At 65.6% G+C, this 220,820-nt stretch carries 227 protein-coding genes, 1 tRNA gene and 10 pseudogenes (1 of these 238 running past the window's edge); 89 read left to right on the forward strand and 149 right to left on the reverse strand.

Going from position 1 to position 220,820, the window contains the following annotated elements; all coding sequences use genetic code 11:
• Positions 1–479 precede the first annotated feature (479 nt).
• The gene (locus MHX64_RS01345) at positions 480–854 is read right to left on the reverse strand and encodes an ectoine synthase (protein WP_181889989.1); all 375 of its coding nucleotides are present in this window, start codon (positions 852–854) and stop codon (positions 480–482) included.
• Positions 855–940: 86 nt separating this feature from the next.
• Between MHX64_RS01345 and thiO the strand changes: the two genes are divergently transcribed.
• The 8 genes from thiO to MHX64_RS01385 all read left to right on the forward strand — a co-directional run bounded on the left by thiO (position 941) and on the right by MHX64_RS01385 (position 6,392).
• Positions 941–2,008 carry a glycine oxidase ThiO gene (thiO, locus tag MHX64_RS01350; protein ID WP_239356850.1) on the forward strand — a complete coding sequence of 356 codons (1,068 nt, stop codon included), beginning with the start codon at positions 941–943 and terminating at the stop codon, positions 2,006–2,008.
• Positions 2,005–2,199 carry a sulfur carrier protein ThiS gene (gene thiS, locus MHX64_RS01355; RefSeq protein ID WP_239356764.1) on the forward strand — a complete coding sequence of 65 codons (195 nt, stop codon included), beginning with the start codon at positions 2,005–2,007 and terminating at the stop codon, positions 2,197–2,199. Before thiO ends, thiS begins: the two co-directional genes overlap by 4 nt.
• Positions 2,200–2,201: 2 nt before the next feature.
• Entirely contained in the window at positions 2,202–2,984 is a 783-nt protein-coding gene (locus tag MHX64_RS01360) for a thiazole synthase (RefSeq protein ID WP_239356766.1), read from the forward strand.
• Positions 2,985–4,085, forward strand: coding sequence for a ThiF family adenylyltransferase (locus MHX64_RS01365; protein WP_239356768.1), 1,101 nt, complete (start codon positions 2,985–2,987; stop codon positions 4,083–4,085).
• Positions 4,086–4,102: 17 nt separating this feature from the next.
• Positions 4,103–4,537, forward strand: a complete 435-nt coding sequence (locus MHX64_RS01370) for a hypothetical protein (protein WP_239356770.1) — start codon at positions 4,103–4,105, stop codon at positions 4,535–4,537.
• A gap of 9 nt (positions 4,538–4,546) precedes the next feature.
• Entirely contained in the window at positions 4,547–5,101 is a 555-nt protein-coding gene (locus MHX64_RS01375; RefSeq protein WP_239356771.1) for a hypothetical protein, read from the forward strand.
• A 98-nt stretch (positions 5,102–5,199) separates the two neighbouring features.
• Complete coding sequence (locus tag MHX64_RS01380) at positions 5,200–5,670, forward strand: hypothetical protein (protein WP_239356773.1); 471 nt, start codon at positions 5,200–5,202, stop codon at positions 5,668–5,670.
• Between the two features lie 41 nt (positions 5,671–5,711).
• On the forward strand, positions 5,712–6,392 hold the full coding sequence (locus MHX64_RS01385; RefSeq protein ID WP_239356774.1) for a type 1 glutamine amidotransferase domain-containing protein: 681 nt from the start codon (positions 5,712–5,714) through the stop codon (positions 6,390–6,392).
• 155 nt (positions 6,393–6,547) lie between these two features.
• On the opposite strand, the pseudogene MHX64_RS01390 reads toward MHX64_RS01385, so the two are convergent.
• Positions 6,548–7,257, reverse strand: a pseudogene (locus tag MHX64_RS01390) (IS6 family transposase).
• A 78-nt stretch (positions 7,258–7,335) separates the two neighbouring features.
• On the reverse strand, positions 7,336–7,725 hold the full coding sequence (locus tag MHX64_RS01395; RefSeq protein ID WP_004601215.1) for a heavy metal-responsive transcriptional regulator: 390 nt from the start codon (positions 7,723–7,725) through the stop codon (positions 7,336–7,338).
• Between the two features lie 108 nt (positions 7,726–7,833).
• On the opposite strand from MHX64_RS01395, the gene merA reads away from it, so the two are divergent.
• From merA to MHX64_RS01425, 6 genes and pseudogenes are all read left to right on the forward strand, one after another.
• On the forward strand, positions 7,834–9,258 hold the full coding sequence (gene merA, locus MHX64_RS01400; RefSeq protein WP_239356775.1) for a mercury(II) reductase: 1,425 nt from the start codon (positions 7,834–7,836) through the stop codon (positions 9,256–9,258).
• Positions 9,259–9,292: 34 nt separating this feature from the next.
• Positions 9,293–9,946 (forward strand): organomercurial lyase MerB, encoded by a 654-nt coding sequence (gene merB, locus MHX64_RS01405; protein ID WP_070362923.1) that lies wholly within the window; start codon positions 9,293–9,295, stop codon positions 9,944–9,946.
• 126 nt (positions 9,947–10,072) lie between these two features.
• A complete protein-coding gene (locus MHX64_RS01410; RefSeq protein WP_004601218.1) occupies positions 10,073–10,288 on the forward strand; it encodes a hypothetical protein in 216 nt (71 codons plus the stop codon).
• Between the two features lie 119 nt (positions 10,289–10,407).
• On the forward strand, positions 10,408–10,890 hold the full coding sequence (locus MHX64_RS01415; RefSeq protein WP_236627259.1) for a TlpA family protein disulfide reductase: 483 nt from the start codon (positions 10,408–10,410) through the stop codon (positions 10,888–10,890).
• Positions 10,887–11,843: a cytochrome c biogenesis CcdA family protein gene (locus MHX64_RS01420; protein WP_038610825.1), complete on the forward strand. Its 957-nt coding sequence runs from the start codon at positions 10,887–10,889 to the stop codon at positions 11,841–11,843. Before MHX64_RS01415 ends, MHX64_RS01420 begins: the two co-directional genes overlap by 4 nt.
• A 375-nt stretch (positions 11,844–12,218) precedes the next feature.
• Positions 12,219–12,369 (forward strand): annotated as a pseudogene (locus MHX64_RS01425) (IS481 family transposase); the annotation flags it as partial.
• A 263-nt stretch (positions 12,370–12,632) separates the two neighbouring features.
• Here the strand turns inward: MHX64_RS01425 and MHX64_RS01430 are convergent.
• The 4 genes from MHX64_RS01430 to MHX64_RS01445 all read right to left on the reverse strand — a co-directional run bounded on the left by MHX64_RS01430 (position 12,633) and on the right by MHX64_RS01445 (position 14,280).
• Positions 12,633–12,947, reverse strand: a complete 315-nt coding sequence (locus MHX64_RS01430; protein ID WP_230208643.1) for an NIPSNAP family protein — start codon at positions 12,945–12,947, stop codon at positions 12,633–12,635.
• A 105-nt stretch (positions 12,948–13,052) separates the two neighbouring features.
• The gene (locus MHX64_RS01435; RefSeq protein WP_034666342.1) at positions 13,053–13,382 is read right to left on the reverse strand and encodes a multidrug efflux SMR transporter; all 330 of its coding nucleotides are present in this window, start codon (positions 13,380–13,382) and stop codon (positions 13,053–13,055) included.
• Positions 13,379–13,738: a multidrug efflux SMR transporter gene (locus MHX64_RS01440; protein ID WP_038610824.1), complete on the reverse strand. Its 360-nt coding sequence runs from the start codon at positions 13,736–13,738 to the stop codon at positions 13,379–13,381. Before MHX64_RS01440 ends, MHX64_RS01435 begins: the two co-directional genes overlap by 4 nt.
• Positions 13,735–14,280, reverse strand: a complete 546-nt coding sequence (locus MHX64_RS01445; protein WP_034666346.1) for a TetR/AcrR family transcriptional regulator — start codon at positions 14,278–14,280, stop codon at positions 13,735–13,737. The genes MHX64_RS01440 and MHX64_RS01445 overlap by 4 nt, the downstream gene beginning before the upstream one ends.
• A 212-nt stretch (positions 14,281–14,492) precedes the next feature.
• On the opposite strand from MHX64_RS01445, the gene MHX64_RS01450 reads away from it, so the two are divergent.
• Entirely contained in the window at positions 14,493–14,906 is a 414-nt protein-coding gene (locus MHX64_RS01450; protein WP_239356776.1) for a recombinase family protein, read from the forward strand.
• Here MHX64_RS01450 and MHX64_RS01455 read toward each other — a convergent pair.
• The 3 genes from MHX64_RS01455 to MHX64_RS01465 form a co-directional block, all read right to left on the reverse strand.
• A complete protein-coding gene (locus MHX64_RS01455) occupies positions 14,903–15,334 on the reverse strand; it encodes a single-stranded DNA-binding protein (protein ID WP_239356777.1) in 432 nt (143 codons plus the stop codon). The two genes, MHX64_RS01450 and MHX64_RS01455, sit on opposite strands and share 4 nt — an antisense overlap.
• A gap of 91 nt (positions 15,335–15,425) precedes the next feature.
• The gene (locus MHX64_RS01460) at positions 15,426–15,569 is read right to left on the reverse strand and encodes a hypothetical protein (protein WP_016456431.1); all 144 of its coding nucleotides are present in this window, start codon (positions 15,567–15,569) and stop codon (positions 15,426–15,428) included.
• Between the two features lie 159 nt (positions 15,570–15,728).
• Entirely contained in the window at positions 15,729–16,751 is a 1,023-nt protein-coding gene (locus MHX64_RS01465) for a DUF4192 domain-containing protein (protein WP_239356778.1), read from the reverse strand.
• A 495-nt stretch (positions 16,752–17,246) separates the two neighbouring features.
• On the opposite strand from MHX64_RS01465, the gene MHX64_RS01470 reads away from it, so the two are divergent.
• The gene (locus MHX64_RS01470) at positions 17,247–17,447 is read left to right on the forward strand and encodes a hypothetical protein (protein WP_239356779.1); all 201 of its coding nucleotides are present in this window, start codon (positions 17,247–17,249) and stop codon (positions 17,445–17,447) included.
• A gap of 44 nt (positions 17,448–17,491) precedes the next feature.
• On the opposite strand, the gene MHX64_RS01475 is transcribed toward MHX64_RS01470, so the two are convergent.
• Together MHX64_RS01475 and MHX64_RS01480 are read right to left on the reverse strand one after the other, a co-directional pair.
• The gene (locus MHX64_RS01475; RefSeq protein ID WP_239356781.1) at positions 17,492–17,755 is read right to left on the reverse strand and encodes a hypothetical protein; all 264 of its coding nucleotides are present in this window, start codon (positions 17,753–17,755) and stop codon (positions 17,492–17,494) included.
• A gap of 19 nt (positions 17,756–17,774) precedes the next feature.
• Positions 17,775–18,239 carry a MerR family DNA-binding transcriptional regulator gene (locus MHX64_RS01480; protein ID WP_239356784.1) on the reverse strand — a complete coding sequence of 155 codons (465 nt, stop codon included), beginning with the start codon at positions 18,237–18,239 and terminating at the stop codon, positions 17,775–17,777.
• A 132-nt stretch (positions 18,240–18,371) separates the two neighbouring features.
• Between MHX64_RS01480 and MHX64_RS01485 the strand changes: the two are divergent.
• Together MHX64_RS01485 and MHX64_RS01490 are read left to right on the forward strand one after the other, a co-directional pair.
• Positions 18,372–18,563 (forward strand): annotated as a pseudogene (locus MHX64_RS01485) (hypothetical protein); the annotation flags it as partial.
• A gap of 162 nt (positions 18,564–18,725) precedes the next feature.
• Positions 18,726–19,916, forward strand: a complete 1,191-nt coding sequence (locus MHX64_RS01490) for an IS1249 family transposase (RefSeq protein ID WP_239356851.1) — start codon at positions 18,726–18,728, stop codon at positions 19,914–19,916.
• Positions 19,917–20,088: 172 nt separating this feature from the next.
• On the opposite strand, the gene MHX64_RS01495 is transcribed toward MHX64_RS01490, so the two are convergent.
• Positions 20,089–20,165, reverse strand: a tRNA-Met gene (locus MHX64_RS01495).
• A 149-nt stretch (positions 20,166–20,314) separates the two neighbouring features.
• Complete coding sequence (locus MHX64_RS01500; protein WP_239356786.1) at positions 20,315–23,227, reverse strand: UPF0182 family protein; 2,913 nt, start codon at positions 23,225–23,227, stop codon at positions 20,315–20,317.
• 172 nt (positions 23,228–23,399) lie between these two features.
• On the opposite strand from MHX64_RS01500, the gene MHX64_RS01505 reads away from it, so the two are divergent.
• Positions 23,400–23,888, forward strand: a complete 489-nt coding sequence (locus MHX64_RS01505; RefSeq protein ID WP_239356853.1) for a PPA1309 family protein — start codon at positions 23,400–23,402, stop codon at positions 23,886–23,888.
• A gap of 1 nt (position 23,889) precedes the next feature.
• Positions 23,890–24,603, forward strand: a complete 714-nt coding sequence (locus tag MHX64_RS01510) for a hypothetical protein (RefSeq protein WP_370642103.1) — start codon at positions 23,890–23,892, stop codon at positions 24,601–24,603.
• On the opposite strand, the gene MHX64_RS01515 is transcribed toward MHX64_RS01510, so the two are convergent.
• Complete coding sequence (locus tag MHX64_RS01515; protein ID WP_239356798.1) at positions 24,604–25,677, reverse strand: PDZ domain-containing protein; 1,074 nt, start codon at positions 25,675–25,677, stop codon at positions 24,604–24,606.
• Positions 25,678–25,778: 101 nt separating this feature from the next.
• Here MHX64_RS01515 and MHX64_RS01520 point away from each other — a divergent pair, with 101 nt between their 5' ends.
• Positions 25,779–27,212 carry a zinc-dependent metalloprotease gene (locus MHX64_RS01520; RefSeq protein WP_239356800.1) on the forward strand — a complete coding sequence of 478 codons (1,434 nt, stop codon included), beginning with the start codon at positions 25,779–25,781 and terminating at the stop codon, positions 27,210–27,212.
• Here the strand turns inward: MHX64_RS01520 and MHX64_RS01525 are convergent.
• On the reverse strand, positions 27,209–27,727 hold the full coding sequence (locus MHX64_RS01525; RefSeq protein ID WP_239356801.1) for a M48 family metallopeptidase: 519 nt from the start codon (positions 27,725–27,727) through the stop codon (positions 27,209–27,211). The genes MHX64_RS01520 and MHX64_RS01525 overlap by 4 nt on opposite strands.
• A 42-nt stretch (positions 27,728–27,769) precedes the next feature.
• Here MHX64_RS01525 and MHX64_RS01530 point away from each other — a divergent pair, with 42 nt between their 5' ends.
• Entirely contained in the window at positions 27,770–28,600 is an 831-nt protein-coding gene (locus tag MHX64_RS01530; protein WP_239356802.1) for a hypothetical protein, read from the forward strand.
• Positions 28,601–28,608: 8 nt separating this feature from the next.
• Here MHX64_RS01530 and MHX64_RS01535 read toward each other — a convergent pair whose 3' ends face one another.
• The 8 genes from MHX64_RS01535 to MHX64_RS01570 are packed head-to-tail and all read right to left on the reverse strand — an operon-like array spanning position 28,609 to position 41,123.
• The gene (locus MHX64_RS01535) at positions 28,609–30,657 is read right to left on the reverse strand and encodes an ATP-dependent DNA helicase UvrD2 (protein ID WP_239356803.1); all 2,049 of its coding nucleotides are present in this window, start codon (positions 30,655–30,657) and stop codon (positions 28,609–28,611) included.
• A complete protein-coding gene (locus MHX64_RS01540; RefSeq protein WP_239356804.1) occupies positions 30,648–31,442 on the reverse strand; it encodes an NAD(+) diphosphatase in 795 nt (264 codons plus the stop codon). Before MHX64_RS01540 ends, MHX64_RS01535 begins: the two co-directional genes overlap by 10 nt.
• 4 nt (positions 31,443–31,446) lie before the next feature.
• Complete coding sequence (locus tag MHX64_RS01545; protein WP_181889968.1) at positions 31,447–32,523, reverse strand: TrkA family potassium uptake protein; 1,077 nt, start codon at positions 32,521–32,523, stop codon at positions 31,447–31,449.
• Positions 32,520–35,831 (reverse strand): ATP-dependent helicase, encoded by a 3,312-nt coding sequence (locus tag MHX64_RS01550; RefSeq protein WP_239356805.1) that lies wholly within the window; start codon positions 35,829–35,831, stop codon positions 32,520–32,522. Before MHX64_RS01550 ends, MHX64_RS01545 begins: the two co-directional genes overlap by 4 nt.
• The gene (locus tag MHX64_RS01555; RefSeq protein WP_239356806.1) at positions 35,824–38,946 is read right to left on the reverse strand and encodes an ATP-dependent DNA helicase; all 3,123 of its coding nucleotides are present in this window, start codon (positions 38,944–38,946) and stop codon (positions 35,824–35,826) included. Before MHX64_RS01555 ends, MHX64_RS01550 begins: the two co-directional genes overlap by 8 nt.
• Positions 38,947–38,963: 17 nt before the next feature.
• Positions 38,964–39,695 (reverse strand): hypothetical protein, encoded by a 732-nt coding sequence (locus MHX64_RS01560; RefSeq protein ID WP_239356807.1) that lies wholly within the window; start codon positions 39,693–39,695, stop codon positions 38,964–38,966.
• A 10-nt stretch (positions 39,696–39,705) separates the two neighbouring features.
• Complete coding sequence (locus MHX64_RS01565) at positions 39,706–40,887, reverse strand: DUF3152 domain-containing protein (protein ID WP_239356808.1); 1,182 nt, start codon at positions 40,885–40,887, stop codon at positions 39,706–39,708.
• A gap of 11 nt (positions 40,888–40,898) precedes the next feature.
• On the reverse strand, positions 40,899–41,123 hold the full coding sequence (locus MHX64_RS01570; RefSeq protein WP_194560880.1) for a DUF3107 domain-containing protein: 225 nt from the start codon (positions 41,121–41,123) through the stop codon (positions 40,899–40,901).
• Between the two features lie 102 nt (positions 41,124–41,225).
• On the opposite strand from MHX64_RS01570, the gene MHX64_RS01575 reads away from it, so the two are divergent.
• Both MHX64_RS01575 and MHX64_RS01580 read left to right on the forward strand, forming a co-directional pair.
• A complete protein-coding gene (locus MHX64_RS01575) occupies positions 41,226–42,485 on the forward strand; it encodes a DEAD/DEAH box helicase (RefSeq protein ID WP_202032306.1) in 1,260 nt (419 codons plus the stop codon).
• Positions 42,482–43,693, forward strand: a complete 1,212-nt coding sequence (locus MHX64_RS01580; RefSeq protein WP_239356809.1) for a hypothetical protein — start codon at positions 42,482–42,484, stop codon at positions 43,691–43,693. Before MHX64_RS01575 ends, MHX64_RS01580 begins: the two co-directional genes overlap by 4 nt.
• A gap of 36 nt (positions 43,694–43,729) precedes the next feature.
• On the opposite strand, the gene MHX64_RS01585 is transcribed toward MHX64_RS01580, so the two are convergent.
• Entirely contained in the window at positions 43,730–44,206 is a 477-nt protein-coding gene (locus MHX64_RS01585) for a hypothetical protein (protein WP_239356810.1), read from the reverse strand.
• A gap of 455 nt (positions 44,207–44,661) precedes the next feature.
• Here MHX64_RS01585 and MHX64_RS01590 point away from each other — a divergent pair, with 455 nt between their 5' ends.
• Positions 44,662–44,925, forward strand: a complete 264-nt coding sequence (locus MHX64_RS01590; RefSeq protein ID WP_034997533.1) for a WhiB family transcriptional regulator — start codon at positions 44,662–44,664, stop codon at positions 44,923–44,925.
• A gap of 84 nt (positions 44,926–45,009) precedes the next feature.
• Positions 45,010–45,084, forward strand: a complete 75-nt coding sequence (locus tag MHX64_RS12035; RefSeq protein ID WP_095066802.1) for a 50S ribosomal protein bL37 — start codon at positions 45,010–45,012, stop codon at positions 45,082–45,084.
• An 87-nt stretch (positions 45,085–45,171) separates the two neighbouring features.
• On the opposite strand, the gene MHX64_RS01595 is transcribed toward MHX64_RS12035, so the two are convergent.
• The 3 genes from MHX64_RS01595 to MHX64_RS01605 all read right to left on the reverse strand — a co-directional run bounded on the left by MHX64_RS01595 (position 45,172) and on the right by MHX64_RS01605 (position 47,963).
• On the reverse strand, positions 45,172–46,512 hold the full coding sequence (locus tag MHX64_RS01595) for a hypothetical protein (RefSeq protein ID WP_239356811.1): 1,341 nt from the start codon (positions 46,510–46,512) through the stop codon (positions 45,172–45,174).
• A gap of 534 nt (positions 46,513–47,046) precedes the next feature.
• Entirely contained in the window at positions 47,047–47,325 is a 279-nt protein-coding gene (locus MHX64_RS01600; protein ID WP_181889960.1) for a mycothiol system anti-sigma-R factor, read from the reverse strand.
• Positions 47,325–47,963 carry a sigma-70 family RNA polymerase sigma factor gene (locus MHX64_RS01605; RefSeq protein ID WP_181889959.1) on the reverse strand — a complete coding sequence of 213 codons (639 nt, stop codon included), beginning with the start codon at positions 47,961–47,963 and terminating at the stop codon, positions 47,325–47,327. The genes MHX64_RS01600 and MHX64_RS01605 overlap by 1 nt, the downstream gene beginning before the upstream one ends.
• Positions 47,964–48,008: 45 nt before the next feature.
• Between MHX64_RS01605 and ybaK the strand changes: the two genes are divergently transcribed.
• Entirely contained in the window at positions 48,009–48,473 is a 465-nt protein-coding gene (gene ybaK / locus MHX64_RS01610) for a Cys-tRNA(Pro) deacylase (protein WP_239356812.1), read from the forward strand.
• 17 nt (positions 48,474–48,490) lie between these two features.
• Here the strand turns inward: ybaK and MHX64_RS01615 are convergent, their stop codons facing one another.
• Positions 48,491–49,153, reverse strand: coding sequence for an SOS response-associated peptidase (locus MHX64_RS01615; RefSeq protein WP_239306753.1), 663 nt, complete (start codon positions 49,151–49,153; stop codon positions 48,491–48,493).
• 22 nt (positions 49,154–49,175) lie between these two features.
• Here MHX64_RS01615 and aroA point away from each other — a divergent pair, with 22 nt between their 5' ends.
• A complete protein-coding gene (gene aroA / locus MHX64_RS01620) occupies positions 49,176–50,447 on the forward strand; it encodes a 3-phosphoshikimate 1-carboxyvinyltransferase (RefSeq protein ID WP_239356813.1) in 1,272 nt (423 codons plus the stop codon).
• Positions 50,447–51,472: a ribosome small subunit-dependent GTPase A gene (gene rsgA, locus MHX64_RS01625; RefSeq protein WP_239356814.1), complete on the forward strand. Its 1,026-nt coding sequence runs from the start codon at positions 50,447–50,449 to the stop codon at positions 51,470–51,472. The genes aroA and rsgA overlap by 1 nt, the downstream gene beginning before the upstream one ends.
• Here rsgA and MHX64_RS01630 read toward each other — a convergent pair.
• Both MHX64_RS01630 and MHX64_RS01635 read right to left on the reverse strand, forming a co-directional pair.
• A complete protein-coding gene (locus tag MHX64_RS01630; protein WP_239356815.1) occupies positions 51,446–51,949 on the reverse strand; it encodes a hypothetical protein in 504 nt (167 codons plus the stop codon). The genes rsgA and MHX64_RS01630 overlap by 27 nt on opposite strands.
• The gene (locus MHX64_RS01635) at positions 51,949–52,362 is read right to left on the reverse strand and encodes an HAD family hydrolase (protein WP_239356816.1); all 414 of its coding nucleotides are present in this window, start codon (positions 52,360–52,362) and stop codon (positions 51,949–51,951) included. Before MHX64_RS01635 ends, MHX64_RS01630 begins: the two co-directional genes overlap by 1 nt.
• Positions 52,363–52,517: 155 nt before the next feature.
• On the opposite strand from MHX64_RS01635, the gene MHX64_RS01640 reads away from it, so the two are divergent.
• Positions 52,518–52,955 carry a hypothetical protein gene (locus tag MHX64_RS01640; protein ID WP_070476165.1) on the forward strand — a complete coding sequence of 146 codons (438 nt, stop codon included), beginning with the start codon at positions 52,518–52,520 and terminating at the stop codon, positions 52,953–52,955.
• A gap of 27 nt (positions 52,956–52,982) precedes the next feature.
• On the opposite strand, the gene secA is transcribed toward MHX64_RS01640, so the two are convergent.
• From secA to MHX64_RS01680, 8 genes are all read right to left on the reverse strand, one after another.
• Positions 52,983–55,541, reverse strand: a complete 2,559-nt coding sequence (gene secA, locus MHX64_RS01645) for a preprotein translocase subunit SecA (protein ID WP_239356819.1) — start codon at positions 55,539–55,541, stop codon at positions 52,983–52,985.
• 180 nt (positions 55,542–55,721) lie between these two features.
• A complete protein-coding gene (gene hpf, locus MHX64_RS01650; RefSeq protein WP_239356822.1) occupies positions 55,722–56,414 on the reverse strand; it encodes a ribosome hibernation-promoting factor, HPF/YfiA family in 693 nt (230 codons plus the stop codon).
• A 444-nt stretch (positions 56,415–56,858) separates the two neighbouring features.
• On the reverse strand, positions 56,859–57,485 hold the full coding sequence (locus MHX64_RS01655; RefSeq protein ID WP_239356825.1) for a ComF family protein: 627 nt from the start codon (positions 57,483–57,485) through the stop codon (positions 56,859–56,861).
• 10 nt (positions 57,486–57,495) lie between these two features.
• Positions 57,496–59,199 carry an MtrAB system accessory lipoprotein LpqB gene (lpqB, locus tag MHX64_RS01660; protein WP_239356828.1) on the reverse strand — a complete coding sequence of 568 codons (1,704 nt, stop codon included), beginning with the start codon at positions 59,197–59,199 and terminating at the stop codon, positions 57,496–57,498.
• Entirely contained in the window at positions 59,192–60,847 is a 1,656-nt protein-coding gene (mtrB, locus tag MHX64_RS01665) for an MtrAB system histidine kinase MtrB (protein ID WP_239356830.1), read from the reverse strand. The genes lpqB and mtrB overlap by 8 nt, the downstream gene beginning before the upstream one ends.
• 33 nt (positions 60,848–60,880) lie before the next feature.
• Positions 60,881–61,564, reverse strand: a complete 684-nt coding sequence (mtrA, locus tag MHX64_RS01670) for an MtrAB system response regulator MtrA (protein WP_070476151.1) — start codon at positions 61,562–61,564, stop codon at positions 60,881–60,883.
• 35 nt (positions 61,565–61,599) lie between these two features.
• Positions 61,600–62,208 carry a dTMP kinase gene (locus MHX64_RS01675; RefSeq protein ID WP_070476148.1) on the reverse strand — a complete coding sequence of 203 codons (609 nt, stop codon included), beginning with the start codon at positions 62,206–62,208 and terminating at the stop codon, positions 61,600–61,602.
• 4 nt (positions 62,209–62,212) lie between these two features.
• Complete coding sequence (locus tag MHX64_RS01680; RefSeq protein ID WP_070476145.1) at positions 62,213–62,563, reverse strand: hypothetical protein; 351 nt, start codon at positions 62,561–62,563, stop codon at positions 62,213–62,215.
• Between the two features lie 223 nt (positions 62,564–62,786).
• On the opposite strand from MHX64_RS01680, the gene MHX64_RS01685 reads away from it, so the two are divergent.
• Complete coding sequence (locus MHX64_RS01685) at positions 62,787–63,851, forward strand: hypothetical protein (protein WP_239356831.1); 1,065 nt, start codon at positions 62,787–62,789, stop codon at positions 63,849–63,851.
• Here the strand turns inward: MHX64_RS01685 and manA are convergent.
• From manA to MHX64_RS01705, 4 genes are read right to left on the reverse strand one after another with little or no spacing between them, the layout of a single operon-like run.
• On the reverse strand, positions 63,848–65,029 hold the full coding sequence (manA, locus tag MHX64_RS01690; protein ID WP_239306712.1) for a mannose-6-phosphate isomerase, class I: 1,182 nt from the start codon (positions 65,027–65,029) through the stop codon (positions 63,848–63,850). The two genes, MHX64_RS01685 and manA, sit on opposite strands and share 4 nt — an antisense overlap.
• Before the next feature lie 10 nt (positions 65,030–65,039).
• Positions 65,040–66,041, reverse strand: a complete 1,002-nt coding sequence (locus MHX64_RS01695; protein WP_239356832.1) for a hypothetical protein — start codon at positions 66,039–66,041, stop codon at positions 65,040–65,042.
• 25 nt (positions 66,042–66,066) lie between these two features.
• A complete protein-coding gene (locus tag MHX64_RS01700) occupies positions 66,067–67,437 on the reverse strand; it encodes a phosphomannomutase/phosphoglucomutase (protein WP_239356833.1) in 1,371 nt (456 codons plus the stop codon).
• 52 nt (positions 67,438–67,489) lie between these two features.
• A complete protein-coding gene (locus tag MHX64_RS01705) occupies positions 67,490–67,957 on the reverse strand; it encodes a DUF3499 domain-containing protein (protein WP_239356834.1) in 468 nt (155 codons plus the stop codon).
• Positions 67,958–68,050: 93 nt separating this feature from the next.
• Between MHX64_RS01705 and MHX64_RS01710 the strand changes: the two genes are divergently transcribed.
• Positions 68,051–68,524: a metallopeptidase family protein gene (locus MHX64_RS01710; RefSeq protein WP_070476127.1), complete on the forward strand. Its 474-nt coding sequence runs from the start codon at positions 68,051–68,053 to the stop codon at positions 68,522–68,524.
• Positions 68,525–68,527: 3 nt separating this feature from the next.
• Here the strand turns inward: MHX64_RS01710 and MHX64_RS01715 are convergent, their stop codons facing one another.
• The 3 genes from MHX64_RS01715 to MHX64_RS01725 form a co-directional block, all read right to left on the reverse strand.
• The gene (locus MHX64_RS01715) at positions 68,528–68,776 is read right to left on the reverse strand and encodes a WhiB family transcriptional regulator (protein WP_171194374.1); all 249 of its coding nucleotides are present in this window, start codon (positions 68,774–68,776) and stop codon (positions 68,528–68,530) included.
• A gap of 328 nt (positions 68,777–69,104) precedes the next feature.
• The gene (locus tag MHX64_RS01720; protein ID WP_070844803.1) at positions 69,105–70,223 is read right to left on the reverse strand and encodes a sugar phosphate nucleotidyltransferase; all 1,119 of its coding nucleotides are present in this window, start codon (positions 70,221–70,223) and stop codon (positions 69,105–69,107) included.
• Positions 70,224–70,258: 35 nt separating this feature from the next.
• Complete coding sequence (locus MHX64_RS01725) at positions 70,259–71,191, reverse strand: glycosyltransferase family 2 protein (RefSeq protein WP_239356835.1); 933 nt, start codon at positions 71,189–71,191, stop codon at positions 70,259–70,261.
• A gap of 81 nt (positions 71,192–71,272) precedes the next feature.
• Between MHX64_RS01725 and MHX64_RS01730 the strand changes: the two genes are divergently transcribed.
• The 4 genes from MHX64_RS01730 (at position 71,273) to MHX64_RS01745 (ending at position 75,674) form a co-directional block, all read left to right on the forward strand.
• A complete protein-coding gene (locus MHX64_RS01730) occupies positions 71,273–72,874 on the forward strand; it encodes an LCP family protein (protein WP_181889940.1) in 1,602 nt (533 codons plus the stop codon).
• Between the two features lie 103 nt (positions 72,875–72,977).
• Positions 72,978–74,609 (forward strand): AbgT family transporter, encoded by a 1,632-nt coding sequence (locus MHX64_RS01735; RefSeq protein WP_239356836.1) that lies wholly within the window; start codon positions 72,978–72,980, stop codon positions 74,607–74,609.
• A gap of 27 nt (positions 74,610–74,636) precedes the next feature.
• A complete protein-coding gene (locus MHX64_RS01740) occupies positions 74,637–75,296 on the forward strand; it encodes a TIGR03089 family protein (RefSeq protein WP_239356837.1) in 660 nt (219 codons plus the stop codon).
• 66 nt (positions 75,297–75,362) lie between these two features.
• On the forward strand, positions 75,363–75,674 hold the full coding sequence (locus MHX64_RS01745) for a hypothetical protein (RefSeq protein WP_239356839.1): 312 nt from the start codon (positions 75,363–75,365) through the stop codon (positions 75,672–75,674).
• A gap of 113 nt (positions 75,675–75,787) precedes the next feature.
• Here MHX64_RS01745 and MHX64_RS01750 read toward each other — a convergent pair whose 3' ends face one another.
• From MHX64_RS01750 to MHX64_RS01765, 4 genes are read right to left on the reverse strand one after another with little or no spacing between them, the layout of a single operon-like run.
• Complete coding sequence (locus MHX64_RS01750; RefSeq protein WP_239356841.1) at positions 75,788–76,060, reverse strand: ribbon-helix-helix domain-containing protein; 273 nt, start codon at positions 76,058–76,060, stop codon at positions 75,788–75,790.
• A gap of 28 nt (positions 76,061–76,088) precedes the next feature.
• On the reverse strand, positions 76,089–76,499 hold the full coding sequence (locus tag MHX64_RS01755) for a YdcF family protein (RefSeq protein WP_239356855.1): 411 nt from the start codon (positions 76,497–76,499) through the stop codon (positions 76,089–76,091).
• Positions 76,500–76,548: 49 nt separating this feature from the next.
• The gene (purE, locus tag MHX64_RS01760; protein WP_070845032.1) at positions 76,549–77,052 is read right to left on the reverse strand and encodes a 5-(carboxyamino)imidazole ribonucleotide mutase; all 504 of its coding nucleotides are present in this window, start codon (positions 77,050–77,052) and stop codon (positions 76,549–76,551) included.
• A gap of 4 nt (positions 77,053–77,056) precedes the next feature.
• The gene (locus tag MHX64_RS01765; protein WP_370642107.1) at positions 77,057–78,238 is read right to left on the reverse strand and encodes a 5-(carboxyamino)imidazole ribonucleotide synthase; all 1,182 of its coding nucleotides are present in this window, start codon (positions 78,236–78,238) and stop codon (positions 77,057–77,059) included.
• Positions 78,239–78,278: 40 nt separating this feature from the next.
• Here MHX64_RS01765 and budA point away from each other — a divergent pair, with 40 nt between their 5' ends.
• Positions 78,279–79,013, forward strand: coding sequence for an acetolactate decarboxylase (budA, locus tag MHX64_RS01770; RefSeq protein ID WP_239307695.1), 735 nt, complete (start codon positions 78,279–78,281; stop codon positions 79,011–79,013).
• A 24-nt stretch (positions 79,014–79,037) separates the two neighbouring features.
• Here budA and MHX64_RS01775 read toward each other — a convergent pair whose 3' ends face one another.
• Together MHX64_RS01775 and MHX64_RS01780 are read right to left on the reverse strand one after the other, a co-directional pair.
• Positions 79,038–79,499 carry a hypothetical protein gene (locus MHX64_RS01775; RefSeq protein ID WP_239356843.1) on the reverse strand — a complete coding sequence of 154 codons (462 nt, stop codon included), beginning with the start codon at positions 79,497–79,499 and terminating at the stop codon, positions 79,038–79,040.
• Positions 79,500–79,521: 22 nt separating this feature from the next.
• Positions 79,522–80,250 (reverse strand): biotin--[acetyl-CoA-carboxylase] ligase, encoded by a 729-nt coding sequence (locus MHX64_RS01780; protein ID WP_239356845.1) that lies wholly within the window; start codon positions 80,248–80,250, stop codon positions 79,522–79,524.
• Positions 80,251–80,406: 156 nt separating this feature from the next.
• On the opposite strand from MHX64_RS01780, the gene MHX64_RS01785 reads away from it, so the two are divergent.
• The 5 genes from MHX64_RS01785 (at position 80,407) to MHX64_RS01805 (ending at position 86,332) form a co-directional block, all read left to right on the forward strand.
• Positions 80,407–82,503, forward strand: coding sequence for a catalase (locus MHX64_RS01785; RefSeq protein WP_239356846.1), 2,097 nt, complete (start codon positions 80,407–80,409; stop codon positions 82,501–82,503).
• Positions 82,504–82,689: 186 nt separating this feature from the next.
• Entirely contained in the window at positions 82,690–83,937 is a 1,248-nt protein-coding gene (locus MHX64_RS01790; RefSeq protein ID WP_239356847.1) for an ATP-binding protein, read from the forward strand.
• A 94-nt stretch (positions 83,938–84,031) separates the two neighbouring features.
• The gene (locus MHX64_RS01795) at positions 84,032–85,546 is read left to right on the forward strand and encodes an acyl-CoA carboxylase subunit beta (RefSeq protein WP_239356848.1); all 1,515 of its coding nucleotides are present in this window, start codon (positions 84,032–84,034) and stop codon (positions 85,544–85,546) included.
• A 10-nt stretch (positions 85,547–85,556) separates the two neighbouring features.
• Positions 85,557–85,742, forward strand: a complete 186-nt coding sequence (locus MHX64_RS01800; protein WP_181889929.1) for an acyl-CoA carboxylase subunit epsilon — start codon at positions 85,557–85,559, stop codon at positions 85,740–85,742.
• Positions 85,742–86,332, forward strand: a complete 591-nt coding sequence (locus MHX64_RS01805) for a nucleoside triphosphate pyrophosphatase (RefSeq protein WP_181889928.1) — start codon at positions 85,742–85,744, stop codon at positions 86,330–86,332. The genes MHX64_RS01800 and MHX64_RS01805 overlap by 1 nt, the downstream gene beginning before the upstream one ends.
• Positions 86,333–86,457: 125 nt before the next feature.
• Here the strand turns inward: MHX64_RS01805 and MHX64_RS01810 are convergent, their stop codons facing one another.
• From MHX64_RS01810 to MHX64_RS01820, 3 genes are read right to left on the reverse strand one after another with little or no spacing between them, the layout of a single operon-like run.
• Positions 86,458–86,979 carry a hypothetical protein gene (locus MHX64_RS01810; protein WP_181889927.1) on the reverse strand — a complete coding sequence of 174 codons (522 nt, stop codon included), beginning with the start codon at positions 86,977–86,979 and terminating at the stop codon, positions 86,458–86,460.
• 16 nt (positions 86,980–86,995) lie between these two features.
• The gene (locus MHX64_RS01815) at positions 86,996–87,523 is read right to left on the reverse strand and encodes a hypothetical protein (RefSeq protein WP_181889926.1); all 528 of its coding nucleotides are present in this window, start codon (positions 87,521–87,523) and stop codon (positions 86,996–86,998) included.
• Between the two features lie 9 nt (positions 87,524–87,532).
• Positions 87,533–88,054 carry a hypothetical protein gene (locus MHX64_RS01820; RefSeq protein ID WP_181889925.1) on the reverse strand — a complete coding sequence of 174 codons (522 nt, stop codon included), beginning with the start codon at positions 88,052–88,054 and terminating at the stop codon, positions 87,533–87,535.
• Positions 88,055–88,161: 107 nt separating this feature from the next.
• On the opposite strand from MHX64_RS01820, the gene MHX64_RS01825 reads away from it, so the two are divergent.
• Both MHX64_RS01825 and MHX64_RS01830 read left to right on the forward strand, forming a co-directional pair.
• Positions 88,162–88,560 (forward strand): DUF3151 domain-containing protein, encoded by a 399-nt coding sequence (locus MHX64_RS01825; RefSeq protein WP_181889924.1) that lies wholly within the window; start codon positions 88,162–88,164, stop codon positions 88,558–88,560.
• 6 nt (positions 88,561–88,566) lie between these two features.
• Complete coding sequence (locus MHX64_RS01830; RefSeq protein ID WP_239406314.1) at positions 88,567–89,325, forward strand: hypothetical protein; 759 nt, start codon at positions 88,567–88,569, stop codon at positions 89,323–89,325.
• A gap of 179 nt (positions 89,326–89,504) precedes the next feature.
• Here the strand turns inward: MHX64_RS01830 and MHX64_RS01835 are convergent, their stop codons facing one another.
• Positions 89,505–90,566, reverse strand: a complete 1,062-nt coding sequence (locus tag MHX64_RS01835) for a Cj0069 family protein (protein WP_181889922.1) — start codon at positions 90,564–90,566, stop codon at positions 89,505–89,507.
• 285 nt (positions 90,567–90,851) lie between these two features.
• On the opposite strand from MHX64_RS01835, the gene MHX64_RS01840 reads away from it, so the two are divergent.
• Both MHX64_RS01840 and MHX64_RS01845 read left to right on the forward strand, forming a co-directional pair.
• Positions 90,852–91,736 carry a sulfurtransferase gene (locus tag MHX64_RS01840; RefSeq protein WP_181889921.1) on the forward strand — a complete coding sequence of 295 codons (885 nt, stop codon included), beginning with the start codon at positions 90,852–90,854 and terminating at the stop codon, positions 91,734–91,736.
• Between the two features lie 93 nt (positions 91,737–91,829).
• A complete protein-coding gene (locus MHX64_RS01845) occupies positions 91,830–93,608 on the forward strand; it encodes an acetyl/propionyl/methylcrotonyl-CoA carboxylase subunit alpha (RefSeq protein ID WP_239357040.1) in 1,779 nt (592 codons plus the stop codon).
• A 12-nt stretch (positions 93,609–93,620) separates the two neighbouring features.
• Here the strand turns inward: MHX64_RS01845 and MHX64_RS01850 are convergent, their stop codons facing one another.
• On the reverse strand, positions 93,621–94,532 hold the full coding sequence (locus tag MHX64_RS01850; RefSeq protein ID WP_181889920.1) for a hypothetical protein: 912 nt from the start codon (positions 94,530–94,532) through the stop codon (positions 93,621–93,623).
• Between the two features lie 23 nt (positions 94,533–94,555).
• Here MHX64_RS01850 and MHX64_RS01855 point away from each other — a divergent pair, with 23 nt between their 5' ends.
• The gene (locus MHX64_RS01855) at positions 94,556–95,059 is read left to right on the forward strand and encodes an N-acetyltransferase (RefSeq protein WP_181889919.1); all 504 of its coding nucleotides are present in this window, start codon (positions 94,556–94,558) and stop codon (positions 95,057–95,059) included.
• A 93-nt stretch (positions 95,060–95,152) separates the two neighbouring features.
• Here MHX64_RS01855 and MHX64_RS01860 read toward each other — a convergent pair whose 3' ends face one another.
• Positions 95,153–98,581, reverse strand: coding sequence for a pyruvate carboxylase (locus tag MHX64_RS01860; RefSeq protein ID WP_239357042.1), 3,429 nt, complete (start codon positions 98,579–98,581; stop codon positions 95,153–95,155).
• Between the two features lie 156 nt (positions 98,582–98,737).
• Positions 98,738–98,869 (reverse strand): annotated as a pseudogene (locus tag MHX64_RS01865) (citrate/2-methylcitrate synthase); the annotation flags it as partial.
• A gap of 1 nt (position 98,870) precedes the next feature.
• On the opposite strand from MHX64_RS01865, the pseudogene MHX64_RS01870 reads away from it, so the two are divergent.
• Positions 98,871–99,123 (forward strand): annotated as a pseudogene (locus tag MHX64_RS01870) (short-chain fatty acyl-CoA regulator family protein); the annotation flags it as partial.
• A 20-nt stretch (positions 99,124–99,143) separates the two neighbouring features.
• On the opposite strand, the gene MHX64_RS01875 reads toward MHX64_RS01870, so the two are convergent.
• The 4 genes from MHX64_RS01875 to upp all read right to left on the reverse strand — a co-directional run bounded on the left by MHX64_RS01875 (position 99,144) and on the right by upp (position 103,149).
• Positions 99,144–100,550 carry an NAD(P)H-quinone dehydrogenase gene (locus MHX64_RS01875; protein ID WP_370642116.1) on the reverse strand — a complete coding sequence of 469 codons (1,407 nt, stop codon included), beginning with the start codon at positions 100,548–100,550 and terminating at the stop codon, positions 99,144–99,146.
• A gap of 65 nt (positions 100,551–100,615) precedes the next feature.
• The gene (locus tag MHX64_RS01880; RefSeq protein ID WP_239357044.1) at positions 100,616–101,797 is read right to left on the reverse strand and encodes an amidohydrolase; all 1,182 of its coding nucleotides are present in this window, start codon (positions 101,795–101,797) and stop codon (positions 100,616–100,618) included.
• 199 nt (positions 101,798–101,996) lie between these two features.
• Positions 101,997–102,407: a helix-turn-helix domain-containing protein gene (locus MHX64_RS01885; protein ID WP_239357045.1), complete on the reverse strand. Its 411-nt coding sequence runs from the start codon at positions 102,405–102,407 to the stop codon at positions 101,997–101,999.
• 106 nt (positions 102,408–102,513) lie between these two features.
• A complete protein-coding gene (gene upp, locus MHX64_RS01890; RefSeq protein WP_239357046.1) occupies positions 102,514–103,149 on the reverse strand; it encodes a uracil phosphoribosyltransferase in 636 nt (211 codons plus the stop codon).
• An 86-nt stretch (positions 103,150–103,235) separates the two neighbouring features.
• On the opposite strand from upp, the gene MHX64_RS01895 reads away from it, so the two are divergent.
• The 5 genes from MHX64_RS01895 to MHX64_RS01915 all read left to right on the forward strand — a co-directional run bounded on the left by MHX64_RS01895 (position 103,236) and on the right by MHX64_RS01915 (position 108,266).
• The gene (locus MHX64_RS01895; RefSeq protein WP_181889909.1) at positions 103,236–103,517 is read left to right on the forward strand and encodes a hypothetical protein; all 282 of its coding nucleotides are present in this window, start codon (positions 103,236–103,238) and stop codon (positions 103,515–103,517) included.
• A complete protein-coding gene (locus MHX64_RS01900; RefSeq protein ID WP_239357047.1) occupies positions 103,514–104,557 on the forward strand; it encodes a C40 family peptidase in 1,044 nt (347 codons plus the stop codon). The genes MHX64_RS01895 and MHX64_RS01900 overlap by 4 nt, the downstream gene beginning before the upstream one ends.
• 10 nt (positions 104,558–104,567) lie before the next feature.
• A complete protein-coding gene (locus tag MHX64_RS01905) occupies positions 104,568–105,806 on the forward strand; it encodes a hypothetical protein (protein ID WP_181889908.1) in 1,239 nt (412 codons plus the stop codon).
• A 69-nt stretch (positions 105,807–105,875) separates the two neighbouring features.
• A complete protein-coding gene (locus tag MHX64_RS01910) occupies positions 105,876–107,012 on the forward strand; it encodes a trimeric intracellular cation channel family protein (RefSeq protein ID WP_239307271.1) in 1,137 nt (378 codons plus the stop codon).
• Positions 107,013–108,266, forward strand: coding sequence for a D-alanyl-D-alanine carboxypeptidase family protein (locus MHX64_RS01915; RefSeq protein WP_239357048.1), 1,254 nt, complete (start codon positions 107,013–107,015; stop codon positions 108,264–108,266).
• Here MHX64_RS01915 and MHX64_RS01920 read toward each other — a convergent pair.
• Positions 108,226–109,320: a YhjD/YihY/BrkB family envelope integrity protein gene (locus MHX64_RS01920; protein WP_239357049.1), complete on the reverse strand. Its 1,095-nt coding sequence runs from the start codon at positions 109,318–109,320 to the stop codon at positions 108,226–108,228. The two genes, MHX64_RS01915 and MHX64_RS01920, sit on opposite strands and share 41 nt — an antisense overlap.
• 77 nt (positions 109,321–109,397) lie before the next feature.
• A complete protein-coding gene (trpS, locus tag MHX64_RS01925; RefSeq protein ID WP_181889904.1) occupies positions 109,398–110,408 on the reverse strand; it encodes a tryptophan--tRNA ligase in 1,011 nt (336 codons plus the stop codon).
• A gap of 83 nt (positions 110,409–110,491) precedes the next feature.
• On the opposite strand from trpS, the gene MHX64_RS01930 reads away from it, so the two are divergent.
• From MHX64_RS01930 to MHX64_RS01950, 5 genes are all read left to right on the forward strand, one after another.
• A complete protein-coding gene (locus MHX64_RS01930) occupies positions 110,492–110,905 on the forward strand; it encodes a hypothetical protein (RefSeq protein ID WP_143339012.1) in 414 nt (137 codons plus the stop codon).
• Positions 110,902–111,063: an RNA helicase gene (locus tag MHX64_RS01935; protein WP_101494221.1), complete on the forward strand. Its 162-nt coding sequence runs from the start codon at positions 110,902–110,904 to the stop codon at positions 111,061–111,063. Before MHX64_RS01930 ends, MHX64_RS01935 begins: the two co-directional genes overlap by 4 nt.
• Before the next feature lie 2 nt (positions 111,064–111,065).
• A complete protein-coding gene (locus tag MHX64_RS01940) occupies positions 111,066–111,743 on the forward strand; it encodes a type 1 glutamine amidotransferase (protein WP_239357051.1) in 678 nt (225 codons plus the stop codon).
• Positions 111,744–112,020: 277 nt separating this feature from the next.
• Complete coding sequence (locus tag MHX64_RS01945; protein WP_239307275.1) at positions 112,021–112,263, forward strand: CopG family ribbon-helix-helix protein; 243 nt, start codon at positions 112,021–112,023, stop codon at positions 112,261–112,263.
• Positions 112,250–112,594: a type II toxin-antitoxin system PemK/MazF family toxin gene (locus MHX64_RS01950; RefSeq protein ID WP_239357053.1), complete on the forward strand. Its 345-nt coding sequence runs from the start codon at positions 112,250–112,252 to the stop codon at positions 112,592–112,594. Before MHX64_RS01945 ends, MHX64_RS01950 begins: the two co-directional genes overlap by 14 nt.
• A 6-nt stretch (positions 112,595–112,600) precedes the next feature.
• On the opposite strand, the gene MHX64_RS01955 is transcribed toward MHX64_RS01950, so the two are convergent.
• The 3 genes from MHX64_RS01955 to MHX64_RS01965 form a co-directional block, all read right to left on the reverse strand.
• Positions 112,601–112,804 carry a hypothetical protein gene (locus tag MHX64_RS01955; protein ID WP_239307277.1) on the reverse strand — a complete coding sequence of 68 codons (204 nt, stop codon included), beginning with the start codon at positions 112,802–112,804 and terminating at the stop codon, positions 112,601–112,603.
• A 23-nt stretch (positions 112,805–112,827) separates the two neighbouring features.
• Positions 112,828–113,889 carry a biotin synthase BioB gene (bioB, locus tag MHX64_RS01960; RefSeq protein ID WP_239357055.1) on the reverse strand — a complete coding sequence of 354 codons (1,062 nt, stop codon included), beginning with the start codon at positions 113,887–113,889 and terminating at the stop codon, positions 112,828–112,830.
• A gap of 75 nt (positions 113,890–113,964) precedes the next feature.
• Positions 113,965–114,879 carry an exodeoxyribonuclease III gene (locus tag MHX64_RS01965; RefSeq protein ID WP_239357056.1) on the reverse strand — a complete coding sequence of 305 codons (915 nt, stop codon included), beginning with the start codon at positions 114,877–114,879 and terminating at the stop codon, positions 113,965–113,967.
• Positions 114,880–114,939: 60 nt separating this feature from the next.
• On the opposite strand from MHX64_RS01965, the gene MHX64_RS01970 reads away from it, so the two are divergent.
• The gene (locus MHX64_RS01970; RefSeq protein WP_239357057.1) at positions 114,940–117,126 is read left to right on the forward strand and encodes an NADP-dependent isocitrate dehydrogenase; all 2,187 of its coding nucleotides are present in this window, start codon (positions 114,940–114,942) and stop codon (positions 117,124–117,126) included.
• Positions 117,127–117,441: 315 nt separating this feature from the next.
• Positions 117,442–118,920, forward strand: a complete 1,479-nt coding sequence (locus MHX64_RS01975) for an RNA-binding domain-containing protein (protein WP_239357058.1) — start codon at positions 117,442–117,444, stop codon at positions 118,918–118,920.
• Between the two features lie 425 nt (positions 118,921–119,345).
• Here MHX64_RS01975 and ccmA read toward each other — a convergent pair whose 3' ends face one another.
• On the reverse strand, positions 119,346–119,960 hold the full coding sequence (gene ccmA, locus MHX64_RS01980; RefSeq protein ID WP_181889886.1) for a heme ABC exporter ATP-binding protein CcmA: 615 nt from the start codon (positions 119,958–119,960) through the stop codon (positions 119,346–119,348).
• Positions 119,957–121,945, reverse strand: coding sequence for a hypothetical protein (locus MHX64_RS01985; protein WP_181889885.1), 1,989 nt, complete (start codon positions 121,943–121,945; stop codon positions 119,957–119,959). Before MHX64_RS01985 ends, ccmA begins: the two co-directional genes overlap by 4 nt.
• Before the next feature lie 613 nt (positions 121,946–122,558).
• On the opposite strand from MHX64_RS01985, the gene MHX64_RS01990 reads away from it, so the two are divergent.
• A complete protein-coding gene (locus MHX64_RS01990; protein ID WP_239357059.1) occupies positions 122,559–123,893 on the forward strand; it encodes an O-acetylhomoserine/O-acetylserine sulfhydrylase in 1,335 nt (444 codons plus the stop codon).
• Positions 123,894–123,904: 11 nt separating this feature from the next.
• On the opposite strand, the gene MHX64_RS01995 is transcribed toward MHX64_RS01990, so the two are convergent.
• On the reverse strand, positions 123,905–124,606 hold the full coding sequence (locus MHX64_RS01995) for a TetR/AcrR family transcriptional regulator (protein WP_239357060.1): 702 nt from the start codon (positions 124,604–124,606) through the stop codon (positions 123,905–123,907).
• A 105-nt stretch (positions 124,607–124,711) separates the two neighbouring features.
• Between MHX64_RS01995 and MHX64_RS02000 the strand changes: the two genes are divergently transcribed.
• From MHX64_RS02000 to MHX64_RS02015, 4 genes are read left to right on the forward strand one after another with little or no spacing between them, the layout of a single operon-like run.
• Positions 124,712–125,608, forward strand: a complete 897-nt coding sequence (locus MHX64_RS02000; RefSeq protein WP_239357062.1) for an NAD-dependent epimerase/dehydratase family protein — start codon at positions 124,712–124,714, stop codon at positions 125,606–125,608.
• A gap of 51 nt (positions 125,609–125,659) precedes the next feature.
• Positions 125,660–126,823, forward strand: a complete 1,164-nt coding sequence (locus tag MHX64_RS02005) for a homoserine O-acetyltransferase (protein WP_239357063.1) — start codon at positions 125,660–125,662, stop codon at positions 126,821–126,823.
• Positions 126,824–126,833: 10 nt separating this feature from the next.
• On the forward strand, positions 126,834–128,411 hold the full coding sequence (locus MHX64_RS02010; protein ID WP_239357064.1) for a DUF262 domain-containing protein: 1,578 nt from the start codon (positions 126,834–126,836) through the stop codon (positions 128,409–128,411).
• A complete protein-coding gene (locus tag MHX64_RS02015; protein WP_239357066.1) occupies positions 128,408–129,652 on the forward strand; it encodes a type II toxin-antitoxin system HipA family toxin in 1,245 nt (414 codons plus the stop codon). The genes MHX64_RS02010 and MHX64_RS02015 overlap by 4 nt, the downstream gene beginning before the upstream one ends.
• A 14-nt stretch (positions 129,653–129,666) precedes the next feature.
• Here the strand turns inward: MHX64_RS02015 and MHX64_RS02020 are convergent, their stop codons facing one another.
• The gene (locus MHX64_RS02020; RefSeq protein ID WP_239357068.1) at positions 129,667–130,029 is read right to left on the reverse strand and encodes a DUF3017 domain-containing protein; all 363 of its coding nucleotides are present in this window, start codon (positions 130,027–130,029) and stop codon (positions 129,667–129,669) included.
• A 9-nt stretch (positions 130,030–130,038) separates the two neighbouring features.
• The gene (locus tag MHX64_RS02025) at positions 130,039–130,911 is read right to left on the reverse strand and encodes a bifunctional methylenetetrahydrofolate dehydrogenase/methenyltetrahydrofolate cyclohydrolase (protein WP_239357070.1); all 873 of its coding nucleotides are present in this window, start codon (positions 130,909–130,911) and stop codon (positions 130,039–130,041) included.
• 15 nt (positions 130,912–130,926) lie between these two features.
• Here MHX64_RS02025 and MHX64_RS02030 point away from each other — a divergent pair, with 15 nt between their 5' ends.
• Positions 130,927–131,400, forward strand: a complete 474-nt coding sequence (locus MHX64_RS02030) for a tRNA (cytidine(34)-2'-O)-methyltransferase (RefSeq protein WP_239357102.1) — start codon at positions 130,927–130,929, stop codon at positions 131,398–131,400.
• Positions 131,401–131,798: 398 nt separating this feature from the next.
• Here the strand turns inward: MHX64_RS02030 and MHX64_RS02035 are convergent, their stop codons facing one another.
• The 5 genes from MHX64_RS02035 to MHX64_RS02055 form a co-directional block, all read right to left on the reverse strand.
• Positions 131,799–133,184, reverse strand: coding sequence for a PH domain-containing protein (locus MHX64_RS02035; protein ID WP_239357072.1), 1,386 nt, complete (start codon positions 133,182–133,184; stop codon positions 131,799–131,801).
• Positions 133,181–133,675, reverse strand: a complete 495-nt coding sequence (locus tag MHX64_RS02040) for a PH domain-containing protein (protein WP_239357074.1) — start codon at positions 133,673–133,675, stop codon at positions 133,181–133,183. The genes MHX64_RS02035 and MHX64_RS02040 overlap by 4 nt, the downstream gene beginning before the upstream one ends.
• Positions 133,676–134,136: 461 nt before the next feature.
• On the reverse strand, positions 134,137–134,838 hold the full coding sequence (locus tag MHX64_RS02045) for a hypothetical protein (RefSeq protein ID WP_181889877.1): 702 nt from the start codon (positions 134,836–134,838) through the stop codon (positions 134,137–134,139).
• Positions 134,839–134,867: 29 nt separating this feature from the next.
• Positions 134,868–138,056 (reverse strand): error-prone DNA polymerase, encoded by a 3,189-nt coding sequence (locus MHX64_RS02050; protein ID WP_239357076.1) that lies wholly within the window; start codon positions 138,054–138,056, stop codon positions 134,868–134,870.
• 33 nt (positions 138,057–138,089) lie between these two features.
• Entirely contained in the window at positions 138,090–138,647 is a 558-nt protein-coding gene (locus tag MHX64_RS02055) for a DinB family protein (RefSeq protein WP_239357077.1), read from the reverse strand.
• A gap of 72 nt (positions 138,648–138,719) precedes the next feature.
• Between MHX64_RS02055 and MHX64_RS02060 the strand changes: the two genes are divergently transcribed.
• The 6 genes from MHX64_RS02060 (at position 138,720) to MHX64_RS02085 (ending at position 144,128) form a co-directional block, all read left to right on the forward strand.
• Complete coding sequence (locus MHX64_RS02060; protein ID WP_239357078.1) at positions 138,720–139,700, forward strand: YafY family protein; 981 nt, start codon at positions 138,720–138,722, stop codon at positions 139,698–139,700.
• Between the two features lie 94 nt (positions 139,701–139,794).
• Positions 139,795–140,688, forward strand: a complete 894-nt coding sequence (locus MHX64_RS02065) for a MetQ/NlpA family ABC transporter substrate-binding protein (protein ID WP_239357079.1) — start codon at positions 139,795–139,797, stop codon at positions 140,686–140,688.
• A 40-nt stretch (positions 140,689–140,728) separates the two neighbouring features.
• A complete protein-coding gene (locus tag MHX64_RS02070) occupies positions 140,729–141,619 on the forward strand; it encodes a MetQ/NlpA family ABC transporter substrate-binding protein (RefSeq protein WP_239357080.1) in 891 nt (296 codons plus the stop codon).
• Positions 141,620–142,648, forward strand: coding sequence for a methionine ABC transporter ATP-binding protein (locus MHX64_RS02075; protein ID WP_239357081.1), 1,029 nt, complete (start codon positions 141,620–141,622; stop codon positions 142,646–142,648).
• Entirely contained in the window at positions 142,645–143,346 is a 702-nt protein-coding gene (locus MHX64_RS02080) for a methionine ABC transporter permease (RefSeq protein WP_239307062.1), read from the forward strand. Before MHX64_RS02075 ends, MHX64_RS02080 begins: the two co-directional genes overlap by 4 nt.
• An 11-nt stretch (positions 143,347–143,357) precedes the next feature.
• Entirely contained in the window at positions 143,358–144,128 is a 771-nt protein-coding gene (locus tag MHX64_RS02085; protein WP_239357082.1) for an HAD family hydrolase, read from the forward strand.
• 204 nt (positions 144,129–144,332) lie between these two features.
• Here MHX64_RS02085 and MHX64_RS02090 read toward each other — a convergent pair whose 3' ends face one another.
• Positions 144,333–145,211, reverse strand: coding sequence for a sucrase ferredoxin (locus tag MHX64_RS02090; RefSeq protein ID WP_239357084.1), 879 nt, complete (start codon positions 145,209–145,211; stop codon positions 144,333–144,335).
• A gap of 141 nt (positions 145,212–145,352) precedes the next feature.
• Between MHX64_RS02090 and MHX64_RS02095 the strand changes: the two genes are divergently transcribed.
• Positions 145,353–145,940, forward strand: a complete 588-nt coding sequence (locus MHX64_RS02095; RefSeq protein WP_202032267.1) for a hypothetical protein — start codon at positions 145,353–145,355, stop codon at positions 145,938–145,940.
• Here MHX64_RS02095 and MHX64_RS02100 read toward each other — a convergent pair whose 3' ends face one another.
• Both MHX64_RS02100 and MHX64_RS02105 read right to left on the reverse strand, forming a co-directional pair.
• Positions 145,941–147,494 carry a DNA polymerase Y family protein gene (locus MHX64_RS02100; RefSeq protein ID WP_239357086.1) on the reverse strand — a complete coding sequence of 518 codons (1,554 nt, stop codon included), beginning with the start codon at positions 147,492–147,494 and terminating at the stop codon, positions 145,941–145,943.
• The gene (locus MHX64_RS02105) at positions 147,491–148,234 is read right to left on the reverse strand and encodes a hypothetical protein (protein ID WP_239357088.1); all 744 of its coding nucleotides are present in this window, start codon (positions 148,232–148,234) and stop codon (positions 147,491–147,493) included. Before MHX64_RS02105 ends, MHX64_RS02100 begins: the two co-directional genes overlap by 4 nt.
• 122 nt (positions 148,235–148,356) lie before the next feature.
• Here MHX64_RS02105 and MHX64_RS02110 point away from each other — a divergent pair, with 122 nt between their 5' ends.
• Positions 148,357–148,773, forward strand: coding sequence for a hypothetical protein (locus MHX64_RS02110; RefSeq protein WP_239357089.1), 417 nt, complete (start codon positions 148,357–148,359; stop codon positions 148,771–148,773).
• A gap of 91 nt (positions 148,774–148,864) precedes the next feature.
• Here the strand turns inward: MHX64_RS02110 and MHX64_RS02115 are convergent, their stop codons facing one another.
• Positions 148,865–150,256, reverse strand: a complete 1,392-nt coding sequence (locus tag MHX64_RS02115; protein WP_239357090.1) for an RNA-binding domain-containing protein — start codon at positions 150,254–150,256, stop codon at positions 148,865–148,867.
• Positions 150,257–150,582: 326 nt separating this feature from the next.
• Between MHX64_RS02115 and MHX64_RS02120 the strand changes: the two genes are divergently transcribed.
• Positions 150,583–151,035 carry a PspC domain-containing protein gene (locus tag MHX64_RS02120; RefSeq protein ID WP_181889866.1) on the forward strand — a complete coding sequence of 151 codons (453 nt, stop codon included), beginning with the start codon at positions 150,583–150,585 and terminating at the stop codon, positions 151,033–151,035.
• 13 nt (positions 151,036–151,048) lie between these two features.
• Here the strand turns inward: MHX64_RS02120 and MHX64_RS02125 are convergent, their stop codons facing one another.
• The 5 genes from MHX64_RS02125 to MHX64_RS02145 are packed head-to-tail and all read right to left on the reverse strand — an operon-like array spanning position 151,049 to position 157,359.
• Positions 151,049–152,251 (reverse strand): alkylhydroperoxidase domain protein, encoded by a 1,203-nt coding sequence (locus tag MHX64_RS02125; protein WP_239357091.1) that lies wholly within the window; start codon positions 152,249–152,251, stop codon positions 151,049–151,051.
• Positions 152,244–153,848, reverse strand: a complete 1,605-nt coding sequence (locus MHX64_RS02130; protein WP_239357092.1) for an ABC transporter ATP-binding protein — start codon at positions 153,846–153,848, stop codon at positions 152,244–152,246. The genes MHX64_RS02125 and MHX64_RS02130 overlap by 8 nt, the downstream gene beginning before the upstream one ends.
• The gene (locus tag MHX64_RS02135; RefSeq protein ID WP_239357093.1) at positions 153,845–154,720 is read right to left on the reverse strand and encodes an ABC transporter permease; all 876 of its coding nucleotides are present in this window, start codon (positions 154,718–154,720) and stop codon (positions 153,845–153,847) included. The genes MHX64_RS02130 and MHX64_RS02135 overlap by 4 nt, the downstream gene beginning before the upstream one ends.
• Positions 154,717–155,727, reverse strand: coding sequence for an ABC transporter permease (locus tag MHX64_RS02140; protein WP_239357094.1), 1,011 nt, complete (start codon positions 155,725–155,727; stop codon positions 154,717–154,719). Before MHX64_RS02140 ends, MHX64_RS02135 begins: the two co-directional genes overlap by 4 nt.
• A complete protein-coding gene (locus MHX64_RS02145) occupies positions 155,728–157,359 on the reverse strand; it encodes a TIGR04028 family ABC transporter substrate-binding protein (protein ID WP_239357095.1) in 1,632 nt (543 codons plus the stop codon).
• A gap of 87 nt (positions 157,360–157,446) precedes the next feature.
• Here MHX64_RS02145 and MHX64_RS02150 point away from each other — a divergent pair, with 87 nt between their 5' ends.
• Entirely contained in the window at positions 157,447–159,357 is a 1,911-nt protein-coding gene (locus MHX64_RS02150; RefSeq protein WP_304504336.1) for an FAD/NAD(P)-binding domain-containing protein, read from the forward strand.
• Here the strand turns inward: MHX64_RS02150 and MHX64_RS02155 are convergent.
• A pseudogene (locus MHX64_RS02155) lies at positions 159,354–159,929 on the reverse strand (LuxR C-terminal-related transcriptional regulator); the annotation flags it as partial. The gene MHX64_RS02150 and the pseudogene MHX64_RS02155 sit on opposite strands and share 4 nt — an antisense overlap.
• A 34-nt stretch (positions 159,930–159,963) precedes the next feature.
• Positions 159,964–160,275: a hypothetical protein gene (locus MHX64_RS02160; protein ID WP_239357097.1), complete on the reverse strand. Its 312-nt coding sequence runs from the start codon at positions 160,273–160,275 to the stop codon at positions 159,964–159,966.
• Between the two features lie 335 nt (positions 160,276–160,610).
• On the opposite strand from MHX64_RS02160, the gene MHX64_RS02165 reads away from it, so the two are divergent.
• On the forward strand, positions 160,611–160,991 hold the full coding sequence (locus MHX64_RS02165) for a hypothetical protein (RefSeq protein ID WP_239406315.1): 381 nt from the start codon (positions 160,611–160,613) through the stop codon (positions 160,989–160,991).
• 861 nt (positions 160,992–161,852) lie between these two features.
• On the opposite strand, the pseudogene MHX64_RS02170 reads toward MHX64_RS02165, so the two are convergent.
• From MHX64_RS02170 to MHX64_RS12040, 7 genes and pseudogenes are all read right to left on the reverse strand, one after another.
• Positions 161,853–162,059: pseudogene (locus MHX64_RS02170) on the reverse strand (IS256 family transposase); the annotation flags it as partial.
• A 125-nt stretch (positions 162,060–162,184) separates the two neighbouring features.
• Complete coding sequence (locus MHX64_RS02175; protein WP_239357179.1) at positions 162,185–162,514, reverse strand: transcriptional regulator; 330 nt, start codon at positions 162,512–162,514, stop codon at positions 162,185–162,187.
• Entirely contained in the window at positions 162,507–162,911 is a 405-nt protein-coding gene (locus tag MHX64_RS02180; protein WP_239357182.1) for a hypothetical protein, read from the reverse strand. The genes MHX64_RS02175 and MHX64_RS02180 overlap by 8 nt, the downstream gene beginning before the upstream one ends.
• A gap of 160 nt (positions 162,912–163,071) precedes the next feature.
• A pseudogene (locus tag MHX64_RS02185) lies at positions 163,072–163,203 on the reverse strand (IS256 family transposase); the annotation flags it as partial.
• A 328-nt stretch (positions 163,204–163,531) separates the two neighbouring features.
• Positions 163,532–163,681: pseudogene (locus MHX64_RS02190) on the reverse strand (IS256 family transposase); the annotation flags it as partial.
• Between the two features lie 259 nt (positions 163,682–163,940).
• Positions 163,941–164,582 carry a hypothetical protein gene (locus MHX64_RS02195; RefSeq protein ID WP_239357183.1) on the reverse strand — a complete coding sequence of 214 codons (642 nt, stop codon included), beginning with the start codon at positions 164,580–164,582 and terminating at the stop codon, positions 163,941–163,943.
• A 55-nt stretch (positions 164,583–164,637) separates the two neighbouring features.
• A pseudogene (locus tag MHX64_RS12040) lies at positions 164,638–164,952 on the reverse strand (PspC domain-containing protein); the annotation flags it as partial.
• On the opposite strand from MHX64_RS12040, the gene MHX64_RS02200 reads away from it, so the two are divergent.
• Positions 164,852–165,799, forward strand: a complete 948-nt coding sequence (locus MHX64_RS02200) for a PspC domain-containing protein (RefSeq protein WP_239357184.1) — start codon at positions 164,852–164,854, stop codon at positions 165,797–165,799. The pseudogene MHX64_RS12040 and the gene MHX64_RS02200 overlap by 101 nt on opposite strands.
• A 1-nt stretch (position 165,800) precedes the next feature.
• Here MHX64_RS02200 and guaA read toward each other — a convergent pair whose 3' ends face one another.
• The 4 genes from guaA to guaB form a co-directional block, all read right to left on the reverse strand.
• A complete protein-coding gene (gene guaA, locus MHX64_RS02205) occupies positions 165,801–167,354 on the reverse strand; it encodes a glutamine-hydrolyzing GMP synthase (protein ID WP_239357185.1) in 1,554 nt (517 codons plus the stop codon).
• Between the two features lie 206 nt (positions 167,355–167,560).
• Positions 167,561–168,853, reverse strand: coding sequence for a PAS domain-containing protein (locus MHX64_RS02210; RefSeq protein ID WP_239357186.1), 1,293 nt, complete (start codon positions 168,851–168,853; stop codon positions 167,561–167,563).
• A gap of 21 nt (positions 168,854–168,874) precedes the next feature.
• On the reverse strand, positions 168,875–170,029 hold the full coding sequence (locus tag MHX64_RS02215; RefSeq protein WP_239357187.1) for a GuaB3 family IMP dehydrogenase-related protein: 1,155 nt from the start codon (positions 170,027–170,029) through the stop codon (positions 168,875–168,877).
• Positions 170,030–170,038: 9 nt separating this feature from the next.
• Positions 170,039–171,562, reverse strand: coding sequence for an IMP dehydrogenase (gene guaB, locus MHX64_RS02220; RefSeq protein ID WP_239357188.1), 1,524 nt, complete (start codon positions 171,560–171,562; stop codon positions 170,039–170,041).
• A 150-nt stretch (positions 171,563–171,712) separates the two neighbouring features.
• On the opposite strand from guaB, the gene MHX64_RS02225 reads away from it, so the two are divergent.
• The gene (locus tag MHX64_RS02225; RefSeq protein WP_181890050.1) at positions 171,713–172,069 is read left to right on the forward strand and encodes a DUF5319 domain-containing protein; all 357 of its coding nucleotides are present in this window, start codon (positions 171,713–171,715) and stop codon (positions 172,067–172,069) included.
• On the opposite strand, the gene MHX64_RS02230 is transcribed toward MHX64_RS02225, so the two are convergent.
• Both MHX64_RS02230 and MHX64_RS02235 read right to left on the reverse strand, forming a co-directional pair.
• Positions 172,066–173,016 carry a hypothetical protein gene (locus MHX64_RS02230; RefSeq protein ID WP_239357189.1) on the reverse strand — a complete coding sequence of 317 codons (951 nt, stop codon included), beginning with the start codon at positions 173,014–173,016 and terminating at the stop codon, positions 172,066–172,068. The two genes, MHX64_RS02225 and MHX64_RS02230, sit on opposite strands and share 4 nt — an antisense overlap.
• Positions 173,013–173,588, reverse strand: a complete 576-nt coding sequence (locus tag MHX64_RS02235; RefSeq protein WP_239357190.1) for a sigma-70 family RNA polymerase sigma factor — start codon at positions 173,586–173,588, stop codon at positions 173,013–173,015. Before MHX64_RS02235 ends, MHX64_RS02230 begins: the two co-directional genes overlap by 4 nt.
• 276 nt (positions 173,589–173,864) lie before the next feature.
• On the opposite strand from MHX64_RS02235, the gene MHX64_RS02240 reads away from it, so the two are divergent.
• Entirely contained in the window at positions 173,865–174,176 is a 312-nt protein-coding gene (locus MHX64_RS02240) for a WhiB family transcriptional regulator (RefSeq protein WP_070473359.1), read from the forward strand.
• Positions 174,177–174,246: 70 nt separating this feature from the next.
• Here the strand turns inward: MHX64_RS02240 and groL are convergent, their stop codons facing one another.
• The 10 genes from groL to MHX64_RS02290 form a co-directional block, all read right to left on the reverse strand.
• Positions 174,247–175,854, reverse strand: a complete 1,608-nt coding sequence (gene groL / locus MHX64_RS02245) for a chaperonin GroEL (protein WP_239357193.1) — start codon at positions 175,852–175,854, stop codon at positions 174,247–174,249.
• A gap of 5 nt (positions 175,855–175,859) precedes the next feature.
• The gene (groES, locus tag MHX64_RS02250; RefSeq protein WP_181191491.1) at positions 175,860–176,159 is read right to left on the reverse strand and encodes a co-chaperone GroES; all 300 of its coding nucleotides are present in this window, start codon (positions 176,157–176,159) and stop codon (positions 175,860–175,862) included.
• A 155-nt stretch (positions 176,160–176,314) separates the two neighbouring features.
• A complete protein-coding gene (locus MHX64_RS02255; RefSeq protein WP_181889849.1) occupies positions 176,315–176,776 on the reverse strand; it encodes a hypothetical protein in 462 nt (153 codons plus the stop codon).
• Between the two features lie 65 nt (positions 176,777–176,841).
• Positions 176,842–177,891, reverse strand: coding sequence for a tRNA (adenosine(37)-N6)-threonylcarbamoyltransferase complex transferase subunit TsaD (gene tsaD / locus MHX64_RS02260; RefSeq protein WP_239357195.1), 1,050 nt, complete (start codon positions 177,889–177,891; stop codon positions 176,842–176,844).
• Positions 177,888–178,364 carry a ribosomal protein S18-alanine N-acetyltransferase gene (gene rimI, locus MHX64_RS02265; protein WP_239357197.1) on the reverse strand — a complete coding sequence of 159 codons (477 nt, stop codon included), beginning with the start codon at positions 178,362–178,364 and terminating at the stop codon, positions 177,888–177,890. The genes tsaD and rimI overlap by 4 nt, the downstream gene beginning before the upstream one ends.
• Positions 178,361–178,993 (reverse strand): tRNA (adenosine(37)-N6)-threonylcarbamoyltransferase complex dimerization subunit type 1 TsaB, encoded by a 633-nt coding sequence (gene tsaB, locus MHX64_RS02270; RefSeq protein WP_239357199.1) that lies wholly within the window; start codon positions 178,991–178,993, stop codon positions 178,361–178,363. Before tsaB ends, rimI begins: the two co-directional genes overlap by 4 nt.
• Complete coding sequence (locus MHX64_RS02275; protein WP_239357201.1) at positions 178,993–179,496, reverse strand: hypothetical protein; 504 nt, start codon at positions 179,494–179,496, stop codon at positions 178,993–178,995. Before MHX64_RS02275 ends, tsaB begins: the two co-directional genes overlap by 1 nt.
• A 10-nt stretch (positions 179,497–179,506) precedes the next feature.
• Positions 179,507–179,974 carry a tRNA (adenosine(37)-N6)-threonylcarbamoyltransferase complex ATPase subunit type 1 TsaE gene (gene tsaE / locus MHX64_RS02280; RefSeq protein WP_239357202.1) on the reverse strand — a complete coding sequence of 156 codons (468 nt, stop codon included), beginning with the start codon at positions 179,972–179,974 and terminating at the stop codon, positions 179,507–179,509.
• The gene (gene alr, locus MHX64_RS02285; RefSeq protein ID WP_239357203.1) at positions 179,975–181,042 is read right to left on the reverse strand and encodes an alanine racemase; all 1,068 of its coding nucleotides are present in this window, start codon (positions 181,040–181,042) and stop codon (positions 179,975–179,977) included. It abuts the gene before it with no gap.
• Positions 181,043–181,049: 7 nt separating this feature from the next.
• Entirely contained in the window at positions 181,050–181,700 is a 651-nt protein-coding gene (locus tag MHX64_RS02290; protein WP_239307034.1) for a GAP family protein, read from the reverse strand.
• 69 nt (positions 181,701–181,769) lie between these two features.
• On the opposite strand from MHX64_RS02290, the gene MHX64_RS02295 reads away from it, so the two are divergent.
• A complete protein-coding gene (locus MHX64_RS02295; RefSeq protein ID WP_239357204.1) occupies positions 181,770–182,624 on the forward strand; it encodes a dienelactone hydrolase family protein in 855 nt (284 codons plus the stop codon).
• 18 nt (positions 182,625–182,642) lie between these two features.
• Here the strand turns inward: MHX64_RS02295 and MHX64_RS02300 are convergent, their stop codons facing one another.
• The 4 genes from MHX64_RS02300 to glmM all read right to left on the reverse strand — a co-directional run bounded on the left by MHX64_RS02300 (position 182,643) and on the right by glmM (position 185,799).
• Positions 182,643–182,912 (reverse strand): hypothetical protein, encoded by a 270-nt coding sequence (locus MHX64_RS02300; RefSeq protein ID WP_070473335.1) that lies wholly within the window; start codon positions 182,910–182,912, stop codon positions 182,643–182,645.
• 2 nt (positions 182,913–182,914) lie between these two features.
• Positions 182,915–184,024 carry a hypothetical protein gene (locus MHX64_RS02305; RefSeq protein WP_239357205.1) on the reverse strand — a complete coding sequence of 370 codons (1,110 nt, stop codon included), beginning with the start codon at positions 184,022–184,024 and terminating at the stop codon, positions 182,915–182,917.
• Positions 184,021–184,347: a hypothetical protein gene (locus MHX64_RS02310; RefSeq protein WP_239357207.1), complete on the reverse strand. Its 327-nt coding sequence runs from the start codon at positions 184,345–184,347 to the stop codon at positions 184,021–184,023. The genes MHX64_RS02305 and MHX64_RS02310 overlap by 4 nt, the downstream gene beginning before the upstream one ends.
• A gap of 108 nt (positions 184,348–184,455) precedes the next feature.
• Complete coding sequence (gene glmM, locus MHX64_RS02315; RefSeq protein ID WP_181889838.1) at positions 184,456–185,799, reverse strand: phosphoglucosamine mutase; 1,344 nt, start codon at positions 185,797–185,799, stop codon at positions 184,456–184,458.
• 154 nt (positions 185,800–185,953) lie between these two features.
• On the opposite strand from glmM, the gene MHX64_RS02320 reads away from it, so the two are divergent.
• A complete protein-coding gene (locus MHX64_RS02320) occupies positions 185,954–187,027 on the forward strand; it encodes an HNH endonuclease signature motif containing protein (RefSeq protein WP_239357209.1) in 1,074 nt (357 codons plus the stop codon).
• Between the two features lie 58 nt (positions 187,028–187,085).
• Here MHX64_RS02320 and rpsI read toward each other — a convergent pair whose 3' ends face one another.
• The 6 genes from rpsI to eccCb all read right to left on the reverse strand — a co-directional run bounded on the left by rpsI (position 187,086) and on the right by eccCb (position 193,408).
• On the reverse strand, positions 187,086–187,634 hold the full coding sequence (rpsI, locus tag MHX64_RS02325; RefSeq protein ID WP_236883584.1) for a 30S ribosomal protein S9: 549 nt from the start codon (positions 187,632–187,634) through the stop codon (positions 187,086–187,088).
• Complete coding sequence (rplM, locus tag MHX64_RS02330; RefSeq protein WP_034997310.1) at positions 187,634–188,077, reverse strand: 50S ribosomal protein L13; 444 nt, start codon at positions 188,075–188,077, stop codon at positions 187,634–187,636. Before rplM ends, rpsI begins: the two co-directional genes overlap by 1 nt.
• Positions 188,078–188,373: 296 nt before the next feature.
• A complete protein-coding gene (locus MHX64_RS02335) occupies positions 188,374–188,658 on the reverse strand; it encodes a WXG100 family type VII secretion target (protein WP_070474959.1) in 285 nt (94 codons plus the stop codon).
• 10 nt (positions 188,659–188,668) lie between these two features.
• A complete protein-coding gene (locus MHX64_RS02340) occupies positions 188,669–188,980 on the reverse strand; it encodes a WXG100 family type VII secretion target (RefSeq protein WP_181889836.1) in 312 nt (103 codons plus the stop codon).
• Between the two features lie 103 nt (positions 188,981–189,083).
• Complete coding sequence (locus MHX64_RS02345) at positions 189,084–189,983, reverse strand: type VII secretion-associated protein (RefSeq protein WP_239357211.1); 900 nt, start codon at positions 189,981–189,983, stop codon at positions 189,084–189,086.
• The gene (eccCb, locus tag MHX64_RS02350) at positions 189,980–193,408 is read right to left on the reverse strand and encodes a type VII secretion protein EccCb (protein ID WP_239357213.1); all 3,429 of its coding nucleotides are present in this window, start codon (positions 193,406–193,408) and stop codon (positions 189,980–189,982) included. Before eccCb ends, MHX64_RS02345 begins: the two co-directional genes overlap by 4 nt.
• Before the next feature lie 129 nt (positions 193,409–193,537).
• Between eccCb and eccD the strand changes: the two genes are divergently transcribed.
• Positions 193,538–194,857 (forward strand): type VII secretion integral membrane protein EccD, encoded by a 1,320-nt coding sequence (gene eccD, locus MHX64_RS02355; RefSeq protein WP_239357215.1) that lies wholly within the window; start codon positions 193,538–193,540, stop codon positions 194,855–194,857.
• A gap of 1 nt (position 194,858) precedes the next feature.
• Positions 194,859–195,932, forward strand: a complete 1,074-nt coding sequence (locus MHX64_RS02360; RefSeq protein WP_239357217.1) for a S8 family serine peptidase — start codon at positions 194,859–194,861, stop codon at positions 195,930–195,932.
• A 9-nt stretch (positions 195,933–195,941) separates the two neighbouring features.
• Here MHX64_RS02360 and eccB read toward each other — a convergent pair whose 3' ends face one another.
• From eccB to rpsH, 19 genes are all read right to left on the reverse strand, one after another.
• The gene (gene eccB / locus MHX64_RS02365) at positions 195,942–197,156 is read right to left on the reverse strand and encodes a type VII secretion protein EccB (RefSeq protein ID WP_239357219.1); all 1,215 of its coding nucleotides are present in this window, start codon (positions 197,154–197,156) and stop codon (positions 195,942–195,944) included.
• Between the two features lie 40 nt (positions 197,157–197,196).
• Positions 197,197–199,314 (reverse strand): DUF6541 family protein, encoded by a 2,118-nt coding sequence (locus MHX64_RS02370; RefSeq protein WP_239357220.1) that lies wholly within the window; start codon positions 199,312–199,314, stop codon positions 197,197–197,199.
• 33 nt (positions 199,315–199,347) lie between these two features.
• On the reverse strand, positions 199,348–200,178 hold the full coding sequence (gene truA, locus MHX64_RS02375) for a tRNA pseudouridine(38-40) synthase TruA (RefSeq protein WP_239357221.1): 831 nt from the start codon (positions 200,176–200,178) through the stop codon (positions 199,348–199,350).
• Between the two features lie 98 nt (positions 200,179–200,276).
• The gene (rplQ, locus tag MHX64_RS02380) at positions 200,277–200,771 is read right to left on the reverse strand and encodes a 50S ribosomal protein L17 (protein ID WP_181889828.1); all 495 of its coding nucleotides are present in this window, start codon (positions 200,769–200,771) and stop codon (positions 200,277–200,279) included.
• Between the two features lie 46 nt (positions 200,772–200,817).
• Positions 200,818–201,831 carry a DNA-directed RNA polymerase subunit alpha gene (locus tag MHX64_RS02385; RefSeq protein ID WP_181889827.1) on the reverse strand — a complete coding sequence of 338 codons (1,014 nt, stop codon included), beginning with the start codon at positions 201,829–201,831 and terminating at the stop codon, positions 200,818–200,820.
• 113 nt (positions 201,832–201,944) lie between these two features.
• Positions 201,945–202,550 carry a 30S ribosomal protein S4 gene (gene rpsD / locus MHX64_RS02390; RefSeq protein ID WP_181889826.1) on the reverse strand — a complete coding sequence of 202 codons (606 nt, stop codon included), beginning with the start codon at positions 202,548–202,550 and terminating at the stop codon, positions 201,945–201,947.
• 27 nt (positions 202,551–202,577) lie between these two features.
• On the reverse strand, positions 202,578–202,979 hold the full coding sequence (gene rpsK, locus MHX64_RS02395; RefSeq protein ID WP_038609718.1) for a 30S ribosomal protein S11: 402 nt from the start codon (positions 202,977–202,979) through the stop codon (positions 202,578–202,580).
• A 3-nt stretch (positions 202,980–202,982) separates the two neighbouring features.
• Complete coding sequence (gene rpsM, locus MHX64_RS02400; RefSeq protein WP_034997293.1) at positions 202,983–203,351, reverse strand: 30S ribosomal protein S13; 369 nt, start codon at positions 203,349–203,351, stop codon at positions 202,983–202,985.
• A gap of 175 nt (positions 203,352–203,526) precedes the next feature.
• On the reverse strand, positions 203,527–203,745 hold the full coding sequence (gene infA, locus MHX64_RS02405) for a translation initiation factor IF-1 (protein ID WP_019193979.1): 219 nt from the start codon (positions 203,743–203,745) through the stop codon (positions 203,527–203,529).
• 165 nt (positions 203,746–203,910) lie between these two features.
• Positions 203,911–204,696: a L,D-transpeptidase gene (locus MHX64_RS02410; protein ID WP_181889825.1), complete on the reverse strand. Its 786-nt coding sequence runs from the start codon at positions 204,694–204,696 to the stop codon at positions 203,911–203,913.
• Positions 204,697–204,747: 51 nt separating this feature from the next.
• Positions 204,748–205,539 (reverse strand): type I methionyl aminopeptidase, encoded by a 792-nt coding sequence (gene map / locus MHX64_RS02415; protein WP_239357222.1) that lies wholly within the window; start codon positions 205,537–205,539, stop codon positions 204,748–204,750.
• A 79-nt stretch (positions 205,540–205,618) separates the two neighbouring features.
• Positions 205,619–206,164, reverse strand: coding sequence for an adenylate kinase (locus MHX64_RS02420; RefSeq protein WP_181889823.1), 546 nt, complete (start codon positions 206,162–206,164; stop codon positions 205,619–205,621).
• The gene (gene secY / locus MHX64_RS02425) at positions 206,164–207,492 is read right to left on the reverse strand and encodes a preprotein translocase subunit SecY (protein WP_239357223.1); all 1,329 of its coding nucleotides are present in this window, start codon (positions 207,490–207,492) and stop codon (positions 206,164–206,166) included. The genes MHX64_RS02420 and secY overlap by 1 nt, the downstream gene beginning before the upstream one ends.
• A gap of 590 nt (positions 207,493–208,082) precedes the next feature.
• Positions 208,083–208,547, reverse strand: coding sequence for a 50S ribosomal protein L15 (gene rplO / locus MHX64_RS02430; RefSeq protein WP_070474973.1), 465 nt, complete (start codon positions 208,545–208,547; stop codon positions 208,083–208,085).
• A 7-nt stretch (positions 208,548–208,554) separates the two neighbouring features.
• Positions 208,555–208,740, reverse strand: coding sequence for a 50S ribosomal protein L30 (rpmD, locus tag MHX64_RS02435; RefSeq protein ID WP_181889821.1), 186 nt, complete (start codon positions 208,738–208,740; stop codon positions 208,555–208,557).
• Between the two features lie 5 nt (positions 208,741–208,745).
• The gene (gene rpsE, locus MHX64_RS02440) at positions 208,746–209,399 is read right to left on the reverse strand and encodes a 30S ribosomal protein S5 (protein ID WP_181889820.1); all 654 of its coding nucleotides are present in this window, start codon (positions 209,397–209,399) and stop codon (positions 208,746–208,748) included.
• Between the two features lie 40 nt (positions 209,400–209,439).
• Positions 209,440–209,844 (reverse strand): 50S ribosomal protein L18, encoded by a 405-nt coding sequence (gene rplR, locus MHX64_RS02445; RefSeq protein ID WP_038609691.1) that lies wholly within the window; start codon positions 209,842–209,844, stop codon positions 209,440–209,442.
• Between the two features lie 2 nt (positions 209,845–209,846).
• A complete protein-coding gene (gene rplF, locus MHX64_RS02450; RefSeq protein ID WP_070474977.1) occupies positions 209,847–210,383 on the reverse strand; it encodes a 50S ribosomal protein L6 in 537 nt (178 codons plus the stop codon).
• 18 nt (positions 210,384–210,401) lie between these two features.
• Positions 210,402–210,800: a 30S ribosomal protein S8 gene (gene rpsH, locus MHX64_RS02455; RefSeq protein WP_181889818.1), complete on the reverse strand. Its 399-nt coding sequence runs from the start codon at positions 210,798–210,800 to the stop codon at positions 210,402–210,404.
• Positions 210,801–211,154: 354 nt separating this feature from the next.
• On the opposite strand from rpsH, the gene MHX64_RS02460 reads away from it, so the two are divergent.
• Complete coding sequence (locus MHX64_RS02460; RefSeq protein ID WP_239357225.1) at positions 211,155–212,378, forward strand: amidohydrolase; 1,224 nt, start codon at positions 211,155–211,157, stop codon at positions 212,376–212,378.
• A gap of 18 nt (positions 212,379–212,396) precedes the next feature.
• On the opposite strand, the gene MHX64_RS02465 is transcribed toward MHX64_RS02460, so the two are convergent.
• From MHX64_RS02465 to MHX64_RS02475, 3 genes are all read right to left on the reverse strand, one after another.
• Positions 212,397–213,533: an MFS transporter gene (locus tag MHX64_RS02465; protein ID WP_255711391.1), complete on the reverse strand. Its 1,137-nt coding sequence runs from the start codon at positions 213,531–213,533 to the stop codon at positions 212,397–212,399.
• Complete coding sequence (locus MHX64_RS02470; protein WP_239357229.1) at positions 213,530–213,856, reverse strand: helix-turn-helix transcriptional regulator; 327 nt, start codon at positions 213,854–213,856, stop codon at positions 213,530–213,532. Before MHX64_RS02470 ends, MHX64_RS02465 begins: the two co-directional genes overlap by 4 nt.
• A gap of 82 nt (positions 213,857–213,938) precedes the next feature.
• A complete protein-coding gene (locus tag MHX64_RS02475; protein WP_181889814.1) occupies positions 213,939–214,652 on the reverse strand; it encodes a DUF2786 domain-containing protein in 714 nt (237 codons plus the stop codon).
• 178 nt (positions 214,653–214,830) lie between these two features.
• On the opposite strand from MHX64_RS02475, the gene MHX64_RS02480 reads away from it, so the two are divergent.
• Positions 214,831–215,586: a formate dehydrogenase accessory sulfurtransferase FdhD gene (locus MHX64_RS02480; RefSeq protein WP_239357231.1), complete on the forward strand. Its 756-nt coding sequence runs from the start codon at positions 214,831–214,833 to the stop codon at positions 215,584–215,586.
• A gap of 24 nt (positions 215,587–215,610) precedes the next feature.
• Here the strand turns inward: MHX64_RS02480 and MHX64_RS02485 are convergent, their stop codons facing one another.
• Together MHX64_RS02485 and MHX64_RS02490 are read right to left on the reverse strand one after the other, a co-directional pair.
• Entirely contained in the window at positions 215,611–216,606 is a 996-nt protein-coding gene (locus tag MHX64_RS02485) for a hypothetical protein (protein WP_239357233.1), read from the reverse strand.
• A gap of 104 nt (positions 216,607–216,710) precedes the next feature.
• Positions 216,711–218,228 carry an OFA family MFS transporter gene (locus MHX64_RS02490; RefSeq protein ID WP_239357235.1) on the reverse strand — a complete coding sequence of 506 codons (1,518 nt, stop codon included), beginning with the start codon at positions 218,226–218,228 and terminating at the stop codon, positions 216,711–216,713.
• Positions 218,229–218,331: 103 nt separating this feature from the next.
• Between MHX64_RS02490 and MHX64_RS02495 the strand changes: the two genes are divergently transcribed.
• Genes MHX64_RS02495 through MHX64_RS02505 form a run of 3 tightly spaced genes read left to right on the forward strand, consistent with a single transcriptional unit; the run spans position 218,332 to position 219,512 of the window.
• Positions 218,332–218,667, forward strand: coding sequence for a hypothetical protein (locus MHX64_RS02495; protein ID WP_239357237.1), 336 nt, complete (start codon positions 218,332–218,334; stop codon positions 218,665–218,667).
• A 6-nt stretch (positions 218,668–218,673) separates the two neighbouring features.
• Positions 218,674–218,853, forward strand: a complete 180-nt coding sequence (locus MHX64_RS02500) for a hypothetical protein (RefSeq protein ID WP_239357239.1) — start codon at positions 218,674–218,676, stop codon at positions 218,851–218,853.
• Between the two features lie 8 nt (positions 218,854–218,861).
• Positions 218,862–219,512: a hypothetical protein gene (locus MHX64_RS02505; protein WP_239357240.1), complete on the forward strand. Its 651-nt coding sequence runs from the start codon at positions 218,862–218,864 to the stop codon at positions 219,510–219,512.
• Positions 219,513–219,597: 85 nt separating this feature from the next.
• Here the strand turns inward: MHX64_RS02505 and rplE are convergent, their stop codons facing one another.
• The 3 genes in view from rplE to rplN are tightly spaced (at most 3 nt apart) and all read right to left on the reverse strand, a layout consistent with a single transcriptional unit that may run on beyond the window.
• Positions 219,598–220,185, reverse strand: coding sequence for a 50S ribosomal protein L5 (rplE, locus tag MHX64_RS02510; RefSeq protein WP_070474983.1), 588 nt, complete (start codon positions 220,183–220,185; stop codon positions 219,598–219,600).
• On the reverse strand, positions 220,185–220,499 hold the full coding sequence (rplX, locus tag MHX64_RS02515; RefSeq protein ID WP_239357241.1) for a 50S ribosomal protein L24: 315 nt from the start codon (positions 220,497–220,499) through the stop codon (positions 220,185–220,187). The genes rplE and rplX overlap by 1 nt, the downstream gene beginning before the upstream one ends.
• Positions 220,500–220,502: 3 nt before the next feature.
• Positions 220,503–220,820 carry the 3' portion of a 50S ribosomal protein L14 gene (rplN, locus tag MHX64_RS02520; protein WP_038609661.1) on the reverse strand. 51 nt of this gene lie beyond the right edge of the window, so the window shows 318 of its 369 coding nt (coding positions 52–369); the start codon falls outside the window, past its right edge; its stop codon occupies positions 220,503–220,505.

Raw genomic sequence — 220,820 nt, forward strand, 5'->3', positions numbered from 1 at the left:
CTCATGCACCAAACAGGAGGTGATCATGGCAACCACCACCAGCTAACCGCCTAACAAAAACCCCGAACTTCATACCGAGCCGAAAGCACAAACGGCTACACCACTACACAGGACTTGACCTCATTCGCCGCTATCTGTATCAAATTAATCCGCCTATGAAATAGGCTAGAGCGCTACGTTCAACGCTGGCATCATTCCCCGCTTTATCAAACGCCCCCAAACCCGATTGTTCTAGCACCAAGCATCTGATCCCGCGGCATCATGCACACCGGCATCACGCGCAATCTCGCCGACATCACCGCCTGCGACAAGCCGGGCCACAGAAGCGCCTTCACATTTTTCGGAGTCCAACGGCCAGACACAACAACCTCCAAGTCGAGGTGGCGCATTCACCCACTGACAACTCCGGACAAAATCGTGCTTCGTTCCTCAGGGTCTGTGCACACCGGCGCCGCTGAGGTCTGGTTCGCCCGCGCGAGTTAGTATGAGCTGAACCCGTCGCCGGTGAGCTCGTGCACCTCGTCGCCGGTAATCGCCGGGTTAAACACGGACACCAGCACGAGGTCCTCGTCCTTGCCACCGCGAAGGTAGTGCGGGTCGTGCTCGTCCAGCACGTAGATGGTGCCCGGGGTGATGGGGTAGATGTTGCCGTCGGTGTCTTCGACCTCTCCGGAGCCGGCGATGCAGTAGCAGGCTTCGAGGTGGTTGCGGTATTCCAGTTTGGATTCGGTGCCGGCGCGGACCACGGTGTGGGCGACGGCGAACCCCATGTTGTCGCGGGCGGTGAGCAGGCGTTCGCTAGTGCCGCCGCCCCATTCGACAGTGTCGACGTCTTCGCGGGATCGGATAAACATGTTGCACTCTCCTTGAATCTCGTCTGTCACACGTGCACCTGCCACGGTATCGAAATTCCCAATACCACCGACGCGAACGCGCTACCCTGTCAAGCGTGAACATCTCGGTCGTCGGCGCAGGAATTATCGGTTTGACCACCGCTCTTACGCTCGCGGACCGCGGCCACACGGTCACGGTCCACGACCCCGCGCCCGCCTCCGGCGCCTCCCACCACGCGGGCGGGATGCTCGCCCCGACCGCCGAGGTGGTGTACAAGCAGGATCCGCTCTTCCCGCTGATGCGCGCCTCCGCCGAGTGGTACCCAGAGCTGATCAACCTCACCGCCAAGTACTCGGACCTGCCCACGGGCTACCGCACCGACGGCACGCTCGTGATCGCGCGCGACATCGCGGACAAGACCCACCTCGAAGAACTCACCGAGTACCAGTCCCGCCACGGCATGGCGGTGGACAAGCTCACCACCCGCGAAGCCCGCAAGCTCGAGCCGGCGCTCTCCCCCGCCATCAACGGCGCGGTGCGCATCGACGGCGACCACCAGGTGCAGCCCCGCCTGTTCACGCGCGCGCTTCTCGACGCCTGCCGCCGCGCCAACGTCACCTTCACCACCAACCGCATCGACAGCCTCGACCAGCTCGACGAAGCCGACCAGGTCGTTGTCGCCAATGGCCTCGGCGCAAGCCAACTCATCCCCTCCCTGGACCTACGCCCGGTCTACGGCGACGTGCTCCACGTCCGCGTGCCGAAACACCAGTACCCGCTGCTCACACGCGTGGTCCGGGGGTTCGTGGAGGACCGTCCCGTCTACCTCATCCCGCGCGAGGACGGCACGCTGACCATCGGCGCGACCACCCGCGAGGACGGCCGCGACCAGCCCCAGGTCCAGGGCATCCACCAGCTGCTGCGCGACGCGATCGAGCTCGTTCCGGCGCTGGAGGAGTGCGACTTCGTCGAGGCCACCGCGGGCGCGCGCCCCGGCACGCCGGACGACTTGCCCTACCTCGGCCGCATCGACGAACGCACCGTCGTGTCCACCGGGTACTTCCGGCACGGGATTCTGCTTGCGGGGTTGGGGGCGCGGGTAGGGGCGGAGCTCGTCGATAGGCATAAGCCCTCAATAGACTTGACCGCGTGCGACCCGAGGAGGCATTCATGAATATCACGCTCAACGGAGAAGCGACCACCACCACCGCCGCGACGGTGGAGGAACTCGTGGCGGAGGTCGGCGCACCCGCCGACGGCACCGCGGTGGCCATCGACGGCGAGGTCGTGCCGCGCTCACAGTGGGGGCGAAAGCTTATCGACGGCTGCTCCGCCGACATCCTCACCGCAGTGCAAGGAGGCTAGGAGTGCTGGAAATCGCCGGAAAGCAGTTCGGCTCGCACCTAATCATGGGCACGGGCGGGGCGAGCTCGTTTGACATGCTGGAGCAGGCTTTGAAGGCCTCCGGCACGGAGCTGACCACGGTGGCGATGCGCCGCCACAGCGCCACGACCGGCGGCGGGGAGAGCGTGTTCGACCTGCTGAAGCGCCTGGGCATCGCGCCGCTGCCGAACACCGCCGGTTGCCGCACCGCACGCGATGCGGTGATTACCGCGAAGCTGGCGCGCGAGGCGCTGGGCACCGACTGGGTGAAGCTGGAGGTCATCGCGGACGACCGCACGCTGCTGCCCGATGTGGTGGAGACCGTGGACGCCTGCGAGATGCTCGTCGACGAGGGCTTTACCGTGCTGGCCTACACCTCCGACGACCCGGTGGCTGCCAAGCGACTCGAGGACCTTGGGGCGGCAGCGGTGATGCCGCTGGGCTCGCCGATCGGCACAGGCCTTGGTATTTTGAACCCGCACAACATCGAGCTGATCTGTTCGCGCGCCGAGGTGCCAGTGCTTATCGACGCCGGCGTCGGCACCGCCTCCGACGCCTCCCTGGCCATGGAGCTGGGCTGCTCCGGTGTGCTGTTGGCCAGCGCGGTGAACCGCTGCCAGGACCCGGTAGCCATGGCGCAGGCCATGCGGCACGCGGTGGAGGCCGGCCGCCTGGCGCGAGCCGCGGGGCGGATCCCGAAGCGCGAGCACGCCGTGGCGTCCTCCACCTTCGACGGCCTGGCCAGCTGGGCGGACGAGGTGCTATAGGTGCTTCCGGAGCAAGAACTCAAGCGCACCGCGCGCCAGATGAACCTGCCCGGCTTCGGCCCGGAGCAACAACAGCGCCTGCACGACGCACACGTGCTGGTGATCGGCGCGGGCGGGTTGGGCTGCCCGATCATGCAGACGCTGGCGGCCACCGGTGTCGGCCACATCACGGTGTGGGACGACGACACGGTGGACCTGACCAACATCCACCGCCAGATCCTCTTCGGCGCGGATGACGTGGGCCGCCGGAAGGTCGACGTGGCCGCCGGAAGGTTGCGCGCCCTGCAGCCGGATATCCAGGTCACGCCCGTGAACAACCGGCTCAGCCCCGACAACTTCCTCGGGGCGCTCGACGGCATCGACCTGCTCATCGACGGCTCCGACACGTTTGCCACCAAGTTCCTCGCCGCCGACGCCGCCGAGATCACCGGCACGCCGCTTCTGTGGGGTTCGGTGCTGCGCTACCGCGGCGACATCGCCCTGTGGCACTCCGGCCCCGGCGCGCCCGCGGAAGGGGTCGGTCTTCGCGACCTCTACCCCACCCAGCCGGACGCCGATTCCGTGCCGGACTGCGCCACCGCCGGCGTGCTCGGCGTGACCACCTCGGTGGTCGGTTCGCTCATGTCCACCGAGGCGGTGAAGTTCCTCGCCGGCATCGGCGACGTCAAGGTCGGCCGTCTGCACATGTACGACGCACTGTCCGCCACGATGCGCCGTTTCACCGTCACCCGCGACCCGGCGCGCGAGCTCGCCACCACTCTGGGCACCTACACCGAGGCGTGCACCGTGAACACCGAAGGACAAGAGCTTTTCGACGCCCTCACGGCCCACCGCCTCCCCTCCCTCGACGTGCGCGAGCCGCACGAGAAGGCGATCGCGGATTTGCCCGTGCCGGGGATAAACCTCCCGCTCAGCGAGGTGGAGCGGGATCCGGAGGCGGTATCGAGGGCGCTCGAGCAGTTCTCGCCCGGCGACGAGGTTGTTGTGTATTGCGCTGGTGGTGTGCGCTCCGAAGGGTTCGTCGATAGGCATGGCGCCCTGGCGAAAACTTTGGGGATTTCTTTGAAATCTTTGCCCGGAGGCGTGCAACGCTGGACATAAACTGCAATACTCGTGTCATGCAGATCACAAAGACCGCCCCCATTGTTGCCACCGCCACTCTCATCGCCGCCGCTGCCGCGCTCGCGCCGGCCGCATCCGCCAACAGCGCCGCCTACTCCAACACCGCAGGCGACGTCCGCTGCGAGATCTATCAGCTCCAGGGCACCACGAAGACAATCTGCGTGTCCGACCCCGCACGCGAGGCACAGCCGGAGTGCAACCCGCCGGGGCAGCTCGCCCCGGCCGTGAGCGTCGGTGGCGGATCCGCCGAGGTCCACTGCTGGAACCAGGGCTTTACCAACGTGCCGCAAAAGCTGAACCCCCTGCAGGTCAAGCAGCTCGGCACCGCGTACATCGCCTCGGATTTCTCCGGCAACCTGTACGTGGCGGACATTGCCACCCGCGCGATCATCCGCGCGGGCGCCACCAACCAGGTGCTGTTCAAGCTCTAGAAGAATCTCATGCGCACGCTTCTCCGCGGTGTCATCGCTACTTTCACCGCCACCGCCGCCCTATCCGCCGGCGCAACCTCCGCCTCCGCCAACGAGGGATTCAACCCCCGGGGCGTGGAGTGGCCCGCCGCCCACGGCGCACTGCCCGCGCAGCCGCCGTACGCCACGTTTGCCAACCAACAGGACACTGTGCGCTGCGGTGTCTACGCCATCGACGGCCAGGACTTCATCCACTGCCTCAGCCTGGTGGACACCATGCCAGGTCACATGTGCGCCGGCCAGGGCAAAGCCAACGCCATGAACCTAGGCAAGTGGGACGCGTGGGACTGCGCCGACACCAACGCCTTCGCCGGCGCCCCGAAGATGGGCAATCTGCAGCTGCGCCGCTACGGCACCACGTTCGTCGCCAGTGACACCAAGGGCAACTTTTTCATCGGCGACCGGGAACTCAGCCGCGTCATCCGCGCCGGCGAGATCAACGACATTTACGCCGACCGCGGCCGCATCATCGCGTTCAACTCGAAGCTGCGCGGCTCGTCCATCCCGGCCATGTCGTCCATCTAACCCCCACCCACACATTCGTTCGATTCCGTCACCTCCGGGATCGGACGGAAAATTATAATGTCGGCCTGTTCCACCACAACCGCATAAAGGAGGCGCCCTTGGGCGAGATATTGAGAGCCGCCGTGTACTGCGCAAAAGCGCCGTCGCTCTTCCCCCGAGAACTGCATATGCTGGCCGACATCGCGCGTAACGCTGACGACCACACAGGCCCCGTCTTGGACAGCGACGGCACCGTGCGCCAGGCGCGCAGGGGCTACATGCAACGCCTGGGAGATCCGAAAGACAAGCTCGGATTGAAGGCGAACTTGCTGGAGTCCCGCCTGTTCGTCTTCACCGCCACCGGCTGGATCCAACCCGTGGCAGGCCCGGAGCACGACGGCGCGTACCAGCTCAACGTGCCCCGCCTGCAGCGGCTGCTCGACGCAGCTGAGGCAGCAATGGCCACCGGTGAGCCGGACGCGGACGCCATCGCCGAAGCGGACCGGGAGGTGCCCAGCGACTTTGACACGCAAGCCCCGGACCTGGCGGACCAGGTGGACCGCCTGCTGGTACGCAACCCGGCCACGTAGGCCCGCTACCCGGCGGGAGCGCTGGTGGTTCAATGGGGCGCATGAAATTTCTTGCGCTTTCCACCAGTGTCCACCGCTACACCGACTCCGGCATCCACACCGGCATGTGGCTGGGCGAGTACACGCACTTCTACGACGTGCTCACCGAGGCCGGCCACGAGGTCACCCTCGCCAGCGTCGACGGCGGCGCCGTACCCATCGACCCGGTGAGCCTGAAAACCCCAGTGATCCAGCTCGGCGGCACGAACAAGCGCTACGAGGACCCCGAGTTCATGGGCCAGCTCGATGACACCCCGGCCATCGCGGATGTGAACCTCGACGATTTTGACGGCATCTACCTCATCGGCGGCCACGGCACCATGTTCGATTTCGCGGCCGACGAGGTGAAACAGGCGGTCGCCCACTTCGCAGACAGCGGCAAGATCGTCGCCGCGGTGTGCCACGGCCCGTGCGGTCTGCTCGACGTCACCCTCGCCAATGGCACCAAGCTTCTCGACGGCCGCCACGTCACCGGCTACTCCTGGACCGAAGAAAAACTTGCCCGCCGCACCGAGGAAGTCCCCTTCAGCTTGGAAGAGAAACTCCGCGACCAGGCCGGCGAGTACACCACCGCCAAGATCCCGATGACCAAGCACGTCGTCGTCGACGGCAGACTCATCACCGGCCAGAACCCGACGTCAGCTGCAGGTGTCGGCGAGGCAGTGCTGGAGGCGCTGGGATAAATCCCAGCTCCCCGGGCACTTGCACCGCTACCTTGGCGATGAGCGGCTGCAATGCAAAAACCCGGCCAGAGATTTTCGGTGCTGTTGCAAACTTCAGGCGGAGAGCCGTGACGACCCAGTCTTCATCCTCTGATGCTGGCTGCGGGTCGGCGTTCTCAGGCAGCCTCGAACACCCGGCTGACGATCACCGCATCCGGGTTCGGTTGCTCGTAGGCAAGCATCGCGCCCTGGCCTTTCCGTAATGAGTGCATCGCTTCCATCCCTTTCAACGTCCGGTACGCCGAGGTCCGGTTTTTGAACGCCCCCTTCGGTCCGAGGATCCGTTTCAGCCGCCCATGATCTCCTTCAATGACGTTATTGAGGTATTTCACCTGCCGGTGTTCCACGGTCTGCGGGCAGATTCCCTCTGACTTCAACTCGGCGATTGCCCTGGCCAGGGAGGGTGCTTTATCGGTGTTGATCACCCGCGGGAACCCGGTTATCGTGTTCGACCTCAGGGTCTTGGCCAAGAAACGCTTCGCTGCGGCGACATTACGCTTTGGGGACAGGTAAAAATCCAGGGTATGCCCACCCGCGGTGATGGCCCGATAGAGGTAGCACCACTTTCCCCCGACCCGGATATAGGTCTCGTCCACCCGCCAGGACCGGGCCTGCCAATCCGGGACTTGTCGGTACCACCGGGTCTGCTTGTCCCGCTCAGGAGCATATTTCTGGACCCAGCGGTAGATGGTGCTGTGATCGACCGGTACGCCGCGTTCGGTCATCATTTCTTCCAGATCGCGGTAGCTGAGCCCGTAGCGGCAGTACCACCGGACCGCCCACAGGATGATTTCACGGGGAAATGACGACCGGAGAAGATGCCCATGGCTGTGATTATTTCACGCAGGTCTTCCTGTCGCCCGAACTTTGCAACAGCACCGTCCAGGAGGTGTGCCCAATTGGATTACAAGTACCTACACACTTGATCGGTGCTGCACGTTTCAGGGTCCGGGTGTGCGGCGTCCTGTCTGAGGTCCGCGATAGTGTCGCGCAGCACGGAGAGCTGCGCGATCTGCTGCTCGATCTCAGCGAGGCGCACGTCAAGCAGGTCGCGCACGTGCTCGCAGGGCGCCTGGCCGCCGTCGCGGATGTCGAGGATCTGGCGGATCTGGGCGAGGGTCAGCCCGGCGGCCTGGCCCCGGTGGATGAACCCGACCCGACCCACGGCATCCTCGGCGTAGTCCCGATAGCCGGAGGCCAATCGCTCGGCCGGAGGGAGCAGCCCCGACTCCTCGTAGAACCGCAGGGTCTTGGTCGTGGTTCCGGTTGCTTCCGCAAGCTGTCCGATCCTCATGTTCGCCGATTCCCCTTCCAATGGCCACCACACTTGACCTTCCATTGTACTGGAAGGTTCACAATGGTTCCATAGGAACTTTTGAACCACAGGGAAGAGACATCTGGAATGACAAACGAAAAGTTCGATCTGGCGATTATTGGTTCCGGCGGCGGAGCGTTTGCGGCCGCGATCCGGGCCACCGGACTGGGCAAGCGCGTCGTGATGGTGGAGCGCGGCACCGTGGGCGGGACATGCGTGAACACGGGCTGCGTCCCGTCGAAGGCGCTCCTGGCTGCCGCGGAGGCCCGCCACGTGGCGTTGGATTCGGCCCGCTTCCCTGGGGTGGCGGCCTCGGCGGGCCCGGTGGACATGCCGGCCCTGATTCAGGGCAAGGCCGCGCTGGTTGAAAGCATGCGCACGGAGAAGTACGTCGATCTGGCCGCGGACTACGGGTGGACGATGATCTCGGGGGACGCGTCGTTCACCGGAACCCAGGACGCACCGCTGCTCCGGGTGATCTCCCCGGATGGTGCAGTGAGAACGATCGAGGCCGGGCACTACCTCGTGGCCACTGGCTCCGCACCCTACGTACCGCCCGTTCCCGGACTGGCCGAGGCCGGGTACCTGACCTCGACGACGGCGATGGAACTGGACGAGGTGCCCGAATCAATGCTGATCCTGGGCGGAGGCTATGTTGCCCTGGAGATGGCACAGCTTTTCTCCCGGCTGGGCTCCCGGGTGACCATGCTGGTCCGTTCCCGGTTGGCCTCGCAGGAGGAACCGGAGGCATCCAAGGCGTTGGCGGGGGTGTTCGCCGACGAGGGGATCCGGGTGGTCCGGCGGGCCATGGCCGACTCCGTGGCCTCCGGCCCGGACGGGGTCTCGGTGACGGCAAACGTGGCCGGGGACGAGGAGGTGTTCCGCGCTTCCCACATCCTCGTGGCACTGGGCCGCCGCCCGGTGACCGAGGGACTGGACCTTGACGCCGTCGGGGTGAAGACCGGCGCATCCGGCGAGATCGTGGTCGATTCCCGCCTGGCCACGTCCAACCCGCGGGTTTGGGCCGCCGGGGACGCGACCGGCCATCGGGAGTTCGTTTACGTCGCAGCGGCCCACGGCGCCCTGGCCGTGGACAATGCGTTCACCGATGCCCTGGCCGAGGTCGACTACCGGCACCTGCCCCGGGTCACCTTCACCAGTCCCGCCATCGGGGCGGTCGGGATGACGGAAAAGGAAGCTGTCGCCGCCGGGATCAGCTGCGAGTGCCGGGTCCTCCCCCTGGAGTACGTGCCGCGAGCCGTGGTCAACCGCGACACCCGCGGCTTCATCAAGGTTGTCGCGGACCGCGACACCGGACGGATCCTGGGCCTCTCCGCGGTGGCCAAGGACGCCGGGGAGATCGCCGCCGCCGGCGTCTACATCCTCGAAGCGGGCATGACCACCGCGCAGGTCGCCGCCGCCTGGAGCCCCTACCTGACGATGGCCGAGGGCATCAGGATCGCCGCCAAGGCCTTCAACACCGACGTCTCCAAGCTCTCCTGCTGCGCCTGAGCTGCAGCCCCCACTACCGAAGCAAAGGAATGCCATGACCGCCACCGACCAGGCCCTCACCTATCTGTTGTCCCCCGCGCGCTCCGGAATAGACCCGGAATTGTTCGTGCCGCTGCTGCGGCTCCTGGCCGAGGGCGAGCCCGTCACGGTCGCCGAACTGGCCACCGCCAGTGGCCGGAGCGAAGACACGGTCCGGCAGGGACTGGCCGCCGTCCCGGACACCGAGTACGACGACGAGGGCCGCATCATCGGCCTGGCCCTGACGATGCGGCCCACCCCGCATCGCTTCACCCTGGCCGGGGAACAGCTCTACACCTGGTGCGCCCTGGACACCCTCTTCTTCCCGGCCCTGATCGGGAAGGCCGCAACCATTGAGTCGACCTCCCCGGGTAGCGGGACCCTCATCCGGGTGATGACGGGCGCGGACGGCACGGTGACCTCCGTGCAGCCGGCCACCGCCGTCGTGTCCATCATCAGCCACCCGGGCACGGGGCCGGTGCGGTCATCGTTCTGCAACCAGGTCCACTACTTCGCCTCCCGCGAGGACGCCCAGCCGTGGTTGGATTCCCATCCCGACGGCGAAGTCCTGGACATCGAGGCGGCACACCGGGCCGGTGCCGCCATGGCCGCCGCCCTCCTCGCCGCGGCCGCCACGCGGGCCCCCGCGGCGCAGGACTCCTGCTGCTGAGCTTTAAAAGGACATGACATGACCCAGCACCCAGAACAGCCAGACACCGGCCATCAACCCGTCCGGCAGACCGGTCGCCCCGGGCGATACCACACACTGGCCGCAGGAATCGGCATAGCAGCGGCCATGATCCTGTGCTGCGCAGGACCCATCCTCATCGCCGCCGGAGCCCTCGGCGCGATCGCCGGATTCTTCTCAAATCCCCTCGTGTTACTCGCGGCCGCCACGGTGCTCCTGGCCGGGATCATCGCCGTCACCAGGCAGCGAAAACGCCGCAGGACCGACGACTGCTGCCCTCCCGCATCCCCCGAGCACCACCGCACCGACCACGGCACCGCCTGAGTCCCCATCCCCATTCCTGGAAGGAACCACCAGACACCATGACATACCCGAGATCCCGCCGTTCTCTGTCCGTTCCCCGGCCCAGGCACCTCGCCTCCGCCCTGTTTCTGACAGCGGTCATGGCACTGACAACCGCCTGCGCCAGCTCACCGAGCGGCCCGTCGGCCGCGCCAGGCGGTTCGTCGCCCGACGCGGCCGGTGCCGTTGCTGTTACGGTCTCCGACATTGACGGCACTACCCGGACCATCCCGGACGGTAAGCCCGCAGCACTGTTCTTCTTCTCTGCCGGATGCGGTGAGTGTGTGGAAGGGGCCGATTCCCTGAACAAGGCCTCCACGGCCCTGGGAAGCTCGGCCGACTACCTCCTGGTGGACGTGGACCCCCGAGAACCGAAGGAGACCATCAACGGATTCCGCGATTACATCAAGGCCCCTGAGCTCCCTGCCGTCATCGACACCGGGGCCACACTGACCACCCGGTACAAGGTCACCTCCATGAGCACCCTGGTGGTGGTCGACGCGAAGGGTGACGTTACCTTCCGGGCCACCGACCCGTCTGCGGAAAAGATCCAAGAAGAACTCACCAAGGCCGGTGCCCAATGACAGCCCTGCTTGCCCTGGCCTTCGCCGCTGGAATGATTGCCCCGGTCAATCCCTGCGGTTTCGCCCTCCTGCCCGCCTGGATAGCCCAGACCATCGGGGACGCCCGGACGCGCCCGCTCGCGCTGCGTCTGGCCCACGGGCTCCGGGCCGGGCTCGCGCTCAGCCTCGGCTTCGCCGGGACCCTGGCAGCCTTCGGGCTGATCGTCAGCGCGGGCGCCAGGACCCTGATCAGCGCAGCGCCCTGGCTGGGAATGGCCACCGGGGTGATCCTTCTCCTGCTGGGCCTGGCCATGCTCACCGGACTCACACCACGGCTCCGTCTGCCGGCCTGGGCCACGAAACCCCGCACACAAGAAGCCGCAGGGGCAGGGCACAAAACCGGGCGCATGGTGGCCTTCGGGGTCGGATACGCCGCAGCATCCCTCGGCTGCACCCTCGGGGTGCTCCTGGCCGTGATCGCCCAAGCCCAGGCCGTCGCCAGCTACGCCGGGCTGCTCGCGGTCTTCGCCGCCTACGCCGCAGGCTCGGCCACTGTCCTGATGCTCGTTTCGGCAGGCACGGCCATCGCCGGGGCCGCCCTCGGGCGAAGAATCACCGGCCTGGCCAAGCACAGCAACCGCATCGCCGCCTTCATCCTCACCATAACCGGCGCCTACCTCAGCTGGTATTGGTATCCCGCCGCCACCGGCGGAACCGCACAGGCCAACAGCCTCGCCGTATGGTCAGCCGCCGCCAGCGCCTGGATCAGCGACAACAGCACCCTGATCGCAGCCCTCGCCGCAGCCGTGGTGCTCGCATCGGCATTGGCCGCCCTCAACCGGCGCAGGAGACTGCGCATCAGACAGGGAACGCCGCCCACAGGCGAGGGCCCCGGGCAAAGCGGGGAACCCGACTGCTGCGCACCAACTCCGGACAACAACTCGACCGAGGACCGGCCAGGCACGATCCCGTAGCTGGCCGAGGACTCCCAAAAAGCAAGGGGGAGAGGGAACCGTGCCCCATCTTCTGGCAAACGAGGCGCCCGCCTATCAGGACAGGTTGGTACAGCGGCATCAGGCCGGAAGTCAATTCGTGCAGAGGACTTCGGGCAATCCGTCAGGAGCCCTCTGTACCGCCCCCGCAATGACGGGAACGTCAGTGTGGTGGACTTCGGAAAGCCACAGTGACACCCACTAGTTGTACTCGACCGTGACGTTGGTGGCACTTTCGGTCTTGTGAAATAGTTAGGCCTCCTGGCTTAGTGGAGCTGTCTAGTTCTTCACTGCCGGAGGCCTCTATGCCCAACGGTAACGCCCGCTTGACCACGCATGCGAGAGCGTTGCTGGTGGCCAGGCAAGCTCATCCATATCGATGTGAAGAAACTCAGCCGCATCCCCGACAGCGGCGGTTGGCGAGTCCACGACCGATCCGCGACCGGAAGACCCGATCGGGTTCGACCACGTCCATGCCGCTGTCGATGACCACACCCGACTCGCTTATATGGCCCACTAGCGGTCGCGGAGCGTCCTGAAAACCTAAAGTTTTATGAGACACCCGGCAGGAACTGGAATGTGAGACCGTTTCATGGGGCAATTGGCCTCCTCCCCGTCTCACTAAAGCGTCTCGCCCTAAGTTGTCGCAGGGTGGTGCTCGGTAGGGGTTTGTGAGGCATAATCGAGACATGAGGCTTTTGGGGTACACCCATCTGTACGCGCTGACCTGCGGCGTTGTGGGTTGTGCCGAGCGTGCTGCCGGAGTCCCTTTCAGTGTCCCTGGGGTAGGAGCGGCCGCATGAAGGTGCGCTCGTACCGCAGGACGCACCCGGACTCGTCTCGAATCCGGTCAGCGGCGATGAAGTCCGGGTGGGTGCCGAACAAGGTGCGGTACTGCTCGTAGGCAGCCAGGCTGGGGAAGCTGAACAGGGATTCCGCACGGTCACTCACACCTTCCGCGGGTAGGTAGTACCCGTGGTGGGTGCCGCCGTGTTCGTCGACATGCCGCATCCAAGCGCGGGCGAACTGTTCAAAGGCCGCGATCTGGTCGGGGTCGATGGTGTAGTGGACGACACAGGTGATCACATCCACAACGCTAGGCCCACAGGCGCTCATTGGGGAGCCTTTGTCTGTGCGCCTCGTGGTGCACCTGGGGCACACCAATCTGCCTGGTTTACCTGCGGAAATGCGTCAGTTCGCCAAGTTGGCGCCGATTTCAACGGTGAGAACTCCGACGGCGATGAAGAGGATGCCGAGGGCCATGGTTCGGGTGAGGGGTTCGTGGAAGATGACCCGGGCGAGGATCGCGGTGAGAGCTACGCCGGATGCTGCCCAGATGCCGTAGGCGACGCCAAGGGCCATGCCGTCGGCCAAGGCGAGACTTAAGGCGACGAACGCCACGAGATACCCCGCGATGACGCCGATGAACCATTTCTTCACCCGGCCACCGTCGGAGGCTCGTAGCGACATGGTCGCGACGACTTCGGACAAGATGGCGCCTGCGAGGAAGATCCATCTCATGAGTTGACTCCTGCTTCCTGGGCTGCGGTTTGCTGAGCTTTCTGGGAGCCGAGTTCGACGGTGAGGACACCGCTGATGATCAGAACCATTCCAAGACCCATCACAGCAGTCAGAGGTTCACCGAAAATCGCGGCGGATAGCACAGCGGCGAGCACGACCCCGCTGGCTCCCCAGATGCCATAGGCGACGCCGATCTGCATTCCTTCGCGCAGGCAGAAGGTGAGGAAGACGAAAGCGCCGATGTATCCGGCAGCAACCACGATGTACCAGGATGGGTGATTGAGCGCCGCCTTGAGAGACAGCGTCGCCGCCACTTCGGTAGTGATGGCACCAGCGAGCAGGAACCACTGCTTCATGGGGTTGTTCCTTCGATCAGGGAGCGAATGCTGGAGACGACGGCTTCGAGATCCGCGCCGTGGAGGGTGGACACACCTGTGGCCTGGGCGCCCCAGAGTCCGTCGGCGGCGAGTCGGGCGGTGGTCAGCCTGGCTCGGGTGGCGGCGTCGAGATCGTCCGGGAGTTCGAGCCAGCGGCCCATCCGCGTAGTCCACGGTTCGGTGAGTTCGGGCCGGTACGTCGCTTGGCCCCAGATGATGAACTCGGCGCGCTTGGCGGCCCCGTGGGCGGCGACGTGAACGTAGCTCAGGAGCCGCTCGGTGGCGTTGGCGTTCTCGAGGGGCTTGCCAAGGGTGGCAGTCATGTCGTTCTCGACGTTGGCCGCAGCGTGGTCGACGATCGCGGCGAGCAGTACGTCGCGGTTGCGGAAGTGATATAGCAATCCCGGTTTGGTGAGCCCGGCCTCGTGGGCCACTGCGTCAAGGGTAATGTCGCCACCCTCCGCTGCGTTCATGACGCGGAGGGCAGCTTCCAGGATCTCGGAGCGCTGACTGGTTCGCATATAGCTAATTTTACCATTTGGTAGGTGAAGCCTTCAACTGCGGGCGCTGGTAGGGGCACCTGGGGTACACCCCAAGCGAACAATTTGTGAATGAAAAAACTTCCTGTTCGCTAGGGTTAGTTCCAAGACTAACGGAACAGAACCGTCACTGCCTCTGGAGATCACTGAACAGTTGGGGGGCGATCTCAGGACAAAAGGTGGACTATGCCCGGGTGAGTTCGAAAGATCAGAACCTTGATCGTCAGATTGAACAACTCAAGGCAGAGAAGGTCTTCACCTATTACACGGATAAGGCCAGTGGTGGATCGCGTGAGCGCCCTGGACTTGATGAAGCAATGCGATATGTCCGTGCAGGAGATCAGCTTGTCGTCACGTCGATGGATCAGTGCGCGCGTTCACTGACGGATCTGTACGCCATTGTTGACGAGCTAGTCAGCAAAGGAGTGTCGGTGAAGCTCCTCAAGGAGGGACAGACCTACTCAAAAGACTCCACCCCGATCGCCAAGCTGATGCTAGGGCTGTTGGGTTTTGTTCAGTTGGGTATGGCCGTGAAAGAGCTGGATCAACACCGTGAAATAGTTGAAAAAAATAACCCCGCAGGTTTCCCTGCGGGGTGTTGTCGTTAGAACGGTGCTTCGTCGTTGTCGGCGCCGGCGCCAGCCAGGGCGGCGTTCGCCGCCTCGCCACCGCGACGGGCAGCGCGTGCAGCGGACTCCTTCTTGGAGTCGATCAGCTGCACCGTGTCGATGCGTGCGACCAGCGGGTAGTGCTTCACACCGTCCTTGTCGGTGTAGACGTCGGTTTTCAGCGAGTAGCTCACCGCGACGCGGTCGCCGGAGCCGATGCAGCCGAACACGCCGGGGTTCTTCGCGTCCTGGACGTAGCCGGTCAGCTCCACGATCTCGGACTCGACCTTGCCGGTGGCCTTGTTCTTGAAGGTGTTGCGCGCATAGACGCTGAGTTTCACCGTCGCGCCACCGTTTGCGTGCTCGAACAGCTTCGGTGCGCGAGCTGCGTTGCCGACGATGGTGCCGTTGTTGAAGGGGTTGGACATGATGGTTCTCCTTATGTGAGTGGGTGTGATTTGCCGTGCAATTTGGGTACTTAAGCAGCGGCTTTGCTGCTGCGGGGTGGTTGCGCTGTCGTTACAGCACTGCCCAGGGCAGCGGTGTGCCTGCCGCCTCTAGGTCGCGCAGTTCTTGCGCTGCGCCTGGATCGGCGTCCTCGCCGTCGATGCCGTCGGCGAGCTGGTAGAGCAGTTCCAGGTCGGTGTGGGTGATGTCGCGCATCAGGTGCCTCCTTGTTCGGATTGATGGTCAATCCGTCTGTTGGAGACAGCTCTGCTGTCTAGAGGTCGCTCCCCTACCTCGTTGAGGTGTCTGTCGTCGCAAGCCACGGCCGACGAGAAAAAGAAACCCCGTTGCATCGCTGCAACGGGGTGTGTGGTGTTACTCGGCGAACAGTATCGTGCGGGTCTTCTCAGCGCCCTCGCGAACGAGTTCAACCATCCGCTCGCCCTGGCCGATGTCGGTCAGCTTCGCGACCAACGACGGGAAGTTCTCGTCTGGCCCGATCTCGGTGGCTCGCTGCGCAGCCACGCCAGCTAGTCCCGGCTGGCCTGTGGCGTGCGCGAGCACGGCAACGGTGGCGGTGAGCTGCGCGCGCATCCCTGGCCAGCTGGTCGGGACAGCGCGCATAACCTTCTCTATGAACGCAAGGCCCGCCTGCGGGTCATCGAGCAGTGCTGCAAGCAGCGTGTCTCGCAAGCGCGGCGTGGTGAAGCATTTCAGCGCCGATCGAACGGCACGAGTGCTCGGCTGGGTGATCCCTGCCGCCGCCTGTTCGTATTCACGCTGCAGCATGTCGGGAAACACGGGCGGGACAAAGGCCAGCGCGTCTTCGATGATGTCGGCGTACTCGGCGGCGTCGATGCCGTGATCGGTGCTGTTCAACCGTGCCTCGATGTCGTCCTTGCTCGGCTCCGGCAGCTCGCCGGTGTGCTCTAGCATCTGGCGCAGCGCCGCCGATGCGGCGACCTCGCCGACAACGCCGTGGCGCGGCTCGTCGATGAGCGGGTGCTGATACACAGACCACCACGCAGCCCCAGTGACGATCTCGGGCACCTGCACCACCCCGAGCAGCGGCGGTAGGTGCACTGCCCCGCTGGTGAGGTACGTGGCCGTCTCGTCGAAGACCGGCTGCGCAATGTCGTCGCTGATCATGTACGCGATAACCGCGTCGAGTTCGAGGTGGTGGACCCAGGCTGCGAACCGCTCGCGGCTCTCGGTGAGCTTTGCAACAGCTTCGTCCAGGTCGAACCGCGCGACCGGGCCGAGGCGAACGGTGTCGACGCCCTCGTCGTCGACGAAGAACGCGAGGATCAGCGAGTTGTTCGGGTAAAAGCCGAGGATGCCGGGGAGGTTCGCGAGGATCTCGCCGTGAGATGCAAGCGTGTGGGAATGAGTGGACATGGCAGTGCTCCTTTGCACGAATACGGGGTGGACGTGGCCAATCCCGTATTCGGTCCGGCTCTGCCGGTCGCGCCCTGCCACGGCACCACCGCACCTGAAGCGTGCTGAGCGTCGCTAGCGCAGCCTGATGCTCGCTCGCTGGGTGCGAGCGCTAGCGACGCAGCATTGTTAGATCCCCGCGTCGCCGCTGGTTAAGCGTTACCTTTGGCGCGGTTGTGAGACTTGCACAGCAGTTCGCAGTTGCTTTCCTCGAACTGCCGACTCCCGTGACCGCTCATCCTCGGACCGCAGCTCCTGATCTCGGCTAACTCCTCACCGGTAACGCGGGACGGGCCCGGTCGTCAATCTCGTCGACAGCCTCCCCATCGAGCTCTGAGCGCACAAAGTCACCTGAGGTCGGGGCGGGTTTTAAACTTTGCGCCCCGCAGCACCCATAGATGCACGCTAGATCACACAGCAAGCTTCAATAGCTCATTCAATGTTAAGGTGAAGGCTATGAACGATGAACCAACGAACATTCAGACCTTCCGACTCGAAGTGAATCTTGAGACCGTCGCGGGCGACCCAGCGGAAGAGCTTGGGCGCGTACTGCGCTACTGGGCCGGCAACCTCAAGCACTACTCGTTCGACAAGCCGCATCACGAAGCTGTCATGGACTCCACGTACCGCGAGGTCGGACACTGGTCCCTCTCCTGACTACCGCATCCCCTAGGTCCAGCGATTGCCTCAGGGGATGGAGGTCAGCTGGATGTCATGCTCCGCCCGCAACCCTCGTCGTCGGCGGCGATATCGAGGTACTCGCTGAGCTTTGCCGAAGCCTTGAGCATGGCGATGCCTTGTGCGGTCAGTTTAGCTTGCCAGTCTCCGACAGTCTTCGAGAGTTCATCCGTGCCGCCGGCCGAGCGTATCTGCCCAATCACTACCGCGATCTGGTCGAGCAGGTAGCCGCCCCGACGCAGTAGGTGGGCGAGGCGGGCATCGCGAACATCGTCGTTCGCATACACCCGGTATCCGGTGGCGGGGTCACGCTGGGGGGTCGAGGATGCCAGCTCGCTCCCACGTTCGCACGGTTGCCGGGCTCAGATCCAGCGCATACGCCAGCTCTCCGATTGAGCGGAAACTGGTTGCGCTGGACGCAACGACGACGGCGTCAACTTCGGCAGAGATGTGCTCCACAGCTTCGCGCACAGTACTCAGAGTTGCGCGGTCGCGCATGAGTTGCTCGTGCCCGGCATCGATCACTGCCAGAGCGTCGTCGGTCCTGCCTTGATGGACCGCCTGCATGATCGACCTGGCACTAGCGTGCCCGAACCCGCGAACGAGGGCGACATAGGCGCGCAGAGCTGCGGCGTGCACGTCCGTGTAGATCCGGTAGCCCGTCGGCGTCCGATCGGCGGGTGGGAGGCAGCCGTTGCGCTCGTAGTTGCGCACCGCCTGAGTGGACAGGCCATGCTCTCGCGCCAGGTCGGCAGGTCGGAGGCTTCTCATGGTATTGAGACTTTACCACCGCCTGACCGCAGGAATCAGCGCAAAGTATCAACAGCTCGTTCAGAGATACGATTGATGTACATGAGTCATCATGTCAGAGAGTCATCAAGCCCGATCACGGCAGGTTCGTCAATGCCGGTTGTCATCCGCGTCCGAGGAGCACACAGCCACAACCTCAGGGGTGTCGATGTCGATATCCCCAAGCGCAAGCTGACCGTCTTCGCAGGCCTGTCAGGGTCAGGAAAGTCCAGCCTCGCCTTCGGCACGATCGCATCTGAGAGCAGGCGCCTGATCAACGAGACCTATTCCGCGTTCCTCCAAGGCGGGTTAAGTAGCAGAATGTGTGTCTGATTCTTGCGATTTCCGCAGATCAGACTATACAAATCGGGCTTGAATAAGGATTTAGTCCTTATTCGGGCCCGTTTCTCGTTCAATCCGCCGGAACGGCGCTTCAGTGTGGTAGCTGGATGCTGGTTAGCTTTGCCGGTGACACCAAACAGACCACGATGCCCCGTATGTACTGGGCAAATGAAGAAAAACGGCACCACCACAAACGGAACGACCAGATGGCGATGCAAAAACCCTGACTGCGGATCGTCCACCACCTACCGTCGGCCTGATCTGACTAAACCCCGCGACTTCAAAGCGTTTCACCGATACGTGACCTCCACGAGGTCGCTAACCGAGATCGCCTGCGATGCCGGAGTCAGCAGATGGACCCTCGACCGCCGATTCGAACCGTTATGGCTCATCGATGTTCCCAACACCCCAGACCCCAACAGGGTCTACGACCAGATCTTCATCGACGGCACCTACACCGACGCCGGCTGCCTGCTCGTAGCAGCAAGCTACGACCACGTCATCGCCTGGCACTGGGCCAGAACTGAATCAACCCACGCTTACACACAACTGCTGCGCGGTATCGCCCAACCGTTATGCGTCGTCCTCGACGGCGGACAAGGCGCCTACTCAGCGATCAAAGCCTGCTGGCCCACCACCATGATCCAGCGCTGCCTCGTCCACGCCCAACGCGTCATCCGTCGCTACACCACATCACGGCCCCGCACCGACGCTGGCAAAGCGATCTATGCCCTAGCGCTGAAACTGACCAAGATCACCACCTTGGACCAGGCACGCCAGTGGACCATCAGACTGCACGAGTTCGGGGTGGTCTACAAGGACTTCCTGAACGAGAAAACACCCGTACCCAAAGAGCGCCGCACCCCCAGCCACCAATGGGAATTCACACATATCCGGGTCCGAAAGGCATACAACTCGCTTTTACACTTATCGCGCAACAACTGGCTGTTTGCCTATCTCCAACCCCCGCCAGAAGCACTCGAACCGGCCCGGTGGGCAGCAACCACAAACAGCCTAGAAGGCGGAGTCAACGCACAACTCAAACGCATCGCAGACGCCCACCGCGGCAGATCCGGGGAACGACAACGCAAGATGCTCGAGTGGTACCTGCACTCGAAAACGCAGCTGCCTGACGACCCACTCGAGATCGCCAGGCAGTGCAATTACGGACAAGATCAACTCGCCAAAGTTCCCGATCTCGTCCCAGAAGACCACAACACAGCCGACCAAGAAACAGGACGACCAGCCTTCTACGACAACGCTATCCCAACCGAATACCAACACAACATAGGAATCCGCAAAGGCCCCATGCAATAAAACAATGTCCGCCCGGCGACACGCCGAGCGGACACACTTTTTGCTACTTAACCCGCAGTTCCGTTTGGTGCAGGATTTTGACCCTAGTGCACCAGCTAGTGCACCAAATGGCGATCCGATCACAAAATGAAGAAGGCCCCTACCAGCGTTTCCACTGGTAGGGGCCTTATCTTGGTAGCGGGGGCAGGATTCGAACCTACGACCTCTGGGTTATGAGCCCAGCGAGCTACCGAGCTGCTCCACCCCGCGTCGGGCGTTTATGTGATTATCGCCTGTCGCCTTAACCGGCAACGTGGGATTACTATACATACACCAACTAATAGCGCCAAACCTCCTGCTCATTGGAGGTTTGGCGCTATCGTTTTTGTGCTCAAGTGGCGCGCGTGCGCGGATCGTGCTTACTGGGCCCGCTGGTACTCGGCCACGGCACGGTCCAGCTGGTCCAGGGCGCGGCCGTACTCCTCGAAGGAGCCGTCGCGTGCGCTCTCCAGGTTGCGCAGGGCGTCGTTGATGTTGTTCATCGCCTCGTCCTTGTTCACCTGCGGAGCGTCGCTGTTCTCCTCCGGCTGGGCCTCGCCTTCCGGCTTCGCCTCCTGGTTCTCACCTTCCGGCTTGGCGTCGCCGCCGGCGTTCTCGTCCACAACGTCGATGTCCTGGGCAGCCTCCGAGTGGATGCCAACCTGGTCAAGCGCCTGGGAGATCGTCGGGGCGTAGCCCACCTGGCCGCGGTAGAACACCAGCACGCGCAGCAGCTTCGGGAAGGCGGATGCCTGGTCCTTGCGCTGCGAGTAGATCGGCTCGACGTAGAGGATCTCGCCGCCGCCCACCGGCAGGGTGAGCAGGTTGCCGTTCTTCAGGTCGTTGGTGCCCTCCCACAGCGTGCGGTCGCGGGCGACCTGGTCGGAGGACATCAGGGCGTCCTGCGCCTGCTTCGGGCCCTGGGTCTGCTTGTTCGTCGGCAGCACGCGCACGGTGATGTCGCCGTACGTCTCCGGGTCGGAGGACACCGCCATGTGCGCGGACAGGAACTCGCGGTTCAGACCACGGAACGGGGTAATCAGCTGGAACGACGGCTTGTCCGTCTCCGGGTCCGCCGCCACGACGTAGTACGGCGGCTGGTTCAGCTGGCCGCGGCCCTCAGGGGCGGTCGGGTCGTTCGGCACGGACCAGAAGGCGTCGTTGTTGAAGAACACGCCCGGGTCGTCCACGTGGTAGCGCGCCAAAAGGTCGCGCTGGACCTTGAACAGGTCCTCCGGGTAGCGCAGGTGCTCGCGCAGAGAATCCGAGATGTCGGACGCCGGGCGCACCGTGTCCGGGAAGATGCCCTGCCATGCCTTGAGCACCGGGTCGGATTCGTCGAAGGCGTAGAGCTCCACGGAGCCGTCGTAGGCGTCCACGGTGGCCTTGACGGAGTTGCGGATGTAGCCGACGTTGTCGGTGATCAAACGCTGGGTGGTGCCGTCCGGGTTCAGGGCGTCCTGGGTGGTGTCCTGCAGGGAGTTGCGTGTGGAGTACGGCATCTGGGACAGGGTGGTGTAGCCGTCCACGATCCACTTCACGCGGCCGTCCACCACGGCCGGGTAGGTCTTGGAGTCCGTGGTCAGCCACGGGGCGACCTTCTCCACGCGGGTGCGCGGGTCGCGGTCGTAGAGCACCTTAGAGTCGCCGCCGACGCGGTCGGACAGCAAGAAGTTCAGCTCCTGGTATTTCACCGTGTAGGCGAGGCGGTTGAAGATGTTGCCGATGTCCACGCCGCCCTTGCCGTCGTAGGTGTAGGTGGAGTTGTCCGTGTCGTACTCCACCGGGCCCTGGCCGGTCTCGCCCACAATGGCGTAGTCCAAGCCGTCCTCAGCAGAGGCGATCACCGGACCGTAGTAGATGCGAGGCTCGTCGACCTTAATGCCCAGCTCCTCCGCGTCCTCGGAGGCCTTTGCGGCGGCGTTGGACTGCAGGTCGGACACCGTGAAGATGGGCAGGCCGCCACGGGTGGAGCCGGCGTCCTGCGCCGCCTCGTCCACGGTGTTGGCCTGCGCGGCCACAAAGCCGTTGCCGTGGGTGTACACCGTGTGGCGGTTAATCCAGTCGAGCTGGTTTTCACTCAGCGCGTTCGGGTTCATCTCACGCGCGGCCACCACGTAGTCGCGCATCTCGCCGTCCACCTCGTAGCGGTCCATGGCCAGCTGGTCCGGAAAGCCGTAGAAGTTACGCAGCTGCTGGTTCTGGGTAAACGTCGGGGAGATGATCTCCGGGTCCAGAAGGCGCAGGTTGGAAATCGTGGCCGCGTCGGAGGCGACGTCCGAGTTGGAGGTGTTACCTGCGCCCCAGTCCTCCAGGTAGGTCACGTTGTCGTCGGTAAGCCCGTACGCCTCGCGGGTGGCCTCGATGTTGCGGCCGATGTACTCGTACTCCTTAGCCTGGCGGTTCGGCTTGACGGAGAACTGCTCCATCAGCGCCGGCCACACGTTGCCCACCACCAGGGAGGACAACAGCATCAGCACGGTGGCCAGCACGGGCACGCGGAAGTCGCGGTAGACGATGGAGGCGAAGAACGCGGCGGCGACCACCACGGCGATGACGGTGAGGATGATCTTCGCCGGCAGCATCGCGTTGACGGTGGTGTAGGAGGCACCGGTGAAGATGTCGTTTTCGCTGTAGAGCAGGTAGTAGCGCTCCAGCCAGTAGCTTACGGCCTTCAGCAGCATCCACAGGCCAGCGGTGACGGCGAGCTGAATACGCGCGTCTTTGCTGATGTGGCCGGAGATGCCGGAGACCTTGTTGCCAATGCGGATGCCTCCCAGCAGGTAGTGGCCTACCGCTGCGACCAAAAACGCCACCAGAAGCAGCATGGAAAGCGTGTCCACCACTGCGGAAATACCGGGCAGGGTAAACGCGTAGAAGCCCAAGTCCTTGCCAAACTGCGCGTCGGTGGAGCCGAATTCGCCGCCGTTGAACCAGAGCATGAACACGCGCCACATGCGCTGGCCGGCCAGGCCGGACAGGATGGCCACGACAACCGGCACCCACACCAGCATGCCGCGCACGCTCTGCTGCACCTGCTGGCGGTACTGCGCGGCCTGGTCGAACGGCGCGGCCTGCTCCTGGGGCCTGCCGCGCCACGCCAGCCGGGCGGCAATCCAGGTGATCGCGCCGCCGATCAGCGCAAAGATGATAAACAGCACCACGCGGACCAGGATCACGCGGTTGAACACGCCCCTAAAGTCCACCTCCCCGAACCACAGGAAGTCGGTGTACAGCCCGACTGCCATTGGCAAGAGGACAAGAATGAGGCCCAAGACACCGATGGTGGTCATCAACCCCTTGTTCGGTTTCTTGGCGCGTGGTTGTGGCCGATTGAGGCGGGTAGCCAAGCCTGCTCCTTAGGAATTAGTGTGTGCAACGCAGTTAAGCTTCAAGCTTAAATAATCCAACGTCAAACTTGCCCGGAGGGTTCCCGTGCGCGAACAGCAAGCATTAAATAAGGCCATGATGGAGGCCGTCGAGTTCGTCCACGCGGAGGGGTGGGACGCTCCCCCGACACTGTTCGGCCTGGTGCCGACGCAACTGCTTGTCGACGAGCTGGGCCACCTCGACGACTCTTCCCCGTTAACACTGGTAGTCCAAGATCTCCCCGAGCACATCCTGCCCGGCTCCGAGGAACTGGGCGAGTACGTCTCCCGCATCGCCTGGCCGCGCGAAGTGCAGGGCGTGATCTTGGCCCAGGAGATCGTGTTTAAGGACGCCTCCGCCGGCGAGGCCGCCGAGCCGCGCCCGGCGCGCCTGTTCTCCGGCGTGCTGCGCGATGAGGACATCGACCAGACGCTGCTGCAGCTGCGCCTGACCGATGAGGAGCTTGAGGAGCGCGGCGCGTTCGCCCAGGACGACATCGAGCTGCGCGGCGGGCCCGGCGTGGCCCCGGGCGTTGTGGCGGCACTGCGCTACGGCCTCGAGCAGGACCCGGACGAGCTGGTTTAGAATGTCGGTTGTGTCTACTTCCCGCTCCGTCTCCCTCATCGCCGCCGCCACGGCCGCGGCACTGACGCTTTCGGCGTGCTCCAACGATTCCGACTCCGAGGATCCCGATACCCGCGCACCGGAGATCACGTCCACGGAAACACCGCCGAGCGAGCCGGAGCAGACCGGCCCCGAAACCGGCGCGAGCGCCGAGACTGACACTGCAACGGTGACGTCGACGCGAAGCGAGACTGCGTCCAGCTCGGTGTCGTCTTCCACAACTGCCGCGTCCACGAAATCGTCGTCGAAGAAGACTGCTGCGGGCACGGCGGATGCGACGTCGACAAGCGGAAAGAAGCAGGAAACTGACGCGCTGGAGGAAGTGCGCGAGCGCTTCTCCACATTGGCCCCGGAAGAGTTCTTCGACCAGTTCGACGACTGCGCCGCGGGCGGTTTGAGCGGTTCCTTCGACTGCTCCGGCGATGGCGTCGGCCAGTTCCAGTTCTTCGACTCCGACTCCAAGGCCGCCTCGACGACGCAGCTTCTGACCGAGCTGCGCTCCTCGCGCGTGGTGGAGGACAACGGCGACCGCGTGGTGGGCTGGTCCACACTCGGCACCTCCGCGATCATCACCGTGGTGGACAACGAGGCCGGTCAGGTGATGCAGCAGCTGATCTCCACCGACCAGGATGATCCGCGCCAGCGCATCTACGACCTGGGGTTGGCCAAGCAGTAGCTACTCGCAGGTGGGCACGTCGCGGCCCGCGGCGAAATCCTCCATCGCTGTCACGGCCTCAGCGAGGTTGCCCACCTTCGCCACCGTCATGTGCTCGGTGTCCACGCGTTTCACGGCGTCGCAGTTGCCGGCGGGCGCCAGGAAGAGCTCCGCGCCGTCATCTTCGGACGCGCGAATCTTGTGGGTGATGCCGCCGATGGGGCCGACCTCGCCGTCCTCATTGATCGTGCCGGTGCCTGCGACAAACTTGCCGCCGTTGAGCGCGCCCGGGGTGAGCTTGTCGATGACGGCCAGGGAAAACATCATGCCCGCGCTCGGCCCGCCGATGTCGTTGAGGTTGTAGTTCACGCTGATGCCGCCGGCCGGCTCGGACGTCATGAGGATGCCCAGCATGGGCTGGCCCTTCTCGTGCGGGTTCTCCCCCAGCTCCACGGTCTCGGTGCGCTCGCTGCCGTCGCGCTCGACGGTGATCTCGATTTCCTCGCCGGGGGTCTTGGCGCGCACGGCGGCCTGGACTTCCTGCGGCGTTTGCACCTTCTCGCCAGCGATAGCGGTGATCAGGTCCTCGGGCTGTAAGAGCCCCTCGGAGGCGCCGCCTTCCATCACGTCGTGCACCACCACCGTGGTGGGGCGCTCCAGGTAGTGCATGGCCGCCACCGTCGCGGACGCCTCGGAGGCGACAAACGCTTGCTGGTTGACCTCGCGCACCTGGTCCTCGTCCAAATCCGGCGGCATGATCTGTTCCACCGGCACGATCGTGTCGTTGGTGGCGATCCAGCGCCCCAGTGCCTGGCCGAGCGTCATGTTCGTGCGCACGGACACGGTGGTCATGTTCAGCTTCCCGCCGGTATCCAGCGTTTCCGCGCCCTCGATGTCAACGACGGGCTCGCCGCCGACCTCGCCGAGCGTGTCAAAGGTGGGCCCCGGTCCTTCCGCCGCGTACGGCACGGTCAGGCGGATATCGGTGCCCGGGATGTGGTCCGCGGTCAGCGCACCTGCAAGCAGCACGACGGGGATGGCCCCCCAGACCAGGGTCGACCACCGCCGGTTCCGTGCTTCACGTGCTTTGGACATGGGCGCAGATTCTAGCGCAGGAGGGGTGAAGTACTGGTGCTGGACCGTTGCTGGCTCTCAGCGAACCCATGCAATCGCGGGCTGACTGTATTCTGGCTGGCATGACTAACGGATTCGGCTTTTCCTTTCCTAACGACTCGAACGATGACGGCGAAAACGACGGCAACAATCGGGGCGGCGACGGAAACGGCCGCGGCGACGCGAACAACCCGTTTGCCGCGTTCGGCTTCGGCGGGGGCCAGCCCGGCGGGGGCGGCTTAGGCGATGTGTTTAACCAGCTGGGCCAGATGCTCTCCGGCATGGGCTCGTCCATGAACGCCCAGGGCGCGGGCGACGCGGTGAACTTCGAGCTGGCCGCGCGCATGGCGCGCCAGCGCATCTCCGGCGGGAGCCCGGTCTCCGAGGCGGACACCCGCGCTGCGGAGGAATCCCTGCGCTTAGTGGAGCTGTGGCTGGACGAAGCCACGGACCTGCCCGCCAGTGGCGCGAAGGCGCAGGCGTGGAACGCCGAGCAGTGGCTGAACCAGACCATGCCGATGTGGAAGCGCCTGGTTAACCCGGTAGCCGAGCACATGAACCGCGCCCAGCTGGACTCCATGCCGGAGCAGGCCCGGGAGATGATGGGCCCGATGGCCGGGATGATGAACCAGATGAACGCCATGCAGTTCGGCATGAAACTCGGCCACGCGCTGGGCGATCTGGCGCAGCAGGCGCTGACCGGCACCGACTTCGGCCTGCCCGTGGCCCCCGCCGGCACCGCCGCGGTGCTGCCGAAAAACATCACCGAGATTTCCAAGGGCCTGGACCTGGCCGGGCAGGAAGTGATGGTCTACATCGCCGCCCGCGAGGCCGCCCGCCAGCGCCTGTTCCGCCACGTGCCGTGGCTGGTGGAGCGCATCGTCTCCTCCGTGGAGGAGTACGCCGCAGGTCTTGAGATCGACACCTCCCACATCGAGGAAGTCGCCCGCAACTTGAACCTGGAAGGCGGCGACCCGCAGCAGATCCAGGAGGCGCTTCAGAACCTGCAGGGCGAGGACCTCTCCCCACGCGTGGGCACCCGCAACGCCGGCGCCACCTCCCGTCTGGAGACGCTGATCGCCCTGGTGGAGGGCTGGGTCGACGTGGTGGTGGCTGAGGCTCTCGGTGACCGTATCCCGTCTACCCCGCAGCTGGCGGAGGCGTGGGCGCGCCGCCGCGCCACCGGCGGCTCCGCCGAGCAGGCCTTCGCCAACATCGTCGGCATCGAGCTGGGTGCCCCGCGCACCCGCGACGCCGCCGAGCTGTGGCGCCGCATCGACACCGCCGTGGGCACCGAGCGCCGCGACCAGGTGTGGAACCACCCGGACTTTATGCCGTCCGCGGAGCACCTGGACAACCCGGCGGCCTTCATTGACACGCTTCTCGATGATCAGCCCGACACCGATTTCGACGACGAATTTGCCAAGCTCGAGCAGGAGCTGCGCGACAACCCGGAGCTCAAGCGCGAGGACGGCGACGGTAAGGACGACGGCCGCGAGGACGGCACCGAGCTCTAGGCACCAAAGCGCTGGTAGGCCTCCAGGTAGCCGCGTGCGCGCTCCGCGTACGGCACCTTGTCCGCCCACTCGTAGAATTTAGCGCTGTGGTTGGGGATGAACGTGTGCGTCAGCTCGTGCACGATCACCGCGTCCAGCACGTAGTCCGGCACCTGCTGTAACCGGTCGCTGATGCGGATGTCGCCGGTGGCAACCGTGCAGGAGCCCCACCGGGAGCGCTGGTTGGACACCCACCTGATCGAGCCGATGCGCGCCTGGCCGTCCAGGACGTGCGTGTTCAGGGAATCGGCGCGCGTGCGCAGGGAATCGTCGTCAAGCGGGCGCGCCTTTGTTTTGCGCTCGAGCTTGGCCAGCATCTCGGTGACCGCCTCGCGCTCCTGTGCGTCAGTGAAGTGCGCGGGGATGCGAATCTCCGCCACCCCGCCGACGATCCGCGCCTGCACCGAGCGCGTCCTGCGCGCCGAGCGGATCACGCGGTACGGCGTTGAATTGTTCTGCGTTTGCCTGCCAGCCATGGCAATGCATTGTAGGATCCCGCATCGGGGGTGGATGCAGGGATGATCAACAACAACTCACGGGTGAAACTCGCCCAGGGCGCGCACCCGTTTCTGCGCGCAGACAACGTCATGCAATTCGGCACCGACGCCACACGAACTGGGTTAGTGACCACCGACAACGCCAAGGACGTCGTTGCACTTCTGGGGGTGCTCATGCGGCCGCGGCGGCTGGGCTGGGTGCTGGAGCAACTCGCCGAGCTCATCGGCGCCGAGGCCGCGCGCAGCTTGGTGGACGACCTGCTCAGCTACCGGGTGCTCGTGCCGGCTGTGAAACCCGAGGTGCTGCTGGTCGGCCACGGGCGTTTGGCCGCGGCGGTGACCGCCAGGCTTCGCGAGTGCGGTCTGGACGTGCGCACGCAAGCGCGCAACGAGGCGCTGTCGAAGTTCCTCCTGCGCGGCGACACGTGGGTGCCCGTGGCGGCGGTGAGCACCACTGCCCTGCTCGGCGAGCTCGCCGCGCTCACCCGGCAGCGCCAGGGCGCAGTGCTGCCGGTCACACAGGTGGACGCGCGCGTAGTGGTGGGCCCGGTGTGCGCACGCCCTGGCCCCTGCCCGTTGTGCGTGCGCCTCTACCTTCTGGACCGGGACCCGAACTGGCCCGTGGTGGAGCAGCGCGCGCCGCTGAGCGTGCAGGGCGAGTCCATCGCCGCGGCGGCAGGCGCTGCCTTCGCCGCAATGTCCCTGCGGCGTTTGGCGGGCGTGCCGGACCCGCCCGGGGTCTCCGCGCCAAAGCCGGACGCCGGTCTGCTCACCGTGGTGGACCCGTTCGCGCCCGAACCGGTGTCCACGGCGACGCTGCCGCCGCACCCGGACTGCGCAATGTGTTTTTAGGGGTGCTTCTAGCGGAACTGCTCCAGCACCTCGAGCACGCCCGCGCCGTAGTTGTCCACCTTCACCGGGCCCACGCCGGACACACCGAGCAGCTCGCGCTCGTCGGCAGGCATGGCCTCCGCGATGGACATCAGCGTGGCGTCGGTGAACACCACGAACGCCGGTTGGCCCGCGGCGCGGGAGACGTCCAGGCGCCAGCGCTTCAGCGCGGCATAGACGGCCTCGTCGAAGTTCGGCTCGCACTCCTCGTGGCGGCCCAGGGACTTCTCCGCGGGCGTGCCCAGCTGGTTGCCACACACCCGGCAGCGCTTCGCGCGCTTCAGCCGCTGCGGGGACTTTTCCACCTCCAGCTCGGGCACCAGCCCGTCCAAAAAGCGCGAGCGGGTGCGGCTTTTGTGCCCGCCCTCCTGGCGTGCCAGCGACCATGACATGTGCAGGTGCTCGCGCGCACGGGTGACACCGACGTAGAACAGGCGGCGCTCCTCCTCGATCTGCTCGTCGCCAGCTTTCAGCGCGTGCGAGATCGGCAGCGTCTTTTCCACCAGGCCGACCAAGAACACCGCGTCCCACTCCAGGCCCTTCGCGGCGTGCAGGCTGGCCAGCGTCACCCCGTCCACCGCCGGGGGCTGCTTCGCCTCAGCGCGGCGGCGCAACGAGCCCAGCACTTCCGCCATGGTGGACGCCTCGCGGGTGCGCACGATCTCCTCGATCAAATCCACCAGCGCGCTGAGGGACTGCCAGCGCTCGCGCGCCTTCGCGCCCTCCGGTTCCTCCGGCGTCAGCCCCAGCGGGGCGAGCGCGGCACGCGCGATGCGCACCGGATCGTCCGGCAGGTCCGTGCGCTTGGAAGCACGCAGCAGCTGCGCGAACGCCTCGCGGATCTCCGCGCGCTGGAAAAACCCTTCGCCGCCGCGGACCTGGTAGACAATCCCCTCGTCCGCGAGTGCGGCTTCAAACGCGGCGGACTGGGCGTTGATGCGGTACAAGATGGCGATTTCGCGGGCAGGGACGCCGTCGTTCAGCAGCTTGCGCACCTTCTGCGCCACCGCGCGGGCCTCCGCGGGCTCGTCGTCATAGCCGTTGAACTGCGGTTCTGGACCGTGCCCGCGCATGCCCTGCAGCTCCAGACGGGTGCCGGCGATGCGGCCGCTGGCCTTGCCGATGACGGTGTTGGCCAGGTCCGTGATCTCCACCGTCGAGCGGTAGTCACGCTGCAGCTTCACCACGGTCGCGTGCTCGTACGTGCGCGAAAAGTTCAACAGGTAATCCGGGGTCGCGCCGGTAAACGAGTAAATGGTCTGGTTGGCGTCGCCGACCACCGTCAGGTCGTCGCGGGTGCCCAGCCAGGCCTCCAGCACGCGCTGTTGCAAGGGGGTGACGTCCTGGTACTCGTCCACAACGAACGACTGGTACTGCGCGCGGAACTCCTCCGCCACCGCCGGCGCGTTCTCCAGGGCCCCGGCGACGTGGATGAGCAGGTCGTCGTAATCGATCAGCATGCCCTCCGGGCTGGTCTTCGCCTCCTCGTAGAAGCGGTAGACCTGCGCGACCTTCTGCGCGTCCGCCGGAGGGGTGCGTGGGGAGTCGGCGATGCGCTGCACGTAGTCCTCCGGGCCGATGACCGATGACTTCGCCCACTCGATCTCACTGAGCAAGTCGCGCACCATTTCCTTGCCCGTGTCCAGGCCTGCGGCGCGGGTGGCGCGCGCGACGATGGGGAACTTGTTGTCCAGCACCCGCCACGGCAGATCGCCTGCGATCTGGGGCCAGAAGTACTGCAGCTGGCGCATCGCCGCGGAGTGGAACGTGCGCGCCTGCACCCCGCCGATGCCCATCGCGGTCAAGCGGTCGCGCATCTCGCCGGCGGCGCGCTTGGTAAACGTCACCGCCAGCACACGGTTCGGGGCGACCTGGCCGCGGTCGATCAGGTTGGCGATGCGGTAGGTGATCGTGCGGGTTTTGCCGGTGCCCGCGCCGGCGAGGATGCACACCGGCCCGCGCGGCGCTTCCGCCGCCACACGCTGGTCCTCATCCAGCACGCTGAGGTCTATCGCCATGGGTGTGCTCCTTCCGGGTTGGGTGTCTGCGGTGTCGGCGGTGTCGGCCGTGTGGCCGCCCAGTCGTCGATGAGCGCGCGGGCGATGGTGCCCTCCACCGCGAGCGTGAGAGAGTCCAGTTCGTCGCGGCTGGCCCACACGGTGCGTGTCAGCTCGCCGTCGGTGGGCGCTTGCGCATTGACGTCCGCCGTGCGCGCCGCCATGCCGAGCATGAGCGCGCCCGAGAGTGGCCACGGCTGGGAGCGCAGGTAGCGCACGCCGGTTACGCGCCGACCGGTTTCCTCCCACACCTCGCGGGCGAACGCGGCTTCGAGGGTCTCGCCGACATCCACGTAGCCTGCCACCAGGGTGAGGTAGCCGGGGCGGCGGGCGTTTTCCACCAGCAGGATCCGCTCGCCTTTCGGGTCCTCCACCAGGCCGATCACGCACGGGTCCAGCCGCGGGAAGATTGGCCGGCCGGTGGCGCCGCGGGCGACGATGCCGCCGTCGCCCCAGCGCACCTCGGAACCGTCCGCCGGGTCGAAACGGGTGCGCTCGCGGGCGTTGACTAAACCGACCGCCCGTGCCGCCAGCGGGTGGCAGGCGTGAGTGCGCGCGTCCCCGGTAGCCCCGCCTGGCCCGGCGAGGTCTGCCGCGTCGACGCCGTGCACCCGGGCCGCGGTGACCTCGCGGGTCACGTGCACGCGGGAGGTGATTTCGGTGGCGGCCGGAGGTGCGTCGAAAAGCTTTGGCTCCCCGTCGGTACCGAGTGGGAAGCGCCCAGCAGCATCGATGAGCAACAGCATCCGGTTAATCCCGGTTGGTGATCGCGCCGTTCATGCGCACGTACAGCAGGCGATCGCCCGGCTCGACCGTCTCCGCCTCGGGGGAATCGATGCGGTAGAGCTCGCCGGAGCGCACCACGCCCAGCACGATGTCGGCGAGGTGGCGGGGGTTCGCGCCGACCTCGTCGTCCGCGATCGGGCGCTCCGCAACCGCGAAGCCCTCGTCCGGGCTGAGCAGGTCTTCCATCATCTCCACCACCGGCGGGGTCACGGTGGCGATGCCGAGCAGGCGGCCCGCGGTTTCGGAGGAGACGATCACCGAGTCCGCACCGGACTGCATGAGCAAGTGCTGGTTCTCGCCTTCGCGCACGCTGGCCACGATCATCGCGCTCGGCGCCATCTCGCGCACCGACAGAGTGATCAGCACGGCGGTGTCGTCCGACGACGGCGCCACGATCACAGACCGCGCGCGGCTGATGGCGGCCACGCGCAGCACGTCCGACTTCGTGCCGTTGCCGTGGACGGTGATCAGCCCGCGCTTCTCGGCGACGGTGAGTGCGGCCGGGTCCGGGTCGATGACCACGATCGAGGACGGCGACGCGCCGCCGGCGATCAGGGCGTCGATTGCGGAACGGCCCTTGGTGCCGTAGCCGATGACAATAGTGTGGTTACGCACGCTATTCCTCCACTGTTGGATCTGGAGTGTCTTGCGGGAATCCTCCGTGAGCACCGACAAGGTGGTGCCGACCAGGAGCATCAGGAAGGCCACGCGGGCCGGGGTGATCAGAAAAATGTTAATCAGGCGGGCGGACTGCGTCACCGGCGTGATGTCGCCGTAGCCCGTGGTGGACAGCGTCACCGCGGAGTAATACAGCGCGTCGATGAACGTCAAAGGTTCGGAGTAGCCGTCCCTGTCCAAGTACGCCACGAACGCGACGGCGACGATGAGCAGCAACGCGTAGAAGAAGCGGCGCGCGATCAGCGACCACGGGGTGGCGCGCGCCGCCGTGGGGATGTTCACAACGTCCAGCAAGCTGTGCACCGGGATCTCGGTGAGGTTGGTCGCGTCTGCGCGCAGCGACAACAGGCTCCGAAGCTTCATCCCTGCCGCTCCTCGCTTTCTAGTGCAATGTCTTCGCCGGGCGTGCCGGTGCCCGCGCCTCCGAGCATTGTCTCGAGCTGGTCAAGATCCGGCAAGGCGCGCGGCGCGAACGTCTCGCCCGTGCGCACGTAGAAAAATACCGCCCGCACCGGCTTGCCGTCACGTGCGATCCGGCGCCACGCCTCGCGGTAGACCGAAAGCTGCAGCTGGGCCGATTCCATCGCGTCGCGGCCTGGCTTTTCGCCAGTCTTCCAGTCCACCACGACCCAACCGTCATCGTCGGCGAACACGGCGTCCATGCGCCCGCGCACGACAGAATCGCCCAGTGCCAGCTCGAAGGGGTGCTCGACGTACTCGGGCGTGCGCCCGGCCCACTCGCTGGCCTCAAAGTTGCGCTTCAGCCGCTCCAGGACGGCGCGGTCCACTTCTGCCTCGTCGTTGCCCGGCAGCTCGTCTTCTGTCAACAGTGGGCGCGCTCCGTAGAACTGCTCCAGCCACTCGTGGAACGCGGTGCCGCGCTTGGCGTAGGTGTTCGGCTTGAACGGCACGGGGCGGCGGGCGCGGCGGGCGAACTGCTCCGGGTCTGCCTTCAGCGCCACCACGTCGGAGGCGGTGAGCTCGCCCGGCATGACCACCGGCACGTCCGCGGCCTGGGCGGCGCCGTGCTCCTCAATCAAGGCTGTGGCGTCGCGCTCCCAGAGCGAGAACAGCTCGCCTTCGGCGTAGTCCGGCAGCGTATCCATGGCGGTACGGACCGCTTCGGCGGCCGCGATGTCGCGCGGCGTGGGCGCGTAGTGGGGCCAGCGGCCGGACTCCGGCGCTGCCGCCTCCTGCGTGGCCTCTTCCGTGTCTTCCTCGGGCGCGGTGCCTTCGTCCCAGACCACCACGCACTCCTCCGGCACGCGTTCGCGCATGGCGGCAAAGTGCTCGTAGGGCTCTGCCTCGCGTGCCACACCTTCGCGGCGGCGCGAGCCGGTGACAATGAGTTTCTTCCCGGAGCGGGTCACCGCCACATAGAACAACCGGGCGGCTTCCTCGGCCAGATCCCCGGCGACCTCTTTGAGCCAGGCTTTGCCGGCCTTCTCAAAGTCCGAGCGGTTCTCCACGTCCGCGAAGACCGGGTAGACATCCGGGTCGCCGAACGTTTCCGGCGGCAGGAAGCGCGGGAAGGTGAGGAAGGTTTCCGTCTTGGATTTGTACGTCGCCGCGTCCGCGTGCAGCACCGCCACGGTGTCCCACTCCAGGCCCTTGGCCTTGTGCGCGGTGAGGATCTGCACCCGGTCCTCCTTCACCGCCACCGATCCCGGGGCCAAGCCGTCCTCGAAGCTGCGGGCGAGCTCGAAGAAGTGCAGCAGCCCGTCCAGGCTCGCGCCCGGGTACGCGGCAACCTCCTCAAGCAGGCGGTCCAGGTGCACCGCACCCGTGGCGGAGCCGCGGGCGAGCACTTCGGTGCGGATGCCGAAGACGTGGATGATGTCGGCGAACAGGTCGCTTAAGCGCTTGCCCAGGCTGTGGGTGCGCAGCCAGCGCAGCTTCGCCGCGGTGTCCCGCATGCGCGCGAGGCCTTCCTCGCTGTAGCGCTCCGGCTCGCCCAGGTCTGCCAGGGCGTCGGTGAGTCCCTCGGGTTTGTCGGAGCTGGCGGAGATCTCTGCGGCGCGGGCCACGAGCTCTTCCAGCTGGGCGTGCAGGTGCTCCGCCGCGTCCGCCGGGGCGGCCTCCGGCGGGGCATCAACGCCCGAGCCGTGCAGGTTGCTCGCGCGCGACGCCAGCGCTTTAAGGTCAGCCAGTCCCAGGCCCACGGCGGGTCCGCCGAGGACGCGCAGCGCGGCGGCGGTGTCGTCCGGGCGCACCAGCATCGTGGCGATGGCGACGGTGTCGGCAACCTCCGGGACGTCGAGAAGCCCTGCAAGGCCCACGATTTCGTAGGGCACCCCGCGCTCCTCCAGCGCCGCCGCCAAAACCGGCGAGTGGCGGTTCTTGCGCACCAGCGCGGCTGCGGAAAGCGCGCGTCCTTCCTGCGCGGCCGCCTGGTATTCCTGCGCAAGCGCGTCCGCCACGTAGGCGATTTCCGCGTCCTGGTCCGGGAAGAAGCCCAGGGTCACATCACCCGTATCCGCGGCCGGCCGCGCCTGCAACGCGGCCACCGCCCTGTCCTCGGCAGTGCCCAGCACCGCGTCGGAAACGCCGTTGGCCAGGTCCAGCACCTCAGGCGGGTTGCGCCAGGAGGTGGTCAGCTGCTTCTTCGGCGCCGGACCTTCGGGCGACGGGAAATCCTCCACGAACGCGGCCAGGTTGGCGGCGGTCGCGCCGCGCCAGCCGTAGATCGCCTGCATCGGGTCGCCCACTGCGGTCACCGTCATCGACGGGTCCGCGCCCTCGCCGAACAGGCTGCGCAACAGCACGCGCTGCGCGTGCGAGGTGTCCTGGTACTCGTCCAGCATGACCACGCGGTAACGGGAGCGCTGCGACTCCCCCACCGTCTGGTGGTCGCGCGCCAGCTTTGCTGCCACGGACATCTGCTCGTTGAAGGTGACCACGCCGCGGCGGCGCAGCTCCGCCGCCAGCTCCTCCACCAGCGGCAGCATGTTCACGCGCATTTCCTGCTTGGAACGCCATTTCGTTAGCACCTGGGTGAACTCCACGCGGGCGCGCGGGGCCATGGGGTAGGACTCAGTTTCTGCGAGGAAGTCGTGCGCGTGCTCGCGCACCCACTCGGGCGAGGCCAGCTCGTTGCCCATTGCGGTGGTCAGCGCGAGCAGGTCCTCCACCACGGTGGACAGCGACGGGTTGGAGCCCAACTCCGTGATCAGCCCACCGGAGTAGTTGACCACCACGTCTGTGGCGATGGCGTGCAGCTCCGCATCCGTGATCAGCCGGGCGTCCGGCTCCACCGGCACCAAAAGGCCGTACTCTCGGATCAGCTCGCCGGCGTAAGAGTCGTAGGTGGACACCGAAGGCGCGATCACCTCCAGGTTCTTCGCCAGCTCGCCGGACGGGTCGAGGCGGCGCACCAGGTCGGTGTTGGCCGCGAGCGAGCCCAGCCGGTCCCGGATGCGCTTGCCCATCTCCTGGGCGGCCTTGCGGGTAAACGTCAGGCCCAAAACTTCGTCCGGCCGGGCGTAGCCGTTGGCCACGAGCCACACCACGCGCGCGGCCATGGTTTCGGTTTTGCCCGCACCTGCGCCGGCGACCACCAGCAGCGGGCCGGGCTCCGCGCCGATCACGGCGGCTTGCTGGTCTGTCGGCGGGTATTGCTGCCCCAGGTAGCGCGACAGAAGCACGGGAGACATCGGGGTGGGGTTAGACATGGTGGATCGTCGCTCCTTCCGGCTGGATCGGGCACAGCGCTCGCACAGCGCAGCGGTCGCACTGCGGGCCGACCACGGCGAGCAACGTCGGTCCTGCGGTTTCCTCGGTCAGCCCGTCGAGCGCGACGGCGAGCGCGGCGAGCTCTTCGCTGGTTTTCGCCGCCTGTTCGCGGGTGCTCAGTTTGGTCTTGTCGGCGTTCGGGAACACCAGCACCGCCCCGCCCACCGAAAGCGCGTCTGCGCCGTCGCGAGCGGTGACCACCTTGCCGCCGTCGAACTCGCCATGCGCCAGCGCCAGCTGGTAGGTGGCCAGCTGGGGGTTGTCCGCGGTGGCGTCCACGGTCGGCGGATACGCGCCAGTTTTCAGGTCCACAATGTGCACCGCTCCGCCGCTGTCGCGCTCGAGGCGGTCCAACCTGCCGCGGATGCGCACATTGTCGCTGACCTGGACGTTCACGTCAGCTTCCACCGCAACCTGTTCGAACGCCCCGCGGCTGGCCTGCAGCCAGCCGTGCGTGCGCTCGAGCATGGCCCGAAAGTCCGCGATGTCGCGCTCGACCTTCCATTCCGGGGCGTTATCCGCGGCCCGGCGCGCCGCCACGGTCGCATCCAGCGCCTCGGTGGCATCCATGCCGTTGCCCAGCGCTTCGAAGTAGGCGTGCGCCATGGCGCCGTAGATCATGTCTAGCGATTCATCCAGGCCGGACATCCGCTCCAGCACCGCCTGCATGGGGCATGCGAGCAGCTTCTCCACCCGCGACGGCGAAAGCGCCGGCGAGACGTCGAGCGGCGCGCTTGTGGACGGCTCCGTGGTCGTCCACCACTGCTCCGGATCCGCGCCCAGCACGCCGGCGGCCGTCAAGCGCGCGAGTTGGCGCGACGCCTGGCTGCGCTGCGCCTCTGTGGATGCAGGGTCTGTCAGCACACGGCGGAACTCGGCGATCAGGTCGTCGTGCGCGAGCACGCGCACCACTGTGCTTCCGTCCTCGGCCCCAGCGGCAGCGCCCGCACTCTGGCCGACGATCCGGGCGGCATCCACAGACGTGCCCGCGATGCGCACCTCGCGCGGCTGCACCTTGAAGTCGCGGCAGAACTCCTCCACGAAACGCGAGCGCTGCTCCACTTCCTCGCCGTCGTCGCTTTCTACGGCGGTGACCAACAGCTGCTCCGTGGCGCGGCTGGTCGCCACCGTGAACAGGCGGCGCTCCTCCACCAACCGCTCGTTGATGTGGGAAACGGGCACACCGGGGTCCACGTCCTTGTCGATGAGGTCCACCAGGTCTTCCTGGCGGAACAGCGACCCGGTCTCCCCCAGGCTCGGCCACGTCAGCTCCTGCACGCCCGCCACGACCACGTGGCGGAACTCGCGGCCAACCGCTCCGTGGGCGGTGAGCAGTGCTGCGGCGTCCGGGGTGGCGTTGCGGCGGTCGCGCACGCCGGTGGGCAGCTCCTGCTCGGTGATGGACGCGACGAAGGATTCGATGCCCGCGCTGGGCCTGCGCTCCGTGTGGTCGCCCGCGGCGTCAAACAGCGCCATCACGGCGTCGAGGTCCCGGTCCGCCTGCGAGCCGGTGGCGCCGCCGCGCAGCGCGGACGCCAGCAGCCGGTTGGACAGCCCCGTGGCGTGCCAGAGCGCCCACAGCACTTCCTCCACCGTGCCGCCGCCTGCAAGCGCGCTGCGCCCGGCGTCGAGCACGTCGCGCACTCGGTGCAGGATGTCCAGCTCGCGGTCCGTGAGCACGGTGCCGAAGTCCGGGAGCGCGGTCGGGGTGGCCAAAAGCTCGCGCAGGCTTTCCTCCGCGCGGGTCTCCGGCGACCAGCGGCGCAGGCCGCGCAACAGCCTGCGCAGCGTCACCGGGTCTGCGCCGCCGACCGGGCTGAGCAGCAGGTCGCGCCACTCGGTGGCCGAAAGTTCCTCGTACAGCGCGCGCACTCCGAGCAGCAGGGCCGACACAATGCGCTGCTCCCCCAGCACCAGGTCGGTGGGGTTGAGCGAAACCGGCACCCCGGCGCGCAGCAGCGCGCGCCGCATCGGCTCAAGCAGCGGCGTGGAGCGCACCACCACCGCCATGTCGCGGTAGGCCACGCCCTCCTCCAGGTGGGCGCGGCGAAGCGTGTCCGCCACGAGCGACAGCTCGGCCGCGCTGGAATTTGCGATCGCGGCGGACCGCACAGGCGTCCTGCGGGTGGCGCCGAGGTCGATCACCTCGTGCTCCAATCCGCCGAGGTCCTTGAAAAACGCCGGGGAGGCGCCGCGGAAGTGGAACACGGACTGCTCCAGATCCCCGCCGACGACGCCGAGGTCCGCCTGCTCCAGCAGCCGTTGCACCAGCGCCGCGGATGCCGGCGCCAGGTGCTGCGCGTCGTCCACAATCACGGTGTGCCACGTGCGCGGCAGCTCCACCTCCAAGGCGGCCGCAATCAGCTCGGATGCCGAGAGGCGGTGCGCGCCGGACAGCGCCATCACCTGCTGGTACTCCCGCAAGAAGTCGCCCGAGGCGGACCAGATGCCAATGCCGTGGCGCTGGCCCAGCTCCACCAGGTCCTCCGGGCCCAGGCCGCGCTCAATGGCGCGCAGCAGAAAGTCCCTCAACTGCCGCGCAAAACCGACCATGGGAAGCGCCGGGCGCAGCTCCGCGGGCCAGGTGCCGCCGCCGTCTTCGGCGTGGCCCTGCAGCAGCTGGCGGATCACCGCGTCCTGCTCCGCGCCGGAGATCAACCGCAGCTCCTCGTCCATCTGCTGTCGCACCAGCGCGAACGCGAGCGAGTGCACGGAGCGCACCACCGGTTCGTCGGAGACAAACCCGGAAGCGGCCAGCGTGTCCGCCAGCTCCGCGCGCAGCCTCGCGCCGGTCTCCTTCGAATCGGTAAGCACCAGTACCCCGCCCGGACCGTGTTCCGCCTCGCTGCCCGCGTGCCTGCGCATCGCGGCCGCGGCGGTGTCCAGCAGGAAGCTCGACACCCCGGAACCCGGCTCACCGGTGACCTTGTACAGGCCTTGCTGGGGCAGCTCAACCGGCCATTCGCGCCGCGTGTCCGGTCGTGTGCGTGGCACGAGGTAGGCCTTCGGCTCGAGTGCGGCCGGGGGCACGGGAGAGGGTCTGGTGGAAGTCATGCCGTTGATTGTGTCACTCACTCCGACACGAGCGCCCGACCAACCCCCTCAGCTATCGAACGTATGTCCGAACCTGCAGCTCTCGCGCAGGCCAGGCGGTACTCCAGCGCGCGCCGCGCCAGCCCCCGCAGCCCCGGCACGTGCGCCCACCGGTCCAGCACGGCAGCATCGCAGGCCTTCGCCAACAGCCCGTCCACAATCACCAGCGCCGCGGTAAAGCCGCGGGGGCGTTTGCCTGAAGACGGCACAAGGTCCGTCAACGTCGGCACCATATCCCCGGAAAAGAGCAGGCAGGACGCAAAATCCATGTGCGCCACAACGTCGTCTGGCTGCGGCGTGTAGTCGCGCCACACCGCGCGCTCTGCCGTAGCGAACGCGTCGCCGCGGTCCGCCGCCGGCGCCTCGACCCCGGCCATCGCCTCGTCGTAGCGCAGGGCGGCGGACACGGCCTCGTCGATGCGCGCGCGCACCTGGCCCTCAACAAACTCGCTGGCCTTGAAGCCACCGACGACCAAGCGGCCGTCAGTGGCGCGCACCGGGCGCGACACCGCGATGCCCGCCCCGAACTCGCCGGCATGATCGCGGGCCTTGCCGGACCAGGCCGCAGTGTCGCTGGCCTCGGAGACCACCACCCGGCCGAAGCGCACACCGTTGTCCCACTCCGGGCCTAAAGGGATGCCCGCGCGGCCGTCGAGCTGGAACGCCGACAACACATGTTCGGGGATCTGCTGTGCCGCTTGCTCTGCCACCTACAGCCTCCTACAGCGCCGCGGGGCGCGGGTAGGGCCACGGGTTCGGCCGGCAGGTGTCCGGATTGTCCGGGTAATTGTCCTCCGGGCTCATCTCCCGCAGCTGCGCATTGTTCAGGCTTAAGGTCTGCTGCATCATGATCGGCGCCAGCGCGTTCGGCTCCGGGCACGGCACGTGCTCCGCAAAGCCCACGGCGTGTCCCACCTCGTGGTTGATCAGGTACTGGCGGTAGCTGCCCAGATCACCCTGGAACGGCACGGCGCCTCGCACCCAGCGCGACTCATTGAGCAGCACCGTGTCCTCGCCCGTGATGCGGGTGCGGCAGCTGGTCTCGGTGCCGATCTGCACGCCGCACAGCTCCGCCGTGGTGTCCAAAGAGGTCAGACGGATTTTCAGCGACGGGTTGTCGTTGACGCTGACGTGCTCGAAGCGGAAGCGCGGGTCGTTGATCCAACCGCGCGGATCGCTCAACGTCGCGTCAACCATGTGCGCAAACGCCTCATCCCCGCCGTAGCCCGAGGTGTCGATGCCATGCTCGACCTCCACGGCGAAGCGCACCACCAACTCGGTACCTTCGCCTGCGATCATGCCTGGAGCACCCACTTCGTAGAAGGTGCCGGCTCCGGTGGTGGTGTACGGCCCGCCCGGCGGCAAGTTGTGCGGATCAAACTCGCCTTCGGCGATCTTCGCCGGCTCCAACGGCTCCACACCGCCGTCCGGGTCTTCCTCGCGCTGCGCGGGCGAAGACGCTGCGGATTCCTCCTCCTCAGCAGAGGAAGCGGTGGAACCAACGGCCAGGTCCTCCGGGTTTTGGAACATGTTGATCAGCACAAAGACCGTGATCACGGCCAGCACGGGGATGGCGTAGGCACGCCAGCCGTACTCCTGCGCAAACGCGGCGAGCTTGCCATCACCAGCCTCGGCGTGCTTCGAGGAGGTTTTGGGCCCCCATGAGGCACCGTGAAGCTTGGCGCTTTTGCGCGTGCGCTTTTCGTCACTGCGGCGGCGCGGGCGCGCGGGCTCCGAATCTTCGGATTCGAGATCCCAGCTATCGAACCAGTCGCCGAAATCATCGTCGCCGGTTTCACGGGCGCCGAATTCGCCATCGCCAGGGCGGCGGTGCGCCCCGTGGCCGCCCCCGGTGGAGCCGCCGCGGGCGTCCCGCTCATGTGCGCCGTGCCGTTGTGCCATAAATGCGTAATTTAGCGCATGAACCCGACGGATCGGGCTGCGGCAGTACCCTGCTCCACGTACACAATGCGGTCGGTGCGGATGAGGTAAACGCGGCCCTTGTCGTCCTCCACCTTCAAGGTGGCCTGGCCACCGTCAATAGCCTGCTCAACGGTGGCGATGATGTCGTCCTGGCCCTCCGGCAGCTTGATCGTCAGTTCGCGGGGGCTGTCTGCAAGACCGATCTTGATATCCATGGCGCCATTGTAACGGCCTGTAGTTAAGATAAACGCGTGCCCTATTCAGCTGAGAGTGAACACAACCGCGCCTCAACTGGCGCCCCGGCTGGCGACAAATCGCTGCCGCCGACGTTTGTTCAGCTGGGCGTCGCCGCTGAAATCACCGATGCGCTGGCGCAGCGCGGCATAGTGCGCCCCTTTTCCATTCAGGAGCTCACGCTGCCCCGCGCGCTGGCGGGCCGGGACATCATCGGGCAAGCCCGCACCGGCATGGGCAAGACGTTCGGTTTCGGTGTCCCGCTCTTAGACCGCGTGTTTGACGACGCCGACATCGACGAACTCGACGGCACCCCGCGCGCGCTGGTGATTGTGCCCACCCGCGAGCTCGCCGTGCAGGTCGGCGACGACCTCGCCTACGCCGCCTCCGAGACGCCGGTGCGCGTGACCACGATTTACGGCGGCCGCCCGTACGAGGACCAGATTGCGGCGCTGGAAGCGGGCGTGGACGTGGTCGTCGGCACGCCCGGGCGCCTGATTGACCTGCACGAGCGCGGCGACCTCACACTATCCACCGTGGCGATTCTGGTGCTCGACGAGGCGGACGAGATGCTGGACATGGGCTTCTTGCCCGACATTGAGAAACTTTGGGCGGCGGTGCGCGATGACGCGCAGACGATGCTGTTTTCCGCCACCATGCCGGGTCCGATTCTTTCGCTTGCGCGCGCGAAGATGAACACGCCGGTGCACATCCGCGCCGAGTCCGCCGACGCCCCGCGCACCCACGACACCACCCGCCAGGTGGCGCTGAAGTCCCACCGCATGGACAAGCCCGAAGTGGTCGCGCGCATCCTCCAGGCCCGCGGCCGCGGGCGCACCATCATCTTCGCCCGCACGAAGCGCTCCGCCGCGGAGCTTGCGGAAGACCTCGCGCAGCGCGGCTTTACCGTCGCCGCGGTCCACGGCGATCTTGGCCAGCGTGCGCGCGAGGCGGCGCTCGATGCTTTTCGACGCAGCTCGGCCGACATCCTCGTCGCCACCGACGTCGCCGCCCGCGGCATCGACGTCGAAGACGTCACCCACGTGATCAACTTCCAAACTCCGGATGACCCGATGACGTACGTGCACCGCATCGGCCGCACCGGCCGCGCCGGCAAGAACGGCACCGCTGTCACGCTGGTGGGCTACGACGAGGTGCGCAAGTGGGAAGCGATTAACGACGAGCTGTCGCTGGGTGCCCGCGAGCTGCCGGAGTGGTTCTCCACCTCGCCGGAGCTGCACGAGACCTTGGATATCCCGGACTCAGCTACAGCACGAGTGGGACGCCCGCGTAAAGTGCTCGGGGCACGCCCAGCACGAGCCTCAGGAAGGAAACGGCGATGAATTCTCCCCTGCGTCGCACCCGCGGCGACCTGATCGCTACCGGAGTGATCGCAGGTGTCTCAGCGCTGCTGCTGGGCACCGCCTTTTTCACCGCCCCCGCGCGCGACGCGCACCTGGATTCTGCCCAGGAAGAACACCAGGACTACGGGCAACTCGCCGTGGTGCCGAAGTCTTTCAGCGAAGGCTTTTCCCTGCCGGACACGTCCGGCCGCGACCAGCCGCTGGTGGCCAGCGGCATGGTGATCACGTACAACGACCACACGCTCACCGCCACTACCCCGGAGGGTGAGACGGCGTGGACGTACGAGCGTCCCAACGAGCTGTGCCTGGTGGACCAGGCCTGGGGCAAGGTTGTGGCCACCTACCGCGACAACGCGGGCTGCGGCGACGTGGTTGCCATCGACGCGAAGACCGGCAAGTACGCCGGCACCCGCTCGGCTAGCGCGCCGGACAACGTGGTGCGCTTGGCGTCGAACGACCGGGTGGGCTACGCCAGCTCCCAGCGCGCCGAGGTGTGGCGCTCCGACCTGGTGCGCACCGTGGAATACGGCTATGTGGAGGCGAAGCAGGAGCCGGACATGCAGCCCAACGAGTGCACCATCACCTCCGCGCTGACCCGCACGGAGCTTGTGGCCGTCACCGAAATATGCGACGACGGCGCGTATTTGCGCCTGCAGGAAGCCACCCCGGAAGATTCGCGCAAGCCCGAAGTTGTCGCCGACGTGGAGATCAGCCCGGACGCGTATTTGGTGTCCATCTCCCAGGACGCGGCCGCGGTCTATGACCCGACCACCTCCGAGGTGCGCGGTTACGACAAGGAGGGCACCAACATCAGCTCCTCGTCCGTGCCGCAGATGGACAGCCCGGAGGTGGGCCCGGACGGCATTATCAAGAACCTGCCCGTGGCCGATCTGCCGCACCACATGACCTACTGGGAGAACAACTCCCTGCTGCTGATGGAGCCCGCAGCGCTCGCCGTCACGGGCGTGTTCCAGGGCGCGCTGGGCACCGGCTTCGCCGCCGGTGAGAAGCTTTTGTACGCCTCCGACAGCGGCATCGCTGTGGTGGATTGGGATAAAAACGCTGTGGACAAGATCATCCCGGTCGACCGCGGCGGCTACAGCGGTCCGGTGCACATCTCGTCTGCCGGCGCCACCGTCGTGGAAAAGCGCGGCGACGAAGTTGTGGTGATGAAGGCCAACACCTAAACCATCGGCCTTATGCTCCCCCCCTAGCGCGGCGCTTTACTGTGAGCGCCGCGCTTTGCGTTGCGCGTAGCGCGCCTCGTTGTACTCGCGTGTGGCCGGGTGGAAGATGCCGATGAGCGCGAGCACCGCAGACGCAAGCGTCGCCGCCCCCAGCAGCGGCACGCCGCCGCGGAACATGTACACCGCCACACCCGCCAGTATCGCTTCCACCAGCACGATCGCGCCGGTGGCGCGGGGGTTGCCTTTCAGCGTGCTCACCGCGGCGTAGGCGATGTAGCCGAAGATGATCGCAAGGAACGTCGCGGTGCCGATGTTGACGTAGTTCGCTGCGGGGGAGTCCGATTCCAGCGTCGATGTGTGCTCGGTGAACTGGGAGACGATCAGCGAAGCCGCGTAGATGAACATCGCGGCACACTGCAGAAGCACCACCACTGCGCTGAAACGCATCACTGCCGGCACGGTTCCATGCGCAACCTCGGGGCTATTCGGGGCGGGGTTATTGTTGGTTTCCACATCGAAGCAGTCTAGGCCCCGCCGGCTTGCGCTCCCACTTGCGTTGCGCGATTTGACGGTAGCCTATCTCGAAGGGTGCTAGCCTTTCTGCAGGTCACATTGCTTGTCGACGCCCTCCGGACGCACCCCGCATCCAACCCCGGCCGACGAAAAGCAGTGTTAGATTCTATGATTCCCGTCACAATTTGGCGCACACCCCTAGCGCGGTGTAGGTGAACATGCCATTATTTCCGGGTAGCAAAAACAACGGGCTGGTTACACAGCCCTTAACCCTAAGCCACCACAGGGTTAACGCCCGGTAAACCGGAAGACGGGTCCCGCATCCAACGGGACACTCCGCCCGGCACTAGGAATCAAACTTCGTTTGCAACGCATCCGCCAAATGCGGGTGTTTGTGGTGCGCACGTAATTGCACATGGATTAACCACACACGACCTACAAGGAGAGTCATCATCATGGATTGGCGCCACGAAGCAATTTGCCGCGACGAGGACCCGGAACTGTTCTTCCCCGTCGGCAACTCCGGCCCGGCCCTGAGCCAGATCGCGCAGGCCAAGCTGGTCTGCCACCGCTGCCCCGTCACCTCCCAGTGCCTGAAGTGGGCACTGGAGACCGGCCAGGACGCCGGCGTCTGGGGCGGCCTGTCCGAGGAGGAGCGCCGCGCGCTCAAGCGCCGCAACAAGGCCCGCGCCCGCAACCGCGCACGCCTGTCGGCGTAAAACTCCGCCGGATTACCTTGCCAGCAGTGCAGGGCTATACAGTGGAACATCTGTAACCGGTACCCATATTCAAAGGAGGCCCCCATGAGCAAGCGTGGTCGCAAGCGCAAGGACCGTCGTAAGAAGAGCGCGAACCGCGGTAAGCGCCCCAACTCTTAAAGCGCGGTAAAACGAAGTAGCAAGCGGGCCCTTCCCATTTCGGGAAGGGCCCGCTTGTTGGTTTCTACCTACCGGCCAGCCTTACTCTTAGCGCATTGCGAGGAATGCTGCGCCGATGCCCAGGGCTGCCAGGGCTGCGACGACACCGCCGATGATGGCCGCGATGTTGACCTGGCTGTCAGCCTGCTTGGGAGCCTCAGCCTTGGCGGGCTTGACGTCAACCTTGACCTTGGCCTCGGCTTTCGCTTCGACCTTCGGCTCGTTCTTCACCGGCTGCTCCGCCTTAGCGGGGACGACACCCGGCTGAGCCTCGGCCTCGGCAGCCGGCTCGTCGGCGATTTCCTCGGCCGGGACCAGCTCGACCATCTCGTGCACGTCGGCAACCTCGACAGGCTCCGGCTTCTCAACCTCGACGACCTCCTCTGGCTGCTCGATCTCCTCGACCTCAGCCTTGTCGGCGATGTCAACGCGGGCGCCGATGGACTCGGCGTAGGCGCCGATGCGGGTGTTGGCCATCTGGAGCTTGTCCCAGTCCGCCGGAACGAAGACCTTGCCTGCCGGGGTGTCGGCGAAGTAGCCCTGCTCGGAGTAGTTGAAGTAGTCAAACTGATGGTCGTAGTTCATCACCGACTGGTAGCCGGCCTGCATCGGGGAACCTTCCACGATGTCGCGGACGAACTCTTGTGCGCCCCAGTGGCGCAGACCCAGGGTGTGGCCGAACTCGTGCAGGATGGTGTTTCGCACCTGCTCAGCGTTTGCCATTCCGCCTGGGTTGGACACGTAGAAGGAGTTATCGCCCACCAGCGACAGGCCCGTGGCGTTGGAGCCGGCGCGCGTCCGGTCGCCCAACACACCGGGGCGGAAGATGTTGGCGCGGTCCCCCAGCTCGTTAATGGTGTCGATGAGCTGGAACGCCTCAAACTCGCTCGGGTCAAAGTAGAAATCGTGGTACTCCAGCGTCTCGCCGCCGTGGACGTCAGAGTAATTGGGGATGTTGGTGTAGTGCTCGCCGGCATCGATGTGCAGGCTAATGCCGTGGTCGGCAAACAGGTCCACCAGGTCGTCTAGGCTCTGCGTCGACGGGGCGTAAGAAGTGCGGTTGGGGCTAGCGCACTCGCGTGCCGCGCGGGTGTCGCACTTCAAGGTGTCGTATTCCGACGACATCCAGTTCAGCTGCATGAACAGATCCGGGCGTTCGGGGTCCGCGCCCCAATCCGGCAGGGGGATCTCCGTGCCGTCGGCGAGGACGACGCCTTGCTCTTCCCAGATGTCCGGCAGGCCGTCGCCGTCGGTGTCGGCGAGGGTGGCGGTGTTGGTCAGCACCGGTGCGAGCTCGATCTCTTGGGCGGCGTGTGCGACGTCGGCGCCGGAGATGGCGATGGCTGCGGCAACCGCTGCGGCGATGGTGTTTCGGAATGCTGCTCGCATCTCGGTGACTCCTTGGTGTGTGTTTTTCTCTTTGTGACATCCATGAGTTTATGCACCGAATATGCGCAGGTAAAACGCTTCGCCGAAGGCTGAAAAATTCCGTAAATCGTTGAACATTCTTTCCGGATTGTTCAACGTTTCCACCCGTTCCTAGCTGCGGATTGTTCATCAATCTGCCCGCGTGATCCGACGTTTCGTCAGCATTGTTCAACGATCAAACTGCAATCGCGCGCGGATGGTTCAACAATCCACTATTGCTGCATTTTATGCACGTTAAGGTGTTTTTCTGCATAGATTTCACTAATCTCGCGTCTACCTGCATGTTCCGGTTAACCATACAATTCATACACTCTCAGATTCGGTGGTTTTCCCTCAGGAACCCCCGAAACCCCCTGGATTGTTCAAAGATCCACAGATTGTTCAGCAATCCGGAAACCCCCACTACCCCCGTTTTTTACCCCCGCTACGGCGGCAAGGGGCCGTCGCAAAGCAAAAAGCCCGCAACCTACAGGCTGCGGGCGAGAAACAGAGGCCTTATCTATAGCGGACTTCGGTGTAGCTCACCGTAGTAATGGAGGCGATGATGCGCTGGCGCAACGGCTCCGGGGCCTTCGCGGGGCCGCAGCACTCGCGCACCATCGCGCGGACGTCGCGCTCAGACTGGGCGACGGCCAGGCACTCCGGGCAGGACGCCAGGTCGTTCTTGATTTCCTCGCGGCGCTCAGGCGCAGTGTCGGCATCGAACAGCTCGCACAACAAACGGTGGGTGGCGTCGCAGCCGTGAGCGTCGGTGTGGGTGTGTCCGGTGGACATTACTTCTCCTTCGCGTCCTGTTTGCCGGCGGCATCCGCCATGTCAGCGTGATCGAGGCCGATGCCGCGTTCCTTCGCCACGTCCTTCAACATCCCGCGGAGCTGTTTTCTTCCCCGGTGCAGCCGGCTCATCACGGTGCCGATGGGAATGTCCATCACATCCGCGATCTCCTTGTAGGCCATCCCCTCCACATCCGCGTAGTAGACCACCATGCGGTAGTCCTCGTTCAACGCGTTGAGCGCCTCCGAGATCCGCGAGTTCGGCATGGCTTTCAGCGCCTCCACCTCCGCGGACTCCAGGCCTGTGGAGTCGTGCGAGCTGGAGGTGTAAAGCTGGTTGTCCGTCACCTCGTCCGCGGAGGTTTCCAGCGGGCGGCGCTGCTTCTTGCGGTAGGAGTTGATGTACGTGTTCGTCATAATCCGGTACAGCCACGCCTTGAGGTTGGTGCCGGGGGTGAAACTGCCGAAGTTTTTGTAGGCCTTTAAATAGGTCTCCTGCACCAGGTCCTCGGCGTCCTGCGGGTTGCGCGTCATGCGCAGCGCGCCGCCGTACAGCTGGTCCAAAAGCGGCATCGCTTCCTCGTTGAAGCGCGCCTTCAGGTCATCGCTCACGCCTGCGTCTGGCTCGGTTTCGGGCATGTGAGCCATTGTAGGGCCACCTTCTGCGCGCGCTACCCTGTGGCCATGGCCGAGAAAACCCGCGCATTGACGGCACTGAAAGGCACCGACCACGAGGTGCTCACCTACTCCCCCAGCCAAGACCACTTCGGCGAGCATTCTGCGGCCGAGCTCGGTTTGGATCCGGCCGCGGTGTTAAAGACGTTGGTCGTCGCCCACGAGCGCGATCTTGCCATCTGCTGCGTGCCGGTGGCCGGGCACCTTTCCTTAAAGGCCGCGGCGAAAGCGCTCGGCTGGAAGCGCGCGGAGATGGCGGATCCGGCCAAGGCGCAGCGCGCCACCGGCTACGTCGTCGGCGGCATCTCGCCGCTTGGCACGATGCACACGCTGCCTACGCTTATCGACGCCTCCGTGGCCGACCTGCCCGCCGTCACCGTCTCCGCCGGCCAGCGCGGCCTGTCCGCCCGCCTCGCACCGCGCGACTTGGCGGAGCTGACCAGGGCGGAGTTCGCGCCAATCAGTGCTCCGTAGCTTCGGCGCCCGCGGCCTTAGCGGGCGTCGCCCATCAGCTCGGCGTAGTCGTTTCTGGTGTTGCCCACTTCCTGGGCCGCCTCGTTCCACACCAGGGTCTCCGCCACGCGCGAAGGATGCACCAGCTCCAGCGCCTCGTCCGGGGTGCCGTCGACCCAGGTGCGGATCTCGTCTTCGCGCAAAAACAGCGGCAGGCGGTGGTGCAGCCACGCCATGTTCTCCGTGGCCTCCGTGGTGACCATGGTGGTGGAGAGGCGATCCAGCCCCGTCTCCCACAGTGCGGCGGCGTAGAGCATGCCGTCTTCCGGGCGCACGAAGTACGGCTGCTTGCCGCTTTCCGTCTGCTTCCACTCGTAGTAGCCGTCCAGCACCATCAGCCCGCGCCGCGCCTTGAACGCGCTGCGGAAGGACGGCTTCTCGGCCACCGTTTCACCCCGGGCGTTGAACAGCGGCGGGCCGGTCTCGTCCTTCTTCCAGGTGGGCAGCAGACCCCACCGCGCGGCGTCGATACGCGCGGCACTTTCCGCAACCCTGATCAGCGGCACCTGCTGGGTGGGCGCGATGTTGTAGCGCGGCGGCGGGGTGCCGTCCGGGGCCTCAACTTCCGCGATGCCGGGCAAGCCCGCCACCTCCTGCACAAGGTCGTCGCCTGACGTGAAAAGAACGAATCGTCCGCACATGCCCTCCATTATCATGACTTCCATGACCGAAATGTGGCCTGCGCCGTTTCACCCCAGCCCGATCACCCACACGCAGAAGGTGCCCGGGTCCAAATCCATGACCAACCGCGCCTACATTTTGTCGGCGCTCGCGGCCGGCCCGTCCACCATCGTCGGGGCGCTGCGCTCGCGCGACACGGACCTGATGGAAGATGCGCTGCGCGCCATGGGCACCGCCATCGAGCGCGACGGCGAAACCATCCGCGTCTCCCCGGGCAAGCTGCGCTCCGCCGAGGTCGACTGCGGCCTGGCGGGCACCGTGATGCGGTTCGTGCCGCCCGTCGCGGCGTTCGCGGATGGGCCCGTGCTTTTCGACGGCGACGCCCACGCCCGCAAACGCCCCATGTCCACCATCCTGGACGCGTTGCGCGCCTTGGGGGTGTCCGTGGCGGGCGACGCGCTGCCGTTTACCGTCCACGGCACGGGCCGCGCCGAGGGCGGCCCGGTGGAGATCGACGCGTCCGGCTCCTCCCAGTTCGTCTCCGGCCTGCTGCTCGCCGCGCCCCGGTTCGAGCGCGGCGTGCAGATCCGCCACACCGGCGGCACCCTGCCGTCGATGCCGCACATCGAGATGACGGTGGCAATGCTGCAAGACGCGGGCGTGAAGGTGCAGGCCACCGCCAGCTCCTGGTCCGTGGAGCCGCAGGAAATCCGCGGCACGCACTGGGAGATCGAGCCGGACCTGTCCAACGCCGCGCCGTTTTTGGCCGCCGCGGCGGTCACCGGCGGCGAGGTGCGCATCCCGCACTGGCCGGTGACCACCACCCAGCCGGGCGCGACCATGCAGTCCATCCTGGAGCGCATGGGCTGCGAGGTGGAGCTGGAGGCCGCCGGCGCCGGCCACACCCTGCGCGTGCGCGGCCCGGAGGCCGGCAACTTGCGCGGCATCCGCATCGACATGAGCGACATCGGCGAGCTCGCCCCCACCGTCGCCGCCATCGCCGCCTGCGCCACCACGCCGAGCGAGCTGACCGGCATCGCCCACCTGCGCGGCCACGAAACCGACCGCCTGGCCGCGCTGTCGCGCGAAATCAACGGGCTGGGCGGAAACTGCGAGGAGCTCGGCGACGGGCTGCGCATCACCCCGACCCGGATGCGCGGCGGGGCCTGGCACACCTACGACGACCACCGCATGGCCACCGCCGGCGCAATCATCGGCCTGGTGGTGGGCGGTGTCGAGGTGGAAAACATCGAGACCACCGCCAAGACGCTGCCCGGGTTCGCCGACATGTGGGCGGAGGTGGTGGCGCAGTAATGGGCCGCAGCTTCGCCGATTACGACGAGTCCGACGTGCGCGTGCGCCCCGGCAAGGGCTCGCGCCCGCGCTCGAAGAACCGCCCCACGCACGACGACGCCGAGTTCGGCCTCGTCGTGGCCAAGGACCGCGGCCGCTGGGGCGTGGTGCTCGATGATGCCGGCACCCGCCTGCAGTGCACCCGCGCCCGCGAGCTCAAGCGCACCTCCATCGAAGTGGGTGACCGCGTCGGCGTGGTCGGCGACACCTCGGGCGCGAAAGACACCCTCGCCCGCATCGTCAAACGCGAGGAGCGCACCTCGGTGCTGCGCCGCACCGCGGACGACACGGACCCGTATGAGCGCATCATCGTCGCCAACGCGCAGCTGATGCTCATCGTGGTCGCGGCCGCGGATCCGCCGCCGCGCACCGGCTTTGTCGAGCGCGCCCTAATCGCCGCCTTCGTCGGCGGCGTGACTCCGGTGGTGTGCGTGACCAAGACCGACCTCGCGGACCCCTCCGACTTCGAGCGCGAGCTCGAGGCCATGGGCGTGGAGGTGCTGCGCACCGGCGTCGAGGACGGCGTGGAGCAGTTGCGCAAGCTTATCGACGGGCACGTCTCCGCCCTCATCGGCCACTCCGGCGTGGGCAAGTCCACCTTGGTCAACCGCATCGTGCCGGACGCGGACCGTGAAACCGGCGAGGTCTCCGGCGTGGGCAAGGGCCGGCACACCTCCACCCAGTCCGTGGCCCTCGAGGTCCCCGGCGGCGGCTGGATCATCGACACCCCCGGCATCCGCTCCTTCGGCCTGGCGCACGTCTCCCCCGAAGAAATCGTGGACGTGTTCCCGGACTTGGAAGAGGCGGCGCAGCGCTGCCCCCGCGGCTGCACGCACTTGGGTCCCCCGGCGGATCCGGAGTGCGCCTGGGACGAGCTGGACCCGGCCTCCCCCGTCGGCCGCCGGGCCGCGGCAGTGCGTGGCCTATTGGCTGCCCTGCACTCCAACAACGAGTGGGAGCTAAAGCAGCTCGACGAGCACCGGTAGCTCGCTCGGGTCGTAGAACGCCATGTAGTTGTCCTGGGCGTCGCCCACGGCGAGCTCGGCGTCCTCGTCGCCCAGGTCGGCGGCGTCGATGACCTCGATGGCCTTCGCGGTGGCCTCCTCGGCCTCCGCGATGTCCACGTGGATCGCCGCGATGTCCTCGAGGTTCACTGGCGCGGACAGCTTCACCACGGACTCGCCCATCTCCGGATCCGGAGTGGCCTGGGAATCCGGCACGTCCGCGGAGACCACCACGCGGCGGTGCGGGTGGCGCTCCTCGTCGCCGATGGCCAAAAGGCGGATGGACGCCATCGCGGCGTCGTCGAACGCCACGGCCTCGATCTCCTCCTGGTCGCCGGAGGTGAAAAACTCGTGCAGCGCCTCGGTGGCCGCGAAAGCCCAGCCGTTGCGGGCGTGGATCAGGCGGTTGTCCTCTAGCGCCGAGAGCATGCCGAAGGTGGCGGGGATGTAGACGCGCACTAGAACTCGCCCTCGACGTCGAACAGGGACTGGATCTCCACCGCGGTGCGGTCGATGGCGGTGTGCAGGATGCCGATCATGTTGTACTCGACCGCGGCGCGGACGTTCATGATGTCGTCGTCGATCATCACGCAATCGTTCAGGTCCACCCCGATCGCGTCGGCCGCGGCCTGGAACGCGGCGCGCTCCGGCTTTTCCGCCCCGATCTCGCCGGAGAGCACCACAGCGTCGACTACGCCGCCGAACTCCCACTCGCGGATCTTTTCCGCCAGCTCGCCGTCGCCCTCCTCGTTGGAGAGGATGCCCACGGCAATGTCCTTCGCCTTCACCGCCTGAATGAGGGTCTTCCAGCGCTGCTCGTCCTCTGCACCGGTGTCCAGCACTCCTGCGTAATCGATGATCAAGCCCTGCAAGGGTTCCCTCTTTCGTTGGTTGCGTCGCGGATGCCTACTGTAGTGAGCACACCCTTTACACGGGCGGCTGCGAACGTGGACAATACTACCTACCCCGAGCCACGCCCGTCCCCCTCCGCTACGCATTCCCGCTCAGTTGAGGGAGGACACCCGCCATGTACTACACCGCCCCAGGGCACCGGCACGTGCAAGTGCTCGTGCCGCAGCTGAACCGGAGCCCAGCCGTGCTCGGCCGGCTCATCCAAGCGCGCAACTCCGGGTCCGCGGCTCCGCCGCCGAACGCTGCCGCCGAGGTCGAACCGGTCGTGGCGGAAGCGCTCAACGCCGCGCTGAGCAAACACCGCGCCACGTCCATGATGGCCTGGCGCTTCGCGCCTGCGGTGCGCGCCCACATCCGCGCCCGCCAGCACGCGGCGGCGCTAACAAACGCACCGACAAGCACCGCCCCCGCGGCGGACAGGCTCCAGGTGGTTACCTGCCACGCCCGCGAGGGCGGTGAATTCTTCGGCACCGTCGAAACTCAAGACGGCACCAGGAGGGCCTACGCCGCGAAAATCTGCGACGGCAAGCTGGTCTCCTTCAAGGTGCTGTGAGGCGGCAGCTCGTCGATAAGCAAATTGCTAGACGACGGTCGAGCCGCCCGCCTCAGCCTGCTCGGTCTCCTGCGTCTCAAACTGCTTGCGCATGGTGAACAGCTGGCGCACGGTCTCCTCCTGGACAGCTTCGTTCATCGCGTTGAACATGTCGCCGCCCTCCTTCTGGTACTCCACCAGCGGGTCGCGCTGCGCCATCGCGCGCAGGCCGATGCCCTCCTTGAGGTAGTCCATCTCGTAGAGGTGCTCGCGCCACTTCGTGTCGATGATCGGCAGGATCACCATGCGCTCCAAGTTGCGCATCTGCTCCTCGCCGCCAATCGACGCCACGTTCTCCTCCAGCTTGTCGTACTGGGCGTTCGCGTCGTCGAGCAGCGCCTGGCGCAGCTGCTCCGAGGTGAGCTCGCCGGCGCGGCCGTACTCGTCGCCGTCGATGAGCTCCTGCGCGCTAACCGTCGGGCCGTACAGGGACTCCAGCGCGTTCCACAGGCCGTCGAGGTCCCAGTCCTCCACGTAGCCATCGGCGGTCGCGCCGTCGACGTACGCGCCGATGGTGGAATCGATCATGCGGCGCACCTGGCCGGCAATGTCCTTCGAGGCCAGGATCTCCTGGCGCTCGCGGTAGACCACCTTGCGCTGCTCGTTGAGCACCTCGTCGTACTTCAGCACGTTCTTGCGCATCTCGAAGTTCTGGTTCTCCACCTGGGACTGCGCGCCCTTAATCGCGTTGGAGACCATCTTCGCCTCAATCGGCACATCGTCCGGCACGTTGAGGCGGTTCATCATGTTCTCCATGGACTGGCCCACAAAGCGCACCATCAGCTCGTCGCGCATGGACAGGTAGAAACGGGACTCGCCCGGGTCGCCCTGGCGGCCGGAGCGGCCGCGCAGCTGGTTGTCAATGCGGCGCGACTCGTGGCGCTCGGTGCCGATGACGTACAGGCCGCCGGCCTCGCGCACCTCGTCGCCAAGCTGCTGCGAGCGCTCCTTGGCAGCCGGGAGCTGCTCGTCCCACGCCTCCTGGTAGCGCTCCGAATCCTCCAGCGGGTCCAGGCCCTGCGCCTGCAGCTTCGCGTCCAGGAGAATCTCCGGGTTGCCGCCGAGCACGATGTCGGTGCCGCGGCCAGCCATGTTGGTGGACACGGTCACCTTGCCCGGCAGGCCAGCCTCGGCGATGATGCGGCCCTCCTCCTCGTGGTACTTCGCGTTGAGCACGTTGTGCTGCACGCCCTTGCGGGTGAGCAGCTGCGACAGGTACTCGGAGCGCTCCACCGAGGTGGTGCCCACCAGCACCGGCTGGCCCTTGGCCGCGTGCTCCGCGATGTCCTCCGCCACGGCCGCGAACTTCGCTTCCTGGGTCTTGTAGATCAAGTCGTCGCGGTCCGTGCGCTGGTTCGGGCGGTTCGGCGGGATCTGGACAACGTCCATCTTGTAAATCTGGTGCAGCTCCGCCGCCTCAGTCTCGGCGGTACCGGTCATGCCGGACAGCTTCTCGTAGAGGCGGAAGTAGTTCTGCAGGGTCACCGTGGCCAGGGTCTGGTTCTCGTTTTTGATCTCCACCTGCTCCTTGGCCTCAATGGCCTGGTGCATGCCCTCGTTGTAGCGGCGGCCTGCCAGCACGCGGCCGGTGAAGCCGTCCACGATCATCACCTCGCCCTGGCGGATGATGTAGTCCTTGTCGCGCTCGAACAGCTCCTTCGCCTTGATGGCGTTGTTGAGGTAGCTGACCAGCTGCGAGTGCTCCGGGGCGTACAGGTTGTCAATTCCCAGCTGGTCCTCGACGAACTCCACGCCCTCCTCGGAGATGCCCACGGTGCGCTTGCGCTGGTCCACCTCGTAGTGGATGCCCTCGCGCATACGCGGCGCGAGCTGCGCGAACACGGTGTAGAACTGGCTGGAGCCGTCCACCGGGCCGGAGATGATCAGCGGGGTACGCGCCTCGTCGATAAGGATGGAGTCCACCTCGTCCACGATGGCGTAGTTGTGGCCGCGCTGGACGATGTCGTCGACGGAGCGCGTCATGTTGTCGCGCAGGTAGTCGAAGCCGAGCTCGTTGTTGGTGCCGTAGGTGATGTCCGCCGCGTACGCCTTCTTACGCTCCGCCGGACGCATCTCGGAAAGGATCACGCCCACCTCCAGGCCCAGGAAGTGGTGGACACGGCCCATCATCTCGGCGTCGCGCTTAGCCAGGTAGTCGTTGACGGTGACCACGTGCACGCCCTTGCCGGACAGGGCGTTGAGGTACGCCGGCAGCACCGACGTCAGGGTCTTGCCTTCACCGGTTTTCATCTCGGCGACGTTGCCGAAGTGCAGGGCGGCGCCGCCCATGATCTGCACCTTGAAGTGCTTCTGCCCCAGCACGCGCCAGGAGGCTTCGCGGGCGGTGGCGAACGCGTCGAGCAGAATGTCGTCCAGGCTCGCGCCGTCTGCGAGCTTGTCCTTGAACTCGGCGGTTTTGGCCTTGAGCTCCTCGTCGGTCAGCGCGGCGTACTCGTCGTCGAGCGCCATGACCTGATCGGCGATCTTGGCAAGGCGCTTTACGGTGCGCCCCTCACCGGCACGGAGCAGCTTTGACAGTCCAAACACGTGTGCAAAGTCCTTTACTGATGGGTTGACAGGGCCAAGGTGATACAACCGGCCATTGTACGCACGCCTCCCTGGGTATAGACAACCCCATAGGCACAATTGCCTATCGACGAACCCCGCCCCAGCCCAGAACCATAAACAGAACTGAGCCGGGGCGGGGTTTAGTAGCTTGAGCTGCGGTTACTCCGCGTCCCCTTCCGGGGCGAGCTCGACCAAGCCGTAGTCGAACGCGTGGCGGCGGTAGACCACTGCCGGGCGGTTGGTCTCCTCGTTGATGAAGAGGTAGAAATCGTGGCCCACCAGCTCCATCTCACTCAGCGCGTCGTCCACGCTGCGCGGCGCGTTGGGGTGCACCTTGGAGCGCACGATCTGGCCCGGGACGATGTCCTCGACCTGGTCGGCGTACGGATCCACGTCGTACTTGCCGGCCTCCTGGGCGGCGCGCTCCTGCTCCGCCTTGGCATCCGCCTCCATCTCCGCGGCGAGGACCCCGGCGCCCTTCGGCGCGCGGTGGCCGGACAGGGCGATGTTGCGGCGCGCCTTGACCTTGCGCAGGGAGCGCTCCAGCTTGTCCACGGCGACCTCGAGCGCGGCGTAGAAGTTCTCTTCCTTCGCCTCGGCGCGGGCCAGGTGGCCGGAGCCGGTGGCGGTGATCTGGATGCGCTCCGCCTCCGCCTCGCGGCGCGGGTTCTTCTCGTGCTGCAGCTCCACGTGGAACGACTTCAGCGTCGGGTCAAGCTTTTCAATCTTGGCCAGCTTGCCGTTCACTCGTTCCTGGAAATGCTCTGGGACCTCGACGTTTCGCCCGGTGATGGTGACCTGGGCGTCCGGGCTCAGCGTCTCTTGGATCGGGTTACGGTCTGCAGACGTCATCTGCGTCCTCCCTTGCGGTAGTAGGAACTGTGTCCACCACCACTATACAACTGGTTATGACCAATTCGGCCGGTTTTGACGAAAGCTCGCTACCCTGCCCGACACATCGCGGCGGAATCTGTCAGGTTGGCCCTTGAGGCCCAGGTCGGCGCAAACGGCTGCCGTAATCTGTCAGGAATCCGCCGGCCCCAGATTGATTCACCGGTTAGTGAATAGATTCCGCTTGGGAATTTTCCGCCCTGGGCAAAGTGAACAAATTCGCCCGCGGATCGTGATGTGTTCACTCGGACGGGGTGGAGCGAGTGAACACATTTCCCCGCCCCGACGCATCACGGCTGAATCTGTCAGGCTGGCCCTAAATCCCCAGGTGGACGCAAACGGCCGCCGTAATCTGTCAGGAATCCGCCGCCAAGCCCCCGCCAAGCCCCCGCCGGGACCCCGCCGCTACGCCGCGCACAGCGCCACGCACGCGGCGACGTCTGCCCCGCGCGAGAGCAACAGAGCGGCACTGGCCTGCAGCGTCGCGCCGGTGGTGACTACGTCGTCGACAAGCACGACCCGGCCGGCAGGCACGCCGGAAATGCGCACGCGCCCTGAAAGGTTGGCCCGCCGCCCGGCTTCGTCCAGGCCGGACTGGTCCGCCGTCCGCGGGTCCAGCGTGAGAACCGGCGCCACCCGCCTGCCGGTGGCGCGGCAGACCTGTTCCACCGGGTCCCCGCCGCGCGCCCGTGCGGAGCGGGTGCGCGTGGGCGCCGGCACCAGCACCGCCCCGGCAGGGATCTCGCCGCGCGCCTCCAGGTACTCCAGCGCGGCCGCGAGCACCGCGCCGACATGGCGGCGCACAGCCAGGTGATTGCGCTCCTTCATGGCCAGGATCACCCCGCGGTGCGGGTCGGCGTACGGTCCGAGCGCGAACACCGGCGCGTGCGGGGTGGTGTTGGGAAATACCCGCTGCGGTGGCGTCGCCAAGCCTTCGCGGCACGCGGGACACAGCAGCGGCCCCGGCGCGCGGCAGCCCGCGCATTTCCGCGGCAGCAGCAGCTCGCCGACTTGACCGAGTATCTCCCCCATGCGGGAAAGGCTAGCGCGAAGTGATCGGCAGCGCGCGCACGCCTTCCAGTCCCGGCACCTCGCGCCAGATCGGGTTGTCCGCACCGGAGGCCGGCACCTGCAAAAGCGCGTTAGCGTCGGTGACGTATAGCGTGCTCGGCGACGCCGCCACCGCCACCACCGGCGCCGAAATGTTGCCGGCGGACATCGCGGTCATGGAGGAGCCGTCCTGCTCCACGCGCATCACCGGGGTGGTGGAGGTCGTGCCTACCAAGAGGGAGCCGTCCGGGCGCCAGTCTGCGGAGATCACGCTGCCTGAGAGTTCATGCGCGTACTCGTAGACGTTGACGATGGAACGCTCGCCGGAGGGTTGCCGGCGCACGATGCCGGTGTAGAGGCGGCCGTCGATCACCATGACCACCCGGGTGCCGGTGCGCGACAGCCGCAGCACGGAAATGTTGCCGTCCACGCCGTCGGGCAGTTCCACTTTGACCTCGCCGGTGGTCAGGCTGCCGGTGGCGGCGGACTGCACCGTGCGCAGGATCCGCTTGCCGTCAGCTACCGTCCACACCGCCGCCGCGTCCGGTTCAAAGGCGGGGCGGGTGAACGTGCCCGCGCGCATGACCTCGGCCTCGGATCCGTCGAACTTGCCCACGCGGAAGATGTCGTCCTCGGCATCGCCGGGTTTGCCGAAAATGGCGGCCCACTCCCCGTCCTTGGCGATGTCGGCGAAGATGACGTCGCTCGCGGCGCCGAGTGAGCCCTCCACCGGCTGCGTGGATCGCTCGTCCACGCGGACGACCTTGCCGCCCGCCAGGGCGTACAGCTTGGTTTCGCCGACGGTTTCCACCAGCGGGCTCGCGGCGATGAAGTCGTCGGTGTCGAGGCTGTCGGTGCCGTCGATAAGCGGTTGCCCGTCGGCCTTGAGCTCGTAGGGCCCGGTGACACCCGCGGTGGCGAGCGTCCACACCACCTGGGCCGCGAAGCGGGCGCGTTCGTCCTCGCTCACGCCGGCGAAGCCGGTGAAGGTGTAGGCGCCGTCCTGTTCTCCCGTGTAGGACACGCTCGAGGGCAGCGATCCGGTGAGCGCGGGCCGCAGCCGCTCCGAGGGGCCTTCCATGAGCAGCCCGATCAGGTCGCTCGCCAGCGTTTCGCGGCGCGAGTGCACCCAGCGGCGGTCGGTGACCAGCTCCCGGTCGTCCTGGTCGAAGAAGTACAGGTTGTACGGCTGGTACTGGTTGCGCAGCTCCGTGCGCTCGAACACGACGCCTTCCGGCAGCGAGGAGATGCGCCATTGCCCGTCCACCATCTCCATGTCGATGGTGGCCTCATAGTCTCCGCGTTCCGGCGAGTATGAACCGCCGGAGCGCACCACTCCGACGACTTCGCCGTGCACCGAGTAGCTGCGCTGCCCCACTGAGGACCCCGGCAGGGTGGTCATGCCGATGCTGTCCACCACGAGTTTCTGCCCGCTCGGGTCCCACGCGGCGGAAGCGCCCTCGGTGAGGTAGGCGCGCGCCGCCTCGTAGTCGCTGTCGGGGGTGGCAGAGGCATGGTAGAAGTCGCGCAGCAGAAGGTCCGATTCCTGGCCGTCCTTCGGCCCCGCGGCCTGCGTTTCCGTCTCCTCGGGCGCGAAGGAGCGGATCACATGCGGCGCCGAGTTCGTGGGCAGCGAGGCGCAGCCGGCGGCCAGGGTCGTCAGCGCCACCGTGAGGCAGGCGAGTGTTTTACGCATCGGTGTCCTCCTGGAGCCTTCGCTTATCGACGTCCAAAGGTGCCCCTCCATCAGCTCCCCCGTCGCCGCCGCCGGCTGCCGCGTCACCGGCGCCTTCGGTGTCCTCCGGGGCGTCGAGCGCTTCGGGGGCGATAGCGCGCGGCGCCTCGAGCGGAAGCGGCGATTCCGTGAAACCGGCCTCGATGTCGCGCGGCAGCACGAGGCGGAACTGCGAGCCCACCCCGTACTCGCCGATCGCATCGAGCACGCCGCCGTGCAGCTGCGCGTCCTCGCGTGCGATGGCCAGGCCCAGCCCGGTGCCGCCGGAGTGGCGCTTGCGGGACTTGTCGGCGCGCCAGAAGCGGTTGAACACCAGGTCCTCTTCGCCTGTCTTCAGGCCCACGCCGCCGTCGGTGACGGTGATCGCCACCGCCTCGTCGTTGGAACGCATGCGCACGGTGACCGGGTTGCCTTCCGAGTGGTCGATGGCGTTGGCGATGAGGTTGCGCACCACGCGCTCGATGCGGCGGGCGTCGCCTTCCAGCGTCTGCGGCTCGTCCGGGATGTCGAAGATGACGTCCACGTCCAGCTCCTCGGCCAGGTGCTGGGTTTGCTGCCAGGCGGACTCCACCGGCTGGCGGGCGTCCACGTTCGCCGCGGAGAGCTCAGCCACGCCCGCGTCGTGGCGGGAGATCTCCAGCAGGTCGTTGAGCAGCGCTTCGAAGCGGTCCAGCTCGCTGGTCATCAGCTCCGAGGCGCGCTTCGTCGCCGGTTCCAGCGAGTCCTCGTTCGCCGCGATCAGATCCGCCGCCATGCGCACCGTGGTCAGCGGAGTGCGCAGCTCGTGGGAGACGTCGGAGGTGAACTGGCGCTGCAGCGAGCCGTACTCCTCCAGGTTGGCAATCTGCTTGCTCAAGGTGTCCGCCATGTCGTTGAAAGACATGGCCAGCACGGCCATCTCGTCCTCGCCGTCGACAGGCATGCGCTCCCGGAGGTGGCCTGATGCGAAGCGCTGCGCGGTGCGCGAGGCGGAGCGCACCGGCGCCACAATCTGCTGGGACGCCAGCCAGGAAATGCCCATCAGCAGCACCACGACGATCACCGCGGCGGACGCCAAGATGCCGCGCATGAGTGCGACCGTGGAGACTTCGCTTTCCATGTTCATCACCAGGTACAAGCGAAGGTTGGGGATGTCGGCGTTGGTCGGGGTGCCCACAATCAGCGCGTCGTAGGCCGAGCCGTCCGGGCGCTCCACGGTGGCGAACTGGTAGGCCACGTTGCCGTCTTCGACATAGTCGCCCAGGCGCTTCGGAATTTGGTAGGCCTCCGGCGACGACGTCACAGCACCGTTCGGCGCCTCCACCACCAGCACAGGCTCGTAGAAGCTGGCGGAGTCGCCGCTTTCCTGCGCGCGCTGCGTCAGCCCGGCGCGCGCCGAATTCAGGCGCGCCTGCAACGAGGCGGAGGAGCCGGAGTTGGCCAGCTGGTACTCCACGGTCGAACGCGCGCGTTCGATTTCCACAGTGGCGGTTTCGATCTTGGCTGCGGTGATGCGGTCGGTGACAACGGACGCCAGCGCGAAGCCAAGCACAGACATCACGACCGTGGACACGAGCAGCACCGTGCCCACGAAGCGGACCTGCAGTTTCGTGGACCAGGCGTGCCGCACCCGGTCGCCGACACGACGTATGGCGTCCAGGTGCTACACCTCCGACTTACCGGTCTTGTAGCCCACGCCGCGGACGGTGAGGATGATCTCCGGGTTTTCCGGGTCGTGCTCAATCTTGGAGCGCAGGCGCTGCACGTGCACGTTGACCAGGCGTGTGTCGGAGGCGTTGCGGTAGCCCCACACGGACTCCAACAGCTCCTCGCGCGAGTGCACCTGGTTCGGCTTGCGTGCCATCTCCACCAGCAGGTCGAACTCCAGCGGGGTCAGCTGGATCTCCTCGTCGCCGCGGGTGACGGTGTGCTGCGGCACGTCCACGGTCAGGTCGCCGACCTCGAAGACGTCCGCCGGAGTCTCGTCCGTGCGGCGCAGGCGCGCGCGGATACGGGCGACAAGCTCCTTCGGCTTGAAGGGTTTGGTTATGTAGTCGTCCGCGCCGGACTCCAGGCCCAGCACGACGTCCACCGTGTCCGTCTTGGCGGTGAGCATGACCACCGGCACCGCGGACTCCTTGCGGATCTCGCGGCAGATGTCGATGCCGTTCATCCCCGGCAGCATCAGATCCAGAAGGATCAAATCCGGGTCGAACGAGCGGAAGGCGGGCACCGCCTCGGCACCGTCCGTCACGGAGCTGGTCTGGAACCCCTCGGCCTCCAGCACGATTGTCAGCATCTCGTTGATCGCCGGGTCGTCGTCCACCACGAGGATCTTCGGTGCCATGCGTCCTCCTCTATCCTTTTCGCGCTGAGCTGGCCTTACTGCGCCAGCTCGCCCACTACCTGCATGATAACCGCCGGTTCCGACGTGCGAAGCCACCGGCTCGCCCAGTTGCGCTCCGCGAGCTCGGCGTACGCCTGAAACGTCGCCACCTGCAGCGCCACGTCGCGCTCGTAGCGGTCCCGGGTGCGGGTCGCGTCCTGTTCCTCGCGCGCCTCCGCGCGTTCGCGCGCAACGTCCGGGGTGGTGTCCACCAGCACCTGCAAGTCGGGCTTGGGCAGCCCCAACTTTCCAAACTCCAGGTCGTGGACCCACTTCACGGCGGCCGGATCGCCCGTGCGCGCGCTCGTGTACGCCGCGTTGGAGGCGACATAACGATCCAGGACGATGACGCTGTGCGGGTCGCCAGCGAAGCCGTCGAGAAGCTGCTTCGCCCCATGCCTGTCCAGGGCGAACAGGGTGGCCATACCGAACGCCGAATCCGTCAGGTCGCCCATGCGCCCATGCAAGGCGTCGTGCGCCAGCTGCGCATGCACGGACGTTTCATAGCGCGGAAACGCCAGCGTCTCAGCGCCGAAGCGCTCCTTCACCGCAGTGACTAGCGTGTTCTTGCCCGCGCCGTCGATGCCTTCAACTGCAACAATCATTCAGCTACGCCAGCGCCTCGAGGAACTGCTCCAAGTCCTCCTCAGTGTCCGCCTCCTCGAGCACGGAAGCGGCAGACTCCACCAACTGCTCGTCCATCTCGTCCGGGCGCAGGCGGATAAACGGGTACGTCTCCGCAATCTCGCCGGCGGAAAACGGCGCGCCCGCCCAGATCGCCGCGATGGTGGCTGCGGCCTGGCCGTTGAGCAGCTCTTCCTCAGAAGAATCCTGCTTCGCGGCGAGGAGCACCGCGTCACGCACCGCTTCAAAAACATCCTCGAAATCAAGATCGACTAGCTCGTCCAGGAAGTCCGTGTTGGCATCGACCGTGAAAATCTGCTCGTCCCAAGTACTCACTGCGGCGCTCCTTCCGTAGATGGTGCGCGAGCGGGCGCCCGCACAACGTGTCGCACCCATTTGTATACGGCAAAACGACGCTCCGGGGCACTCAAACGCAAAACAACTCGCCGCGCAGGGGTTCCCCATTTCACGATGACGTGCTATAAACAGTGCTACGAAGCCAAACGTTACCAAGTTGTAACCAATGCGCGGGCCGGAAACGCCCGCGGGAGGAGTCACCGTGGAAGGGACAGCACGCCGGGTAGCCGTGTTCATCGGCGCAGGTGCACTGCTTGCTGCCGTCGTCGGTTTCACGGTGTGGGCGACCTCCGCACCCGGCCAGAACAACCGCGCCGGGTTTACCGCGGAAGCCGCGGGCACCACTGGCAACAGCGCCGCTTCCACCACCTCGAGCCCGACAACGGAGACGGTGACGGAGAACCTCACGCACACCCGCACCGTGCGCAGCTCCACCAACTCCCCCGACAACGGCCCCGCCGCGCACCACGGCGCGGATGCGGGCGCGGCGGGAGCGACAGGCTCCGGCGCAGGGCGCGCAGGCGCTTCCATGCCCACCGGCTACAACGCGGCGCACGACCCCTACCTGCCGCCGCACGCGGTAGTCGCTCCGGCGCAGGAGTCCACGCAGCCGTCGCGCGTGTACCGCCCGTCCAACATCGTGCCGTCTCCGGCCCGGCCCATGGCCGCCCCGCAGGGTGCCAACCCGGCGGCGGAGCCCACTCCGGCCTCCGCGGACAACCGCACCACCTCCCAGCAGACGCCGGGCAGCACCCCGCCGCGCGAGCCGGGCAACGGCGGCGCCGCGCAGACGAGCACCGCCGCCACCCCGGCACCGGGTGGATCCGAGGTGCAGCCGTCGGAGGCCACCGAGCCGACGCACACCCCGGCAGCGGAACCGTCGAAGCGCCCGGATCAGCCGCAGACCACGCAGCAGCCGGAGCAGTCTGAGCCAACGGCACAGCCGGGTCACGGCTCTGGTCCGTCGCACGTGCCGGACGGAATCCAAGAGGGCACCCCGTCCGAGCCTGGATCCCCCGCCGCGCAGGAGATGCGGATGCAGGGCGCAGGAGTCGCAGCGCAATCGGTTCCCGGCACCAAAAGCGCGGCAGACGCCGCACCGCAGGGCAGCGCTCAGCCGAGCGAGGCGCCGCAGACCCCGGATGCCGCCACGGGAGGCAATGAGGCGCCGACTCCCGTCGCGGGCAAGGAAGACGTCGCAGGCTACCCGCGCGAGAAAGAAGGCGTGACGGCCCGCGACGTGATTGACAAGATCACCGGCCGCTAGACCGTCGCCACAAACACCTGGGATTTGCCGGCTGCGGTGATTTCCGTCGCCGCCTCGCTCGCCGGGACCCAGGCGCCGTTGCCCTGCGTTAAGACGAACCCGTCGGCGCCGCGCACCTCGCCGGCGGTGCACAGCACGATCGCGGGGCCGTCTTCGTCGACGGCCAACGTGTCGCCGTCGTCAAGCGCATGCATGCGCACCGCGAAACTGTCCACAGGAAGCTGGAACTCCACACCGCCGTGCGACGGGGCCGCCTCCGCCCGCGGGTTTTCCAGGGTGCTGAAGTCCAGCACCTTCACCAGCTCCGGCACATCCACGTGCTTGGTGGTCAACCCGCCGCGCAGCACGTTGTCGGAGTTGGCCATGACCTCCACGCCCAGACCGGACAGGTAGGCGTGGAGCTGGCCGGCGCGCAGAAACGCCGCCTCGCCCGGCGCAAGCGTGAGCACGTTGAGCAGCAGCGCCGCCAGCACGCCCACATCGCCCGGGTAGGTCTGGTTGAGCTCGAGGTAAACCTCGGCGGCCTCCACCATCCACGCAGGGGCTGTGCGCTTATCGACGAGCTCCGCCGCAGCACGCTTCACCGATTCGATCAGCTCCACCCGCGGCTGGTGCGGCAGGGAAATCAACGTGGTGAACAGCGCGCGCAGATCCCCTTCGCCATCCGTGGGCAGCAAGGTGGCGTAGCGGTCCAGCTCCGGACTGCTCAGCTCGGCGAAAAACGCCGCGGTGTCCTGCACCGGGCGGAACCCGGCCAGCGCGCGGAACTCGGTCAGCGCGACGATGAGCTCCGGTTTGTGGTTCGGGTCCTTGTAGTTGCGGTTCGGGCTGTTCAGCTCGATGCCCTCGGCGTTTTCGCGCGCGAAGCCTTCCTTGGCCTGCTCCAGCGAGGGGTGGGCCTGAATGCTCAAGGGCGCGGCCGCGGCGAGCAGCTTGACCAGAAACGGCAGCTGGTCGCCGTGCGCGTCCTGCACGCGCTTGCCCAACGCGGCGGCCGGGTCGGCGGCGATGGCGTCGTCCAGGCCCTGCCCGTTCACCGTCGCCGGGGCCGCCGGGTGGGCGCCGAACCAGAGTTCCGCCTGGGGCTGCGGGCTCGGCGAAGGCTCGCCGCGCAGCTGAGCGATCAACGTGTGGGAGCCCCAGGGGTAGGGGCGCAGAGCTCCTTCAAGGTGCTCCATGGTTCTCCTTCTACTCCTCCGAGGCGGCGGCATCGGCGGCGTCGGCTGCAAGCGCCGTCGCCGCGTACGCCCTGGCAACCAGGCGCGCCGCACGGGCCGCCGGATCATCCACGTCCGTCTCCACGGACTCGACCCGGCTGCCCGCCGAGACCACCGGGCTGGCGGTCCCGCACGACCAAACAACGGTTGTTAAACCTACCAGCTTCGCGGGGCCGTCGATGTAGGGGTCGTGGAACAAATCGTCCGCGCCAGCCGTGGAATTGCCCTCCTGAGCACGCTCGACGGCGAAGGGAAGTTCCTCCGCGCCCACGGCGGAAGCAGGGATGCCGTGCGTGGACCACAATGCCGCCACCAGCTCTGCCACCGCGCTTCCTGCCCGCCCGACGCCGGTGTGGAGCACACGGGCGCCCTCGGCCTGCGCGCGCAGCTTTCGCGCGGCGTTGACCGCCACGTCGCGCCTTGGGGAAACAGACTCCAGCTCGGCGTCCACCTCCGAGGCCAAGAGCTCGAAGCGCTCCGCCACCACTTCGGCCGGCTGGCGCAGCGCGAGCAGCACCGCGCCGACCACGGCGCAGGTGCGAAGCGGGGAGGCCCCGGCGGTGTCGGGCAGGGCGGGGATGACGGTGGCGGCCTGTGGTGCGTCGTCAAGCAAGGGCCCCTTGTTCGGGCCCGCGAGGATGGTCTCGGCGCCGCGGCTGGCCGCGGTGGTCAAACCGCGCAGGTCCTCCTCGCGGCCGGCGTTGTCGCCCACAACTACCACGACGTCGAGCGCGCCGACGTACGCCGGAAGCTGGTCGGCGACCACCACCGGCACCTCGAGCGGGGCGGCGAACGCCGCCACCGCCCGCGCCGCGGCGGCCGCGACCTGGTCGGTGGCCAGCACAACCACGCTGCGGGGTGCAAGCCCGCGCAGCCCCGCAAGCAGGTGCGCCGCCTGGCCCACGGCGCGGAGCTGGGCGCCCTCGTGGGCGATGTCGAAAAACAGGGCGTCTTCCCTGGAAAATCCGCTCATACCCCGCGAGCGTACGCGGGGAAGCTTATGCGCGGATGATGCCGAGGATTTCCTCGGTCAGCGCGTCCACCTCCTCGCGCGTCGGCGCCTCGGCGTTGAGCCGCAGCAGCGGCTCGGTGTTGGAGGCGCGCACGTTGAACCACGCCTTGGAGTCCTTCAACTGCACCGTCACGCCGTCGAGGGTGTCCACGGATTCCGCGCGTTCCGCAAACGCGTCCACCACGCGCTGCGTGGCGGCTGCCTGGTCGGCGACCTCGGAGTTGATCTCGCCGGAGGCGGTGTAGCGCTCGTAGGCGCCCATCAGCTCGCTCAGCGGCGCGTCCTGCTCCGCCAGCGCGGCCAGCACGTGCAGCGCGGCCACCAGGCCGGAGTCGGCGTTGAAGAATTCCGAGAAGTAGTAGTGCGCGGAGTGCTCGCCGCCGAACAGCGCGGAGTGCTCCGCCATCTGCGCCTTGATGTAGGAGTGGCCCACGCGGGTGCGCACCGCCTTGCCGCCGTGCTCCTCGATCAGCTCCGGCACCGCGCGGGAGGTGATCAGGTTGTGGATGATCGTCGCGCCCGGGTGCTGCTCGAGCGTGCGGGTGGCAATCAGCGCGGTGATCGCGGACGGCGAGACGGCCTCGCCGCGCTCGTCCACCACGAAGCAGCGGTCCGCGTCGCCGTCGAAGGCCAGGCCGATGTCTGCGCCCTGCTCCACGGTGAACTTCTGCAGGTCCACAAGGTTCTTCGGGTCCAGCGGGTTCGCCTCGTGGTTGGGGAACGTGCCGTCGAGCTCGAAGTACAGCGGGCGGATGTCCATATCGCCCAGCACCGCCGGCACCGTCATGCCGGCCATGCCGTTGGCCGCGTCCACCGCGACAACAAGCTTGCGGCGCGTGGGCACCGGCACAAGTTCGCGCAGGTAGGAGGCGTACTCCTCCAGGGCGTCATGCTTATCGACGACTCCCGCTTCCCCCTCGTACCCCGGCACGCCCTCGAGGATCATGCGGCCAATCTCGCCCAGGCCGGTGTCCGTGGACACCGGGGTCGCGCCCGCGCGGCAGAGCTTGATGCCGTTGTACTGCGCCGGGTTGTGCGAGGCTGTGAACATCGCGCCGGCGCAGCGCTGGGTGCCGGCGACGAAGTAGAGCTCGTCGGTGGACGTCAGGCCCAGCAGGGTCACGTTGATCCCCTGGCTGGCAGCGCCCTCGGCGAAGGCATCTGCAAGCGCCGGCGAGGAAGGGCGCATGTCGTGGCCGACCGCGATGCGGGTCTCGCCTTCCCCGCGCAGGATGTGCGCGAACGCCGCGCCAGCGGTGCGGACGAAGTCCTCGTCGATGGTCTCGCCGACGACGCCGCGGACGTCGTACGCCTTGATAACGCTTTTCAGCGTTGCTTCTGTGTGCTCAATAGCCATGCGCGGTATCTTATCGCGCGCCCCCGACACGGGCCTGCGCAGACCGCTGTTGCTACTGCTCTACCTCCGGGTCCGGCACGATGCGCAAGTGCGAGCGACGCGCCGCCTTGGCCGCCGCGATCTGCTCCTCCACCCGCTTCGTGCGGTGCACCGGGTGGTTGGAGGTGTCCGGGTTGTTGAAGTCTTTCTCCGCCGAGTACTCGATCGGGTCCTGGCCGGTTTCCACCAGACCGGTGGTCACCCGTCCTGCTTCGCGCACCGCCTCCGCGAGTGCGGTGATGTCGGTGTTCTCCTCGTCCAACTCGTCGTCGTCGAGTTCGACGTGCTCGACGCGGACTAGCTCCCAGCCCACCGGGGCAGTGATGTACGCGGAATGGCGCTCGCACAAATCCCAGGCGTGCGGGTCCGGGGCGGGCGCGAGCGGCCCGATAACTGCCGTCGAATCCGCGTACGCGTAGATCAGCGTGGCCACGGCGGGCCGGCCGCATCCGGGGCGGCAACAACGGCGGTAGATATTCACGGCGCCAAGTCTAAACCCCGCATTGAGATTTCGACAGTGCAACGCGGCGCGCCCGCGACACCTGCGCCGCGCGGCGCAATAGCATTGCCAGCTATGAGCTCCACCGGCCCCTCCCATGTGCAACCGGCCCGCAACCGCCACGGCCACGGCGTGCGCGGGCCCATCCTGCCGATCGGCGTGCCGCGCTACCGCACCCGCGCAGACAGCTTCGACCAGTTGGTCATCGACGCCTACGCGCCACTGCACAACCAGTACTTCAACGAGCTGGCCGGCGTGGACCTAGCCGTGGACACCATTCCCCGGATGCGTCTCAGCCCCGACATGACGGTGTTTCCGGACGAGATCATCGCCGACGGCCCGGTGCCGCTCGGGCGCGTGCTGCAGGCCGGGGTGGACAAGCAGGGCAACCCCACCCGCGCACGCTTCGTGGTGTTCCGCATGCCCATCGAGCACCGGGCAGCGCAAACACAAGAGCGGTCAGAACTCATCACATGGGTTCTGACCGCTCTTGTGGCCAATTACCTCAACTTGGATCCGAGGACTATCTCCCCAGACTTCCCCTGGTAGGGCTTAGCCGATCTGCTTTTTCAGGCGGCGGCGCTCACGGTCGGAGAGCCCGCCCCAAATGCCAAAACGCTCGTCGTGCTCGAGCGCGTATTCCAAGCACTCGTCGCGCACTGCGCACGCTTTGCAGATCCGCTTCGCCTCGCGGGTGGAGCCGCCCTTCTCCGGGAAAAACGCCTCCGGGTCGGTCTGGGCGCACAGCGCCTGATCCTGCCACTCCTGCTCGACGGCGCCGAACAACTCGTCGAGGGTCATCCCTCCTGCGGCCGCGCCGCGGAGGGTGGCGTCTGCCTGGTTTTCCACGCCATTACCTTCCTTAGTTGCTTGTCGGTCGTATAAGAGTGGTGACCGCAGTTCCCGGCTGGCGGGCACTGCGGATAACACTGCTGTGATTACACACCGGGACACTAAATAGCCGCAACCAGAATTCTGCAGTTTCGGTCCCCCGCCCCTCATTTCCCACGTCGCTCGTCACACGAGTCACATTAGTCACACGCGCCAGGAGATGGGGGTGCGCATCGGGGGTACTACATATGGTAGCGGCGCCGATTTGAGCAACTATTTTTCAGTTTTGGCGTGTCGCTTACGCGTCCGGAGAGAAACGCACTCCCGAATCCGGGATTTCCACGCCCGGCCACACGCGCATGCCCGCCTGCAGCTCGCAACGCGCGCCAATAGTTGCCCCCTCGCCGATCACGCAGTCCGTGATCCGCGCGTTCGCGCCGATCCGCGCACCAGCGGCGATAATCGAGTTGCGCACCATCGCGCCAGGCTCGATGGTCACGCCGTCGAAAATCACCGAGTCGTCCACACGCGAGCCGGCCCCGATCTCGCAGCCGCGGCCCACAGCCGTGCCACCGATGAGGATGACGCCGTGCGCGACGCCAGCGGAGTCGTCCACAAGCGACTCGCCCGTACGCCCCTCGAGCAACGGCGAGTACGCGATGCCGCGCACCACATCGGAAGACCCCTGGACGAAATCGTCCGGGCGGCCCATGTCGCGCCAGTAGGACGAATCCACGTGGCCGACCACCTTCGCGCCCGCCTCCAGCAGACCCGGGAACGTGTCGCGCTCCACCGACACCACGCGCCCGGCCGGGATCTGCTCGATCACAGAACGCTTGAACACGTAGCAGCCGGCGTTGATCTGGTCGGTCGGCGGGTCCTCCGTCTTCTCCAAAAACGCCAGCACGTTGCCGTCCTCGTCGGTAGGCACCGAGCCGAACGCGCGCGGATCCGGCACGCGCACCAGGTGCAGCGTCACGTCGGCGTCCTTGTCCACGTGGGTGGTGGCGATGGCGGACAGGTCCGCGCCGGAGAGCACATCGCCGTTGAACACCATGGCGTTGTCGTAGCGCAGCTTGTCGTACACGTTGCGGATGCCGCCGCCGGTGCCGAGGGCCTCTTCCTCCACCACGTACTCGATTTCCAAGCCGAACTCGGAGCCGTCGCCGAAGTACTCCTCGAACACCTCAGCCTTGTACGACGTGCCCAGCACCACGTGGTTCATGCCTGCCGCCTTGATGCGGGCGAGCAGGTGCGCCAAAAACGGGTAGCCCGCGGTGGGCAGCATCGGCTTCGGGGTGGACACCGTCAGCGGGCGCAAACGCGTGCCGCGCCCGCCCACCAGGATCACCGCGTCCATCTCAGTGACTGCCCCGTCGGGCGCCTGTGCGGCGCCGATGTGCTCCGAAGTTGCCATTGCTTGTCCTTTTCTTCCTGGTGTTTGTGGTCTAACTAAGTATCGGTGCGCCGCCGCGGTTTGCGCAGGCCAAGTTGGAACGCCCCGCGCACTTTCAGCCCGAGCCACAACGCCCACCGCAGCGGTGCCTGCCACGGGTGCGGGTGCCTGTCGCGCTGGAAGCGGTAGGCCGAGCCATGGTGGGCGGGCACCGTGACCTTGCGGAACTTGCCGGCCACGTGGCCCTGGTCGTGCAGGATCACCGACGACGGGCAGTACAGGTTGTCCCACCCTGCGCGCGTAAGCCTGTCGCCGAAGTCGATGTCTTCGAGGTACATGAAGTAGCGCTCGTCGAAGCCGCCGATGGCGTCGAACGCGTCCCACCGCACCAGCAGACACGCGCCCGAGAGCCACCCTGCGGTGCGCTGGACGTGCATGTTCGCGTCCGCCTTGTAGGCGCGGGAAAACGGGTTGCGTGGCCAGACGTCGTAAAGCAATGCATGCCCGATGCCTGTGGCAAGCCCGGGCACCTCGCGGGCGCTCGGGTACGCGGAGCCGTCCGCTTCCTCGATGCGCGGGCCCGCCGCCCCCGCCTTTGGAGCAGCGTCGATGCAGCGGATCAGCTCGTCGATACTGCCCGGGCCAAACTCCACGTCGGGGTTGACGATGAGGAAGTAGTCGTTTCGGATCGCATTCGCTTCTCGACGCTCCGCAAGCGCCGCGGCCGCGACATTAATCGCCGCCCCGTAGCCGATGTTTCCGCCGGTGGGAAGGAATTCCACGCGCTCGTGCTGAGCGGCGGCGCGCTGCGGCGCACCGTCGGTGGAGCCGTTGTCCGCGCAGACCAAATGCACCTCGCCGCGCGTCGCCGCGTCGAGCGACGCAATCAGGTGCGACAAATGCTCGCCCGGCGAGTACGTCACCGTGATCACCGCGAGCGGCGCGTCAGTCGGATGGAGAGAGTCAGCGTTCACAATGGCTGGAATCATACCCACCAGTGGGGCCGAAATTGGTGTACGGCACAGGCACTGCGGCAGGGATTCAGGCGGGGATGTCGTATACTTCCCCGCGTGACTGACCCCAACCGCCGTGCCCGCGACATTCAGGCGGCACCATCGCGAACGCGAGACGTGTCCCAGTCCGGCCACCCCGTGATCAAAGGGGTCCTGGCGGTGGTCTCCGCCCTGGCCATCACTCTGTCCGGCGTCGGCTACTTCGCCGTCGGCCGCCTGGGCGGGCAGCTGTCCGCCTCAGAGCTGGACGTGAGCTCCCAGAGCAAATCCAAGGGCAAGGGCAACAAGGACGACGCGGTGCTCGACGGCGCGGTGGATATCCTGCTCGTCGGCTCCGACTCGCGCACGGACGCGCAGGGCAACCCCTTAAGCGAGGACGAGCTCGCCCGCCTCAACGCCGGTGTGGCCGACGGCGAGATCAACACCGACACCATCATGGTTGTCCGCATCCCGGAGGACGGCTCGAAGGCGACGGCCGTTTCCATCCCGCGCGACACCTACGTCCACGACTCCACCTACGGCAACCTCAAGATCAACGGCGTTTACGGCGCCTACGCTGCCGACAAGCGCGAAGAGCTGGTCGAGGAAGATGGCATGTCCGAAGGCCCCGAGCTGGAGCAGCGGGTCGCGCGCGCGGGCCAAGAGGGGCTGATCGACGCGGTGGCCGACCTCACCGGCGTGGAGGTGGACCACTTCGCGCAGGTGGGCCTGCTCGGCTTCGTGTTGCTCACCGACGCCGTCGGCGGCGTGACCGTGTGCCTGAACAACGCGGTGGACGAGCCGCTGTCCGGCGCCCACTTCCCCGCCGGCGTGCAGACGCTCAACGGCACGCAGGCGTTGTCGTTCGTGCGCCAGCGCCACGACCTGCCGCGCGGCGACCTCGACCGCATTGTCCGCCAGCAGACGTTCATGGCGTCGCTGGTGCGCAACATGCTCTCTGCGGGCACCCTGACCAACCCGGCGCGCCTGCGCGAGCTGGCTAACGCCGCCGAGCGCTCCGTCACGCTGGACAAGGACTGGGACGTGGTCCGCTTCGCCCAGCAACTTTCCGGCCTGGCCGGCGACAACGTCACCTTCACCACCATTCCGGTGACCTCCGTCAACGGTGTGGGCGACTACGGCGAATCTATCGTCACCGTCGACGTGGCCCAGGTGCACCGGTTCATGGAAGACGCGGTGGAGCCCGATCAGGAAGAAGAGGACACCACCGAGACCTCCGACTCCGCAGACTCTTCCGACTCCGCGGCGTCGTCGACGCTTAGCTCCCAGGACGTCATCGTGCTCAATGCCGGGGCTGTGCCGGGCCAGGCGGGCCGCGTCGGCGAGGAGCTGGGCAAACAGGGCATCCAAGTTTCCGAGGTGGCCAACGCAATGGACGGCCTGTACTACCAGAGCCAGGTTGTGGCGCCCGACGCGGACGACCCTGCCGCCCAGGAGCTCGCCCGGATCCTCGGCGGTGTGCCGGTAGTGGCCAACGCCACGCTCGAGCCGGGCACGATGGTGGCGGTCGTGGCCGACGATTACGCAGGCCCGGGTCTCATGACCGAGGAGGAAGCGCAGCAGGAGGCGCCTGTGGGCACGCCGGGTGAGGATTTCGGCGCGACCGAGATCGGCCCCGAGATCACCGCCGACGGCGACAGCCCGCGCTGCGTGAACTAGCCCCCACCCCACCAGACCTTGTCCCACATTCCGGGAATGAAATTCCAGGCATTTTCCTGAAACTGGAGAAAACCCTGCTCGCGGTTTGGTAGAACCAGATTGCATGACTCGCACACCACGGCCCGAGCCATCGCCAGAGACCACAACAACCACCGGAACGAGTGGCGCGCCCGAAAAGCAGGGCGCGACCGACCGCGTCCTCAACACCATCGAGAAGGTGGGCAACAAGCTCCCCGAGCCGTTCACCCTCTTTCTGCTCCTGTTTTTGATCACCGCCGTCATCTCCACGGTGATGGCCTGGTCCGGGGCCCAAGTCCAGGTCCCAGGCTCCGACGAGGTCCGCCCGATCCACGGGTTCTTCACCAAGGAAGGCCTGGCCTGGTTCACCGTGAACCTGGGCGAAAACTACGTCGGGTTCCCGCCACTTGTCTACGTGATGCCCATCATCTTGGCAGTCGGCATCGCGGAGCGCTCCGGCATGCTCTCGGCGCTGATCCGCCGCTTGTTCGGCTCCGCCAACAAGACCGTTCTGCCTTACGCGGTGGGCCTGATCGGTGTGTCCGCCTCCCTGATCGCGGACCCGGCCTTCATTGTCATCCCGCCGCTGGCCGCCATGGTGTTCAAGGCCGCAGGCCGCCACCCCGTCGCCGGCCTGCTGGGTGGTTTCGCCTCCGTGGGTGCCGGCTACGCAACGTCGATCCTGCCCGGCTCCCTAGACGCGCTGTTTGCCGGCATCACCAACTCCGTCATGGAGGCGCTGCCCAGCCTGGAGGCAAACGAGGTCACGGTGATGTCCAACTACTGGTTCAACATCGCCTCCGCCTCGATCCTGGGTTTCATCGCCGGCCTGATCATCGACAAGGTGCTGGAGCCTCGCCTGAACAAACTGGGCGTGCCAACCGAGGTCGCGGAAGGCGAGGACGCCCCGGACCTGGACCGCGACGGCAACGAGATCACCGCCGAGCTCACCGCAGCGGAAAAGCGCGGCCTGACCGCCACGCTGTGTGTCACGCTCCTGCTCACCATTGTCGGCACCGTCGCTGTGCTCGTGCCGGGCTCCCCGTGGCGCAACGAGGAAGGCACGTTCCTGCCGGATTCGCCCCTGATGGAGTCTTCCGTGTTCATCGTGGTGCTCTACTTCGTGGTGATGGGCTTGGTGTACGGCAAGGTCTCCGGCACGGTGAAAAACGTCACCGACGTCACCGACATGATGGGCTCGTCCATCAAAGAAATGACCGGCTTCTTGGTGCTGGCGTTCATCCTCGGCCAGTTCCTCGCGCTGTTTAACTGGTCCGGCATCGGCACCTGGACCGCCGTAAAGGGCGCGGAAGCCCTCGAGTCCGCGGGCATCGGCGGCTTCGGCGCGATCATCACCTTCGTCATCCTCGCCTCCTGCCTGAACCTGCTCATCACTTCCGGGTCTGCGCTGTGGACGCTCATGGCCGCTGTGTTCGTGCCCATGTTCGCGCTGCTGGGCTTCGACCCGGCGTTCATCCAGGCCGCCTACCGCGTCGGCGATTCCGCAACGCAGATCATCACCCCGCTCAACCCGTACATCATCGTCATCCTCACCCAGCTGCGCCGCTACGAGCCGAAGGCCGGCATCGGCACCCTGATGTCGCGCCTGATCGTGTTCACCGTGGTGTTCTGGATGTTCTGGCTGGTGCTGCTGTTTATCTGGTACCAATTCGACTTGCCGTTGGGGCCGGGCGCGTCGATCATGTTGGCGTCGTAAAGCAATTGCCCCTTACGATGGGCGGGCATGAGTATGTTCGCACCGCTGATGCAGACCGACCCTTCGACGCCGCGCCTGACCGTCTATGACGACTCGCGCGGCGTGCGCATGGATTTTTCGGCGCAGACGCTGGACAACTGGGCCAGCAAGGTCGCCAACATGCTCGACGAGGAATTCGACGCCGGCGACGAGGTCGCCATCGACCTGCCGGTGTCGTGGCAAGCGGCGGTCATCGCGATCGGCGCGTACAACTCCTCGCGCACCCCGCTTATCGACGCCTCCGGTGCCCCCGCCCCCGACCTCATCTTCACCACCCTGGACGGCGCCGCGCGGTGGAGCGAGGTGCCCGATTGCGTGGTGGTCTCCGACGACCCGTTCGGCCGCGGCGTGGTGGAAGCCGGCGGCGAACTGCCCGTGGGCACCGTGGACTTCGGACCCACCGTGCGCTTCTACGGCGACGACTACTTCGGCACCTCGCCTGCGCTGAGCTCGTTCGCGGTGCCCGGCATTGAGGCGGAGCGCTACCTGGTGCAGGACTGGCACACCACCGAGGAGTTCGCCGCGAACGTGCTCGGCCCCATCGCCGCCGGCGGCTCCGTCGTGGTGGTCACCGGGCTGGTGTCCGCCGAGCGGCTGAAAGAGATCGCCGAAGCGGAGAAAGTCACCCGCTTCATCGACGGGCAGTAACGCGGCGGGGCTGTGGCTGGTTATTCTGGCCCGGTCGGCTATCCTGTGGCGGATACACTCACGCCCATGAAGGGACCGCCCATGCTCACCAGCTCTATCTCCCGCCGCGCCATCGCCCCCGCGCTCGCCGTCGCCCTCGTCGCCGGCGCCGCCCCGGTGGCCACCGCCGCCCCGGCAACCGACACCGCCGCCCCGGCGAAGGAAAAACAGTCCAGCGGCCCGGGCAGTTCCGAGTTCACCCAGGACGAGATCGACAACGCCATGCGTTTCGCCGGCCTGCTCACCGGCATCCTCGCCATCGTGGCCACCATCGGCGCCGCCGGCCTGTACTTCGCCGGCCCGCACCTGGGCCTGAACCTGCCGGGTCTGCAGAAGTAGCGCTTCCGGCCGCGCGGCCCCCGTCTCGGCGCGACCCCCATTCCACAAACCCCGAGTAAGGGATCCAGAGTATGGCCCAAAATCGGCCTTACTCTGGATCACTTACTCGGGGTTTAGCTCTGTAGGTCTGCCCCAGTCCACTGCCGGATAGCCTCACGGATCGCATCCGACCGGGTGGCCAGACCCTCCGCTTCGGCGCGGGCCATGAGGGCGGCGACCGTTTCGTCGTCGAGACGCACCGGCACGACCGTGCCTGCACCTTTACCTACTGGTGGACGACCTCGGCGCGGAGCCGGCAGCTTTGAAAGGTCGTAACCCGCTTCAGCCTCATCAGCCCACCGCTGAATTTGCTCTTCGGTGATCGATTTGCCGTGGATCTTTTCCATGCGGATATCGTATACGAAAATCCGACCCCTACCGCCCGAGCACGCGGCGCACGAAACGGCGCCAAACCACCCGCGCCACGGAGTGCGGCAGCGCCACCACCTCCCGCGCGTAGTTTTTCACCCGCGACGTCTCCGGGGTCGGTGCCGCCACCAACTGCACCGGAATGCCCAGGTGCCACGCCCACACGCGGGTGCGCAACACGTGAAACCCGCTGGTCACCACGGTCAGGCACGCGACCTCCGGGAACAGCGCCCGGGAGCGCTCCAGGTTTTCGTTGGTGGAGCGCGCCTCCGGCTCCAGCACGATCGACGACTCGGGCACCCCGCGGACCAGCAACCAGTCGGCCATCACCTCCGCCTCCCCAAACCCGGTAACCACCAGCGGCGCGGGGGCCGCGCGCCACACCTCGAGCGCCCGGCGCAGCCGGAATTCGAGCATGCGCGAGGGGCGCCCGTCGACGATGCGGGCGCCCAGCACGACGATTGGGTTATTCACCCATCAGGCGCTTGCGTAGCGCCTCGTCCTTGCGCTCGACCTCGGCCGCCATGCGCGCCTGGTAGTCCACCATCTTGCGCTGCACGGACGGGTCGGCGGCACCCAGGATGCGCGCGGCCAGAAGGCCTGCGTTTTTCGCCCCGCCGATGGAGACGGTCGCCACCGGCACGCCGCCCGGCATCTGCACGATGGACAGCAGCGAGTCCAGCCCGTCCAGCGTGTCCAGGGCGCGCGGGATGCCGATGACCGGCAGCGGGGTCGCTGCCGCCACCATGCCCGGAAGGTGCGCCGCCCCGCCGGCGCAGGCGATGATCACCTGCAGGTCGCGCGTGTGCGCTTCCTTGGCGTAGGCCAGCATTTTCTCCGGCGTGCGGTGCGCGGAGACCACGCCCACTTCGAAGGGGATGCCGAATTCGGCGAGCACCTCGGCGGCCGGGGCGACGGTGTCCCAGTCCGAGTCGGAGCCCATGATGATGCCAACGACTGGCTGTGCCATGTGTCTAGTCCTTCCAGGTTGCGTGGATGATGTAGTGCGCGGCGTCCTCGGCCACGGCGAGCGCTTCCTCGACGGTGTCGGCGCACACGTTGACGTGCCCCATCTTGCGCCCGGGGCGGTGGTCCTTGCCGTAGAGGTGCACCTTGGCCTGCGGGTACTTGCGCATCACCTCAACGACGCGCTCGGCCATCGGCACAGTGGGGTCCTCGTCGCCGCCGAGGGTGTTGACCATGACGGTTGCGGGCGAAAGCTTATCGACGGCACCTAGCGGCCAATCCAGCACAGCCCGCACATGCTGCTCGAACTGGGAGGTCACGCACCCGTCCTGGGTCCAGTGGCCGGTGTTGTGCGGGCGCATGGCCAGCTCGTTGACCGACACTTCCGGGCCGTTGTCGCCCTCGTACTCGAACAGCTCCACGGCCAACACGCCGGTCACGCCCAAGCCTTCGGCGACCTGCACGGCGAGCTCCTCGCAGCGTTTGGCCAGCTCCGGGGACATGCCCGGCGCGGGCGCGATGGCCACGCGGCAGATGCCGCCGTCCTGGCGCGACTCCACCACCGGCCAGGCGCGCACGTCGCCGGAGCGGTTGCGCGCCACCATCGCGGAAAGCTCACGGGTGAACGCGACCTTCTTCTCCGCCATCAGCGGCAGGTCGCGGCCCAGCAGGTCCTCGACCAGCTCGGCGCACTCTTCGCGTGACGACGGGAACCACACCCCGTGGCCGTCGTAGCCGCCGCGGGTGGCTTTCAGACACACCTGGCCGCCGGTCTCATCCCAGAACGCCTCGGCGTCCGCGGCCGACGCGATCGCTGCGAACGCGGGCACCGGCAGGCCTGCCTCGGACAGGCGCTTACGCTGCTCGAGTTTGTCCTGTGCGTAGATCAAAGCATCGGGGCGGGGCTCGACGGCCACGCCACCGTCGATAAGCAATTGCGCGTACTCGTTGGGCACATGCTCATGGTCGAAGGTGACCGCATCCGCGCCACCCACGACCGCGCGCAGATCCTCGAGCTTGGTGTAATCGCCGAGGCGCACATCGCCGAACACCTGCGCCGCCGAGGCATCCTTACTCGCGGCGAGCACGCGGGTCTCCACGCCGAGTTCGATCGCTTCCGTCTGCATCATCCGTGCCAACTGGCCGTCGCCGATGACGGCGACGAGGGGCATCCCATAGGCGTTACTCACCCTGCACACTGTAGTCGCCCCTCCGACTAGCATCGCAGCCATGTCTGCAACGATTGCCCGCCACACCATTTTCCAAAACTCGCTGATGACCGCGCTTCTCGACGGCATCTACGACGGCGAGCTGACCATCAGCGACATCCTGAGCAAAGGCAACTTCGGCCTGGGCACCTTCGACGCCCTCGACGGCGAGATGCTCATCCTCGACGGGGTGTGCCACCAGCTCACCTCCGACGGCAAAGCGCGCGTGGCCGATTTGGACCAGCGCACCCCGTTTACCGTGGTGACCAACTTCGTGCCGCGGATGCGCTTCGACGCGCCCGCCGGCATGGTGCGCTCCGAGCTGGCCAAGTTCATCGACGACGCCGAGCCGAGCCACAACTTCTTCACCGCCGTGAAGATCACCGGCCGGTTCAAGGAAGTGGTGGTGCGCACGGTGACCAAGCAGGAAAAGCCCTACCCGCCGATGTCCGAGGCCGTCTCCGACGACGCGGAGCACGTCTTCACCGACGTCGAAGGTGTCATCGGCGGTTTCCGCACCCCCATGTACGCCAAGGGCATCGGCGTGCCGGGCTGCCACGTGCACTTCATCGATAACGAGCACTCGCGCGGCGGCCACGTGCTGGACTACACCGTCGACGAGGCCGTGATCGAGCTGTGCCCCGGCACCGACATGGAGCTGCACCTGCCGGTCACCGCCGAGTTCTTGGGCGGCAAGCTCTCCCCCGAGGACCTGGACGAGCAGCTGCACACCACCGAGATCAAGGGGGACAAGTAGGGCCTTGGCTTCAGCGCGCTGGCTTTAGCGCGCCGCGCCGAGCGCGCGCTGCAGCACCTTCTCCACCGAGCGCGTCTTGCCCACCCGCTCGAACACGATCGGCTGAGCGTAGCCGTACACCGCCACGTTGATGCCGCCGCGCTCGCGGCGCACGGAGTGGATCTGGCGCAGCGGGATGGAATCCACCGCCCCGCGCCGGCCGCGGGCCAGGATGCGCTTGTCGGTGACGATGAAGCGCCGGCGCCTGGACGCCACCAGCGGGACGATGAACCGCCACAGCACGAGCAGCGCCCAGATAAGCACCACAATGTTGCGCAGGCCCGGGTCCACGTGCGGGGTCACGTCCATCCAGCCGATGGCCATCCACGCCACGCCGGTCACGGCCACCAGCTCCAGCAGCGGGATGGTCAGCGAGGAAAGCGGCGCGCACACGTCGGCGAGGACGACTTCGTCCCCGCCGACGCGAAACGGTGCTTTGCCAGCCATAAACAGGCAGGGTACTGCACGCCTAGGACGTCGGCCGCAGATGGTGGACGTCGCCGACGGAGAAAGCGGAGCCGTCGATAAGCACTTCGCCCTCGTCGTTGACCCCGGTGACGGTGCCGGTGACGGTCTCCTCGCCCTCGCGCATCTCCAGGCGCACGTTTTGGCCGATGGTCGAGCACACGGCACGGTAGTCCTCGAGCAGCTGCGGGTCGCCCTCGCGCCACTGGTTCAGGCGCTTGCCCATGGCGAGCAGGATGTCGGCGGTGAAGTCGTCGAAATCCACGTCCAGCCCCTCGAGGTTGAGCGCGGTGGCGGTCTCCACCGGCAGGTCCTCGGTCCGCATGGCCACGTTGATGCCGATGCCCACAATCACCCGCGGCAAGTCCAGCGCGGAGAGGATGCCGGCGATTTTCTTGCCGCCGATCTGCACGTCGTTTGGCCATTTCAGCCGCGCCTGCGGCACCACGTCTGTCACGGCCACGCCCGGCGCGATGGACAAAAGGCCAAACGGCGGCACCTTCTCGGGCACCTCCACCACCATGCTCATCGCCAGCTGCGAGCCCTTCGGCGAGACCCAATGGCGCCCCAAGCGCCCTTTGCCCTCAGTCTGCTCGTCGGCGATGAGCACCGTGCCGGGCTCGCCCTCTTTAAGCAGGTCAGCGTTGGTTGATCCGGTGGTTTCCACCCACCGCACGTTCGGCCAGTACTCCGCCACCGCGTCCTGGATGGCCTGAATGTCGCGCACAGTCATGGGTTCGAGCATATTGCCTATCGACGTCCACCTCGCCCCGTGCCAGTTTTGGCCGCACGTCCAAACGATCATTCGAGGACGGGCCTACCCTCGGTTCCACCCTCAGCGCCTTGAAGATGGCCCCGAGGATCCCCCAACACGAAAAGGTTGTGACACGTGACCGACAAGAAGCAGAACCCGCCCCAGGACGCCCCGGAGCAGCAGGCCCCAGCGGCTGTCTCCCCCACCGGCTGCCCGTTCCACTTCGGAGCCGACAACTCCGGCGGCACCGACCCGCGCGCCCAGCAGGGCGAGTACCTCACCACCGCGCAAGGCGCACGCCTGTCGGAGACATCGAAGTCGCTGCGCGCCGGCGAGCGCGGTCCGCTGTTGATGCAGGATCACCACTTCCGCGAGAAGATCACCCACTTCGACCACGAGCGCATCCCGGAGCGCGCCGTCCACGCCCGAGGTGTGGGTGCGCACGGCGTGTTCGTCGCCAATGGCAATGCCTCGAAGATTTCCAAGGCCAAGGTGTTCAAGAAGGACGCTGAGACCCCGGTCTTCGTCCGCTTCTCCACCGTGCTGGGCTCGCGCGGCTCCGCGGATTCCGTGCGCGACACCCGCGGTTGGGCCACGAAGTTCTACACCGAGGAGGGCAACTGGGACCTGGTGGGCAACAACATCCCGGTGTTCTTCATCCAAGACGCGATCAAATTCCCGGATGTGATTCACGCCGGCAAGCCGCACCCGGACCGCGAGATCCCCCAGGCGCAGTCCGCGCACGACACCTTCTGGGACTTCGTGGGCCAGCACACCGAGGCCACCCACCACACGCTGTGGAACATGTCGGACCGCGGCATCCCGCGCTCGCTGCGCATGATGGAGGGCTTTGGCATCCACACCTTCCGCTTCATCAACGACGCCGGCGAGACCACCCTGGTGAAGTTCCACTGGAAGCCGAAGTTCGGCGTGCACTCGCAGGTGTGGGAGGAAGCCCAGATCACCGGCGGCATGGATCCGGATTTCCACCGCCGCGACCTGTACAACGCCATCGAGGCAGGCGCCTTCCCGCAGTGGGACTTGGGCGTGCAGGTGTTCCCGGACACCGAGGACCAGATGTTCGAGGGCATCGACCTGCTGGACCCGACGAAGCTGGTGCCGGAGGAGCTCGCGCCGGTGGAGATCATTGGCACGATGACGCTGAACAAGAACCCGCGCAACTACTTCGAAGAGGTTGAACAGGTGGCGTTCTGCCCGTCGCACCTGCCTCCGGGCATCGACGTCACCGCCGACCCGCTGCTGCAGGGCCGCCTGTTTTCCTACCTGGACACCCAGATTTCCCGTCTGGGCGGGCCGAACTTCTCGCAGTTGCCGATCAACCGCCCGCAGACGCCGGTCAACGACAACCTTCGCGACGGCATGCACCAGGTGGCCTCCCACACCGGCGTCGCGCCGTACAAGCCGAACACGCTCGACGGCGGCGCACCCACCGAGGCCACTGTGGACGAGGGCGCATTTATCGACGTGCCGGTCGCCGTGAACGGCGAGATCACCCGCGAGCACCCTGCATCCTTCGACGACCACTTCTCCCAGGCCCGACTGTTCTACCTCTCCCTCACCGACGTGGAGCAGGAGCACCTCACCCAGGCGCTGTCGTTCGAGCTGGGCAAGTGCTACGAGGAGTCGGTGAAGACGCGCTACCTCGAGGTGCTGGCGCACGTGGACCAGGACCTCGCGGAGACTGTCGCCGACAACTTGGGCCTGCCGCACCCGGAGAAGCAGGACGTTGCGGACGTGGAGCCCTCGAAGGCGCTGTCCCAGATGGGCGGCACCTGGCCTATCGACGGCCGCCAGGTCGGCGTGCTGATCTCCACCGACATTTCCGGAGATACAGCCGCAGCCGTGGGCAAACTCGTCGATGAGCTTTCCGCCGCCGGCACCACTCCGCTCGTGGTGGCGGAAAAGGGCGGCACGGTGAAGCTGGGCGACAAGGACACTCCGATCTCGCGCACCTACCTCACCGCCAGCTCCATCGAGTTCGACGCGGTTGTGGTGGTTAACCCGCCGGCGAAGACGGACGTGGACACAATCCTCGGCGAGTGCGAGCGCCACAAGAAGGCGATCGTCGCCGTGGGCGAGGCCGGCAAGCAGGCACTGGAGGCCGCGCGCGTCCCGGCGGACCAGCCGGGCATCGTCACGGTCGACACCGCCGACGCTGCCGCTGCGCCGGTGAAGGAGCCGCTGGCTTCCCACCGTGTTTGGGAGCGGTAGTGCTGTAGTCACTCCACAACCCTGACCCTCGCTTGAGCCCCGCGCCGCTTACCCGGCGCGGGGCCTCTTTTCTGAAAATCGGGTAGTAGGAGTCCTGAAAATCGGGTAGTAGAGCTTCTGAAAATTGGGTAGTAGGAGTCCTGAAAATACGGTAGTAGGGCACTTTCGTGCAGTACAATGCTCAATATGGCCTACCTCCGACGCACCCTCGATGACGAGCTCGACCTTCTCATGCCCCATCTGTCCGCAATCGCCATTGACGGGCCGAAAGGTGTCGGGAAAACCGACACGGCCAAACGCCGCGCCGACACCACTTGGTTCCTTGATGATCCGGATATGCGCAGCATTGCGGAGGCCGATTTCTCGCTCTCCTCAGCGCCGGACGGCACGTTGCTCATCGACGAGTGGCAGCATCTCCCCCAGGTTTGGGATGCAGTTCGCCGCCAAGTGGACCAAGGAGCTGCCCCCGGGCGTTTTCTGCTCACCGGCTCGGCCACTCCCGTCGACGCGAAGGGTTCCCATTCGGGCGCCGGGCGGATCTACTCGTTAAGAATGCGCCCGATGGCCGTCCATGAACGCGGCGTTTCCGACCCCACGTGCAGCTTCGCCAGGATCTTGGGCGGAGACAACGATGTGTCGGGACACTCGGATTTTGAGGTCGGCGATTACGCCAAGCTCATCACCGGCAGTGGTTTTCCCGCTATCGCCGCGGCTGATCCCACGGTCCAAACGCTGATGCTCGACTCGTACATCGAGCGCATCATCGACCGCGACATCCCCGATGCAGGCTACGAAGTACGCCGGCCCGAAAGCCTCCGGAGCTGGCTGCGCGCCTATGCCGCGGCCACTTCCACGACCACCGCCTACTCGAGGCTGCTCGACGCTACAACGGGCGGCCAGGTGGAGCAGCCGAATCAGAAAACTACGCTCGCATACCGCGAGCACCTAGCGAAGATTTGGCTGCTCGATCCAGTCCCTGGGTGGGTTCCGAAGCATAACGAGTTCAAGCGGCTGCAGCAGGGCCCCAAACACCACCTCGCCGACCCCGCTCTCGCGGCACGACTGCTCGGCATCGGCCCATCCAGCCTCCTCAGCAACCGCGCGGCCCACATGTTTGGGCCACTCTTCGAATCCCTGACTGCGCTCACACTCCGTGTGCTGGCCCAAGCAGCCAGAGCGCGGGTGTACCACCTCCGATCAAACGCCGGAGAACGGGAAGTCGACTTCATCGTCGAAGGACCGGAACGAGAAGTCGTCGGTGTTGAGGTCAAACTCAAGCCGCGGGTTGATGACGCCGACGTCCGGCACCTTCTGTGGCTGCGCGAGCGCATCCCGGACCGGGTAACCAACCTGATGGTGGTAACCACAGGTAAACAGGCGTACGTCCGCCCCGACGGAATTATCGTTATGCCCCTCGCCCTTCTCGGCGCGTAGGCGCCGCTCTACTGCCCGTCGGTGGAGGGTGAAACGCGGGCGGCGGAGCCGTCGATAAGCATGGCGGCACACAAGGAATCTAGACTGAGGCGTTATGAGTTCATCCAAACCCGACATGACCACCACCGCGGGCCGCATCGAGGATCTGCGCAACCGCCTGGATGAGGCGCAGGCCCCGGTCGGTCAGGACGCGATCGACGCAGTGCACGCAGCTGGGACCGCCACCGCCCACGAGCGCGTGCTGAAGCTTGTGGACGAAGGCACGTTCGTGGAAACCGACGCGCTGGCGAAGCACCGCGTCGAGGCGTACAAGATGGACAAGTCTAAGCCCTCCACCGACGGCGTTGTCACAGGCTATGGGCTTATCGACGGCCGAAGGGTATGCCTGTTCTCCCAAGACCCCACCGTCTTCGACGGGCAGATCGGCGAGGTCTACGCCGAGAAGATGCTCAAGATCTACGACCTGGCCACCAAGACCGGCGTCCCGCTGATCGGCATCTACGACTCCACCGGCCCGCGCTGGAAGGAAGGCATCGTCACCGCGCACATGCAGGCGCAGATCCTGCGCGCCGCCACCCGCGCGTCCGGGCTGATCCCGCAGATCGCGGTCGTGGCCGGCGACGCGGCGGCGCTGACTGCGGCGACCGTGCCGCTGGCGGACATCACCATCATGGCCGAGGGCGCGGCGATGCACGTGACCACCGCCGACATCGTGAGCAAGGTGACCGAGACCGAAACCACGAGCGAGCAGCTCGGCGGCAGCGCCGTCCACGCCGCGGAGACGGGGCTGGCGCAGCTGACCGCCGCCACCGACGTGGAGGCCGTGGAGCTGGCGCGCGCGGTGGTGGGCTACCTGCCGCTGAACAACAAGGCCGCTTCCCCGCTGGGCGCCGAGGCTGCCGGTTCCGGCGCTAACCTGGACACGTTCATCCCGGACGACGACAACCAGCCCTACGACGTGCTGGACGTGGTCAACGCCGTCACAGACGGGGACTTCTTCGAGCTTTCCGCAGGCTACGCGGGCTCTGTGGTCACCGGGTTTGCGCATGTTGGCGGGCGTGCCGTTGGTGTCGTCGCCACGCAGCCGAGCGTGCTGGCGGGCTGTCTGACCCGCGACGCCGCCCGCAAGGCCGCGCGCTTCATCCGCACCTGCGACGCGTTCAACCTGCCTGTCGTGCAGTTCGTGGACTCGCCGGGCTTCCTGCCGGCCGTCGAGGAGGAGCGTGCCGGCTCGTCCGCCGCCGCGGCGGCACTTGCCTACGCGTTCGCCGAGGCGCAGGTGGGCACGATCACCGTGGTCACCCGCAAGGCGTTCGGCCCCTCGTACGCCCTGCTGGGCTCCAAGGGCCTGGGCGCTGACCTGGTGTTCGCGTGGCCGACCGCGCAGATCGCGCTTGCAGACGCCCCCACCGCCGCCGAAGCCATCGGCACCGACGCCGACAAGTACGCCGAGGAGAACCTCAACCCGTACGTGGCCACCGAGCGCGGCCTAGTCGACGCCGTGATCGAGCCGTCCGCCACCCGCGACCGCGTGCTCGAGGGCCTGCGCCTGCTGGAGCGCAAGGTGGGCTACCCGGCGCAGAAGAAGCACGGCAACATCCCGCTGTAAGGAGGCTGACGTGGACATTCAGGTACTCAAGGGCAACCCCACCGAGGCGGAACTGGCGGCACTTTCGCAGGTGCTGGAGCAGCTTAAGCGCGAGCGCAAGCTCGCCGGGGTGCAGCCGGACGCGAACTACTGGGGTATCTCCCACCCCGCCACCGCGTACAACCCGCACGCGTTCGACTCGGCGGCGTACTTCTAATGCGGCTGGTGCTGGCGTCGCAGTCGCCGTCGCGACGCATGCTGCTCGAGCAAGGCGGGGTGCGGCCCGTACTGCGTCCCGCCCACATCGACGAGGACGCGGTGATCGCATCGCTTCACAGCGTCGATGCGGCCACCACCGTTTCCACCCTCGCCCGCGCCAAAGCGGAGACTGCCATCGCCGAATTCCCCGGCGACGTGGTGGTCGGCTGCGACTCCATGCTGCTCCTCGACGGCGAACTGCTGGGCAAACCCCACACCGTTGAAGCGACCATCGAGCGCTGGAAGGCGCAGCGCGGCAAAGAAGCACAGCTGCTCACCGGGCACGCCGTGTGGTTCGGCGGCGAGTGGGTGGTGGACACCGTCGCCACCACCATTCGCTTCGGCGACGTCTCCGACGCCGACATCGAGGCCTACGCCCGCTCCGGCCAACCGTTGGAGTGCGCGGGCGCGTTCACGCTGGAGGCGCTGGGCAGCTGGTTCATCGACTCCATCGACGGCGACCCCACCAGCGTCATCGGCCTATCCATGCCACTGCTGCGCCGCTGCCTGTACCGCTTCGGGCTGGACGCCTCCGACTTCTGGGAGTGAGGGGGCCGAGATCCGGGCGGTTTTGTACGAATCGACATTTTTTCGGAATCTGCCCTGCAAAACCCCAGGTCGGATTTTAGCGTTGTTGATTCGTACAAATTTGCGACGACCCCCCGCACGCGCCCCTAGAATCCGCGGGCGGTGAGGAACTCGTCGAGGACCTTGAGGCCCTCCGGCTGGTGGTTCACGCACATGCGCAGCCACTCGCCGATCTTGTTCTTAGGGTTGCGGACACTTGACGGCTCGTCCAAGTCCACATCCTTTCCGAACAGCGCTTCGTAGATGGGGCGGCGCTGCTCGTCGCTTTCCGCTCCGATCTTCACCGCGAGCTTGATCGGTGTGTCTCCGTGGCTTTCGCGGTAGTTCACATCGGCGCCGGCGGCGACGAGCCGCTGCACGAGAGCCGCGTCGCCGTCGCCGAGATCGTCGTGGCTCAGCAGCAGCGTCAGCGTGTTCTGCCCATAGTCCACCACCGTCGCATCGGCGCCGCGGTCCAGCATGTCGTTGCTGATCTTTGCGCGTGCCTCCGGGTCGCGGTTAATCAGCCCGGCGCACAGCATCTCCGTGGCGTCGTTCGCTTCCGGGTCGTAGACCTCCAGAAACTCCTCGTAGGTACCGTTTTGGGCGACATACAGCGGGCTTGCCATGGTTTTCTCTCCCTCGCTAATAACCTTTTGCTTTCAAGAACTCGTCGAGGACATAGAGCTTTTCCGGACGGTCGTCGGCGTTCATGCGCAGCCACTCACCGATGCTCATGACTGGCTCGTGTGCGTTGGACGGAAGATCCAGATCCAGCTCTTCTGCTCCAAACAGGGCCTGATAGAGCGGTCGACGCTGCTCGTCGTCGTCCACACGGATCTCGATCGCCAGCTGCAGGACCAAGGATCCCCGGCGTTCGCGGTAGTTCACGTCGGCGCCGCCGTCGACAAGCCTCTGCGCAAGCGCTGCATCACCGGACCCCAGATGACGGTGCCTGCCCAGCAGGACAGTCAGTGCGTTCTGCCCGTATTCGACTCGCGACGCATCCGCGCCCCGGTCCAACATGTCGTTGCAGATCGCGGCGCGGGTTTCCGGATCCTTGTTGGTAAGGCCGTTAAGCAACATGTCCGTCGGGTCATTCACCTCTGGGTCGAACACCTCGAGAAACTCCTCGTAGGTGCCCTTCTTCGCCGTGTACGTCGGGCTTGCCATGGGAATCTCCTAATAGCCTCTGGCCTTGAGAAACTCGTCCAGGACGTCGAGTTTTCCGGGGCGCCCGTCCACGTTCATGCGCAGCCACTTCCCGATCGAGTTCTTTCGGGTGCGCAGGTTCGTCGGCTCGTCCAAATCCACGTCCGCGGCGAACAGTGCCTCGTACAGGGGGCGGCGCTGTTCGTCGTCGTCAACGCGGATTCGAATAGCAAGCATCATGGGTACGTTGCCACCGCTTTCGCGATAGTCCACGTCGGCGCCGCCGTCGATAAGCCGCTGCGCCAGTGCAGGGTCGCCGTCAGCGAGCCGGTCGTGGCTCAGCAGCAGCGTCAACGTGTTCTGCCCGTAATCCACGACCGTGGCATCCGCGCCGCGGTCCAGCATGTCGTTGCTGATCTTTTCGCGTGCCTCAGGGTCGCGGTTGATCAGTCCGGCGCACAGCATCTCCGTGGCATCGTGCGCTTCCGGGTCGTAGACCTCCAGGAACTCCTCGTAGGTTCCGTTTTGGGCGACATACAGCGGGCTAGCCATTGGTGCTCCTCGGTGTGGGACGCAGGTCACATCGGGTTACGCGCCCCACAATATGCGCGAATGCCTGGCCCGTCACGGTCTCCCAGGAAACTAGTAGCCTGGCGGCCATGGAAATCAACGACATGCTCGCCCCGAAGCCCATCGAGCTGCCCGCCGATCCGGCCGCGGGCAAGGATTTGCTTGCAGACGACACCGCGCTCGCCCACCCCGACTCCCCCGCCGTCTGGGCCGCCCGCGCGGAACGCGAACTGAGTGACGGCGACAAGCTCATCGCCTACGCGTACGCCCGCACCGGCTACCACCGTTCCCTGGACCGCCTGCGCGCCAACGGTTGGAAGGGCTGGGGCCCGGTCCCCGCCTCCCACGAGCCGAACCAGGGCGTGTTGAAGGCCATTGCGATGTTGGCAGTAACCTCACAGGCTATCGGTGACCAGGCAGAATACGACCGTTGCCACCAGATGCTTTCCGACGCCGACCCGCAAAGCGTGGAAAAGCTTTTACCCTAACGAGGTATGACGCGAATCAACCAAGCGACCAAGCTACTCATTGCAGTTCCGACGGCGCTCGCGATTGCGTCGTGCAGCGCCACGGAGGACACAACAGCTGACACAGCTGCGGGAACCGGCGGGAAGGCGCCCACTGTCACCGCGTCCATCGGCGGTGCCGGGGCGGACACGGCCGCTCAAGGTGCGGACCTCCCCGAAACGGTGACTCAAGAAAAGACCGTCACCGAAGCGGCCGCGCAGCCACCGGCCGGCGAGGCCGCTGCCCCGCCACCGCCCGCCCCCGCCCCGGAGGGCGACAACTGTGCCAGCCTGCCCACCGATCCGCGCCAGCAGTACGCCACCGGCACAGCCCCGGGCCGCATGCCGGCGGCTGACAGCCAGTCGGACATGAACTACTGGATCGAGAACATCGAGAACCACTACGATCCGTGCGCGCCGATCAGCTGGATCACGTTCCGCGGCTCACTCGGCGACGGGGATCGCCCGGCAGGCACCGGCGCCTCCATCAGCGACGGCCTCGCGCTCTACGTCAACGGCCAGCCCGCAGGCGACATGCGGCTATTCACAGAGGTTGAGAGCATCGAATTGCTTAACGACGGCCAGCTCCGCCTCTCCTGGGGTGAACGCGGAGAAGCCACCGCGGCAGGTATTACCGACCACTACACCGTGGACCTCACGGCACAAGGCGACGCTGTGCAGCCCGTCGCTGGCGACGTCGAGCAGTTCAACCGGTTCTGGAACCAGTCCGGTTACTTGCTCAACTAATCGCCGGATCGTCTAGCACCGCAGCGAATGTTGCTAGACGATCCCGCACCCGGCAATCTATTTCCCCAGCTGATGTTGGAGATGGGTGCCAATAAGAAACGGATCGTCTAGCAGGCCATTGTGTCTGCTAGACGATCCGTTGCGAACGGGCGGAGTGCTCGTCGAGAAGCGAAACGCTCTTAGGCGTGCTTCTCCTCGACGCGCTTGATGGCCTCCTCGGCCACCTTCTCCTGGATGCCCATGTCCAGCTCGGAGGTGAAGCCGACGCAGGAGCAGTTGATCTCGCCGAGGACGTAGGTGTCCTCGCCGGTCTCGTCGTCGTCAGCGAGCATGAAGTCCGCGGTCCAGATCAGCGGGATGTTGTCGCCGCCGAGGTTCTCAGCGATGACCGGGCGGGCCTCGGCGAACATGTCGACGAGCTCCTGCCACTCCTCCGGCTTCTGGTAGGTGTACTTCGCGCCGGAGAACAGGGTTGCGGAGAACGCGTCGCCGCCCTCAGCCGGCTTCTTGTGCACGACGAAGACCGGGTGCGGGCCGACCAGCAGGATGCGGATTTCGCCCTCGACGATGCGCGGCATGAAGCGCATGTCCACGAGCATGCCGTTGTCGCCGACGATGTACTGGTCGCAGAAGTCCATGAACTCGCCCAGCTCGCGGTCTTCGGTGTGGTTGTCCACCGCCTCGGTGCACTTGAGCTTGGTGTCCAGCGGCAGGGCGGTGCCTGGCTCGACGGACTCGGCCAGGGACTCGTCGGCAAGGCGCACGCGCCAGATGCCGGAGCCGGTGGAGCCGCGGTTCTGCTTGAGCACGCGCTCGCCGTAGGACAGGGACTTGGGGAAGGTGTTGTGGAACTCCTCCACGTCGTAGTACGCGGCGGTGTCCTCCGGCACGAGGTCGGTCTTGTTCAGCTTGACCAGGGCGTCCTTGGCACCGTAGGAGATCATCTCCTGTGGGGTGGACATGCCCACCAGGCCGGCCTCGGACAGGCGGGTGAGCAGGTCGAAGTAGCCCTTCTCACCGCCCGGGATGTTGCCCGGGTTCACGCGGGAGATGTAGGCGTCGAAGTTCTCGGAGACGTAGGTGAACAGGTCGTCCGCCCACTCCGGGCGGAAGTAGACGACCTCGGAGTGCCAGCCCTTTTCCTTGATGGCGTTCACGATGGGCATGGTGTCCTTGCGGTGGCCGTCGAAGGACTTGTCGGAGCCGCCTTCGACCTCGAAGACAACAATCGCCTTGTGCACGGTTGGTCCCTTTCATGGTTCATACCCCGCTTCACGCTCACACAGGAGCCGTCGGGGCAGGTCAGATTGCTAGAACAAACTGGCCGCGACCTGTATGTTCCTGACTTGACTTTAACCCGCGGCAGTGAGTTCCACCGGGCGAGCGATTTGATAGTGTGCAAGTTCACACCACCGTGTTTTCTGGCCGAACGCGTCAAGCGCGCTGCATTCGTTTCTGTATCGTTGACGGTGGTTTTGCACACTGGTGTTGCACACCGCACACGAGCGAGAAGAAAGGTTGCCACCATGGGCATCGAGCTCGACGACACCCCGCAGTTCCAGCAGTACGCGCACCCGGAGAAGTTCGTTTCCGCGGCGTGGCTGTCCGCCCGCCTGGGCGTGCCGGGTTTGAAGGTCGTGGAAAGCGACGAGGACGCGTTCCTCTACGACATCGGCCACATCCCCGGTGCGGTGCGCATTGACTGGAAGCGGGATTTGAACGACCCGCTGGTGCGCGACTTCATCGACGGCGAGGCGTTTGCGGAGCTGATGCGCTCGCGCGGCATCAACCGCGACGACACTGTGGTGGTCTACGGCGACTCGTCCAACTGGTGGGCGGCCTACACCGCGTGGGTGTTCGAGCTGTTCGGCCACCCGGACGTGCGGCTTCTCGACGGCGGCCGCGACGCGTGGATGGGCGAAGAGCGCGACACTTCCTTTGTGGTGCCGGACTACCCGCGATCGGACTACCCGGTGGTTCAGCGCCAGGATGCGCCCTTCCGCGCGTTTGCTTCGGAGTTGCTGGAGCGCACGCCCGCGCAGCTTATCGACGCCCGGCCGGCCCCGTTCTACCTGGGCGAAGACCCGAATCCGGGGCCTTCCTCCGCGCCGTCGCTGCGCCAGGGCCACATCCCCGGCGCGGTGAATGTGCCGTGGGGCCGTTCCGTTTTCCCGAACGCCCGCTTCCGCTCGCTGGAGGACATTGAAGCGATCTACGCCGACTTCGACAAGGACGCCGAGACGGTGGTGTACTGCCAGCTCGGCGAGAGTTCCTCGCATACTTGGTACGTGCTCAAGCACATCCTGGGCTTTAGCAACGTCGCGCTCTACGACGGCTCCTGGGCCGAGTGGGGAAACATGGTGCGCATGCCGGTGGCCAAGGGCGACAACCCCGACAACGCTGCAGATTAAGTGCGCCGGCGCGGTAGCGCTGTAACATGGTTCGACGTTTGTCCGACGTTTCTAACGGTTTGTGTTTTCCGAATGTAAGGACGGGATTGCTTCGTGCCTACCACTGCAGCGACTACTGACTTGCCTAACCGCGTGACCAAGGTGCTGGTGGCCAACCGTGGCGAGATCGCCGTGCGTGTCATCCGCGCGTGTGTGGACGAGGGCATCGCGTCTGTCGCCGTGTACGCCGAGCCGGACGCGGACGCGCCGTTTGTGCAGTTGGCCGATGAGGCCTTCGCGCTTGGCGGCGAAACCGCGGCCGAGAGCTACCTGGACATGGACAAGGTCATCGCCGCAGCGGAAAAGTCCGGCGCGGACGCGATCCACCCGGGCTACGGCTTCCTGTCAGAGAACGCGGAGTTTGCGCAGAAGGTCATCGACGCAGGCCTGACCTGGATCGGCCCCTCCCCCGAGGCCATTGCCGCGCTTGGCGACAAGGTCACCGCCCGCCACATCGCCGAGGCCGCGCAGGCCCCGATGGCGCCGGGCACGAAGAACCCGGTTGCCGGCGCCGACGAGGTAGTCGCCTTCGCTGAAGAACACGGCCTGCCCGTGGCAATCAAGGCGGCGTTCGGCGGCGGCGGCCGCGGCATGAAGGTGGCCTACACGCTCGAGGAGGTCCCGGAGCTGTACGAGTCCGCCACCCGCGAGGCCACTGCCGCGTTCGGTCGCGGCGAGTGCTTCGTGGAGCGCTACCTGGATAAGGCCCGACACGTGGAAGCGCAGGTGCTGGCGGACCAGCACGGCAACGTGGTGGTCGTCGGCACGCGCGACTGCTCCCTGCAGCGCCGTTTTCAAAAGCTTGTGGAGGAGGCCCCGGCGCCGTTCCTCACCGACGAGCAGCGCGAACGCATCCACGCCTCCGCTAAAGCCATCTGCCGCGAGGCCGCCTACTTCGGCGCGGGCACCGTGGAGTACCTCGTGGGCTCCGACGGCCTGATCTCTTTCCTGGAGGTCAACACCCGCCTGCAGGTGGAGCACCCCGTCACCGAGGCCACCACCGGCATCGACCTGGTGCGAGAGCAATTCCGCATCGCCCGCGGGGAGCAGCTGCTCATCGACGCCGATCCGGTCCCCCACGGCCACGCCATCGAGTTCCGCATCAACGGCGAGGACGCGTCGGCGAACTTCATGCCGGCACCGGGCACCGTCACCGCCTACGCGGAGCCGGCCGGCCCGGGCGTGCGCGTGGATTCCGGCGTGCGCGCAGGCTCCGTGGTGGGCGGCCAGTTCGACTCGATGCTGGCCAAGCTGATCGTCACCGGTGCCACCCGCCAAGAGGCGATCGAGCGCGCCCGCCGCGCCCTCGGCGAGTACGTCGTGGCCGGCTTCCCCACCGTGATCCCGTTCCACCAGGCTGTTCTGGACAACCCGGCGTTCGTCGGCGACGAGGACGGCTTCGGCGTCTACACCCGCTGGATCGAAGAGGAGTGGGACGGCGAGCTGCCCACCACCCCGGAAACCGACGAGGACGCGGACACTGAGACGCCTGCCCGCCGCACCTTCGCGGTGGAGATCGACGGCCGCCGCATCGAAGTCGCCCTACCCGAGGAACTCGTCGCGACGGGTCCCGCCAAGCGCAAGCCGAAGAAGCGCCGGGCAGGCAAGGCAGCCGTCTCCGGCGACGCCGTCGCCTCCCCCATGCAGGGCTCCGTGATCAAGGTCAACGTGGAGGAAGGCCAGGAAGTCGCCGAGGGCGACGTGCTGGTCGTGCTGGAAGCGATGAAGATGGAAAACCCGGTCAAGGCCCACAAGGCCGGCGCTGTGACCGGCCTGGCCGTCGAGGTTGGCGGCCAGGTAAACAAGGGCGCAGTGCTGATGGAGCTGAAGTAGCCCCTCCCCCCGTTACGAGCCCCAGCCCTGCATGATCCGCAGCGCCGGCTCGCGATACTGCGGCGGCAGCGCGCCGACGATCTGCGGCAGCGCGAGCAGCACCCCGGCAAGGGCGACGAGCACGATCGCGGTGATCCCCACCGCGCTGACATCCGAGCTGCCGCCGTCTTTCACCTTTTCCGGTGTGCCGCCCGGCACCGCGGTTTCGTGCACCACCGGCGTTGAGATGCGCTTCGCCTGCGCCAGCAGCTCCAGTTCTTCTTCTGGGCTAACCTGCGGGCCGTTGTCCGGCACGGAGCTGCGGTTGAGCCGGCCTTCCTCCCCCTTGCTGCCCACCGCCAGGCTCACGCCGGTGTAGACGGACAAAAAGCCCTTGCCCTCCACCCACACCGGGCCTCCGGAATCGCCGGGTTTGCCGGACGGGCCGTCCCAGTAGAGGTTGTTGCCGATGGCGCCTGCGAAGCTGCCGCACGTCGTCTTCTTGCTGGTGCCGCCGTACACGCACACCGGGTCGCCAGAGCGCATCAGCGACGGCGCCACCACCGCGTCCCCGGATATGGCGTTCTTGCCCAGCTTCACGCCATCTGCCCAGCGGATCACACCCCAGTCGTTGGCGGTGCCCTCGTCCGCGTTCATCGCCGACGACGGGTGGAACGTGCCGGAGGCGCGGAACCCCTCCCCCATTACCAGGGCGCGGTCGCCCTCTTCGCCGCAGTGCCCGGCGGTGTAGCTGACGTTCTGGCCCCGGTCGTTAAACGCGATGGTGCAGCGCCCTTTGCCCACCACGTCCACCACATCGCCCTGGTTGACCACGGGGGTGGCGGCGGGTGGAGCGTCGTTCACCACGGGCGCTGCCACGGCGAATGCGGGGGTTGCGGCGAGGGCCAGGGCGGTGGACGTCGATAGGCAAATGCGTCGAAGCATGGGGAAAGATTAACGTGGAGCGCATGGATTACACACCTGAGTTCCAACTACGCGAGGCCACCGAGTCCGACCGCACCTACCTGCGTCGGCTGAATTACCTCGCCGACGTCTTCGGCAACGAGGCCGGCGATGTCGGCCACAGCGAGCGCGAAGGCGCCGAAACTTATGTGGGCCAGTGGGACCCGGAGCGCGAAAGCGGCATCGTCGCATTCGATCAATTCCACGTACCTGCAGGTGGCGTGTGGTTGCGGTACTGGCAGTCGCCTGACGACGGGCACGCGAACCTCGCCCCCGACATCCCCGAAATAGCCATCGCGGTAGAAAACCGCTACGCAGGCAACCGTCTCGCGGTGAGGCTGCTGCAGGCGGCGGTGGAGCTGGCGAAGCGCCAGGGCGCGCCGAAGGTGGCGCTGTGGGTGGACCCGGACAACGACCGGGCGCGCCACCGCTACGAGAAGTTCGGCTTCAAGAATGTCGAGGGCGAGGACAACGTCATGGTCGTGGACGTGGAGGACTTCACCGCGTAGGCCGGTGTCGCCGGTGCCCGAGCGCGCCTCGGCACAGCAAAGCAAACACCGCGCGGCCGTGAAACGGTCCGCGCGGTGCTGATAACACCCCTGCTAGGCGATGACCACCACGAGGTCGCCGCCTTCCACCTTGGTCGGCTGGGTGAACGCGACGCGCTCGATCTTGCCGTCCTTGGTGGCGGAGATCGCGGCCTCCATCTTCATGGCCTCGATGGTTGCCACCGGGTCGCCGGCCTTAACCTCGTCGCCTTCCTTGACGGTCACCGTGACGGCACCGGCGAACGGCGCTGCCACATGCCCCGGGTTGGAGGAGTCGGCCTTCTCCACCTCGGCGACGGAGGACTCGGCGGACTCGTCGCGCACGGTGATCGGGCGAACCTGGCCGTTGACGGTGAGGATGACCTGGCGCATGCCCTTCTCGTCCGGTTCGCCCACGGCCTCGAGGCTGACCACCAGCGGCGGGCGGTTCTCGTCGATCTCGCCGTACCAGATCATGGTCTCCTCGCCCTCTTCGAGGCCGTAGAAGAACGCCTTGTCGCCGAGCTGGTCGGTGATGCCGTAGGTGCGCAAGTGCTCCTGGTATTCGGCGTACTGCTTCGGGAAGAGCAGCTTGTCCAGGGCGGCGCGGCGGGTGTCGTGGTCCTCCGACTGGAGGTCGGCGGCGAGCTCCTCCGGCACCTTCACGGTGTGGTCGACCTCGCTGCGGTTTTCCAGCGCCTTGTCGCGCAGCAGCGGCCAGCCGCCCGGAGGCGTGCCCAGCTCACCCTGCAGGAAGCCGATGACGGATTCCGGGATATCGTACTTGCGCGGGTTTTCGGCGAACTCCTGCGGGCTGACACCCTGGCCCACCAGCTGCAGCGCTAGGTCGCCGACGACCTTGGAGGACGGGGTGACCTTGGTCGGGCGGCCGAGGATTTCGTTCACGCCGGCGTAGTAGTCCTCGATGAGCTCGAAGCGGTCCTCCAGACCCAGCGCCTTGGCCTGCGTGCGCAGGTTGGACAGCTGGCCGCCCGGGATCTCGTGCTTGTACACGCGGCCGGTCGGGCCCGGGATGCCGGACTCGAACGGGGCGTAGACCTGGCGCACGGCCTCCCAGTAGGGCTCCATGTCGAAGACGGCCTGCAGGTCGATGCCGGTGTCGCGCTCCGTCTCCGCAAAGGCGGCGACGAGGGCGGACATGGACGGCTGCGAGGTGGTGCCCGCCAGCGGCGCAGAGGCGACGTCGACCACGTCGGCACCAGCGTTCGCGGCTGCCAGATAGGTGGCCAGCTGGCCGCCCGCGGTGTCGTGGGTGTGCACGTGCACCGGCAGGTCAAAGCGCTCGCGCAGCGCGGTGACCAGCTTGGCGGCGGCTGCCGGGCGCATCAGGCCCGCCATGTCCTTGATGGCCAGGACGTGGGCGCCGGCGTCGACGATCTCCTCGGCCAACTTGAGGTAGTAGTCCAGCGTGTACAGGTCTTCCGCCGGGTCCATCAGGTTGCCGGAGTAGGCCATGGCCACCTCGGCGACGGTGGTGTTGGTCTCCAGCACCGCTTCGATGGCCGGGCGCATCTGCGAGACGTCGTTGAGCGCGTCGAAGATGCGGAAGATGTCGATGCCGGAGGTGGCGGCCTCGCGCACGAACGCCTTGGTCACGGAGTCCGGGTACGGGGTGTAGCCCACGGTGTTGCGGCCGCGCAGCAGCATCTGGATGTTCACGTTCGGCATGGCCTCGCGCAGCTCGTCCAGGCGCATCCAGGGCGACTCGTGGAGGAAGCGCATGCCCACGTCGTAGGTGGCGCCGCCCCAAGCCTCCACGGAGGTCAGCTCCGGGGTGAGGTGGCCGACGTGCTTCGCCGCAGCGACCAGGGTGTTGGTGCGGATGCGGGTGGCCAAAAGCGACTGGTGCGCGTCGCGGAAGGTGGTCTCGGTGACACCCAGCGCGGTCTGGTTGCGCAGCTTCTCCGCCCACTTTGCCGGGCCGAGCTCGAGCAGCTCGTCGCGGGAGCCGCGCGGCAGGTCGCCGTAGTTGGCCTCCGGCAGCTTCTTGGACGGGCGGATGTTGGTCGGGCGCGGACCGTTGGGCTGGTTCACCGTCACGGACGCCAGGTAGTTGAGGATCTTGCCGGCGTCGTCGGCTGCTGCCGGCGCTTCCAGCAGGTTCGGGTGGTCCGCGATGAAGCCGGTGTTGATGCGCTCGTGGCGGAACTCCGGCTCGCTCAGAAGGGCGCGCAGGAAGCCGATGTTGGTGGACAGGCCGTTAATGGTGAACTCGTTTAAGGCGCGCAGCGCGCGGTCCACGGCGACCTGGAAGTTGCGGCCGCGGCAGGTCATCTTCACCAGCAGCGAGTCGAAGTTCGGGGTGATGGTGGTGCCGACGGCCACGTTGCCGTCGAGACGCACGCCCGCGCCGCCCGGGGACTGGTAGCCGGTGACCACGCCGGAGTCCGGCCTAAAGCCGTTGGCGGGGTCCTCGGTGGTGATGCGGCACTGCAGGGCGGCGCCGTTGACCTCGATGAGGTCCTGGGTGAGGTGGAGCTGCTCCAGCTTCGCGCCGGCGGCAATGTACATCTGGTTTTTCACGATGTCGATGCCGGTGACTTCCTCGGTCACGGTGTGCTCGACCTGCACGCGCGGGTTCATCTCGATGAAGACGTGGTTGCCGGACTCGTCCACGAGAAACTCGACGGTGCCGGCGCCTTCGTAGTTGATCTCCTTGCAGAAGTTCACCGCGTCCTGGCAGATGCGCTGGCGCTGCTCCTCGGTGATGTGCTGCGCGGGGGCGATCTCCACGACCTTCTGGTGGCGGCGCTGCACGGAGCAGTCGCGCTCAAACAGGTGCACGACGTTGCCGTGGGAGTCCGCCATGATCTGCACCTCGATGTGCTGCGGGCGGATCACGGCGCGCTCGATGTAGACGTTCGGATCGCCGAACGCGGCCTCTGCTTCACGGGAGGCTTCAGCAGCAAGCTTCTCGACGTCCTCCGGTCGCTCAATAAAGCGCATACCGCGTCCGCCGCCGCCTGCAACTGCCTTGACGAAGACCGGGAACTCGAAGTCCTTGGCGTACTCCGCCAGCTGCTTCGGGTCGTCGGAAGGCTCGGAGTCCTTCAGCACCGGCAGACCGGCGCGCTCCGCGGCCTGGACGGCGGCGGACTTGTCGCCCGTCAGATCCAGCGTTTCCGGGGAGGGGCCGATGAACTTAATGCCGTTGTCGCGGCAGGCTCGCGCCAGGTCGGCGCGCTCGGAGAGGAACCCGTAGCCTGGGTAAATCGCGTCCGCGCCGGTTTCCTTCGCGGCGCGGATGATCTCGTCGATGTCCAGGTAGGACTTCACCGGCTGGCCCGGCTCGCCAATCTGGACGGCCTCGTCCGCGAACGGGCGGTGGAAGGAGTTGCGGTCCTCGCGGGGGTACACGGCGACGGTCTTCGCGCCGGTCTCGAATGCTGCACGGAAGGCGCGGACGGCGATTTCGCCGCGGTTGGCCACCAGGATCTTGCTGAAGGCGGGCAGGTCGTGAAGCGGGAGGTTATCCGGGTTCATCGGTTTCCTTTCACAAAGGAAGTTCTTGCGGTCATACGGATAGGACAAGTTTAATACAGATCACATCATTTTCGGGACACTTTGGGGGACGGCGTGGGGGTGGAAAAACGCGGGCCGTCGACAAGCGACTGCCCGCGTTTCGGGGGTAAAAGCGATTTAGCGCTCGATGTGGCGCTCCTCCGGCCCGTTGTAGGCGGACAGCGGGCGGATCAGCGAGTTGTTCTCAAACTGCTCGATGATGTGCGCGGTCCAGCCGGTGATGCGCGACATCACGAACAGCGGGGTGAACTACGCCACCGCCGTGACCATGCCGTACGCGGAGGTGCTTACCGCGGCGAAGGAAACGCGCTACGACATCGACGTGGTCTCCGCCCGCTTCGGCACCGGCTTCGAATCCACCTGCCAGCGCCTAGGCGCCCCTGCAGCGGCCCGGTGCGAAGGCGGTGCCGTTCGTGTTCATCCGCACCGACCGCGCGGACAATGTGTCCAAGCGCCAGGCCACGGCGGGGTTCCTTTTCTCTCGCCCGCGCACGAAGTGCCCGCAGCGGGCGTTCCCTGAGTACTAGTCCAGATCGGTGTTGGTGACCAGGCGGCGTGCGGCCTCCGTGATGGAGCCGGACAGCGACGGGTAGACCGCCATGGAGCCGGCGAGCTGGCGCACGGTGAGGTTGTTGGCCACGGCGATGGTCAGCGACAGGATCAGCTCGGAGGCGGTCGGCGCGACGATCACGCCGCCGAGCACCTGGCCGGAGCCCTTGCGGGCGAAGATCTTGACAAAGCCGTACTGCAGCGAGCGCATCTTCGCGCGCGGGTTGGTCGCCAGCGGCAGCTTGTAGATGTCGGCGTCGACCTCGCCGTCGCGGATCTGCTGCTCCGTCACGCCGACTGCGGCGATCTCCGGGCGGGTGAACACGGCGTTGCCCACGGTCTTCAGGCGGATCGGGGTGACACCTTCGCCGAGCGCGTGGTCCACGGCGATGCGGCCCTGCTGCGCTGCCACGGACGCCAGCGGCATCAGGTCCGTGCAGTCGCCGGCGGCGTAGATGCCGGAAACGTTAGTGCGGGAGACGCGGTCGACGTGGATGTGACCGGACGGGGTGACCTCCACGCCCGCGGCCTCCAGATTGAGGTCGGCGGTGTTCGGGATGGAGCCGATGGACATCATCACGTGCGAGCCCTCGATGGCGCGGCCGTCGGTGGTGTGCACGACCACGCCGTCGCCGGTGTTTTCCACGCGCTCCACGCGGGCGTCCTTTTCCAGCTGCACGCCGCGGTCCGCCAGCACGTCCTCGAGCACATCGGCGGCGTCGGCGTCGTCGTGAGGCAGAATGCGGTCGCGCGAGGCCACCATGGTCACCTTCACGCCGAGCTCGGCGAACGCGGAGACGAACTCCGCGCCGGTGACACCGGAGCCGACCACGATCAGGTGAGTGGGCAGATCCTTCAGGTCGTACATCTGGCGCCAGTTGAGGATGCGCTCGCCGTCCGGCTCCGCGCCCTTGAGCACGCGCGGGCTCGCGCCGACGCACACGAGCACCATGTTGCAGGTGATGGTCTCCGTCGACCCGTCCGCAGCCTCGACCTCGATGTTGTGGGTAGTGTGGCCCTTCTGCTCGTCCGCGAAGCGGGCGCGGCCCTCGATGAAGCGCACGCCGCCCTGCTCCAGCTGCGCGCGAATGTCGTCCGACTGCTTGCCGGCGAGCGACTTCACGCGCTCATTGAGCGCCAGCAGCGACAGCTTCGAATCCCCGAGCGCGTGGCTCAGTCCCATGTCGTCCGCGCGGCGCAGGTCGTTTTTGATGTTCGCGCCCGCGATAAAGCTTTTCGACGGCACGACGTCCTTCCGGATCGCTGAGCCGCCCGCGCCGCTGTCCTCGACAATGGTGATGTCCGCACCGTACTTGGACGCCATCAGCGCAGCCTCGTAGCCGCCCGGGCCTCCACCGATGATGACGATCTTCTTGGACAAAACAGCACTCCTCATGGGTCGGGTGACAGGGAACCAAACTGGGAGACAGTCTACCCAGAGAACATCTATTCTTCGCCCGGGCGGAAGTACTCCTCCACGATGGAGCCGAACAGGCGAACGCCGACGCCGAGCGCGCGCTCGTCCACGTTCAAATTGCCCTGGTGCAGATCCTGGTAATCGCCCTCCCCACTCCAGGCGCCGAGGCGCATCATCGCACCAGGCACGTGCTCGAGGTACCAGGAGAAGTCTTCCCCGCCGCTGGATTGCGGGGCGGACACCACCGACTGCGGGTCCACCGCGCGCGCTGCCTCGACGGCCAGCGCTGTCGCGGCATCGTCGTTAAGCACAGGCGGCACCCCACGGATGTAATCCAGGTGGTAGGTGCAGCCCGTCGGCGCGACAACCAGATCGATGAGGTCCGTGAGCAGGTCCTCGATCTCGCGCCAGGTGGTGATGTCTGCGGTGCGCAGCGTGCCCTCGATAAGGCCCCGCTTCGGAATCGCGTTGGCGGCGTCGCCCGCCTCCGCGTGCCCGAACACGAGCACAGTGCCGGTGCGCGGGTCCACCCGGCGCGACAACAGCCCCGGCAGCTGCGTGATCAGCGCACCCATGGCGTAGACCACGTCCGCGGTCAGTTGCGGGCGCGAGGTGTGCCCGCCGGGGCCGTGGACCTCGATGCGGATCACGTCGGAAGCCGAGGTGATCGCGCCGGTGCGCACACCGATCTCGCCGACCTTGATGTGCGGCTCAGCGTGCACGGCGTAAATGGCTCCGACGCCCTCGAGCGCGCCCCACTTGATCACGTCCAGGGCGCCGCCGCCCATGACCTCCTCCGCGGGCTGGAAGATGATGCGCACCGGGTGCTCCAACTCCACCGTGGACAGCGCGCAGGCGAGTGCCAGGGCGACGGAGGTGTGGATGTCGTGGCCGCAGGAGTGGGACACGCCCGGGTTTGAGGACGCGAAGCTCAACCCCGTCTGTTCCGGCACGCGAAGCGCGTCGATGTCCGCCCGGAACGCCAGGCGCTTGCCCTCCGCGGGCCCCAGGTCCACATATAGGCCGGTGCCCGGGAAACGCACCGGGCGCAAGCCGTAGCTCTCCAGCGTCTCCGCCAGGAAATCAGTGGTGGAGACTTCCTCGTTGGACAGCTCCGGGTGGGAGTGGATGTGGCGGCGCCAGCCGATCACGCGTTCCTGGTTTTCGCTGAACCAGCGATCCACCGCAGCGGCGATACCGGCGTTATCCACGTGCGCTCCCCTTTTTTTGTCATCTTCGGTTATCGGGTTTTGCTGACAAGAGTGTACGCGCACCTGCCGCAAAGTAGACAAAGCGGTGCGGAAGGTGTTGTTACGGTGGCTCACATGAGACCGACTACTCCCAGGAGGCCCGCGCGGAGATGGCCGACGAAGGCGTAAGCGAAGCGGACGTCGAAGCCGCCACGGGCCGCTAGAACGCCGGCGTACCCTGCGGCGCGCCGCGGCGCAGGTACGTGTCGTGGAACCGGGCGGTGTCCTGCGCGCTGCGCGGCCACTGGAACCTGATCGGCGCCGGGGCATCCATCCCAGACGCCTCAGACATCAGGAAACAGCCCTCGACGTTTTCCGCCGCGCCGGGCAGCAGCGCCGCCGGCGGCACCTGCAGCGCGGAGGCGAGCCGGTAGCACGTGCTCAAGGTGGGGTCGGCCACCTTGGAGTTGTAGTCGTTGCGCTCCAGATTCGAGATCAGCGAGCGCGACACGCCCGCCAGCTCCGCCAGGCGCGTTTGGCTCAGCCCCCGCATGAGCCGGATGGCGCGCACGCGCTCCCCCAGCCCGAGTGCGTAGCTCGCCCAGTGCGATTGCGGCAGTACTTCCCCCATGGTCTTTCCCCCGTTTACGTCGGCGCTCCCCAAAGCGGTCAACCAGTTACGCCACGCAATGTAGCGCGGGATTGACGGCGGCGCTACCGGAGGAACGTCGACAAGCTTAAAGCTCGATGTTGCGCGGGCCGTAGAGACGATCGCCCGCGTCGCCCAGACCAGGGACGATGTAGGCGTCCTCGTTGAGCGACGGGTCGATGGTGGCGGTGACCAGGCGCACCGGTCCGCCGTGGGCCTCCAGCCTGTCTACGCCCGGCTGCGCAGAAACCATGCAGATGCACGTGATGTCGTCCGCGCCGCGCTCAACCAGCAGGTCGATGGCGTGCAGCAACGAGCCGCCGGTGGCCAGCATCGGATCCACCAGGAACACGGGCTGGCCCGACAGGTCCTGCGGCAGGGCCTCCAGGTAGGGCACCGGCTCGTGGGTAGTTTCGTCGCGCGCAAGCCCGATGAAGCCCACCTGCGCGTCCGGGATCATCGACAGCGCCGGATCGACCATGCCCAGGCCCGCGCGGATGATCGGCACGATGATCGGCGGGGTGGCAAGGCGCGCGCCGCGGGCGGTGGCGACGGGGGTTTCGGTGTCGAACTCCTCCACCTTGAGGCCGCGCGCCGCTTCGTAGATGAGCATCGCACCCAGGTCCGCCAGCGCCGCACGGAACGCCGCGTTGTTGGAGCGCTTGTCGCGCATGATGGTCAGGCGGGATGCGGCAAGGGGGTGGTTGACAACCGTGATATCCATGCGGCTCATGCTAGTTCACTCCGCGGGGCGCGGAATTTTTTTGCGTCCCGAGGGAACCGGGGCGGTGTTTTTCGCGTCCAATGGCCATGACTGTTTTCCACATTGATTCCGCTGCCGTATCCGCCATGACCGAGTCGCTGCGCGACGACGCAGCACGTTTGCAATTGCTTCACGACGTTTCTGTGCCCGCCACCTGGCCCCTCGGCGAATTCAGTGCCGCGGTGAGCGAGTCCATCGCCAAAGCCAACACTGATGCAGAGGCACTGCGCGCCGAGGCCCACCGCATCGCCGAGGCGATGGACCTGGCGGTCGACGCCGCCGCGGCCGTTGACGCCTGCACCTGCCAGAAGCTGGGGGCCACGCTATGAGCTCTCTGAAACTCGATTTCGCTGGCCCCTTAACCAGTGCTGGCCTGGATGTGCACGGCACAGCCAGCATGCTGGCGAAACTGCTGCCCTTCGATATGCCGACGCTGCCGGGGTTTCGTATGCCGGATTTCACGGACTTCGACCCGCTGGCTGCGGTGGCGAACGCCTCCGGCGCTTCCCGGACGGGTGCTGCGGCGGACCTGGCGGACTACCGCGCAACGATCAGCGACGGCGTCGTGCGCGGAGGCGTGCTGATCGGCACCGCGGCCTTTGAGTTAGCCACCATCGGCGCGGAGCTCATCCGCAAAGCCGCTGCGACGCCCGCCATTGCGATCTCACCGGCGAGCTTGCTCGGCGCCGCCGCGTACGTGGCCGGGCTCATCGCCGATGCCATCAGGGACGCACTGCGGGTGCTCAACGCATTGGAGAAGGACCTCCGGCAAGTTGCGGAAACGCTCTCCTCCGCGACCGCTGCGGCTCAAAACCGAATCATGCCCGGCCCCGGCCCTGTAACCGAGAAGGCGCGCGGGGAACTGCAGCGTCTGGCCTCCCTGGTTGTGCCTCCGGCCAAGGCGGCTGCACAGCCCGCGCCGCCGGAGGTGAAGCCAGCCTCCGCCGTCGCCCCGCCACCACCGCCGGAACCTGCCGCAGCGGCCGCCCCGCCGCCGGAACCTGCTCCGGCGCAAGAGTCGGGATCCGCTGTCGGCGCAGCCGCCGTCGAAGCCGCGAAAAGCCAGATCGGCACACCGTACGTGTGGGGCGGGGCCGCACCCGGCGGGTTCGACTGCTCCGGCCTAACCTCCTGGGCGTACAAGCAGGCGGGGCTGGACATCCCGCGCGTCGCCGCGGACCAAACCGTGGGCCGGCAGGTCTCGTACGAGGAGCTGCAGCCGGGGGATCTGGTGCTGTGGTCCGGCCACGCCGCCATGTACGCGGGAGACGGGATGATGATCGAGGCGGGCAGCCCCGTGCAGCTGAACCCGGTGCGCACAGAAAATCTGGGCATGACCTTCCGCGGATTCTGGAGGCCGACCGGCTAAAGTTTCCCGCATGACTACGCGCGCGATTCTCCCCGTCAAGATCTCCCTGACCGAGGGCGACTTTTACACCCTGTGGGCACCGACCTGGAAAGAAAAGGGCAGCGAGTGGCAGGCCTTCCTCGGCGACGACCAAGCCGTGCTGGCCTTCCACTCCCCCGAGGAGCTCCTGGCCTACCTGGAAACGACCAACGCCCACGACCTGGCGGACCACCCAAAGTGGCAGGAGTTCCAGGCCCAGGGCGACGACCGCGTGGTGCCCAACGACAAGCAGTACTTCGACATCATCGGCGCACCCGAGTTCCTGGCCGGCCGCCCGAGCCACGAAAACGTCTCGCGCCTGTCGCGCGTGTTCCAGATCTCCCGCTCCCTGGCGGACGTCGCCTCCGCGGAGCAGGCGCAGATTTTCTTCGCCTCCCACTCCATCCTGGGCAACGTCAGCCGCGGCTCCGACCACTACGCAGGCGAAAACGGCCTGTCCGAGTGGTCCGGCGTCGGCCGTGTTGTGCTGGCGAACTGGGAGAATGTGGTCAAGTCGTTGGATGAGTCTGTCCGTGTCGTCGATACGCAGGAGCTCGATGCCCAGCGCGTCGCAGCCGCCGGCACCGCTATTGCCGCCGCCACCGAAGCCCGCGCCGCTGCCGCCGAGCAGGCGCGCGCGGACGAGGAGGCCCGCGCTGCCGCGGAAGACCCGTACGACTCCTCCGCGTGGGGCCGCGCCGGCATCGACCCGGTGAAGATCTCCATCCAGGGCCAGAGCGTGTACACGCTGCGCACCTACCTGCGCGGCGCCCCGGTGTTCTTGGGCAAGTACGGCGAGATCATCACCTTCCCGTCCACCAAGCACCTGGGCCGCTGGATCCTGGAAAACGACGACCACGACCTGGCTGGCGTGTCCACCTGGCAGGACCTCATCGACACCGCCAACGCCGGCGAGCTGAAGGTGGAGGTCCACCCGGACAACTCCTACTCCTTCAACGGCATCGCAGCCGACATCAACAAGGGCACCGACGCGGTGGACACCGCACAGATGTCCAAGGCTTACGAGCTGCTCGCGGATGCCGCGGACTGGGCGCAGGACGACTCGCTGAACTCCCTGCTTTTGGCCAACCCGCGCATGCAGGACTACCTGGCGTACATGCTCGGCTCCACCCGCGCCGCGGGCTACGTGCCGTCCGCGCCGTTCACCGACAAGGCGGAGGCGTGGACCGAAATGGAAAACCAGCTGATCAAGCGTTTCTCCAAGTTCTAAACCGCTTCGCCGTTGCCCCTGGGCATCCCGACATGCCGGCGAAACGTGCCACCTTTACAATTTCCAGCTATGGCAGTGGACCAGGTCGACCCCCTCATCAGCTCCATCTATCACTGGATGGACATCTCCGGCGTGCTACTGATGGGCATCATCGGCGGCACCCTGGCCCGCCAGCTCGGCTACGACATCGTGGGCTTCTTCTTCATCGCAATGCTCTCCGCCCTCGGCGGCGGCATGCTGCGCGACGTGCTGATCAACCAGGGCACCGTCGCCGCGATGAGCCAGCCGGAGTACCTCATCCTGGCGTTCACCGGCGCGCTGATCGCCCGGTTCACCTACTTCAAAGGCAAAGCGTGGGAGCTTTTGCAGTCCCACGGCGACGCGCTGGTGTCCTCCCTGTGGGCGGCCACCGGCGCCTCCAAGGCCATCCAGTACGGCCTGCCGGTTTTGCCCACGATCATGATGGGCGTGTTCACCGCCACCGGCGGCGGCATGATCCGCGACGTAGTCACGGGCCGCGAACCCAGCGTGTTCGGCGGCAACCAACCCACCGTCATCCCGGCGGTGGCGTGCGCAGTGATCATGTTGGTGAGCAACGCCACCGGCTTCCTCGCGCTCGGCATGGTCATCGGCCCTGTGGTCAGTTTCGCGCTGTTCCTCGCCGGCTACTGGGGCAACTGGCGCGTTTCCACCGACTCCGAGTTCGCGCCCGTGAACGCCACGGTGAACATGACGGCCACGCAAGTCGCGCACCTGGCCAAGAAGGCGGAGAACAAGTCGCGCGCGGTGGCCCGCGAGCTTGAGCCCACCCGTGTGCGCTCTTGGCGCCACCGGCAGATGGAGAAGGCGCTGCAGCGCCGCATCGAGTCGGAGATCCGCAAGGGCAAGCGCCCGGCGGAGGCGGTCAGCGACGCGGACGATTTCCTCACCGAGTTCACTACCCAGTTCCCCGCCATCGACGCCGAGGTGCTGGCGGAGGCCGTGGGCACCACGCCGCAGGGCGCGGCGGAAGACGAGAGCCTCTTCGACAGCATCGGCGTGGATTTGGCCGGCGATTCCTACGAGGACGAGGCCGCGGAGGAGCCGGACCCGGCCGAGACGGAGGCGATGCACGCCGACATGCTGGATATCATTCTCTCAGACGAGGCCCTCACCGACGAGCTCATCGAGCGGCTCGCGGCCCGCTACGACCAGAAGGATTCCTAGATGAAGCGTGCGCTCGCAGCTGCCACAGCATTGAGCTTTTGCTTTGCGACGGCAGCTCACGCCCAAGACGCCGAAACCCCGACCGAAGCCACCTCCTCGGCCGGCCCGACCGTCGGCTACTACGACGAGGGCGGCAACTGGGTCCCGCCCAGCCGCGGCCGCGCCCCCGACACCGACAACTGCCCGCAGGCCACCTGGCCGCCGGAGCCGGTGTCCACCTCCGAGCGCGCCGCGTCCTCCCCTTCCCCGCTGCCCGTGCTTTTCGACGGCCCCTGCGGCATAACCGCAGCCGACGGCTACCAGGTCCCCGACGGCGTGGTCGCCTCCTCCTGGCTGGTGGCCGACTTAGATTCCGGCGACGTGGTGGCGATGAAGGACCCGCACGGGCGCTACCGGCCCGCCTCGATCATCAAGGTGCTGCTTGCCCTGACCGTCATTGACGAGCTGCCGCTGGACCAGAAGGTCGAGGTCTCCGCCGAATCCGCCGGCCAGGAAGGCTCCGCCGCCGGCATCGGCGAGGGCGGCGACTACACCGTCGAAGACCTGCTCACCGGCCTGCTGCTCTCCTCGGGCAACGACTGCGCCCACGCGCTCGCCCAAGCCCTCGGCGGCGACGAGCTCGCACTCGGCAAGGTCAACGCGCTAGCCAAGAAGCTCGGCATGGCAGATACCCGCGCGACGTCGTATTCCGGCCTGGACGGCGCCGGGATGTCCACCTCCGCCTGGGACATGGGCCTGGCCTACACCGCGGCGTTCGCGGACCCCACCTTCGCCCGCATCGTCGACACGGAGCACACCACCTTCCCCGGCTTCGACGACTTGCCGGCGTTCGAGCTGTGGAACGACAACCAGCTCTACCTCAACGACCCGGACGGCATCGGCGGCAAGACCGGCTACACGGACGACGCCAACCACACGTTCGTCGGCGCCGTGAACCACGAGGGCCGCCGTCTCGTGGCGGTTGTGCTGGACACGTCGGCCTACGACCACCGCCCCTGGGAGCAGGCGCAGATGCTGTTGCACGAGGCGTATGGGGTGCGAAGCTCCGTCGCAAAGCTTGAGCCCCTCGCTGAAAAGGCCCCCGAAACGACAACGGCCGCCCCCACCCCCGCACCTGCGCCTGAGCAGGCTGGGGAGGAGACGACCTGGAACCGCTGGTGGTCCTACCTGATTTTGGCGGCCGTGCTCGCGCTTGCGGCGCTGGCCACCGCGTTTAGTCTCGGGACAGCAGAGAAACCACGCCGACGCCGATAGCGCCCAGCGCCGCGCCGACGCCCAGCGCCTTGCCCGACGGTTTGGACTCCTCCCTGCCGCGAACCGCGCCCGCGCGGACGTTGATCACGGCCGGCTCCGGCACCTCCGCCGGCGCCATCGCGAGCGACTCGTCGGTGGTGGCAGTCCACGCCGCGACGTAGAGCACCACGCGCCAGACCAAGTACAGCATGACCATCAGCGTGATGATCGGGCCGAAGATCGCACCCGCCGGGCTACCGGTGGCCGAAGAAATGACCAGGCCGGCGAACTGCTGCAGGATGGCGAAGATGACCGCGCCGAGCAGCGCGCCCTTCAAACCGGACTTCGCCGGCACCTTCGTGCGAGGCATGTACATGTTCACCCACAGCATGACCAGGAAGCTGGCCAGCACGCTGACCAGGAAGCCGACGAGCCACACCACCGCGCGGGAACCCGGGAAGTCGCCGATGCCCAGGCGGTCCATGGCGGTGCTGGTCCAGCTGGACAGGCCCACCGCGGTCACCGACGTGGCGACCAGGAACAGCACGATCAGCACGATCAAGCCGACCAGGTCCGCGAGCTTCTTGGTCACGAAGTTGCCGCCCTCATTCGCGTCCACCTTCCACATCGCGGACACGCCGACGCGCAGGTTGTTCATCCAGCCCAGGCCGGACCACAGGGTGGTGAGCAAACCGATGCCGGCCACGGCGCCGCGCTGGTCGATGGCGGTCTCGACCAGCTCGTTGACCATGTCGCCCAAGTCCCCGTCCAGGGAATTGGTGATTTGGTTTTGGATGTCGTCCATCAGATCCGGGCGGGCGTTGAGGAAGAAGCCGAGTCCTGCGAAGACCAGCATCAGCAGCGGGAACAGCGCCAGCACCGAGAAGTAGGTGATGCCGGCGGCCATCTGGTTTCCGCCTTGCGAGCCGAAACGCTCATTCATGCGCAGCACGTGGCCGGCGGCGGGAGACTTCTTCTCCACCTTCGCCTCAAAGCCGCCCTGCTGCTGCTTCGAGGCGCGCTCAATGCCGTGTTCGTCGGTGTACGCCTTGCGCGGCGCGGTCGAGGTAGCCATCGACGTCCCTTCAACTATGTGTCATTTACCAAACACATCGTAGAGGAGGCTGTGCGACGGTGACGCGAGGTGCGGGCCTAACGCTTCGGGGCGAGGAAACCGACCTTGTCGTACACGTCCGCCAGCAGCGGGGCCGCGACCTCGCGGGCTCGCTCGGCGCCACGGGCCAAGATGGATTCGAGTTCTGCGCGGTCGGACATGAGTTCGTCGAAACGTGCGCGCAGTGGCGTCGTAAAGCTTTCGAGTGCTTCTGCGGTGTCGACCTTGAGCGCACCGTAGCCCTGACCCTCGTAGCCTGCGACGATGTCGTCGATCGGCTTGCCGGTCAGCGCGGACTGGATGACCAGCAGGTTGGACACGCCCGGCTTGTTCTCCTTGTCGAAAGCGATCACGCCGTCGTTGTCGGTGACGGCGGAGCGGATGCGCTTTGCGGAGGTCTTCGGCTCGTCGAGCAGGTTGACAATGCCCTTCGGGTTCGCGCCCGACTTGGACATCTTGGAGGTGGGGTCCTGCAGGTCGTAGATCTTCGCCGCGCCCTCGACGATCATGCCCTCCGGCACGGTGAAGGTCTTGCCGTAGCGGGAATTGAAGCGCTCCGCCAGCGTGCGGGTCAGCTCCAGGTGCTGGCGCTGGTCCTCGCCCACCGGCACGAGCTGCGGGGAGTACAGGAGAATATCCGCGGCCATAAGCACCGGGTAGGTGAACAGCCCCACGGAGGTGCGGTCCTGGCCCTGCTTGGCCGACTTGTCCTTGAACTGCGTCATGCGGCTGGCCTCGCCGAAGCCGGTCAGGCACTGCAGCACCCACGTCAGCTCGGCGTGCTCGGGCACGTGCGACTGCACGAACAGGGTCGAGCGCTCCGGGTCGATGCCGAGCGCGATCAGCTGGGCGCAGCCGGCGAGGGTGCGGTGGCGCAGCTCCTCGGGGTCCTGGTCCACGGTGATGGCGTGCAGGTCCGGGATGAAGTAGAAGGCGTCGTAGCCGTCCTGCAGGTCGATCCATTGCTTCAGCGCACCGAGGTAGTTACCCAGGTGGTAGGAGTCGGCGGTGGGCTGGATTCCGGAAAGCACGCGTTGCATGGGGTTCATAGTAGTGGGCCGGTGCGGGGAGGGAACCGGTGGCGGTGCGGGCGCGTCTAACTCTTTAATGCCGTCCACAGAAGGAGTACACGTTGGCTCTTACAAAATCAGACAGACCTTGGTTGCTTACAGCGCTCGCAGTTGCTGTTTCTCTCGGATTTGCTGTCAGTAATGCAACACGTTCGGCCGAAGAAGCCTGGATGGTGCTCGACTTCGCGTCTCGCATCATCGGGCCTCTTGGAGCTGCTTGCATTGCTTGGCTCGGGGTTTCGCAAACACTCGATAACTCGCAAAAGCTGGACCGTGTTAAGGAGTGGCACACGATGCTTCGCTGGGCGACTGACATGTGCAACGCCTCGAGCGAGCGTGAAGTTGAGGCGGGGATTGCTATTCTCGATTCCATCGACAGGCAGTCGGAAATCCCTGCCGACCAGCACGAGGTAATCGACGCGATCTTGACCGCCGTGTTCCGAAATCCCAACACGCCTTTTGAGGAGCAGCGATGACAGCCCGATCCAAAGCTAGAGAAATTCAGTCTCCGAAGCCGGAGTTTTCCCGGAGCCAGATCGCCGCGGCCAAGCTCATCGTGAAGCGCGATAAGGAAGGAAAAGGCAAGGTTCCCATTACGCCGGACATTCTCCGCGCAGCATCCTTCGACCTCTAGCCATGCGCATCACCGTTCTGCAGCCCGATTCGTTCGCGCCAATGCAACGCCTCGGCCCGTGGCTCGAGCGCGCCGGCGCCACCCTGCGCACCGTCGATCTCGGGGAGCCATTGCCTATCGACGCCTCCGGCGACCCCCTCATCCTCCTCGGTGGACGCGCAGATGCGCTGGACACGCACGCCTCGCCGTGGCTACCGGCGGTGCACGAGCTGCTGCACAGCGCCTTTGAATCGGGCACGCCCGTCCTCGGCATCTGTTTGGGCCATCAGATCATCGCCGACTGTTTCGGCGGCGAAGTTTCCGTCGGCCTGGTGGCGCAGGACGAAGAAGGCGCTACGCAGGTGACGTTGACCGACGCCGGTGTGGACGATCCCCTGCTCGGCCCCCTCGGCGCAACCTTGATGGTCGAGCAATCCCACCACGACGCGGTAGTCACGCTCCCTCCCCGCGCGACGCTCCTGGCATCCAGCGAGCGCTGCCCGATCCAGGCCATGCGGCTGGGGTCGATCGTCTCGGTGCAGTTCCACCCGGAGTGCTCGCCGGAGGTTGCCGGCCAGTGGGCGGCGAACGGCGGCCACGACGGTGCCGCGGTCGAAGCAGAGCTGCTGCGCCACGACGACCATCTCACCCGCACCGGCAAAACACTCGCCGAGGGTTTCGTCGCCGCGGCCCGCGCTTAGCGCTGACGGCTCTGGTCGCCGCTGTGCCCCCGCTCTCCGTCCCCGCTCCGGCCCAAGTTCCGGCCCCCACTTCCGAGGATGCTTACTCAAGGACGCTTACTTCTCGAGTGGCGCGCTCCACAACCGCCGACCGCACTCGAGAAGTAAGCATCCTTGGGTAAGCATCTAGGCGGGGTAAGCATCCTGGGGTAAGCATCTGGGTCTGCCTGCCGGACCACGTCCCGCGTCGCAAGGAAGCCCCTTCCTAATCAGCACCACGACAAGTACGATTCAGAGTATGAACAACGGTACGAGAATCAGTGTGAGTTTGGGTCGGAACGAACTCCAAACCCTGGATAACCTCGTTTCCGAGTTGGATTTGCGTTCTCGATCTGAGGGGATGCGCGAAGCGATCCTCGCCCTCCAGCGGGAATCACTCGCTAGAGCGTATGAGGAATGCTTCTCCGACCCGGAATGGAAGAAAGAAGCTGCCCTTTGGGATTCGCTGGCTGATGAAGGGCTAGACAATGCTTCGCGGTGAAATCCGCCTCGTTGATTTCGAACCGGCGGTCGGACAGGAAGCCAACAAGACACGGCCCGCCGTGATCGTCAGCAATGACACAGCGAATCAAGGCGCAGCGATACACGGCGGAATGATCACCGCAGTACCGCTGACCTCAAACACGTCGAGAGTCTTCCCGTTTCAGACATACGTCGATGCCGAAGAGTCCGGCCTTCAAATAGACTCAAAAACTCAGCCGGAACTCATGTGTTCGGTATCGGTCATGCGAGTCGGCAGACGAGTGGGACGGCTTTCTCCCCGCCAAATGTTGGAACTCGACGAAGCTATCCGCATCCACCTCGACCTTTAACGCCCCTTACCGCTCCACCCACTCGGAGCGCAGCAGTCCGTGGCGGGAGCAGGCCGCCTCCCACGCCATCGGCGAGATCTTCACCACCATGCGGCGTTGGCACAGCGGGCAGATGCGCGGGGCATCGTAGGGGCGGGCCGGGTCGAGCGGCCAGGCGATCTCGCCGGAAAGCACTGCGTCGGCGAGATCGGTGTTGTCGGGAATCTTCATGCGCGGAGAAAACCTGTAAGAACCTACAGCGACTTGATGGTGTCGTAGAGCACGCCGTGGCCAAAGTTGGCCTTCTCGCCCACCGGGGTAATGCCCAGGTTCACGCCCGGCGTCGCGCCCTCCATCACGCGGTCGACGGCGTCACGGTCCTTCTCCATCGGGCGGCCGAAGGTGGTCAGGTAGTTGCCGCCGATGATTGCGTTGGCGCCGCCCATGAGGCCGGCTTCGGTGCCGTCGTCGCCAAGCGCGAGCTCCGTGCCACCCGCGAAGCGCAGCTGGGTGGACGGCATGGCCAGGCGGAATGCGGCGACGGCGCGCAGCGCCTCGCCCTGCGGGACCAGCGGGCGGTCCGCGAACGGGGTGCCCGGGCGCGGGTCGAGGAAGTTCATCGGCACCTCGTGCGGCTGGATTTCCGCGAGCTGCACGGCGAACTCGGCGCGCTGTTCGATGGTCTCGCCCAGGCCGATGATGCCGCCGCAGCAGGTTTCCATGCCCTCTGCCAGCACGTTTTCCAGGGTGTCCTTGCGCTCCTGCCAGGTGTGGGTGGTGACCACGTTGGGGAAGAACGACTCTGCGGTTTCGAAGTTGTGGTTGTAGCGGGACACGCCCATCTTGGCCAGCTGACGGGCCTGGTCGCGGGTGAGGATGCCCAGGGAGGCGGAAATGGAAATGTCCACCTCGTCCTGGATGGCGGTGACGGCTTCGGCGACCTGGTCGAGCAGCTGCTGTGTCGGGCCCTTCACGGCGGCGACGATGCAGAACTCGCTCGCGCCCATCTTCTCGGACTGCTTGGCGGCTTCCACCAGCTCGTTGATGTCCAGGGTCACGGCGCGCACCGGGGATTCGAACAGGCCGGACTGTGAGCAGAAGTGGCAGTCCTCGGGGCAGCCGCCCGTCTTCAGGGAAATGATGCCCTCGAGGGAGACGTCCACGCCGCAGTGCTTGATGCGCACCTGGTGCGCCAGGTCGAGCAGTTCCGGCAAGCGCTCGTCTTCGATGTTGAGGATCTGGACGAGCTCCTCCTGGTTCAGGCCCTCGCCGTTTTCCAGGGCCTTTTCGCGTGCGATGTCAAGGATGTCAGTCATTACTGGACTCCGTTCTTGGTGGTTCACGTCACAAGTAGGTGTCAGTGTAGCCCGTCCTTGAACGGTGTTCAGCATTTAGCGGTATTCAACCAAAAGTGGCGAGTGGTCGGACCACCGCTGCTCCACCGTCGGCGCCTTGTCCACCCAGGTCCGCTCGGCGCGCTCGAGCATGTTCGCGGTGGCCGCCTGCACGTCGATGCGCCAGCCCGCGTCGTTGTTGAACGCCTGCCCGCGGAACGTCCACCAGGTGTACGGCGCGTCCTCCGGGTGCAGCCTGCGCGCCACGTCGAACCACTTCGGGGAGCCATTCGCTTCTCGACGGCCCTTGGACACGTACTCCACAGCGCCCGCCCACACAGCGTCTGCCTTGACGTCTAAGTCCTGGGCTTCCTCATCCGGGAAGCAGCCGAATACCGCGTCCATGAACGCGCGCTCGTGCGGCAAGAAGCCCGACTTCTTGCGGTTGGTCTTCCAATTCTTCAGGTCCTCGCGGCGGTGGCAGATGTTCCAATCGCCGCCGATGACCATGTCCGGGTACTCGTCCGCCCACTTCTCGAGCAGCGGCTCGAACTCATCGAGGAAGCGGTACTTTTCGTCCTGCTTCGGGGTGTCGGCAGAGCCCGACGGCAGGTACAACGAGCCGACGCGGGTGCCGTCGGAAAGTGTGGCAGCGATGAAGCGTCCGGCATCTTCGAAACTGGGGATGCCGAAGGTGACGTCGTTAAGCGGAGTGCGCGACAGGATGCCCACACCCGCGCGCCCCTTCGCACCGGGGGTCTCCGCGGGGGCGACGGCGAGATGCCACCCTTCTTCGAGCGCGGGCGCCAACGCCGCGCGCGCCTGGTCGACGGTGGCGCGAACCTCCTGCATAAGCACCACATCCGCCGGGGTTTCGGCGAGCCAGGCCAGCATGCCCGGGTTGTTTTCGTTGCGGATTTTGGTGGCGGCGCGGATGCCGTTGACGTTGACCGACGCAATTGTGAGACTCATGTGTGATGACCCTAGTAGTCTGGTTGGCTGAAGTCAGACACGTTAAATCAAAGGAGCATTATGGCGAAGATCATTTGGACCCGCACCGACGAAGCGCCACTGTTGGCGACGTACTCCCTCAAGCCGATCGTGGAGGCCTTCGCTTCCCGCGCCGGCATCGACGTGGACACTGCCGACATCTCGCTGGCCGGCCGCATCCTCGCGCAGTTCCCGGACCGCCTCGGCGACAAGAAGGTCGACGACGCGCTCGCGCAGCTCGGTGAGCTGGCGAAGACGCCGGAAGCCAACATCATCAAGCTTCCGAACATCTCCGCTTCCCTGGTGCAGCTGAAGAAGGCCATCGCTGAGCTGCAGGCCGCAGGCTTTGACATCCCGGATTACGAGGACGCGCAGGAGAAGTACGACGCAGTCAAGGGCTCTGCCGTGAACCCGGTGCTGCGCGAGGGCAACTCCGACCGCCGCGCTCCGGAGGCCGTGAAGAACTTCACCAAGAAGCACCCGCACTCCATGGGCGAGTGGTCCTCCGACTCGAAGACCAACGTGGCGACGATGGACGCCGGCGACTTCCGCCACAACGAGAAGTCCGTCATCATGCCGTCCGAAGACACCCTGACCATCAAGCTGGTCAAGGCTGACGGCGGCGAGGAGGTACTCAAGGACGGCCTCAAGGTTGAGAAGGGCGAGGTCATCGACGGCACCTACATGTCCGCCCGCGCTTTGGATGAGTTCCTTTTGGACGCCGTGAAGCGCGCCAAGGACGAAGGCGTGCTCTTCTCCGCCCACCTGAAGGCCACCATGATGAAGGTCTCCGACCCGATCATCTTCGGCCACGTCGTGCGCGCATACTTCAAGGACGTCTACGACAAGTACGGCGAGGAGCTGCTGGCAGCGGGCCTGGACGGCGAGAACGGCCTCGGCGCAATTTACGAGGGCCTGTCCGAGCTGGAAAACGGAGAGGAGATCCGCGCCGCCTTCGACAAGGCTCTGCAGGACGGCCCGGCTCTGGCGCAGGTGAACTCGGCCAAGGGCATCACCAACTTGCACGTGCCATCGGACGTGATCATCGACGCTTCCATGCCGGCGATGATCCGCACCTCCGGCCACATGTGGAACGCCGATGACCAGGAGCAGGACACCCTGGCTGTGATCCCGGATTCCTCCTACGCCGGTGTGTACCAGACGGTTATCGACGACTGCCGCGCAAATGGCGCCTACGATCCGACCACCATGGGCACCGTCCCGAACGTCGGCCTGATGGCCAAGAAGGCTGAGGAGTACGGCTCCCACGACAAGACCTTCAAGGTCCCGGCCGACGGCAAGGTTCAGGTTGTCAACGCTGCCGGCGACGTGCTGATCGAGCACGACGTCGAGGCCGGCGACATCTGGCGCGCATGCCAGACCAAGGACGCCCCGATCCAGGACTGGGTCAAGCTGGCCGTCAACCGCGCACGCCTGTCCGGCATGAAGACCATCTTCTGGCTGGATGAGGAGCGCGCCCACGACCGCAACCTCATCGAGCTGGTGAACAAGTACCTGGCCGACCACGACACCGAGGGCCTGGACATCTCCATCGCCTCCCCGGTCGAGGCCACCAAGACCTCCGTGGAGCGCATCCGCCGCGGCGAGGACACCATCTCTGTGACCGGCAACGTCCTGCGTGACTACAACACGGACTTGTTCCCGATCCTCGAGCTGGGCACCTCCGCAAAGATGCTCTCCGTGGTCCCGCTGATGGCTGGCGGCGGCCTGTTCGAGACCGGTGCCGGCGGCTCCGCCCCGAAGCACGTCCAGCAGGTCCAGGAAGAAAACCACCTGCGATGGGACTCCCTCGGCGAGTACCTCGCGCTGGCTGAGTCCTTCCGCCACGAGAAGAACACTAACGGCAACGAGCGCGCCGGCGTTCTCGCCGCCGCGCTGGACAAGGCTACCGAGAAGCTTCTCGACGAAGGCAAGTCCCCGTCGCGCAAGGTGAACGAGATCGACGACCGCGGCTCCCACTTCTGGCTCTCCCTGTTCTGGGCAGAGGCGCTGGCAGCCCAGTCCGACGACGCCGAGCTGGCCGAGGTCTTCGGCCCGATCGCGAAGGACCTGCGCGACAACGCCGATGTGATTGACAAGGAGCTCCTGGACGCCCAGGGCAACGCTGCCGACCTCGGCGGTTACTACTGGCCGGACGAGGAGAAGACCTCGGCGGTCATGCGCCCGTCCGCAACCTTCAACAAGATCATCGACGAACTGGAGAAGTAGCTCGCTGATCTAAAAAACGGCCGGCCAGTGTCGGGGTTTCGCGCCCCGGCACCGGCCGTTTTTTGTTTGGTCAGGCTGGGCAGCGCTGTGCCCAGCCCAGTACCTCCGCCCCATTTACCGCAAACGCTTACCCGAGGAACTAGACCACCTACATCAGATCAGAAGCACGATTCTTTCTGGCCCCGTACATTCACACTCTTTCTTGCTCCGTAACCGAAAAAGGGCGCCAGCACAGGCCTAGAACCCCTTTAAAAACTCCCTTACCTGCGGAATCGTTTTCTTGCCTGTTTCTTGCTTCTGGGGGATACTTGAGGCATGTCACCACTTAATTCCACCCCGGAGCCTCAACTCATCGCTAAAATCCAGCGATTCCTCGATTTGCCTGCGGAGCTCCCTTGGCTGGAGTTTAAGGAAAACAGCACCACGACCGGCCCGGAAATTGCCAGGTATGTGTGCGCTTTAGGCAACTCAGCTCGTCTTCATGATGAACCAGCAGGTTACCTGATCTGGGGTGTAAGTGATACGCATGAAATCGTAGGCACTTCGTTCCAATGGGAGATAACGAAAGGCAAAGGCAACGAAGACCTATTCCCTTGGTTGCAGCGTGTAGTCTCCCCCACGCCGACGATCTCCTTCGAATCGGTCACAATCGAAAATAGAACCGTCGTACTCCTCCGGATTCCGGCTGCCCTTTCGGCCCCTTATGCCTACGATGGGACCCGTTACTTCCGACAGGGCAGCTACACAAAAAACTTAATGGACTTTCCAGATCGTGAACGCGAGTTGTGGAGGAAACTCAACCAGTTCGAGTTTGAAACCAGCAACGCCGCGGAAGGCCTCGAACCCGAAGAGATCACCTCCCTTCTCTCCTCCGACGCTTTCTTTATCAACCGGCCCGAACTGCCACGCAATGTTGGTGGCGCCCTCATCGACACAATGCGAGCAGCGGAGGCGATTACATACTCCCACGAATTGGGCTGGTGTATTCCTGCTTGGTCTGCTCTGATGTACGCGCGCTCACTCAAATCCTTCCCACACCTCGCCGGCTTAGCCCCTCGCGTGATGCACTTCGGTGACACATCGCGGACGCAACTCCAACGAGAATGGGAGTTTGACGAGGGATACGCCGCCTCGTTTAGCGAGATCGTGACCTTGGTGAACACGTTAAAACCCGGTGGAGAGACTATCGATCCAAGCGGACGCCGAATTGAAACCCCGCTGCTGCCCACTGTGGCATTTCGCGAAGTATTTGCGAATGCGCTCATGCACCAGGATCTGGAACAGCGCGGTCAGTACTTGACCGTTGAGATTTTCAGCGACCGCGTGGAAGTAACCAATCCTGGTACACCGTTGGTCGATCCTCAACGTTTTATTGACTCGGCTTCTACCACTCGTAATGCACACCTCGGCGAAGCACTTCGCCTCGCACACTTCGTAGAGCAACGCGGAAGCGGCTGGGACAAGATCGTTGCGTCGCTGGAAAAAGAGCACTTTCCACCGGCACTCATTCGCGCAAACGGCACAACCACCGTCACACTGAGCGCCTACCGCCCCTTCAACCTAATGACTACGGATGAAAAGATCGAAGCCATCTACCAGCATGCGTGCCTCGGGTTTCTGGATAATCGCGCTATTACTAACGCATCAATACGGCATCGCTTCGGACTCAGGGATTCGCAGGCCTCCCAGGCGACCCGACTTATTAACGCCACGGTAGACAAAGGCCTCATCCGGCTCTACGACCCGGATGCCGGACCACGCAACCGCCGTTATGTCCCTTTCTGGGCTGAGTAGTTTTCTTGCTCCGTAACCGAAAAAGGGCGCCAGCACAGGCTTAGAACCCCTTTACAAACTCCCCTACCTGCGGAAATGTTTTATTGCCTGTTTCTTGCTTCTCGGGCGCGTTTTAGGTTGGATCCGCCTCTCCGGCTCCGAGGCGTCGAAGCCGACAACCTCCCCGGCGTTGCGCAGGCGATGGCGAGCCCGTTCATGGTGACCTGGATCGTCTTGGGTACGAGGAAGGTCTCGCCACCGGCGTTAGCCGGCTGGGAAGCGCTGTGCCCGACCGAGACAACCGCGTTGATCAGCCCAGTCTCGCCTTCCATCCCCAAACGCCACCCCTCCCGTAGTCTCTGGGTGCTGCCTACGCGTCACCAAACGACTGCGCATCCGACAAGTACAGGGGTGACGCTCGATCCCAGCTATATTTTTCCGCTACATCAGAGCTCCACTACCTCATCTGAATTATTGGAAATAAACGCAGAATGGGTGGCTACGACGACTACTGCGCCTTTCTGAGCAAAATGGCGTAGATGTTTGAGAACGAGTTGCGCATTTGCTTTATCGAGGGCTCCGGTTGGCTCATCTGCTAACACTATTTTCGGCTGCGCGAGAATGAGTCGTGCCAAAGCGATGCGTTGTTGTTCACCACCAGAAAGTTCGCTCACCGTTCGCTTCTCGGATCCGCCAAGTCCGACTTCATTCAGCGCCGACTCCATTGTTTCGCGGGAGACGCGGGGGACAGCGATCTTGATGTTCTCCATCACAGAGAGATCGGAGACCAAACCGTAGTCCTGAAACAGATATCCGACGTTTGATCGCCGAAATTTGCGACGTGCGCGCGAATTCATAGATGCGATGTCGAGCCCCTCGAACTCGATCGTCCCCGAATCCGGCGTGGTCAGCCCACCTAACATATTGAGCAAGGTTGTCTTGCCGCTGCCGGAGGGCCCTGTGAGCGCCGTGATTCGACCTGCCCTAAACGTGGCTGTGAAAGCTTGCAAAACCGTCCGCTCGCCAAATGCGCAGGATACGTTGCTTACCTGAATTGTCATTGCGGTTCCCTACCTCCTCTTGCATCCCACCGCGAAGCAGCTTTGAGCATCAACCCCACAGAAACCATGAACCATACTGCGCCGAAACCTACTACTGCGACGATGGTGGATGGCGACCATTGATTTTCAAACCCGATACTCCAGGTTGACGGCACGCGGCTCTCGGCTTGAATCCAATGATCGCGAACCTTATAAAGCAGCCAACCAATCGTGGCTAGGAAGAATGCAACTTCGATAGCTACTGCTTCTTTTGCAACCCACCAAGGGCTTCGCCCACAAACATAGGCAACGTGGATTTTGCGCCGGTAGGTGACGCGAAAAGTAAGGACCGTGGCTCCGACCAAGACCGTCACAAGCAGGACTGATGCAAAACCATTCAGCCCCCACAGAGCCACATTCTGCTCGGCGGTGCGAATGCTCGCCTGCCATGAGTCTTCACGCGGTCTAAAGAAAGCAAGTGAGTTCCCGGTAGCACCCTTCAACATTTGCGAAGGCACGTCAGGGGAGACAGTTAGAAGGACTTGCTGGGATACCTTTGACATCAAGTTGTGGTCGCCCAACGGAGCGAGGCCACGCGGGAGTATGACGAGAATCGGGTTATCGAGTTGCGGACGGTAGTTAACGTCATAGGTGAATACCGAGCCTAAGCTGCAACCGTCCCGCCACTCTATGTCGGGCGCTGGTTCATTGGCATAGCCGGCCTCGAACTCGAGCGAATCCTCGATCACGTTTCTCGAGTGCACAGACAACTCTCCCGGCGAGCAGACCGTCACTACAGCACCATCCAGCATCGACACTCCCGCCTGTCGCGCGAATTCCTGGTTCGCTAATAGAACTGGTGCCTCTAGTTCCACGGGCCATGTAATCCAATAAGGATCAACGAGGAGTACGTCTCCCGCCTCGTCGGCAACCCGGAATGGCGCTGCGGTCTCTGTATCTGACCAGTCTTCGAAGGCCGTGTTGACGTTCAACGCCAACTCTTGCGGCCCACGGTGCGCATCCCACATCCCCTGCAAGCGGTGACGCGCCTCGAGTTCCGCAGAAAACCCAACCAAGGTTGCGACCACACTGAGCGCAGCAACCAGGGTCACTCCGCGGACTGCAGTCAGGGCATATAGCATTGGCCGCGCGTGGATCTTGCCCTTGATGGATTGCGGTATCGATGTCCTGCGAACCAGAAACTGCCCACCTAGGTAGCCAACGAGCAAACACACAGACAGAATCACGCTGATCGTGAAATACATTCTCCAAAATACCCAGCTCTCCGCCCACCCGTTGTAGACATAAAGAAGGCCAGCAACAATCAGGGGGCTTCCGAGGTAGGCGATCGTAAGCGCAACGCTTTGGCGCTGAATTTCAATACGGGTCGTTTCTGCGACGCTGAGTCCAAGCAGTCGATGAACACCGACCTCCCGCGAGCGGGCAAGGACATGGCCCGCGCCTAGCACCAGACACAGGAGCACAGATAGGATCAGCAGAATGGGAATTGCCGAAGATGCAAAGATTTCGGAGAAGTAACTGGTAAGAGGCTCCGCGTCGAGCCCCTGTTCGGCTAACCACCGCAGCAAGTGTTGCTCGTCCGTCGCAGACCCTTTGATATGGAGAGGTTGCCTTGGATCAGAGTATGGAAAGTCTTCCAGCGGATAAAATATGTCAACTTCCCCACGTTCAAAGCGCGGCCGTTCCATCCGACCGCCGTCAGGCGGAAGCGAGGATGAGTAGACTCGTTGCTCACCACCAGAGACAGCGAGCGACGAGTAGTTAATCGCGATATCGAAGTCATTGCTTCGCGCAAACTCGGCCAGCTCGGTATAGAAACTCGCACGCTCCGAAGCGGTGCGATCTGATTCCACCTGTACCCCGTACTCACCCAGGTGGCCATCGATCGCTGAGTAAAGCCTCGCGCCGAGGAAAGCCACGGTAGTCGCCAGAATGGCCGTGGCGAATATCCCCACGGCTAATAGGCCTGATTTCAGAAGAGACATGCTCTAGCCCACATCTGTAGAGCCATGACGAACTCCGTTGTGAAAGTAGTGGCCGTCGATGTTAGCCGTCGTCGCCACAGCAGCACCCGCGCCAGCAGAGGTCGACGCTCCCGCCCAAACTACACCACCGATGCGGTGTCGATTTTGAATTTTCATGATTCCTCCCATCGGCAGATATTCAGCGGCGGAGGGGCTCCCACCGTATGACAATTATCAAACCCGAGATCTTGTTGCACAAGTAGGAAAACCTGCTTTTTATGATTTAGCACACTACGGGCCGTTAGGCCCTGCCACCAACGACGCAGAGCTGGACGAGATCCTCAGCCCGATCGCCAAGGACCTGCATGGCTACGCCCAGGCCATCGACACGGAGCCCCGGGAAGGTATCGTGCGTGAGCCTTCGCTTATCGACGAGCTCCGCCCTCAACTCCCTTTCCGTTCTTCCCAACGCCCCAGTTCATGTGTGTCTTCTCGGTCCATCCCCATGCCTGTTAGACCCACGAAAACCCGCCTCGGTTCCCTCGCAGATTTATATTCAGCCAAACCCACAGCCCACACCCCATATAGACCGCTTGGTACGAAATGGCAGACAAAGCGGACTACATTGCTTGCCATGACGAACTCGAAGCAGAAGTACGACAACTCCAACGCCAGCGAATGGTCGTTTGGCACCCGCTCCATCCACGCCGGCCAGCAGGTGGATCAAGATTACGGTGCACGCAACCAGCCGATCTACATGACCACCAGCTACGTCTTCGACGACGCGCAGCACGCGGAGAGCCGCTTCAACCTCTCGGATGCGGGCCCGATTTACACGCGCCTGACCAACCCGACCCAGTCCGCGCTGGAGGACCGCCTCGCTTCCCTAGAGGGCGGCGTGGCAGCCACCGCGTTCGCCTCCGGCATGGCCGCCGAGACCGCCGCGATCCTCACCCTCGCCCAGGCCGGCGACCACGTGGTCACCTCCCCGCGCCTCTACGGCGGCACCGAGACGCTCTTCCAGCACACGCTGCCGAAGCTGGGCATCGACTTCACGTTCGTGGAGAACCCGGACGATCCGGAGAGCTGGCAGGCTGCGGTCAAGCCGAACACGAAGGCGTTCTACGGCGAGACCTTCGGCAACCCGATCGCGGACGTGCTGGACATCCCGGCCATTTCCGAGGTGGCCCACAACAACCAGGTCCCGCTGATCGTGGACAACACCATGGCCACCGCGGCGCTCGTCCGTCCGCTGGAGCTGGGCGCTGACATCGTGGTCCTTTCCACCACGAAGTTCTACACCGGCAACGGCGCGGCAATCGGCGGCGCGATCGTCGACGGCGGCTCGTTCGACTGGACCGTCGAGCGCGACGGAAAATCAGTCTTCCCGCTGTTTACCGTCCCAGACCCGGCCTACCACGGCCTGAAGTACGCGGACCTCGGCGCCCCGGCGTTTGCGTTGCGCGCCCGCGCCGGCCTGCTGCGCGACACGGGTGCGGCGATTTCCCCGTTCAATGCCTGGGTGGCGCTGCAGGGGATCGATACGTTGGCGTTGCGCGTCGAAAAGCATAATGCGAACGCGAAGAAGGTCGCCGAGTTCCTCGCAGCCCACGACAAGGTGGCCAAGGTCAACTACGCGGGCCTGGAGGGCTCGCCGTACAAGGCCACGCAGGAGAAGCTGGGCCTGAAGTACACCGGTTCGGTGCTCTCCTTCGACATCGCGGGTGACCAGGACGACAAGACCGCGGCCTGGAAGTTCATCGACGCGCTGAAGCTGCACTCCAACCTGGCCAACATCGGCGACGTGCGCTCCCTGGTGGTCCACCCGGCGTCCACGACGCACTCGCAGTCCGACGCCGAGGGGCTCGCGCGCGCCGGCATCACCCAGGCCACGGTGCGACTGTCCGTGGGCATCGAGGACGTCGAGGACATCATCGCGGACCTCGAGCGCGGCTTCGCGGCGGTGTAACGTCCCCGCGCCTAACCCGGCACCCCGTCAAAAATCCCCCGCAGCGCGCGACCTACTGAACGTAGGAAAAACTCCCCGGGATCGCGCAACGTACCGCTGCCAAAGTGGCCGAATACTTCGGCAGATATCAACCCGACGACCGTCACCCACAGGTCCATCCCCAGCTCCACCACGTCCGGGCTCAACCCGGGGGCCTCATCCCGCCCGATAGCATCGAGGTCCTCGGTCAACACGTCACCACGGGCCCCCGCCGTCCCGCGCGGCCGCACGTCCTGGAGAAGACCGCCGAGCAGCCCGATCACTCGCGTGCCAGCCGCACCTGTCACCTCCGCCGGAGCGTGAAAGTTGGCGACGGGACTGCCGTAGATCAATGCCCATCTCTGCGGGTACGCCAGCGCCCATTGTCGCATCGCCATCGCCAACACCCGGCACCGGTCTATCGCCGTCGTCTCTTCCGCCAACGCGTCCAGTTCCGACTCCACTGCATCAGCAAGTTGCGTGTACGACGCGGCAATGAGCGTAGTCAGCAGCCCGTCCCGATCGGGGATGTAGCGGTAAAGCGCTGACGGACTAACCCCGAGGTCGCGTGCCACTGCCCGTAGGTTCACCGCCTCCACACCCCCTTCATCAAGACGGGAAAAGGCAAGCTGTTCGATCCGCTTCTCAGTTTGGATCCTCGCCAGGGCTCGTGGGCCTAACTTCTCGACGGTCATGTCGCCACATTAACAAACGAGAACACTGTTCTTGTTCTGAGCGTCAGTGCAGTTTAGGATCAAACCGAGAACACAATTCACAATTAAGAACAGGGGTCTCGAAAAATGGGTTCGACACTGATCATCGGCTTTGGAGCGGTTGGACAGGCCGTGACGCGGCGTCTCATCGATACCGAATCACCTGTCACCGTGTTGGCGCGCTCCAATCGTCCGGTACCCGCCGGTGCCGATCTCGTTGTGGGAGATGCCGCGTCAGCCACCGACCTGCTGCGAGCGCTTGAAGCCAGTGGCGCCGACCGCGTCATTTGCTGCGTCCACGCTCCATACACTGAGGCCGCCTGGCGCGATCAGCTCATCCCATTAGAGCGAACAGTCCTTGGCGCCGCAGAGGAAGCGGACGCCCACGTCACCTTTCCGGAATCCGTCTATGCTTTCGGCCCAGACGAACATACGGTGACTGCGGAGAGCCGTGTGAGCGCGATCGTCGGCAAACCTGGAGTTCGTACCGAGCTGATTGCCGCACGCGACGCTTCCTCCGTCCCGACCGCTTCGGTGGTTGCCTCTGACTTGTACGGTCCCGGCTGCGGCGCTTCGATGGTCGCCCAATCGCTCATCATCGACCGGATACGCTCCGAAAAGCGGCCCCTGGCCCTGATCGATGCCGACACGCCCCATGCGTTCACCTTCGTCGGCGACTACGCACGAGCACTTGTCGACGCCTCGGCAAAACGCACCAGCGGAATCACCCTCACCCCCACAGCCGGACCGATTACGCAGCGCGAGTTCGCAACTCTCGCGGCGGGAGCTTACGGGGTTAAACAGCGCCGCCCGCTAACCCTTCGGCCGTGGATGCTGCAACTTGCAGGAATAGTCGATGAAAATATTGGAGGCTTACAGGAGATGACGTGGCTATGGGACAGCCCTCGAGCTCTCGAGTCCGACCTGGCCTGGGCACCGACCCCTTACCGTGACGGGCTTGCAGCTACGGCCTCTTTTGAATAAAAAGTAGACCGCTTAGTCCGCTTTGTATCTAAGCGGTCTACAGTGTGTTCCATGTGTGACACCAGCTCGGCCGCACCCCAGCTGCCCCCAGAGGGCGAACAGCGCGTCGTTTCCATTGGTGACCTCGCCACCGAGGCTGGCGTGACGATCCGCGACGCAAGCATTGCTTTTCGGCGCTGGGGCGCTTTCCGCGGCGACCTAGGCGGCAAGAACAACATCCTGCTGGTGGAACACGCGCTAACCGGTGACTCCGACGCCGCCGACTGGTGGTGCGAAGCCATCGGCCCCGGCAAGGCGCTGGACACCGACGAGTGGTGCGTGATCTGCACCAACGCGCTGGGCTCCTGCTACGGCTCCACCGGGCCAGCCAGCGAGCACCCCGATGGTGGTGTCTGGGGCTCGCGCTTCCCGGCGATCAATATGCGCGACATGGTCCACGCCGAGCGCGCATTTCTGGAAGCCCTGGGCATCGGGCGTGTCCACGCGATCATCGGTGGCTCCATGGGCGGCGCGCGCACCTTGGAGTGGACCCTGCTCTACCCCGAGGCCGTGGACTACGCGCTGGTGCTTGCGGTGTCCGCCCGGGCAAGCGCCTGGCAGATTGGTATCCAGTCCGCCCAGATCACCTCCATCACCCAGGACCCGGACTGGCACGGCGGCGACTACCACGGCACCGGCTGCGCCCCGGACGCCGGCCTGGCCGCCGCGCGCCGCATCGCGCACCTGACCTACCGCGGCGAGCTGGAAATCGACGAGCGTTTCGGCACCTCCGCCCAGGCGGGCGAGAACCCGCTCGGGCCGTTCCGCGCCGACGGCCAACGCTTCGCCGTACAGTCGTACCTGGAACACCAGGGCACAAAGCTCACCCAGCGTTTCGACGCCGCCAGCTACGTCACCCTCACCGAAGCGCTCAACCGTCACGACGTGGGACGCGACCGCGGCGGGCTGAACAAAGCGCTGGCCTCGTCGACGGTGCCGACCATGATCGTGGGCGTGGACACGGACATTTTGTACCCCTACCACCAGCAGGAACACCTCTCGCGCAACCTGGGCAACCTGCTCGCCATGGCGAAACTGTCCTCCCCCGTCGGCCACGACGCCTTCCTCGTGGAGGCCCGCCAGATGGACCGGATCCTGCGCAACTTCATCTCGCTGACGCACGAAACCCCATCCGCGCGCGAGGTCGCCGCGGAGCGCGGCGCCTACGACATCTAGAGTGGGGTTTATGAGTGATGCGATGACCCAAAGCACCTCTACTCTGGAAGTGGAGGAACTTGTACAGCTTGCGCGTAAAGGGACAATTCGCGTACCAGATTTTCAACGCCCTTTTCGGTGGCAGCAATCAGACGCAGTCAAGTTATTCGAAAGCATTCTCGAAGGCTACCCAATTGGCAACCTTCTGTTCTGGGAACGACCTGGGACTCACGGGACAGTTTCGCTCGGTGATCTAGACATAACCGCACAGCCCGACGCGCATGCGTTATGGGTAGTAGACGGACAACAGCGCACCACAGTTATCGTTAACGTCCTTACAGAAGGGACGACCAATCCTGCCTTCGATGTAGTTTATAATCTTCAGACAAAAGAAATTGTCGCCGCAGGTCGCGATCCCGACTCGGAGGTTCCTCTTTATGTCGCCACCGATCTTCAACGGATCCTTCACTGGGTGATCGATCACCCACTACACAAAGAGCATATAGACGAAATCAGTCGCGTCGGCGCCACTATTCGCCGCTACAAGATAGCAACCTTCACTGTCCGCGGACGAGAAGAACCTGTGGTGAGAGACATCTTCGATCGGCTAAACAACACCGGCAAACGCCTCACCCGAGCGGAGGTATTTCACGCTTTGCACCACAACGGAGGTGAAGAGCCGTCAGATTTAGAAGAGATAGCAGCATTCGTCGACGCTCATACAGGCTTCGGCACAGTACCCAAAAACGTGGCTCTCAACTGTGTTCTCGCAACTAGAGGGCATGATATCAGTCGAGATTTACACCATGAGTTTCTTGACGACGGTGACCGACTCTCCGCTTTCGAAAGCACAGCGGCAGCAATGCGTAGCGCAATCTCATTTTTGCAACAGCATGCTGGTGTCCCCCATTATGACTTCCTGCCATATCCGAACCTGTTAGTAGTACTGACTCGTATTTCCCGGTACTTCGCGACTGAGCTTTCTAACAATCCCCGGGCAGTCGACCGACTGCGCGTGTGGTTCTGGCGGGCAGCCTCCCGCCCACAATCTGCAACCACCGCAGAAGCGCGCAAGTTACTTGGATCAATAGAAGAACATTCCTTAAGCAGCACCCTACAGTCCCTTTTGGATAGCCCATTCGAACTACGAGCGTTATCTGTGGCACCAATGCGGAAAGGTACCGCTGCCTCGAAAATCCTCTCTTGCCTGTATTGGATGCACGACCCTCTTTCATCTACAACCGGCGAACCAGTAACCGTCGACCAACTTGCTTCGATGGAAGGATCACATCTCACACAGGTACTCCCACGTACGAAGCTACCTTCTTCATTTTCCTCCAGTTTCGCGAGATTTCTCTTAGACCCTTCTCTAGACGGGGTAGACCTACGTGACTGGCAAATCGAGGCTCCGTCGCACTCGTATCTGGAATCTCATTTTTTTGACCCTGCGACAGTAGGAGTAGGCGACGTAGCGGAGTTACTAAGACAGCGCTCCGACCTGATGCAGAAATACTTTGATGGAAAATTGGCTAAATTAACTCTTGTCACCCCTAATGGCAAAGGTGCTATTGAACCTGAATTGCTCGAGCTCCCAGAGGCCGATGAATGAGCGACCTACAAGCGACTGTTTTCTTACACGGAGAGGCCGTCGGAGATTTAAAACAAGTTGGAAACGATCTTACTTTTCGGTTCCGCGAAAGTTATATCACCGACCTCCGTCGCCCTACCCTCGGGACACACTTCAACGCTCATCTACATAATTCTTTCGTCGGGTCAGTCGCCGCTCCTACATGGTTCGACCACCTGCTGCCAGAAGGGCAACTGAAGAAGCTTGTTGAACATGCGTTTCACCGGTCAAACTTAAGTAAGTTAGAACTATTACTGGCTCTGGGGCACGATCTCCCCGGTGCAGTCGAGATTTTGCCTGCGCAAGAAACCTCCCCATACTCCCCTACTCACAGATCCACTCCTCCAGAACAAATTTCATCCGCGTCAGATTCAGAGGTAAATCCACTCCGCTTCTCTCTAGCTGGCTTAAATCTTAAGTTCTCAGGAGCCAACTTAGGCGAGAGGTTCGTCGCCGGAGCGAAAGACGCAAGCGGCAAGCCCAGCATCCTCAAACTCCCTGACTCAAGATTCCCCAACTTGCCGGTCAACGAGAATCTCACCATGCGACTCGCTTCGGAAGCTGGCATCAACGTTCCGCAAACTTCCCTCGTCCATCGCGAAAATATCGAGAACGTAGCGGAACATAACTTCGCAGGAGAAGCATGGGGTTACATGATCGATCGTTTCGACCGGGCCCCCAACGCGCGAGTGCACATCGAAGATTTCTTGCAGGTAAGGGGTCAAGAACTGAGCGACGCAGCAAAATACACCGGAAACCAGCAAACTCTTTTCAACATTGTTCGTAGTTACACCGACATGGGAGACTATGTCGAGGCGATCCGTCGCTTTGTGTTTAACTGTCTAGTCGGAAACGCGGATGCGCATTGGAAGAACTGGTCGCTGATATACCCTGACCGCGTTACACCCAAGCTGTCCCCAGCCTACGACCTAGTCACAGTCGGATACTACGCCGATAAGGTTTACGGACCTGGTTTGAACGTAGATACAGACCTCGCATTGCCGCTAAACAAGGCCAAGACAATTGAAAAGTGCACTGTCAAACAGCTAAAGACAGTTTCGGGTCCTCGCCTCCTAAATGATCCAGATTTCCCAGACCGTGTCATAACTTTAACCCGAGAAATTAGAGAAACTCTTCTTGACGCAGAGCCCAACCACCCACTGGAAGAACCAATTCTACAGTATATCCAGCGTGTCTCCGTTCCAGCGTTGCGTTGGATATGAAAATTCAACGTTCACTAAGACCCCAGCGAGTCCACCGACCAGGACAACCACAGCATGGCCGCGCCAAGGGCGGTGGTAAACAGCGCGTCGAAGCGCCTCGAGCGCACCGCCACCAAGCCGATCACCTTCGAATCGCAGGTCAGGCGCATCACGGTCAGCCACAGCATGGCCGCGCCGAGCGTGAACGTGGCGCGGCGCCAGTGCTCCGTGGCGGCGTAGACGCCGGAGAGCACAAACCCCACCACAAACAGCGCGCTCATCGCGCGCTGCACCGCCACCGGCAGCGGCGAGGCGGCCGTGCCGCGGTCGTGGGGGTTGTCCAGCGTGAGCCCGTCGGGAAGCTCCGTCCCCGGCAGCTGGATCCTGCTGCTGCCCAAACCGGCGCCTTAGCTCGCGTCCTGGCCGATGTCGGCCTGGCGTTCTGCGTTTTCCACGATGTTGCGCACCAAGAACGTGCGCGTCATCGGGCCCACGCCGCCCGGGTTCGGGGAGACCCAGCCGGCTTTCTCCCACACGTCCGGGTGCAGGTCGCCGACGGTTTTGCCGCCGACGCGGGAAACGCCGACGTCGAGAAGCGCGGCGCCTTCCTTGATCATGTCCGCGGTGATCATGTGCGGCTTGCCGGCGGCGGCGATGATCACGTCCGCGCGGCGGGTCTCCGCGGCGAGATCCTTGGTGCCGGTGTGGCACAGCACGGTGGTGGCGTTGACGTCGCGGGCGGTGAGCATCAGCGAAATCGGGCGGCCCACGGTCACGCCGCGGCCGATCACGCACACGATCGCGCCGTTCAGATCCACGCCGAAGCGCTCCAGCAGCTTGATGGAGCCGTTCGGGGTGCACGGCAGCGGCGCGGGCTCGTTGAGCACGAGCTTGCCCAGGTTCACCGGGTGCAGGCCGTCGGCGTCCTTCGCCGGATCGATCAGCTCCAGGATGCGGTTTTCGTCCAGGTGCTTCGGCAGCGGCAGCTGGACAATGTAGCCGGTGACGGCCGGGTCGTGGTTCAGCTCGTCGATAAGCTTCTCCAGCTCCTCCTGGGTGCAGTCGCCCGGCAGCTCCTTCATGATCGACGCGATCCCCAGCTCCTCGCAGTCCTTGTGCTTCATGCGCACGTAGTTCTGGCTCGCCGGGTCCTCCCCCACCAGCACCGTGGCCAGGCCCGGGGTGACGCCGTGCTCAGCCTTGAGACGAGCCACGCGCTCCTTCAAATCCGCGAAAATCTCCTCGCGGTAGAGTTTTCCGTCCAGTTTGATCGCAGTCACGGCCCCAATCCTAGACTGTCAGGCGTGCTCCACCTGATCTACGACAACCCGGCCATCGGCGGCAACGCCGGCGCCGCCATCCGCCTCGCCGCCAACACCGGGGTACAGCTGCACTTCGTCGAGCCGCTCGGCTTCAACTTCGACGACAAGCACCTCAAACGCGCCGGCCTGGACTACCACGACCTGGCGGACGTGATCATCCACCAGGACATCGACGCCTGCTTCGATACCATCCCCGACTCGCGCATCTTCGCGTTCACCGCGCACACCGAGCACCACTACCACGAGGTGTCCTACCGCGACGGCGACGCGCTGCTGTTCGGCAACGAGGCCAACGGCATTCCCGTTGAGCACCTCGCCCACCCGCGGATCACGCGCCACGTGCGCATCCCGATGCTGCCGGCGCGGCGCAGCATGAACCTGACCAACTCCGCGTCAGTCGCCGTCTACGAGGCGTGGCGCCAGCTCGGGTTCCTCGGCGGGGTCTAGATCCTCGAGTACCGATTCCAGACGATCCGCAACCAACAGCCGGACATCTTCGTCCGTGACCTCAGATGAGCCGACAGCGACCAAGAATCCTTCTTCGTTTCTCACGATTCTTGCGACCATGTGCCCAGTGTATGTTGATCGCTTCCGGCTGAACAGTAGTAAGTGAATGCTGCTTATCCCATCTACAAACGGGGGTAAAAGTGATCAGTTTTACCTAGCTACTTGGCTGTTGATATATATTTTGCATCAACGGTCCCCCTGCAAAGCCTCTCCACGATGCGCCACCAGGGGTCCTTTCTTATAAAGCGAGCGAGAATCTTGAGCATCAAGCCATATAGCCAAACATCGCACAAATAAATAGCGTAGAAACACCGTGACATCCTGAACTTGTCGTAAGCTCAGTCGCCGTCTACGAGGCGTGGCGCCAGCTCGGGTTCGTCGGCGGCATCTGACAAGGGGTCCGTGACCTGCATCGGCGGGAGCTTGCGGGCCCGCAGCTTATCGACGATTTCACGCGCCTGCGCCTCCCCCACATCGCGCAGGGAGACACTGAACGGGCCGGGCACCATGTCCAGGTCCACGTTGGCCAGGCCGAGGACGCGCTGCAGCGGGCCCTGCTCGAACGCCAGTTCCTGGATGTGGGGGGTTTCCACCATCTGGTACCAGCGGCCCAGCCGGCCGGCCGTCGCGGCGACTGCGCCGTCGCGGATGGTGACGGTCTGGCGCTTCCAGTCGATCGGCGAGACCCACCAGGCGTTGCGCGGCGAGCGGTAGTCGGCGTTGGCGAGGTCCGTCAGGTCGTTGCCAGTCATCGGCCCGATGGCGTCCACCATCGCCTTCGCCTGCTCCCACGTGCCCACCGGCAGCAGCTTCGAGGTGCCGGTCTGCTTGTTGCGCTCCGAGCCGTAGCCCGCCACCACGACAGAGACGGTCCACCAGCCAAACAGCCGCCAGAACATCGGCTGGCGCAGCTGCACCGCGTGGATGCGCGAGCGAGGCACCGCTTGACGACGCCGGTTGGCCAGCCCGTACGTGAGGTGGAACATATCCCCCTCCTTGATGCAGGTGAACCGCCAGGACTGGTCGATGGTGCGCCAGATCCGTGGCAGGAAACCCACCAGCACCGGGATGATCGCGGCGGCGGTCAGGTCCGTCCAGATCGGCACGAACGCCCACGCAATGGTGAACAGCGTGGACATCTGGAATGCGGTGCCGATGAGCGACCTGCGGATCGGGATTGGGGGGACGAGGTTCGGGCCGGAGGCGTCGATAGGCAACTGCTTCTGCGGCCCCCCGATGCGGCGCAGCAATTGCGCGCGCACCTCCTCCGCTTCATCGCGCGGCAGGTAGGTGATGTCGATGGCGGACTGCGCGTTGCCGGCGGCCTCGATGCGTACCGACGCGAGACCGAAGATGCGCGGCGCGAAGGACTCGATGACGTCGACGGCCTGGATGCGGTCGTAACGCGCGGAGCGGACCTGGTTGGTGAGCACCCCGCGGCGCACCTCCACCTCCTCGTCGCCGATTTTGAAGCCGCTGCGGCGCCACCAGATCTGGGAAACCGCGAAAATCACTGCGAGTGCGGCGACGGCACCCGCCGCCGCCCACGCGATCTCGCGCGCGCCGACGTTTTCACGCTGCGCCCAGTGGTAGATCGGCATGGTGAAGTTGAACAGTGCGATCGTGGCCAGGGCCAGCACGAACGCCCACACGCGAAGCAGCGGGGTGAGGCGGTGGATGCGGCGGTAGCCCTCCATGCCGGGGGTGGTGTGCTCAGTGCTCACAGGCCGCTCATCCGCTCGCGGGCTTTGACGGCCAGACGGTCGCGCAGCGCGTCGGCGTCCTCCGCGAGCAGGCCCGGAAGATCCGAATCCGACGAGCTCGACGCCGTGTGCACCTTCAGCTCCTTCAGGCCGAGGGAGCGGGAAATCGGGCCGGACTCCACATCCACGAACTGGATACGCCCGTACGGGATCACCGTGATGGTGTGGAACATCTTGCCCTTGCTCAACACCAGCTCATTGTCCGTTTCCAGCCAGCCCATGTTGCGCACCTGGAACGGGATGAGGAAGAACCGCCAGATGAAAAAGACGCCGAACAGCCCCAGCGGGATGAGAAAACCCCAGCCCCACTCGCGGTAGCAGAGGTAGAGCCCGCCGCAGATGAAAAACATCCAGATGGCGTTGCTGACCAGCTTCGGCCACATCAGTTTCGGGGAGACCTTGTGCATCGTCTCCACCGAGGTGGGCAAAGGCTGCAGCGGCGCGTCGGACATGGCGCTCACGCTACCAGCTCGGGGTGGTTGGGCTGTTCCGGCGTAGATGCTTACCCCAGGATGCTTACTCGGCGTAGATGCTTACTCCAGGATGCTTACCCATCGAGTACGGCGGCTGGCATCGCCCTGGCTCTCTCGAGAAGTAAGCGTTTAGAAGTAAGCATCCTGGGGTAAGCATCCACAGCCAACACCCGGCACAGCCACCCGGTCACACACCCATCACCAGAAAACGCGCGACCCGTGTGGACTACGACAAGTTCTCCTGCTGCTTCGGTGCCGTCGACGCACTGTTCGGTATCCGCCCAGCGCAGTTTTACGGCAACGACGACACGCTAGAGCATCGGGCCGCCTCGCGTGCCAAACAGTTGCGACCTCCTGTTTCGCACTGTACGATTTCTTCCACGGAGCCGGGTTTTCCGGCGAATAGGCAACGGCCCCCACCTCAGTTGTGGGGGCTGTCCTCATTTCAGTGGTGACTGGTTGAGCGCTTCTAAAATCCAGCGTTCACGCCGAAGCCACTCACCAAGTTTCGGATTAATCATTTTGCAGAGTTCAACGCTGTCTTGGTGCGCCTGTCTCACTGCATTCTCCTCCGAAATAATCGGCCTGTGATGCGAAGCTCGGTTTCGGATGGTCCGCAAACTATTTGCTCGAGAAGAAAAGTTCGTCTCATCCGCGTGAGTTAACCGTGGGCGGATCGCTTCGACCCACAGCACGTGCCGAGGATTTCTGTCGTTTTGGTAATGGGACGTCGGCAACAGCTGGGTCCACGATCCAAAACTTAATCCAGCCACATAATCATTATGGGTAGGGTTCGGCCCAGCAGTTTTCAAATCGGCGAATGACCTCAGCGGCCTTTTCGGCTGTGCCACCACTGTCGCGAGCAAATCAACTGGGTCGGTAATCCACTCCCGAGTTCCGCCGTGTTGGATATTCCACTCCGCAAAACTTTCGTCGATGACTGTTCTCAGCTGCACCTCTGCAAACCCTGTGGTTCGGAGAATCGCTGCAGCAACATAGGAGTTCCAGAGATAAATCTGAGCAGCAACCAAAGGCCCTTTTTGCCCGGCGAGATCCATGTACCTTTGTCGTCTCGCTTCAGGTAGCGAGCCCAGAATGATCTCCGCCGAGGTTTTTGTCACCGGATTGGTCGAAATTTTCATTTTCCCCCCTCTGCTCCACTTGTACCCCATCACCGGAAGTCCCGGGACCCGCGGGAGAGCAGCTCCCCCATCGCCAGCGGCTCGAGCCGGTCCGCCACCACGGACACCGCCCCGGAGGCGTTTTGCACGATCCCGCGCACCACCAGCGCCTTGGCGGTACGGGCCAACACCCGCTGTTTGTTCCACAGCCCGACGGAGATGACCACGTTGATCAGCCCGGTCTCGTCCTCCATTCCCAAGAAGGTCACCCCGCCTGCGGTGGCTGGGTGCTGGCGGTGCGTGATCACGCCGGCCACGCGAACGCGGGTGCCGTCCTCCACCCCATGCAACAACTCCGCCGCCGGCACCACCCCCTGCGCCGACAACGCCGCGCGCACCATCTCCACCGGCATGAGCCCCGGCGTGACACCGGTGGCCGCAACGTCGGCGGCCATCAGCTCAAACGGGTTCATGCCCGGCAGCGACGGCGCCACCACCGACGACAACCCGGGCAGCATGCCCTCGCGCTCCGTGGCGGCCACACCCGCCTGCCACAGCGCCTGCCTGCGCGTGGCCCCGAAGCAGTCCAGCGCCCCCGCCCGAGCCAGCGCCTCGACGTGCTCCACGGACAGGTCGGCCCGGCGCGCCAGGTCCGCGATCCCGTCGAAAGGCGCGGCCTGTTCAATCCGCAATGCCGCATCCGCACCCAGGCCCCGCACCAGGTTCAACCCCACCCGGATCGTCGAGGAGTCCACGCACAGCGCCTCGCACCCGGAGTTGTTCACGCACACCGGCAGCACCTCCACCCCGTGGCGGCGCGCGTCCTGGATCAAAGACTGCGGGGAGTAGAACCCCATCGGCTGCGCGCGCAAAAGCCCCACGCAGAACTCCGCCGGGTAGTGGCGCTTAAACCAAGCGGAGAAGTACACCAGCGAGGCGAACGACTGCGAGTGCGACTCCGGGAACCCGTAGGCGGCGAAGGCCACGATCTTCTGCCACAGCCGCTCGGCGACCTCCGAGCCAATCTCGTTGGTGCGCCAGCACCCCTCGAAAAACCGCGACTTCAACGCCGCCATGCGAGCCGGTGAACGCTTCGACCCCATGGCCCGCCGCAGCGCATCGGCCTCGCGGCCGGAAAAGCCTGCCGCATCCACGCAGATCTGCATGAGCTGCTCCTGGAACAACGGGATGCCCAGCGTCTTGCCCAGGGCGCGCTCGAGCACCGGGTGGTCGTACTCCACCGGCTCCAACCCGTCGCGCCTTCTTAAATACGGGTGCACCGACCCGCCCTGGATCGGCCCCGGGCGGATCAGCGCCACCTCCACCACCAGGTCGAAAAACCGGCGTGGCTTCAACCGGGGCAGAGTGCCCATCTGCGCGCGCGATTCCACCTGGAACACGCCGACGGAATCGGCGCGGCAGAGCATGTCGTACACGGAGGCGTCGTCAAGCGGAAGCTCCCACAAGTGCACCGTGCGGCCCGTGGTTTCCTCCACCAGATCCACCATGTGGTGCAGCGCCTCCAGCATGCCCAGGCCGAGCAGGTCGAACTTGACCAGGCCGGCCGAGGCACAGTCGTCCTTGTCCCACTGCACCACCGAGCGGTTTTCCATCCGCGCCCACTCCACGGGCACCACGTCCGCAATCGGGCGGTCGCAAATCACCATACCGCCGGAGTGAATGCCCAGGTGTCGCGGCTGCCCTTTGAATTGCGCCGCAAGCTTCTCGACGCCCTCCGGCACCTCCGCCATCCCCTTCGCCCAACTATCAGCCGCACCCTGCGCGAACCCCAAAGCACGCGCGGCGTCGCGCACCGCGCCCTTAGTCCGGTATGTGATCACGTTGGCCACCTGCGCCGCGTTGTCGCGCCCGTAGGTGTCGTAGACGTACTGGATCACCTCCTCGCGCCGGCCCGACTCGATGTCCAAGTCGATGTCGGGCGGGCCGTCGCGGTCCGGCGAGAGGAACCGCTCGAACAGCAGCCCCGCCTCGATCGGCTCCACGCTGGTGATCCCCAGCGCGAAGCACACCGCCGAGTTCGCCGCGCTCCCGCGCCCCTGGCACATGATGTTCTGCCTCGCGCAGAAATCCACCAGGTTGTACACGATGAGGAAGTAGCCGGGAAAATTCAGCTCCTCAATCACCTCCAGCTCGTAGCGGATTTGGGCCATTGCTTTTCGACGCACCTCCGGCCCCCGCGACGCATAGCGAAACTGCGCACTCGCCAGCGTGAGTCCCCGCAGATGCTCCATCTCGCTGCGGCCGTCCGGCGTGGGGTAGCGCGGCAGCTCCGGCGCGACCAGGTCAAGGGTGAACGCGCAGCGTTTGGCCAGCTCGACGCTGTAGGCAAGCTTGTCCTCGCACCCCGGGTACATGCGTTGGAGCTGGTCGCCGGAGCGCAGCCAATTCGCCCCCATCGGGTGTAAGTCCCCGTGCGCCTGGGCCAGCGACTCGCGCCTGGCCAGCGCCCGCTTCGCCTGGGCCAGCCGGGCCTGGTCGCGCGTGGCCGCGGCCGGTGCCGCAGTGACGATGGCAGGGAGCTGCGCTGCGTGTTTTTCCGCGTGCGCGTTTCGCGCCCGGTCTAGTGCTGCGTGCCGGTCCGCGTCCTCGGGCGTCATGGACACCTCGTACTCCAGCACCACATTGTCCGCGCCGAAGACGTCGACCAGGTGGTCGATTTCGCCCGCCCACCGCCAGCCGGCAAGCACCACGCAGGTGCCGTCCAGTTGGTCGCCGATGAGCTCCAGCGGCGGGTACGCCACCTTGTCCTTCTCTCGGGTGGTCATGTGCGCGTCCGCCATCAGGTGGGAGAGGCGCTTGTAGCCCTCCGGCCCACGGGCGATCACAGGCAGGACGGTGTCGCCGAGCGTCAGCTCCGCGCCGAAGACGGTGTCCAGCCCGGCCGCGGCGGCCGCCTCCGCAAACTTCACCGCGCCGTAGAACCCGTCCCGGTCCAGCAGCCCCACCGCGCTCAGCCCCAGATCAACGGCCCGGGACACTAAGTCCTCCGGTTCGCTCGCCCCGCCGAGGAAGCTATACGAGCTGACGGTGTGCAGTTCGGCGAACGGTGTCGTCGATAGGCACTGTTTTTGCGGCGGGGGCGCCGGCTCCGCTTTGCCGTACTCGGCGCCTGCGGGCGTGCCGGTGCGGCCGACCGGCACCGGCTCCGGACCCGGGCGGCCGGAGAGGATGCGTTCGAGCCGCGACCACGACAGCGGCGCTCCCCCGTTGAACCTCATGGAGGGGACGCTACCACTGTTCGAAACTGTGTGCTACTTACTCCAAGGGGTGATGTATTCGTTCGGTTCCCACCCCTCGATCGCCGCAAGCAACTCTGCAGCCTGTGCACCGTCAATCTGCTCCCGAATGATGTCCGCATGCCCGGCATGGCGGGCGAACTCCTCCACCGCATGCACGTAGATGTAGCGCAACTTAGCTACCTGCGGCCCATCCATGCCGTACCACGGGAACGGCCCCACCGGCAGTTCCGCCTCAAGGTCACCACCGCGACACATCTCCATATAGTCAGCTCGCACGCTATCGAAGCGTTCCAAGATGCGGTCCAGCGTCTCTTCGGCAGTCGGCGTAAAGCTGGCTGCAAAGTCGGCCTGTGAGTGTTCATACCCGGCAACACCGGCACCGGAAAGCGACCCCACCATGACAAACGTGACGTGTTTGAGCAGTCCGCTAATGCTCAGCACACTGCGGAGTGGAGTGCGCCTCGCAGCATCGTCGTCAAGCCCAAACGCGCTAGCCCGCAGCGCATCTAACTGCACGTCAAGATAGTTACAAAGCGTGTCTAACTCATTGTCTTTGCGCGGAAAATACATCGGTATTCCTTCCTGTCGATCACTTTCCAACCGGAACCCTAAGCCCCGTTGAGGACAGTTTTTGTCCGCAGCATGGAGAAGAATGACCGCATGGCAAATACGACGCAGCGCGTGCTCCAGCTTTTGGGACTATTGCAAGCGCGAACCACGTGGCAAGCAAGCGCCCTCGCCTCTGAGCTCGGCGTCACAGAGCGCACAGTGCGCCGCGATATCGCGCGGTTGCGCGATATGGGCTACCCGGTCAATTCCAGCAGCGGGATCGAGGGCGGCTACCAATTGGGCACTGGTCGCCATTTACCGCCCCTACTCCTCGACGACACCGAGGCCGTCGCGCTCGTCGCGAGTCTGCGCATGATGGCCCTGAACGGCACCGACAACGCTGGAACAGCTGCGCTTCGCGCCTTGGCCAAGATTGATCACATCTTGCCGCCCCACCTGCGAGCCCTAGCATCAGCGGTTGATAACGCAACTACGGCACTCCCCCATGAGCGCCCGACCGTCGAACTACAACTACTCACCCAACTCGCCACTTCACAGCGGGACCACACGCTCGTACGTTTCACCTACAGCAAGCCCAACGGCACATCATCCACGAGGGAAGTTGAACCAGCCCGGCTCATGACCCAAGGCGAGCTCTGGTACCTCCAAGCATTTGACAAAAGCAGAGACGACTGGCGCACTTTTCGCCTCGACCGAATAAGCAACGCACAGACAACATGCTGGGGTTTCACCCCGAAGGTTCCACCACCCCCGGACTTCAGCAGCGATATCGCAAAACGCTATCCCTGCGTCATCCGTGTGGAGCTGGAAAGCTCACCCGAGCTGGTGGCCGAACGGATCCCCCCTCCCTATCGCACCGACCTAGAGGTAACCAAAAATGGATGTACTTTCGTCACCGGCGCACCAGATTGGGACGATCTTGCATGGCACCTTCTTTGGGTATGCCGCGACCTGGACTGCAGGATGAAGTTGGATGCGAGCGCAGAGTCAGACCACCTTCGAACGGCGTTGCACAACATCGGACAAGCTGCGCTTTTATTGACCCAGGCATAGAAACGCAAACTGCTTCGTTCTAAAAAATAGACTAAGCGGTACATAGGGTGCTAGATTCTGACCCGTCATAGATTCCCTACCCAAGGAGACCCCAATGCGTATCAAGCGCACCCTCGCAACCGTTGCCGCGGCTGCCCTCGCCACCACGGGCTTGGTCGCCTGCTCCAACGAGTCCGACGACACCGCTGACACCGCCGCCAAGGACGGCGACAACGTCACCGTCAAGATCGGCACCACCGAGGCCGACCAGGAAGCGTGGCGCGTGTTCAAGGACCTGGCCAAGGACAACGGCATCACCCTGGACATCGTCTCCTTCTCCGACTACTCCCCGGTCAACGAGGCGCTCGCGCAGGGCGAGCTGGACGTGAACAAGTTCCAGCACATCAAGTACCTCGCCGAGTACAACAAGGCCTCCGACAACGACCTGCGCATCGTCGGCTCCACCGAGATCGTGCCGCTGGCGCTGTTCTGGAAGGACCACGACTCCATCGACGGCATCGACGGCCAGTCAGTGGCCATCCCGAACGACCCGTCCAACCAGGGCCGCGCCATCAACGTGTTGGTCCAGGCCGGCCTGCTCACCCTGAGCGACACTGTCGCAGACGAGCTCGCCCCGACCCCGGCCGACATCGACAAGGCCGCCTCCAAGGTCACCGTCACCCCGGTGGACGCGTCCCAGACCCCGTCCGCCTACAACGAGGGCAAGCCGGCCATCATTAACAACACCTGGCTGGACCGCGCCGGCATCGAGCCGGGCCTGGCCGTCTTCCAGGACGACCCGGAGTCCAAGGAGGCTGAGCCGTACATCAACGTCTTCGCCGCCCAGGCCGACAACATCGACGACGAGACCCTGAACAAGCTGGTCGAGCTGTGGCAGACCCCGGAGGTCGCCGAGGCTGCGGCGAAGGACTCCAAGGGCACCTCCGTGCCGGTCTACCGCGAGCAGGCTGAGCTCAACGAGATTCTGGACCGCCTCCAGAACAAGTAAGTCTCCACAAACCCTCAACTAAGCAAAAGGAGCACGTTTTATGCGTACCAAGCGCGTTATCGCCGCTGCGGCGGCATCGCTCATCGCGGCCACCGGGCTGGTGGCCTGCTCGTCGGAGACGGATTCGTCGGCAAGCAATGGCGATGGCGACAAGGTCACGGTGAAGATCGGCACCACCGACGCCGACCTGAAGGCCTGGAGCGTGTTCGCCGACGAGGCGCAGAAGGCCGGCATCGACCTGGACATCGTCCGGTTCACCGAGTACCCGCAGGTCAACCCGGCGCAGACCGAGGGGCAGATTGAGATCTCGAAGTTCCAGACCATCAACTACCAGGCCCAGTACAACGCCACCTCCGGCAAGGACCTGCGCATCATTGGCTCCGGCGAGATCAACGTCCTGGGCCTGTACTGGAAGGACCACGACTCCCTCGACGGCATCGAGGACGCTGAGATCGCCATCCCGAACGACCCGTCCAACCAGGGCCGCGCGATCAACGTGCTGGTCCAGGCTGGCCTGGTCACCCTGCGCGACGGCGCGCCGAAGCTGACGCCGACCCCGGCCGACATCGACAAGGACGCCTCCAAGGTCAAGGTTGTCGCCGTGGACGCTTCCCAGACGCCGAACGCCTACAACGAGGGCCGCCCGGCGGTCATCAACAACAACTGGCTGCAGCGCGCCGGCATCGACCCGGCCTCCACTGTGGCCGCGGACGACCCGAACTCGGAGCTGGCGGAGCCGTACATCAACGTCTTCACCGTCTCCGGCGACGACCTGGACAACGAGACCTACGAGAAGCTCGTGGACGTCTGGCAGTCCGAGGAAGTCACCGAAGCGCTCAACGAGGACTCCAACGGCACCGCCGTGCAGGTCCAGCGCTCCAAGGAGGACCTCAACGAGATCCTCGACCGCCTTGTGGAGGAGTACAAGTAGATGACGCACACCGGCACCCGGATTGAGTTCCGGAACGTATCCAAGGTCTTCAAAACCAAAGACCGCGAGGTCAAAGCCGTCGACGACGTCACCCTGACCGTCGAGCCGGGCGAAATCCTCGGCGTGATCGGCTATTCGGGTGCCGGCAAGTCCACGCTTGTCCGCCTCATCAACGGCCTGGACATGCCCACCTCGGGGCAATTGCTTCTCGACGGCACCGACGTCGTCGGCATGTCCGAACGCAAACTGCGCGAGATCCGCCGCAACGTCGGCATGATCTTCCAGCAGTTCAACCTCTTTTCCTCCCGCACCGCCGCCGGCAACATCGAGTACCCGCTGAAGCTGGCCGGTGTGGACAAAAAGGAACGCAAGCGCCGCGTCGCCGAGCTACTCGACTTCGTCGGCCTGTCCGAGCGCGGCGAGAACTACCCGGAGCAGCTCTCCGGCGGCCAGAAGCAGCGCGTCGGCATCGCCCGAGCACTGGCGACCAACCCGTCGCTTTTGCTTGCCGACGAAGCCACGTCCGCCCTGGACCCCGAAACCACCCAAGAGGTGCTCGGCGTGCTGCGCCGCGTCAACGAGGAACTCGGCATCACCATCGTGGTGATCACCCACGAGATGGACGTCATCCGCGCCATCGCCGACAAGGTCGCCGTCATGGAGGACGGCCAGGTGGTGGAGTACGGCAGCGTCTACGACGTGTTCGCCAACCCGCAGACATCTGTGGCCCAGCGTTTCGCCGCCACCAGCCTGCGCAACCGCCCCGACGAGGTGGAGGCGCGCGAGCTGCTGGCCAAGCCGGGCCGCCTGTTCACCGTGGACCTGACGGAGGACTCCGGGTTCTTCGGCGCGGCGGAAGCCGCCCGCGAGCGCGGCGTGTCGGTGGAGCCGGTGCACGCCGGCATCACCACCTTGCAGGAGCGTTCCTTCGGCAAGATGACCGTGCGCCTCAACGGCGACGACGCCACCATCAACGAGTTTTTGGCCACCCTGCAGCAAAGCACCGAGATTGAGGAGATCACCCGATGAACCCGTTGAGCACTGGCGCAACCGAGTACATCCTCGCCGAGCCGAACTGGGACACCCTCGGCCCCACCTTCGTCGAAGCCATCGGCGACACCCTGTGGATGGTGGCCATCACCATGGTCGTCGGCGGTTTCTTCGGCCTGCTTCTGGGCCTGTTTCTGTACACCACCCGCCCGGGCGGCATCCTCCAGAACAAGGTGGTCTACACCATCATCAACGTGGCGGTGAACTTCTTCCGCCCCATCCCGTTCATCATCATGATCGCGATGCTCTACCCGCTGACCCTACAGGTGGTGGGCACCACCATCGGCCGCGCCGCGGCGACGTTCGTGATGTGTTTTTCCGCCACGTTCACCGTCGCCCGCATTGTGGAGCAGAACCTGGTGGCCATTGACCCGGGCGTGATCGAGGCCGCCCGGTCCATGGGTGCGAGCCCGTGGAAGATCATCACATCGGTGATCCTGCCGGAGGCGCTCGGCCCGCTGATTTTGGGCTACACCTTCATCTTCATCGCGGTGATCGACATGTCCGCCATGGCCGGCTACATCGGCGGCGGCGGCGTGGGCGACTTCGCCATCGTGTACGGCTACCGCGCGTTCGAGCCCCAGGTCACCTGGGCTGCGGTGCTGGTCATCGTGGTCATCGTGCAGCTGGCGCAGTTCCTTGGCAACTGGCTGTCCAAGAAGGTCATGCGCCGGTAAGTTTGGGTGCCATGAAGGTAGCGGCGTTCGACTTCGATGGCACTCTCCACCACCCTCCCCACGGTTTCCGCGAGGAGGACATCGCCGCGATAGATGCCTGGCGTAGAGCCGGGCATCTCGCCATTTCTGCCACCGGCCGCTCCCGCACCGCCCTCGCTTACGGGATGCGCGGCAGCGGATTACGCTTTGACTACCAGGTGCTGTCCAACGGTGGTTCCGCAACGGACGGGGAGAACCGGGAGCTCATCTTCGGCCACGAGGTCGCGGGTTCCGTGCTGCAGGCAGCTCTTGACGCATACGGTTCCCGCGACGGCCTGGCCATCTTCGGCACCACCCTGGGCCATGTCGACGGGGTGTTCGCCAACAACACCGGCGTCACCCACACCTTCACCGCGAATTTCCAGCAGATGACTCCCGCGGACATCCCCGCCCACCGGTTCGCCGTCGTGCCCATCTGGGTGCCCAGCGACGAAGACCTGCGCGCGGAGGTCGTCGACTGGGCGTCCGCGCTCGGCGAGGTCGCAGTCGCGCAGAACCAGGACTACATCGATCTCATGGCCCCGGGCCGTTCCAAGGGCTCAGGCATCCTGCAGCTTCTCGACGAGCTCCGCCTCCCCCGCGAATCCCTCCAGCTCTACACGTTCGGCGATTCCTGGAACGACCTGCCCATGCACGCCATCGCGGATACCTCCCACAGCTTCCACCACTCGCCCGCCGAGGTGCGCGCCGCCACGGGCCGCGTCATCGGCTCCGTGTCGGAGGTCCTGGGCGAGTACATGTAGCGCCCCTCACACAGATCGTCTAGCAGCCGGGAAAACACTGCTAGACGGTCCGACAAACGCGGACAAGTTTCCCCAGGTGATATTGAACATCATTGTCGGTATCGGCCTGACCGTCTAGCAGGGTGTCGACGCTGCTAGACGATCCGCAGCACCAGCCCAGGACACCCCCGAAACCTGATCTGTGGCGGCGCGGGAAGCAGGAAGCTAACCCCGCAGGGTCACCGACGCTGCGACCCAGGCCGTACTCTCCTTCGGCGCCTTCCCGCATGAGTCGACCACACCAGACACCGGACGCTGCTCCAGCTGCACCTCGTGCACCTGGCCGGACGCGGTGTCGGTGACCAGAGCGGAGCCGTCATCAGACGCAGCGACATCGAACTGGCCGTAGCGTGCGCCGGGCACCTCGGCGGCGACGGCGAGCTCGGCGACCTGCTCGACGGGGCCGAGGGTGCCGCGGCCGCGGTTGCCTGGGACGAAGTAGAGGCCTTCGGATGCGTCGGTAAGCATGGCGTCGGTGGCCTCGACGTTCATGCGGCCGAAGCTGTAGGCCCACGGCATGAGCAGCATTGTCGGCGCGAAGCGGTGGCCCTTGATGTGGGAGGTCTCCCACACCACGTCGTTGCCGGGGCCGAACGGGTGGCGCGCGTGCAGCTCGTTGACCATGGGGCGGCCCTTTACCGCGCAGCAGCGGTCGCGCTTGGCGTGGGTGCAAATGAGCAGCAGCGGGCGCTCGCGGCGCTCCGCGCCGTTGCGGCCCGGGCCGGAGAGGTCCAGATCCAGCAGCTCGTCGGGGCCATCGATGTGCTTGACCTCGGTGACTGCCTCGTCGGCGAAGACGAGGTACAGGTGGTGGTCGCTGATATTGCGCCCCTCGCGCGTTGGGTGGCGGATCAGCAGCAGCGTCGCGTTATGTGCCTCGAGCAGCGGCTTGAGCTTGGCGGTGAGTTCTTCGCCGAGGGCGGCGTCGCCCATGACGTCGCGGGGCCAGGCTTCCGGCCACTCGAAAAGCACGTACACCGAGCCGGGCTTGGCGGTCCCCGGCAGCGGTTCAACCTCTACGTCAGAGCAGGGCAGTTGTTGCATGTCCCCACCATAGCCAAGAGAGCAAAATTGCCTCCGAGACCACCTCTTAGACACCACACCAAGTTATAACGGTTGTATAACCTTTTGCGATTTCGCTCTTTTCCTTTTTGATCTCACCTGTCCGCTGGCTACGGTGACTGGGTGTTTAAAATTTCCGGTCTTTCCCGCGCGGCGTTCGCGGGCGCGTGCGTGGCGGTCGCTGCCGCGTGCGGCGCCTGCGGGGCCGTCAGCGACGGTGCCGGAAATACCCTGATGGGCAGCATTTCCTCCCCCACTACGCAGGCGCAGCCGCTGGGCACGGCCGACCCGGCGCCGAAGACGCAGCGCCCCTCGGTGCCGTCGCGCCTGGCCGTGGTCGGCGTGCGTGTCGGCGCGCACGAGGGCTTCGACCGCGTGGTGGTGGACCTGGAGGGCGACGGCAACCCGGGCTGGTTCGTGGACTACACCTCCACCCCGATGCAGGAGACGGTCGGCCAGCCACTGCAGGTGGCGGGCAACTTCTTCCTCAACATCAACGTCGACGGCACCGTCTACCCCTTTGAGCTGGGCAAAGACAACAACGTCCCGGTCACCATGGCGGGCGACACCGGCAACGTCATCGACGTGATCAGCGCCGGCACGTACGAGGGCCGCAGCCAGATCGTGGTGGGCCTGCGCTCTGAGCTGCCGTACTCGGTGCAGGTGCTGGAGAACCCGAAGCGCGTTGTTGTGGACATCGTCCAGAAGTAGCTAATACACAGCCTCGACGCGCCAGCTGCGCCGACTCCACACCAGAAGCCAGCCGGTCACGGCACCTTCTTCTCCGCCTTCGCGCCCCACAACCTGCATGCGTGCGACGCGGCCTGCGGGCAGTTCGGTTTGCGTCCACCAGTCCGCGTCCACGGGCCACGGGCCCGCCCACCCGGTGACCAGGTAGCGCTTCTCGCCCCAGGCGAGCCCGTACGGTTCGGCATTCAGCAGGACTTCGGCGGTGACGATGACGGGGGCACCGGAGGCGTCGATAAGCATGATGCGCGAGGCCGGGTGGTCGATGCCGCCACCGAGGCGCGCGGGCAGGGGTTTTGGGATCGCCCCGGGCCACGATTGCCTATCGACGTCCTCCGGTTCCTCCCCGAACGGCACCATCGCCACGCGCTCGGCCACCCCGCGCCCGCCGACAAGGCGCGGTTGGAGTACGGCGTCGATGCCGAGTTGGGACTGGACGCGCTCGACCACCCGGCGCGCGGTGTCGGTGGACGCGCCGTCGGACCACAGCTCCCCCACTGGTTCCGGCGGGGCGAATTCGAGCGGCTCGAGGATGAGGCTGGTGATTGCGCCGGAGCCGCCGTTGGTCAGCCAGCCGTCGAGTTGCCAGCGCACGCGGTCCGCGGTGGCGGCTTCGGTGAGTGGTTCGCGGGTGCGCCAGACGCGTTCGACGCGGGTGCCGTCGTGGAGCTCGGCGACAACTTTCAGGCGCAGGCAGTTTCGCCCGGTGTCTTTGAGCCGTTCGTGCAGGCTGGCGGCCAGGGCGCGGGCGGCGAACGCGGCGGCGTCGACGCGCTCGATCGGGTCCTCGGGCGTGATGGCCACGGCGAGGTCTTCCACCGGCAGCTCCGGGGCGACGCGGCGGTCCGGCGCGGCGGAGGCAATGCGGTGGATGCGCATGCCTTTGGTACCGAAGCGGGTGGTCACCGCGTTCGGCGGCAGTTTCGCCAGCTCCCCGAGGGTGGTAATGCCCAGCTGGCCGAGCGCTTTGACGGTGTCCATGTCCGCGGCGAGCGACTCTTCCGCCATCAGCACGCCCAGCGGCTGCGCGGCCAGGAATTCGGCCGAGCCACCGGGTGGGACCACCTGGGAGACGCGCGCGGCGATGAGCGCGGTGGCGATCTCGTCGGCGGCGCCTGCCTGGGTGTCGATGCCGCGGCGCGAGGCAGCGTCGATAAGCATCTCGAGCGCTTTGTCCTCGGACCCGTGAAAGCGGCCCGCGGCGTCCACATCCACCACCACGAGCCCGGGGCGTAAGACCTCCACACTGGCGGCGACCTCGTCGAAGCTGGCGGCCAGCGAGGCGAACATGCGCCCGTCACGGTCCGGGTTGTCCTCTATCACCGTCAGCTCGGGCGCGACCGCCTGGGCGTTGCGCACCCGCATCCCGCGGCGGATACCCAGCTGGCGTGCGGCGTGCGAGCACACCTTTATCCGGTGCTGCGCTGCGATCGCGATCGGTTCTGCCAGCTCATCGCCCGATTCCAGCCGCGCGGCCTGCACCGGCCAGTCCGGGAACCACAGCGCCGCGGCCCTCATGTGACGGCCCGGAGCCTTCGCTTCTCGACGCCTCCGGTGCCCAGCGTCACCCGCGCACTCGCCGGACGGTAGCCCTTGGCCTGCGCGCGGACGTCGAAGTCGATGCCGGTGATGCGGCCTGTACCCCTGCCGATGCCGTGGAACTGCGCGAGCTGGCCCGTGACGGTCAGCGCCGGCGAGGGCACCTCCACGTTCACGCACACCAGCGCGGCCTGGCCTTTGCGGATCCGGGCGAGCAGGGGGCGTGCGCGCACCGGGGTGAGCTGGAACGGGCTGCGGGTGCGCAGCACCACCAGGTCGAGCCCCTCGGCGAGCACGCCCGCGACGCTCAAGTCGTCGAGGCCCGCGTCCGGCACCGCCACCACACGCTCCATCGCGTCTGCGTCGTCGCCTGTACCGATGCCGGCGTAGGACAGTTCCGGCCAGCCCACCACACCTGCGCGCCCGCCGGCCTGGGCCACCTGGCTGATCAGCTCCACGATCAGCGCCGGGGTGTCACTGACGTGCGTGACCGCCCGGCGCGGCAGGCCCCCGTTCGGCAGCACGAGCGAAAGCCCGCCCGCCACCGCGAGGGTCTCCGCGTCCTCGACGACCTGTTGCGGAACCTCCCCGCCGATAGCGGTCATACGGGCGCGCAGCTCGGCGATCTGGTCGGCCCGCGACTGCTGAGCTGGCGGTTCATCCACAACCGCCAGGTTCGCTGCCGCTGCCGACGCAGCTCGAATAGGTGTTCCACTCACGCCAGACAGTATGCACCCCGGGGCCGACACAGGCAACGTTCCTGGTCGAACATACTTGCGTATATATTGTCCCGCACAAGCAAAGAGTCGCGCCGCGAAGCTGACCGGTTAAGCTGCCCAGCATGATCCCGATCAGCGCAGCAGAGGTCCGCAACCGCGTCACGCCGATCCCCACCCCGACCGTCGTCCGGACACTGGGCTCGCTCGGCGTGGGCGGGTCCATCGGTGTGATGGCCTCACAGGCGCCGCTGAAAATCAAAGCGGTCGTGGCGATCCTGTGCGTCGTTGCCGCCGTCGCCGGCACGCTGCTGCACCCCTACCGCAAACAGCTCCGCGCGTTTGCGGAGGAGAAGAACGTGGCCAGGGTGCCGTCGATAGGCATGGTGTTCCCCCTGATGCTGTGGTGGCTGCTGCTCATGCTCGCACCACTGGCCGGTTGGCCCGCGGTGGGCGCGTGGGTTGCGGGCGTGCTGGCGGCCGCGGCGGCGTGGGTGCTGTACCCGCATGTGGACGGGTCGCGGCGCCTCGCGTACGCATAGAGCTACTCGAAAGGATCTACTCGAAAGGCTTTCTAGTAGACGAGTTTTCGCAGCTCAACCTAGAAACATTCCCTTTCGAGTAGCTTTCGAGCTACCGCAACGGACCCTCCAGCAGCCACACTGCCCGAGGGTCCCGCGGACCTTTACCGCGCCATTGAATAAGCCCCTCTTCCCGCAACGCTTTCAACGCGCGGCGAACAGGGGGGTTTGAAATACCCAAAGCATCCGCAACCTCCCCCGTAGACATTGGCCTGCCTTTCGCTTGCATGACTGCCAGGACGCTACCAGCGTGAGGCGGGAGGGAGTCCGCGGTCTTCGGATCAAGCCGCTGAACCGCCTTCAACGTAAGCAGAACACTTCCGCTCGTCTGCTGGTAAATCGGGTCCGCAAAACCCACTCGCCGCATGCCAGCGAACATACGGCGAATACCCTCGCCGAGTTCTTGGCCAATCCGAAGCTCCGCCGTCACGCGAGCAATGAGGGGATTGCGTGCAAAACGGGCAATAGATTCGGGCCGTGTGGGGTCCACCAACCCGGGAAAGCGTCCCGGACTCGAAACTTCGATGCGAGATGGATAGATCTCAAACCGCACATGGTCGCCAGCCATGCTGTACGACCGGTGAATGACAGCATTTACCAAACCCTCAAGCCAAACGTCGTGCGGGATAAGGTTTTCATCCTCGAACAAACCCGAAGCCCCCAGTCTCCGAACTTGAGGCAGCATCCCCTCAATCATCTGCTGAGCTGCCCGAATTTGCTGCGGCAACGGGCCCCCGAACCGTTCATCGGCCAAAAGCTGCTGCTGGTGACCCGCGAGCCGTTCATCCTCACCGAACCGAAGAACTCGGACATGCGCATTAGGAAAGAACTCTTGCGGGTCTTTACCAAAAAGTAAGAGTGCTGCTGTACGGGGCCTGCCTTCGCGGTCGATGAGATTTCTTGCCCTGAGAGCGTCTTCAGCGGATGAGGAACCAATAGCGCTTGCATATTCACCAACTGCCTTCATATCGATATCACCCATATCGACACGGGGCGGTACCGTCGCATCGAACTGCTGCTCGCCCTTGGTGTAACGCAGTTCGAGAATGCCGTCTGCATTCAGCAACCGAGATTCGTCGCCGACACGCAGGAAACAGTCCCCCGACCGCAAATAATGCACACGCTCACTCGGGTCCACATGAAACAGGTAAACCTGCGCACCGTCGCCGACATCAGACGGCTCGATCCGAACACGCACGGTTGGATCCGTGTGGTCGAGCGATGTTTGTCTCAAATCATTGTCCTGTTTAGGCGTCGGCACCCCATCGAACTCCCGGTCAGTAATTCCGACAGCAATAATGCCGCCCTCCGCATTAGCCATGCCGACGATGGTTTTGGCAAGATCTTTCGGCTTGATACGGAAAGACTTTCGCTCGAACCATTGATCTTCCGGCAGACGCAGGAGGAGGCTCGGATCATCTCGATAGTTTCTTTCGGGGTTCACGCGAGGAATTCTACTCGAAAGGCTTTCTAGTAGACGAGTTTTCGCAGCTCAACCTAGAAACATTCCCTTTCGAGTAGCTTTCTAGTAGCTTTCGAGCTCCCCGGGAGCCCCCCTTCGCACAAACCCCTAGTAGCAAAGCCCTATTAAGGCCGAAATCGGCGCATACTCGGGGTCTGTCACTGGGGGTCTGTGGGCGGCACTGCGCAATCGCCACAGCAAGACAGCCCCGCCCCAGCCCCGCCGCACCAAAACCCCGGCTGCGAAGTCCGGCGGAGATACGGATAATGGCGCACATGGCTCAAGGATCTTCAAACTCGCTTCAACACATGTGGGACACGCGCCCGCACCGCATCCCGAAGGACGAGGGCGGACGCGCCGTCATCGCCGGTGTCTGCGTCGGCATCGGCGAGCGCTACAAGGTCGACCCGGTGGCCGTGCGCATCGCGTTTGTCATCCTCAGCCTGGTCTTCGGCGGCGGCATCTTCGCCTACCTGCTGTGCTGGATGTTCATGCCGCGCGTGGGCATGAACATCACCCCGGCCAAGGCGATCATCACGCCGAAAAGCGAGCTCACCCCACACGAGATCGAGGAACGCAAGCCCGGGTGGTGGCTACTTATCGGCCTGATTGTGTTCCTGCCCGCGGCCGGTGAAGCGGGAGACCTGCGCGGCACCCTGATCAGCTTCGCCGCGTTCTTCTTCGTCTGGTTCTTCACCTACGCGCGCCAGCCGGAACCGCCGGCAGGCCCCAACAGCAACAACGACCTGGTCTGGCGCTAGCCAGCAAAACCAGCTAGCGGTAGCGCTTCGGCACGTCCGGCGCGCCGAGGGTGAGCATCAGCCGGTTCGCCCAGTTGAAGAACGCGGACGAGTTCACCACGTCCAGCACCGCCAGATCGTCCAGGCCAGCGGCCCGCAGCGCGTCCACGTGTGGCGCGCCGAACTCGTAGGGGGTGCGGGTCAGCGCCACCGCGGCGTCGCGGATGGCGTTCCACAGCTCGGAGTTCAGGTCGGCGGTGACGCCTTCGTCGAGAAGCTTGTCAATGGCCTCCGCGTCGCCGCCCTCCTCCTTGGAACGGCCCTGGTGCACCGAGGCGCAGTACTCGCAGCCGTTCAGGCGCGAGGCCACGGTGGCGGCGAGTTCGCGCTCGGCGCGGCCCAGCCCGCCTTCGGTGTTGTAAAAGATGTCCAGGTCCGTCAGCGTGCGGGCCTTGAGCGCCTGCGGGTCGCGCGCGAGCAGGCGGAAGTACTCCATGTCGGCGCGCTCGGGCTTGATCAGGGCGTCGATGTGCGCGTCGGTGAGCTCGCTCTTGTCCAGCGGCGCCACCCACGGCTTCCAGCCCAACGGGTGCGCCACAAACTTCTCGGGCGCGACCACCTCGGGCTGCAAGGTAGTCTCCGCGGGCGCCCAACCGGGGTCCGGAGAGCCAGCTCGCCTATCGACGCCCTCCGGCACCCCGCCGCCACCCGCCAGCACACGCACGCCGTGCACGACACGCAGCTGGAACGCCACAAAGGCGACGAGCTGGCCGAGCGAGACGATCGCGTTTTCGTTGTAGCCCGCCTCCTGCAAGTGCCCGATCGCCGCGGGGGATGCGTCCTTGGGGTGGAAGGTGAGCAGGTGGGCGAAGTCGAACGCGGCGGCCAAAGCACCCTCGCCGAAGGTCACGAAGTCGCCGCCGGCGTAGGGGCCGGCGGACACACCTTCGCGCACGGCGTCGTCGACCACGGCGACGAGCGACTCGTCTTCGTCCGCAAGCAGGTCGGTGTAGAACGCCGCGGCGCGCTTGGCGCCGGAGACGCCGGCGATGAACGCGGCGACGGCGTAGCGGGTGGCAACCGGCAGCGCCTGAATCAGCGCGTCGTCGGTGGGCTCGAACAGCGCCTCGAAGCTGCGCTGCGCGTTGTCCACGGCCTCGGGCCGGCGGCGGCGCAGCTCGGCCAGCTCGGCCGGGGTCTCGGCGAGGGCGTCAATAATGTCGGTGCGGTTAGACAACAAACTCTCCTAACTGTCGGGCGCGGAACACGGTGCCGGGGATGGCGTTGATGAGCTCGCGGGTGACCTCGTGCTGCGGGTGTGCAAACACGTCGTTGGTCGCCCCGTATTCCACCTGGCGGCCGCGGCTGAATACACTCACGGTATCCGAAATCTGGCGCACCACCGCCAGGTCGTGGGAAATGAACACGTACGTCAGGCCGAGCTCGCGCTGCAGGTCCTCCAGAAGCTCCAGGATTTGGGCCTGCACGGTCACATCGAGGGCGGAGACCGCCTCGTCAAGCACCACCAGCTCCGGCTCCACGATCAGCGCACGGGCGATGGCCACGCGCTGGCGCTGCCCGCCGGACAGTTGCGCCGGGGTGCGGGAGGCGAACTTCGCCGGGTCCAGCGCCACGCGCGCCAAGAACTCGTCGGCGCGTGTGAGCGCCTCACGCTTCGAGGCACCGGCGAGGTTGCGCAGCGGCTCGGCGACGATTTCGCCGACGCGCATCTTCGGGTCCAGCGAGGAGTACGGGTTCTGGTACACCATCTGTACCCGGCTGCGAAGGGCTCGCTGTTGCTTTGGTGTGAGCCCCGTCAGCTCCGTGCCGTCTAGGGTGATGCTTCCCGCGGTGGGCTGGTTGAACATGGAAATCGCGCGCCCGGTGGTGGTCTTGCCGGAGCCGGAGCCGCCGACCAGGGCGTGGGTGGAGCCGCGCGCCACGTCGAAGGAAACGTCCTCGACCGCCGTGAAATCCCCGTAGCGCTTGGTCAGCCCGCTGACGGAAAGGAGGGTGTCGGGGGTGACCGGAGGACGTCGATAGGCATCTGCGACCGCAAGCGAAGGCACGTTGGCCAGCAGGCGCTTCGAGTAGTCCTGCTGCGGGCTAGTCAGCACCTGGCTCACCGGTCCGTGCTCGACCACGCGGCCGCGCTCCATGATCACCACGTCGTCCGCCCGGTCGCCCGCGACGGCGAGGTCGTGGGTGATGAAGATGATGCCAAGGCCCAGCTCAGCGCGCATTTCATCCAACAGGTCCAGGATGGTCTTCTGCACCGTCACGTCGAGCGCGGACGTCGGCTCGTCCGCAATCAGCACCTCGGGCTCGAGCGCCACGGCGGCCGCGATGAGCACGCGCTGCTTCATGCCGCCGGACAGCTCGTGCGGGTACTGGTTGTAGCGGCGCTCCGGGTCGTCGATGCCCACGCGTTCCAGCAGGGCAATTGCTTTACGACGGCGCTCCGCCCCATCACCGACCCCATGAATTGCCAACCCGTCCTCCACCGAGGCGCCGATGGTCTTCAACGGGTTGAGCGAGTTGTTCGGGTCCTGCGGCACCAACCCGATCCTCGTGCCGCGTAACTTCCGCCACTCGGCGTTGGACAGGCCTGACAGCTCCTGGCCCTTGAAACGGATGCTGCCGGAAAGCACGTTGCCGGAAGGTCCCAGCAGGTCCAGCGCCGCCATCGCGGAGGTGGTCTTGCCGGAGCCGGACTCGCCCACAATGGCGGTCATCTTGCCGGCCTCGACGGAAAACGATATGTCGCGCACCACCGGGTCCGCGTCGCCGTACGCGACGGTCAGGCCGCTGACTTCAAGCAGAGGCGTGGTCACTTCGCATCACCTTCCTGTTGGATCACCTGGGACAGGTGGTTGGCGGACATCACGGTGGCCACGATGGCCAGGCCGGGCAGCAGGATCAGCCACCAGGCGGTTGCCATGAAGTCGCGGCCTTCCGCGATGAGCAGGCCCCACTCCGGGGTCGGCGGCGGCGCGCCGTAGCCCAAAAAGCCCAGGATGGACAGCTGCAAGATGGCGGTGCCGAACTGCAGCGCGGCCAGTGCCAGCACCGGGGTCAACGAGTTCGGCAACACGTGGCGGAACAGCACCTGGGCCTGGGTGGCGCCGGAGCCGTAGGCGGCCTCGACGAAGTCCGCGTTAGCAATCTGGATCACTTGCGAGCGCGCCAGGCGCGCGAACGTGGCCACCGAGGTCATGCCGACGGCGAACGCCGCTTGCAGCGAGCCGAAGCCGGTGACGATGATGATGGACAGCGACAGCAGGATGCCGGGGATGGCCAGCAGCACATCCACCAGGCGCATCAGCACCGTGTCCACCCAGCCGCGCTGCGTGCCGGCGATCAGGCCGATCAGGGTACCCAGCACCAGGCCGACGGCCACGGCGATCACCGCACCCAGCAGCGACTGGCGCGCGCCGTAAACCACACGCGAGAACAGGTCGCGGCCCACCGCGTCGGTGCCGAAGATGTACTCGCCGTTAGGGGCGAGCAGCGCCACGTCGACGCCGTTGTACGGGTCGTGCGGCGCGAAGACGCCCGGCACGATCGCCCACAGCGCGGCGATGGCCAGCACGATCAGCGACAGGATGGTCGCCGGCGAGCTCCAGCGGCGGTGCTTGCGGACCTTGCGCGGCCGGTGGTCCTTCTGCGGCGCACGCTGGTTGTGCACCAGGTTGGTCGTGCTCATCGGACGGCCTCCTTTGCGGTCGTAGCCGGGGTGTGTGCGGCGGTCTGCTCATCACGGGCCGCCGGGGTGTGTGCGGCGGTCTGGTCGCGCAGGCGCACGTCCAACACCGGGTAGAGCAGGTCCACGATCAGGTTGATCACCACGTACGCGGTAGCCGCGATGAGCACCACGCCGAGCAGCACCGGCATGTCGCGGCTGGACACGGCGTTGACGGTCAGCGAGCCCAGCCCGGCGCGGCCGAAGACGGTCTCGGTGACCACGGCGCCGCCGACCAGCTCGCCGAACAGCAGGCCAGCCATGGTGATCGCGGGCAGAAGCGAGTTACGCAGCACGTCGCGCCAGAAGATGCGGGCCTCGCTGGCACCGCGGGCGCGCACGACCTGCACGAACGGCTGGGCGCGGACCTCGTCGATGGAGCGGATGAGCACCTGCATCAGCGGCGCGGCCATCGGCACGGCGAGGGTGAGCGTGGGCAGGATCAGCCCCTCCAGCGGGGTCGGGTCAACCACGTTGACCCAGCCCAGGCGGAAGGAGAAGAACTGCAGCAGCAAAATGGCGATCCAGAACCCCGGCAGGGACACCATAAACGACGGCAGGGCGCGCACGGCGCTGCGCAGCGCGCCAGCTCCCGGCAGGGTGGCCACGTACGCGGTGGCCAGCGCCACCACGATGGCTAAGCCCACGGACGTCGCGGCAAGCGCGAACGTGTGCGGCGCGGCGTCCGTGATCAGGTCGAACACGGGCGTGCCGGATGCCACCGAGTAGCCCAGATCGCCGGTGAACAGCCCGCCCAGGGTGGCGAAGTACTGCTGGATCAGCGGCTTGTCCACGCCCATCTGCTCGCGGATCTGCTCGATTTCCGCCTGGGACAGGCCCAGGGCCGGGTCCGCGTAGCGGGCGGCCACGCCGTCGGAAGGCAGCGCGGACAGCAGGAAAAACGCCAGGGTGTAGGCCAGAAGGAGCACGATGAGCGCTTGGCCGATGCGCTTGAGTACGTACTTGCTCATTTAGTTGTCCTCCTCGCGGTCGAAGTACACCGAGTAGAAGCTCGGGCGCGCAACCGCCTCGGTGCCGAAGCCCTTCACATGCGGGGCAACCGCGTAGACCTGCGGCTCTTCAAACAGCGGCAGGGTGTAGGCGTTTTCGGTCAGGTGGTCCTGCACCGCCTTGGAGGCGGCGGCGCGGCCGGCGTCGTCCGGGGTGGAGACCACCTTGTCCAGAAGTGCCTGCAGCTCGGTGTCGATGGGTTCGCCGTCACCGGCGTTGTTCAGAAGCGAATCGCGGCGGTCCACGGACAGGAAGGACTCGATCACGTCGTAGTCCGCGCGGCCCACCATGGTGTGCATGAGCTGGACGCGGTTGATGTCTTTTTGCGCCGCGTTTTGCGTTGCGCGGTCGCCGGCGACCATGTTCAGTTCGATGCCCAGCTCGCGCAGGTCGGACTGGATCATCGTGACAATCTCCTTCGAGCGCGGCTGCGGCAGGGCGTGGTTGACCCACAAGCTCAAGCGTTGACCGTCCTTCTCACGGATGCCGTCCGGCCCGGGGGTCCAGCCGGCGTCGTCGAGAAGCTTGCGCGATTGATCCGGGTCGAAGGTGTAGGCGCCCGGCTGCTCCGCATAGCCCAGGGCCTTCGAGGTCATGGATGAGGTGGCCAGCGGGTAGGAGTCCGACAGCAGGATGCGGATGATCTCCTCGCGGTTGACCCCGTGGATGATGGCCTGGCGCACGCGGATGTCCTGCAAAAGCGGGTGGTTGAAACGCATCGCCAGCTGGTTGTTCATGCCGTTGGCAGTGGCGGCGACCACCTGCACGCCCTGGTCCTTCAAGTGGCGCTCCACCGGCGGGGAGATCGTGCGCGCGGCGTCGGCCTGGCCGGACAGCAGCGCGCCGGAGCGCATGGCCTCTTCCGCGGCCAGGGTGTAGTGGATGCCGTCGATACGCGCGCGCCCCTGGTGCTCCAACGACGGCGGCGCCCAGTCGTAGTCCTCACGGGTCTTGAGCACCAGGTCGGTGCCCAGGGTCTCGCTGTCCACCACGAACGGGCCAGAGCCGATGACGTTTTTCGCGTTGCCTGGGCCGAACTCCTCGTTGCGCAGCTTGAGCGAGGAATCAGCCAACAGCCCCGCGTTGTAGGTGGACGTCGCCTGCGCGAAGCCCGGCGAGGGCGCGGAGAAGTAGAAGCGCACCGTGTCTTCGTCGACAACCTCGCCGCGCTCGTAGTTGGAGATCTGCTCCGAGACGTTGAGCAGGCGGTCCTTGTCGCCCAGGCCGAACAGGTCGAAGTTGTCCACAATGTTCTGCGCGGTCATGGGCGTGCCGTCGGAGTAGGTCACATCCGTGCGGATGTCGAAGGTGAACACCGTGGCATCTTCGTTGATTTCCGGCAGGTCCGTGGCAATCCAAGGCTCAAGCTCCAGCGTCTCCGGGTCCTGGTAGAGCAGCCGGTCTGTCAGCTGGTTGACCACGCCGCCGTTGGGGTAGAACCCAGCGGCCGGCGGGTACAGGCTGTTAAACCAGTTGGACTCCAGGTAGGTGAGCACGTCACCGTCGTCGCCGCCTGCCGCCGCCGCGCATCCGGCGAGCAGGCTGGCTGCCGCGCCGAGCGCAAGCGTCGCGGCTACCTTTGTTTTAGGCACGTTATCGTCCTCTTTCTTCGGTTGCGCAGTGCACATTACCACTGTTAGACAATCCGGTTCTTTAGCAATAGACTAGGCAGTCTACATATGATCATTGGTTCACAGAAATCGTGGAGGTTTTTCACCGTGGCAGCATCCATCGCAATCGTCGGAGCAGGACCCCGCGGCATCTCCATCACAGAACGCATCGCCGCCTACCTGGGCGACCGCAGCGAGGCGCTCACCCTGCACATCATCGACGACGCCCAACTCGGCGCCGGCCGCATCTGGGACACCGACCAGACCCGCACCCTGTGCATGAACACCCTCGCCGGCGCGGTGACCCTGTTCACCGAACCCGGCGCGACCATCTCCGCCCCCGTCCTCGAAGGCCCCACCATGTACGAGTGGATCCAGGCACTTCGCGGCGAGAACAGCCACCCGCTTATCGACGCCTCCGGTACCTCCCTCCCCGACCACTACAACGAGGAGCTGCGCGCCACCCGCCCGGAATCCAACCCCTCGCGCGCGCTGTACGGCGAGTACCTGCGCTGGGCCTGGAAGGTCGCGCTCGCGCAGCTGCCGGACACGGTCGAGGTGGTCGAGCACCACTCCCGCGCGGTGTCGCTTGCGGCCGAGGGCGCCCAAGACGCCATCACGCTTGCCGACGGCACGGTCGTCCACGCCGACGCCACCGTCATCGCCTCCGGCTGGGTGCTGCCCGCCCCCACGCCCGCGCAGGAGGCGTTCGCCGATTCTTCACTGACCTACATCCCGCCGGGCAACCCGGTGGAGCAGGACGTTTCGCTGCTTCCGGCCGGAGAGCGCGTTGTGGTGCGCGGCATGGGAATGGGCTTTTTCGATCTCATGGCGCTGGCCACCATCAACCGGGGCGGCCGCTTCGTCGAGGATCCTGCAGCCCGCTCCGGCCTGCGCTACGAGGCCACCGGCAAGGAGCCTCACTTCGTGGTCACCTCCGGGCGCGGCTACCCCTACCTGCCCAAATCCGAGTACCACTCCCTGCCGCCGAAGGCCGACCTGTCGCGCCTGCGCGCCGCCATCGACGCCTCCGAGGCGCCGGTGTCCTTCGGCCGCGACCTCTGGCCCGCGCTCGCCCGCGACGCCTACGCCGAGTACTACCGCGTGCTTGCCCGGGTGCGTCCAGAAGCGCTCAGCGCGGCCCTCGACGAGATCCTGGCGGCCATCGACGCCACCGACCTTTCCGCGGTCGCTTCCCCGGACGACATCCTGCCGGTCGCGAACGCGCTGACTGAGGCGCTCGAAGGCTTGAGCACCGAGCCGTTCGACATGGCCGCCTGGGTGGACCCGCTCGCCGGGACCGAGGAGCTGGACCTGGAGGAGCTGAACCGCCGCGTCGCCGAGGGCATGGAGGTAGACATCGCCGAGGCCGTTTCCGCCTGGGACTCCCCGCTCAAGGCGGGCCTGTGGGCGGTCTCCGCGGGCCGCAAGCCCAGCGCGATCGCCACGCGAAACGGCCGCGGCCCCCGCGAGGCGGCACTTGCGCAGTACATGGCGTTCGGCCAGATGGTCGGCTCCGGCCCGCCGCTGTTCCGCACCCGCGAGCTGCTCGCACTTTTCGACGCCGGCCTGGTCACCTTCTTAGGCCCCGACCCGGTAGTGGAGCTCACCGACGGCGAGTACGTTGCCGCCAGCCACGCCCGCTCGGTTCACGCCGCCGCACTTGCCGACGCCTTTCTGCCCGGCCCCGACATCCGCACCTCCCCCGATGCACTAACCGCATCGCTGCGCGAGGCCGGCCGCGTGCGCCCGTTCGCACCAGGTGGCGTGGAAACCGCCTCCCCGGAAACCGACGATGACACCCGCCGCACCGTCCACCCCGACGGCGAGCTGGACGATCGCCTGCACATCGTGGGCATCCCCACCGGCAAGCAGTGGGCGGACACCACCATCTCCCCCATGCCCGGCACCGACCCGCTGATGCTGCAGGAGACGGACAAGACGGCACGTTCGCTGCTCACCCAGGCGGGCGTGCTCTAGCCCAGATCCCGCGCCACCGCCCACCTGGTGAGCTGGTGGCGGTTGGAGGTCTGCGTCTTGCGCAGAATGTTCGACGCGTGCGTCTCTACCGTCTTGACGGAGATGAACAGCCGCTCGGCGATCTCCTTGTACGTGTAGCCGCGCGCGAGCAGCCGCAGCACGTCGAGCTCGCGGCGGGTCAGCGAGTCGACTGCCGGGTCGTCCTCTTCCACCACCGGTCCGGAGGCGAAGGCATCGAGCACGAACCCAGCCAGCCGCGGCGAGAAGTACGCGTCCCCGCCGCGCACCCGTGCAATCGCTTCGGCGAGCTCGGCGCCTGCGATGTTCTTGGTCACGTACCCCCGCGCGCCGGCGCGGATCAGCGCGATGACGTCCTCGGCGGCATCGGAGACACTCAGCGCCAGGTACGCCGGACCCGGTGCCCGCTTGAGCACGGCCAGTCCGCCGCCGTCGGGCATGTGCACGTCTAAAAGCACCACGTCCGGGTGCGTGCGCTCGTAGTTGAGTCGAAAGGTTACTGGCGGCGGCCGCCCCTGTACTTCCCAGGGCCCACCATCAGCAAGCGGTACACCACACTAAGGGACGTAACCATTAACAGTTCGCTCTTTATTCTCTAACGTCAATTAAAAGATTGACCATGATGTCCATACGAGTATTGGGGTCTTCTGTCCGTAGAAGTTCTTCTACCTTGTTTTTAAACTCTGGAGATTCCTTTTTAAAGACAGGTTTTCGCGGCATGTGATAAAACGCCTTTAATAGACGCTCATCTTTTTCAATTTCGCGTGCTACTGAAGAGATTTGCTCGTTAGTCGCCCGGAAGGGGTGAATGTCACAGGCACCGAGTGCTCCAGCCAGAGAGACCCAGTCTTCGGTCTCTTCCATTTCTTTCTTGATGATTCTGAATAAATCGTTACGCAACGTGGACCTTAAAAATTTTGCTGTTGACGTTTTTGTCTAGGGGGTAAGGGGACCTTTAATCCCTTTAGCTAAAGCTTTTTTGGGGGGGGGCACTGTCGCGTTACGGTACGCTCTATAAATACTTGACGGAGGGGAGCTGTTGAACTACAGCTTTTAGCTGGATTATATCCACGGCACCCCCACTTACCGGGGTCCACCTGCTCCAACTCCTCCGGGAAAGACTAAAACCCCATCCTGCGTCCCCTAATAAAAGGGGTACCAGGCCCTCTAGGGTAGGTATTTTTGGAGAGGATTTGAGGCGCTATTCCGTATCTGGCGCCAGCTAGGATGAGTCCATGGTGACTAAACGCTCATATATGTCTCTGACTGAAGAGGTCTTCCTCTATGCGACAGACCACGATTTGGAATATGCTACAGAGCAGGTTGTCAAGGCGATACGATCTAAAATCCCCTTAGTGGGTGAACCGACCGTAGAGTCTACCGCACTTGCGGTAGATGAATTTGATCTAGAACGTCAATGGATCGATGATTTCGGTACTCCCGTAAATCCAGAAGTGCTAAACCTAAATAGAGTCAAGGTCTCTTTTATGGCCGCATCTACCCACGAAGAAATCGAGCACATTGGTGAAGCCATCTACTCTACGATTAGGGAACTTAGTCGTAGAAGGAAAATAGCCTACCTCAGTATGCTGAGTGAGTGCTCTAACGGGGAGTGATCCTGACGGCACAGTGTCATTAAATACTGTAATAGCCGGTCAAGTCCGCGGAAGTGGTGTATCTGCCCTTTCGAGAAAACTAGCAGGGTAGCGACCTTACGGACTATCTCGTGTTAGGAACCGATGCTGATTGATGCTGTCTCCTGCTGGTCAATAGCAGGTCTGGTTTCACCGACATCGATGATGTTCGCCGTGATCACCCACCGGCAGTTACAGATACACCACACTATCGGACACCACCTAAAAGCATTGGGGTACACCCAATAACAAATGCGCTGCCGATAACCGCAGTAAGGTGCATCAGATAGGCACGTATTCGATGGCCACTATCGTCCAGACGGAGCGTGTCATAGAAGATGCAAGGAGCAAGATAGTACAGCACGCTCCTGCCACGGTCGGGCTAGTCTTCGCTCTGAAATCAACTACATCGGTTGTTTTGTACAGATCGCTACGTAACGGATTAGATACGATAAGTTCTCAACCGTGCGTCAGATAGTCGCCCGCCTTACTATTGCGGTGAGTTTATTGTAAGTGCTGTATCTGATAGGAGACCGACAATTAATTTCTCGATGCAGGAACTTCTTGTCTATGCGATCCTTGCCTTCATCGTAATAGCGGTGATTTGGTGGGTAGTCAAAATCCTAAGGGGTTTCGCCAATGGGTACCGATCGGTGAATAAAGAGGATTTGCGCACTAATGCCGATGAGCAAAAGGATGGGGTATAGAGGAGCTTGCTAAGCAAGAAAGGGCGAGGAACTATTGAATCCCTCGCCCTTTTTGCAGTTCCCTAGGGTTTGATTTCTACGCCGGCGTAGTGGGTTAAGGGTCAAAATGTGTGTCTGGCTCGGCGTGTCGCTTGGGCTAGATTTGGCCTTTTTGGATGCCGATTGAATGGGCGTAGTTGGTGTCGATAGCGTTGTCGTAGAGGACTGGTCGTCCTGTTTCGTGGTCGGCTTGGTTCTCGTTGTGGGTCAGGGTTTGTACTTTAGCGAGTTGGTCCTGGCCCCAGTTGGACTGTCTGGCGATTTCTACGGGATCGTCGGGCAGTTCTGATTTTAGATACAGCCATCACGCTTGCCGATGTTTTCTCGGCTCCGCTCACTACCATTGAGAACGGTGGGCACTTCCTGGGGAGTGACGGCTACCTCGACTTTCCGCAGTTGTGGCAGCACATTACGCAGTAGCTGCGCAATCTATGAGCCCTCTGTCATGGCTTTAAGCGCCGCAACGTGCTGTGCATAGGCTTCTGTTCCAGTCTGGGTCAACGCGACCCAGACGGCATCTTTCGCGCGCGTGGAGCCATATTCGCGGGTGCGGCTGATATAGCCGCTGTCCTCAAGATGTTTCAACTGCTTGGAAAGCGTATCGGCAGGAAGCTCGGTGAGCTCTGCAAGCACGGCGTATTTCATCTGCCTGCCGCCGGTTGCGCCTGAATGGAACAGCGTGGCACAAATTTTAAGCCGATTGATGGGGTGGATGACCAGATCCAGCTTTGCTGGGCGTGGTGAAGGATCCTTAGACATTGACGCCCTTTACGGCGGCGTTGCGGTTCTCATACAACATCCATGCCGTCGCCGTAGAGACAACGACGCCGCAGACAATCATCCACGGCCACGAATCCGGCGTCGGTGCTGTAGACATGATCATTGCACCGGGTAGCAATACTCGTGACCAGGTTGCGCGATCGTTGCCCGGACCCATATTTGGATCGAGGCGCACGAATGGGTTTGCAATCTTATCCTTGAGGAGATAGCCCAGAACGAACGTCGGTACAAGAACCGCGAGGCCGTACCACCATGACAGCTTGGTTAGCGCGAGACCGCCGCCGACGCCAAGCGCCACTATCGCCACCGCCCACCAGCTCTGCGTCCACGTGGTGCGTTCTTGAACGTCGTGAATGATCTTAAGGTCGTCGCTCATTATTCTTCCCCTAACGTCAACTTCACTGGCTTGCAACTAAGGCAAGTGTAACATTTGCTGTACCTGCAAGTCTAATGCTTGCAAAGTATGCAAGTGAAGGACTTGTGCATAGTGGGGATATAGCTACGCATGGGGTCTAGCGGGGCTGATGGTCTGCTACTGTGACATCTGGCCGATTTTTATTGACTGAGGCTCCACAGGCCTTACATCGCCATCGGGTAGTGCCTTTGCTGGTTGTTCCATTGCGTTTGGTATCACCGCCGCAGTAGCAGCGTGGTCGGTTCTTTGGCATTGAGCCACCACACCACCGCCTACTACCACAGACTGGCAGCCACACCGGGGATTTACCGTGTTGAGGCCAGATATATGCTCCCAAAGCATATATTTCACGCTACCCTACAGGTCAGAACCTAAAAATCCCCGATTCCAGACACACTTTCTGACCCTTAACCCGGCGTAGTGGCGAACACTCGATGGAGTGTGTCTGTATCACGAGGCGCGCGCGGCAGGAATGATCTTCCAAGCAACGATGCGCGAAGCGGTGGCGAAGCAGTTCGGCGTCTCCTGGTCTGATGTGACGAATGGGAGGGTGTCCGATTCTTTGTGTGCGGGGGCTTGGTTTACAAGTAGTCCGCGAATCGGTCGGGGTAAGCCACGGATAGTTGGTTGATGGCTTGTTTCCACCCGGTGGCTTTCGCTCCTTCAATATAGCCGTTGCATTCGATGTCGCGCTTGGCTTTCTTGGCTCGCTGGGCGGAGCGCTTGTCCTGGCTGCGCCGAGACTGCCGGGCTTGACGATGCAAAGCTGCTCAAAGCGTTTTCTACTCGCGCAAGTGAGATTGAGAAGTGGCGAGAAGAAAACAGTCTCGATGCACGAGTCGCGTTTGAACGCATCGGGCAGAAGAAAACTCGCCAGACAGAAGACCTCGACGTCTCCTTAGAAGAACTGGAACGTCACTGGCGTGAAACACCTGAAGCCGAGACTGCGCTCGCAATCGTTGGCTCACTTTCTGGCGTCGAAACAGATAGTCAGCCGCGTCCTTGCGCCGAGGCAGCACTGCCGACTGTGGAGGAGATTCTCGACGCTGTTGTCGCAGAGCGGTCTACGTTTACCCGTGCTGATGTGGCCGAGAAGATCGCGGAGATGATGCCGGCTGGGGCAGTCTCCCACGCTGACGTGCTGGCCACGATTGAGCCTCTGGCCGATAACGTGGTCGCACCTGACCTGTCGGATGTGACAGAGGCGGCATGGCCGGTCACGCCGGAGAAGTCCCGCAAGTACGACAAGACCGCGCGCGAAGGCTTGGCTATCAGCGGCACAACCAGCACCGCCACACCCACCACCGTGACCAGCACAGAGACCACCACGCCGCCAACCCCGGCGCTTTCACCCACAAACGCCACTGCCAGCACCCCGGCCATGACCAGCAGCGCACCCAACATCAGCGCGGCGATGTTGCCCCACGACCCCGTGCCGCGGTCGTAGGCCTGCAGCGCAATCACCGCGCCGACGATGAGCACGCCGAGCACAAACACCACCATGGCGCCCGCGCCCGAGGACAGCTGCAGCGCAACAAGCGCCCCTGCGAACCCGAGCACCACTAGCGCGAGATCCATCGTCCCCGGACGCTGGCGCTGCGCCCCGCTGTCGTCCAGGGGCGTAACCGGCATAGAGCAGCGCGCCGAACCCGCCCGCGAAACTCGCCGCGACGAAGAACATGCGTACCCACTTGTCCTCCACCCCCAGGTGGTCGGCCACACCGGAGGCCACACCGGCCACAACGCGGCGGGAGCGGTTCCGGGCCAGCCGGGGATACAACGCAGACATAACCCCCATCGTTGCACGGGCACGCCTTCGAGCACATCGGGGAAAACCCTGAAAAGAAGGATCAGGGTCGTTCCCGATACCGCGGCCCGCGCTCCTGCGGGAGAATGGAGCCATGGAAAACAACACACTCACGCAGATGTGGGAGACCCGCCCGCCCCGCATCCCGGAGAACCAGGGCGGCAAGGCCGTCATCGGCGGCGTCTGCGAAGGCATCGGCGCGCGCTACCAGCTCGACCCGACCTTCATCCGTGTCGTTTTCGTTGCCTTGTCGCTCGCCTTCGGCGGCGGTGTTTTCCTCTACTTGCTGTGCTGGATCAACATGCCCCGCTTCGGGCTCGCCCGCAGCCCGTGGGCCACGATCATCACCCCAAAAGACCAGCTGAATAGGGTGGAAAAGAAAGAACGCGACACTGGTTGGCTCTTGCTATTGGGGCTTTTCTTTTTCTTCCCGCTAGCCTCCACCGGCGACCTGCGCGCAGTGCTGGTGACCATCGTGCTCTTTGCGGTTGGGTGGTATTTCGCCCACCGGCGCCAGCCGGAGCCGCCCGCTGAACTGACACCCAGCTCCGGCAAATGGCACCCGCCAGAGCAGACCCATCCGGCACCGGCCAAGATGCGCCCGCTGTGGCTCTGGATCCCCGTCACGGTCGTGCTGACGGTGATAACGGTGTTTGCGCTGGGGGTCGTCAGCGAAGTGCGGCTTGGCAACTACAGCAGGTTCGGCAGCTCGCACATTACCGTGGAATACGAAGCCGCACTGTCGGACATCAAGCGGCCTAACGGCTTCGTCGGCGACACCTTCCTCGACCTCACCGAGCTCGAACCGCTGAGCGAGCCGAGAACGATCACCCTCGAAAACCCCATCGGCCGCACCGACATCACCCTGCCGGACAACGTCCCGGTCGACGTGAACTGCGAGGTCACCATCGGCGAGACCGCATGCCCCGAAGAAACGCAAAACGCGGACGCGGATAGCGCACTGCTCACGATCAATGTGACACAGCGCGTCGGGTCCGTGTCCGCGTACTACGCCCGCGAGGACGCGGGCGTAGGAAACTGATTTACTCCCACTCGATGGTGGCCGGCGGCTTGGACGTGACGTCCAGCACCACGCGGTTGACGTCGGCGACCTCGTTGGTGATGCGAGTGGAGATGACCTCGAGGGTCTCGTACGGGATGCGCACCCAGTCTGCGGTCATCGCGTCCTCGGAGGCGACCGGGCGCAGCACGATCGGGTGGCCGTAGGTGCGGCCGTCTCCCTGCACGCCCACGGAGCGCACGTCCGCGAGCAGCACGACCGGGCACTGCCAGATCTCATCGTCCATACCGGCCTTGGTCAGCTCCTCGCGGGCGATGGCGTCGGCGGCGCGTAGCGTCTCCAGGCGCTCCTCGGTGACCTCGCCGATGATGCGGATGCCCAGGCCCGGGCCCGGGAACGGCTGGCGGTTCACAATCACCTCGGGAAGGCCCAGCTCGCGGCCGACGGCGCGGACCTCGTCCTTGAACAGCAGGCGCAGCGGCTCGACGAGCTCGAACTCCACATCGTCCGGCAGGCCGCCGACGTTGTGGTGGCTCTTGATGTTGGCGGTGCCGGTGCCGCCGCCGGACTCCACCACGTCCGGGTACAGTGTGCCCTGGACCAGATAGTCCACCTGCTGTCCCTCCAGCACGCCGGCTACGGCGCGCTCGAAGGAGCGTATGAACTCCGCGCCGATGGCCTTGCGCTTCGCCTCCGGCTCGGTCACGCCGGCGAGCTTGTCCAAAAACGCCTTGCGCTCGTCCACGGTGACCAGCTTCGCGCCGGTGGCGGCCACGAAGTCGGTCTCCACCTGCTCGCGCTCACCCTGGCGCAGCAGGCCGTGGTCCACGAACACGCAGGTCAGCCGGTCGCCGATGGCGCGCTGCACGAGTGCCCCCGCGACGGCGGAGTCCACGCCGCCGGACAGGGCGCAGATCGCACGGCCCTCGCCGACCTGTTCGCGCACGTCCGCGATGAGCTGCTCGGCGATGTTGGAGGCGGTCCAGTTCTGCTCCAGGCCAGCAATCTCGGTGAGGAAGCGGGTGAGCACCTCCTGGCCGTGCGGGGAGTGCATGACCTCCGGGTGGTACTGCACGCCGGCGAGCTTGCGGGAGGTGTCCTCGAACGCGGCCACGGGCGCGCCCGGAGTGGAGGCGGTGACCTCGAAGCCTTCCGGTGCCTGCGTCACGGAGTCGCCGTGGGACATCCACACGGCGTGCTCGGGCTCGAGGCCTGCGTGGAGCACGCCGCCGTCGACACGCATCTGCGTGCGGCCGTACTCGCGCGCACCGGTCTTGGCCACCTCGCCGCCGAGCGCGCGGGTCATGATCTGGAAGCCGTAGCAAATGCCGAAGATCGGCAGGTCCAGCTCGAAGATTTCAGCATCGAGCTGCGGCGCGCCCTCTTCGTACACGGACGACGGGCCGCCGGAGAGGATCAGGGCCTGCGGGTTTTTCTCGCGGACTTCAGCGGCGGTGATGGTGGACGGAACCACCTCGGAGAACACGTTCGCCTCGCGGACACGGCGGGCGATCAGCTGCGCGTACTGCGCGCCGAAATCGAGGACAAGGACTGGGCGGGCTTGCGGAGTATTCACAGGCCTAGATCGTAGTCGATCCCGCGCGAGACCCAACTGCTTGTGCAGCGTCCGGGAAAACCCCAGAATGACCTGCATGACATTGCGTGCCCCCTCCCCCGTCGAGTCCGCGCGCAGGGCGAGCCGCGCCGGCGTGGTCGAGGAAGAAGGAAAGCCGCGCGGGTGGCACCGGAAGGGCACCACCCGCGCGGCTCGCGGGAAAAGCGTTACTGAACAGCCGAGTTGAGGCGCTCCAGGGCGGCGCGCACCTCGTCGGTGGACGGCGCCTGCGCAAGCTTGTCGGAGGCCTGCTGCAGCTGGGCGATGGAATTATCCGCTGCCTCCATAGCCTTGTTGACCTGCTCCACCAGCGGCATCACTTCGGCACCCATGGTGGACTCGTTGGTGTTCTGGGACCAGCGGCGGATCATCTCCAGCGGGATCTTGGTCAGCTCGGAAATGGAGTTGACCTTCAGCTCCACGCGGCGACGGAAGGACGAGTGCAGGAACACCGCGTCGTCCATCTCGCGAACGTCGACCTCGAGCGCGTCCACAAGCAAACGCATGGACTCATCCGCGCCGGCCTCGGTGGAGAACTGCGCGGTCTGCGCGGTGTGCAGACGGGCCAGGGCGATCGCCATGCGTGCGTTCGCGGTCTTGGCGTAGAGCTCCTCGGCCACCTCTTCCAGCGTGGCGGCGTTTTCGTCGATGATGCCACGCATGGTCGCCCACACCTGCAGCGGTGCGAGTAGCAGGGTGCGCGAAGCACCCTCGGTGACCACGTTTTCCATCTCCGCCTTCACGTTGTTGGTGACGGCGTTTTCCTCCACCAGGGTGGCGGACGCCTTGCGCAGCTCGTCGGCGGCGTCCTGGATGGCGGTCTGGACGTTCATGAACTGGTCCAGCTCGCCGTACAGCGCACGGGCCGCGTCATAGATGTCGCCGGAGCCCTCCGGCAGGGTGAATCCGGCGTCCTCAAGCGCCTGCACCTCGGCCGGCAGCGCGGCGCGGATGAACGCGTCGTAATCCGGCAGCAGCTCGCCGATCTTCTCCGCGCCCTTGACGGCGCGCTCGCGGCGGCCCACACCATTGGCCTCGGCCTCGTGCTCGACCAGGTTCGCCTCCTGGTACAGCTTGCCTGCCGCCTCGAAGCGCTCCGTCATCGGGCGGGTGCGCACGGACAGGTAGCCGCCGTTGGGCAGCGGGGTCACGGTGGCGAGCACGTCGTACGCCGAACCGCTCTTGGCGCTGTTGCGCACGTACGCGGCGAAGGGGCGGCCGTCCTCGATGGTGTCCCACATGATCTTGAAGGCGCCGCCCGGCATCTCATCGCTGCGGATGAGGTTGTGCGGCTTGCCGATCATCTCGTCCGCGTCGTACTGGGCGTACTTGATGAACACGTCGTTGACATGGGTCATCACACCCTTCGCGTCGGTGACCGAAAAGAAGATGTCGTTGACATCGACTTCGTGGGAGGCACCCTCTGGTGCGTCGCGAAGAATGGTTACACGGCTAGACATGGGGCGTACTCATCCAATTTCTCAACTACGGATTGCCAGATCGGCTTTCTGAAAAGCTTTCACATCAGTATAACCACACTTTGCCATGATTCTCTTCAGACCTCCGACGATGTTGAGACCGCCATACGGATCGCTCGACGGGCCGAAGAGCACCGTCTCCAACGGCACGCCCCTGCCCGCGGTGGCGTCCTTGCTCACGTCGCCGCGCGGGAATCGCGGGTGCGCCGCCTGCGCCTCCCAGTACACGCCGCCAGCCGCAGCTTCGGACGCCTGCGCCAAGTTGCGGCCGAGCATGACCGCATCAGCGCCACACGCAATAGCAAGGGCGACGGCACCAGGTTCCCACAGGGCGGTGTCCGCCAGCACGTGCACATAGCGCCCGCCGGTCTCGTCCAGGTAGTCGCGGCGTGCCGCCGCCACGTCAGCGATCGCCGTAGCCATGGGGACATTGACCACCGTGTCGGCGTGGCCCGAGCCCACAATCACACCGGCCACACCGGAGCGCATCAGGTGGGTTGCCGTGGAGTAGTCGAACACCCCGCCCGCGATCACCGGCACGTCGAGCGAGCCGACGAACTCCTTCAGGTTCAGCGGCTCGCCGCCCTGCTGCACGTGCTCGGCAGAGACGATGGAACCCTGGATGAACAGGATCTCCGCACCCGCGGCGATGACCACCGGCGCGAGCTCGCGCGCGTTCTGCGGGCTCACGCGCACTGCAACAGTCACGCCGGAGTCGCGCACCTGGGCGATGCGCTCGGTGAGCAGGTCGCGGTCGAGTTCGGCGGCGTGCAGCTCCTGCAGCGTGCGCACGGAGCGCTCGCCGGAGTCGAGGTACTCCTGGTACTTCTCCTCCGAATCGATCCCCCAGGCGTCCTCGCAGGATCCCACGACCTTCTTCACCGCGGCCTCAAAGTCGGCGTGGCGGCCCCACAGCCCCTCGGCGTCGATCACGCCGAGGCCGCCCTGCTTGCCCATCTCGATGACAAACTCGGGGCTGGCCAGCGCATCCGTCGGGTGGGAAACGAGCGGGATGCCGAAGGTGTAGGCGTCGATGTGCCAGCTCGTGTCCACGTCCTTGGAAGAACGGGTGCGGCGCTTCGGCACGATCGAAAGGTCGCCCAAGTCGTACGCCCTGCGGGCTTCGCGGCCGAGGCCGATTTCCACGTAGTCGCGCATGTGTGTCCCTTACTGGCGGTAGTTCGGCGCTTCGACGGTCTGCGTGATGTCGTGCGGGTGAGACTCGCGCAGGCCGGCGGCGGTGATCTGGACGAACTGCTTCGTCTGCAGCTCCTCAATGGAGGCCGCGCCCGTGTAGCCCATGGCGGCGCGCAGGCCGCCGACGATCTGGTGGGTGATGGAATCCAGCTCGCCGCGGAACGGCACGCGGCCCTCAATGCCCTCCGGCACTAGCTTGTCCTCGCTGGTCACGTCCGCCTGGAAGTAGCGGTCCTTGGAGAAGGAGCGCTTCTCGCCGGTCAGGCCGCGGCCCTGCATCGCGCCCATGGAGCCCATGCCGCGGTAGCGCTTGTACTGCTTGCCGCCCACGACCACGATTTCGCCCGGGGCCTCTGCGGTGCCGGCGAGCATGGAGCCGAGCATGACTGTCGACGCACCTGCGGCCAGCGCCTTGGCCACGTCGCCGGAGAACTGCATGCCGCCGTCAGCGATGATCGGCACGCCTGCGGCCTTCGCCGGGACGGATGCCTCGAGGATCGAGGTGATCTGCGGCGCGCCCACACCGGCCACCACGCGGGTGGTGCAAATGGAGCCCGGGCCGATGCCCACCTTGATCGCGTCTGCGCCCGCGTCGATCATGGCCTTCGCCGCGCTGCGGGTGGCCAGGTTGCCGCCGACGACGTCGACGCGGTCGCCGAATTCCTTCTTCACGCGCGAGACCATCTCCAGCACGCGGTTGTTGTGCGCGTGCGCGGAGTCCACCACGAGCGCGTCCACGCCGGCTTCCACCAGCAGGCCGGCGCGGTCGAAGGCGTCCTCGCCGGTGCCCACGCCAGCGGCGACGAGCAGGCGGCCGTCCGCGTCCTTGGACGCGTTCGGGTACTGCTCGCTTTTCACAAAGTCCTTCACGGTGATCAGGCCGGCCAGGGTGCCGTCGGCAGCCACGATCGGCAGCTTCTCCACCTTGTTCGCGGACAGCAGCGCGAGCGCTTCTTGCTTATCGACGCCCTCCGGTGCGACCACGAGCGGCATCGGGGTCATGACCTCGGCGACCTTGCGCTTGAAGTCAGCCTCGAAGCGCATGTCGCGGTTGGTGATGATGCCGACAAGGCGGCCGCCGTCGTCAACCACCGGCAGGCCGGAGATGCGGAAGCGGGCGCAGAGCGCGTCCACGTCCTCAAGCGTCATGTCCGGGGTTGCGGTTACCGGGTTGGACACCATGCCGGACTCGGAGCGCTTCACAATGTCGACGTGCTCCGCCTGGTCCTGGGCGCTCAAGTTGCGGTGCACCACGCCGATGCCGCCCTGGCGCGCCATCGCGATCGCCATGCGGGACTCGGTGACCGTGTCCATCGCGGCGGAGGCAATCGGCATGCCCAACCGGATGTTCTTGGTGAACTGGGAGGCGGTGCTCACCTCGGACGGGACGATGTGGGATTCCGCCGGCAGCAGCAGCACATCGTCGAAGGTCAGGCCGCGAAGCGCAACCTTGTCCGGATCGTCCCCACCAGTCCACACACGCTCGTTCGCCATCGCTTAGTCTCCTCTCCCGCGCGGATGTTTTTCGCCATGATATAACGCCCCGCAAACCCCGACCGTGCCACCCAGTTCAGCGCTCCTGCGAGCGGGGGATCGAGCCGGTTTGCCACACCGTATAGGGTTAGACGGGTGAACTACGACGACATGATGCCATTGGACCCGTTCGCGGACGACCCCAACGACCCGGCATCCTTCATCGAGGACGAAGAGCACGCCGAGCCGCTGTCGCCCGCCGAACGCGTCGCAGTCATCCAGGATCTCTCGCATGTGCGCGACGCGAAGCGCATGCTGAAACCCCGCGGCATCCTCGGGGTGTCGTTCCTCTGCGAGGACTGCGACCAAGTCCACTACTACGACTGGGAGATCATGGAGCAAAACATGATCGCCTCGCTGAACAACCAGCTGCCCCCGGTGCATGAGCCGAGCGCGAACCCCAACATCGAGGCCTACGTGCCTTGGGACTACGCCATGGGCTACCTGGACGGCTTAGAGGGGCGCTAGGAGCTGCTGCCCACCGGCGGGTGGACGATCGGGCCGCCCTCTGCGCCGCCGGAGACACTGTTGCCCGCGCCGAACTCAGCGGGCGGGTTGACCATCGTCGCCGGGTCGTTGACCCGCAGCGACGGGTGCTCTTGTCCCGAGGCGGTGCCCTCCGCCGAGGCCCCACCGCTCGTGCCCTGCGCCGGCGCCGTGCTGCCGGAAGTCGCGCTTGGCTGCGTGCTCGACGGCGTCGGCTGGGTGGACTGCGAGGGCTGGCGGGCGCCCGCACCGGAGCCTGAGCCATTGCCTGCACCCGGCCCGCGCTGCGCCGGATCCGGCGAGGACTGCGGCGGCTGCTGCTGCGCCGGCGGCACCGGGACAGCCGGGGCCTGCTCCGGAGTCGGCTGCTCGGTGGAGGTGTCCTCCGCCGGCACCGTGGTCGCCTCCGTGACCGTCTCTGTCACCGTCGCGGCCGCGCCGCCCTTGGCCGCGCGCCGCTCGCGCTCCTTCATCGTGGCCACCAGGCCGCGCGCCTGCTCCAGCAGGTCGCGGGCGGCAGCGGCATCGCCGCTTTCGTTGGCCACCTCAAGCTCGTCGAGGGTGGTGGCCAGCTCCACCATCGTGGTGTCTTCCCCTTGCACGCCGTCCTCGAACAGGGCGGCGCCGGTGCCGACGCACACCACGGTCGCCGCGGCGGCGCCGATCAAGCCGGACAGCCACGGGCTGACGCGGCGCTTCGCCTTCTCGGCGCGCTTCTCGTCCAGCGAGGCGACGTTGCCAGCGGACTGGGAATCCTCCACGTATAGCTGCGGCGCCAGCGGCATCGGCCGGTCGACATCGCCCTTCAGCTCCAGCAGGGCGGCGGCGAGGGGGTCGTTGCCTGCCGAAGGATCGTCGCCAAGCATGAGCGCCTCAATGAACGCGTCGCTGTTCGCGAACTCCTCAAAATGATCGTCCTGCCGTGTCATAACTCCGCCTGCCCTCCGTCCAGTTGCTTCCGCAGTTTGGACAGCGCACGGTGCTGGGCAACACGCACTGCACCTGGTGTGCTGCCCATGACTTCAGCCGTCTCCTCCGCGGACAGCCCCACAAACACTCGCAGAATAACGATGTCGCGGGCCTTCTCGTTTAATGAATCGAGCAAAACCCGCACAGCGTTACTCCCCGACGACACCATCGCGGCGTCCTCCGGTGTGATTGTCGCCATTTCGGTGTCGGGCACCTCTTCCACCGGGCTCAGCTTGTCGCGCGCCATCGCACGGTGCGCGTCTGCGACCTTGTTAAACGCGATTCCGTACACGAACGCCATGAACGGCCGCCCGGTGTCGTTGTAGCGGTCAATGCTCGTCGCCACCGCGAGGCAGATCTCCTGGGCCACATCTTCGGGGGTAGGCATCCGCCCTCCCCCGATGCGCGCCCTGGCGTAGCGCAGCACGCGCGGGTGGATGATGGAGATGATGCGCTGCAGCGCCCGCCGGTCGCCCTGCGCAGCGGCGGGGACCAAGCCAGCGAGTTCTGCGTCTTCATCGCTTGCAGCCACGCGCATCTCCTCCCTATATCTGTCAGCCTGCTCCGGACTCGCGTAACCCGTACATAATAGACGCACTTGCCATTTTGTTTGCGCTACCGACCTTTTGCCAGGAATTCACCTGCCCGTAACCAGGTGCGTTAACGCAGTAAGACAGGGGTATTTTCGCGCGGTTCGACTGCGCGACAGCAGTCTGTAACCGGGACGAAACCAAACGTTAACCAGAGCAGTCCACACTCGTTGCCGGTTACACGTTTGAGGTACTTCCACAAAGGAGCACTCCCGATTATGTCTTTGCCGCATCAGCTTCCCGGACCCAACGCAGACTTCTGGGATTGGCAGCTACACAGCAAGTGCCGGGGGGAGGCCTCCGAGATCTTCTACCACCCCGACGGGGAGCGCGGCCGGGCGCGCACGCAGCGCGAAAACCGCGCGAAGGCCATCTGCTTCGAGTGCCCGGTGCTCTCCCAGTGCCGCGAGCACGCGCTGCGTGTGGCTGAGCCGTACGGCATCTGGGGCGGCATGAGCGAATCCGAGCGCTCCGCCATCCTGCGCGGCACCGCCGGCGGCATGAAGGTCGCCGCGGCTTCCGCCAAGTAGCCCGGAATACGAAAAACGCCCCGGTTTCGGGGCGTTTTTGCTTATCGACGAACCTTCGGCCGATGCGCGACTAGTGCGCGTGGCCCTCGTGCTCGTCTTCCTCAGCGGGCTTAGTCACCACAGACGCTTCCGTGGTGAGCACCATGCGCGCCACGGACGCGGCGTTGACCACCGCGCTGTGGGTGACCTTCACCGGGTCGATGATGCCCTGCTCGATGAGGTTGCCGTACTCGAGCGTGGCGGCGTTGAAGCCCTCGCCGTTTTGCATCTCGGCGACCTTGGACACCACAACGGCGCCGTCGAGGCCCGCGTTGTCGGCGATCCAAAACGCCGGCTTGGACAGGGCGCGGGCCACGGCCAGCACGCCGGTCTTCTGCTCGGCCTCGAAGCCCTCGGCGAAGGTCTCGAGCTGCTTGGCAATCTGCACCAGCGCAGAGCCGCCGCCGGCGATGATGCCCTCGTCCGCCGCCGCGCGGGCGGCGTTGATGGCGTCCTCGACGCGCAGCTTACGCTCGTTCTGCTCAGTCTCGGTGGCGGCGCCGACGCGCAGCACAGCCACACCGCCGGACAGCTTGGCCAGGCGCTCTTCCGCCTTCTCCTTGTCCCAGGTCGAGTCGGTGGACTCGATCTCGCGGCGGATCTGGTTGCGGCGGTCCTCCACTGCCTCAGCGGTGCCGGCGCCGTCGACGATGACGGTGTCGTCCTTGGTCACCGTCACGCGGCGGGCAGAGCCCAAGTGCTCCAGGGTGGCGTCCTTGAGGTTGACGCCGACCTCCGGGTCGATCACGGTCGCGGCGGTGACCACCGCGAGGTCGTCCATAAACGCCTTGCGGCGCTCGCCGAAGTACGGCGACTTCACTGCGACGACCTTGAGGATCTTGCGGATGGAGTTGACCACCAGCGCCTGCAGCGCCTCGCCCTCGATGTCCTCTGCCACCACGAACAGCGGCACGGACTCGGAAGCGGCCTGCTCCAAAAGCGGAAGGAAGTCCGGCAGGGAGGAAATCTTGCCGCGCACCAGCAGCACGCGGGCGTTTTCCAGCACTGCCTGGCCGGCGTCCGGGTCCGTCATGAAGTACGGCGAGAGGAAGCCCTTGTCAAAGGAGATACCCTCGGTGAGGTCCACGTACGAGTCGATGGACTGGGACTCCTCGACGGTGAGCACACCGTCCTTGCCCACCTTGTCCATCGCGCCGGCGACCATCTCGCCGACCTCCGGGTCGCGCGAGGACACGGTGGCCACGTTCGCGATCTCGGCGGAGGACTGCACGTCGGTCGCGCGGGCCTTGAGCTCCTCGACGACCTTGTCTGCGGCGGCCTTGATGCCCTTGTTCAGCTCGATCGGGTTCGCGCCGGCCGCGACGTTGCGCAGGCCCTCGGCGACGAGCGCCTGAGCCAGAAGCGTTGCGGTGGTGGTGCCGTCGCCGGCAATGTCGTTCGTCTTGACTGCGACGGACTTCACCAGCTGCGCACCGAGGTTTTCAAACGGGTCCTCGAGGTCGATGTCGCGGGCGATGGTCACGCCGTCGTTGGTGACGGTCGGCCCGCCCCAGGACTTGGACAGCACGACGTTGCGGCCGCGGGGGCCGAGGGTGACCTTCACCGCGTCGGCGAGCGTGTCCACGCCGCGCTGGATGCCCTCGCGGGCCTCCTGATCAAATGCGATGAGTTTTGCCATGGCGCTTACTTCTCGACGACGGCCAGCAGGTCACGCGCGGACAGCAGCAGGTACTCCTCGCCGCCGTACTTCAGCTCGGTGCCACCGTACTTGGAGAAGACGACGGTGTCGCCCTCCTTGACGTCCACGGCGATGCGGTTGCCGTTGTCGTCCAGGCGGCCCGGGCCGACAGCGATGACGACGGCTTCCTGCGGCTTCTCCGCGGCGGAATCCGGGATAACCAGGCCGGACGCGGTGGTGGTCTCAGCCTCGGCGATCTGGACGAGGACCTTGTCCTCCAGCGGCTTGATGTTGACGTTTGCCATGATCAGCAACCTTTCATTGGTGAATGATTCAACAGTTCAGGTCTGAAGAGGCGCAGCCGTCGTCGCGGGTGAACAACTGTGCTTCACACAACCTGCTTTGGCACTCTACCCCCGAGAGTGCCAGCCAACAACCACAGGCTGTGTGTTAGCGCGATTTAGCGGTTGAGCACCGCGTTTCGCCAAAGCTCGTACTCTTCGGCGTTGTCCGTGCGGTAGTTCTCCACCGCGCGGATGGCCTGCAGCACCTTGCCGATGGTGCGCTCGTCCACGCTCTCCCCGTCGCGCGCCGTGAAAATCACCGGGCCGGAGATAGCGCGGGTGGGGTCGGTGAGGAACTCCGGGTTGTCCGTCTCCGCGGTGTTGCGCGCCAGCGACGCCACCGGGTTCGGCTCCTGGCCCAGCTGGGCCGCGTCCGGACGGAAGATCGCGTGGAAGCGGTTGCCTTCCTGGTCGAAGGCGACATCGACGGCTTCGCCGGTGATGCCGCCGAGGGTCTCGCGCGCGGTGTCCTCGTCGAACACGATGCGACGGTAGGTCAGATCCGGGTTGACCAAAAACCCGAACCGCTCGCGGTCGGCCTGGCCCTGGTCGAATTGCTCGGTAGTTTCAGCGGACACGGGTATTCCTTTCGTCGAACAAGACGTGCAGGCACCAAGCGTATCCGCAGCCAGCACTTTCCGCTTTACGACGACACGAGCGGGACCTCGACCTCCAGCGACGTGTCCGTGCCCACGCCCAGCCCAGACGGCGCAGCGCCTTCGTGGATGAGCTGCGCGGCCAACGCCGCGATCATCACCCCGTTGTCCGTGCACAGGTTGAACCGCGGCACGCGCAGCTCAATACCGGCCGCGTCGCAGCGCTGCTGCGCAAGTTCGCGAAGCCTGCGGTTGGCGGCCACGCCGCCGCCGAGCAGCAGCGTGTTCGCGCCGGTGTCCTGGCAGGCCATGACGGCTTTCGCGGTGAGTACGTCGCAGACTGCCTCCTGGAAGGACGCGCAGACGTCCTCCAGCGAGATCACGCGGCCGTCGCGCTCGGCGGCCTCGACGTGGCGGGCCACCGCGGTTTTCAGGCCCGAGAAGGAGAAGTTGTAGCGGTGCTCGCCGCGCAGGTCCTCGGCGCGCGAGAGCGCCCGCGGGAACTTCACTGCCTCCGGGTCGCCTTCGGCCGCGAGCTTGTCCACCACCGGGCCGCCGGGGTAGCCCAAGCCCAGCAGGCGGGCGACTTTGTCGTAGGCCTCGCCGGCGGCGTCGTCGAGCGTGGTGCCCAACTCCCGCATCGGCTTGCCCACGGCCTCAACCTCGAGCAGCTGCGTGTGCCCTCCGGAGACCAGCAGCGCGACCGCGTGCGGCAGCGACTCGCCGTCCAGGTTCGCTACCGCGACGTGCCCGCCTAGGTGGTTCACGCCGTAAAACGGCACGCCCCACGCCGCCGCGTATGCCTTGGCCGCGGACGCGCCGACCAGCAGCGCGCCGGCCAGGCCCGGGCCCACAGTGGCGGCGACCGCGTCCGGCTTGTCGATGCCCGCGTCCGCCAGCGCCTTCTCCATCACCTGCGGCATGGCCTCCAGGTGCGCGCGCGAGGCGATCTCGGGCACGACCCCGCCGAAGCGGGCGTGCTGCTCCATCGAGGAGGCGACCACGTCGGCGAGGATGTCCATCGTGCCGTCTTCACGCAGCTCGATAATGCCCACGCCGGTTTCGTCGCACGAGGACTCGATGCCCAACACAATCACTGGTCTCGCCTTTCGCTCTTTTTCGGCCGCGTCATGGTGTACGCGTCCATGCCGGAGGCCTGATAGTAATTCTTGCGCACGCCCGCGGTGAAAAACCCGAAGCTTTCGTACAGCCGGATCGCGGGCGTGTTGTCCACCCGCACCTCCAAAAAGCACGGCCCGTCCAAAAGGTCCACAGTGTGCATCATCTGGTCCATCAGCGCCCGGCCCAGGCCCTCGCCCTGCCGGGAGGGTTCGACGCCGATGGTGTGGATCTCAAACTCCGGGTCGTCTTTCGGCCCGAGCATGGCCAGGCCCGCAAAGCCGACCAGCTCATCGCCGTCGAAGGCGCCCAGGTAGAAGGTGTGGCGCGCGGCGATCTCGGAGCGGTACGCCGCCTCGGACCACGGGCTGTCGCCAGCGAAGAGCACCGCCTCGATGGCGGCGGCCGCCGGGGCGTCCGCGACGCCCAGCTCGCGGAAGGCCACGCTCATGGCAGCGCCGGCGACTTCGGGGCCTGCTTCGGCGGCACCGCATCTGGCCGACGCAGATACAGCGGCACCAGCGGCTCCGGCGGCGCGTCCAGGTCGGCGACTGCGACGAGGCCGGCAGGTGTTGGGGGGTGGTAGGTCACCCTTTGGGCGTCGATAGGCAAAAGCTCCGCGAGCGACGACGGCACGCTGACCACATCCACCGCGGGTGAGGTCAGGTCCGCCGGCTTGCACACGTTAGGGCCGGCGACGCGCTTGCCGCCGGAGTAGCGCGCCCAGTACACTTCGCGGCGGCGCGCGTCGGTGACCACCAGCGCCTCACCGCCAAGCGACGCGGCGACCGCGTCATGCGTGCACACCCCGTGCACCGGAATGGCAAGCGCCTGCCCCAGCGCCGACGCGGTGGACATGCCGACGCGCAGGCCGGTAAACGGCCCCGGGCCGCAGCCGACCACGACCGCGCCCAGGTCCGCGAACTCGATCCCCGTCTGATCCAGCAGCCGGGTGATCTCCGGCATAAGCGTCTCGTTGTGCGCGCGGGTGGCAACGGCCGTCTCCGCGAGCACACGGTCCCCGTCCACGATGCCTGCGACCAGGTCAGTCGTGGCGGTGTCCAGGGCGAGAACGAGCATTACTGGCCCAACCCGAGGGTCCAGCGGCCCTGGTTCATGTGGAACGGCATCGCGGTGTTGAGCGGGAAGGACTCGGACTGCGGCACGGTGCAGATGTCCACCTTGTTCAGCTCCACCGGGTCCACCATGGGAGCCTCGCCCTCGCCGCCCGGGATGAGCAGGACGTAGCCGAGGTCGCCGCCGAGGTCCAGGTCGTCGGCGCTGATGCCGAAGGCCTCAAGCTTGGCGTCCACCAGCTCCTGCGGCTCGCCCGGGCACAGCGTTGTATAGCCGAGATAGCGCTCCGCGTCGTAGATGCGCGCCGGGTCCACCAGCTGCGCAGACACGGCGTCGCCGCCCGGGCGGGTCTGCTGCAGCGAGCGCGTCAGCGAGTTCGTGGGCGCGACCTGGGCGACCTCGGTGGAACGGGACTGCGGGATGAAGATGATCCCCGCCAAAATCACGAGCCACAGCACAGCTGCGAGCACGATCCAGCGGCGGGACTGGCTAGTGAGGTTGAGCATGCGTGTAAGCCTACATCCCGTCTTCGACGCGCCAGGAGATGATGCGGGCTTCTGTGTCGGCGTGCGTGCGCCGATCCAGCGTGACGTGCACGTGGCGCTGCGCGAGTTGCTCCACCAGTCCGCCGCCCCACTCGGCCACCACCACGGCATCTTCGAGGGCGCTGTCTAAGTCGAGGGCGTCGAGCTCGCCCAGCGGGTCGTCGCCGAGCCGGTAGGCGTCCACGTGCACGAGCGAGGGGCCATTGCCTATCGACGAGTGCTCCCGCGCAATCACGAACGTCGGGCTCGTCACCCGGCCCTTGACCCCCATGCCCCTCGCGATGCCCTGTGTGAAGGTGGTCTTGCCCGCGCCGAGCGGGCCGTCGAGCACCACGAGGTCGCCCGCCTCGAGGGCCTGCCCCAGTGCTTCGCCAAGCGTTTGCGTATCTTGAGCGCTCTCGCAGAGCCGCTCGCCCTGCGCCGGAAACGTGGTCTTCATCTACTTGCCCTCCCCGATGTAGGTGCGGGTGGTGCGCCCGCGCGGAGCACAGACCACCTCGTAGTTGATGGTGCCGGCGCGCTTGGCCAGCGCGGTGGCGTCGCCGAAGATGACGGCCTCATCGCCCGCTGTGACGTCCGCTTCGTTGTCGCCGAGCCAGACCACAATCTGGTCCATGGACACCCGGCCCACCTGCTGGTAGGTCCGGCCCGCGATGTCGACCTCCACGGCGCCTTGCCAGGAGCGCTGCACCCCGTCCGCGTAGCCCGCGGGGATCACGGCCGTGAACCCGTCCGCCGGCGCTTCCCAGGTCCGGGCGTAGCTGGTGGCCTCGCCTTTGCACATCGGTTTCACCGTCACCACCGGCGCCGACCAGGTCATCGCCGGTTTCAGTCCGTGGTCGAGGCCGTCGACCGGCTCCAGGCCGTACAGGCTCAAACCCGGCCGGACCATGTCGAAGTGCAGGTCCGGGCGGGTCCACGTCGCCGGCGAGTTCGCCGCGTGGTTGCGCGGCACCTCAAGGCCCACCTGGCGGGCCTGGGCGATCGCGCGGCGAAACGCGGCCGCTTGCTGGTCCGTGTACGGGTCCGCAGGGTCGTCGGCGCAGCTGAAGTGCGTCATCAGCCCCGCCACCTCGAGCTTGCCTTCGCGCTGCGCGTCCAGGGCGACCTCGAAGGCCTCCTGCCAGCGGACCTCGTCGATGCCGGAGCGGTGCATGCCCGTGTCCACTTTGAGGTAGACGGTGGGCGCCGTTGGTGCGTCGATAAGCGAATGCAAATGCGTCATCGACGGGGCCGCGACATCGACGCCATCCGGGAGCTCCTCATGCGGATCCCACAGCCACGCCAGCACCGGCTTAGTGGTCAGCTCGCGCACCCGGCGCGCCTCCGCGAACGTGGCCACGCCGAACGCGTCCGCGCCGTTCGCCTCCATCACCGGCACGCAGCGCTTAACGCCGTGGTTGTAGGCGTCCGCCTTGACCACGCACATCAGCTCCGCGGTCGTTTGCTCGCGCAGGCGGCGGGTGTTGTGCGCGATAGCGTCCAGATCGATCGTTGTTGTCAGCACGGGCCTATTACACCACGTGGGTCACGCCCAAAACGATGAGCAGCACCGCCACCGACCACGTCGCCGCCGCCGTGACCTGGTCGGGGTGGGCGCGCGCCCAGTCGAAGCCGCGCGCGGCGGCGCTGTCCGGCTTCGCGCGCACCCAGCCGACGGCCAAGGCCGCCAACGTGGGCAGCGACAGCGCCACCGTGGCGTACAGCGGGATCGCGGCGTAGCGCACCTGCGCGTCGACGCCGGCCGCCGACAGCAGCGCCAGCCCGCCGTAAAACGGCAATGAGGTCGCCGACTGGATCAGGCCGAGCACCACGCCGGTTCCCACGGTGGCCGGGCCGGGGGTGTGCAGCGGGCGCATGATCTTTTGCACCAGCGCCTGGTTGTCGCCGCCGCGCACCGCGAGGACGGCGGTGAGGACGCCGGTGGCGATGAGCAAAATGCCGAACACCGGGCCTTCGACGAAGCGCTGCACCACTGGGCCCAGGCCGTCGAAAATCACCAGCATGATCAGCGCCAAGCCAGCCACGCCGCACCAATCGCCCGCGATCAGCAGCGCGGTGGTCTTGGCGTAGTTGCTCCGTGCAGCAATGCCGACCGCGACGATGACGCCGATGAGGAGCAGATTCACCGAATCAATGAACGCCAGCTGCAACGCACCGAGCATCCGACCTCCTGTCTGTGGGGTTTGTCGGACTTACCCTAGCGGAGACAGGTATGCAGTAGGATTGCCCGCGTGTCTGCGAAGCTGAAGAAACTCTCCGACCTGTCCAAGCGCGGCCCGCACCGCGTCCTGGAAGGCGACCTGGGCTACACCGGCCTGCCCGGCAAGGTCTACACCCCCGCCGAAGGCAAGAACCTGCCCGGCGTGGCGTTCGGCCACGACTGGCTCAAGGATGTCGCCGCCTACGAGGACACCCTGCGCCACCTGGCCAGCTGGGGCATCGCCGTGGCCGCGCCGGACACCGAAACCGGCTTCAAGCCCGACCACGTCGGCCTCGCCGCCGACCTGGAGACCGCCATGCAGATCCTCGGCGGCGTGCGCCTGGGCAACGGCAACATCTCCATCTCGCCCGGCAAGCTCGGCATCGTCGGCCACGGCATGGGCGGCGGCGCGGCCGTGCTCGCCGCGGTGGACAATCCGAAGGCGAAGGCCGTGGCGGCGGTGTACCCGGCCAACGTGGCGCCGTCCGCAGTCGAGGCGGCGCGCAACCTATTCGTCCCCGGCATGGTCGTCGGCCCCGGCGAAGACGGCGACTCGCTGTTCGACCCCGGCAACCCCGCCAAGCTGGCCTACAACTGGGCCGGCGAAGTGGTCTACCGCGCGCCGAAGAAGGGCGACCAGCAGTCCTTCTCCGAGGACAACCTGGTCAAGCGCATCCTCGGTGTGGGCAAGTCCGACCGCGGGCTGCAGGAAACCGTCCGCGGCCTGCTCGTGGGCTACCTGCTGCACCAGCTCGACGAGGACAAGGCCTACGGCTCCTACTCCGAACCGGACGCGGAAGGCTCCGGCGTGGAGTCCCTGACCGGCGAGAAGCTGTCCAAGGCCGCCGGCCTGGCGCGCGACAACGCCCGCTTCTCCCTGTTCTAGTCACCTTCCCCGTCGTGCTTACACGACGGGGTTTTCGCCGTTCGGGCCAATCGCGCGCAGCACCGCCTGGATCTGCTGCTTTTGCGAAGCGTTACGACGACTCCGCGGCATGCTGTAGTCCCCACGAGGCACCGTCACCGGCTGCCGCGGCATCGTCTCCCGGGCCCGTGCGTGATGCTTGGCGGTCATCTCCATCTTCTGCTGCGTTTCCTTCATCAACGCCTCGAAGTCCGCCATGCGCTTCGCGGTGCGTTTTTGGTACTGGGCCACAAACTGCTCGAAATCCATCGCTACCACTCCCCTGCCTTCTTCATTGCCCACGGATCAGCTTCCGCCCCACCGGCATCGGCGCCGGTTTCGGTGCCGGCATCTCCCGCCTGCGCCGGCTGCGTTTCCAGATTCTCCAGCTTCTTCGGCGGCGGCGCCGGCTCCTCCACCTGCGACAGCTCCGGCGGCGGGGCGATCACCCCGTCATCCGCGGGTGCCGGTGCGGGAGGCGGCGGTGGCGGCGGCTCCGGTTCCGGTTCACATTCCGGCTCCGGCTCGGGTTCCGGTTCGCACTCCGGTTCTGGTTCTGGTTCCGGTTCGCACTCGGGTTGAGCCGCAGGCTCCGTCGGGCAGTCCTCCAGCGCCGTCTCCTCGATGCCGAGCGTCGCCTCCAGTTTCGCGTCCAACGTCAGATCCAACTTCAGATCCAGCCCCAAGCGGGCGCCTGAATCGGCAGATACGTCGGAAGCGCTGGTGGCGGCGGCGGGGCGCGTCGTGACGTCGCAAGGCGAATGCCCCTTCTCCCCGAACTGCACCGGCGGGGCAGGCTGCTCGACGGCCGCGGTGTCGACGCGCGTGGCAACCTCCCCCAGGCACTCCTTGATCACGCCGTTGCGGTCGCTGGCGGTCTCGCGCGCGCTGCGCAGCGCCTCGATGACCATCTCCACCGCCGGCTGGATCAGCTGCCCAATCCCGCAGTTCAGCACGATGTCCAGCATGCGCCGCGCCGGCTCCAGCAGGGCGCGCACCGCCGATTCCGCGGTGTCCACGATCGTCTTGATCGCCTCCCCGCACTGCCCGATCGACTCGCCTGCGGCTTTCGCGCGGTCGAAATGCTCGGTTTCGCGTGCTTCGTCGCAACGCTCGCGCTCGCGGATGCCCACCTCGTCGAACCAGGCGCTCTCGTCGCACGAACACGTCCGCGCCGGCGTGTCCGGGCGCTTCCCGCCCGCGGACAACTTCAGGCCCGCGGCGAGAAACGCGCTCAAGTCGAGCCCGTCGGTCTGCGCGACCTGCTCCAACAATTCGCCGGCCAAGCCGTGGACCACGGCGCGCTGCGCCGGCCCCACCTCCGGCGCGACATCGACCGCGCGCACCAGCGACTGGACGTCGTCTTTCACCGCGGCCATCATGCGTTATCCACCCCGCCCGCGATCGATGCCAAATACTCGGAAGAGAGCTGGTCGGCGGCGACGGTGGCGTCGCTAAGCGAAAGCACCTGCCCCCAATTCTCCCCGCGCGCCGCAAGGAAGCGTTGCGACGTGGCATGCAACGCCTCCAGCGCATCCACGATGCGCTGGCCCTCCCGCGCGAAACCCGCGCCGAACGCTGACGCGGCAACCACCGGCCGCCCGGCGTCGAGCTCGCACGCGGCGTCGCGGTACGCGTCGATAGCCTCTGTGTACTTCGTGCGCACCGCATCGATATCGATGTCGAGTGCCCCAACATGTGTCATATGCCCACCCCCGAAAGGCTCGCAGTTGAACTGTCTTACTTTTAGTTAGACTCCCCCAACGCCCCGGCGGTTCCCTGCCGGGGCAAAAAACTTTTTCCGCGGTTAAACCTACACCGCGGCGACGACCGCCGCGAGGCGACCGGCAACCTTGCGCGCCTGCTCCTCCTCAGCGGCCTCGACCATGACGCGGAACAGCTCCTCGGTACCTGACGGGCGCAGCAGCACGCGGCCGGCTTCGCCCAGCTCAGCCTCCGCTTCGGCGATGGCGTCCTTGACGGACTGGTCCTCCAAGATCAGCGCCTTGTTGGACACCGGCACGTTGATCAGCGTCTGCGGCAGTACCGTCATCACCTCCGCCAGCTCGGCGAGCGTCTTGCCGGTCTCCGCCATGCGCTGCATGAGCATGAGGCCGGACAGGACGCCGTCACCAGTCGTGGCATGCGCCGGGACCACGATGTGGCCAGACTGCTCGCCGCCCAGCGAGAAATCGCCGCGTCCGAGCTCCTCGAGCACGTAGCGGTCGCCCACCTTCGTTTCGCGCACTTCGATGCCCTCGCGCTGCATGGCCAGCTTCAGGCCCAGGTTGCTCATCACCGTGGCGACCAGCGTGTTGTCCTTCAGGCTGTTGGACTCCTTCATGCCGGTGGCGAGGATGGCCATGATCTGGTCGCCGTCGACGACGTTGCCCTGCGCGTCCACGGCCAGGCAGCGGTCGGCGTCGCCGTCGTGCGCCAAGCCCAGGTCCGCGCCGTGCTCGACCACAGCCGCCTGGATCTGGTCCATGTGAGTAGAGCCGGAGCCGTCGTTGATGTTGTACGCGTTCGGGGTGTTGTGGATGGCGGTGACCTCGGCACCGGCGGCGGCGTAGGCCTTCGGGGCGACCTCGGAGGCGGCGCCGTTGGCGCAGTCCACCACGACCTTGATGCCGCTCAGCGGCTCGGTGACAGCCTCCTTGAGGTGAGCGAGGTAGCGCTCCTGCGCGTCCGGCGCCTCCTCGATCACGCGCCCGATGGCGGTGCCGGTCGGGCCCGTTTCCTCCAGCACGGCCATGGCGCGCTCGATCTCGTCCTCGATGTCGTCCGGCAGCTTCTTGCCGCCGGCGGCGAAGAACTTGATGCCGTTGTCCGGCATCGGGTTGTGGGACGCGGAGATCATCACACCGATGTCGGCACCGTAGTCGTCGGTGAGAAACGCCAGGCCCGGGGTGGGGATGACGCCGACGCGCAGCACGTCCACGCCTTTCGACGCCATACCGGCCGCCATCGCGGCAGCCAGCATCTCGCCGGAGACGCGCGGGTCCCGGCCGATCAGCGCGATCGGGCGGCGCTTCTCAGAGCCGCGGTCCTTGGTCAGCACGGTCGCGGCCGCGGCGCCGAGCTTGAGGGCAAGCGATGCGGTGAGGGCCTCGTTAGCCAGGCCGCGGACACCGTCAGTTCCGAACAATCGAGTCATGCGCACAATTATGCACTTGCCTATCGACGATCGCTCCGCCACCCCAACTTCCACACAATTTAACCTGCGGGTTTGGTAGTTATCCACAGGGGTGATGACACAAATTCTACAGGGCCGGGCGGGGCGGGGTTGCGATTGTTTTAGTGTTCGTGGCATGAACCCGTTCGACGCATTCATTCAGGCGATGGCCGCAGCATCCATGGAGACGCTGCGGCACTTCGACCTGCCGGTCGCGCTTTCGGCTGGCATGGCGCCGGATCGGGCACGCGCGTGGGACGCAATGCAGAAGGTGTACTACGGGCCCACCAAGTTCACCCGCAAGCAAGCCTTGGCAGTACAGAAAGCCCACGGGTTCTCCCTGGACGAGCTCGCGCTGATCGAACGCCGCGTTAGCGGTGTGAAGGATATCGGCGAGCGGTGGCGGCTGCGCCTGGCCTTGTTGGACGTTCAAGGCGGGTACCGCGCGATCGAACGCGCCGCACGAGAGCTGGTGCCACGCGAGGACAATGCCCCGAAGAAAAAGCAGGTCGCCTTCTCCGCGCCGAAGAACGGCCGAGCACGCATCACCATCGAAACCACCGACCGCAAAGCCGCAGACCTCGAGCACCGCCTGAAACAAGGCATCGACGCCACACTGCCGGCAGCACCCCAGATGGAGGAGGCGTTCTGGCGCATCGTCGAAGGCAAAACCGGCGGGGTCGTCGCCGCGGCACCCAGGCCCATTGTGATGGTGCCGATTTCGGAGCACGCACGGATTATGGCCGGCGAGGGCGACGACGTCATCCTCACCTTGACTGACGGCACCACCATGACCGGGGCGGAGTACATGCAGCAAGAGTTCGGCGAGGTGTTGGAGGTCGCAGCGTTCCACCCGGAAGAAGGGGCGGTGAACCTGTACGACACCGAGCGTTTCGCCAACCAGAAACAACGCGACCTCGCCTGCATGGTCTCACCCGTGTGCGCGTTCCCAGGCTGCCGGCACGGGGCGTTGGGCTCCGAGATCCACCACGTCGATGCGTGGAAACACGGCGGCTACACCAACATTGACAACCTCGTGCCGCTGTGCCGCTACCACAACCGGGTCAACGACGACGACCCCTGGCGTAAATCCCGCGGACACATCACCATGATCCGGGGCGCGCCCTGGTGGGTCTCACCCCGCGGTTTCCAGATCAAAAACACCGATCGCGGAGCACTCGACCAACTCTTCGGACCACAAAGCACCTAGCAACGCGAAACGCCGCCGCCCAACAAGGACGACGGCGAATCTCGCGCGCGAAAAGCGATTAACGCTTGGAGTACTGCGGTGCGCGACGGGCCTTGTGCAGACCTGCCTTCTTGCGCTCCACGGCACGGGCGTCACGGGTGAGCAGGCCGGCCTTCTTCAGGGTCGGGCGCTCAGCCGGGTTGTAGATGTTCAGCGCACGGGCGATAGCCAGGCGCAGAGCACCGGACTGGCCGGTCGGGCCGCCACCGGAGATGTTGGCCTTGATGTCGAACTGGCCCTCGCGCTCGAGCAGGGTCAGCGGGGTGAGAATGTCCTGCTGGTGCAGCTTGTTCGGGAAGTAGTCCTCGAACTCGCGGCCGTTGACGGTGATCTTGCCCTCGCCCTCGACGACGGTCACGCGGGCGATGGCGCGCTTACGGCGGCCAACGGTCTGGATCGGACCCTCGTGCAGCGGAGCGACCTCGACGGTCTCCTCGGTTGCCTCAGCCTCGGGGGCGATGGCGTCGCCGATGGTGTAGTTGAACTCCTCGGTCGCGGCGGTTGCGGCATCGACGTCGGTGCCCAGGTCCTCAGCGGCGGTGTTTTCGAAGTTGTTCGGCTCGGTCATTACTGTGCCACCTGCTTAAACTCGTAGGTTTCCGGCTGCTGGCCAGCGTACGGGTGCTCGGCACCGACGAAGACGTGCAGCTTCTTGATGGACTGACGGGAAAGCTTGTTGTGCGGCATCATGCCCTTGACAGCTTCCTCGATCACGCGATCCGGACGCTCGTCCAGCGCGCGGCCCAGGGTCATGGACTTCAGACCACCCGGGTAGCCGGAGTGGCGGTAACGCATCTCGCGCTCGCGCTTGTTGGAGGAGATGTGGATCTTGTCGGCGTTGATCACGATGACGTGGTCGCCGGTGTCGACGTTCGGTGCGTACTGCGGCTTGTGCTTACCGCGCAGGATGTCTGCGACGGTGGAAGCAAGCTTGCCCAGCACCACGTCGGTTGCGTCGATGACGTACCACTTACGGGTGATGTCACCGCTCTTCGGGTGGTAAGTAGACATGCATGACTCCTTAAAGTCTGTCTAGATGGCTGCCGGCCAAATTCTTCGTCTGCCCCTTTGTGCTTTACGGCGGCCGGTGGAGACCCGAAAAGCGCATCCGGCGGGACACACAGGGATAACACCCTACGGCACGCGCCCCCGAAAACAAAAAAGCGCCGCCGCAGGTGATTCCCCCATCACCTGCGGCGGCACGTCCCCCGTATCCCCCGTGTGGTTGCGCCGCGGTCCGGTCCGAAGCCGAGCCCGTCCCCCGATGAAAACGGCCCCGTCACGGCCCGCGACGCAAGTCTTGTTGTTTAGCCCCAGCTGTTTGCGGCTGCGTTGTTGACGGCGAGCATGGTGGTGTTGCCGTCTTCAACGGTGTTGGCGATCTGGTTGAGGATCTGGTTGAGATCCGCTGCCGCCTGGTCCCACTTGGCCTGGTGTGCCTGGTAGGCCGCGGCTGCGGTGCCTTCCCAGGTCTGGGCCATGGGCTGGAGCATTTGCTTGAGTTCGGCCAGGTCGCCGTTGATGCGGGAGGCGGAGGCGCGCATGTCCTCTGCGGCGCCGGCGATCTGCGCGAAGTCGTACTTGATCTGCATTGTTTCCCCTTTACAGTGCGAGTCCGCCGGCGATCTGGCGGAGGCTGTCGGTGTTGGTGGCGTCGGTGGTTTCGTAGTTCTTGGCGTTGTCGCGGATGTTCACGGCGATCGCGCTCAGCGCTTCAGACAATCGCCTTTGGGCGTCGTCGTACCTGATCATCAGGTCGTCGAAGCTGCGCTGTGCGTTGCCCACCCAGTAGCCGCGGGTGGCTTCGGCGACTTGCTGGACGCGGTCGATTTCGCGGTTGACGTCGGCGTTGGTGTCGTCGGTGCGGTCTGCAGCGGCGCGCATGACCTCGGCTTCGGTTGCGAACTGCTCCATGGTTTCTTTCCCCCTCGTTGTGTGTTGGGACGGACAACGTCTGTGCTGTCCGTATATCTGACTGACGTTTGGCCCTTTCGGTTCCATCGGTCGCAAAACTTTTTTATGGCCCCACGTCAGCCCCCTTATATTCAGCGGTTTCCATGGCCATGCGGCAGGTGGCGCGTTGCACGACGGTGGGTTCGGCGCGCGTGTGGCACCCCACGAACAGCTGCACCGTCCCGTTGGGCCAGGTCTTCCACAGCGATTGCGAGCCGTCGCCGGCGCGCTCGAGGTAGGTCACGGCGATACCGTCGGTGTCGACGAGTTCGACTTCCGGGTCGGCTTCGATGTCGGCGAGCAGTTGTTCGGCCATGGTGCGCGCGGGCAGCTGGTAGAGGTGCTCGACGGCCATCTGCAGGCGGAAGTTGGGGTCGTCGCCTGTGGCGCGCCACATGCCGTCGTCGGCTTCGAGGTTGAAGCCTGCGGGGAGTTGGACGGTGAGGCCCTCGCGCTCAATGCTTATCGACGTCTGCTCCGCCCGTTCCTCCTCCCGCACAGGAGACGGAGACTGCGAAGGAGCTTGCGGTTGCGGCTGCTCCGTTTCCTCCTGCGCAGGAGCCTGCGACTGCGCTCCCCCGCTGGTCAGACCCCAGATCACGCCGGCGCAGGCCAGCGCAACCGCGGCGACGACGCCGACGATGATCCACGTGCCGGAGCGCGACTCCTGCTCGGGCGGCGGTGGCCGGTGGAAGGCTTCGGGCGCGTCGTCGGGCGGGGGCGCGGCGGGTTCGAGGGGTTCGGTGGTCAGGTCGATGTCGTAGTCGGCGAGCGCGTGGGTGAGTTCGCGCAGGCGTTGCGGGTCGGCGGCGATGTGCACCGGCGCGCCGTGCGGCTCGGGGCCTAACACGCTGCGGACGGTGCCGGCGATTTCGCGGCTGGTGGGTGCGTCGAAGCGGTGGATGTTGGCCGCACCGGTGATCACGGTGGATGCGTCGGTGGCGGTGATGCGCAGCTCGGTCATTGTGCCTCCGGGAGTTGGACGGTGCCGCGCGCTTCCCCGTTGATCCAGGTGGCGCGGCCGGGTTGTTGCGGGCTGGGTCGCACGCCGAAGATGGCGCCTTCGTCGCGGGTGCCGTCCATGAGCAGCACGTCGGGGTGCAGGTCTTTTACGGCGGTGAGGAACGGCCCGAACAGCGCGCGCGAAACGCCGCCGAATTTGCGGGCGGCCACGACGTGCAGGCCGATGTCACGCGCGTGCGGCAACAGTTCCGCGATTGGGCGTAAGGGTTCTTCGCCGACGAGTTCGTAGTCGTCGATGATCAGGTACAGCTCGGGCCCGGTCCACCAGGAGCGCTCGCGCAGATGCTCGGGTGTCACATCGGCCCCGGGCAGGCGCTCGGTGAGCGTGACGGCGAGCGATTTAGCGGCCTGCGTGATCGCGCTGGTGGAGGCGGCGTAGGCGGCGACCATCTCCTCGCTGGCCCGGCCCAGGTGCGCGCGCCTGGGGTCGAGCACCACCATGCGAGCGGCTTCGCGGCCCATGTGCTCCACCGCGGTGATGGTGCTGGCGATGAAGGTGGATTTACCGCAGCCTCCGGCGCCGATGACCAGGACGTGCCCGGACGAGTACACGGGCTCGAGGGTGGGGCCGCCGATGCCGAGGGGGATCCTTTGGCCGTCGAGAAGCGAGTGCGTATCCACGCGCTCCGGCAGCACCCGCAGCCGCTCCACCGGCGCCTGGTCGGAGGTGGCGAGGTGGGCGATGTCCTCGCCGCTGGTGAAGGCGAGCTGGACGGTTTTGCCGTCCGGGGTCAGGCCGCGGCCGGGTGTGGCGGGCAGTTTTTCCTGGTGTTTGCGGTTGATCACGGAGTCCATCGGTTCGGTCAGCCTCAGCTCGAGGCGGGTGCCGATGAGGTCGCGCACGTTCGGGCGGATCGCGCTCCAGCGCTGGGTGGTCGCCACGAGGTGGATGCCGGCGTCGGGGCCTTCGGAGGCGATGCGGGCGAGCGGTTCGCGCAGGTCCTCGTCGAGCGCGTGCCATCCGTCGACGACCAGCATCACGGGACGAGGTTGGTCCAGGAACCCGGTGACCTCGTCGATGATGCGGCGGGTGCGCTCGGTGTCTTTCATGCTGGCCACGCCGGCGACGTGCGGCAGCGCCTCGAGCTCCGGCAGGTCGCCGATGATGTAGACGGCCAATCCTGCGCGCATGTGCGTGGCGACGATGCTGCGCACCGCCATCGTCTTGCCCGTCTGCGGCCCGCCCGCGATGGCGACGTGCCCGCCGGCAGCATTCAGGTCCAGGTGGAATGGGGTTTGGCGCTGCTTGTAGGGCTCGTCGATAAGCCCGAGCGCCCCGTCCGTGTGCGCCAGCTGCGCCAGCGGGATGCGATCCGGCAGCGGCGGCAGCCACACCTGATGCGCGCGCATGCCGCGGGCGTCGGCGACCTGCGCAGCCTTCGCCACCACCGCGTCCAACAGCGTGGTGGAGCGGTCCTCCTCCACGTAGGCGGTGGGCGCGAGCTCGATCTCGTCGCCGGTGAACAGCCGCACGTGCTGCTCGCCGGGGTGTTCCACCACGGTGCGGGTCAGCGGGCCGGAGACGTACGCCGCCCGGAAGCGGGTCAGGTCCATGCCGGCTTTGAGGTAGCCGGAGCCGGGCTCGCCGGGCAGCTCGTAGGCGTCCGGCACGCCGAGGACTTGGCGGGACTCGCCGGCGGAAAACGTCTTGAGGCCGATGCGGTAGGACAGGTGCGAATCCAGCCCGCGCAGCTTACCCTCCTCCAGCCGCTGCGAGGCGAGCAGCAGGTGCACGCCGAGTGAGCGGCCGAGCCTGCCCACCGCCACGAACAGGTCCGCGAAGTGCGGGTGCTGGGTGAGCAGCTCGGTGAACTCGTCGACCACGATGACCAGCGACGGCAACGTGTTGCCCGCCTTGGTGTAGTCCGTGATGTTTGCGAAGTTGCCGGCGGCCCGCAGCAGTTCCTGGCGGCGGTGCATCTCGCCGGAGATGGCATCATACATGCGCTCCACCAGCACCGCCTCGTCCTCGAGGTTGGTGATCACCGCGGCGGTGTGCGGCAGCGACTCGCAGCCCAAAAACGTCGCGCCGCCTTTGAAGTCCACCAGCACGAAGTTCAGCTCGTCGGGCGAGTGCGTCGCCGCCAGCGCCACCACCAGGGTCCGCAATAGCTCCGACTTGCCGGACCCGGTCGCCCCGATGCACAGCCCGTGCGGGCCCATCCCGCCGAGCGCCGCCTCTTTCAAGTCCAGGTACACCGGCTGGCCGTCGGGGGTCGCTCCAATCGGCACGGTGAGCTTGTTGCGCACCCCCGGCCACATCGTGTGCGCGTCCAGCGCATCGACGTCCGGCACACCCAGCATGGACAGGAAATCCCCGCCGGCCTCCACCGCGCCGTCGGGGCGGCGGTAGAAGCCTAAGTGCCTTGCGACGAACTCCGCCTCCGCGTCCGTGAACCGATCCGGCACGCCCAGCTGCTCAATCCCCTGGGCCGTGGCGGCCTCGAGCACGTCGGTGCAGATCAGGTGGAACGCGTCCGGGTCGACGAAGAAGTCCGGGTCGTCGTGGATGGTCACCACCAGGTCGGCGTCGGTGGGTGCGGGCGAGGCGTGGCCGTCGATAAGTGCAATGCGAAACGCCCCCTCGGAGCGCGTGTGCGGCAGCCACTTCGCCCAGGCAAACGGCGCGTCGATGCGGACTTTTTCCGGGCCGTAGAAAAACGCTAGCTGGCACACGATGGAGCGCGCCACGTCGGCCGCCGTAGGACCTGCGAGCGTGATGGCGGGAAACGCGTCGAGCTGCACCATGATCGGCATGCCCAGCACCGTGCTCACCGCCGCGACGGTGCGGCGCAGGCTCACCGCGCACACCGGGTCCAAGTCCTCGGGGCTGCCCGGATCGTCCACGTCCACCGGGGTGCACAGCGCGCCCGCGCCGGTGCCCAGGCGCACCGTCGGGGCACCTGCGCGCTCCCAGACGCGCTCCACCGGCACCGCGGCCACCAGCTCGCCCGGCGCGGGGTGCAGCGTGGCGGCGTGCGTGCGCTGGGTCGCGGCGTTTGCGCGCGCCTTGTTCGCCAGCGCGTCGAGGTGGCGCAGGTAGACGCGCCGGGTCTCGTCGATGTCGCCCTGCTTTTCCTGCGGGTTGAACATGCCCACCAGCCCGAAGAGCATCATCAACGGGAAGATCAGCATCATGGGGCTCACGGCGCGCCCGGAGGTGGCCATGAGCACCATCACCGCGCCGACTGCCACCACCATCACCACCGGCAGCAGGATCTTCATCACCGGCGGCGACTGCGGCTTTTGCGCCGCGGGCACGGGCTCGGCGCGCAAGTTTCCGGTCGGCGGCGGCGCGACGTCGATCGCCGCATCGTTGGTGCCGGTTGTTGGTGCGAGCACTTGGTCGTAGTCGAGGCCAAGCATCGTGGATTTCCCCCCTCGTGTTTTCTCACAGTTCCCCCGAACTGTGGACGCGCTGTGGATTGTAAGCCATACTGTTTCCCGTCGCGCGGCGAATGGGGGCCGCGCCTGATATTTCGGGGGTTTTGAAAGTTGGTTGCAACGTCTGCGCACCACGTCGTGCGCGTCACTGTCCGCATTTCGGTTGTCGCGTTCCACCGCGACATCGACGTCACGCTGCCGACGTCGTCGACGCTTTCGGAGGTGCTGCCGGAGCTCGCGCGCCTGGTGGAGCTGCCGGAGGTGCACCGCCCGTGGCAAGCCACAACCGCAGGCGGGGCGGTGCTGGATATGCACACCCCGCTCTATGCGCTCAAGCTTCACGACGGCGCCACCGTCGCCCTCCGCCCCCAAGAGCCCGCGCCCCCGCCGGTCGTGCGCGACGCGGCCGACGCCCTTGCCGGGGCGGCCGAGTCGGCGCGGCAGGTGCGCGGCCTCGACGCGGCGGCGACGTTCGCGGGCCTCGCGGCGGCGCTGCTGCTGGCGCGGGTAAACGCCTCGTGGCCGGTGGCGTTGGGGGCGGTGGCGCTGTTGGCGTTGGCGGTGGCGTCGATAGGCAGGTCGCGCCCGGCGTTCGCCGCCGTGCCGCTGCTGGCGGGGCTCGCCGCGGGCGCGTGGGTTGCGGGAGGTGGCGACGGCGACGTCGGTGCTGATGCTGCCTCGCTCGGCCTCGGAGCGTTGGCGGGCTTGCTCGCGGCGGCGGTGGCCGTCGGGATCGGCGTGGCGCTGGGTCTGGCCGGGGCGGGACAGGTGGCGTTTACCGCCGCGGTCTGCGTGCTCGGCGGCGCCGGGGCGGCCGGCGTGTGGCTGCCCGGCCCGCTCGCCCCACCGGCGCTGACGGTGCTCACCGGGGTACTCGGGGTGATGGCCACGCCCGGCACGGCCACGCGCGCGGCGGGGCTGACGGTGCCGCGGGTGCCAACCGCCGGCGAGGAGTTTGACCGCTCCGACGACTACCAGCACGACGTGGACGCCCGCAGCGCCGCCGCGTCCACCATCGCCTCCGCCATCTCGGCGGCGATCGCCGCGTGCTGCGTGCCGGCGCTTTTCTGGCTGGGCCGGGCCGGCGGGGCGTGGGTGTTCGTGTTCTGCCTGTGCGTGGCTGGCGCGCTGGTGGTCTACGCCTCGCGCCAGCACTGGTCCGTGCCGCGGGCGTGCCTGACCGCGGTGGCGCTTTCCGCCGTGGTCGCCGCCGCGGCCGCCGCGGCAAAGACCGGGCACCCGGCGTGCATCGCCGTCGCGGCGCTCGCGGCATTGGCTGCCGCGGCGACGGTCGCGTGGGCGCCGCGGGTGCCGGACGTGGAGCCGACCACCATCGTGTGGTTCGAGCGCGCCGAGATCGCCGCCACCATCGCCGTGATCCCGCTGGCGGTGCACTTGACCGGGCTGTTCGACATGATCCGGGGGCTCTAACATGCGCAAGTTCGCCGCCTCTGCCCTGCTCGCGCTCAGCCTCACGCCTGCGCCTGCCCAAGCCCAGGATGTGGCGTGCGCGGTGCCGGCGATCGTCGCAAAGCCTGCTGCTTCACCCGCAACCGAGGCGCTGCGGAAGTTCGCCACCGGCGCCGGGGTGCGCGTGGCGGTGATCGACACCGGCGTCGCCCCGCACCCCGAGATCACCCACCTGCGACCGGGCCGCGACTTCGTGGCCGCGGACGCGCTGCACGACTGCGACAACCACGGCACCGCAGTCGCCGGGATCATCGCCGGGCACACCCTCGGCATCGCCCCGGACGCGGAAATCATCTCGATCCGCCAGACCTCGGCGCACTACCGCGACGTCGACGCCGGCAACCTGCAAACGCTCACCGACGCGATCCACAACGCCCTCGACGAAGGCGCGAGCGTGCTCAACATCTCCGTCGTGTCCTGCCTGGAGCCCGGGTTCGCCTCGCGCATCGACACCTCCGGCATCGCCGCCGCCCTCCACCGCGCAGAGGCGCAAGGCGCGGTGGTCGTCGCCGCCGCGGGCAACGCCGGGCCGGACTGCGAACCCGGCTTCGAGGTCTTCCCCGCCCGCTTCCCCACCGTGCTGGCGGTCGCCGCGCGCGCCGACGACCACACCATCGCCGACTACTCCCTGCCCGCCGCACTCTCCGCGCCGGGGCATGCGCCGGCCGCGCTCGCCCCGGGCGGGTGGGCGGAAGGCACGTTGGTCAACAACGGCGTGCACCCGTACGCGGGCACGAGCTTCGCCACCCCGGTGGTCAGCGGCACGGTGGCGCTGTTGCAGTCGCGCTACCCCGGCATCGCCCCGGAGCATGTGCGCTCGCTTCTCGACGCCTCCGCCCAACCCGGCGGCGGCGCCATCGACCCGCTAGCAGCACTGACCCAACTGACGCCGCACGAGCTGGCGGACCGCCCGACCGCGCAGGTGAGACCCGTGGACCCGCGGCCCAACCCGGCCGTGGGCAGGCTCGGCGCGCTCGCCGGCGCGGCGCTCGCGCTGGCCGCGCTGGTGGTCGCGCTGCGCGCCCGGCAGCTCTAGCAACTGGGCCTAGTACGTCGCCGTCATCGCCGCGTCGCGCGAAAGCTCCGCGCCCTCCGGCAAAAGCGCGACGATCTCCCACGGCACGTCCTCCACGTGCGCCGCACCCACGGTCGCCAGCGTCTCGGCGTCGGGGGCGCGGTGGCGCAGCCCGTTGGCGGAAACGACGTGGAACCCGTGGCCCGAGTCCACCCCGACGGAGCCGCCGTCCAACCCCGCGAAGTGCGTGGCCACGGACGTGCCGGACAGCTCGATGCCCTCCGGCACCTCGTCCACGGTGGCCCCGCCGCGGTTTTGGTTTACGCACGCCAGGTGCGGCTCGACCCACCGCGGCCGCTGCCCCGGCAAACGCAGTTCCTCCTCCGCGTCCGGGTACGACGCCAGGGTTTCACGGCTCGCGACAGCGGCCTTCGCCCCGGCGTCCAAAAGCATGGTCCGTTGGGTGCCGGTGATCGGCTGGATGCGCCCGTCCGCGAGCGCCCAGGCTTGGTCGTCCGCGTCGATGATCTGCGGCAGCGGATCCGGCAACGCCGCCGGCGGCAGCTCCCGCAACGCGGAGATGACCTGCGTCGGCGGCGTCCACCGCGGCGTGTCCGGGGTAATCCCCAGCGCCCGGCGGATCACGCGGCCCTGCGGGGTGTGTGCCTCCGGCAGCAGGCGCCGCCCCTCAGCAGTAACCACCCACTCGCGGGTGGTGTCGGCGGCGAGGACGGCGGCGTCGATAGGCAACGGCTCCGGAGCCTTGCCCGCGACCACCGTGATCGTGTCCGCGCCGCACACTGACCAGCTGGCCGATTGCGCGTCCTCGGGCGCGAACATGCCCGGCGCGGCGACGATGCCCACCGGCACACCGCGCGGCAACTCGGCGAGCTTCTCGTCGCCGATGCGGGCGGGATCAGCCGCCTGCCCTGCAATCAGGCGCGCCGACGCCAAGTTCGTCACCGGGTGCGCCGCATCCCCCACGCGCACGTACAGCGTGCCGTCCGCGGCGCGCACGATCGGCGCATCGCCCGGGTCCGCGTCGGGCCGCATCCACGCGAACAGCCCCATCACACCCGCGATCATCGCCACCGCCGCGGTGCCGAAAATGGTCGCGCGACGCCTCGAGGCCAACGGATCGTGGATCATGCGGATATCCCCGAAGACCAGGCCGTGTTCCATACGACGGCGCATGAACTTGTGCCCCGACACCTGGGCACGCGTGGTTGGCAGAAGCTTCGCCATGACAATTCCCCTCCCCCGAGAAAAACACCTGGCAAAAAGCTTACTGCGTCGCGCCCACCTCCGCGAGCGCAAACAGCTCGTCCGAGCCGTGCTCCTTACCGTCTGCGATCATCTCCTCCAGCTCCGCCTCGCTGAACTGGCTGTTCACCGCGAAGATCGCCGTTTTCCCCTTGCGGTAGACGGGTGTCACACCCTCGGAGACCCAGAAGTCGCGCAGCATCTCGTACGGCGGGTACTGGTAGTTCCAGAACGCGCCGGGGCTGAGCAGGAAGAACTTCACGTTGAGGTTCTCCACGGTCTCGTCGACGAGGTTGTGTTCTCCCTCCCCGATGAAGTCGGCGTTCCAGTACATGATGTCGCCGTTGGTGCCGCGCCCGCCGTTGGGCCACAGGTAGTGGCGGTTCAAGGTGGGCACGCCGTTGTAGGCGTACATCCAGGAGTAGCCGTCGGCGGGGTCGCCCGCGGTCAGGCCCTCCCAGGCGGCGGGTTGGGTGGCCAGCCAGTCGAAGGCTTCGAGGTCCTCGGCGTCGACCATGCGGTCGGCGACGCGGGCGGCGGCGTAGGTTTTTTCGGCGCCGTGGTCGGTGTGCTCGCGGATCATCGGGACCGCGGCGGAGGCGACGATGCAGGCGACGACGATGCCCGCGATTGCGGAGGCTCGCTCGCCTTTCGCGTACCGCTTAGCGACGGGCGCTGCCGTGACCACGCGAATCCCCGCCGCCACGGCAATAGCGGCCGAGGCCGTGACAGCCATGACCACCGGCATGATCAGGCGGTGGCCGGTGCTGTAGTGCAGGTTGCCCACGTAGTCGAGCAGGTGGCCGAGCGTGTTGCCGAAGGGCGCCAAGGCGTTGGCGGTAATGGCCAAAGACACCGCGTAGAAGAGCACCGGCCAGATCTGGCGGCGCCACAGCAGGCACACCACCGCACCCGCGGCGGCGAGCCAGAGCAGCACGGTGGAGTCGTACGCCGGGAAGAACTGCAGCACGTGGCGCGTCTCCATCCGCAGCGCTGTGCCCCACGCCCCGCCGACGCCCAGGGTTTCCTCTGGCCGCCAGGAGGCCACCTCGCCCGCCTGGGCGGAGCCGGCGAGCACCTGCGGGACGAACATGGCCACGCCGGCGACGGCGGGCACGGCGATCCACAGCGTGTCCGTTAGCCGCGTGCGCTCCGGGGAGATCAGGGTGGAGGTCAGCCAGTAGAACCCGACGGCGAGCACGACGATGGTGACCGCGGACGGGTGCACGCACAGCACCGCCACGAACGCGAGTGCGGCGGGCAGGGCGCTGGCGCGTCTGCGTGGCACGGTGACCAGCAGCCACGTCACGGTGCCGGTCAGCGCCACCGCGAAAAGGTAGGGCCACATGCCCACGTAGTCCGGGATCCAGAACAGCTGCGGGGCGGCATAGCCCATGATCGCGGCGAGCGCGGCGGCGATCTGCGCCGTGACACCCGTGGAGCGCAAGAACGCGAACACCAGGCACGCCAGCGTCGCCGGCAGCGCAAGCGCGGGCAGCACGGCGGAGGCGATGTTCAGCGCCGGGATGGGGTCCAGGCCCGCCGTCTCGCCGAACAGGGCGATGCCTGCGTGGTAGGCGGACGGGTAAAACAGCTTCAGCTGGGTTTCCACGTTCTGCAGCTCGCCCATGCGGGTGGCGGAGGCGACGCCCTCGTCCATGATGAAGCGGACCAGGTTGGCGTGCCACTGCACGTCCCACCCCTGGACGATGTTGTAGACGCCGTTGGGCATCCGTTCCAGCCAGTGCAGCCTCTCCGAGGCCGCCATGAACGCGCCCACGCCGACGCCTACGGCGGGCAGCACCCAGTACGGGTCGGCGATGCTCCCCTTGCGCACGTCGCCGGGAAACAGCGCCCGGCGCCAGCTCACGGACCCGCCGCGGCGCGCGCGGCGCACGAACATGTACCGCCACGCGGCCGCTGCAAGAAGTGCTACGACCATGCTCACGCCGAAGGTCCACAGGTTGTAGCGCGCGCTGGTCAGCCCCCAGAACCAGGAGGTCACACCGAACAGGCCGAAGGTCACCGGCAGCGCGGCCACGCCTGCCGCCGGGGCTTTCATGCCGGCGACCCAGGAGAACACGAATCCGGGGAGGGTGAAGAACACCACGGCAAACCACGCGGCAGCGACTGTTGTCATGGCACCTCCCGGTTCTGATGTAACCCAAGCATGCTACATCTCGCGCATAGCTCTCGTCGTTTCGGCTCGCGCCGCCAGGTCGCTATCTGCCGGGTAGTCCACCCCCACCAGTGTGAGGCCGCGGGCGGGGGCGAGGGGGACGTCGGGCGCGCGGGCGTCGAGAAGCAAAAGCTCCTCCGGCCACTCGGGCGCGCGGCGGCCTTCGCCGACGGTGAGGCAGGTGGCCACGAGCGCGCGGACCATGTTCCAGCAGAACGCGTCGGCGGTGATGCGCGCCTCGAAAAGCTGCGGTTCGACTTCGCGCCAGGTGAAGGAGTGCACGTCGCGGATGGTGGTGGCGTGCTCCTTCGGGCGGCAAAACGCCGCGAAGTTGTTCAGGCCCACCAGCGCGTCGGCGCAGGCCTGCACCGCGTCGAGGTCCACGGGTTTCGGCCACACGGCGGTGTCCCGCGCGCGGGTGGGTACCGCACCCGCGGGGTGGGTGGTCACCCGGTAGCAGTAGGTGCGGGTCAGGGCGGAAAAGCGCGCGTCGAAGCCCGCGGGGGCTTGGGTGACGCCGAACACGCGGACGTCCTCAGGGAGCAATTTTGCTAATCGACGCACCAACCGCCCCGGATCCCCCTCAATCGAGCGCTGGTTGAGCGAGTCTTTGGGAATGTCGGCGTGCGCGACCTGGCCGGAGGCGTGCACGCCCGCGTCGGTGCGCCCGGCGACGGTCAGCGCCACGTCGGTGCGCAGCACGAGCGACAGCGCGTCTTCGATGGTCTGCTGGACGGTGCGCAGGTCCCCTTTTTGGCGGGCCCAGCCGTGGAAGTCGGTGCCGTCGTAGGCGATGTCCAGGCGCAGGCGCAGCGTGTCGTCCATGGTGAGGCATTGTATCGCCGGAATTGGCGCGCACAGCAAAGCGCCCGTCCACGCTGCAGTGCAGGTGGGCGGGCGCTCGTGCGGGGCGTAGCTGTGGGCTACTTCTCCTCTGCGGTCTCCTCAGCCGGAGCCTCGGTGGACTCTGCGGCCTCTGCCGGAGCCTCCTCAGCCTTGGCCTGATCGGCCTGGCGGGAAGCGGCGGCGCGTGCTGCGCGGGTTGCCTCGGAAGACACGGTCTCCTCGAGGACCAGAGAGATCTGGGTCATCGCAGCGTTGTCGCCGGCGCGGTTCTCCAGCTTGATGGAGCGGGTGTAGCCGCCATCGCGGTTGGCGAACTTCGGCGCGAGCTCGTTGAACAGGTAGGTCACAACCTCCTTGTTCGGAAGCTCGGCGAGCACGGCGCGGCGGTCAGCCACGGTGCCCTTCTTCGCCTTGGTGATCAGCTTCTCGGCGTACGGACGCAGCATACGTGCCTTCGCGTCCGTCGTCTTGATTGCGCCGTGCTCGAACAGGGCCAGGGCCAGGTTGGACAGAATGTGCTTCTGGTGGCCGGCCGAGCCTCCGAGACGGGCACCCTTCTTCGGGGTAGGCATTTTCGTACTCCTCGTGTGCGGTTAATTGAGCGCGTGCTCTGTGGTGTTACTCGGTCTCGTCCGCGCTGGTGTCGACGTAGTCGCCAGTCTCGGCGTCGTAGCCTTCGATCTGGGTCGGGTCGAAATCTTCCGGAGCGTCCTTGAGGGTCAGGCCCAGGCTGGCAAGCTTGATCTTGACCTCGTTGATGGACTTCTGGCCGAAGTTGCGGATATCCAGCAGGTCAGACTCGGTGCACTCTGCGAGCTCACCGACGGTGTGGATGTCCTGGCGCTTCAGGCAGTTGTAGGAGCGCACGGAGAAGTTCAGCTCCTCGATCGGCGTGGAGTACGCGGCGATGTACTCGGTCTCCTGCGCCGACGGGCCGATCTCGATGCCTTCGGCCGCGGTGTTCAGCTCGCGCGCCAGGCCGAAGAGCTCCACCAGGGTGGAACCGGCCGACGCGAGGGCGTCACGTGCGGTCATGGAGTTCTTGGTCTCCACGTCGATGATCAGCTTGTCAAAGTCGGTGCGCTGCTCAACACGGGTCGCCTCAACCTTGTAGGCGACGCGGGTGACCGGCGAGTAGATCTGGTCGACCGGGATGCGGCCGGCCTCACCGCCGGAGTTGGGCATGGCCGGGACGTAGCCGCGGCCGCGCTCGACAACAAGCTCCATCTCGAGGCGAGCCTGCTCATTCAGCGACGCGATGTGCAGATCCGGGTTGTGGATCTCCACACCAGCCGGCGGCTCGATGTCGCCTGCGGTGACGTCGCCGGGGCCCTCAACAGCAAGCTGCATGACAACCGGCTCATCAGAGTCGGAGGACAGGACGATGTCCTTGATGTTGAGGATGATCTCAGAGACGTTCTCCTTGACGCCGGTGATCGTGGTGAACTCGTGGAGCACACCGTCGATCTTGATGGAGGTCACGGCTGCGCCCGGGATGGACGACAGCAGCGTGCGGCGCAAAGAGTTGCCCAGGGTGTAACCGAAACCAGGCTCGAGCGGCTCGATGATGAACTTCGAGCGGTTGGTGTCGATGTACTCCTCGGTCAGTTCAGGACGCTGAGAGATGAGCATGAACTTCTCCTTTGTCGGCTCCCGCTATTTGAAGCCGGTAGGAACGGATATGTGGAAGATTCCGAGCACCGGCCGAACGCGTCGACAGTGCGCGGGGTGAAGCAAACGAAAGTTTACTTCGAGTAGAGCTCGACGATGAGCTGCTCCTGCAGCGGCACGTCGATCTGAGCGCGCTCGGGCAGCTGGTGCACGAGAATGCGCAGGGTGTCCGGAACGACCTGCAGCCACGCCGGAACGACGGCCTCGAGCAGGTTGTCCTGAGCCTCTTCGAACCACAGCATGCTGCGGGACTTGTCGCGGACGTCGATGATGTCGTACTGCGTCACCGCAAACGACGGCACGTTGATGTGCTTGCCGTTGACGGTGAAGTGGCCGTGGGAGACCAGCTGACGTGCCTGACGGCGGGTCTTAGCCAGACCAGCGCGGTAGATCACGTTGTCCAGACGGGACTCCAGCAGGATCAGCAGGTTGTCGCCGGTCTTGCCCTGACGACGGTTCGCCTCTTCGTAGTAGCGGCGGAACTGCTTCTCCATCACGCCGTAGGTGAAGCGAGCCTTCTGCTTCTCCTGCAGCTGGAGCAGGTACTCGGACTCCTTGATGCGGGCGCGGCCTGCCTGCCCCGGGGGGTACGGGCGACGCTCGAAGGACATGTCGCCGCCGACGAGGTCGACGCGGAGGCGACGGGACTTACGGGTAGCAGGGCCGGTGTAACGAGCCATGTTTCTTTACCTCTTTTCCTTTCAGCCTTAAACGCGACGACGCTTCGGCGGACGGCAGCCGTTGAACGGCTGCGGCGTCACGTCGGAGATCGAGGACACCTCCAGGCCGGCAGCCTGGAGCGAACGGATTGCGGTCTCGCGGCCGGAGCCCGGACCCTTGACAAAGACGTCGACCTTCTTCATGCCGTGGTCCATCGCCTTGCGGGCAGCGTTCTCGGCAGCCATCTGCGCGGCGAACGGCGTGGACTTGCGGGAGCCCTTGAAGCCGACGTGGCCGGAGGATGCCCAGGAGATCACGTTGCCCTGCGGGTCCGTGATGGACACGATGGTGTTGTTGAAGGTGGACTTGATGTACGCGTGGCCAGCGGCCACGTTCTTCTTAACGGTGCGGCGTCCGCGACGCGCACCGGAACGAGTCTGAGGAGCCATAGGTTACTTCTTCTTTCCTGCGATGGTCTTCTTCGGGCCCTTGCGGGTGCGCGCGTTGGTCTTGGTGCGCTGGCCGCGGACGGGCAGGCCACGGCGGTGGCGCATGCCCTGGTAGGAGCCGATTTCAATCTTGCGGCGGATATCTGCCTGCACCTCGCGGCGCAGATCGCCCTCTACGGTGTAGGAGGACTCGATCGCGTCGCGCAGAGCGGCGAGCTGATCGTCGGACAGATTGTCCGTACGCAGGTCCGGAGAAATGCCGGTCTTCTCGAGCAGTTCCTTGGCTCGGGTTGCACCGATGCCATAGATGTAGGTGAGTGCGATCTCCATGCGCTTGTTGCGCGGGAGATCCACACCAGCTAGACGTGCCATGAGGTACGTGCCTTTCGGGTTGTTACGGTGGTTTTCTCCCCACCCGTCCACGCCAAACAACGCTTTGTCCGGGCCGTGCCGGAGAGTGGGTTGTGGTTACGCGCGGCTCCAGCCACCGTGGCCAGAGGTGCACGATCCGCCACTGGGACGGATCTGGGTGAGAAGGCTGAAATGCTTACTTGTAGCGGTAGGTGATACGCCCGCGGTCCAGGTCGTAGGGGGAAAGTTCCACCACGACACGGTCCTCCGGGAGGATGCGGATGTAGTGCTGGCGCATCTTGCCACTGATGTGGGCGAGAACCTCGTGCCCGTTGTCCAGTTCGACCCGGAACATCGCGTTCTTCAGGGGCTCGACAATGCGGCCCTCAACCTCGATTGCGCCTTCTTTCGCCATACACTCCACTTCCTACGCCGCCTGAAAGTGCAGGCAGCAGACGTATTTACCGGTTACATGCGGCGCCTGCGCAAGGTTGCACAAACACCGCTGGACTACATTAGCCATTTACCTGCGAAAACGCAAAAAGCCCCAGCGCTAGCCGGGGCTCATCGCGGGCACGTGCTAGAACACGTAGACCTTGTCGCCGATCTGCAGGTCGTTGAAGTACCGCTGCGCGTCCGCGCGGTAGAGGTGGATGCAGCCCGCAGACGGCACGTACGGATCATCCTGGTGGAACGCGATGCCGTTGTTGGTGAAGTACACAGAGTACGGCATCGGAGCGTTGTTGAACTCGTAGGAGATCTCGTCCTTGACCTTCCGGTTGACGTAGTGCGTGCCCTTCGGGGTGTCCTGACCCGGGCGGCCGGAGCTGATCTGCACCGGGCCGTAGTAGATCTCGCCGTTGTTCTGCAGCCAGGACTTTTGGTTGGTCAGGTCCACGCAGGCCTTCGCGTCCGCCGGGCACGGGGAGGTACGCGGCGCAGGTGCCGGGGCCGGGGCCGGAGCTGGCGCCGGCTCGGGCTTCGGTGCGGGGGCCGGTGCCGGCTTCGGCTTCGGGGTCTTCTCGGCGATCAGGCCCGGGAAGAACATCTCGAGGATCTCGTCGATGCGCTGCTTCGCCTTCGCCGGCAGCTGCGGGTCGATGGCGGCCAGAGCGTCAGCCTGCTGGCGCAGGCCGTTGCGGATGTTCCACGCGGCGTCGCGCGCGGACTTATCCAGATTGCTGAAGGAGGTGGTCGCCTGGTTGGACAGCGAGTCCAAGCTGGACATGGCAACCGGGTTCTGCGCGGGCGCGGCCTGGGCGGAAACCGGTGCTGCCAGGGAGGCGACGACACCGAGGCCGGCAGCGAACGTGGTTGCGCGTCGCTTCAGCGGCGACTGCTTTGCGTGGCGGGGACGGTAAGACATGGCGGAAGTATAACCTCCCTGTCATCAAACGCACCACAACGCGCCAGAAAACTACACGCGCGGCGTAAGAATTCTCGGGCCTCCTGCGGTCGCCGCGACGGTGTGCTCCCAGTGCGCGGCGGGTGCGCGGTCTACGGACACCACGGTCCATTCGTCCTCCAGCACCTCGGTGTCCACTTCCCCGCCGAGGATCAGCATCGGCTCGATGGCCAGCACGGATCCGTCCTGGATGACGGGACCGCGGTTCGGCTTGCCCTCGTTGGCCAGGTACGGCTCTTCGTGCATGGTGTGGCCGATGCCGTGGCCTCCGTAGCCGTCGACGATGCCCAGCTCCACCCCGAAACGCTCCTCAGCCGCGTGGGTGGCCAGCTCGAGCGCGTGGGAGACGTCGGTGAGCTTGTTACCCGGCACCATCGCCTTGAGGCCTTCCGCCAGCACCCACTCGGTCGCGCAGTTGAGGGCGTCCACCTCCGGAGCCAACTCGCCGATGCCGAACGACCAGGCACTGTCGCCCACCCAGCCGTCGAGGGTGGCGCCGCAGTCGATGGAGACCAAGTCGCCTTCTTCGAGCACAATGCTTTTCGACGGAATCCCGTGCACGACCACCTCATTCACCGACGCGCAGATAGAGCCGGTGAAGCCCTGGTAGCCCAAAAACGTCGGGATGGCGCCATGGTCGCGGATGACCGTCTCGGCAACCTTGTCCAGGTCGAGCGTGGTGGTGCCTGGCTTGGCGGCTGCGCGGACCTCCTGCAGGGCGGTGCCGACGATGCGCCCGGCGGCCTCCATGGCGTCGAGTTCCTCCGGCGTCTTGGCCGCGATCTTGCGTTTCCTGAAAACCATTGCGTGGTGGTCCTTTGGTTCGTCGATAAGCGAAATGCGAAAGGCCGGTGCAAACACACCGGCCTTCACGCTACGTGGGCTACTTACCCAGCGCCTCCATGGCGCGCTGGTTGATCTCGTCGACGTCGCCCACGGCGTCGATGGAGATGATCTGGTCACCGTAGTGCTGGATCAGCGGGGCGGTCTCGTCGCGGTAGACGCCGAGACGGGTGCGGATGGTTTCCTCGTTGTCGTCCGCGCGGCCGCGGGCGAGCATGCGCTCGACCACCACGTCCTCGTCGACGACAAAGTTGAGTACGCCGTCGAGCTTCTCGCCCTTCTTGCTCAGCAGCTCGGTGAGGATCTCAGCCTGCTCCACAGTGCGCGGGAAGCCGTCCAGCAGGAAGCCGTCCTTCGCGTCGTCCTGGTTCAGGCGGTCTTCCACCATGCGCGCGGTGACGTCGGTGGGCACGAGCTTGCCGGCGTCGATGTAGCTTTTCGCCTCAACGCCGAGCGGGGTGCCCTCGCCGATGTTGGCGCGGAACAGATCGCCCGTGGAGATGTGCGGCACACCGAGCTTCTCGGAGAGAATCGCGGCTTGGGTGCCCTTGCCGGCACCGGGAGGGCCAAGGAGAACGAGACGCATTATCGCAGAAGTCCTTCGTAGTTGGATTGCAGGAGCTGGGATTCAATTTGCTTGACCGTGGTCAGGGCCACGGAAACCATAATCAGGATGGCGGTGCCGCCGAACGCGCTCATGCCCATACGGCCGGAGCCGGTGATGCCGGCGTCCATAGCCAGGTTCGGCAGAACAGCGATCGCGGCGAGGTAGATGGCGCCGACAAACAGCAAACGGTTCATCACAAACGCCAGGTACTCCGCGGTCGGGCGACCCGGACGGATACCGGGGATGAAACCGCCGTACTTCTTCATGTTCTCCGCCTGGTCCACCGGGTCGTACTGGATGGAGACGTAGAAGTAGGAGAAGAAGATGATCAGCACCACGTAGGTGAGGATGTACTGCCAGGAACCCGGGTTCTGCAGCCACGCCATCACGTGGTTCATCCACCAGTTGTCCGGCGGGGTCTGGTTGCTCATGGTGACGATCTGGGTGATCAGCACCGGCACGTACATCAGCGAGGAAGCGAAGATCACCGGGATCACGCCCGCCTGGTTCACCTTCAGCGGCAGGTAGGTGGAGGACCCACCGTACTGGCGGCGGCCCACCATACGCTTGGCGTACTGCACCGGAATGCGGCGCTGGCCCTGCTCAATGAACACGATGCCGACGACGAGCGCGATCAGCGCCAGGACAACCAGGGTCAGGGTGACCGCGCCGGACTGCTGGAGAATGAACGCGCCCTCGGACGGGATCTGGGTGGCGATGCCCGCGAAGATGAGCAGGGACATGCCGTTACCGACGCCCTTTTCGGTGATGATCTCGCCGAGCCACATGATGAGCACCGCACCGGAGGTCATGACGATGATCATCATCAGAAGCGTCCAGATGTTGCGGTCCTCCACCAGCACCGGCATGCCCTGACCGAGCAGCTGTTCGCGGTCCGCCAGCGCCACAATGCCGGCGGACTGCAGCAGCGCCAGCGCCACCGTGAGGTAGCGGGTGTACTGCGTCATCTTCGCCTGGCCGGACTGGCCTTCCTTCTTCAGCTCCTCAAACTTCGGGATCACCACGGTGAGAAGCTGCACGATAATCGACGCCGTAATGTACGGCATGATGCCGATGGCGAAAATGGAAAGCTGCAGCAGCGCGCCGCCGGAGAACAGGCCGATGATGGAGAACATCGTCGCCTGGTCGCCCTGGGAGATCTCCTCCAGGCGGGAGTTGATCAGCGCGTAGTCCACGCCCGGGGTGGGAATCTGGGCGCCGACGCGGTACAGAAACATCAGCGCAAGGGTGATCAGGATCTTCTTGCGTAGATCCGGATCCTTGAACGCCTGAGCAATAGCGGACACAAAGCCTCCTGGCCCCCGCCGCGCCACGGGCGGGAGGTAGTGGACATTCGACTCCTCGCCCAGGTTTCGCGGGCACGCGAAAACCGGCGGGGCGGTCTTTTGACCCCACTACACTAACAGCACCCGGTGGAAAGTTGATATTTCAGGTTCGGTTACGGCGCGACTCCCAGTCTCCTCCCAGGCGCTCGGACTGACGCATGGTGGCGGAATCCGTCAGGCGGGACCTATCGGCCCAGGTCGGCACAACCGGCTGCCGTGATGTGTCAGAGGTGGCGGGCGGGGACGGATCCCCCGCCTAAATTGATTCACCGGCCGATGAACAGATCCGCCCGTCGATTTCACCGACCTGCGCAAAATGAACACATTGCCCACCCAACTAGGTATTTGTTCACTCGGACCGACTGCGCGAGTGAACAAATCCCCCACGCTCCCCCGACACTTCGCGGCGGAATCCGTCAGAGCGCGCCCAAAAACACAGGTCGGCGCAAACGGCCGCCGCGATGTGTCAGGACGCCCTCCCCACCAACGGCGAAACCCCCGCCCTGGACGGGAATGTCCGGGGCGGGGGTTCGTCGTAAAGCTAAGCGCTCCTACGCACGCTTGGAGAACTCAACGACGTTGGCGGAACCGCCAGCGGCCTTGATCTTCTCCTCAGCGGACTTGGAGAACTTGTTCGCGGTGACGTTGAGCGCGACGTTGATGTCGCCCTCTGCCAGCACCTTCACCGGCTGCTTCGGGCGAACAAGGCCCTTGGCAACGATGTCGGCGATGGCGATGTCGCCACCCTGCGGGAAGGCCTCGGCCAGATCCGCGACGTTGACCACCTGGTACTCGACGCGGTTCGGGTTCTTGAAGCCCTTCAGCTTCGGCAGACGCATGTGCAGCGGCATCTGGCCACCCTCGAAAGCAGCGGAAACCTGCTTGCGAGCCTTGGTGCCCTTGGTACCGCGGCCGGCGGTCTTGCCCTTGGAGGCCTCACCGCGACCGACGCGGGTCTTGGCCTTGTTTGCGCCCTCTGCCGGGCGCAGATCATGGAGCTTGATGATGTCAGCCATGTTGTATCTACTCCCCTGCAACTTCTTCAACGGTGACGAGGTGGCGCACCTTGAGGATCTGGCCGCGGGTAGCCGCGTTGTCCTTCTTCACGACGGACTGGCCGATCTTGCGCAGGCCGAGAGCCTCGAGGTTCTTACGGGTGGTCGGCTTCTCGCCAACCTTGCCGTGGTGCAGCGTAATCTTCAGTGCCATGGTGCTTAGGCCTCCTGTCCTGCGCGTGCGCGCAGCATACGAGCCGGTGCAACTTCCTCGACGGACTTGCCGCGCTTGGCAGCCACCTCTTCGGGGCGGACAAGCTGCTTCAGGCCTGCGACGGTTGCCTGGACCACGTTCAGGGCGTTGTCCGAGCCAAGGGACTTGGCCAGGATGTCCTGAATGCCAGCGCACTCGAGCACCGGACGGACAGCGCCGCCGGCGATGACACCGGTACCCGGAGCAGCCGGGCGGAGCATGACGATGCCCGCAGCCTCTTCTGCCTGGACCGGGTGAGGAATGGTGCCGCCGATCATCGGGACGCGGAAGAAGTTCTTGCGAGCTTCCTCTGCACCCTTCTGGATTGCGGCGGGAACTTCCTTCGCCTTGCCGTAGCCGACGCCGACCATGCCCTCACCGTCGCCGACGACGACGAGTGCGGTGAAGGACATGTTGCGGCCGCCCTTGACGGTTTTGGCAACGCGGTTGATGGTGATGACGCGCTCGATGTACTTGTCGCGCTCGTCGTTCTGGTTGTTGCGACGGTCGTCGCGGCGGCCGCGGCCACCACGGTTGCCACGATCGTTGCGGTCGTTGCGGTCGTTGTTGTTCTGGTTGTCGGCGGAGCGCCCGCCGTCACGCCGTTCACGTTCGGCCATTACGCGATCCTTCCGTTGATGGTGATGTTTGCGGTGATCATTAGAACTTCAGACCACCTTCACGAGCTGCTTCAGCCAGGGCCGCGACGCGGCCGTGGTACTTGTAGCCGCCGCGGTCGAAGACGATTGCTTCGATGCCTGCAGCCTTGGCGCGCTCAGCGACGAGCTGGCCAACCTTGGCAGCCTTGTCCTTCTTGTCGCCCTCCAGGTTGCGCACGTCCGGCTCGATGGACGACGCGGAGACCAGGGTGTGGCCTGCGAGGTCGTCGATGACCTGGACGTGGATGTGACGCGAGGAGCGGTGCACAACGAGACGCGGGGTCTCCGGGGTGCCGCGCAGCGTCTTGCGGATGCGGTTGTGGCGACGTGCGCGTGCCTCGCGGCGGCGGGACGAGATGTCCTTGCCAACCGGGGTGCGCTTGGTGTTCTCTGCAGTATTGCTCATGATTACTTACCCGTCTTTCCGACCTTGCGGCGGACCTGCTCGCCGGCGTAACGGATGCCCTTACCCTTGTACGGGTCATCCTTACGCAGACGGCGGATGTTTGCCGCAATCTGGCCAACCTGCTGCTTATCGGAACCTTCGATGGCCAACTTGGTGTTGCCGTCGACGGAGAACGTGATGCCTTCCGGCGCCTCGATCAGGATCGGGTGCGAGTAGCCGAGGGAGAACTCGAGGTCCTTGCCCTTCTGCTGCACGCGGTAGCCGACGCCGAAGATCTCCATGTTGATCTTGTAGCCCTCGGTCACGCCCACGACCATGTTGTTGATCAGGGAGCGGGTCAGGCCATGCAGCGAACGGTTGTCACGGTGGTCGTCCGGACGAGCCACCAGGATCTGGTTGTCCTCGACGGAAGCGGTGATCGGTGCCGGCATATCCAGATCCTTGGTGCCCTTCGGGCCCTTGACCTCGACGTGCTGGCCGTCGATCTTCACCTCGACGTTGTTCGGGATTGCGATGGGTGCATTACCTACACGAGACATAAGTCTTTCAACCTCCCTTTACCAGACGTAAGCGAGGACTTCCCCGCCTACACCCTTCTCTTGAGCCTGGCGGTCGGTGAGCAGACCGTGGGACGTGGAGATGATTGCCACGCCCAGGCCACCGAGCACCTGAGGCAGGTCGTTGGACTTCGCGTACACGCGCAGGCCCGGCTTGGACACGCGGCGCAGACCAGCGATGGAAGACTCGCGGGTCGGGCCGTACTTGAGGTTGAGCGTCAGCGACTTGCCGACCTTCTCGTCCTCAACTTTGTAATCTTCGATGTAGCCTTCCTGCTTCAAGATCTCGGCGATGTTCACCTTGATCTTGGACGAAGGCATAGACACGGCGTCGTGCTGCGCATTTGCTGCGTTGCGCACGCGCGACAGCATGTCCGCGATCGGATCAGTCATGGTCATTGTGGTGACCGTTACCTTTCTCGTTGCGGTTCCCATCCACCGGGTGACCTGTAACGCTGAGGCGTTTCGGGTCGCGTTTTCCGCATGGTCTGTCGGGGGCTACTCACGCTGCCCGCACTCAATAGCGCGGGCCGCTCGCCGCCTCCCTTGCACGCGGTCCGCATCATGGCGGGGGGCCTGCAACAAAGTTGGATGTTCAAATGTACTTCGGCTTGCGCACGCCGAAGCGTCGGCGCGCAAGTCCGAGGGGGTAACTTACCGCTTTCCTGCGCCAATGAGCAAATCGCTTATCGACGGGCACGTTCAGCGCCCCACCAACCCGCCAGAGATTCACAACCCCATAGACTGCCCTGCATGGACACCGCCCTTGCACAGCTCGTCGGATCGCTGACCGCCACGCGCGAGGCTCGCGAGGAACTTTACGTCTGGTTCCACCAGCATCCCGAGCTGTCGCTGCAAGAGCTGCAGACGGCCTCGAAGATCCGCTCCCGGCTGGACGCGCTGCAGCTGCCGCACACGCAGGTGGGCGAAACGGGCACGGTGTGCGTGCTGGACAACGGGCCCGGCCCGGTGGTGGCCATCCGCGCGGACATCGACGGGCTGCCGGTGCAGGAGCGCTCCGGCAAGCCGTACGCCTCCACCGCCACGCAGGTGGATGCTGTCAGCGGCCGCGAGGAGCACGTCACCCACGCCTGCGGGCACGACTACCACATCATGGGCGTGCTCGGAGCGCTGGAGGCTTTCGCCGCCAACCGCGACTGCTGGCGCGGCACCCTGGTCGCCGTGTTCCAGCCGGCAGAGGAGGCGTACGCCGGATCGCGGGTGATGCTGGCTAACGGCATCCGCGAGGCGATGCCGAAACCCGACGTGTATTTGGGTCAGCACGTGCTGCCGATGCTGCCCGCAGGTGTTGTGGGCACCCACCCGGGGCCGTTCATGTCCCAGGCGTTTTCCGCCCAGATCACCGTGTGGGGCAAGGGCACCCACGGCTCCATGCCGGAAAAGGGCGTTGACCCGGTCCTGCTCGCCTCCAACATCGTCACCCGCCTACACACGGTGGTCTCCCGCGAAGTGCAAGCGAAAGACACCGCGGTGCTCACCGTCGGCGCGATCCACTCCGGTGTGAAGGCGAACGTGATCCCGGAAACCGCCGAGCTTCTGGTGAATACCCGCGCCTACACCCGGGAGGTCAGCGACACGCTGCGCAGCGCAATCACCCGCATTGTTGAGGGCGAGTGCGCCGCCGCCGGCAGCCCGCGGGAGCCGGAAATCACGTTCTACGACGAGTACCCGCTCACGGACAACGACCCGGAGACCACCTCCCGCGTTCGCGGCGCGTTCGACGCCCACTTCGGCAGCGACGCCGCGGACTTGGACCAGATCCCCGCCTCTGAGGATTTCTCCATCATCCCGGACGCGCTCGACGTGCCGTACACGTACTGGGGCTTGGGCGGCTTCAAGGACTGGGAAAACGCCCCCGGCAACCACTCCCCGGCCTTCGCGCCCGACCTGCAGCCCACGCTCGACCGCGCGGCCGAGGCCATGATCGTGGCTGCTGCCGCGTGGCTGGTGGACTGAGAACAACAAAAGTTCCTCTCAGCCGTTGGTATCCATGCGCTGCCGAACGAGCTGGCAGCACAACGCAAGCGCTGCCACGGCCGCTGCTGAGCCACTAAGTACGGCCGGTGTCGCATGTGCAGCGACCAATAGCGACCCGGCGGCCGCGCCCAGCGCCGACCCCAGGTAGTTGGCCGAAGCGTTTGCAGCAACAGCCGTCGCGCCATCAGCAGGATTCGCTTGAATTAATACTTGTTGCTGGGGCGCGAGAGAAGCCCATCCGCATAATCCCCAGACAAACAGACTGACTACCACCAACACTGGAACCTGGCCTTGGGTCATGCCGAGCAACGCACAGGTGAGGCCCCCAAGGATCACAGCACTGAGCCGCAGCGGGTCATGTCTGTCCGCGAGCAACCCAATCCCCAGTGCTCCGACCGCTCCGCCGAGCCCCCACACCCAAATCGCTATGTTTTGATGCGCTGCAAGGGCTCCCCCAGACAGCACGACTGTGAGGTAGGTGTAAAGCCCCAGGGAAGCGACGCCGGTCAACAGCGTCACAGTGACCGTGAGGAGATTCTTAGGCCGTGTAATAGACCGCAGCCGGTCGGCGGGACTAGACGCTGGAATCGCTGGCAGGTCCCCTCCTCGAAGTGCAATACCCGAGAGTGCTACGCCTCCGACGACCACGATCAGCAGTATCGCGGCACGCCAATCCCAATACTGTGCCAGCACCAGACCGATCGGCACGCCGAATACGGTGCCGACCGCAAGTCCAGCGAGGACTAGCGCCAATGCGCGCCCTCGACGTTCCGGCCCGACGATTTCAGCGGCAACCGCCGAGGACAGCGGCGAATACACACCGGCTGCTGCGCCGGCCACCACGCGAGAGGCCAGGAAGACCCAGATTGTCGGTGACAGCGCCGTGGCCAAGTTCGCCAAAGTGAACACAAGCAAGGCGATGATCAGGCTGTGCCGCGATTGCTGCCCTGCCTTTCCCGCCAGTAACGGCCCCACGACGGCATACGAACCTGTAAACGCCGCAACCCCCAGTCCAACCGTGGCTTCTGGCGTTCCAAGGGCGGCTGCGATGGCCGGCAGAAGTCCCGCCACAACGTATGCGTCTAGGCCGAGTGCCACGCTCCCCAGCACGAAAGGCCATAGCCGACGCATCATCCCTGTTCCCCCTCGGTGTTCGCGTTGGCGATCACTGCCGCAAGCACACCGGGAAATAGACGATCTAGATCGTCCCGCCGCAATCGGATCAAGCATGCGCGTCCCTCTCCCCGGGTCCACGTCACCCCCGCCTCTCGCAGCATGCGCGTGTGGTACGTGAGCGTCGACCGGGGCAAATCGTCTGCAAGCTCGAGACTGTCATGGTCCAACCCGTCGGCGAGCCGACGAATCATCTCCAGCCGGATGGGGTCACTCAAAGCACCAAGCACCCTGGTCAGGGTGATTTCGTCGGTTGTTGGATGGTGGTATTCGCGTGGCGTCATCGAACCTCCCAAAATCGTGCAACTTTTCTTGCATCAACACCGTACAAGAAAAGTTGCACGACCACGAAGATCCCCGAAACTGCTAGAACGGCAGCGCCGGGCGCGAACGCACCCGCGTCTGCCCAATGTCGGAGCGCTGCCCCGCCTCGTGGCCCTGGTCGAACGCATCCGCGTCGAAGGAACGCTTGGACGAGAAGCTGCCTAAAAAGAAGCCCATTTCTGCGGCGAAGTTGTCGCGGGCTTCGGTGGCCTTCTGGAAGTCGTCGACAAGCACGAGCCCATACTCCCCGTCTGATTCCTCCACGGTCTTTTCGGCTTCGGCGAGGCGCGCGCCGATGCTCGCAGCGAAGCCGGACATGAAGCTGCGGCGGCGCACCACCGCCGATTCTCCCCAGTGGGTGGCGCGCACCTTCTGCGCGTCCGCGAGCATCACGGGCAGAAGCAGCGCGTAGAGCATGTCCACCCGTTCCAGGTGGCGCGCGCAGCCGAAGATGACGGCGTCTTTCATGCGCGTGGAGTTGTACACGCGCTGCGAAAAACCCGTGCAGTGCAGCGCGAATGCGATGGTCAGCAGCAGGTTCGCCTGCATTTCCGTGTAGGAACCGGCGAACTCGTAGGTGCGCTGGCCCACCTCGTCGCCGTCCTCGGTGTCCAGGTCGCGTTGTTCGTAGCCGTACTCGGCCATGAGCTCGAACGCCCTGGCGTAGAACGCGTCGCCCTCCGGTGTGCCCTCACGGTCGCGGGCCTGGTTGAGCAGTTTCTGCAGTCGTTGTTTGATCTTGTCTTCGGTACGCATCGGACGCACCCACCCCTTTCTGTGTTCGGATGTGTGGGTGCAGTTGTAGCGGGGCGTCAAGGCGGATGTTTTCGGGCTTGTGGAATTCGCGTTCGCACCCCTGTGGATAACCCGCGTTTTCGCACGTAGATTCGCCGCAAGTTCGCGAGTTAAGCATCCGGCGATACCATCGGTTCCCGTGAGCAGGACCAAACGCAGCTTCGCAGTCACCAAGATTTCCGCCGACGGCACCCGCGACACCCGCGCGGGCCAGGTCGCGGTTGAAGAGCCGTTGGAGATCCGGGCCGGTGGCGTGAGCGTCGCAACGCTTATGCGCACCCCGGGCCACGACATCGAGCTCGCGCATGGCCTGCTGCTGGCGCGCGGGTTGATCACGCGTGTCGAGGACGTGGTCACCGCCCGCTACTGCGAGGGCGCGATCGGCGGCGAAAACACCTACAACCTGCTGGATATCCAGCTCGCGCGACCCTCGGCCCCGCAGTTCATCGACCCGATCCCCGGCGACGCGTGCGGCATCTCCGCCGAGCAGCGGGTGCGCGAGCTCGCCGCCAACCTCGACGTGCGCGACGAGTTCATGGAGCTTGACCCGTCCGCGATCTTCGCGCTTCCCGGGGTGTTGTCGCAGCACCGCACGCGCGACCTGCCCACGGCGGTCGCGGGCGATGCGGGGCGCCAGGACCTCGACCCCTTGAATGCGGTGCACAAGATTGCGGGGCACATGCTTCTCGACGCCACCCCGTCCCCCGCCCTCACCCTCGCAACCGATGCGCAGGTGGGCTTCGAAATCGTGCGCGCCGCCGCGGCAGCCGGATTCGGTGCGGTGGCCACCACTGCCGGCGTGACGTCGATGGCCGTGGAGCTGGCCCGGGCCACCAACACGGTGCTCGTCGGCGAGGTGGGCGACGAGCGCTTCAGCGTGTACTCGGGGGCTTAGCCGATTGCATTGGCAAGTCCGCGGCTAGTCGTCGAATTTGATACCCGCTGTCTCCGCTTTCTCGACCAGGCCCGCGATCTCATCAGGTGTCTCGGCAACTTCGCCGAACACGGCTCGCACCTTCTCCACGTGCTCGGCGTCCCCGTAAATACCGATCCCTTGTCCCTCCGGGTCGAACTGCAGGCTGCCATCAATCTGACCCGTTGACTTGAAGTACTCCGCCAGCCCTTCGAGGAAGTACCCGTTGGCTTCGTGGCCCGTTGCAGCAATAGCCTTATGCAAGTCAGAGCCGACCACGACCTGAATGTAAACCGAGTGCTGGCCTTCCAGTTCCCCGGCAGACGCATCGAGCTCTACCAGACGCATCTTCAGCCCTGACGCCGACTCAGATTCCTGAGCGTCGTGGTCAATATCCTCATCCGGCCGGCTCAGTTCATCAGGAATCTTAAGGCCAAGGTGGTAGCAGCGATACTGCTCAAGCCACAAGTCCAAAAACCCAATCGGATTAAAACCCCACGGGATCAGCTGGTAGTTCCGCTCCTCATCGGTTGCTTCTCTGACACCCGACCCACCTATCCATTTCTCGATACTCCAGTTGGAGGTGTCAACGCTGTCTACATCAAGCGGGATCTCGTCTTTGAGCTTCGTCGGAATATAGGCGGGCGGCCCCGGCCGATACTCCTCCCCGCCGACCGCGACCTTCGCAGGGTCGAAATCGCCCGGCACAGATTCGACCTTGCCGTCCCGGATAAACGGACCGCCCTTGCGGAACGCACTCGTAAGCAGTGGAAACGGCGGAATAATCCAGTCCGATGGCTGACCAACTTCGGCTCTGAGGCCCAGCACAGCCAGGTTCTCTGGAGTGCGCGGAACAGCCGCCAACGAAGCCCCGCCGCTTCGGTGCTTGGCCTCGTAAACGTGGACCTCTAAATCTCCGTTATGAGTCGGCATACGGAGCCTCGTGTTGTCCGAAGGTCGAATAGCCTTCATCGACTCATCGAACTGCATGAAGTACGTCATCGGGCTGCTCCTCACTTGTCCTGCAGCAACGGATTTCAGACCATCGCGGCCAAGTCTGCCGAAAACTCGGACGTCTTTCCAGAAGTCAGCTCACGACCAGCCGACTAACCAGCAATCATCTGCGAGGCCTTCACCGCGGTCTCCCACAACCCATAGACCAGCAGCGCCGCGATAACCAGCGCAAGCACCGTCGCTACCAGCGCATGGATGGATCCGGCGCCGCCGCCGGCCGCTGCCGCTGCGGATTCTCTTGCCGACGCACGGTCCGCTTCCACCTTTGCGGCCACTTTCTCCGGATCCTCGAACCACTTGCGGGCGACCGGCCGGACCAGGATGTTCGCCACGAGGCCCACCGCGAGCAGCACGCACATGATGTAGAGCGAGAGCTGGTACAGCTCCGGGCCGGAGTTGCCGCGGTTGGCCTGGCGCTCCACCACCGTGTTAATGATCAATGGCCCCGCCACGCCCGCCGCGGACCAGGCGGTGAGCAACCGGCCGTGGATCGCGCCGACCTGGTACACGCCGAACAGGTCGCGCAGGTACGCCGGGATGGTGGCGAACCCGCCGCCGTAGAAGGTGAGCAGGATCAGGGTGCTCACCACGAACAGCGCTAGGCTAGTGTGGCCGGCGGATGCCACCACGAAGTAGAAGATCAGGCCAACACCCAGGTAAACCATGTAGATGTTCTTGCGGCCGATCACGTCGGAGGCGGACGACCAGATGAAGCGGCCGCCCATGTTGGCCAGCGACAGCAACCCGACGAAGCCGGCGGCCGCCGCAGCGCTGAGCGCCGGGAAGTAGTCCTGCACCATCGGTGCGGCGTTTTCCAGGATGCCGATGCCGGCGGTGATGTTGCAGAACAGGATTACCCACAGGCACCAAAACTGCGGCGTGCGAATAGCGTTGTTCGCGCTGACGTTGGCGCCGACGATGGCGACCTTCGCCGGTTTCGCCTTGATCTTTGGCGCGCCTGTCGGGGTCCAGTCCGGGTGCGGAAGCCGGATGCAGTACGCACCCATGGCGATGACCAGCAGGTACACGACCGCGAGGGTGATAAAAGTCGGTTCGAGACCCGCGGCGCGATCCGCGAGCTCAGCCCCGCCGCCGAACGCCTCCATCAGCCGGTTCGACGCTGGCGAGGCGATCAACGCGCCGCCGCCGAAGCCCATGATCGCAAGCCCCGTGGCCAGGCCCGGCCGGTCCGGGAACCACTTCATCAGCGTGGACACGGGCGAGATGTATCCGATACCCAGGCCAATGCCGCCGATGAACCCGTAGCCGAAGTACACCAGCCACAGGTTCCCGGTGCTGATTCCCAGCGTGGCCACCAGGAATCCGACCACCCACAGCACGCCTGCCATAGACATGGACGCGCGCGGTCCAACCTTTTCCACCCACGAGCCGAACAGCGCAGACGACGTGCCCAGCATGCCGATCGCCAGCGAGAAGATCCACCCCACGGCAACTTCCCCCACCCCGAAGTGCTCCATCATCGGCTTCTTAAACACGGAGAACCCGTACACCTGCCCGATGGAGAGGTGGATCGCCAACGCTGCCGGGACAATGAGCCAGCGGTTGAATTCCTTGGGCGCGATAATCGCACCTCGGGAAAAGAATGACATGGACGCTTCCTGCCGTCTCACCTGCATAAATTACGAAGCGCATAATAACTCGCAAGCGCGAAGAAACAGAAAGCTTCCATTCACACGAGGAGGTCAACCGCCGATGTTCTACGACGAAGCACTCCAACACACCGGATCCACAACTGCCTCAGCGCTCGGCGCCCTGCAAACCGCGAAGGCATTCCTCCACGGCTACGCCCGTCCCTGCACGGCGAGGTGGCCGGAAGTCACCGCCATCATCAACAGCATCGAGTTCGATGCAGCAACGAGGGACTTTTCGCTTAGCGACGACGCACGTGCCCGAATGGACACCTGCTACAACCAGCTCGAAACCGCAGCTGACGATGCCTGGCCCGAAGACCCAGACGAGCTCAACACAATCGCCATGAATGCGCTGGATGCCGTCGCGGACCTCACCTCGAACAGGGTGAAGTACTGAGAGCAGTTGGGCGTCGCACTGTCGCTCGACAAGGACGACTACCTCCGATTCATCCGCTCGCTCGCCGCGGCACGCAGCCGGGTCACCGGCGAAACGCTCCACTTCGCCGAGATAGACGACGTGGGAAACGTGTTCGTCTTCGAAGACTTCCTTCCCCGGTGCTCGCGGAAGACGGGCCGTCGATAGTCGCGCGCATGATCGAACGCGCGGACGTCGATAGGCACAGCGTCACCGTTGCAAACGAACCTGGAGTGGTGTCGATTGTTGGCCCCATAGAGACAGTGCGGAAGATCTACGACGCAAACGTGCAAGCCGAAGCCGGTGCGGCAACAGCACGCACCTCCCCTACCCAGCCGGCAGAGGACCGTGCGGGGTACGAGCCGCTCGTCGACTTCACCACCGACTGCCCACTGGGGTTCGACGAGGTACTGGCGGCGATGGGCGATCCCGAGCCGACCCCCATCATCGACCGTATGAACTGGGACGAATTCCTCGGAAACGGGTACCAGGCGACCCTGTCACTGGATGGGCAAGCGTTCGCTGCCAGGGCCACCGAGAAGGGCGGGGTGGTGACCGAGCTCGAGATCAGCCCGCACAACAACGCTAGCTTCCTGGGCATCCCGTTCCATATCCCGACGTCGAGATTCACGGAGAAGCTCGACGAGCTCGGTATCCCTTGGGCCGATGACGGGCACTCAGGGATCGTGCTCTACGAGCATTGGGTCACCCTGTACAACCACGACAGCCGGATCGAAGCCGTCCTGTGGCACAACCCGGAAACCCTCTCCGATGTAGAGCTGCTCGACCTCGCGTTCCCGCCCGACTCCACCCGTAAACCTCGTTAGTCCGGCACCCCCACACACGCAAAACGCCCCCGGTCCAGAAAGAACCGGGGGCGCAAAGCAGCCAAGCAGCCAAGCAAGCAAACGCTTATGCGCGCTTCATCTTGCCGTCCTTGTCAGCGAACGGGAAGCCGAGGTGCGTCAGCAGGGCGCGACCCTCGTCGTCGTTCGTGGCAGTGGTGACGAGCGTGATGTCCATGCCGCGGACGCGATCGATCTTGTCGATGTCGATCTCGTAGAACATGGTCTGCTCGGACAGGCCGAAGGTGTAGTTACCATTGCCGTCGAACTGCTTGTCGTTCAGGCCGCGGAAGTCGCGGATACGCGGCAGAGCCACGGTCAGCAGACGGTCCAGGAACTCCCACATGCGGTCGCCGCGGAGGGTGACCTTCGCGCCGATCGGCATGCCTTCGCGGAGCTTGAAGTTAGCGATGGACTTCTTCGCGCGACGCAGCTGCGGCTTCTGGCCGGTGATCGCGGTGAGGTCCTCGAGCGCGCCGTTGATGACCTTGGAGTCGCGGGCGGCATCGCCGACACCCATGTTCACGACGATCTTGGTCAGGCCCGGGATCTGCATGACGTTGTCGTAAGAGAACTCGTCATTGAGCTTGGTGCGGATCTCGTCCTGGTAACGCGTCTTCAGGCGGGGGGTGTAGTTCTGAATGCTCTCAGTCATTAGATGTCCTTCCCGTTCGACTTGGCTACGCGGATCTTCTTGCCGTCCTCGTCGAAGCGGTAGCCGACGCGGGTCGGCTTGCCGTCGGAGTCCAGGATCATCACGTTGGACACGTGGATCGGGGCTTCCTGGGTGACAATGCCGCCGGACTCGGCGCCGCGCTCGGTGTAGGAGTTGGCGACGTGCTTCTTGATGCGGTTCACGCCCTCAACCAGGACCTTTTCACGCTGCGGGTACGCCTCGATGACGCGGCCCTGAGCGCCCTTGTCCTTGCCGGCGATGACCTGGACCATATCGCCCTTCTTGATCTTCATAAGTTAGATCACCTCCGGTGCGAGAGACACGATCTTCATGAAGCGCTTGTCGCGCAGCTCACGAGCGACCGGGCCGAAGATGCGGGTGCCGCGCGGCTCGGTGTCGTTCTTGATGATGACGGCAGCGTTCTCGTCGAAGGAGATGTAGGAGCCGTCCGGACGACGGGTTTCCTTCTTCGCGCGGACGATGACAGCCTTGACGACCTCACCCTCCTTGACGTTGCCGCCCGGGGCAGCTTCCTTCACGGTGGCGACAATCGTGTCGCCGATGCCGGCGAAGCGTCGAACAGAACCGCCGAGAACGTTGATGCACAGAATCTC

The organism is Corynebacterium sp. ACRPZ (genome assembly GCF_022346205.1).
Classification (GTDB): Bacteria; Actinomycetota; Actinomycetes; order Mycobacteriales; family Mycobacteriaceae; genus Corynebacterium; species Corynebacterium lehmanniae.

What these genes read in the sequence shown, in the direction of transcription:
- MHX64_RS01345 (WP_181889989.1), bottom strand. Translation starts at nt 854, where the DNA reads ATGTTTATCCGATCCCGCGAAGACGTCGACACTGTCGAATGGGGCGGC.
- thiS (WP_239356764.1), top strand. Translation starts at nt 2,005, where the DNA reads ATGAATATCACGCTCAACGGAGAAGCGACCACCACCACCGCCGCGACG.
- MHX64_RS01370 (WP_239356770.1), top strand. Translation starts at nt 4,103, where the DNA reads ATGCAGATCACAAAGACCGCCCCCATTGTTGCCACCGCCACTCTCATC.
- MHX64_RS01375 (WP_239356771.1), top strand. Translation starts at nt 4,547, where the DNA reads ATGCGCACGCTTCTCCGCGGTGTCATCGCTACTTTCACCGCCACCGCC.
- MHX64_RS01385 (WP_239356774.1), top strand. Translation starts at nt 5,712, where the DNA reads ATGAAATTTCTTGCGCTTTCCACCAGTGTCCACCGCTACACCGACTCC.
- MHX64_RS01395 (WP_004601215.1), bottom strand. Translation starts at nt 7,725, where the DNA reads ATGAGGATCGGACAGCTTGCGGAAGCAACCGGAACCACGACCAAGACC.
- merA (WP_239356775.1), top strand. Translation starts at nt 7,834, where the DNA reads ATGACAAACGAAAAGTTCGATCTGGCGATTATTGGTTCCGGCGGCGGA.
- merB (WP_070362923.1), top strand. Translation starts at nt 9,293, where the DNA reads ATGACCGCCACCGACCAGGCCCTCACCTATCTGTTGTCCCCCGCGCGC.
- MHX64_RS01410 (WP_004601218.1), top strand. Translation starts at nt 10,073, where the DNA reads ATGATCCTGTGCTGCGCAGGACCCATCCTCATCGCCGCCGGAGCCCTC.
- MHX64_RS01415 (WP_236627259.1), top strand. Translation starts at nt 10,408, where the DNA reads ATGGCACTGACAACCGCCTGCGCCAGCTCACCGAGCGGCCCGTCGGCC.
- MHX64_RS01420 (WP_038610825.1), top strand. Translation starts at nt 10,887, where the DNA reads ATGACAGCCCTGCTTGCCCTGGCCTTCGCCGCTGGAATGATTGCCCCG.
- MHX64_RS01435 (WP_034666342.1), bottom strand. Translation starts at nt 13,382, where the DNA reads ATGAGATGGATCTTCCTCGCAGGCGCCATCTTGTCCGAAGTCGTCGCG.
- MHX64_RS01440 (WP_038610824.1), bottom strand. Translation starts at nt 13,738, where the DNA reads ATGAAGCAGTGGTTCCTGCTCGCTGGTGCCATCACTACCGAAGTGGCG.
- MHX64_RS01445 (WP_034666346.1), bottom strand. Translation starts at nt 14,280, where the DNA reads ATGCGAACCAGTCAGCGCTCCGAGATCCTGGAAGCTGCCCTCCGCGTC.
- MHX64_RS01455 (WP_239356777.1), bottom strand. Translation starts at nt 15,334, where the DNA reads ATGTCCAACCCCTTCAACAACGGCACCATCGTCGGCAACGCAGCTCGC.
- MHX64_RS01460 (WP_016456431.1), bottom strand. Translation starts at nt 15,569, where the DNA reads ATGCGCGACATCACCCACACCGACCTGGAACTGCTCTACCAGCTCGCC.
- MHX64_RS01465 (WP_239356778.1), bottom strand. Translation starts at nt 16,751, where the DNA reads ATGTCCACTCATTCCCACACGCTTGCATCTCACGGCGAGATCCTCGCG.
- MHX64_RS01470 (WP_239356779.1), top strand. Translation starts at nt 17,247, where the DNA reads ATGAACGATGAACCAACGAACATTCAGACCTTCCGACTCGAAGTGAAT.
- MHX64_RS01480 (WP_239356784.1), bottom strand. Translation starts at nt 18,239, where the DNA reads ATGAGAAGCCTCCGACCTGCCGACCTGGCGCGAGAGCATGGCCTGTCC.
- MHX64_RS01500 (WP_239356786.1), bottom strand. Translation starts at nt 23,227, where the DNA reads ATGACCACCATCGGTGTCTTGGGCCTCATTCTTGTCCTCTTGCCAATG.
- MHX64_RS01505 (WP_239356853.1), top strand. Translation starts at nt 23,400, where the DNA reads ATGATGGAGGCCGTCGAGTTCGTCCACGCGGAGGGGTGGGACGCTCCC.
- MHX64_RS01510 (WP_370642103.1), top strand. Translation starts at nt 23,890, where the DNA reads ATGTCGGTTGTGTCTACTTCCCGCTCCGTCTCCCTCATCGCCGCCGCC.
- MHX64_RS01515 (WP_239356798.1), bottom strand. Translation starts at nt 25,677, where the DNA reads ATGTCCAAAGCACGTGAAGCACGGAACCGGCGGTGGTCGACCCTGGTC.
- MHX64_RS01520 (WP_239356800.1), top strand. Translation starts at nt 25,779, where the DNA reads ATGACTAACGGATTCGGCTTTTCCTTTCCTAACGACTCGAACGATGAC.
- MHX64_RS01525 (WP_239356801.1), bottom strand. Translation starts at nt 27,727, where the DNA reads ATGGCTGGCAGGCAAACGCAGAACAATTCAACGCCGTACCGCGTGATC.
- MHX64_RS01530 (WP_239356802.1), top strand. Translation starts at nt 27,770, where the DNA reads ATGATCAACAACAACTCACGGGTGAAACTCGCCCAGGGCGCGCACCCG.
- MHX64_RS01535 (WP_239356803.1), bottom strand. Translation starts at nt 30,657, where the DNA reads ATGGCGATAGACCTCAGCGTGCTGGATGAGGACCAGCGTGTGGCGGCG.
- MHX64_RS01540 (WP_239356804.1), bottom strand. Translation starts at nt 31,442, where the DNA reads ATGCTGTTGCTCATCGATGCTGCTGGGCGCTTCCCACTCGGTACCGAC.
- MHX64_RS01545 (WP_181889968.1), bottom strand. Translation starts at nt 32,523, where the DNA reads ATGAAGCTTCGGAGCCTGTTGTCGCTGCGCGCAGACGCGACCAACCTC.
- MHX64_RS01550 (WP_239356805.1), bottom strand. Translation starts at nt 35,831, where the DNA reads ATGTCTAACCCCACCCCGATGTCTCCCGTGCTTCTGTCGCGCTACCTG.
- MHX64_RS01555 (WP_239356806.1), bottom strand. Translation starts at nt 38,946, where the DNA reads ATGACTTCCACCAGACCCTCTCCCGTGCCCCCGGCCGCACTCGAGCCG.
- MHX64_RS01565 (WP_239356808.1), bottom strand. Translation starts at nt 40,887, where the DNA reads ATGGCACAACGGCACGGCGCACATGAGCGGGACGCCCGCGGCGGCTCC.
- MHX64_RS01570 (WP_194560880.1), bottom strand. Translation starts at nt 41,123, where the DNA reads ATGGATATCAAGATCGGTCTTGCAGACAGCCCCCGCGAACTGACGATC.
- MHX64_RS01580 (WP_239356809.1), top strand. Translation starts at nt 42,482, where the DNA reads ATGAATTCTCCCCTGCGTCGCACCCGCGGCGACCTGATCGCTACCGGA.
- MHX64_RS01590 (WP_034997533.1), top strand. Translation starts at nt 44,662, where the DNA reads ATGGATTGGCGCCACGAAGCAATTTGCCGCGACGAGGACCCGGAACTG.
- MHX64_RS01595 (WP_239356811.1), bottom strand. Translation starts at nt 46,512, where the DNA reads ATGCGAGCAGCATTCCGAAACACCATCGCCGCAGCGGTTGCCGCAGCC.
- MHX64_RS01600 (WP_181889960.1), bottom strand. Translation starts at nt 47,325, where the DNA reads ATGTCCACCGGACACACCCACACCGACGCTCACGGCTGCGACGCCACC.
- MHX64_RS01605 (WP_181889959.1), bottom strand. Translation starts at nt 47,963, where the DNA reads ATGCCCGAAACCGAGCCAGACGCAGGCGTGAGCGATGACCTGAAGGCG.
- ybaK (WP_239356812.1), top strand. Translation starts at nt 48,009, where the DNA reads ATGGCCGAGAAAACCCGCGCATTGACGGCACTGAAAGGCACCGACCAC.
- MHX64_RS01615 (WP_239306753.1), bottom strand. Translation starts at nt 49,153, where the DNA reads ATGTGCGGACGATTCGTTCTTTTCACGTCAGGCGACGACCTTGTGCAG.
- aroA (WP_239356813.1), top strand. Translation starts at nt 49,176, where the DNA reads ATGACCGAAATGTGGCCTGCGCCGTTTCACCCCAGCCCGATCACCCAC.
- rsgA (WP_239356814.1), top strand. Translation starts at nt 50,447, where the DNA reads ATGGGCCGCAGCTTCGCCGATTACGACGAGTCCGACGTGCGCGTGCGC.
- MHX64_RS01640 (WP_070476165.1), top strand. Translation starts at nt 52,518, where the DNA reads ATGTACTACACCGCCCCAGGGCACCGGCACGTGCAAGTGCTCGTGCCG.
- hpf (WP_239356822.1), bottom strand. Translation starts at nt 56,414, where the DNA reads ATGACGTCTGCAGACCGTAACCCGATCCAAGAGACGCTGAGCCCGGAC.
- MHX64_RS01655 (WP_239356825.1), bottom strand. Translation starts at nt 57,485, where the DNA reads ATGGGGGAGATACTCGGTCAAGTCGGCGAGCTGCTGCTGCCGCGGAAA.
- lpqB (WP_239356828.1), bottom strand. Translation starts at nt 59,199, where the DNA reads ATGCGTAAAACACTCGCCTGCCTCACGGTGGCGCTGACGACCCTGGCC.
- mtrA (WP_070476151.1), bottom strand. Translation starts at nt 61,564, where the DNA reads ATGGCACCGAAGATCCTCGTGGTGGACGACGACCCGGCGATCAACGAG.
- MHX64_RS01675 (WP_070476148.1), bottom strand. Translation starts at nt 62,208, where the DNA reads ATGATTGTTGCAGTTGAAGGCATCGACGGCGCGGGCAAGAACACGCTA.
- manA (WP_239306712.1), bottom strand. Translation starts at nt 65,029, where the DNA reads ATGGAGCACCTTGAAGGAGCTCTGCGCCCCTACCCCTGGGGCTCCCAC.
- MHX64_RS01695 (WP_239356832.1), bottom strand. Translation starts at nt 66,041, where the DNA reads ATGAGCGGATTTTCCAGGGAAGACGCCCTGTTTTTCGACATCGCCCAC.
- MHX64_RS01700 (WP_239356833.1), bottom strand. Translation starts at nt 67,437, where the DNA reads ATGGCTATTGAGCACACAGAAGCAACGCTGAAAAGCGTTATCAAGGCG.
- MHX64_RS01710 (WP_070476127.1), top strand. Translation starts at nt 68,051, where the DNA reads ATGAGCTCCACCGGCCCCTCCCATGTGCAACCGGCCCGCAACCGCCAC.
- MHX64_RS01715 (WP_171194374.1), bottom strand. Translation starts at nt 68,776, where the DNA reads ATGACCCTCGACGAGTTGTTCGGCGCCGTCGAGCAGGAGTGGCAGGAT.
- MHX64_RS01720 (WP_070844803.1), bottom strand. Translation starts at nt 70,223, where the DNA reads ATGGCAACTTCGGAGCACATCGGCGCCGCACAGGCGCCCGACGGGGCA.
- MHX64_RS01725 (WP_239356835.1), bottom strand. Translation starts at nt 71,191, where the DNA reads ATGATTCCAGCCATTGTGAACGCTGACTCTCTCCATCCGACTGACGCG.
- MHX64_RS01735 (WP_239356836.1), top strand. Translation starts at nt 72,978, where the DNA reads ATGACTCGCACACCACGGCCCGAGCCATCGCCAGAGACCACAACAACC.
- MHX64_RS01740 (WP_239356837.1), top strand. Translation starts at nt 74,637, where the DNA reads ATGAGTATGTTCGCACCGCTGATGCAGACCGACCCTTCGACGCCGCGC.
- MHX64_RS01745 (WP_239356839.1), top strand. Translation starts at nt 75,363, where the DNA reads ATGAAGGGACCGCCCATGCTCACCAGCTCTATCTCCCGCCGCGCCATC.
- MHX64_RS01750 (WP_239356841.1), bottom strand. Translation starts at nt 76,060, where the DNA reads ATGGAAAAGATCCACGGCAAATCGATCACCGAAGAGCAAATTCAGCGG.
- MHX64_RS01755 (WP_239356855.1), bottom strand. Translation starts at nt 76,499, where the DNA reads ATGCTCGAATTCCGGCTGCGCCGGGCGCTCGAGGTGTGGCGCGCGGCC.
- purE (WP_070845032.1), bottom strand. Translation starts at nt 77,052, where the DNA reads ATGGCACAGCCAGTCGTTGGCATCATCATGGGCTCCGACTCGGACTGG.
- budA (WP_239307695.1), top strand. Translation starts at nt 78,279, where the DNA reads ATGTCTGCAACGATTGCCCGCCACACCATTTTCCAAAACTCGCTGATG.
- MHX64_RS01775 (WP_239356843.1), bottom strand. Translation starts at nt 79,499, where the DNA reads ATGGCTGGCAAAGCACCGTTTCGCGTCGGCGGGGACGAAGTCGTCCTC.
- MHX64_RS01780 (WP_239356845.1), bottom strand. Translation starts at nt 80,250, where the DNA reads ATGACTGTGCGCGACATTCAGGCCATCCAGGACGCGGTGGCGGAGTAC.
- MHX64_RS01790 (WP_239356847.1), top strand. Translation starts at nt 82,690, where the DNA reads ATGGCCTACCTCCGACGCACCCTCGATGACGAGCTCGACCTTCTCATG.
- MHX64_RS01795 (WP_239356848.1), top strand. Translation starts at nt 84,032, where the DNA reads ATGAGTTCATCCAAACCCGACATGACCACCACCGCGGGCCGCATCGAG.
- MHX64_RS01805 (WP_181889928.1), top strand. Translation starts at nt 85,742, where the DNA reads ATGCGGCTGGTGCTGGCGTCGCAGTCGCCGTCGCGACGCATGCTGCTC.
- MHX64_RS01810 (WP_181889927.1), bottom strand. Translation starts at nt 86,979, where the DNA reads ATGGCAAGCCCGCTGTATGTCGCCCAAAACGGTACCTACGAGGAGTTT.
- MHX64_RS01815 (WP_181889926.1), bottom strand. Translation starts at nt 87,523, where the DNA reads ATGGCAAGCCCGACGTACACGGCGAAGAAGGGCACCTACGAGGAGTTT.
- MHX64_RS01820 (WP_181889925.1), bottom strand. Translation starts at nt 88,054, where the DNA reads ATGGCTAGCCCGCTGTATGTCGCCCAAAACGGAACCTACGAGGAGTTC.
- MHX64_RS01825 (WP_181889924.1), top strand. Translation starts at nt 88,162, where the DNA reads ATGGAAATCAACGACATGCTCGCCCCGAAGCCCATCGAGCTGCCCGCC.
- MHX64_RS01830 (WP_239406314.1), top strand. Translation starts at nt 88,567, where the DNA reads ATGACGCGAATCAACCAAGCGACCAAGCTACTCATTGCAGTTCCGACG.
- MHX64_RS01840 (WP_181889921.1), top strand. Translation starts at nt 90,852, where the DNA reads ATGGGCATCGAGCTCGACGACACCCCGCAGTTCCAGCAGTACGCGCAC.
- MHX64_RS01850 (WP_181889920.1), bottom strand. Translation starts at nt 94,532, where the DNA reads ATGCTTCGACGCATTTGCCTATCGACGTCCACCGCCCTGGCCCTCGCC.
- MHX64_RS01855 (WP_181889919.1), top strand. Translation starts at nt 94,556, where the DNA reads ATGGATTACACACCTGAGTTCCAACTACGCGAGGCCACCGAGTCCGAC.
- MHX64_RS01860 (WP_239357042.1), bottom strand. Translation starts at nt 98,581, where the DNA reads ATGAACCCGGATAACCTCCCGCTTCACGACCTGCCCGCCTTCAGCAAG.
- MHX64_RS01885 (WP_239357045.1), bottom strand. Translation starts at nt 102,407, where the DNA reads ATGGGGGAAGTACTGCCGCAATCGCACTGGGCGAGCTACGCACTCGGG.
- upp (WP_239357046.1), bottom strand. Translation starts at nt 103,149, where the DNA reads ATGGATATCACGGTTGTCAACCACCCCCTTGCCGCATCCCGCCTGACC.
- MHX64_RS01895 (WP_181889909.1), top strand. Translation starts at nt 103,236, where the DNA reads ATGACTGTTTTCCACATTGATTCCGCTGCCGTATCCGCCATGACCGAG.
- MHX64_RS01900 (WP_239357047.1), top strand. Translation starts at nt 103,514, where the DNA reads ATGAGCTCTCTGAAACTCGATTTCGCTGGCCCCTTAACCAGTGCTGGC.
- MHX64_RS01905 (WP_181889908.1), top strand. Translation starts at nt 104,568, where the DNA reads ATGACTACGCGCGCGATTCTCCCCGTCAAGATCTCCCTGACCGAGGGC.
- MHX64_RS01910 (WP_239307271.1), top strand. Translation starts at nt 105,876, where the DNA reads ATGGCAGTGGACCAGGTCGACCCCCTCATCAGCTCCATCTATCACTGG.
- MHX64_RS01915 (WP_239357048.1), top strand. Translation starts at nt 107,013, where the DNA reads ATGAAGCGTGCGCTCGCAGCTGCCACAGCATTGAGCTTTTGCTTTGCG.
- MHX64_RS01920 (WP_239357049.1), bottom strand. Translation starts at nt 109,320, where the DNA reads ATGGCTACCTCGACCGCGCCGCGCAAGGCGTACACCGACGAACACGGC.
- trpS (WP_181889904.1), bottom strand. Translation starts at nt 110,408, where the DNA reads ATGAACCCCATGCAACGCGTGCTTTCCGGAATCCAGCCCACCGCCGAC.
- MHX64_RS01935 (WP_101494221.1), top strand. Translation starts at nt 110,902, where the DNA reads ATGACAGCCCGATCCAAAGCTAGAGAAATTCAGTCTCCGAAGCCGGAG.
- MHX64_RS01940 (WP_239357051.1), top strand. Translation starts at nt 111,066, where the DNA reads ATGCGCATCACCGTTCTGCAGCCCGATTCGTTCGCGCCAATGCAACGC.
- MHX64_RS01945 (WP_239307275.1), top strand. Translation starts at nt 112,021, where the DNA reads ATGAACAACGGTACGAGAATCAGTGTGAGTTTGGGTCGGAACGAACTC.
- MHX64_RS01950 (WP_239357053.1), top strand. Translation starts at nt 112,250, where the DNA reads ATGCTTCGCGGTGAAATCCGCCTCGTTGATTTCGAACCGGCGGTCGGA.
- MHX64_RS01955 (WP_239307277.1), bottom strand. Translation starts at nt 112,804, where the DNA reads ATGAAGATTCCCGACAACACCGATCTCGCCGACGCAGTGCTTTCCGGC.
- bioB (WP_239357055.1), bottom strand. Translation starts at nt 113,889, where the DNA reads ATGACTGACATCCTTGACATCGCACGCGAAAAGGCCCTGGAAAACGGC.
- MHX64_RS01965 (WP_239357056.1), bottom strand. Translation starts at nt 114,879, where the DNA reads ATGAGTCTCACAATTGCGTCGGTCAACGTCAACGGCATCCGCGCCGCC.
- MHX64_RS01970 (WP_239357057.1), top strand. Translation starts at nt 114,940, where the DNA reads ATGGCGAAGATCATTTGGACCCGCACCGACGAAGCGCCACTGTTGGCG.
- MHX64_RS01975 (WP_239357058.1), top strand. Translation starts at nt 117,442, where the DNA reads ATGTCACCACTTAATTCCACCCCGGAGCCTCAACTCATCGCTAAAATC.
- ccmA (WP_181889886.1), bottom strand. Translation starts at nt 119,960, where the DNA reads ATGACAATTCAGGTAAGCAACGTATCCTGCGCATTTGGCGAGCGGACG.
- MHX64_RS01985 (WP_181889885.1), bottom strand. Translation starts at nt 121,945, where the DNA reads ATGTCTCTTCTGAAATCAGGCCTATTAGCCGTGGGGATATTCGCCACG.
- MHX64_RS01990 (WP_239357059.1), top strand. Translation starts at nt 122,559, where the DNA reads ATGACGAACTCGAAGCAGAAGTACGACAACTCCAACGCCAGCGAATGG.
- MHX64_RS01995 (WP_239357060.1), bottom strand. Translation starts at nt 124,606, where the DNA reads ATGACCGTCGAGAAGTTAGGCCCACGAGCCCTGGCGAGGATCCAAACT.
- MHX64_RS02000 (WP_239357062.1), top strand. Translation starts at nt 124,712, where the DNA reads ATGGGTTCGACACTGATCATCGGCTTTGGAGCGGTTGGACAGGCCGTG.
- MHX64_RS02005 (WP_239357063.1), top strand. Translation starts at nt 125,660, where the DNA reads ATGTGTGACACCAGCTCGGCCGCACCCCAGCTGCCCCCAGAGGGCGAA.
- MHX64_RS02010 (WP_239357064.1), top strand. Translation starts at nt 126,834, where the DNA reads ATGAGTGATGCGATGACCCAAAGCACCTCTACTCTGGAAGTGGAGGAA.
- MHX64_RS02015 (WP_239357066.1), top strand. Translation starts at nt 128,408, where the DNA reads ATGAGCGACCTACAAGCGACTGTTTTCTTACACGGAGAGGCCGTCGGA.
- MHX64_RS02040 (WP_239357074.1), bottom strand. Translation starts at nt 133,675, where the DNA reads ATGTCCGACGCGCCGCTGCAGCCTTTGCCCACCTCGGTGGAGACGATG.
- MHX64_RS02045 (WP_181889877.1), bottom strand. Translation starts at nt 134,838, where the DNA reads ATGAAAATTTCGACCAATCCGGTGACAAAAACCTCGGCGGAGATCATT.
- MHX64_RS02050 (WP_239357076.1), bottom strand. Translation starts at nt 138,056, where the DNA reads ATGAGGTTCAACGGGGGAGCGCCGCTGTCGTGGTCGCGGCTCGAACGC.
- MHX64_RS02055 (WP_239357077.1), bottom strand. Translation starts at nt 138,647, where the DNA reads ATGTATTTTCCGCGCAAAGACAATGAGTTAGACACGCTTTGTAACTAT.
- MHX64_RS02060 (WP_239357078.1), top strand. Translation starts at nt 138,720, where the DNA reads ATGGAGAAGAATGACCGCATGGCAAATACGACGCAGCGCGTGCTCCAG.
- MHX64_RS02065 (WP_239357079.1), top strand. Translation starts at nt 139,795, where the DNA reads ATGCGTATCAAGCGCACCCTCGCAACCGTTGCCGCGGCTGCCCTCGCC.
- MHX64_RS02070 (WP_239357080.1), top strand. Translation starts at nt 140,729, where the DNA reads ATGCGTACCAAGCGCGTTATCGCCGCTGCGGCGGCATCGCTCATCGCG.
- MHX64_RS02075 (WP_239357081.1), top strand. Translation starts at nt 141,620, where the DNA reads ATGACGCACACCGGCACCCGGATTGAGTTCCGGAACGTATCCAAGGTC.
- MHX64_RS02080 (WP_239307062.1), top strand. Translation starts at nt 142,645, where the DNA reads ATGAACCCGTTGAGCACTGGCGCAACCGAGTACATCCTCGCCGAGCCG.
- MHX64_RS02085 (WP_239357082.1), top strand. Translation starts at nt 143,358, where the DNA reads ATGAAGGTAGCGGCGTTCGACTTCGATGGCACTCTCCACCACCCTCCC.
- MHX64_RS02090 (WP_239357084.1), bottom strand. Translation starts at nt 145,211, where the DNA reads ATGCAACAACTGCCCTGCTCTGACGTAGAGGTTGAACCGCTGCCGGGG.
- MHX64_RS02100 (WP_239357086.1), bottom strand. Translation starts at nt 147,494, where the DNA reads ATGAGGGCCGCGGCGCTGTGGTTCCCGGACTGGCCGGTGCAGGCCGCG.
- MHX64_RS02110 (WP_239357089.1), top strand. Translation starts at nt 148,357, where the DNA reads ATGATCCCGATCAGCGCAGCAGAGGTCCGCAACCGCGTCACGCCGATC.
- MHX64_RS02120 (WP_181889866.1), top strand. Translation starts at nt 150,583, where the DNA reads ATGTGGGACACGCGCCCGCACCGCATCCCGAAGGACGAGGGCGGACGC.
- MHX64_RS02135 (WP_239357093.1), bottom strand. Translation starts at nt 154,720, where the DNA reads ATGAGCACGACCAACCTGGTGCACAACCAGCGTGCGCCGCAGAAGGAC.
- MHX64_RS02140 (WP_239357094.1), bottom strand. Translation starts at nt 155,727, where the DNA reads ATGAGCAAGTACGTACTCAAGCGCATCGGCCAAGCGCTCATCGTGCTC.
- MHX64_RS02150 (WP_304504336.1), top strand. Translation starts at nt 157,447, where the DNA reads ATGATCATTGGTTCACAGAAATCGTGGAGGTTTTTCACCGTGGCAGCA.
- MHX64_RS02165 (WP_239406315.1), top strand. Translation starts at nt 160,611, where the DNA reads ATGGTGACTAAACGCTCATATATGTCTCTGACTGAAGAGGTCTTCCTC.
- MHX64_RS02175 (WP_239357179.1), bottom strand. Translation starts at nt 162,514, where the DNA reads ATGTCTAAGGATCCTTCACCACGCCCAGCAAAGCTGGATCTGGTCATC.
- MHX64_RS02180 (WP_239357182.1), bottom strand. Translation starts at nt 162,911, where the DNA reads ATGAGCGACGACCTTAAGATCATTCACGACGTTCAAGAACGCACCACG.
- MHX64_RS02195 (WP_239357183.1), bottom strand. Translation starts at nt 164,582, where the DNA reads ATGCCGGTTACGCCCCTGGACGACAGCGGGGCGCAGCGCCAGCGTCCG.
- MHX64_RS02200 (WP_239357184.1), top strand. Translation starts at nt 164,852, where the DNA reads ATGGAAAACAACACACTCACGCAGATGTGGGAGACCCGCCCGCCCCGC.
- MHX64_RS02210 (WP_239357186.1), bottom strand. Translation starts at nt 168,853, where the DNA reads ATGTCTAGCCGTGTAACCATTCTTCGCGACGCACCAGAGGGTGCCTCC.
- MHX64_RS02215 (WP_239357187.1), bottom strand. Translation starts at nt 170,029, where the DNA reads ATGCGCGACTACGTGGAAATCGGCCTCGGCCGCGAAGCCCGCAGGGCG.
- guaB (WP_239357188.1), bottom strand. Translation starts at nt 171,562, where the DNA reads ATGGCGAACGAGCGTGTGTGGACTGGTGGGGACGATCCGGACAAGGTT.
- MHX64_RS02225 (WP_181890050.1), top strand. Translation starts at nt 171,713, where the DNA reads ATGATGCCATTGGACCCGTTCGCGGACGACCCCAACGACCCGGCATCC.
- MHX64_RS02230 (WP_239357189.1), bottom strand. Translation starts at nt 173,016, where the DNA reads ATGACACGGCAGGACGATCATTTTGAGGAGTTCGCGAACAGCGACGCG.
- MHX64_RS02240 (WP_070473359.1), top strand. Translation starts at nt 173,865, where the DNA reads ATGTCTTTGCCGCATCAGCTTCCCGGACCCAACGCAGACTTCTGGGAT.
- groL (WP_239357193.1), bottom strand. Translation starts at nt 175,854, where the DNA reads ATGGCAAAACTCATCGCATTTGATCAGGAGGCCCGCGAGGGCATCCAG.
- groES (WP_181191491.1), bottom strand. Translation starts at nt 176,159, where the DNA reads ATGGCAAACGTCAACATCAAGCCGCTGGAGGACAAGGTCCTCGTCCAG.
- rimI (WP_239357197.1), bottom strand. Translation starts at nt 178,364, where the DNA reads ATGAGCGTGGCCTTCCGCGAGCTGGGCGTCGCGGACGCCCCGGCGGCC.
- tsaB (WP_239357199.1), bottom strand. Translation starts at nt 178,993, where the DNA reads ATGCTCGTTCTCGCCCTGGACACCGCCACGACTGACCTGGTCGCAGGC.
- MHX64_RS02275 (WP_239357201.1), bottom strand. Translation starts at nt 179,496, where the DNA reads ATGCTCAACCTCACTAGCCAGTCCCGCCGCTGGATCGTGCTCGCAGCT.
- tsaE (WP_239357202.1), bottom strand. Translation starts at nt 179,974, where the DNA reads ATGAAGACCACGTTTCCGGCGCAGGGCGAGCGGCTCTGCGAGAGCGCT.
- MHX64_RS02290 (WP_239307034.1), bottom strand. Translation starts at nt 181,700, where the DNA reads ATGCTCGGTGCGTTGCAGCTGGCGTTCATTGATTCGGTGAATCTGCTC.
- MHX64_RS02300 (WP_070473335.1), bottom strand. Translation starts at nt 182,912, where the DNA reads ATGGATTTCGAGCAGTTTGTGGCCCAGTACCAAAAACGCACCGCGAAG.
- MHX64_RS02305 (WP_239357205.1), bottom strand. Translation starts at nt 184,024, where the DNA reads ATGATGGCCGCGGTGAAAGACGACGTCCAGTCGCTGGTGCGCGCGGTC.
- MHX64_RS02310 (WP_239357207.1), bottom strand. Translation starts at nt 184,347, where the DNA reads ATGACACATGTTGGGGCACTCGACATCGATATCGATGCGGTGCGCACG.
- glmM (WP_181889838.1), bottom strand. Translation starts at nt 185,799, where the DNA reads ATGACTCGATTGTTCGGAACTGACGGTGTCCGCGGCCTGGCTAACGAG.
- MHX64_RS02320 (WP_239357209.1), top strand. Translation starts at nt 185,954, where the DNA reads ATGAACCCGTTCGACGCATTCATTCAGGCGATGGCCGCAGCATCCATG.
- rpsI (WP_236883584.1), bottom strand. Translation starts at nt 187,634, where the DNA reads ATGACCGAGCCGAACAACTTCGAAAACACCGCCGCTGAGGACCTGGGC.
- rplM (WP_034997310.1), bottom strand. Translation starts at nt 188,077, where the DNA reads ATGTCTACTTACCACCCGAAGAGCGGTGACATCACCCGTAAGTGGTAC.
- MHX64_RS02335 (WP_070474959.1), bottom strand. Translation starts at nt 188,658, where the DNA reads ATGCAGATCAAGTACGACTTCGCGCAGATCGCCGGCGCCGCAGAGGAC.
- MHX64_RS02340 (WP_181889836.1), bottom strand. Translation starts at nt 188,980, where the DNA reads ATGGAGCAGTTCGCAACCGAAGCCGAGGTCATGCGCGCCGCTGCAGAC.
- MHX64_RS02345 (WP_239357211.1), bottom strand. Translation starts at nt 189,983, where the DNA reads ATGACCGAGCTGCGCATCACCGCCACCGACGCATCCACCGTGATCACC.
- eccCb (WP_239357213.1), bottom strand. Translation starts at nt 193,408, where the DNA reads ATGCTTGGCCTCGACTACGACCAAGTGCTCGCACCAACAACCGGCACC.
- MHX64_RS02360 (WP_239357217.1), top strand. Translation starts at nt 194,859, where the DNA reads ATGCGCAAGTTCGCCGCCTCTGCCCTGCTCGCGCTCAGCCTCACGCCT.
- eccB (WP_239357219.1), bottom strand. Translation starts at nt 197,156, where the DNA reads ATGGCGAAGCTTCTGCCAACCACGCGTGCCCAGGTGTCGGGGCACAAG.
- MHX64_RS02370 (WP_239357220.1), bottom strand. Translation starts at nt 199,314, where the DNA reads ATGACAACAGTCGCTGCCGCGTGGTTTGCCGTGGTGTTCTTCACCCTC.
- truA (WP_239357221.1), bottom strand. Translation starts at nt 200,178, where the DNA reads ATGGACGACACGCTGCGCCTGCGCCTGGACATCGCCTACGACGGCACC.
- rplQ (WP_181889828.1), bottom strand. Translation starts at nt 200,771, where the DNA reads ATGCCTACCCCGAAGAAGGGTGCCCGTCTCGGAGGCTCGGCCGGCCAC.
- MHX64_RS02385 (WP_181889827.1), bottom strand. Translation starts at nt 201,831, where the DNA reads ATGCTCATCTCTCAGCGTCCTGAACTGACCGAGGAGTACATCGACACC.
- rpsD (WP_181889826.1), bottom strand. Translation starts at nt 202,550, where the DNA reads ATGGCTCGTTACACCGGCCCTGCTACCCGTAAGTCCCGTCGCCTCCGC.
- rpsK (WP_038609718.1), bottom strand. Translation starts at nt 202,979, where the DNA reads ATGGCTCCTCAGACTCGTTCCGGTGCGCGTCGCGGACGCCGCACCGTT.
- rpsM (WP_034997293.1), bottom strand. Translation starts at nt 203,351, where the DNA reads ATGGCACGTCTAGCTGGTGTGGATCTCCCGCGCAACAAGCGCATGGAG.
- infA (WP_019193979.1), bottom strand. Translation starts at nt 203,745, where the DNA reads ATGGCGAAAGAAGGCGCAATCGAGGTTGAGGGCCGCATTGTCGAGCCC.
- MHX64_RS02410 (WP_181889825.1), bottom strand. Translation starts at nt 204,696, where the DNA reads ATGTCTTACCGTCCCCGCCACGCAAAGCAGTCGCCGCTGAAGCGACGC.
- map (WP_239357222.1), bottom strand. Translation starts at nt 205,539, where the DNA reads ATGGTTTTCAGGAAACGCAAGATCGCGGCCAAGACGCCGGAGGAACTC.
- MHX64_RS02420 (WP_181889823.1), bottom strand. Translation starts at nt 206,164, where the DNA reads ATGCGTCTCGTTCTCCTTGGCCCTCCCGGTGCCGGCAAGGGCACCCAA.
- rplO (WP_070474973.1), bottom strand. Translation starts at nt 208,547, where the DNA reads ATGGCTGACATCATCAAGCTCCATGATCTGCGCCCGGCAGAGGGCGCA.
- rpmD (WP_181889821.1), bottom strand. Translation starts at nt 208,740, where the DNA reads ATGGCACTGAAGATTACGCTGCACCACGGCAAGGTTGGCGAGAAGCCG.
- rpsE (WP_181889820.1), bottom strand. Translation starts at nt 209,399, where the DNA reads ATGGCCGAACGTGAACGGCGTGACGGCGGGCGCTCCGCCGACAACCAG.
- rplR (WP_038609691.1), bottom strand. Translation starts at nt 209,844, where the DNA reads ATGAGCAATACTGCAGAGAACACCAAGCGCACCCCGGTTGGCAAGGAC.
- rplF (WP_070474977.1), bottom strand. Translation starts at nt 210,383, where the DNA reads ATGTCTCGTGTAGGTAATGCACCCATCGCAATCCCGAACAACGTCGAG.
- rpsH (WP_181889818.1), bottom strand. Translation starts at nt 210,800, where the DNA reads ATGACCATGACTGATCCGATCGCGGACATGCTGTCGCGCGTGCGCAAC.
- MHX64_RS02460 (WP_239357225.1), top strand. Translation starts at nt 211,155, where the DNA reads ATGGACACCGCCCTTGCACAGCTCGTCGGATCGCTGACCGCCACGCGC.
- MHX64_RS02465 (WP_255711391.1), bottom strand. Translation starts at nt 213,533, where the DNA reads ATGATGCGTCGGCTATGGCCTTTCGTGCTGGGGAGCGTGGCACTCGGC.
- MHX64_RS02470 (WP_239357229.1), bottom strand. Translation starts at nt 213,856, where the DNA reads ATGACGCCACGCGAATACCACCATCCAACAACCGACGAAATCACCCTG.
- MHX64_RS02475 (WP_181889814.1), bottom strand. Translation starts at nt 214,652, where the DNA reads ATGCGTACCGAAGACAAGATCAAACAACGACTGCAGAAACTGCTCAAC.
- MHX64_RS02485 (WP_239357233.1), bottom strand. Translation starts at nt 216,606, where the DNA reads ATGACGTACTTCATGCAGTTCGATGAGTCGATGAAGGCTATTCGACCT.
- MHX64_RS02490 (WP_239357235.1), bottom strand. Translation starts at nt 218,228, where the DNA reads ATGTCATTCTTTTCCCGAGGTGCGATTATCGCGCCCAAGGAATTCAAC.
- MHX64_RS02495 (WP_239357237.1), top strand. Translation starts at nt 218,332, where the DNA reads ATGTTCTACGACGAAGCACTCCAACACACCGGATCCACAACTGCCTCA.
- MHX64_RS02505 (WP_239357240.1), top strand. Translation starts at nt 218,862, where the DNA reads ATGATCGAACGCGCGGACGTCGATAGGCACAGCGTCACCGTTGCAAAC.
- rplE (WP_070474983.1), bottom strand. Translation starts at nt 220,185, where the DNA reads ATGACTGAGAGCATTCAGAACTACACCCCCCGCCTGAAGACGCGTTAC.
- rplX (WP_239357241.1), bottom strand. Translation starts at nt 220,499, where the DNA reads ATGAAGATCAAGAAGGGCGATATGGTCCAGGTCATCGCCGGCAAGGAC.